Here is a 181,063-nt window from a genome sequence, read left to right as displayed (position 1 = left end):
AGGTCAGCCGCCAGCGCCTTGCCCTTGTTGCCCGGGTAGGCGGTGGAAGAGGTCTCGCCCAGCGCAAGGCTCTTACTGATCTCCACATAGGCCGAGCCGCTCCAGCGCCAGGTGAGGTTTGTGTTCAGCGCCACATAGATCTTCCCTGCCTCACCCGTGGCCGGGAAGGCGGTTTTGCTGGCATATTCCAGTACGTCGTCCACAAAACTGGGCAGCTGGCTGGCTGGCACCTGACCATTGCTGTCCAGCGTTGCCACACCGCCGGCCTTACCCATTTCGCTGCGCTTGACCTGGGCATCGTTGGTCACGTTTGAAAGGCCCACCTGGGTTTTGGTCACGGCATGGGGGTTGGCTTTGTCCGCTTTATGGCTGTTCAGTGCATTTTGCACCGAAGCAATGGCTGCCGCCTGGGCAGTGCTCACCGGCTTGTCCACGTCGGCTGTATTATCACAGCTGCCAAGCCCCACCTGGGCCTTGGTGGTCTTGTGCGGGTTGGAGGTATTCCCGGTATGTGCGGCAAGGGCACTTTCCAGCGCACTTTTCACCGCCGCGTCCTTCGTGTCGGTCTCTTGCTGAGTGTATGCCCCCGCCTGATGGGCGGTCACGGTATGAGGATTTTCCGTGTCCGCCAGATGCTCCATCAGGCTGCGCACCGCCCGGGCCAGCTTGCCAAGAGCGGCGCTCAGCTTTTCACCGCTGGAAAGCTGCGTCAGCGCAGCCGATTCCGAATAGGTTGGGGTCTGGTCGTTGGTGGCCACGTTGGGCACATTGCCAAGGCCCACCTGACTTTTGGTCACCGCGTGGGGGTTGGCCTTGCTGGCCGCGTGGGCATCGAAATCCTCCCGCAGCGCATCCGCCGCCGCTTTGTGGGCGTCCAGCATCTGCTTTGCTGCCGCCAGCGTGATGGCCGGGCCGTCGTTCCAGGCGTCGGTTCCCTTGATGCCCGCGATCTGCTGGCCGATCAGGGTCAGCAGTGCCTGCAGCTTGTTTTTCACCCCGCCCACGGTGCGCAGGCCGATCTTTTCATCGGTGACGCTGCCATCCGGGTGGGCCAGCACCGAGGCCGAGGCGTGGGCGTTCAGCTCGGTGCGGCTGGCCTTCAGGTCGTCCAGCTCGGCGTCCTTGTTTGCCTGCTGTTTCAGTTCCCGGTCGACGACCTCCATGTCGTAGGTCAGATCGTCGATGTCTGCCGGGTCGTTGCGCTCGGCCAGCCGTTCCGGCAGCCGCAGCTCATAGTTCTGGCTTTTTCTCATCGTTCATTCCCCCGTTTCAGAATCATTTCTCCCTTCAATCCGCCGCCGGTGTAGGTGAGCTGATTTTTCAGCACCTGAGCCGGGGCGGCCGTTTCCCATTGGGTGTCCAGCAGAACCCGGTCGATGGGGTCCATCTCCGGGTTGCCGCGGGTGGTGCAGGTGTAGGTGCTGCGGCGCAGCAGATGCCCCCGCACCCAGTCCGCCACCGCCAGCGCCCGGTTCAGGTCGGTAATGAGCGGATTGTCCAGCGTTTCCACTGAACCGTTCTCATCCGCGTCCGTCACCGGGGCCACCGCGTTCTGACTGCTGGTCTCCAGCTTTTTGCCGCTCACGATCAGGGTGGCCGGGCCGCTGCCCTCCAGCACCAGATCCGCCGCCGCGGCATACAGCGCCTGGTTCGTCACCTGCGCGCCCTCGCATTCCACGCGGATGTCCGCTGCCTGATTCCAGGTCAGGTGCAGCTCCAGCCGCCCGTTCACCTGATAGGTGCCCTTGTGCAGCTGGCTCTCCTTTTCCGCCGGTGCGTACACCGTGGCCGGGCATTCCACCCGAAGAAGGCTGGCGGTCTTTTCCACTTTGGGCGCGCTTTCCAGTATGGCCGAAAGCCCGATGCACACCCCGGTCTGGCTGCTCACATCCGGCTGGATGCGGATCACGCCCTCCCGGTCGGCATATAACAGGCAGCAGGCCGCGTGGGCGATCAGCTGCAAGCATTCCCGGTGCTGCTTTACCGGCAGCGGGGCGGTGGTGGTGATCTCTTTCAAGCCCTCCCACAGCGCCCAGGGCTGCTCGTCCTGCCTGCGGCGAGGAAACTTCGCGTCCTCCAACACCAGCGTCGCCAGTTCCCACAGGCTGTGGGGCGCGCCGTCCCACCGGCCCTTGTAATAGGTGCCGGTCAAAAGGCTCAGCGCGTCGGCGGCGGAGAATTTCGCATACAGCCCCTCCACCGCGGGCTGGCCGGTCAGGTAAAAGCGCCCGCCGGGCATCCATTCCACAAAGCCGCCCTGATACAGCTCTCGCCAGCCGCTGGGAGCAAGGTCGCCCCATTCCAGCACTGCCGCGTCTCCCCACTTGATGCCGCCGGTCAGCTGCTGGCCATAGCGCACCGTGATGGGGTTTCGCTGCTCAAAATACTTCCAGATTCCCCGAGGATTATCCGGGTCATACAGACCGTTCTGGCTGCCGGTGAGCAGGTTCACGTTCACCGCCGAGAAGCTGAACTCCCCGGTGGGCAGCCTGCGGCCGATGGGGTCTACCTCCATGGTCTGGGCAGCCTCGGTCAGCTCCGCCTGACCAAAGACCAGCTCCATGCCGAACATCAGGCGGGTCAGCCGCGCCCGGCGGAAGGGCCGGCTGGTGGCCTCGAAGCGGATTTCCAGCCGGTCGAACCGGTCGATCTGCACCGGCTCCTCGTGCTCCACCGCCGTGGGCCGCACCTGCCGCTGCACCAGCTGCACTTCCCCCTTCCAGGCGGTCACGGTCAGCGCGGTGCACCATTCCTCCGCCACCTGATCGAACCGGAAGCTCAGCGCCGGAACGCTCACCGGGCTTTCAAATTCCAGCGCCAGCACCGGCGGGGCTGCAAACCGGCCGTCCGCGCCGCTCATGGACTCGCTCACATAGCCCTCGGTCAGCAGTGCGCCGCCGGGCTCGTCCGCAATGCGCAGCGTGCCGTCCGCCTTCCAGCGCCCCGGCTCAAAGGTGGCGTAGCTGCGCTTTTGCGCGCCGTCCTGCGCAAGGGCGCTTTCCACGCTGGACCAGTAGGCCTGATGCTCGCTCTTATCCGCCGCACCGGGGGCCGCGTCCTCGTCCACCACACTCAGGGTCACGGCCAGCTTTGCCGCGCCCAACACCGGGCGCTCCATTTCCTGCCGGTAGGCATCGCTCACCTGTTGCATCAGATCACCCCGCAATCCACCACGCTGAAGCTGGCGTCCTCGTAGTATTCCGGCATTCCGGTGGCCGCGTCCACGTTCACCGGGCTGCACTTCACGTCGCTGAGGTAAAACATCCGCGTTTCCCACCGGCCCAGGTTATGGCTGAAATAGTGGCAGTAGAAGGTGAAGTGGCCGTCCTCAAACCAGCGGTTCATCTCCCACCACAGCTGCGGGCTGATGGTCTGCCAGCCCAGCTCCTGCTTGTCCACGCTGCGGCCCACCATCCGGCCCACCATGGTGCCCTGGGCGTTGCGGGCCGAATCCACCATGCGGCTGGTAGTAAAAGGCGCCTTGCCCTGGGTGGGGTAAGGCGCCGCAATGGCATAATTGCTCCGGTCGGTCTGGGCCGTGGCCCCCAGATAGATAAAGCCCTTGTTTTCCTTCAAATCAATAGGCATTTGCGAACGCACCTCCAATCTTTACGCATGCTCATTTTGATAATCTGCCTATCTTTTCCTGCTCATTATTGATAAATATTTTTTCTTCATGATATACTTATAAAAATTAGATTTCATACAGTTTCATCGCTGTTTCAAGGAGGATTTATGGCCGGATTTTCCATAATATTTGTGGCAAAAACAATTGTTTTGTGGATACTTTTTTCAATTGTTTTTGTTCCTTTCGGTGCCAGAATCAGCAAATTGCTTTTACTTGAAACCAATCCATTAAGCAACCTTGCATTGGGCTTTCTGGCAAATCTGGCACTGGTACAGAGCATTGGCTGGGCATTTGTTGCCTTTCGCTGGAGCAACATAATATTTCGAGCATTCGTTCTTGCGCTGCTGATCGCGGAATTTTTGTGGAGCTATCGAGATTTTTCATTTTCCTTCAAGCCGCTTCTGAAATGGATTTTACTTGTGACAGTACCACTTGTGACCATAGCAGCCATTACGCTCATATTGTACCGCTCGGATGCCGATGATTCTTTTTATGTTAGCAATGTCACTCTATTCCAAAGCAGTAACATATTAAACGCTTATGACAGCAGCTTCGGCGACCCTGAACTTGGAACAGTTCCCATGTATGATTTTGAAACATGGGAAGCATGGATTGCAGTGTTTGCCTGGCTTTTCCGCATTGATGGAGCCAGCATGATGCATACTGTTCTCCTTCCTTTTCTTCTTGCGGTCTCCTGCGGAGCATACCTGTTTTTGGGAGAAATACTGTTTTCCGGCAATAAAATCCGTGCGGCGCTGTTCTATTGTCTGTTGATGATCTGCTTTTTGATGGACGGATATGCAGTCTATTCCCCCGGCAGCTTTTTATTGTCCCGTCTGTGGCAAGGCAAGGCGGTCTATCTCCATGTAATACTGCCCCTTATGACTGGATTTCTTCTCCTTTCTTTGCGCAAGCGAATTCGTTTTCACAGCCTTTTTCTGCTTTCCTGCATTTTGGCAGGCATCGCGCTGAATCCCACCAGTTTGTATATCCTTGGATTTCAGGCACTGGCCATGACCATTGGCATCTGCTTTCTGGAAAAATCCCCCAGAAAGCTGGTGGGATTGCTTCCTTCCATTGGCGTGATCGGCTTTTTCACACTGGCGATTTATTTTCGGACACGTTCTTTTTCCGGCCAGATCGAAGCAGCATCCCAGACTGGTTCTTCCTTTGTCTTTGAATGGTTTATGCGGTACTGGGGTTCTGGTTTTGTAATCTTTCTGCTTTATCTGGCTGCGGCAGTATTCCTGTGGTTTCGTTCCAACGAAATGTTGCGGCTGTACTTTATCATTACCCCGCTTATTTTATTTTTGTTGGTCTGGAATCCCCTGTGTGGTAACTTCATTGCGCAAACCGTCACCAAAACGCCCTCCTACTGGCGGGTGTTCTGGCTGATTCCGGCCTCCCCTGCTCTCGTCTGCACTGTGATTCTAATTGTGGCTCGATTTCACAGTCGTCGATGGCTGTCGCTTTTTTTGGGAATTCTGGTTCTGGTGCTGCCCGGAAAATTCATGTTCACACAGGAAAACGGGTTTATCCTTTCTGAAAATGTACAAAAGGTTCCCTCCGAGGTACTGACTTTTCAACAGACGCTATTTGCCAATTCCTCCACTCCTCTGGTTCTTGGAAACTACGATTTTTCTACCACATTGCGTCAGGTCTATCCACAGATTCAGCTCGTTGTTTCGCGCGATCAGTATATTCTGGACTTGTTTGCATACAGAGGCAGACAACAGGAAGCAGACGAACGCATGCTGCTGATCCAATTTGCCAATGGAAGCGACGTAGATCCCGCCGAAGCGTTGCGCATTTTAAGCAGGTACGGGGTTGATTTTGTGGTTCTTGCGCAAAACAACCCATACCTCAATTATCTGCAAGCCAATGGATGGTTTCCCGCACAGCAAAGCGAATCCCATGTGCTGTTGACCTCTGCGCCTGCCTGATCGTTTTACAAAGGCTGTCTCGATGTTGTCCTTTCATCCGGGCAGCCTTTTTTATTATCATCAATAGGCATTTGCGAACGCACCTCCAATCTTTACGCCCCGGTTTGCCTCGATCTTCGCCATGGCGCGATACAGCACCTGCCCATCCAGCTTTATCTCGATGGGCTGATTTGCAACAAGCTCACGCGCGCCGCCGCTGCTCACCGCCTGGGCCAGCTGCAAAATCGCCGCCAGCACCGGGCCGTTCTGCTCGGCCATCAGCTCTCGCAGCCGGCTTTCCGGCGCGGCGATCTCCGGGTTCGTGGCCGCGCCCGCGTACTCGCCCATCATGGCCAGCACCGGCTGGCGGATTACGCCGCCCCTTGCCAGCATGGGGATCTGGGGCGCGCTCATGGTGGGGATGTCGAACCCGAAGGTCTTGCCGCCGATTTCCGGCACCCAGCCCGGGACCTCGAAGCTGATGCTGTTCAGCAGCCGGATCACGGTGTTCACGCCATCCACCGCCGCGCGGATCATGCCGTTCACAAAGCCGATGATGGAATTCACCGCTCCGCGCACGCCGCCCGCAATGCCGTCCCACAGGTTGAGCATAATATCCTTGAATCCGGTCCAGGCGCTGGTCAGCGGTTCGATCACAAGCCGCTGCATCCAGCCGCACAGCGTGCCCCAGATGGCTTGCAGCTTGCTCAACGCCAGCTGGGCCAGATTCTGCACGGTCTGCCAGAACGTACTGAACAGCGCGGCGAGCGGCTGCACCACGACCGTATTGAACCACTCGCAGGCCGCCGCCCATACTTCCTGAAGGAACTGCAGCGCGGCCCCACCCGCCTGCTTCACCTGATCCCAGTGGGTGATCAGCAGCGCGACCACGGCGATCAGCGCCGCGATTCCCGCAATGATCAGCGTGACCGGCGCGGTAAGGAATGCCACCGCCGTGCCCAGAGCCGTGGCTCCCGCTGTGGCAATCAGGCTGATTACGTTCCACACTGCAAGGGCGGTGTTCACCAGCACCCAGGCCGCCGCAAAGGAGCCCACCAGCGTCACGATCAGCTGCACCAGCTCCATATTCTCGCTGATCCAGGCGGAGAACAGGGTCAGCCCGTTCACGATGCCCTCGATCACGCTCACCACAACGCCGCCGGTCCATTCGGCCAGGGGCTGCAAAAAGCTTTCCCATAAGAACTGGGCGAAGGGCTGGAACACCTCGATAATGGGGTTCAGTGCCTGCATCGCCGCGCTCAGCAGATCGAAAAACGCCGGGGCAACGCTTTGGATGGCCCAGCCGCTCAGGGGCAGAAGCACGTTCTGCCAGGCCCAGGCAAGGCCGCCCATGGCCAGCTGCACCACCGGCCCGATGGCCGCCGCCAGACCGGCGAAGCTGCCCGCCAGACCGGAAAGGTCCAGCCCCTGCATCCATGTGCCGGTGGCCTGCCCCAGTTTGGAGAACAGGCCAAGGATGCCGTCCAGCCCGGCGGTGAGCGGCGTGAGCAGACCGCTCAGATCCACGCCGGAAAGCATTCCCGCAATGGTTCCGCTGATCCCGCCCAGAACGTCGCTCAGCAGCGGGGCCACCGTTTGGGCCAAGCTGCTGATGGTCTGGGCGAAGGTATCCACCAGCGGCAGCACCGCCTGGGTAATCGGAGCGAACGCACCCTGCAGGCTGGACTTCACGCTTTCCAGCGAAGCCTTCAGGGTCTCGTTTTCCTTGAGCATGGTGGCAAGCCCGCCGCCCAGCATACCAAGCGCACCGGTCACCAGCGGCCCGCCGATGGCGGAAATGCCCTTGCCCAGGCCGCTCATTCCGCTTTGCAGCTTTTTCATTGACTGCTCAGCCCTCACTGCCCACTGGTTCAATTTTTCCTTGCTTTCATCAATCGCATCTTTCTGCTTCTCCAGCGCCTTCGTTTGCAGCTCGGTAGCTTTCTGCGCGGCCTCTGCATACTTTTTCTCCATACCCATCGCTTCTCGCTGCGCATTGTAGCTATCTTGATATTTTTTATTTAGCGATTCCATCGAATCATCCAATTGCTTTTTTAGTTTCACTTGCAACTGCAATAATCGATTTTGCTCTTTCAATTCATTCACATCAATTTCAGCTGCCAAGTTTTCATCACCTCCTGTGTAATTTTCCTCTCAATATTTTTCTTGTTGTCGAATAGGCATTGTGATATACTAAATCCATCATACCCAGCTTTCTTTGAATGGGAGGAATTTATTGTGACACTTCTCGACGCAATTAATCAGTCGCTTTCTGTTCGAAAAAACTCTTTGCTTTTCAAACTCACAAAGGAACTCTATACTCCTTTTCGTTCTGAATACGATGCCTGTGTCTCCCAATTGGTCAACGCCGAGGAGCTTCTAGCGGCAAGCAAACTCCCTATCCATATTTTTTCTTCTCACTCACAAGATTTTACCTGCAACAACTCAAATAAAATTTACGGAATCCTCGTTATCACTAATTTGCGGATTTTCTTTTTTGCCTGGTCAAAAGAAAATTCCTCGCTTCAAGAAATCTCCGCAGACGACATCACAGATGTCTACTACGATACCGACCCCAAAGAAGCATATCTGCGTGTAAACGGCCGGAACATCGTTTTTGTAGTTCATGATGAACTGGCGGTTGTGGAACAGCTGAAAAAAGCAGTCGACGAGCTTCGCTATGCACAACCTGAGCCGGAAGCCGCTGCCCCCATCCAGACCAATCCCACCGATAACATGGACCAGATCACAGAAGCCATCAAGAATCTGAAAAGCCTGCTTGACCTTGGCGCCATCACCCAGGAAGAATTCGACGCGAAGAAAAAGCAGCTGCTGAATTTATAATTTTCGCCTGTTTTGCCGCCCCCCGCTTTTTTTGCGGGGAGCGGCTTTTTTCTGCCTGCCGTCAGCTGCCGAACGCCTTTGCCATCATCTGCTCCAGATCGTCCATCTGGCGGCGCAGCTGCTCGCCGGTAAAGGCTTTGGCCGCCTTTCTGGCCCGGAACGCAGACCACTCACTTCGAATTTTCCGCTGCTGGGGGGTGAATTTTTCCAGCATTTTTCGGTCCCGCTCGCTGCGCACCGCCACCACCCGGCCCAGAGGGGTGTCGTCCATCAGGCCGCTCACCAGCTTGCTCCACTCCGGCCAGCTCAGCTCCCCCTGCAAATGGGGCAGCACCCCATATTGCTTGGCGATGCTCTGCTCGATCAGCAGCGCGTCGAATTCCAGGTCATACCACTCAGGCCCGGGCGCTGTGCTTTGCCTGCTGAAATCGCTGCTCCATCTCCTGCTCTTCCTCGCCGGTCATGGCCGCCATCACCAGCTCGAACAGCTTCTGATAAGCAGGGAAGGGCAGGTCCATCTTGTCGATCTCCGCAAAGGCAGCCTCGCCCAGGGCCAGCTTCAGGGTCTGGTCCATCTGTTCGCTCACCTGGCTGCCGTCCATCTGGTCGGTGTTGATCTGCATCAGCTTGCGCACGGTTTTCTGCCGGTTGTCCACCGGATACAGCTTGTCCTTTACGCGGATCTCCGGGGCATCGGTGAGCAATTTTTCGTCCAGGGTATACAGTTTTGCCATTTGTTTTGCACTCCTTTTTCAATCAGTGCCCGGGGGCGGATGGCCCCCGGGCGTTTTGGGTTCGGTTCAGGCTGCCGCTCAGCCTTCCAGCGCGGGGGTGAAGGTGGGCTTGCCGTCACTCATCACTTCCACCTCCAGAATGGCCACATCGCGGCTCTCACCGCCGCCGGGGTTGGTCACGTTCAGCACGCAGTCGAAGGCCAGCTTTGCGCCGCTGGGGAACTCCCACTCAAACTTGCTGGCGCAGCCGTCGCCGGTGGTCCAGGCGCTCTGGGCAACGTAATCGTTGCCCGCATCACCCAGGCAGCGCTTGCCGGTGAGGGTGATGGTCAGGGCCTTGCCGGTGACCATTCTGCGCAGCCAGCCCTGCATTTCCATGGGGCTCCACTCCACGGTGTTGCCGTCGATGCTCACCTCAAAGGTTTCCAGCTCCGCAATGGCGGCCATATCGCCCTCTTCGCTTGCACGGCCCCTGGTGCCTACCTTGAACTTGTTTTCATATACGGGATAAACGCCAGTATTCATAGCCATAATTCATTTCTCCTTTTTTGTGTAATTGTTGTTTTGTTCGATTGGTTTTTGTTCGGTCCTGCTCTGCCCCCGCCGGGGCCTGCCCCTCCATACGCACCACCTCCTTTCCTGCGCTCTGCTCAATAGGCCTCGGCAAAGGCGCCGCCGATGCGCGCGCCCCGGTTGGCCTCGATCTTCGCCATGGCCCGGTACAGCACCTGGCCGTCCAGCTTCACCTCGATGGGCTGGCTCACATACAGCTGGGCCGCGCCCGCACCGCCCAGCACGTCCGCCACCGCCTGGCGGATGGTCTCCATCGGAGCCTCCACGTTGGTGCCCCGCCGCTGGTCGCCCACCACCGCCAGAAACGGCCGGTTGGCAGGCAGCACCGCGCCCTTTGCCAGCCGGGGAATCTGGTATTCCGGCACCCGGGGCAGGTTCACGCCGAACCGCTGGCCGCCGTAGTCCGGCACCCAGTGCGGAATCTCCACACTGATGTGGTTCAGCCGGTCGATCACCGCGTTCATGCCGCCGGTCAGCGCCCGCAGCATGAAGTTCACCAGATCAATAATGCCGTTCACGCCCTGCTTTGCCACACCGACCATGGTGTCCCACACGCTTTCAAAGATGTCGCTCAGGCCGCGCCAGGCCCGGTCCCAGTCGGCGGTGAACACGCCGCTCACGAACTCGCACAGCCCGCGCAGCACCCCGGCAATGCCGTCCGCCACCTGGGCGATGGTTCCCAGACCGTTAAAAAAGCAGTCCACAACATACTGCACCGCCCCGGCCACCAGCGGCGCAAAGGTATCGGTGATATTCTGCAACAGGGGCAAAAGCGCCTCGGTCCACAGAATGGTGATCATTTCCACCACCGCGCCGAACAGAAGGGTCAGGTTTTCCCAAAGCGGGGCCAGATGCTCCTGCCACAGCTGCTCCAGCCGGGCCATCAGCTCATCCAGCACCGGGCGGATCAGCTCGTAATAGAGCGTCTGCACCCAGCCGCGCAGCTGCTCGCACCCCTGGGCCAGCCGGTCCAGAACGGGCTGGCCGTACACCGCCCAGGCCTCGCTCACCGCGGCCAGCATATCCTGCACCACCTGCTGCAAAAAGCCCAGCAGCGGCATCAGGTAGTTCTGGATGGCGTCGCCCACCAGCTGGCAGCCCAGCGAGAAGTTCCGGGCAAACTGCTCCAGAAACACCTCACCCACCGCGCCCACGATGGGGGCAAAGGTCTCGGAAAAGGCGTTCACGATGCTGGGGATGAAGTCCCACAGCAGATATTCCCCCAGCGGGCGCAGGGCGGTGTCCCACAGTTCCAGGGCGCTGTCCCGGATGATGGCCCAGGCGCTTTTCGCCGCCCGGGCCATCTGGTCGAAGGCCTTGCCCCAGGCCGCGATGCCGGGTGCGAACAGCCGCTGCATCTCTTCCAGAAAGGGGCGGATCAGGTTCACAAGGCCGACCCACTTTTTCTGCGCCTCGTCCGGATCTCCGCCCGCCGAACCGCCGCTGCCGCCGGAAGAGGAACCGCCCCCGCTGCCCGCCGCCTGCTGCTGCACCAGATTCAGCTCGTCGATGCCCAGAACCGTGCGGGCCACCGCCTTAGCGGCGGCCCTGGTGCTTTTGGTCAGGGTCTGCTGGCTTTTGGCGGCGTTCTGGCTGCTTTTGGCCAGCGCATCCGCCGAGGCCGCCCCGTCGCCGAACAGCAGCCAGTTCACCCCCTCGCCGATTTTGCGCAGCCCTTCGGCAAAGCCCGCCAGCACCTGCCCCAGCCCACCCAGCTGCCCCTGCATCACCTGCAGCAGCTGCCCGGCGCTGGATGCGGCCTCGTCCTGCGCGGCCTTCACCTGCTGCCAGGCCAGCCGCAGCGCGGCGGACTGGTCCAGCCCCAGCTTGCGGTAATCCGCCGCCAGCTTCATCACGGTGCTGCGGGTGTCCCGCTCGGCCTGCTTGGCGTCGCCCACCAGCAGGTCCAGCCAGGTCGTTTTCGTTTCCATTTGTCTCCCTCCTTTCTCAATCACTCAGCAGCCGGTTCAGCCGCTCCCGCTCGGCCAGCTCCTCGGGGGTGTAGCGGGGCTTCAGCTCCACCCGGGCCCGGTTGCGCCGGTAGAACTCCCGTTCCCACTCCTCCAGCTTTTTGCCCCGGCGCAGCTTGTCCCGAACGGCCACCACCGCGGACAGCTGCCCTTCCCCGATGGCTCCGAACCAGGCAAGGAACGTCCACCAGTGCACGAAGGGCAGCGCCCGGATCTCGCACCCGGCCACTTTATTTACATCCGCCACGATCAGGGGCAGATCCTGCTGCCAGTCGATCATCCGGGGGCCCGCCGGGCCGCTGTCCTCCTGGCCGCCCGCCAGAAAGCGGAGCATGGCCTCCATGGCCGGCTGGCGCGCCGCCAGGGGAATGGCGGCAAACTTCCGGTAAAACAGCCCCATGGCCAGATAGGCCCTTGCCTCGGGTGGCTCGGTGGAATCGTCCAGCAGACGGATGACCTCCAGCACCTCCCGGAAGTCCGCCCGGATGGGCTCGCTGCGCCCGGCCACCTCCAGCGCTTCGGGCAATTCCCAGCCGGTCACCGGGCCGCCTCCCGCCTTGCGGCTTCCCGGGCATCGGCAGCGGCGGCAAGGTGTGCGGCCTGGGCGCTCAGAAAGGCCTCGGCCCCGGCCTGCACCTGGGGCTGCAGCGCCGCGAACAGGTTGGTCACCACCCGCTCGCCGTTGGCGGCCACCGCCATCAGATTCACGCCGCCCAGCAGCCGGTCGAAGTCGTTTTCCTCCCCGAACACCCAGGTCAGCACCTCTTTGGTTTTCCGGTCGGCCTTCGCCAGCAGCTCCAGCGCCTTCTGGCCGGTGGCGGCGGCGGCGCGGCCCTCTTCGGCCATCTCCTGTTCGATGGCGGCGATCCGGTCCGCCGCCTGCAAAAACCGGCTGTACACGTTGGGGTCGCTGGGGTTAAAGCGCAGCAGCCCGCCGCCGTTGATCCGGTACTCCCGCACGCCGGTGTCGATGTTCAATTCCTGCATTTTTGTTCCTCCCTGCTCTGTGCCACGTTGCTGTAAAAAAGCCGCCCGGCCCGTTTTTTTTCGGCCCGGGCGGCCCGGTTTTTGTTTACTCCTCGTCCGGGGTAAAGGCTTTGGTGTCCGGCTTGAAGTGACCCTTCACCGGCACGCCCTTGTAATGGATGTTGAAGGGGATCTGGTAGCCGTTGGCGTCGCCGCCGTAGCTGCTCACCTCGATGGTGGCCTGATCCTTCACGGCGGGGAAGCCGGTTTCCGGATCCTCCTCTTCCCACATGTGCACCTCCACCACGGTGGTGTCGCAGCCGTCCAGAATCTTGCACTCATCCACAATGCCCTGCAGCCGCTCAAACAGCGGGTCGCCCGCCACCGCGTAATAAGTTTCCACGCTGCCGCTCTTTTCGTAGCTGGTCACCATCACGCTGGTCTCGCCCAGAATGTTCCGGGTCTTTTCCACGTTGGCGCTCAGCTCCGGGCTGTATTCCTCCAGATCCTTGCCCAGCCGCACATAGCTGGGGCTGCCCTCCAGCGCGCCGGGCTCGGCGGCGTCGATGTAGTGGGCCATCCACTTGCGGTCAATCTTTTTGTTCTTCTCCATCTGTTTCTCCTTTCATCTCGGTGATGTGCTCCACCACCAGCTCCATCCGGTAGCGGGCAAGGCCATCCGGCCCGGCCTGCTGCAGCCCGGCTGCCAGCGCCCGCAGGCTCTGGCGACCGGATTCAAACAACGCGGGCACCCGGCGGCGGGCGTTTTCGGCGTTCACCCAGTCCTGCAGGGCCAGCAGCAGAACCGCGTTCTGCATGCCCGTGGCCACGTCGCCGGGGGGCTTTTCCAGCCGCAGCTCCAGCCAGAACCGGTAGCTGGTGAAAAGCTCGCCGCCCCCCAGAATGTCCTCCCGGAACCGGCTCTCCGCCGCGCCGCCCGGCCGCAGCGATACCGCGCTGCCCGCCAGCTCCAGCCCGTCGATGGCAATGTCCGGAGCCCGGCCCCAGCCGGGCCAGCCCTCCAGCCACTGCCGCAGCTGTTCCAGCATGCTGTTTTCCTCCTTTACCATTTTTTGTACCATTCGGTCTGGGCTTCCACATGGCGCACCTGCCCGCCCAGCCGTTTGGCCGCCACCTCGCGGATCACCGCAAGGCCCGGCACCGCCGCGGGCACAAACACCCGCCACTGCTCCGCCGTTTCAATCACCGGGCCCTCGCCGGGCATCACCCGGTCGCCCGGCTCCAGCGAAAACCAGTGTTCCTCCGGCTGTGCACCCGCGCCACCGGGCCGCCAGACCGGCCGCCAGCCGCCGCAGGGCGCCAGCAGAAAGCAGTACCGCTGACCGGTGGTTCCGATGGCATCCGCCCCGGCTGCGTCCCGCTCGTCCAGATAGACCCCGTTCAGCACGGTGCGGCGGCAGGAAAACTCCGGCTGGAACGCCGCGTGATACACCGTGACGGTATCGGTGCAGAAGCGGTAATCCGGCAGGCCGTTGGTCAGCCGCATGCCGCCACCCCCTGTTCATTTCGCCGGATGTCCAGATACAGACCGGCGCAGCGGTAGAGCTCCCGGCTTTTGGCCGCGGCGCTCAGATCCGGCGCGGGGGCGGCGCTGGTCTGGCTCAGGCTGCCCAGCTGCATGCCGCCCACCAGCTGGCCGTTTTCCGCCGCTTCGTAAAAGTGCTGGGCCTCCGCCATGGCGCAAAGGGCCATGGCCTCGCTGTCCTCTTCCGGGGCGGTGACGCAGTAGATGCGCTTATAGCGTTCCAGCTGAGCCGCGGCGGCCCGACTGGCCGCCGCGAACTCCTGCTCGCTCATCTCACCCTTCCACACGTCCCGGTAAAATGCATACTCCACCATGGGCTCAGGCGGTCTTATGGCTGGCGTACACGCCGGCCAGCTTGTTTTTGTACACGTCCGCCACGCCCACGTTGCGGTAGCCGTACTTGTAGGCGTCCGCCTCCTGATTCTGGTCAGGGGTCACGATCTTGGGCGCCACATGCTTTTCAAACTGGATCAGGGCGGGCTTGTGGATAACCACGAAGTTCAGCTCCTTGCCGTCGCTGCCCTTGGCGTAGCCGCCCGCCTCCTGACCGCCGGTGTGGCCGTCCTTCTGCTCGATGGCGGTGTAAAAGCGGGTCTGGGGCACCAGCGTCTTGCTGGCAAAGCGGGACAGAATCTCCCGGCTCCTGGTGATGTCCAGATCCGCGATCATGCCGTCCAGAGTGGGGGTAATGAAGAGGTGGCGATCCTCCATGGGCACCTCGGCCTCGTCCATGGCGTTGGTGGCCACACGCAGGGCCGCCAGCACGGCAGCGCCGTCCGCCAGATCCTCCGCCTTCTGGGTAACGCCCTCCTTGGAGGCGTAGCTGGCAAAGCGGAAGGCATCCAGCTCGGGGGCCACCTTGGTGCGGATGAACTCGCCCGCCAGACGGCCGAAGGCGATGCCGGCGCTGTCCGCGTCGTCCATGTTGTCCACGGTGAACATGCGGCCCCGGTCGAAGTTGCACTTCACGGTCTCGTTGGTCATGGTCACGTCACCGGCCACATAGCCGCTGTTGCGGTCGTAGTCGCCCAGACCCTGCATCTCGATCATGGGGATGATCAGCTCGTTGGCGTTGGCGCCCTGACGCACCAGCTCCTCGGGGCCGTCCAGCTTGGCGGTGAGGGACACGGTGCGGTACACCTCGTCCAGCAGAGGGATGAATTTGCCTGCGGTGGTAATCTTGTTAGCCATATTGTATTTTCCTCCTGTTGTATACAAATTGTTGAATCAGAATCGAATAAAACGGCGGGGCAACGCCGCGGGAGGCCCCCGGGGCCCCAGTGTCAACCGGTCAGACACGGCCCAGCCCGAAGGCCCGGCGCAGGGCTTCATCCGGCTCGCCGCTCTGCACGGCCGCGCCGGTGCCCGCCGCGTAGGGGGGCGGGGTGGCGCCGCCGAAGAGATAGCCGTTCTCCTGCTCCAGCTGCTCCAGCGCGGCGGCAATGGCGGTTTCCCGGTCGCTGCTGGCACGCAGGCCGTCCAGATCCAGCAGGGCCCGGATGGCCTTTTCGCTGCGGCCGCCCGCCTTGCCGATGGCCGTGTTCAGCTGGGCGTCAAAGCGCACCGCCGCCACCTGCTCCTCCGCGGTTTTCTGAGCCTGCTCGGCTTTCTTTTTCCAGTCCGCCGCCTGGGTACGGGCAGCGTCCAGCTCCTCCCGGTTCACAAAGCGCCGGGCCAGCTCTGCGGCCAGCGCCTCCTCCAGCTGGGGGGTATAGGCCTCCCCCAGCAGCTCCTTCAGCCATTCCTGCATATCCTTGTTCTCCTTTCTTTTTTCAGGTTTTGGGCAAAACAAAAGGCCCGCGGTTCTTTTGCGAAACCTGCAAGCCTTTTTTCATGAATTGTTCGCGGCCGTCTCGCCGGGCATCAGCTGCCGACGCACCCGGGCAAGGTCGGCGTCGGTGTCCCAGGGCAGGCCGTATTTCCAGGCAAGGGCAAGCTCCGGCTTCAGCAGCCCCGCTTCCACCAGCTGCATGAGCTCGGCCCATTCCCTGTCCCGGTCAAACAGCACGCCGTTGCCCCAGTCAATGCGCACCGCCCGCGCCGGATCCGGCACGAAGGCGCCCGGCACCCGGTAGAGCCTGCCCAGCCTGCCGCAGAGCACCAGCGCCCGGCGCACCGCACTTTCCCACATCTGCTGCAGCTCCTGAATGGTCAGGCTGTAATCGCCCTGGCTGCTGGTCACCTCGGTGGCGGTGCGCTGAGCGGCTTCCACCTCGCCCAGAATGCCCCGCTTCAGGCCGATCAGGCTTTCCACGTTGCGCAGGTATTCCCGTTTGCGGGCCAGAAAGCTCTCCTGCCGCAGGGCGGGGGCGAACACGGTGACGCCGGTGTTGGAAATGTCGTCGTCGATGCCCACAAACAGGCCGGGCGGCAGCAGCGGGCGGCCGTTTTTCCGCTTGTCCAGCAGATCCGCCGAGGCGAACACCCGGCTTTCGCCGTGGTCGAACTCCCGGTCCAGCTGGCGCTCGTTGCGGTTGATGTTGTGGATCAGCCCGGCCGCCGCCGCATACACGCTCACCGGGTCGGCGCTGCCGTCCACACAGTTTTCCAGCGGCAGGCGCAGGCTCACAAGGCCGAGGCCCCCCACGTCGCCCACCACCGCCTTCGGCTCCAGCGCCGCATACCGGGGCAGGGCGGAAAGCCCCACCGGATTGCCCAGGCTCTGGCCGTCCCAGCTGCAGAACAGCCGGTTTTCGATCACCAGCCGGCCCGCTTCATCCAGACTGCGCCGCTCCAGCAGGGTGTAGAATTTGCCGTTTTCCATGGTCAGCTCGGCGCTGCCCAGTGCGGTGACCTCCCCATCCGGGGCCCGGCCCAGCACCGTGACCATATCCCGCCGCATCACCGTGAAGGCAAAGCCCCCGGGGCCCGGCACCGGCTTGAGCCAAGCCTCGCCCCCGATCAGCGCCAGCTGCATGGCCTTTTTGCGCACCGTTTCCAGCCCGGCCAGCACCCCGCCCACAAAGGCGTCGCCCCCTTCGGCCGCGGCCCGGTACTCGGCAAAGCAGCTGCGGCTCAGCTTGCTCACCACCGTGTAGGGCAGCCGCTGGCAGGGATCCTCGGTGTCGGTCACCTCCCGGTCAAAGTAAAGGCGGAACCAGTCCTCAATGGCGGCGTTCATGGCGGCGGTGGTGCAGTCCCGCGCGCCGGGGTAGGCCTGGGCAAAGCTGTGGATCTGCCGCCCGAAGGCGGCCCCGAACAGGCTCATTCCTCCACCTCCCAGCCCCGGGCCCCGGCCAGCCGGTTGCGGGCCCGCACTCCGGCCTGCATGCCCTGAATGTAGGCTTCCAGCCGCTCGATCTCCCTTGTCAGCTGCTCCTCCCTGGCCCGCAGGGCCGCGTTCTCCCGCATCAGCTGATCCCGGGCCCATTCCGGCAGAAACCGCCGCCGGAACCATTCCTTGAATTTGTGCATCGTGCTTCTCCTTTCTTTCTGTGTGTTTCAGCTGCCCGCCCGCCGCCAGATGCGGCTGGTGGCGTAGCGCACCGCGTCGATGTGGTGGTTGTCCCGGTCCGGGTAGCCCTCCAGAACCTGACCGCTGGCGTGATCCCGGTCGTATTCGTATTCGCTGAACTCCTTTGCGGTGTCCGGGCAGCGGGCGGGGTCGATGCGGATTTCCGCAAGGCTTTGCAGCCACTTCATGCCCGCCTTCACGCTGCCGGGGCCTTTTTCCGCTCCCCGGCAGGGCAGGCCCAGCGCCCGGTAATCCCGGCAGCTTTTTTCCTCGGCGCTGTCCGCGATGAGGGTTTCGCCATCGCCCGCGCAGACGCCCTTTTCCAGCAGGATGCGGGCGGTGTCCGCGTTGGAGGTGCGGCGGCGGGTGGCCTCATCCCAGATGTACAGCACCCGCCGGGCGGCATCGTAGCCGCAGCTGTTGAAGGCCCAGGGGTCCGGGAACCAGCCCCAGTCCACCCCGTGGTAGCGCCGCTCCAGCCGGGCGATCTGGGCGTCCGGAATGGGTTCCAGCTTCAGGTTGTCGAATACGAGGGTGCCGCTGCCCACCACCTGACCCAGATATTCGTGGCGGTAGGCCCGCTCGTTGGTGCGCCGCAGGTGCTCGGCCTCCTGCAAAAATCGCTCGCCCAGCCAGTGGGGCGGCAGCTGCCGGTAGTCGGAATGCACCACCAGCATGCCGGGCTTTGGCTGGCGTGCGTACCGGTTGGCCCAGTTGTCGGGCAGGGCGGGCGGGTTGAAGCTTTTGATCACAAGGCTCGGCCCCTCACCCCGCAACAGGCTCTGTTCGGCGCTGCGCACCTGCTCCGGGCCGGAAAACTGATCCAGCTCCTCAAACCACACCGCTCCGATGTAACCAAAGGGCGGCTTGATGCTTTTCAGCTTGGCCGCGTCGTCCAGCCCGAAGCACCAGATGCACTGGCCGGTGGTTTTGTGCACCAGCTCAAGCCGGGTCACGCTGGCTTCAAATTCCTGCTCCAGCCCCAGCTGCTCCATGGCCCAGAGCAGCTGGCTCCACACGCTGGCGCGCAGGGTACGGCCCACCCGGCGCAGGGCCACGGCGTGGCAGTCCGGATGGCGCATCAGCTGCACCAGCAGTTCAATGGCCGCGCAGCTGCTTTTTGCGCTGCCCCGCCCGCCGGTGAGCACCAGCTCCCCCACCTTCCCACGACGGATCGCCCTGTGGGCTTCGTGGAAGGCCGGGGCGATCAGCCCGCCCAGCGCCCGCCGTTCGTCAAATGTCATCCACCAGCACCACCCGATGCACCGGCTCCGCCGCCGAGAGATCCGGCAGCTTTACCAGCATCTCCATGGCCTTCATCCGCATGGCAAGGCCGGGCAGCTGCATCATCTCCTCGCCGTTTTTGCCGTATTCCGGATACTCCTTTTCCCCCATGGCGATGGCCATCAGCTCCTGCCGCAAACGCTGGATGGGATCCTGCTCCTGTTGCGCGGCCATTGGCATTCACACTCCTTTCCGTTTGAAAATGGGTGGGAAAAAGGCGGGGAGCCCGGTTTCCGTTCCGGGCCCCTCCGCCTGTTTTCCTCATGATACAGGATAGCACGGGTCGAACCGGGCTTTCTAAGGGTCAATTTTCAATTTTTTCCGGGCTTTTCAAGGGTCAATTTTGTTTTTTTCCGGGCTTTTCGCGGTTTCATGCCGCCGAGGCGGTGTTCTGAAGGCTGATGCACTTCAGCGCCTGCTCGTGCTGGCGGCGCAGCCAGCGTTCGTCCATATCCAGCATCCGGCTGATGTCCGGCCAGGTCTTGTTCAGCAGATAGCGGGCCCGCATCAGCTGGCGGAGTTTCTCATCCTCCAGCAGCTCAATGGCCACCAGCACCTGCGCCTGCGCCGCATTGGCCGCCTGCAGTTTTTCCGCCAACCGGCCCCGCAGCGTTTCCAGCTGCTCCACGCTTTGCTCCAGCTTATGCAGATTCGGCCCGCTCACCACCTGCACCCCCTGCCCAAGATAAGGGGTAACCCGGGTGATCACCTCCTCCAGCTCCCGAAGCTGCTCGCTCACCAGCCGCGCCTCGTGCAGCTGAATCTGGTAACTGCGCAAAAATTCCATTGTTTCCGCTCTGCTTCTCATTCCGCTTTTTCCTCCCACTGTAAATAGACTTCATGCAAACCGGCAACAGGCAGTTGCCCTCGCCGTCCCGTTTCCACTGGCAGCGCTCACAGCCCCGCCAGGTCCATCTGCTCTTCATCCGTATCCTCCTTCCAGATCCAGTTGCCGGAAAAATACCATTCCTCCAGCATCGCTTTGAACTCCGCCGCCTCTGCCGCCCGCGGGTCCCATTGCAGGATGCCGCACCCGCGGCAGGCCACGGCGAAGCCCTCGGCCCTGCTCACGAACCGGCCCCGGTTTGGCCCGAGGCCCTGCCAGCCTTCCACCGCATCGCCCTCCTTTGCGGCCCGAGTTATCGGGCACTTTTTGTGGTATACTTATTCTTTATCCAATAAAGACACGTTCTGTGTCCCTATCAAATAAAAAAATATACCAAGCTGAAATAACCGGAAAATTTTTCCGGCTTGTTTGGCGGTTTCATTGTACATCGGTTCACGAACTGTGTCAACACCTTTTGTGGATATTTCCTTTACAGAATTCACATTTCGTGTTATCATGAGTTCAGAAACCAGAAAGGAGCTGATCCCATGGGTCAATTTGCATCCATTTTAAAGCAGCTTCGGCTGCAAAAGGGGCTCACCCAGCCCCAGCTGGCCGAGCGGCTGGGCATCAGCCGCAGCGCCATCAGCATGTATGAGCGGGGCGAGCGCGAGCCGGACACTGCCACCATGGAGGCCATCGCGGCCCTGTTCGGGGTGGACATGAACTACCTGTACGGCATGCCCACCGTCACCTTCGACGACTTCACCTATGCTTTGCACAACGAGAGCAAGGATCTGACCGAGGAAAACAAACAGAAATTACTGGAAATGGCGCGTCTGTTCAAGCTGGGCCAGCAGCATGGCAGCGGGAACTGACCGCCGGGAGGGCCGCATGGCATCATTGGCAACCATTTATCAGGACGTGCGCCGGCTGGGCGTGACCCTGATCCCCTATTCCATCGGCTTTGCAGACGCCGCCACGCTGGAAATGGACGGCCGCTACGGCATTTTTCTGGACTTCGACCAGTTCGAGACCGTGGCGGACTTCACCGCCGCGCTGGCCCATGAGGTGGGCCACTGCGCCACCGGGGCCACCCACGCGGTGCACAGCCCCTTTGAGCTGGTAGCTCAGCACGAGGACCGGGCCAACCGCTGGCACTACGAGCACTACCTGCCCTTTTCGGAATTGCAGGAGCTGGTGGCAGACGGCTACACCGAGCCCTGGCAGCTGGCGGAAGCCACCGGCTGGCCGGAAAAAACCGTGCGGGACGCGCTGGAATACTACACCCAGCGCCGTGGCCTGCGGCTGCAATGCCCATGAAATCTCTTACATAACAAAAACTCCCCCGCCTGCGGCAGATGCCGCAAGCGGGGGAGTTTTTCTGTTTTTCATAAAAATCAGGACGTTTGCCGCCCGGCGCGCACGGCGCGGATCTCGTCCAGCAGGATCTGCCGAGCTTTTGCCGCGGCCGCCTTTTCCAGCGCGGGCACCCCTTCCAGGGGGTAGTCAAGGCCCAGGGCCTTGTACTTGTTCACGCCCATGGTGTGGTAGGGCAGCACCTCCATCCCCTTCAGGTTCCGGTAGCCGCCCAGCATCCGGCCCAGCCGGTGCAGGTGCTCTTCGCCGTCGGTGCGGCCGGGCACCACCACATGGCGCGCCACCATGGGCACGCCCGCTTTTTCCAGCGCGGCGGCAAAGGCCAGAACCGGGGCCTGCGGCTGGCCGGTCAGGGCCTTGTGGCCTGCCTCGTCGCTGTGCTTGAAGTCCAGCAGCACCAGATCGGTAACCGCGAAAAGGGCCGCGAACTGGTCTTTCTTTTTGTCATTGTAAAAGATGCCGCTTGTGTCCAGGCAGGTGTGGATGCCCCGCTGCTTTGCCTTTTGGAACAGCTCGGTGAGAAAGGGCAGCTGGGCCAGCGGTTCGCCGCCGGTGGCGGTGATGCCGCCGCCCCTATAAAAGCTCTTGTTCTTCTCGTACTGGTCCAGCAATTCGTCGGCGGTCATCTGCTGGCCACCGGTGAAGGCCCAGGTATCCGGGTTGTGGCAGAAGGCGCACCGCATGGGGCAGCCCTGAAAGAACACCACGAACCGGATGCCCGGCCCGTCCACGGTGCCGAAGCTCTCCACCGAATGGATGCGCCCGGTGAGCGGCGCGGTTTGTTCCGTTTCCATCTTACATGCCTTCGTGGAAGGTACGGCTGATGACCTCGTCCTGCTGCTCCTTGGTAAGCTTGTTGAAGTTCACCGCGTAGCCGGACACGCGCACGGTCAGCTGGGGGTACTTTTCGGGATGAGCCTGCGCATCCAGCAGGGTCTCCTTGGTGAACACGTTCACATTCAGGTGATGGCCGCCCTTCTCGGCGTAGCCGTCCAGCAGGCCAACCAGGTTGTCGATCTGAGAATCACTGATCTTCATAGTGAATACACTCCTTTTTGCTTGGGGCAACAGTATTGCCCTGGGGGTTTTGGAAAAACCGGGGCGGGGCGCAGGCTGCACCCCGCCGCCGGGGATTGTGCTTGTCTTTTACAGGCGGCACCGCCTGAGCCGCCAGGCGTGAATTGTGCGGTGGTGCCTTTGATTACAGCTCCACGTTGGGCTCGCAGCAGGCGCAGTCGTGGGGCATGTCCAGCTCGATCTCGCCGAAGAACACCTGATCCTCCTTGCCCAGCGCGCCGGGGATGATGGAGAAGGTGTTGGAGATGCCGTCCTGGGCATCCTTGAAGGGCAGCTTGGCCACCGAGCTCAGGGACGCCACGGCGCCGTGGCTGTCGCGATGGTGCATGGGGTTGGCGCCGGGGGCGAAGGGCTCGCCGCCCTTACGGCCGTCCGGGGTGGAACCGGTGTTCTTGCCGTACACCACGTTGGAGGTGATGGTCAGGATGGAGGTGGTGGGCTTGCCGCCGCGGTAGGTGTGGTTGGACTTGATGTGCTGCATGAAGCGGTGCACGATGTCGTGGGCGATCTGGTCCACGCGGTCGTCGTCGTTGCCGTACTTGGGGAAGTCGCCCTCCACCGCGTAGTCCACCACGATGCCGTTCTCATCCCGGATGGTCTTGACCTTTGCGTACTTGATGGCGCTCAGGGAGTCGGCCACCACGGACAGGCCGGCGATGCCGGTGGCGAACCAGCGGGTGACCTCCTTGTCGTGCAGGGCCATCTGGATGCGCTCGTAGCAGTACTTGTCGTGCATGTAGTGGATGATGTTCAGGGCGTTCACATACACCCGGGCCAGCCACTGCATCATGTCGTCAAACCGCTGCATCACGTCCTCGTAGTTCAGGTACTCGTCCTCGATGGGGCGGAAGCGGGGGCCAACCTGCTTTTTGCTGATCTCGTCCACGCCGCCGTTGATGGCATACAGCAGGCACTTGGCCAGGTTGGCGCGGGCGCCGAAGAACTGCATCTCCTTGCCCACACGCATGCTGGACACGCAGCAGGCAATGGCGTAGTCGTCGCCGTGGGTGACGCGCATCAGGTCGTCGTTCTCATACTGGATGGAGCTGGTGGCGATGCTCATCCTGGCGCAGTAACGCTTGAAGTTGATGGGCAGCCGGGTGGACCAGAGCACGGTCATGTTGGGTTCGGGGGCGGTGCCCAGGTTCTCCAGCGTGTGCAGGTAGCGGAAGCTCATTTTGGTGACCAGAGGCCGGCCGTCGATGCCCACGCCGCCGATGGACTCGGTAACCCAGGTGGGGTCGCCGCTGAACAGGGCGTTGTACTCGGGGGTACGGGCAAACTTGACCAGACGCAGCTTCATGATGAAGTGGTCCACCATCTCCTGAATCTGGCTCTCGGTGAAGGTTCCGTTTGCCAGGTCGCGCTGGGCGTAGATGTCCAGGAAGGTGCTGGTGCGGCCCAGGCTCATGGCGGCGCCGTTCTGCTCCTTCACCGCGGCCAGATAGCCGAAGTACAGCCACTGGATGGCCTCCTGGGTGTTCTTGGCGGGCTGGGAGATGTCGAAGCCGTAGATCTTGCCCAGCTCCTTCAGCTCCTTCAGCGCCTTGATCTGCTCGCTCAGCTCCTCGCGCTCGCGGATTACGTCGGAATACATGATCACGCGGGTGGAGTCCTTCTGACTCTGCTTGTCCTCGATCAGCCGGTCCACGCCGTACAGGGCCACACGGCGGTAGTCGCCGATGATGCGGCCGCGGCCGTAGGCATCGGGCAGGCCGGTGATGATGTGGCTGGAGCGGCAGGCGCGCATCTCCGGGGTGTAGGCGTCGAACACGCCCTCGTTGTGGGTCTTGCGGTATTTGGTGTAGATTTCCACCACTTCCGGATCCACATGGTAGCCGTTGTCCTCGCAGGCCTTCATGGCCATGCGGATGCCGCCGTTGGGCTGCAGGGAGCGCTTGAAGGGCTTATCGGTCTGGAAGCCCACAATCTTCTCCTTGCTCTTGTCCAGATAACCGGGGCCGTGGGAGGTGATGGTGGAGATGACGCGGGTGTCCATGTCCAGCACGCCGCCTGCCTCCCGCTCCTTGGCGGTCAGCTCCATGACCTGATCCCACAGCTCAGTGGTCTCCTTCGTGGGGCCCTGCAAGAAGCTCTCGTCGCCCTCGTAGGGGGTGTAGTTCTTCTGGATGAAGTCCCGCACGTTGATCTCATTCTGCCAGACTCCGGGGGTAAAATCCTTCCATTCCTGTCTCATTGGCCTGTGCCCTCCTGTATTTGGATGGTAAATAAATATCGGTTCGCCCATGGCTGGGCGTTATCGCGGCGGGGTGGGGGCTCTCTCCTTCCTCCGCCGGGCCGCGGTAAAACAATTTTTGGGTTCCTCACTCCTTGCGGGGGAATACCACGGTGAGCAGCATCTTGAAGCTGCGGGGCGCATACACCGCGTGGGGCTTGCCCGCGGGCATCACCAGCACCTGACCGGCCGCGACGGTATGCTCAACACCGTCCACCGTGAACAGGCCCTCGCCCTCCAGCACCTGCACCATGGCGTCGCCCTCGGAGGAATGGGTGCTGATCTCCTCGCCCTCATGAAAGGCGAACAGGGTCAGGCTCACCGCCGGGTTCTGGGCCAGGGTGCGGCTGACGATCTGCCCCGGCTGCACGCTCACCAGCGCCGCCAGATCCTGCGGCTGCTCGTGGGGGATGTTCTTGATATAGGGATACATTGGCCGTCCTCCTTTTTTCGCGCCCTGCTCCGGGGCCGCCTTGGGCGGCTGGGCGGGGGCGTCGGTTTTCTCGGGTACGGCCTGAGTATACCGGATTTGCTCCGGCTGCGTATGTTTGATTTCCAACAGATCAATGTTTTCCACACACGCATCCGGGCGGGTCTCGGTTTTTGGCATGGTAATTTCCGGGGTCGGTTCCGGCTGCGGGGCAGCGGGAGCAGGCTGCTGCGGGGCCTCGGGCTGCGGCAAAACGGGCGGTTCCTCCGGGGCATGGGCGGCATGCTCCGGGGCCGGCTGGCCTTCCTCCGGGGCAAAATACTGGCGCAGCGCGCCCCGATCCTCGTACTGCACAAAGGTGTAAAGGCCGAAGGCAAAGGCCTTTTCCACCTGATTCAGCCCCTGGGGCAGCTTCAGCTCCTCCCACAGGCAGCGGGCGATCCGGTCCTTCTGGGCGGTGGTGAGCAGCTGTTCGGCCTGCTCAAAGGTCATGTTGTCCATGGTTGTTCCTCCTTGCTCGGCGTTCCCTGTTTATTGTACCCCATAAGGCGGGCCCGCCGCTTGCTGGTTGTTATCCGTTTTGAAAAAAATATTGCCGCATTCGCAAAAAAACAGCAATGGCTTTTTCTCCGCCGCCGCAGCATGCGGAGAAAAAGCCATGGATGAATGGGATCATTGATCCGCGCCGGGGCGCTGCCCTGCCAGATGGATGCCGCCCCGCTTCAGCTCGGCCACAAAGACGGGCACGAGTTTTGGATCAAACTGGCGGCCGGCCTCCTCCTGCAAAATGCAGATGCCGCGCTCCAGGCTCACCGCCTCCTTGTAACAGCGGCGGCTGGTCATGGCGTCGAAGGAATCGGCGATGCACAGAATCCGGGCCAGCAGGGGGATATCCTCCCCGCCGATGCGCCGGGGATAGCCCCGACCATCGTACCGCTCGTGGTGGCCGATCACCGCCGGGATGATGTAATCCAGCGCGGGCAGATAGCGGATGATGCCCACCGCCGCCTCCACATGGCCCTGCATCTGCTCATACTCCTCTTCGGTAAGCCTGCCGTTCTTGTTCAGCACCGTTTCCGGAATGCCGATCTTGCCGATGTCGTGCAGAAGGGCCGCCTGCCGCACGATCTCGATCATGTCCGCGTTCAGGCCCGCGGCCTTTGCCAGCGAGGTGGCGTAGTAGGCCACATTGTGGGAGTGGTTGAAGGTGTAGTGATCCTTGGCGTCGATGGCGGCCATCAAAGCCAGCACCGTCTGCTCGTAGCCCTGATAGATGTGGGCATGATCCACCTTTTCGGCCCCGCCGTCCGTCTTGCGCAGCACCGACTGGAAGATCTCGATGCCGTTTTTGCCGCTGTGCTTCACATGGTACACCGCCATGTCGGCGTTGTCCATCAGCTCCCGGCTGGTGGCCGCGTCGAAGGGGGCGGCGCTGATGCCGATGCTTAAAGTCAGCACCTTCAGCTTGTGATCCACGGTGCAGCGGTTCATGTTGAACACCTGATCCCGGATGGATTCCGCCAGCGTGCGGGTGGCCAGCACATCGTACCGGGGCAGCAGCACCGCGAATTCCTTGCCGCTGTAACGGGCCACAAAGCCGTTATCGCCCACGCTGCTGCGGATGATGTCCGCAATGCGGCGCAGGGCAAGGTCGCCTTCCTTCTGGCCGTAAAGCTGGTTGTACAGCTTGAAGTCGTCCACATTCACGATCATCAGCGCCAGAGTGCTTTCCTGTGTGGTGACAAACTGCTCCTCCAGCACCTGCAAAAAGTGTTTGCGGTTCAAAAGGCCGGTCAGATCGTCCACCCGGGCTTCGTGGTAGGCCTGCTCGTAAAGGGCTGCGTTCTTCAGCGCCATGGAGGCCACCGATGCCACCGACAGAATCCACTGCATGTCCTGCCCGCTGACCCGGTGCTTGCCCTGGCCCTCGGCCACAAGAATCAGGCCGGGCATGTCGCCCTCCTCGCCGGTGAGCGCCACACCGCCCGCCACCCGCAGGTAGCGCAGCTGGTTTTTCTCGCTGTCCCACATGGCCTTATAGTCCACCGTACTTTCAAACTGCTTCCAGCCGATGCACTGGCTGCGCTGCAGCACCCGCACCAGCGGGCTGTCGGCCCGGATGGAGAAGGAAAGATCGTTCAGAGGCTGATCGCTGTAGCGGGCATCGTAATCGCCGGTGGCGCTGTTGCGGGTGCACACATACACACCGCCCACGCTGGCCCCTTCCCGGATTACCTCCACGGTCTTTTCCAGAATGTCCTGCACGTTCAACAGGCGGGCCACCGCGGTGCTGTATTCCTTCAGCGCCTCGCTCTGGCGGTTCTCCTCCCGCACGAACACATTGTTCACCAGCCTGCGCCACAGCCAGGAGAACACGCCCGCGGTGATCACGAAGAACACCGCGAACAGGATCACCTCGTAATCCTCGGCGGCGGGCACCAGCCCTTCCAGATGCTTCATCAGGTAGGGGCGCAGGTTGTAGAACAGGATAAAGGTGAGCGTGAGGCCCACCATGTAGCACACGCTTTCCGACGCCAGCAGCCGCAGCTTGAACAGCCGCTTTTTCACCAGCGCGTAAAACAGAAGCAGCGCGTTGCCCACACCGGCCAGAATGTCGATGGGGAAGCCCGCGAACACCGGCAGCATCAGGGCTGCGTGGCCGGCAAACATGAGCACGATGCCCTGGGTCACCGGCTTGAACTGGCCCCGGTAGGCAGGCCGTTCCCGGTAGGCGCTCCACAGATGATACAGGCTGTGGGCCATGACCCAGCCCACCGCCACAAACAGAAACGACACCCGCCAGGTGATGGTGTACTCAAACACCACCTCGTCGCCCCGCTGCAAAAGCGTGGGCGCGGCCAGGAAAAAGCCGGTTTTCACGTTCACGGCGATGATGGCAGCCATCACCAGCAGATAGATCTTCTCCCACACACCGGCGGGCGTTTCCACAAAGTCGCTCAAGAAGCGGTAGTAGGCGCAGGCCATGAGCAGAAGCCCGGCAATGGACACATGGTACCACAGCTGATAGGAGGGCAGCACCTGCCAGCGCATGAGCATGGAACCGCCGGCCCAGCACACCATGGTCACCACCAGCCACAGAAAGGACCACAGCTCCCGTGTTTTGCGGCTGGCCAGCACCACCAGAAAGATGCCCGCGTAGATAAACAGCGCGATGGCAGAGATATAACCGTACATGTCCATTGGAATCACCTCCTGCCCGGCCGCCAGGTGCCCTCACGCTGGTTTTGCAGCAGGGCCTCCATGGCGTAATTATCCGGATTCATGTGGCGGGGCGGCCGCCCGTGAACCGCGCAGTACCCGGCAAAGGTGCCGCTGCGAAGAATGGTCACCTTCAGCGGATCCATCCCCAGAATCTTCTTCAGATCCCGGTAGTCCTGATCGGTGTACTTGAAGTAGGTGGTCAGCAGATCCCGCAGCACCTGAGTGTTCACCGCCCGGTTCAGGAACTCGGCCTTTTCCACCTCCACATACAGATGGAAGTAGGGCCGGTTCTCGGCGGTGTATTCCTTCAGGGCCACCCAGCCCACCACCGGCAGGCCGGAGAGATCCAGCACGCTCTGGATGCCCTGCTCGGAAATGCGGGTGAAGCCCGCGATGTCGATGATGGCGGGCACCCGGTCCACATATTCAAACCGGGGAATGCTGGTGCCGTCCTCCCGGCTGGAAAGGCCCACGCAGCGGTAGGTGTCGCCCACCCGGTAGCGGGCAAAGGCGCCGCCCTTGAGCACGGTGAGCACGATCTCGTACACTTCGCCGGGCACCACCTCGTCCATCAGGTAGGTGCGGGGCTTGTAATCCGGCTCATCCATCAGGCGGATGGTATCCGCAATGGGCAAAAATTCATAGAAGCAGGTATCCGGGAAGAAATACATGCCGTTGCGGGTCCAGGTCTCGGTGCCGATGATGGAGGGCTCGGTGCCGGCGAACAGCTCCATGGGCCGCACGCCCCACAGCTCCTCCAGATCGTCCTTATAGCAGCGGTTGTCGGTGCCCGCCACCATGAAGCCCTTCAGGCGGAACAGATCCTTCGGCTTCAGGGGCCGGTTTTCCTTTTTGCAGCGGCTCTTTGCCCGGGCGATGCGCAAAAGCATATCCGGCCGGAACTTGAGCAGGTCGGCGGGCTTCATTTTCGCCTTCCCGCCCATCTGGGAAAGGCTCTGGCTCACCGCGTAGGCCACGCTGCCCAGGCCGAAGAAGTATTCCACATCCTGCTGCATGGCCATCTTGAAGCCCAGCTTGTTGCGCTCGCTGAAGCTCATGTTCACCGCGTCCTTCACGGCGGGCAGGAATTTGATGTCGATGGCCTCGTTCAGCGCCAGCGGGAAAAGACCGGTGGCGTAGGGCAGCGGGGCCAGACCGTAGAGCACCTTGTCGGTCTTGTCCACGTTGAAGCTGCCCTTTTTGCGGCTGGTGCTCAGAATCAGGCAGGCCACCACATTGTCCCGGAAGGTGTCCAGCATGCTGCGGGTGTAGGGGGCCAGCTTGATGGGATGCCGCCCGCCCTCCCAGGTGGTCTGGATCCAGATGACCGGATTGTCCGGCAGCATACTGGCGTTCTTGCGCAGCAGAATGTCGGCATAGTCCTCGTAGCTGGTCAGCGGCACCATGCGCCGGAACTCCTCGATGGTGGCGGGCTTTTTGCCCTTCAGAATGGACTGGCCCAGCATGCAGCCGCTCCACAGCTGAATCTGTTCGGTCATCAGCCGCCGCTGAATGGCCATGTATTCCTCCATGCTCAGGTCCAGAAAGCCGCAGTACTGGCTCCAGATTTCGGCATATTCCTGCCGGTCCAGCTTCTCCTGCAGATTCATCAGCCCTCGCCCCCCTTCCAGGTGTGCACGCAGCGCGCGGCGCTGCCCGGCGTGGGCAGCAGAAAGGGCGTGGTGCGGCGATATTCCTCATAGTTCACAAAGGTTTTGGGAAAGGTCCAGGCATCCTGAAACAGAATGTAGGCGATGTTCAGCCCGATCACCAGCAGGCAGAACGCCACCGCCCGGTGCGTTCCCAGCAGGATTCCCAGGCACAGATATGCCCCGGCGAACCAGAGTACGCCGGGGTGACGGCACAGCGCGTACATTCCGCCGGTATAGGCCATGCGGGGCGCGTTCTCTTCCAGATAGGTTGCGCTGAAGGGCAGCGCAAAAAACAGGGTGTACACCATCAGAGCCGCAAAGGCCAGCGCACCCCCTGCCAGTAAAAGACTTGCGGCATTCAGCGTCATCAGCGCCCGATGGCTCCATACCAGCCAGACGGTGGCCGCTGCCAGCAGCGCACAGCCCGCCGCAAACAGCCGGTGGAACCAGGGCCGGACCGGACGTACGCTGTCGATGTCGTAGGCAAAAAAGGCGGCAAAGGCCGCCGTTCCCAGCACGAACTCCATCCTCTCTCCCATTCCTTCCTCATGCTGCGGCGAGGGACCCCCAGTTTTTCTTTTTCCCATATTTCGCCGCAAATTCGCGTTATTTTAATGATAACAAAATCTTTGGCCGTTTACAATTTTCTTTTGCTGTTTTTACGCAATAATTTAAAACTTTTTGTGTATTTTTGTCAATGCAGCACCGCACCATTCACGCCCCGAAGCTCCGGGGGTGCAGCATGCCGGAATTTTCCGTGCTCTTTTTCCAAAATTTCCCGGCGTGCGCCGCCACCGGGAATTCCGCGGTATTGCATCAAAAAAGCCGCCGGCTGCAAACCGGCGGCAATGATTGGAATTTTCGGCAGTCAGCAGGTCAGCTGCCCGCTGCGGTTACATCTGGGCCAGAGTTTCCAGCATGGCGGGGATCATCTGCTTCTTACGGCTGACCACGCCGGGCAGCACCACGCTGCCGTCCGCTTCGCGCTCGCAGCGGAAGGCGGTGCCGATCAGCTGATCGGCGCCCTCGCCGCAGAACAGCACCTTGCTGGACTGATCCTTCACGCTGGTGAGCATGAAGAAGATCATCTGCACACCCTCGCGCTTGAGGGCCTCGGGCAGGTAGGGGCGCAGCAGCTCGGCCGCACGCTGGCGGTTCTTTTCGCTCATGTAGCTGCCCTGACCCACGCCGAAGCGGATGTCGCCATGGGTGAAGATCTTGAAGTCCTGGAAGAACACATCCTCGGCGGCGCGGCCCTCCAGATTCTCGCCGGCCTCGAAGATCTCGTTGGCCAGCTCTTCGGGCTCGACCCCGGCGATCTTGGCCAGCGCACGGGCGGCAGCCTCATCCACGGGGGTGCAGGTGGGAGAACGGAAGCACAGCGTGTCGGACAGGATGGCGCTGAGCATCAGGCCGGCAATGTGGGGCTCGATCTCCACGCCCTGCTCCTGATACATCTGGTAGACAATGGTGCAGGTGCAGCCCACCGGCTGGTTGCGGAAGAATACGGGCTGGCTGGTTTCCAGGCTGCCCAGGCGGTGGTGGTCCACCACCTCCAGAATGTCGGCCTCTTCCCAGCCGTCCACGCACTGGGTCTTTTCGTTGTGATCCACCAGAATCAGCTGCTTGCGCTGCAGATTCAACAGGTTCCGGCGGCTGATCAGGCCCAGGTACTTGCCCGCGGGGGTATGCACCGGGAAGTAGGTGTCGCGCACCTTACTCATCACCTTCTTGACCTCGTCCACGGGGGTGCTGGGCAGGAAGGTGCGCAGCTTGTCGCGGGGGGTCATGTGGGTGCTCACGGGCACGCTCTGCTTGATCAGGCAGGAAACGGCGTAGGTGTCGTAGGGGCTGCTGATGAGCAGGCAGCCGCGCTCGTTGGCCAGCTTGATGATGGTCTTGGCCACGGCGGACTCCATGCACACCACCACACAGGCGGCGCCCATCTCGATGGCGCACAGCTGGGTCTCGTAGCGGTTGGCCACCAGCACGATGTCGCCGGCTTCCATGGTGTTCTCCAGCACGTCCGGGCTGGAGGCGCCGATTACGATCTTGCCGCTCTCGAAGTAGCCGGAGTCATCGCCGGCCAGCACGGTGCCGCCCAGAACCTCCACCACGTTCTTGATGGGGGTGCGGGCGTTGCTCAGAGCGTGGGTATCCAGGCTGTCCATGTTGGCAACAGCAAGATCGCCCAGGGTGATCAGGCCCTGCAGCATGCCCTTTTCGTCCACCACGGGCTGGCTGTTGGCCTGGGTGTCGCGCATGGTTTCCCATGCGCGGCGCATGGTGGTGTTGCCCAGAATGCCGGGCACGGGGCGGATGTCGATGTCCTGCACCTGCGCGCTCACGTTCAGGCAGCGGCGGGGGGTCTTTGCGCCAAAGCGCTTGAGCACGAAGGCGGTCTCCTGGTTGATTTCGCCTGCGCGGCAGGCTTCGTGCCAGGGGCCCACGGTCTTGTTCTTCAGGTTGGAATAGGCAATGGCCGAGCAGATGGAATCCGTATCCGGGTTGCGGTGGCCGATCACCATAATTTTACGCTTGGTGTTGGTCTGATCCATTGTTAATAATACCTCTCGCTTTCCCCTGCAGAGCGCCCGCGCCCACCACACGGCCGCACCGGCGTGCGGCGCCCTGCGATTGTTTATCTATAATAATAAGGTTGAAAGAATCCTGGTGTTCATTATACACTACTCTTTGCAGTAAAGTACACTAAATTGCGCAAAATGGCCTTATTTTTCACGAACTGCTGTTATTTTGGCACAAATGGCGCAAATCTACTGGTTATTTTGCAGGCGCAGGGCCGCGTTTTGCCGCAAAGCAGCTGATTCGGCGGCGGAATAATCCCCGGAATATGCCCGAAAAAACAGAAAGAAACGGCCTCGCGGGCGGCGGATTTTCCACAGAAAAACGGCCGGTGTGTGGAAAAGAGGTCGACTTCCGCACCCCGTTTTTTCAAAATCCGTGCCGCTTTGCGGCACACCTTCCCTCTTCACTGTTCACTCTTCACTCTTCACTTTCAAAACCCCCGCCGGTTCCCGGCGCTTCGGGTTCAAATCCCCCGCTTGATCGATTCTTTTGCAAAAAACAACAGCCGCTCGAAAAATCCGAGCGGCTGTTCTGGCGGAGAAGGAGGGATTTGAACCTGCTTCGCAGGCCCCCTTGCGGTGCCCGGAACCCGACCTGCGGCGGCTTTGCCGCCTTGCCGCGTTCCGACCGCTGCGGTGCGGGCTTCTCCCTGTTTCCGCCACTGGCGGCGGTCGAACCCCGCACCCCCGCCGGTTCCCGGCGCTTCGGGTTCAAATCCCAACGCTTGATTGATTCTTTTGCAAAAAACAACAGCCGCTCGAAAAAATCCGAGCGGCTGTTCTGGCGGAGAAGGAGGGATTTGAACCCTCGCGCCGGTTTCCCGACCTACGCCCTTAGCAGGGGCGCCTCTTCGACCTCTTGAGTACTTCTCCAGAGCAAAGTCCATAACAAAATATGAAATTATAAAATGGCGGAGAGGGTGGGATTCGAACCCACGGCCCTTGCGGGTCACCGGTTTTCAAGACCGGCTCCTTAAACCACTCGGACACCTCTCCAAGAGTGGCCATCACACACGCCATCGCTAGTGCGTTATCTATGTTATCACAGCAACCGGGGTTTGTCAACCATCTTTTTTAAAAAAATCGAACGTTTTTTAAAAAAGCACCCGGCATGCCCCGCAAGGGGGGCGCGGAGCATACCGGGCGCTTTTTCTCAGGCAGCCCGCAGCGCCTCTGCTTTTTGCGGGCGGCGGGCGGCAGGGCGGCGGTAACGGCCCCGGCCCCGGCGCACCCGGCAGACTGCATGGGGCTGCTCCAGCCGGGCAATAAGCCGCATCGCCCCGGCCAGCGCCGCCAGCAGGCCCAGCGCGGCCGCAAGGGGCATGGTGCCCTCCACCGCCGCGCCCAGGGTCACTACGAAGGCCAGAGCGCCCAGCACCAGCATGGAATCACAGATCATTCGTTTCATCTCAAACCGCTCCTTTGCACCACCGGCCCGCGTTTTGCGGCCTGTTCGGTTGTTGTGCCTTCATTCTACAACAACCGCCAGTTGTTGTCAATGGCATTTTCACAACTTTTTTGCGTATTTTATTTACAAGAACAATTTTTGGTTGTATAATGGAACCAGCAAGAAAGGAGTGTTCACACATGTTCCCACAACGCTTGAAGCAGCTGCGCAAGGAGATGGGCCTGAGCCAGAAAAGCCTTTCCGAACATCTGGGCGTGACCCAGCAGGCGGTGGGCAAATGGGAGACCGGCCGTTCCTCGCCGGACCCCGCCACCCTGGCCCGGCTGGCCGAGCTGCTGGAGACCTCTGCGGATTATCTGCTGGGCATCAGCGAGCAGCCCGCCGAACCCGCGGCCCCTTCCCTGCCTTATGGCGAAAGCCCCATCCCGGTGATCGGCACCGTGCGGGCGGGCTATGGCTCGCTGGCCTTCGAGGAGGACTATGGGGTGGAATACGCCTGCGTAAAGGACCCGGAGAGCTATTTTTATCTGGTGGTCAAGGGCGACAGCATGGAGCCCCGCATTCAGGACGGTGACCTGGCGCTGGTGCACCGCCAGCCCACGCTGGAAAACGGCGATCTGGGCGTGATGGTGTTCGGCGAGGGAGAAGGCACACTGAAAAAATACATTCAGCGGGGCAACGCGGTGATTCTGCAGCCCTTCAACCCGGCCTATGAGGAAAAGGTGATCCGCGGCGAGGAGCTGAACCAGTTGTTCATCGCGGGCAAGGTGGTGGAGACCCGGGCCAAGTGGTAAATTTGCCCTTTGCCGCCCCTTTTCCCCCATCCCCCTTATACTATATAGAGAAGGAAGTGGAAGTTTTCATGCAGCCTACCCGGCTTTTTCTTGTGCGCCACGGCCAGACCGACTGGAATCTGGCGGGCCGTCTGCAGGGCCAGACGGACATCCCGTTGAACGACACCGGCCGCCAGCAGGCCGAGGAAGCCCGCCAGCGGCTTTCCGGCGTGCAGTTTGACGCGGTGTATTCCAGCCCCTTAAGCCGCGCGGTGGAGACCGCCATTCTGGTGAGCGGCTGGCCCGCCGACAGGGTGCGCACCGACGAGCGTATTAAAGAAATCGCCTTCGGTGACTGGGAGGGCAAGGCCCCCCGCACCCTGGGCGACGATTTTGCCCCCTTCTTCGCGGACCCGGCCCGCTTTGTGCCCGCCCCGGGCGGCGAGAGCCTGCCCGCGTTGATGGCGCGGGTGAGCGATTTTACCGCTTATGTGAAGCAGGCCCACCGGGGCCAGACCGTGCTGGCGGTGAGCCACGGCGCGGCGCTGCACGCCCTGTTCACCGCCGAGCTGGGCCTTGATATGAAGGACTACTGGAGCGTAGGCCTTGGCAACTGCGCCGCCGCCGAGCTGGTGCTGGAAGGCGAACGCTTTGTGCTGAAATCCACCAGCGGCCCCACCAGCGCGAACTATCTGGAAAAGTACTTAAAATAAACCGTACCGCGAGGAGGCAAACACACCATGAAGCTGCTCTTCCCTCTTCTGGCCGGTCTGGGCGCTGTTTTGCTGTATTTTGTATGGGCGGCCCTGTTCCACGATTTTTTGAATGGTCTCTCCCCAGAGGGGGCCCTCACCGTGGCCACCGGTTCCTTCCTTGCCTTTGAGCTGGTGATTCTGGCGGGCTGGATTCGCTCCAAAATCGACCGAAAATAACTCTGCCCTTATTTTTGAAAAAGCCCCATCAAACCGTTGGTTTTGCCGTGCGCAGCATGGGGCTTTCTTTTTTGCGCCTTTTTTGCCCTTTTTTGCTTCTTTCTTCGCTTTTGTGAACACTCCGAATCCCTCAAAAATCCCCCACAGAAAGGAGGGTCCGGGCATGGACCTGATGGAAAAGCTCACCATTCTGGCAGACAGCGCCAAATACGACGTGGCCTGCACCTCCAGTGGCGTGGACCGGGGCGGCGCGGCCGGCAGCATCGGCAGCGCGGTGGCTCCCGGCTGCTGCCACACCTTCTCGGCGGACGGCCGCTGCGTGAGCCTTTTGAAAGTGCTGCTCACCAACGTGTGCGCCTACGACTGCGCCTACTGCGTGAACCGCCGCTCCAACGACCTGCCCCGGGCCGCCTTCACCCCCCGGGAGCTGGCGGAGCTGACCATTCAGTTTTACCGGCGCAACTACATCGAGGGGCTGTTTCTCTCCAGCGCGGTGCTCATCAGCCCCGACCACACCACCGAGCTGATGATCAAGGCGCTGGAGCTGCTGCGCAGTGAATACCACTTCCGGGGCTACATCCACGCCAAGGCCATCCCCGGGGCTGACCCGGCGCTGATCCACCGGCTGGGCCTTCTGGCGGACCGGCTGAGCGTGAACATCGAGCTGCCCAGCGCTGCCAGCCTGGGCCGCCTTGCGCCGGACAAGAAAAAGGCCGCCATCCTGGCCCCCATGCGCCAGATCGCCCGGGTGCGGGACGAAAACCGGCAGGAGCTGACGGTCTACCGCTCCGCGCCCAAATTCGCCCCCGCCGGCCAGAGCACCCAGATGATCGTGGGCGCCACCCCGGAAACCGACCGGCAGATCCTGAAGCTCACCGAGGGCCTTTATCACAAATACCAGCTCAAGCGGGTGTTCTACTCGGCCTATATCCCGGTGGCGCAGGACAGCCGCCTGCCCGCCCTGAACACGCCCCCGCCCCTGTTGCGGGAGCACCGGCTCTATCAGGCGGACTGGCTGCTGCGGTTTTACCATTTTTCGGCGGACGAAATTCTGGACGATGCCAGCCCCAACTTCGACCCCTTTCTGGACCCCAAATGCAACTGGGCCATCCAGCATCTGGATCAGTTCCCGGTGGATGTGAACCGGGCCGAGCAGGCCATGCTGCTGCGGGTGCCGGGCATCGGCCCCAAAAGCGCCGGGCACATCGTGCGGGCCCGCCGTCAGGGGGCGCTGGGGCTGGAGGAGCTGCGACGCATCGGCGTGGTACTCAAGCGGGCCCAGTATTTCATCTGCTGCAGGGGCTTTTCCGGCGCGGCGGGCTTTGGCCGCCGGAGCATTGCGGCGGCGCTGGTGGATTCCGGCGTGTTCGCCGCCGGGGCCCAGCAATTAAGCCTGTTCGCCCCGGAGTTTGCCCCCATGCTCAGCGCGGGCAGGCCGGGAATCGAGGCGGCAAAGGAGGAGGCGGTTTCATGGATCGAGAAGCGGATGTAGTCTACCGGTACGACGGCAGCTTTGAGGGCTTTCTCTGCTGCGTGTTCGAGAGCGTGTATGCCCACGAGATTCCCTTTGCCATCCTGCCCCATTCCAGCCCCATGGCCACCCTCTTCCCGGAAAAGCTCATCGAGACCGACCCGGCCAAGGCCCGCCGGGTAAACGCCAGCCTGCCCAAAAAGCTGGGCAAGGGGGCACGCAGCTGCGTGGCGCACGCCTTTCTTTCCGGCAGCGAGGAGAAGGAACTGCTGATTCTGCGGTTTCTGCGGCTGGGCTACCGGGTGGGCCCGGGCGTGATGTTCATGGCCGGCCACAAGGACGTGGCCCCGGTGCTGGCGCTGGAAAAAGCGGTGTGCGGCGAAGCCCACCTACTCACCGGCTTTGTGCGCTTTCAGGACTACGGCGATTTTCTGGGCAGTACCATCACCCCCAAGCACTATGTGCTGCCCCTGCTGCGGCTGCACTTCTGCCAGCGGCTGCCAAGCGAGGATTTCATCCTTTACGACGCCACCCACGGCGCGGCCCTGCTCTGGCAGAAGGGCAGGGCAAGCTACGCCCAGCTGGACGAGGCACCTCCCTTTCCGGAAATTTCCCGGGAGGAGGCAGCTTATCAGGAGCTGTGGAAGCGGTTTTACAAGACCATCGCCATCGCCGCCCGGGAGAACCCGGCTTTGCGCCGGAGCCTTTGCCCCAAGCGGTACTGGGTGAACATGACCGAGCTGAAAGAGGAGCTGTGAAGCTTATCGCCGGGTTCATTCACAATTTATTGCTTTTTCCCACCCCCGCCGGTGGTATAATAAAGGCAACCCCGCACAATTCACGCCTCACGGCTCAGGCGGCGTATCGCGCCAAAATTTTCCGTGGGATTTTCCAAAAATGCTCGCCAATCCACCAAGGATTGGCTGCGCTTTTTGGTTCATTCCGCAAAAAATTTTCCGGCGCGCTCCACCACCTGGAATTGTGCGGTGCTGCCCAAGGGCAACGACTACGGAATTTTAATGCAAAGGAGCGATGCCCCATGTATGCCATCGTGAACGGCTTAAAGCTTTTTTATCATAAGGAGGGCAGCGGCCGCCCGGTGATTCTGCTGCACGGCAACGGCGAGGATCACACCATCTTTGATGTGGCCATCAAGGATCTGGCCCGGTCCTACACCGTCTACGCACTGGACAGCCGCGCCCACGGCAAAAGCGACCCGGTGCCCACCCTCACCTACCGGGAGATGGCCGGGGACGTGGCCGCCTTCATCCGGCAGCAGGGGCTGGAAAAGCCCGCGCTGGTGGGCTTTTCGGACGGCGGCGTGGTGGCGCTGCTGGTGGCGCTGCGCTGGCCCGACCTGCCCGGCAGGCTGGTGGTGGCCGGGGCCAACATGACCCCCACAGGCATCAAACAGCCCTGGCGCACCCTGATGCGGGTGCAGAATCGCATTTCCCCGGACCCCAAACTGGAGCTGATGCTCACCCAGCCCCATCTGGCGGGCTGGCAGCTCACCGGCATCACCGCCCCCACGCTGGTGCTGGCGGGCGAAAAGGACCTGATCGACGAGGGCCAGACCCGGCGCATCGCCCGGTCCATTCCGGGGGCGAAGCTGCTGATTCTGCCCGGCGAGACCCACAGCAGCTATGTGGTGCACAGCGACAAGCTCTACCCCGCCATGGCAAACTTCCTGCGGGGCTGACCTGTAAAATACCCCCGGCGCGTTCCCCTTGCAAAAGAGGAACGCGCTTTTTTGCGGGAAATTTTCAAAAAACCGTGAACCGCCGCCCGCCTTGCGACGATCACCGAATGCAGGGGGAGGAACAAAGCCCCCGGCGCCATGGCATTTTTTCAAAGAGAGGAGAGGACGCGATGCACGCGGAGGAGGTAGCCCGCCTGGTGGACCGCTTCGGGCCGGAAATCTACCGCTACTGCCGCCGGCTCACCGGCGGGGCCCAGCAGGCGGAAGATCTGTATCAGCAGACCTTTTTGAAATGCCTGGAGCTGACCCTCACACTGGACGAACAGAACAACCCCCGGGCGCTGCTGTTCAGCCTGGCGGGCGGCATTTTCAAAAACGAACAGCGCAAGGCCGGGCGGCGGTTGGCCATTGCAAGGCCGGTGGAGCTGGACGCAGACAACGCCCCCGAGCCGCCCGCCCCGGACGACCCGGCCCGAACCGCACAGGAGCGTGCCCAAAGCGCGGCCCTGCTGGCGGCGGTGGACCGGCTGCCCCCGAAACTTCGGATTCCCATCACGCTGGCCTACGGCTTCGACTGGAATCTGGAGGAGATCGCCCGCATGGAAAAGGCCCCGGTGGGCACCATCAAAAGCCGGCTGCACAAGGCCCGGCAACTGCTGAAAAAGGAAATGGAGGCCCAAGGCTATGGAACATTTTGATCTGGACAAGGCCCTGCAGGCCCAGATGCACGTCCCCACCCCCGGCCCCGCGCCGGAGCTGGATGCCGCCCTGAAAGCCAAACTGTGGCAGCGGCAGGAGCAGCTGGACGCCGAGCCCGATGCCCGGGCGGTATCGCTGTGGTGGCTGCCCATGGTGGCCAACTTCATCGTGTGCGGGGTGCCCGCGGTGATCTTCGCGCTGCCCATCATGCCGCTGTGGGCGCATCTGGCCTCCTTCGCCCTTGCCTGGCTGGCGGTGGGCGGTGTGGCGCTCACCTTCATCAGCCTGCGCATGGCGGATCTGCGCGCCGCCACCACCATCTATCTGCCCAAACGAACCCGCAAAAAGGAGGGGTTTTAAATGACCGCAACCGCTCTTCCCATTGTATTTTTTCTGATGATTTTCCTCTGCATGGCATCCAGCCTTGCCTTTGTGGTGCTGATGGCCATCTGGCTGTACAAGGATTCCCGGCTCCACGGTCAGGATCCGGTGCTGTGGGTGCTGATCTGCATTTTTGCCAGCCCCATCATTGCGCTGATCCTTTATCTGGCCTTTGGCCGCAAGCAGACCCTGCTGCCCTGCCAGAGCTGCCAGCAGCCCATTCCCCACACCGCCCAATACTGCGAGCACTGCGGCGCGGCCAACGAACAGTACGGCCAGCCGCTGCCCCGCCGCAAAATGAACGGCCTGTTGAAGGGAGCCATCGCCACCGGGGCGGTGTCCATCCTGAGTGTGGTGTTCATGTTCGTGGCCCTCTTTGCCTTTGCCATGAACGCCGGCGGCGGCTCCCAGACGACGAACTCCACCTCTCTGCCCATCCGTGGCGCATCCTTCACCGTAAACAGTGGCTGGGCACTGATGAGCGCTGAAAACCACAACGAGGGCGTATGGAATTTCAACCTGAACAAATCCAGCAACGGCTACCATCTGGACTCCACCTTCACGCTGGATGACCCGGACGCCCGCACCCTGATGGCCGACGCGGACTGCACCGGCGGCCCCCTGCTGCTGAACATCAGCCAGGACGGCCAGCTGGTGGAGAGCATCGACCTTTCCCGGGCCGAAACCCGGCCGGTGGCCATCCCGCTGGAAAACTGCACCGCCGGAACGGTGGACCTGCAGCTGGTGAACGAGGGCGCCACCGATATTTCCGGCAGCATCTGGGTGGAATAACCCCGCTGCAACAGCAAACAAAAAAGCCTGAGCGGTTTGGAACGCCGCTCAGGCTTTTTACTGTTTGTATAAAATTGTCACAATATTTGATGTTTCTGGTCATACAGGGTGTGCATGCCCAGAAACAGCGAGCCAAAGCTGGCCACGGTGACCACGGTGCAGATGGCGATCATCACCGCAATCTGGTACAGAATGGCCGTGGTGGGCATGGTGCCGGAAAGAATCTGGCCGGTCATCATGCCGGGCAGCGACACGATGCCCATGCCCACCATGGAATTGAGGGTGGGCAGCAGGGCGGTTTCCAGCGCCTGCTTTGCCAGCGGCTGCAAAATCGCGTGGGGCGACGCGCCGAAGCCCAGCAGCGCCTCCACCCGGGCCTTCTGGCCCTGCAGGCTCTCCCGGAAGGTCTTGATGCCCAGCGAGATGCCGGTCATGGTGTTGCCGATGAGCATGCCCGCCAGCGGAATGGTGTACTGGGGGTTGAAGATGTTTTCGCCCACCACCGCGCAGACGAAATAGGCCAGCACGAACACGCCGCTCAAAGCGATGGAGGCCGCGATGATGATCTGGAACCGCCGGTTCAGCCCCGGGTTGCCGCTGAGCACCCGGTGCACCGCAAAGCCGATCATCACCGCCAGATACACCACCACGAACACCGGGTTCGGGTTCTGGAAGATGTAGGACAGCACCAGACCCGCAATCACCAGCTGCACCGTCATCTTCACGCTGGCCACCACCAGCAGGCGGGTCTTTTCCACCCCGCTCTTTTTCATGATGGCGATCACGATGATCAGCAACAGATAAATCAGAGAAAACTGCCAGAGTTGCAGCTGTACGATGCCGCCGCTGTTCATGCTCTCGCCTCCAATCGAATTTCCTCGTCGGCAAATTCATCCACCAGCGAACGGCTGTGGCACACGCACACCACCGTGGTGCCCCGCTGGCGGCAGGCCGCCTTCAGGTTGCCCAGAAATTCCCGGGCGGTCAGCTCATCCAGCGCGGCGGTGGGCTCGTCCAGCAGCAGCACCTTGGGCCGGGCGGAAAGATAAATGGACAAAAACACCCGCTGGCGCTCGCCGCCGGAAAGATTGGCGCAGCTGTCCTCGGGGGAAAGGGGCATGCGGCAGATTTCCAGCGCGTTCACCATCTCGGCCCGGCTCACGCACTCCTCGCCCCGGGCGCCGTAGAAAAAGGCGAACTGGTCGGCCACATTGCCCTCGCACAGATACACCTGCTGGGGCGCCAGCAGCACCTGTTTGCGGTAGTCCAGCACCGGCAGCCCGCCCAGAGGGCTGCCCTTGTATTCAATGCGCCCGGCCGTGGGCAGAACGGTGGCGTTCAGCATCCGCAGCAGCGTGCTTTTGCCGCAGCCGCTGGGGCCGGTGATGAAGGTCATGGAATTTTCCCGGATGTTGATCTCCGGGTAGCGCACCAGATCCTGATATTCAGTTCCGGCGCTCACATGCAGCAGACACATGGAAGCCCTGCCTCCTTTTTGCACAAAGCTTGCGCCGGGTGTTTTCACCCGGCGCTGTTGCCGATTATACTCCACCGTCCCGGTTTTCGCAAGAGGGCCGGGGGCCCTTGTCTGTTGGATTGAGCGCCGGTTATTCTGCGTGGGCGGCCAGCCAGTTGGCGGCGCAGCCCGCCAGCACCGCCGCGCCCAGCGGCAGCACCTCCTCGTTAAAGACCACCGCCGGGTGGTGACTGCCTGCCCGGTTGTAAATCTCCTCCGGGCCGCCTGCGCCGATGCCCATGAACACCGACGGCACCTGCTGGCTCACCTCGGCAAAGTCCTCGCTGCCCATCTGGCGGGGCAGCTCCTCCATCTTTTTGGCGATCCGGCCCGCATAGCCCGCCAGCTCGGCCGCCAGCTCGGGCTGGTTGTGCAGCGAGGCCACCCCGGCCAGGAACTCCACCTCACAGCTGCCCCGGAACAGCGCCGCGGTGCCTTCGCAGATCTCCACCAGCCGCTTGCGGGCGTGGGCCCGGTTGTGGTTGGAGAAGGCCCGGATGCTGCCCTTCATCTCCACCGTTTCCGGAATGGAATTGTGCAGCTCGCCCCCGTGGATGGTGCACACCGTGAGCACCAGCGGATCCTGCGGATCCACCTCCCGGGCGTTCACCTCCTGCAACGCCAGCAGGATGTGCGCCGCGATGGTCAGCGGATCCACCGCGTTCTGGGGAATGGCCCCGTGGCCCGCCTTGCCCCGCACCAGAATGGAAAAGCTGTCCGACGAGGCCAGCGCCGGGCCCTGCCGCCAGGCAAGGGTGCCCACATGCATGGGGCCGGGGAACACATGCAGCGCCATGGCCGCATCCACCGGCGGATTTTTCAGCACGCCCGCTTCCACCATGGCCGCCGCGCCCTTCAGGTTCTCCTCCGAGGGCTGGAACATCAGCTTCACCCGGCCGGGCAGGTCGGCCTCCCGTTCCTTTAAAAGAGCCGCCGCGCCCAGCAGCATGGCGGTGTGCAGGTCGTGGCCGCAGGTGTGGGCGCACTCGCCCGTTGCGGCAAAGTCCAGACCGCTGGCCTCCTGCATCTTCAGCGCGTCCATATCGCCCCGCAGCAGGAACACCGGCCCCTTCTGGGGGCCGATGCAGACGGTGAGCCCGCCGCCCAGCCGGGTGGGCTCCAGCCCCATCTGCCCCAGCCGCTGCTCCACATAGGCGGTGGTGCGGGGCAGCTCCATCCCCAGCTCCGGCATGCCGTGCAGCGCCCGGCGGTCGGCCCGCAGGGTGTCGGCCATGGCGGTTGCCTGCTCATAAAAACGGTTCATCTCAAACATTCGATCATACGCCCCTTTCCGGTGAATTGGTTCTGCTTTTTTTGCAGCAAATTCCGTGCCAGCGCCGCTCTGCCGGGCCGCGACCGGCGGCGGGGCCGGTTTTCTTGACACCGGCCCCCACCCCATGCCATAATGAGCTCAGAAAAACAGGTTGAACAGGTTGAAATGAGGTGCTTTTATGGTCAAACAACTCGCCATCATCACCTGGGACGCCGCCTCCGCCCAGCTGTATGCCAGCCAGGTGCGGGACTTCTTCGGCGGTCAGGTGAACACCCGATGTTACAGCACCCAGCTGCAGCCGGATCCGGTGATCGAACCGGCCGACGTGTATCTGGTATCCACCTGCGCCTTTGCCGACCGGGACATCGGCCAGCTGCTGCCCACCGGCGGACCGGTGGTGCTCAGCGAGGTGCGGGTGACCCGGGAGGGGCTGGAGCGGCTGCTGGCCATTCCCCGCAACACCCGGGCGTTGCTGGTGAACCTGAACCAGTCCATGGCCACCGAGACCATTGCCACCCTGAACCAGCTGGGCGTGACCAACATCCAGTTCATCCCCTGCTACCCCGGTGCGCCGGAGCCGCCCCATGTGCCGCTGGCCATCACCACCGGCGAGCGGCGCTTCGTGCCGGACTGGGCGTCCGAGGTGATCGACCTGGGGCCCCGGCTGCTCAGCGGCAGCACCTTTCTGGAGCTGGCCCATCAGCTGAAATGCGAAAACACGCTGGACGGCCCCTCCTTCAAGGAATATCTGGCCTCACTGGCCGAGCAGTCCTACGGCATTGAGCAGATGCTCCAGCGTTCGGTGCAGATGGAAAGCCTGTTCGAGCTGTTCGAGCAGGCGCTGGACGCCGGGCTCATCGGCGTGGACGGCGAGGGCATGATCTTCGCCTGCAGCCCCAAGGCCGAGGACATTCTGGGCCTGCCCGCCCAGCAGCTGCTGGAGCGGCGGGTGCAGCAGGCGCTGCCCTTTCTGCCCTTTGCCGAAAGCCTTTCGGCCCAGAAGGCCATCCACAGCCGGCTGGTGGAGATCCACGGAAACCCGGTGTCGGTGAGCATCCACTCCTTCTACCGAGGCCGCGGCAGCCCCACCACCTTCTGCGTGCTCCAGCGCTTCCGGGACGAGGAGCGCCGCCAGCAGAAGATTCGCCGCCAGCTGCTGGGCAAGGGCCATGTGACCAAATACACCTTCGACAGCATCATCGGTGACAGCCCCTGCATGGTGGCCGCCCGCCAGCTGGCCCGCCGGATGGCCGCCAGCAATGCCTCCATCCTGATCAGCGGCGAAAGCGGCACCGGCAAGGAGCTGTTCGCCCATGCCATCCACGCGGCCAGCCCCCGGGCCAAGGAGCCCTTTGTGGCCATCAACTGCGCCGCCATTCCGGACGCGCTGCTGGAAAGCCAGCTGTTCGGCTACGAGGAGGGCGCCTTCACCGGGGCAAAAAAGGGCGGCCACATCGGCTTCTTCGAGGCCGCCCGCAGCGGCACTCTGTTTCTGGACGAGATCGAGGCCATGAGCCCCATGCTGCAGGTGAAGCTGCTGCGGGTGCTGCAGGAAAAGGAGATCGTGCGGCTGGGCGGCGTGGACGTGATCCATGTGGACGTGCGCATCATCGCGGCCTCCAACGTGGATCTGAGCGCCGAGGTGCACAGCGGGCGCTTCCGGCGGGATCTGTTCTACCGGCTGAGCGTGCTGCCGCTGCAGCTGCCCCCGCTGCGCCAGCGGGGCGGCGACGTGCTGCTGCTTCTGCGGCGCATTCAGGAGGGCATCGGCGCCCGGTTCGAGCTTTCGCCCGCGGCGGCCCAGCGGCTGCTGCGCCATCGATGGGAGGGCAACGTGCGGGAGCTGCGCAACTGCGTGGAATATCTGGCCTATCTGGAAAAGCCCCTCATTGAACCGGAGGATCTGCCGGTGACCCTGCTGGCCGCCGAACCCCAGACCCCCGCGGCCGAGCCCGCCCAGGCCGCCCAGCTGCGCCGCCTGGCCGGCGACCGGCTGGAAAGCTACCTGTTTTTGCTGGAGCAGCTGGCCGCCAGCCGGTCGCTGGGGCGGCAGGCGCTGGAGGCCCGGGCCGCTACGGCGGGCCTTGCCCTCAGCCAGCAGAACATCCGCACCATGGCCGCCCAGCTGGAGCAGCTGGGGCTTGTGAGCATCCAGAAGGGCCGGGCGGGCACCTGCATCACCCCGCAGGGGCTGGAGCTGCTGGCGGCCATGAGCCAAACTGGTTTCCATCAGGCCGCAAACTGGTGAACAATTCAACCTATTTCATCCATTTTTCCACCTGTTTTGGAGAATCTTCTGAAAAAACAGGCCAGATCGGTTGATTTTTTTGGGGCAGAAGCCGGCGATTCCTCGTGGATTTTTTGACGATTTTCCACAAATCGAACAGGTTCTGTTTAGCCATTGCGCCGGTTTTTTTGTTTTTCTGCTGGAAATCGCCTTCCTTGGCCCGATTCTTGCTATATCATAAACCGAAAGGGGCGGCACGCCGCCCAGAGCCCACGCAAAAGGAGACGACGCTATGAAATACGATTTCGACCGCCCCATCGACCGGTGGAACAATTTCGCCGCCAAGTACGACGAGATGGAGGCCCGCTTCGGCCGCAGAGACCTGATCCCCATGTGGATCGCCGACATGGATCTGATGACCGCCCAGCCCATTCTGGACGCCATCGACGCGCGCAACCGGCAGGGCATTTTCGGCTACACCAGCCGCCCGGACTCCTATTTTGAAGCGGTTTGCCAGTGGCAGGAAAAGCGCAACGGCTGGAAGCCGGACCCGGCGCTGTGCCTGTATACGCTGGGCGTGGTGCCGGCGCTGTGCACCTTTGTGCGGGAATTCTCCAAGCCCGGCGACGAGATTCTGTTCACCACCCCCGTTTACGGCGAGTTCTTCGACTCGGTGGAAAACTGGGGCCGCAAGTGCCTGACCGTTCCCCTGAAGGAGGAAAACGGCTACTACTCCATGGACTTCGAGGCCTTTGAGGAGGCGCTCAAGCGCCGCCCGCCCCTGTTCATCCTGTGCAACCCCCACAACCCGGTGGGCCGCGCCTGGACTGCCGACGAGCTGCGCCGCATGGGCGAATTGTGCGTGCAGTACGGCACCCTGATCATCAGCGACGAGATTCACAGCGACCTGATGCTCTTCGGCCACAAGCACATCACCATGGCCACCGTGAGCGAGGAGATCGCCGCCAACACCATCACCTGCACCTCCGCCACCAAGACCTTCAATCTGGCGGGCCTGCAGGCGTCCACCCTGATGTTCCCCAACGAGAAGCTGCGGGATACCTATCAGGCCTTCTGGAAATCCATGGACGTGCACCGCAACAACTCCTTCAGCCTGGTGGCGGTGGAGGCCGCCTTCCGTTACGGCGAGGAGTGGCTGGAGCAGCTGCTGGCCCATCTGGAGCGCAACGTGAAATACGTGGAGGACTACCTGAAGGAGAACATCCCGGAAATCACCCTGCACCGGCCGGAATGCACCTATCTTCTGTGGCTGAACTGCAAGGGTCTGGGCCTTGCGGGCGACGCGCTGCCCCAGTTCATGATCAACGAGGCGCACCTGGCCCTGAACGACGGCCGGGGCTTCGGTAAGACCGAGGGCGAGGGCTACATGCGCATGAACATTGCCTGCCCGATGTGCACCCTGGAAAAGGCCATGGCTCAGCTGAAGGCTGCCGTGGACAAACACATGGGCCGCTGAAAACCGGCCCCCTGAATGCGGATCAAACTCTTCGCGGCGGAGGAGAGTGTGATAAAGGCGGCATTGCCGCCGGAGAGAGAAATCATTTATAAGGAGGAATCCCCATGGCAAAAAGCAATTCCCTGCAAAAGAAAAGCCTGGTGGTTCGTGCGCTGGACAGCATCGAACGTGCGGGCAACGCCCTGCCCAGCCCGGCTACCATCTTCCTGATCCTGACCATCGCGGTCATGATCATCTCGGCCATCTGCGCAAAGCTTGGCGTGTCGGTCACCTACGAGACCATCGACACCGCCAACGGCAACGCCATCGTTGAGACCACCGTTTCCGCGGTGAACCTGCTCTCGGTGGAATCCATCCGCGACCTGATCACCAAGATGGTCACTAACTTTACCTCGTTCTTCGCTCTGGGCACTGTGTTCACCATCATCCTGGGCGTGAGCGTGGCCGACGGTTCCGGCATGCTGTCCGCCCTGCTGCGCAAGGCGGCCACCTCTGCCCCCCGCAGCCTGGTCACCGCCATGGTGGTGTTCCTGGGCATCATGTCCAACATCGCCTCCTCCACCGGCTACGTTGTGCTGGTTCCCCTGGGCGCGATTCTGTTCATGGCCTTTGGCCGCCATCCCATCGCGGGCCTGGCCGCTGCCTTCGCCGGTGTATCCGGCGGCTGGAGCGCCAACCTGCTGATCGGCACCAACGACCCCATGTTCGCGGGCATGTCCACCCAGGCTGCCAACATGCTGGATCCCAACTATGTGGTGTCGCCCCTGTGCAACTGGTTCTTCATGTTTGCTTCCACCTTCGTGATCACCGCCATCGGCACCTTCGTGACCGACAAGATCGTTGAGCCCCGTCTGGGCAAATACGAGGGCGCCATCGAGGGCGAGAGCAACGACCTGACCGCTGCCGAGAAGCGCGGCCTGAAGTTCGCCGGCATCGCCGCTCTCATCTACATCGTTCTGATCCTGATCGCCGTGGTTCCCACCAACGGCCTGCTGCGCAGCGAGACCGGCGGTTTCCTGCAGAGCCCCTTCATGAGCGGCATCATCTTCATCATGATGCTTCTGTTCCTCATCCCCGGCATCGCCTTCGGCGTGGGCGCCGGCACCATCCATAACGACAAGGACGTTGTGGATCTGATGACCAAGGGCATCTCGGGCCTTTCCGGCTTCATGGTGCTGATCTTCTTCGCCGCTCAGTTCACCAACTTCTTCACCTACTCCAACCTGGGCACCATCCTGTCTGTTGCAGGCGCCAACTTCCTGGAGAACATCGGCTTCGTGGGCCTGCCTCTGATCGTTGCCCTGATCCTGCTCACCGCCATCATCAACCTGTTCATCGCGGTGGACAGCGCCAAGTGGGCCATCATGGCTCCCGTGTTTGTGCCCATGTTCATGCGTCTGGGCATGTCTCCCGAGCTGACTCAGGTGGCCTACCGCATCGGCGACTCCTGCACCAACATCATCGCCCCCACCATGCCCTTCTTCGTGCTGACCGTGGCCTTCTTCCAGAAGTACGACAAGAAGGCCGGTATCGGCACCGTGGTTTCCACCATGCTGCCCTATTCTCTGGGCTTTTTGCTGGGCTGGATCGCGCTGTTCATTGTATGGTACGTTCTGGGCCTGCCTCTGGGACCCGGCTCCCCCATGTTCTACCCCGCCTGATCCCATCTGCCGGTTTTGTAAGGAGCCGCGCGCGCCGCTGCGCGCGCGGCCCTTTTCCGTTACATCCATCACTCAAGGAGGATTGTTCCATGCTTCCCAAAGAAAACCGAATCAAGGAGCTTCTGCGTGAAAAAGGCCTGGACGGCGCCATCGTCTCCTCGCCGGAAAACTTCCATTATGTGACCGGCTTCGCCGGCCATCAGCACACCGTGTCCCGCCAGGCGGGCTTTTCCATCGCGGTGGTCAGCGCCCGGGAGGATGTGCCCACCCAGCTGACCACCATGGACTTTGAGGTGCCCACCTTCGAGATCAAGAGCGCCGGCCGCTTCATCGTGCGCAAATACGACACCTGGGTCGGCGTAAAGACCTGGGACGAGATTGCCAACGGCGCCGTTGTGCCCGCCCCCGCGGTGATGGAAAGCTCTTCCGACATCCTGGCCAAAATGGTGCGGGAGATGGATCTGGCGGACAAGAAGCTGGGCGTTGAGCTGGATTATCTGCCCGTGGGCTACTACAACAACCTGTGCGGCATGTTCCCGGAGGCAAAATTCGAGAACATTTCCGAGCTGTTCGTCTACGCCCGCAGCGTCAAGACCCCCGAGGAGATCGAGATGTTCCGCACCCTGTGCCGCGCAGCGGACGAGGGCTTCACTGCCGTGAGCCGCATTGCCCGCCCCGGCGTGAGCGAGCGGGAGCTGGTGAACGAGTTCCGCCGCACCGTGATCGCCACCGGCGTGGCCGCGCCCAGTTCCTGGTCCATGTTCTCCACCGGCGAGAGCGGCAGCCGCCTGACCATTCCCGGCGACGCGGTGATTCAGAAGGGCGACGTGGTGAAGTTCGACGCGGGCGTGAACGCCGAGTTCGACTTCTACACCACCGACACCTCCCGCGCCTGGGTGATGGAGGGCGCCGACCCGGCGCTGTACAAGCTGAAGGACCGGCTGTATGAGGCCCAGCGGCGGATGATCGCCGCCGCAAAGCCCGGCCTGCCCATCTGTGATCTGTACCACATCGCCTACGACTATGTGAAGGAGATGTTCCCCAGCTACCGCCGGGGCCATCAGGGCCACAGCATCAGCATGGGCCCCGCCACCGCCGAAGCCCCCTACATCAACCCCACCACCACCCGGCCGCTGGAGGCGGGCATGGTGCTGGCCATGGAAGTGCCCTGCTACATCGGCGGGGTGCAGGGCTTCAACATCGAGGACATGGTGCTGATCACCCCGGAGGGCTGCGAGGTGCTCACCCCAAACACCCCCCATTACCTGTAATTTTTTCCCTTTTCCCATTCCCGAACCCAATTCCCCCTGACCCAAACCGTTTTTGATTTTTCAAGGCGGCGCCGCTCCACCCCGGGCAGCGCCGCCCCCATCCCATTTTTTCCGAAAGGCAGGGAACGTTCCATGAAAATTCTGATTGTGGGCGGTGTGGCCGGCGGCGCCGGCACCGCTGCCCGGCTGCGCCGCAACGACGAAAACGCCCAGATCATCCTGTTTGAAAAGGGCGAGTACATCTCGTTTGCCAACTGCGGCCTGCCCTACTACATCGGCGGCGCCATCACCGAACGGGAGGCGCTGCAGCTGCAGACCCCCGAGGCCTTCCACGCCCGTTTCAACGTGGATGTGCGGGTGCAAAGCGAGGTGCTTTCGGTGAACAGCGCCGAAAAGACCGTGGCCGTGAAGAACCACGCCACCGGCGAAACCTACACCGAAAGCTACGACGCGCTGGTGCTCTCGCCGGGCGCTTCGCCCATCCGCCCGCCCTTTGAGGGCATCGAGAAAAACCATGTGTTCACCCTGCGCAACATTCCGGACACCTACGCCATCTACGACCACATCGCCGCCGCCTGCCCCCGCACCGCCGCCGTGATCGGCGCCGGCTTCATCGGGCTGGAAATGGCGGAAAATCTGGCCGACCGGGGCATCGCTGTGTCGGTGATCGAGGGCGCAGATCACGTGATGGCTCCGCTGGACGGCGACATGGCCCATCTGGTACACAACCGCATCCGCGCCGCGGGCATGGGGCTGTATCTGGGCAAAAAGTGCGCCGGCTTCACCGAAAACAGCGTGCTGCTGGAAAGCGGCGAGGCCGTGCCCGCCGACATGGTGATTCTGTCCATCGGCGTGCGGCCGGAAACCGCCTTTTTGGCGGGCAGCGGCGTGGAGCTGGGCGCGCGGGGCGAGATTCTGGTGGACGAGCAGCTGCGCACCAGCGTGCCGGACATCTACGCTCTGGGCGACGCGGCCACCGTGACCAATCTGGTGAGCGGGGCGCGGCAGGTGATTCCGCTGGCAGGCCCCGCCAACAAGCAGGCCCGCATTGTGGCGGATGTGATCTGCGGCAAAAACGCGGCCTACAAGGGCAGCATCGGCACCTCGGTGATGAAGTTCTTCGACATGACCGTGGCCGCCGCCGGTGAAAAGGAAGAGAGCCTGCGCGCCGCCGGCACCGCCTACCGCAAGAGCTACACCGTATCCGCCAGCCACGCGGGCTACTACCCGGGCGGCACCCAGATGTTCGTCAAACTGCTGTACAACCCAGAGGGCCGGGTGCTGGGCGCTCAGATCGTGGGCGGCGAAGGGGTGGACAAGCGCATCGACGCGCTGGCCATCGCCATCCGGTTCGGCATGACCGTGTATGATCTGGAGGAGATGGAGCTGGCCTACGCGCCCCCCTTCTCCAGCGCGAAGGACCCGGTGAACATGGCGGGCTTTGTGGCTCAGAACGTTCTGGAGGGCGGCGTGGAGCTGTTCTATGCCGAGGACGTGGACAGCCTGCCCGAGGACGCCGTGAAGCTGGACGTGCGCAACCCGGAGGAGCTGGCCGAGCTGGGCGAGATTCCGGGCTTTGTGAACATTCCGCTGAATCAGCTGCGCCAGCGGCTGGATGAGATCGACCTGACCCGGCCGGTGTATGTGACCTGTCAGGTGGGCCTGCGGGGCTATGTGGCCGCCCGCATCCTTGCGCAGAAGGGCGCAAAGGTGTATGATCTTTCCGGCGGGTACGCCTTCTACAATGCCCGCCGAACCGATCTGGCCGGCCGGGCGGACAAGGGCGGCAACACCTGCGCCGCCTGCGGCATGCAGATCACACGATAAAAAGGAGCGCAAAACAAAATGCTGGACCGTACTGTTTACGATACCTATGTTCGAATCCTCACCCGCGAGCTGGTACCCGCGCTGGGCTGCACCGAGCCCATTGCCATTGCGCTGGCGGCCGCCAAGGCCCGGGAGGCGCTGGGCGAGGAGCCCCGCCGCCTGCTGGTGAAGTGCAGCGGCAACATCATCAAGAATGCCAAGGGCGTGATCGTGCCCACCACCGGCAACATGCGCGGCATCGACACCAGCGCCGTGCTGGGCGCGCTGGCAGGCTGCCCCGCGCTGGGGCTGGAGGTGCTGAGCAAGGTTGGCCCCGCCGATCTGGAGGCCACCCGCCAGATGCTGGCCCAGGGCGTCTGCACCGTGGAGCTGCTGGACACCCCCTCCCGCCTGCACATCATTGTGGAGATCACCGGTGACAATCACACCGCTCTGGCCGAGATCCGGGATGAACACACCAACGTGGTGCGCATCGAGCGGGACGGCGAGCGCCTGTTCTACAAGGAAGTGGAAGAGGTTGCCGACGAGGACGACACCGATCTGGAAGCCCTGAATCTGGCGAATATTCTGGAATTTGCCAACACCGTTGATCTGGAGGACGTGCGCCCCGTCATCAAGCGGCAGATCGAATACAATACCCGCATTGCCCAGGAGGGCATGACCCACGCCTACGGCGGCCGGGTGGGCGCGACCCTGATGCGCCATTACGGCGGCGACGTGCGGGTGCGGGCCCGGGCGCTGGCCGCCGCGGGCAGCGACGCCCGCATGGGCGGCTGCGTGCTGCCGGTGGTCATCAACTCCGGCAGCGGCAATCAGGGCATCACCTGCTCGGTGCCCATCATCGTGTACGCCAAGTATCTGGCTGCCACCGAGGAAACCCTGTACCGGGCGCTGGTGCTGAGCAACCTGACCGCCCTGCTGCAGAAGCGGGGCATCGGCCGGCTGAGCGCCTTCTGCGGCGCGGTGTGCGCGGCCTGCGGCAGCGGCGCGGGCATCACCTACCTGCACGGCGGCGACTACGACGCCATCAGCCGCACCATCACCAACACGCTGGCCAACGCCTCCGGCATCGTGTGCGACGGCGCCAAGGGCAGCTGCGCCGCCAAGATCGCCACCTCGGTGGATGCGGCCATCCTTGCCCATGAGATGTCGCTGGACGGCAACACCTTCGGCGCAGGCGAAGGTCTGGTGAAGGAAAACGTGGAAAAGACCATCGCCAGCATCGGCCGCATGGCCGCCGACGGCATGCGCGAGACCGACAGCGAGATTCTGCGCATCATGATCGATCAGGGCTCCGGCTGCTGATGGATCCCCCTTTGTAAAAACCATCTTTTTCCTCTTCTCTCTTTAAGGAATACCGCGCAGCTCCGGCATCCGCCGGGAATTGCGCGGTATTTCCTTATAAAAAGGCGGGGGCCGCGTGGCAATTTCCACGCGGCCCCCGGCCTTTTATGATTGCACGATAAGGTGAGAAAAAAGCAGGAATTTGTGCGGCAGGGCTCAGCCCTCCCGGAACACCACTTCGCTCTTGCCGTTCTCGCCCACCTCAATGGCAAAGCGATCGGCGGCAAGATCCATGGTCAGGGCGGCGGTGTGGCCCTCCTTTTCCCAGCGCAGGGTCAGCTGGGCGGGAACGGGATTCTCCACGGTGAGCCTGGCGTCCCAGCCGAAGGCGGGGCAGCTGTTGCGCAGGCGCAGCAGCTCCAGCTGGCGGCGCACCACCGGCTGCTCCAGCTTTTCCACCGCCTGCTCCAGACTCAGGTTGGTGCGGTTGATCTCCTTGTGGCCCGCACCGCCGCCGCGGCGCACCGCCTCCAGATCGTTTTCGCCCGCGAACAGATCCAGATACCACACCTGGGGCTTGCCTGGCATGAACAGCTGCAGGGCCCGGGCCATCAGCATCTTCCGGTCGCTGGCGCCCAGGGCGCTGTAATAGGTGCAGTTCACCTGATAATACATGTTCTTCGCGCCGTGCAGATCCTTTACCAGACCGCCCCGGCCCTTCAGGGTCTCCACCATGGCCTGAATGCGCTCCTCGGGCAGCAGGCCCTTCAGATCCAGCAGGGGGATGCCGTCGTGGCAGCCCAGCATGTTCACCACGCGTATGCCCTTTTGCTGAATGTCGTCGATCCAGCGCACCAGATATTCAAAATTCTTGTGCTCGAAGGCATCCAGAATCAGGCCGGGCAGGAAGAAGTCGTAGGTCATGCAGCCCGCCTCGCACAGCTTCTCGTGGGTCTTTTCCCCGTAGCTGGCGTGGATTTCGGGCAGGATGCTCAGGCCGTATTTCCCGGCAATGCCGCCCACTTTCTGCAGCATCTGCCAGGTGTCCGGCTCGTTCAAAAAGTTCTTGGCGCCGGGGGTCTTGGGGGCGTAGGCAAAAGCATCCAGACGGATGATCTTGGCGCCGTAGTCCGCCAGCTTGTGCAGGGTCTCGTCGTAGAACTCCCACACCAGCGGGGAGGCCACGTTCAGGTCCATCTGGCCCAGATAGCTGCGGCGGCTTTCCAGATGATCCACCACAGCGGCCTTGTGGGCCTCGAACTCACCGAAGTTCATGGCGGCGGGCTTTTCGCCCCGCTCCAGCGCGGCGTTCACCAGCTCGGCAATGCGGCTGGCCGCCTGATACTGGATGCCCAGGCTTTCCACCAGCTCGCTGGCGTCCACCTTGCGGTAGCGCACCTCCTGATAGAAGGTGTTCCAGTAGGGCACCTCGCTGCCGTCCGGCATGCGCACCATCAGGATGGGCAGGCCGGGCTTGCGGAAGAACATATCCTTGATTTTTTCCTCGTCCGGCTGGATGTAGCCCTCTTCGGTCATCTTGCCGTGGCCGGCCCAGAACCTGTTCCAGTTGATGAAGAAGTCCTTGTAGCGGGAGTTCTCGCCGTTTTTCAGCAGATCCTGAAACTGGGGCGACAGCACCGAGGCGTGGTTCAGGATCAGGTCGAATTTCAGGTCAATGCCCAATTTGCGCAGCGCGTCCAGATCGGCCTGACCGGCGTAGCACTCGTTCAGGTTGTAGTCGATCACCGAGAAGCCCCGGTCCAGATCGGTGTTGAAGATGCTGGGCAGGATGTAGAAGGCGTCGAAGGCGCCCTTCATCTCGCCCCGGCCCAGCAGGGCCACGATGTCGGCCAGCGTGCCGCCCATGCTGTCCGGATAGGCGTTCAGCATTACGCCGGCGGAAAGTGCGGTTTTGTTTTCCATTGCTCGGTTCCCCTTTCTCTTTTCTCGCGCCGCTCAGGCGTTGGCCATCAGGGCCTGATACTCGGCGTAGCTGAGCAGCTCGCCGCTCTTGGACAGAATCACAGCCGCCTTGTGGGCCTGAGAGGCCAGCAGGCCCTGCTCGATCTCCAGCACCATGGTGGTGAAGGGGCTGTCCACCTTGCCGTCCCGGTTGCGCTCGCGGCGGTGGGCCATGGTCTCGGCGGGGGTGCTGTTCAGCAGCACCGGCAGATCCACACCGGCCAGATGGTCGTTGTTGCTGTGGGTCCACTCGATGATCAGCACGCTGGTTTCGGAGAAGTCCACGGTCTCGGCCCACAGCTCGCTGGGGCGGCGGCCCATCCGCTTCAGGGAAATCTGCTCCGCGCCCGCCTGGAACTGGGCGATGATGCTGTTCACCCGGTCGAAGTCGATCTCGTTGGGGGTGCCCAGATAACCCTTCAGGCCACGGCGGCCCGCCGCCTGATAGGCGCTCAGCCAGCCGTACTCGGCGCACAGGGCGGGGTCGGCGTCCTTGTCCTCCTCCATCAGCTGGTGCAGCTGCTCGCTCACCTGGGCGGTGTGCAGACCGGCGGCCACCAGACCCTTCAGGCCGGTGTCCCGGAACACCCGCAGACGCTCGGCGTCGTTGTACTCGGGAATGCGGTGGGGGTAGTTGTCGCCGGAGAGGATGTAGCTCTTGGCGCCCAGCTGGCCCAGATACCAGCCCAGCAGGGACGCGGTCTCGCTCTTGCCCACGCCGGAGCCGCCGCACACGCTGAGCACGCAGCGCTGCAGGGGTTTATTTTCCAGCGCGGCGATCATCTTGTCCACCAGAGCGGGCAGGATGGTCTTTGCCTTGGCCACATGGCTCTCGGTGATGAGCACCTTATCGCCGGGCATGTCGCCGTGGGGAATCTCGGCGGGCAGGGTCATGGAATCCAGACGCTCGGCCAGACCCTCGCGGGCGGCCTTCAGGGTATTCAGCAGAGTATTGTTCATGATGTGATTTCTCCTTTTTGGGTTTATGACAAAGTGACGGATAAACGTTTTTATGCAACGGATAAACGTTTTTATGCAAAGGCCGTTTGACTTGACCACTGCCGCTGTGGGATAATAAGGGGAATCAATTGCGGCGAGAGGAGCAACGGTCCTATGGCAACTTTAAAAGATGTGGCGCGCCTTTCCGGCGTGACGGTGACCACCATTTCCCGGATGCTGAACAACCGGGTCAACGTGAGCGAAAAGACCCGCGCCAAGATTCTGGCGGCCATGGAAGAGCTGGACTATCACCCCAACGAGCTGGCCCAGTCGCTGATCAGGCAGAAAAGCAGCTTTATCGGCCTGATCGTGCCCTCGGCGAAGAACTTTTTCTTCGGCGCGGTGATCGACTGCGTGGAGCGGTATGTGTGCGCCAGCGGCTACAAGCTGCTTTTGTGCGTGTCCGACCTGGACGTGAACAAGGAAGTGGAATATTTCCACATGCTGAAAAGCAACAAGGTGGCGGGGGTCATTCTGGCCAGCCATACCCAGAACCTGCCGGAGCATGTGAACCTGAGCAACCTGCCGCTGGTCACCATCGACCGCACGCTGGCGGATTCGGTGCCCAGTGCCTGCGCCGACAACTATGCCGGCGGACGGCTGGCGGCGGAGCATCTGCTGGACGGCGGCTGCCGTCATCTGGCCTACATCAGCGGCAGCGCGGGCATCGAAATGGACGCCAACAAGCGCTGGGTGGGCTTCTGCGACGTGTGCCGCGAGCGGGGGGCCGAACCCCCGGTGATGGTGGACGCCAGCGAGCGGGACTTCATTGCCATGCGCTACGAGCCGCTGATCCACCAGCTGTTTCAGGAGCACCCGGAAGTGGACGGGGTGTTCTCGTCCAACGATATCATTGCCGCTCAGGTGCTGCAATATTGCAGCCAGCAGGGCATCGAGGTGCCCTGCCGGATGAAGGTGGTGGGCTACGACGACACCGATCTTGCCTGCCTGACCACCCCGCCCCTGACCACCATCCACCAGCCGGTGGAGGACATCTGCCGCTGGGCGGTGGAGCGGATCGTGGCCGGCGAAAGCGCCGGGGAACCGGAAGCAAAGGTGTTCCCGGTGCGGCTGATCCATCGCCAGAGCAGCTGAGCCGTTCGCTTCTTCCTCCCCCATCATAAAAGATGCGGGGCAAAATGTCAATCGTTTGACATTTTGCCCCGCATACAAAATATGCCCCCGCTTTTGTGGATTTTTACCAAAAGCGGGGGCATTGTTTTTTCATCGCGTTTTCCCTTTGCCGTTCCGTCCGCCAGCCCGGGCCTGGTCTGCTCTGCCTTTTCCCTCCCGGTGACCCACGCCCTTGCCGCTTTGCCGCCGGTTGCAGTTTTGCGCACGCCGCGTCTGCCTTTCTCTGCGGGATCCGCCCTTTTCGTTTAGCGAATTTTCATTCTTTATTTTGGCATAGTTCTTGCATTTTTAGAATATTTATGCTAATATCATGCATATAATCACAAAACGGCATGTTACAAGGAGGCCGTGAGAAAAGGGGGAGCGCCCGGCGCTGGCCGGGCCAACGGGATATGGAAAAACTTTGGGCAGGGCGGGCGCAGGCCGCCACCAGTAAAATCGCGGACGATTTCAACTCGTCCATTCACATCGACTGCCGCATGTACCGGCAGGACATCACCGGCTCGCTGGCCCACGCGGCCATGCTGGCGGCACGGGGCATTTTGAGCAAAGCCGACCTGGACGCCATCACCACCGGGCTGGAGGGCATTCTGGCGGATCTGGACAGCGGCGCGCTTGTCATCGACCCCACCGCCGAGGACATTCACATGTTCGTGGAGGCGGAGCTGACCAAGCGCATCGGTGACGCGGGCAAGCGGCTGCACACCGCCCGCAGCCGGAACGATCAGGTGGCCACCGACCTGCGGCTCTATCTGCGGGACGCCTGCGCTTCGCTGCAGGGCCAGCTGAAGGAGCTGCTGGAGGCCATCTATGAGCAGGCCAGGGCCAATCAGGACGCCATCCTGCCCGGCTACACCCATCTGCAGCGGGCGCAGCCGGTGTGCTTTGCGCACCATCTGCTGGCATGGGCGGCCATGCTGCAGCGGGACGTGACCCGTTTGCAGGACGCGGTGGCCCGCATGAATTACAGCCCCCTTGGCTGCTGCGCGCTGGCGGGCACCACCTACCACACCGACCGGGCCATGACCGCCGCGGCGCTGGGCTTCGACGGCGTGTGCGCCAACAGCATGGACGGCGTATCCGACCGGGACTTCTGCGTGGAGATTCTGAGCGCGCTGGCCCTTGTGATGATGCATCTTTCCCGCTTTTCGGAGGAGATCATCCTCTGGTCCAGCTGGGAGTTCAAGTTCGTGGAGCTGGACGACGGCTTCACCACCGGATCCAGCATCATGCCCCAGAAGAAAAACCCGGACATGGCAGAGCTGGTGCGGGGCAAGACCGGCCGGGTGTACGGCGATCTGATGGGTACCCTGACCATGCTGAAGGGCCTGCCGCTGGCATATAACAAGGACATGCAGGAGGATAAGGAATCCATCTTCGACGCCATCGACACGGTGAGCCAGTGCCTTGGGGTGTTCGCGCCCATGGTGCGCACCATGAAGCCGCTGAAGGCGAACATGTACGCGGCAGCGCAGAAGGGGTTCATCAACGCCACCGATCTGGCGGATTACCTGACCTGCAAGGGCATGCCGTTCCGCAGCGCCTACAAGCTGACGGGCCAGCTGGTGGCGAAATGCATCGCCGAGGGCAAGGTGCTGGAGGATGTGACGCTGACGGAATACAAGGCGCTGAGCGAGCTGTTTGATGAGGACGTATACGAAGCCATCGATCTTGCGGCCTGCGTGGCCCGGCGCACCAGCGAAGGCGGCACCGGCCCGGCCTCGGTGACCGCCCAGCTGCAGCAGCTGGAAGCGTTTTTGGCGAAGATGTGAGTTTGATAGAGGTTTGATGGAGAAAAAGAGGAGCACCCTGAGTGGGTGCTCCTCTTTTGGTTATACATTAATTTCTGATTAGTCTCTGCGAAAAATGTCGCGAGTATAAACCTTATCCTTCACATCATCCAGGCAACTATCATAGCGATTGGCAATAATTGCTTGGGCTTGTGATTTGAATGTTTCCAGATCATTCACCACTCGGCTACCAAAGAAGGTTTCACCATCTTTCAAGGTAGGTTCGTAGATGACCACGGTAGCACCCTTTGCCTTAATACGTTTCATCACACCCTGAATAGAGCTCTGACGGAAATTATCGGAATTGGATTTCATAGTCAGGCGATACACGCCGATAATACATTCTTTTTCCTGGCTTTTGTTATACTCACCATTGTTATAGTAATCATAATAGCCCGCTAAATGCAACACCTGATCTGCAATAAAATCTTTTCGGGTACGGTTAGATTCTACAATGGCACTCATCATATTCTGAGGAACATCTTGATAATTGGCCAACAGCTGTTTGGTATCCTTCGGCAGGCAATAACCGCCATAGCCAAAACTGGGGTTATTGTAGTGACTGCCGATACGAGGATCAAGACACACCCCATTGATGATCTGCCTGGTATCCAACCCCTTCATTTCTGCATATGTATCCAGCTCATTAAAATAGCTGACACGCAGAGCCAAGTAAGTGTTAGCAAACAGCTTGACCGCTTCCGCTTCAGTAAAGCCCATGAACAAGGTCTCAATATCCTCTTTCAGCGCACCTTCCTGCAGCAAACCAGCAAAAGTGTGCGCTGCCTGCACCAAGCGATCGTCATTCAAATCCGTACCTACAATAATGCGGCTGGGATAAAGGTTATCGTAGAGAGCCTTGCTCTCGCGCAGAAATTCAGGGCTGAACAGGATATTTGTGCTGCCAGTCTTCTTTCGAATAGACTCGGTGTAACCCACAGGAATGGTGGATTTGATCACCATAATGGCGTTGGGGTTATACTCCATCACTAGCTGGATCACATTCTCCACCGCGGAAGTATCGAAATAGTTCTTCTTGCTGTCGTAATTAGTGGGTGCCGCAATCACCACAAAATCTGCGTCGCTATACGCCGATTTTGCATCCAATGTGGCTGTCAGATCCAGCTGCTTTTCTGCCAGGTATTTTTCAATGTACTCATCCTGAATGGGCGATTTCCGGCTGTTGATCAACTCTACTTTTTCCGGGATGATATCCACTGCGGTGACAGTATGATGCTGAGCCAACAATACCGCAATGGACAGGCCAACATAACCAGTTCCAGCTACTGCAATTTTAGCCATTTTTCTTCACAACTCCTAAAATTTCCAAAAGAATTCTGATTTCTCCAGTAATGATTATGGAAATCAGCCAAACCACTGCAATAATGGCCGACTTTAATAAAACTCCTACAAAAGCAGACTCTAACATAACCACTGAACTTAAGGTCTTACAAAGAAACACACCAAGCAAAGTTGTAAAAATTATTGACACAAAGTTTGGAATCAACCCACTTAAAAAAGCAAGAAATGATTTTCCAAACCCCTTGTTTATCAAGAAATAATATTCAATAAAGAACTTCAAAATGTATGCAAACGCGACTGCTATCGATACCCCTTCAATGGTTTTAAATTTGAACAAACAAGCAAAGATCAAAATCAGTGTTACACAGACATGAACTATTGAACTTTGAAACATTAGTTTAGTTTTATTAATCGACTGATATATTGCTCCAGCACTAGATGCAATAATTTGAGCCCAGATTGAACAACTCAAAATCATAAAGCTCGGAACAGCCAATTCCCATTGAGATCCATATAAAATTAAAATTATTTCTTGTGCACAAACAAAGCAAATTGGCTGTATCAAAGCTCCCAGTGCAGAAAACATTTTAATAACGTCAACATACTTCCTGTATATATAATTTAAATCATCCTGATGAACAGATAGGATAGGATGTAACACCGGATTAATCACAAAGGTCAGATTACTAAGCGGATACATCATAAGCTTATAGCTCTTATCGTAATACGCTAGGCATTCATTCCCTAAGAACTTACCAATAGAGATATTATCTATATTGCGGGAAAAATAATTAGTAATACTAAACAGGAACTGATATGTACTGTATCCTCGAATCTTCTTTACACTTTGGAAATCAACTCTAAGCTTCAAGTGCAGATTTGAACCCCATACATTCCATATAAACAGAAACAGAGATGACAGTGTTGACTGAATCACTAAAGTGTAATATTTTGCTCCCATAAAAGCTAAAACAATAGCAATTATTGAAGTAGCAACACATATGCTTACAGTTCGTACTGCAATCGCCATGAATCTCTGCTTCCGATATAATAATGCATTAGGCACCATATTAATAGTATTAAAGTAAACAGAAACAGACAAAATCATTACAATGGGATAGTAAACATTATTATCAAAAAAGATCGCTATGGGAATTGATAGCAGTGCAAATCCGCCTGCTAATACAATTCCTGCCATTGCTGTAAATGAAAATATATCATCGATTTCCGATTTTGTTAATGATTTGTTCTGTATAATTGCTGGTCCAATTCCCATTTCAGACAGAATAGAAAACAAATTGGTAAACACTGTAATAACAGCAACTATTCCATAGTCATTAGGTGTCAAAATTCTTGACAGAATTGCCGTAACTAAAATGTTAATTATTACTGTTGCATATTTTGACGATACATTTAAAATTGTTGCTTTTTTTAATGAAATTGAACTCATTCCTAAACCCCTAAAATACTTTGATAGAGTTTATATATTTGTTCCGCATTCTTTTCTGCTGTAAGATTTTCAACTGCCTTCTGTTGACCTTTAAGTGCAATTTTTCGAGCTATATCTCTATGTGTTGCGATATATTCCAGTTTTTGAGTCAAAGACAATATATTATCCCGTTCATACAAAAAGCCCGTTTCTTCATTTTCAATCAACTCTGCCGTAGCACCTGAATTTGAACCTAGCACTACATTTCCAGTCATCATACCTTCCACAGTTACACGACCAAATGCCTCACAATATGAACATACGCACACAACATCATGCTTTTGATATAGCTCAATTATATTATTGCTCGGCTCCATAATATTTACCGGAAGTTCATTTTCTTCTACATATCCTCTTAATAGATCAATATATTCTTTATCCCCAGACCCAATTATTGTGGCAAAAATATCACTTCTACCCTGACTCTTGAGAGTCTTGAGAGCTTTTAACAAAAGCATTTGACCTTTCTGCGGTGTAATGCGTCCTGGTAAAAATACACGTACAAATTCATTCCGCAATATATCTCGTTTTGAATAATATCGATTATGATCTATTCCATTGTAAATTACTTTAATTTCATTATTTAAAAGCAATCTATACTTTTCTGCCACACTTTCAGAAATCGCAATTCTTGCGTCAGCCTTATCAATCAATTGTAATGCTTCTTTTTTACAAACAAACTCTTCGCCCAAATCTTCTTCCATAAATTCACGAAAATGCCAAAGCACTTTCTTTCTATTTCTATAAGCTGCTTTCGCCCCCATATTTGTAGTTAACGCATTAATGTGAATCAAATCAAATCTTCTCAAAAGTATACTTAATTTTAAATCAGCAACAAAAACAACTATTTCCCGAAGTAATTTCGATATTAGTCCACACTTCGAATCTATACTCTTACGCCACAATTTATTGCTGTATAACAGCACTTTATATTTTATTTTCTCTTGATTTAGAAATTCCTCAATATCACCGTGCATTGGGATTAAAACTTCTAAAGAGAAGTCTTTCCTTTGTTTTTGAATAATAGAAACAAAGGTGACTAAAGACCGACTTGCTCCACTGTTCATGGAAGAATTTGATGCGACCACTAAAACTCTATATGTGCTCTGCATATGCTATAACTCCTCAATTAAATCTGCGCAAAACCTTCCACACCTCAAATTCCAATCTTGGAGAAATTGCACTCAACAAAACTGAAACTCTTGAAGTAATCGCACACGGATTAGGAATCACAAAAAGAACCCAATTTTCTTTTGCTTCCTTCCTCAATTCATTATAAAGGTCTACATTATCATGGTTCACCGCTATCATTGTTCGCAAACATGTTACAGCCGCTTTAACTTTTCTAACTTTCCATGCTGACAAAACACGTGGATCTTCTAACAGAAACTTCCTTGTTCGCTTTAAAGCTTCATACTCACTTAAATGTTTAGGTTTAAAATAGTTTTTTTCAAACCGTCCATTTAATGCACTTGTAGGATTCATCCTGTAATTATATCCACAATATTCTTTCCAAATAATCGGACCATTACAGATGCTTAAATACTCAACCAAAAATAATAGGTCTTCACAAATCGCAATATCCTTGCAAAAAAAGATTCCATGCTCTATTAAAAGTTTTCGGTCAAAGATCTTGCAAACAGGAAAGCCTTTCATGCCACTCTCGCTAAATGCGGAAATCTGTGCTTGTACTTTGGAAATTTTTGATTTACAAACTTTTCTTTTGTTATCGATTGGGCATGCAACAAGCCCTTCTGGTTTCATATCAGCGACAAGTTTTTCTAAGTACTCTTTATCGAGAGTATCATCCGCGTCAACAAAAGCAATATATCTTCCTGTTGCTTTTTTAATTCCCACATTACGTGCGAAAGACACTCCCTGATTTTCTTGATGAATCACTTTAATGCAACTATATAATCGACCATATTGATCACATATATCTCCGCTGTAATCAGTTGATCCATCATTAATTAGTAAAATTTCATAGTCATCTATACTTTGATTCAAAACTGAGTCCACACATTCTTTCAGATACTTCTCCGCATTATATACTGGAATAACAACGCTTATTTGACACTGTTGCTGCATCTTTCTTCCTTCTCTTCTTAATTACCACTAATTTGATGTTCCAAAACTCTGTCAAAAAAAACAACAAAACTATATTTGTATTAATAAAGAACGGATAGCCTTCCGTCAAAAAGTACACTTCGTAGGCAATTGCTATCAAACACACAGCCACATCATTTTTCTTAATTGCTAATTTATAAATACCAAAAAAAATCAGGAAATACAGCATCCAAATCAGAAAGCCATATTGATATAATATAACCAAATAGCTATTATCCATTGTTCCTAGCTCTTCATATGCTGATGGTGCCCCAAAAGGTTTAATTGACAAAAGCTCAGTATGCCAGTGCCATAGTGCAAATCGATAAGAAAAAACTACATTCAACTTGTTAACAAGTTCGTTTTTTGTATACAAGTGCGCAACTGTATAAGACAAAAAACTAAACAACGGAAAAATACTGTATACTATTGCCCTAAATGCTTTGCTTCCAAATAGTTTCGACACTTTATAAATATACTTATCGAACATCAACAGCGCACACGAAAGAATCATTACAATTAGCGCTGAACGACTATTAGTAATTTTATAAATAAAAATCGTAACAATCAGCAAATTGAATATTTTCAATCCTGAAATTCTCTTGAAATTAATACATATATATCCAATAAATATAGTGAACAACATCAGCGCTGCTGTATTTGGATTTTTAAAACCCAAAAAATAATAAACAGTCTCCCCATCATATCCTTTTTGGTTTTCAATCAAACCTAGCAACGCTGCGCCAATAATAAGAGCAGCTATCGAAGTATTAGCTTTTACAAAAACCTTCAGAGCCCAGCGATATTCAATCCCTTTAAGTGCTAACCCAAAAAGTATAAGTTTCGCAAATGTCATGCCCTGAGAATTTATTAAGCTCAAAAACATAATTCCGCTTGAAACAACAACTATTATCAAGCTAAAAAAATTTATACGAGCATCTGCAATCCACTTTACTGCAACACACATAAATGCAATATAAAAGCACACTGTACGAAGCATATCAAATAGTAAAATATCTGATATTTCACTAGATTCCAACCAAAAATGTATTTGCATACACCAAATAAATACCGATGTAAGCCACAGTAATTTATTTTGTTTATGAAAACTCATTTTTCAACACCAATTTTACTTAAGCTTCCAAACAAGATAATTCATTCAATCTTTTAGAAATCTTTTGAATATATCTTTTCCTTATACTCATCAAATCTTCCAATCACTCTAGCCGGAATCCCTGCCACTACTGATCCATCCGGTATATCTCTATTTACTAAACTTCCTGCCCCTACAATTACGTTATTACCAATTTTCACATCATATAGGATCATACTTCTTGCCCCAATAAACACATTGTTTCCAATATGTATTGCTCCTGTTCGTTTTTTGTATTTATTCACATTTTCCATTTTATTAAACAATGTACTTGTAATATCATGATTAATAAACATCACTTGACTATCCAAAACAACATTATTTCCAAAATATATTAATTCTGGTTCTGTGCCAAAATTATACGGTTGAAAATAGCATCCATCTCCTTGAGCTCCAAAATAGTTTATTCGCTTCAAAAATCTTGCTCTTTTATCTCCATTCATTAACATCAATATAACGAGGAATACTTTCCTAAAAAACATTTTTCTTCCTTTCGCTTAAAATGCAATCTTACATCCCATATGAGACACAAAATAGTTCACCGGTATTATTCTCGAAATAACAACTGCTTTAGTTATCCCAAAATTTTCCTTTAGAATAGGCATCAACTGTTCATTTTTGAGATAATGAGGAAATTTCTCATTAAGCATTTTTTTTGCTCCATAAAACATCTGTTTATTTCCTGCATTTGCGGATACAACCATTGTTTGTAACAAGTAGTAAATCTCCCTGTATTCAAAATAGCTTTTCCAGTACATATTTTCACTGCATAATTCTGAAAACTCATTTCTCAAACTTTCAGATGCCTTTACAAACTTCATATAGTGTTCTGGATTCTTATATGAGGAACTCATTGTTACATTCCCCACTCTATAAAAATATAATTCTTCTTCAATCGAGATAGGTTTTTTTGCTTCCAGTAACACTTTGATATACGCTTCATCAAAACATGTCGGGAACATACTCCCAATATCCAATTTTTCCAGTAATTCACGCTTCACAATTTTGTTCCACGGCTGAGAATTTCGCTCTACATACGTCACATTTTTTTCGCCTTTATACGCTCTAAACCATTTTTCTTTCGTTTTAATCTTTTTAGGATAAAATGAATAATCGCAATAGACCAGTTCGCTGTCACCATTTTTTGCCGCATTGTACAGTTTCTCAAACATATCTTTCCGTACAAAATCATCAGCATCTACCCAGCCAACATATTCTCCTGTTGCATGAATCAACCCAACTTGTCGAGTTTTATACAACCCTCTATTATCTTGAGTGAAAGCCTTAACTTTTTCAGAATTTTTTTCCTGATATTTTTGGATTAAGTTCCAAGACCCATCTGTTGAACCATCGTTAATCACAATAATCTCAATATCTTGTAGTGTTTGATTTACAAGAGAATCCAAACATTCTTCCAAATATTTTTCCGCATTATATACGGGCACTATAACTGTAACTTTTTTCATCGTGCAACCTCCGCCGTCGTCTGGCCCTGAGCCACGCCTTCGGTGCTTTCCGCTTCGAACAGGATGCGCACCGTGGCGAACATGATCTTCAGATCCTCCACAAAGCTGGGGTTGGAAATGTACATCAGATCCATCTGCAGCTTGTCGTAGGGGGTGGTGTTGTATTTGCCGTATACCTGGGCGTAACCCGTCAGGCCCGCTTTCGCCTGCAGGCGCAGCGCAAACTCCGGCAGCTCCTCTTCGTACTGGGCCGCAATCTCCGGCCGCTCCGGGCGGGGGCCTACCAGGCTCATTTCGCCCTTGAAAATATTGATCAGCTGCGGCAGTTCATCCAACCGGCATTTCCGAATGAATTTGCCAATCGGGGTAATGCGGTCGTCGTTCTCGCCGGTGGAAAGCCGGGCCACGCCGTCCTTCTCTGCATCTACTCGCATGCTTCGGAATTTTAATACATTAAACGTCTTTCCGTCCCGGGTCAGGCGGCACTGCTTATAGAAGGCCGGGCCGCCGTCGGTGGCCTTGATGGCGATGCCCACCGCCAGCATAATGGGCGACAGAACCACCAGCGCAAAGCCGGATACAAACAGATCGAACGCCCGCTTGATGAACAGATACTCCGGGTTGGGGTCGTACCGGCCCACCCGCAGCATGGGCAGGTGGAACATGTGCATCCGCTCGGCGCCGCTCATGATCACGTCACCGACGCGGGGGATCAGATACACCCGGATGTTCCGGGCCACACACTGCTTCAGAATAATGTTCCGCTCGTGGGAATGGATGCCGCACAGGAACACCACCTCCACGCCGTCCAGAATGCGCAGCTTATCGTTCAAAGCGCTGTCCACATCGGCGGTGGCGGTCACATGGAACCGCTTTTCCAGGCCGTACTCCTGAATCAGCTGCTCCATGCCCTCGCGCATGTCGTAAATTACTGCGGTTTTCTGGGCCTTATACCGGCCGAAATACCACTGATGAGCCAGCGTGCACCACAGCCCGGCCAGCGCCACCTGCACCGCGAACACGCCCAGCATGGGCAGCACCGGCGGGAAATGTTTGGTCAGCAGCCAGGTGACCAGATACATGATGCCGTCCGCAATCAGGGCGGACAGCGCCTGCGACATGAGCATCTCGGAAATGCGGCTCAGCGTGATGCGGAACCCCTCGTAGATGCGCCCGTATGTAACATACAGCCCAAAGAACAGGGCGATCACCAGCCAGTTCCCCTTCTGAAAATAGGGCTCGGCCAGATTATCCGCATACGCCAGATACCAGCACACCCCGAACGGAATGGTGAGCAAAACCGCATCCAGCAGCTTGACCACCCGCAACATTGTGTTATGCCGTAAACGATTCATCATTCCCTCTCCTTATATCCATAATTGCTCAGCATGAGCGGGGTGCTGTTATTCCCCGCAATCTGTTCCCGCTGATTATTTTAACCATACGCGATAACTCATCAACATTTTTAACGCAAAATACCCCGGGCGGCCGGGCTGCCCAGGGGGATTCTGCGTTGGCGGTTTTCCGTTTGCGTCTGCCGGGCGGCGCCGAGCCGGCGTTTGCCGTTTTGCCTGCAGTTCGCCCTGGCAAACACAGCCGCTGCCTCTCCCCCTGTTTTGCGGGTGCTGCGCTGAAAATTGCCGTGTCCTTTTCGCTTTACCGTAAAAGGAAAGCGAAGGTACTGATGGTTATATGTCAGTATTTTAATCATAACGCAATTTGCATCTTTTTTCAATGAAAACGGTGGAATTAAGTGCAGATTCGGCTAATTGGTAAAAAAGCTGAGTGAAAAGCGAATAATATTGATTTTTCTGCTGGAAATCCCCCTTCTTTTCCTCTTTTTCCCTGGATGGACATATCCCTGTACCCCCATGTTTTTTTGCAGGATATTCCACCGGATTTGCTCCATCGGCTTTTGGCCCGTTTCGCCCACTTCAAACTGGAAAATTTTCCTTGGTCATTCCATGGAAAAATCGCGCATTTTATTGACAAATGTGTCAAACTTGTGTACCATTTCAACTAGATAACCCGGCAACGCATCTTCCTATTAAAATAAGTAAACGGAATGCAAAAGGAGAACATCATGAGCCAATCCAAACAGACCGCCCTGGTTATTATGGCAGCGGGCATCGGCAGCCGTTTCGGCGGCGGAATCAAGCAGCTGGAGCCCGTGGGCCTGCACGGCGAAATCATCATGGACTATTCCATTCACGACGCCATTGAAGCGGGCTTCAACAAGGTGGTCTTTATCATCCGGCACGACATTGCCGAGGCCTTCCGCGAGGCCATTGGCGACCGGATCGCCGCCACCTGCGCCCGCCTGGGCGTGGAGATTGCCTACGCCTATCAGGAGAAGGAAAACCTGCCTGAGGGCGTATCCCTGCCCGAAGGCCGCACCAAGCCCTGGGGCACCGGCCAGGCGGTTCTGGCCTGCAAGGGCCTTCTGAACGAGCCCTTCGTGGTGATCAACGCCGACGACTACTACGGCAAGGAAGCCTTCGTGAAGATCCACGACTTCCTGATTCAGGACCACGGCGACAGCGAGCTGTGCATGGCGGGCTTCGTGCTGAAGAACACCCTTTCTGAGAATGGCGGCGTGACCCGCGGCATCTGCCACATGAACGAGACCGGCTACCTGACCGACGTGGAGGAGACCTCCAATATCGTAAAGACCGCCACCGGCGCCGAGGTTGAGGGCAAGCCCGTGGACGCGGACTCTCTGGTTTCCATGAACATGTGGGGCCTGACCCCCGCCTTTATGGATCTGCTGGACAAGGGCTTTGTGGAGTTCTTCGCCAACACTCCGGACGACAAAATCCTGAAGGCCGAGTACCTGCTGCCCATCTACATCGACCAGCTGCTCAAGCGCAGCGCGGTGTCGGTGAAGGTACTGAAAACCGACGACAAGTGGTTCGGCGTGACCTACAAGGAGGACAAGGACTTCGTTGTGGCCAGCTTCCGTGCGCTGATCGAGGCGGGCGTTTACAAGGAGGATCTGTTCAGCGACCTGTAAGCCGCTGACCTTCCGGCGTTTTTCGCCAAAACCGATTCAGCTTGACTGGCAAAACCAGAAGGCGGCTGCCTTCCCAATTCGGGAAAGGCAGCCGCCTTTTTCTGCGTTTTCCGCTCTGGCCGGATTTTGTGGGGCAAAGCCCCGGGGCTCCGCTTCAGTGCGGTCGGAACCCGGGGCTTTATTCTTTTCAGCTGGCGTATCCGGTCATTCGCCGGGCGAAGCTGCGGGCGGGGTTCTGCCTGCCCAGCACAGGGCCAGCGCCTTCAGCAGCCGGTCCATGTCGATGGGCTTGGACACATGGGCGTTCATGCCCGCGGCGGTGGTGCGGTCCACATCCTCGGCAAAGGCGTTGGCGGTCACCGCCACAATGGGCACGGTGGCCGCGTCCGGCCGATCCAGCCGGCGGATGGCCCGGGCGGCATCGCAGCCGTCCATCACCGGCATCTGCATATCCATCAGGATGGCATCCACCGAATAGGGGGCCGACCGCTGGAACTTTTCCACCGCCTGCTTGCCGTTGGCCGCGCTGATCACCTGGGCGCCGCTCATGGTGAGCAGCTCGGTGACAATCTCCATGTTCAGCTCGTTGTCCTCGGCCACCAGAATGGTCTGGCCCGCCAGCGAAGCGGCGGGGCTGGCCGCCGGGGCTGCGGCGGAGGCTGCCGCCCCGATCACCGGGCCGGCGTGCTGCTCCACCACCTCCAGCGGCAGGGTCACGGTGAACCGGCTGCCCTTGCCCACGGCGCTTTCCACCGTGATTTCACCGCTCATCTGCTGCACCAGACTTTTCACAATGGGCATGCCCAGACCGGTGCCCTCGGTGGCGCGGGGGGTGAAGTGGGTCTCGCGGGAATAGGGCTCGAAGATATGCTCCAGAAACTCGCTGCTCATGCCGATGCCGGTATCCGCCACCACAATCTGATACTTGCTGTGCTTCTGGTAGTCGAACTGGCGCACCTCCACCCTGATTTCGGCGCCCTCGCAGCTGTATTTCAGCGCATTGGAGAGCAGGTTGTTCATGATCTGGCCGATCTTGAAGGAGTCGCCCTTCACCACCGGATTCTTCAGCTGCATGGACAGCTCAAACCGCTTGTTCTGGCGCTCGGCCTGAGCGCGGAACATCTCGCACACCTCGGTCAGGTATTCGTTCAGGTCGAATTCCTTCACGTCCAGCGCGCTCTTGCCCGCCTCCAGCTTGGCCATCTCCAGAATGTCGTTGATGAGCATGAGCAGCTGTTTGGCCGCAAACTCCACCTTTTTGATGTAGCCGGTGACCTTTTCCGCGTCGCCCGGCTCCCGGCGGATCAGCTCGGAGTAACCGATCACCGCGTTCAGGGGGGTGCGCATGTCGTGGGACATGGTGTTGAAGAAGGTATTGCGGGCCCTGGCGCTGGTTTTGGCGGTGTCCAGCGCCTCCTGCAGAATCATCATGTGCTGCATCTGCTGGCGCTTTTCCACGTCCACATCCTTGAAGCAGAGGATCACCTCGCCGGGCAGGATGTGCTTCTGGTAGATGGTGCGCACGTTCACCCAGTGGTAGCTGCCGCCGAACATGCGCTGGTAGTCGCCGCCGTAGTCCACCACGTTTTCCTTCACCCGCTGGGCAATGCTCTTGAGCGAGAAGTCCTGCTCGAACTCGGCATAAGCCTCCGGGTGCACCCGCTTTTTCACCTGAGCCAGCAGCTGCTCGTAGTCGCCGCTCTCGTCAAAGGTACCCCGCAGATCCGGCGAGGTCTTGATGGCCCGGTAGGTGCCGGCCGCAAAATCCACCCGGTAGATGGCAAAGAAGGAATCGCTGAGCACCCGGATGGTCTTTTCGGTCTCGGCCAGCCGGCGCAGGTTCAGAATATCCCGCACCACCATGAACAGCAGGGTCACAAAGGCAATGAGAGCCACGCCGATCAGGGAATAGATCAGCGGATCTCTTTCGCCCATCAGCACCTCCTGGGTGGGGATGGTCATCACCACGGTCCAGCCGTTGTCCATCTCGGCATAGTACACGCCCCGGGCCACGCCCTGGGGGTCGGTGATCTGGGCGTCGTAGGCAAAGAGGCTGCCGTCCCGCACGCCGCTGATCAGCTGCTCGGCATACACCGGGTCGGTGGCCTGCCGGTCGATCAGCCGGTAGAGCAGCCCGCCGTCGGTATCGAACAGATAAAAATGATAGGTGGAGGGCAGGCCGATCTCCAGATCCAGCACGTCGCCCTGGTTGATGTACACATCCATGGCCAGCACGTCGCCCTCGGTCTCCATGGCCTTGGACAGGGTGAAGATCTGGTCGCCGGTGATGGCATCCTCGTATACGTCGCTGAACACGATCTCGCCGGGCGAGGCCATCGCGTTCTGATACCAGTCGGTGCTGGTATAATCGTAGTTGCTGTCGCCGGCCCAGGGGTTGGCGGCCACGATCTGCCCCCCGATCACCGCGTACAGGTCGGCCACATGGCCGCCGAACACCTCGTCCACATTCTGCTGGTACTGCTCCATGCCGTGCTGCAGGGTGTCCCAGTCCATCTGGCCGGTGATTCCCTGCCCGGTATACAGCCAGGCCATCTGAAAGACCCGGGCGAAGCTGTCCAGCCGGCTCTGGGGCTCGCGGGCGTAGCTCTCCGCCAGCGACATGCCCATCTGCTGGGTGTTGCGCATCATTTTATCCCGCACAAGGCCGATGCCCACCAGCAGAAGAGCCGCCACCACCACCAGTGTGGTGATGCTCAGCACAATGCTGTTCAGCGCCCGGCGCTGCTGCTTTTCCATGCGTTGTTCCCCTCTTTCCCGCCGGGTGCCCGGCGGCCTTTTTCCATGTTACAGTGTACCACAGTTGGCTTTTTTGCGCCAGTGCCCCGCATCACACACCCGCCGGGTGGGTAAAATGGGTCTGCCGGTAGGCCCGGGGCGAGATGCCGTACACCGATTTGAAGGCCCGGGAAAAATGCAGGGGGTTTGCGTAGCCCACCATGGTGCTGATGGCGCTCACCGGCTGGGTGGTCTCCTTCAAAAACTGGGCCGCCTGGGCCATGCGGTAGTGGAGCAGAAACGCCTGGGGGCTTTCGCCCATGGTGTCGCGGAAGAGCTTGCCGAAGTAGCTCCGGTTCAGCCCGCAGAAGGCGGCGATATCCTCCACGGACACGTCCCGCTGGTAGTTCTGCTCAATGAAGGAAAGCGCCTCCTTCATATAAAAGTCCCGCAGGCGGCGCTGGCTCTGGTGCTGCCTTGCCGCCGAGGATTCCACCAGCTGGTCCAGAAACAGAAAGCCCCGGCCGATCTGCCGGATGGGGCTGGCCTCGCCGTCCTGCACGATCTGCAGCATGCACTCCCGCAGCTTTTCGCCCCCGGCCCGGGTGGCGGGGGTGTAGATGGGCTTTGCCGCGCCCAGGCCCGCCAGGCTCAGGCTTTCCCGCACGCGCAGGCCGTCGAACTCGATCCAGGTATACTCCCAGGGGTCGGCCTCGTCCGAGGCGTAGGTGGTGGTCTGGCCCGGCAGAATCAGAAACCCCTCCCCCGGCCCCACCGGATACACATGCTCGCCCACATACAGCCTGCCCTGCCCGGCGATGATATAATGGAACAGATAGTGGTTGCGCCGGTGCGGTCCGTAGGAGTGCAGCGGCTCGGTGCGCTCCCACCCGTACTGATACAGGTTCAGATCCACAAAGCGTTCGTCCTGAAACACGTGGAAAATCAGCTTGTTGCCGGCATCCGGCCCGAATGCGGTGGGCATATTGCCATTCCTCCCTCATTTTGTCCGTTTTTCTGATTATATACCATAATGCTGGATGACTTCAAGTAAAATGGCCCGAATCAGCTAAATTGAGAGATAAAAACCGGCAAAATGATATTTATCTTTCATCTGTCAAATCGTATAATAAACACAGCCAAAAGGGAAACAAATTGTATATAGTGCACATTGTACAAAACGGCTCCCAATTTTTCAGCACAACAGCGAAAGCCGCGCTTTCCAGCTGCCCGCACCCGGCCGGGCGGGCGGCGGAAACGGGCGGCAGCCGCACAGGAACAGGAGGAAACAAGCAATGAGTTTGATGCGCAGACTGGCATGCGCCGCACTGAGCGTCTGCCTGGCCGCGGGGCTGGCCACCGGGCTGACCGGTTGCGGCGAAAGCTCGGACGGCACCGTGAACCTGACCTTCCAGATCTGGGACGTGGCCCAGCGCGACGGCATGCAGGCCATGTGCGATGCCTACACCGCCCAGCATCCCAATGTAAAGATCGAGGTGCAGGTGACCAGCTGGAACGAATACTGGACCAAGCTGGAAGCCGCCGCCATGAGCAACAAGATGCCGGATATCTTCTGGATGCACACCAACGAGATTCTGAAGTACGCCGACAACGGCAAGCTGGCAGACTGCTCCGACATTGTGGACACCGAGCACTTCTCCGACATTTCTCTGGCCAACGCCAGCGGCTCGGACGGCAAGCTCTACGGCGTGCCCAAGGATAAGGACACGGTGGGCCTTGTTTATAATAAGGAAATGTTCGATGCCGCAGGCGCTGCCTACCCGGACGAGACCTGGACCTGGGATGACCTGGTCAGCGCCTCTCAGGCCATCTACGACGCCACCGGCAAATACGGCTACATGGCCTACGGCGACGACCAGCTGGGCTACTGGAACTTCGTGTACCAGGCAGGCGGCAGCATCCTCACCGGGGACAACACCCGCGCCAACTTCACCGACCCGGCCACCCAGAAGGGCATGGAGTTCTACATCGGCCTGCAGAGCTACGACTGGTGCCCCGATCAGAACTACTTCGCGGAAACCGCGCCCGGCGCGGCCTTCTTCTCCGAGAAGGGCGCCATGTTCTTTGAGGGCAACTGGAACATCCTCACCGAGCTGCAGAACTACCCCGACATGGTGGGCAAATGGGACGTGGCCGTGCTGCCCGCCTGCCCCGACCCGGTGAGCGGTGACGGCCGGGCCACCATCTCCAACGGCCTGAGCTACGCCACCGGCGCAAACAACAAGCATCTGGACATCGTCAAGGACGTGCTGAAGTTCTTCGGCAGCGAGGAAGGCCAGCGCATCCAGGGCGAGAGCGGCGCCGCCATTCCCGCCTACGAGGGTCTGGAAGAGACCTGGGTGGGCGTGTTCGACGAGTACCCCATCAACGTGCAGTGCTTCATCGACATGTTCGATTACAGCGTGCAGAGCGTGAACAACGCCGCCCGCCCCGAGTGGAAGAGCAAGGTCAGCGACACTCTGCTCAAGATCTATTCCGGCGAGCTGGATCTCTCCACCGGTCTTGCAACCATGCAGCAGATCGTGGATGAGGCCAGCGCCGAATACTACGAATAAAGGAGGGCATTCCGCGTGAAGAAAACTTCCAAGCTGTCCCGCGACGGCGCTGTCTGGGGTCTGGTGATGGTGGCCCCCACCATCATCGGTCTGCTGGTGCTGAACATCTGGCCGTTCATCGAGACCATCTACATGAGCTTCTCCAAGTCCAAGGCCTTCGGCACCTTCGAGTTCAACGGCCTGGATAACTACATCGAAATGTTCCAGAGCACCGAGTTCTGGAAGGCCACCTGGAACTCCATCTACTTCTGCATCCTCACCGTGCCCGTGGGCGTGTTCCTGGCGCTGCTGGTGGCGGTTCTGCTGAACGCAAAGCTCAAGGGCCGCACCGCCTTCCGCGCCATCTTCTTCCTGCCCATGGTGGTGGCTCCCGCCGCCGTTGCCATGGTGTGGAAGTGGATCTTCAACACCGAATACGGCATCATCAACAGCATTCTGGGCCACAACGTGCGCTGGCTGACTAACCCCGCCATCGTGCTGATCACCTGCGCCATCGTGGCCATCTGGAGCGCCATCGGCTACGACGCGGTTCTGCTGCTGTCCGGCATTCAGAACATCTCCGCCAGCCTGTACGAGGCCGCTTCTCTGGACGGCGCCACCAAGGTGCAGCAGTTCTTCCACATCACCCTGCCCATGGTTTCGCCCACCCTGTTCGTGGTGCTCATCATGCGCCTGATGTCCTCTTTGAAGGTGTATGACCTGATCTACATGATGGTCGATCAGTCCAACCCCGCCCTCACCAGCGCCCAGAGCCTGATGTACCTGTTCTACCGGGAGAGCTTTGTGGCCGGCAACAAGGGCTATGCGTCCGCCATCGTCATCTGGACCGTGCTGCTCATCGGCATCGTTACCCTTCTGCAGTTCGCGGGCCAGAAAAAATGGGTGAATTACGAGGTGTAAATCATGCGCACACAAACAAGCAATACCCTGAACAAGACCCTCACCTATGTGGCACTGATCCTGGGCAGCGTGGTTATGATCTTCCCCTTCATTTGGATGCTGCTCACCAGCTTCAAGACCCAGGCCGAGTCCATGGCGGTGCCGCCCCAGCTGCTGCCCAGCCAGTGGAATCTGGACAACTACGTCACCGCGCTGGCCAGCCTGCCCTTCGTGAACCTGTATGTGAACACCGCCCTGCTCATCGTGTTCCGCGTGCTGTGCGCGGTGATCTTCAGCTCCATGGCCGGCTACGCCTTCGCCAAGCTGGATTTCCCCTTTAAGAAGGCCCTGTTCACCATCGTGCTGGTGCAGATGATGCTGCCCAGCCAGATCTTCATCATTCCCCAGTACTTAATGCTGGCCCGCATGGGCCTGACCAACACCATCTTCGCGCTGGTGTTCCCGGGCCTGGTCAGCGCCTTCGGCACCTTCTTTTTGCGCCAGACCTATCTGGGCATTCCGGGCGAGATTGCCGAGGCCGCCTATCTGGACGGCTGCAACAAGTGGCAGACCTTCACCCGCGTCATGTTCCCCCTCACCGGTTCCAGCATGGCCGCGCTGGCCATCTTCACCGCGGTGTTCGCTTACTCCGACCTGATGTGGCCGCTGATCTGCAACATCGACCTGAACATGATGACCCTGTCTGCCGGTCTGTCCACCCTGAACGGCCAGTACACCACCAACTTCCCGGTTCTGATGGCCGGCAGCCTGCTGGCCATGATCCCCATGGTGATCCTGTATCTGATCTTCCAGAAGCAGTTCATCCAGGGCATCGCCATGACCGGCGGTAAGTAAACTTCCCCTTATCACGGCAGGCGGCCGGTTGAACCACACGGCCGGCCGCCCGCCTCGTGTTGTTTTATCCCGTTTTTTCAGGAGCAGTGCCGCGCCATCCACGGCGAACGCCGCAGGCGGCACTGCCCAGCCGGGCCCCAGCCGGGCCCGGCCCGATTCCAAACTTCAGGAGGACCCCTGTATGGGCATTCAATTCGACGCCGCCGCGCGCACCTTTACCCTTTCCACCCGCAGCACCACCTACCAGATGGGGCTGGATCATCTGGATCGCCTGCTTCACCTCTACTACGGCCCGGCCATCGGTCAGGGCGATCTGGCCGCCATGTATCCCCCGGCCGACCGGGGCTTCTCACCCAACCACAACGCCGACCGGGAGCGCCGGGGCATCTCGCCGGACGTGCTGCCTCAGGAGTATACCGGCTGCAACACCGGCGACTTCCGCCTTTCCTGCCTGGTGGTGCGGGAGGAAAACGGCGCGGCCGGGGCCGAATGGCACTACGCGAGCCACAGCATTCAGAAGGGCAAATACGCCCTGACCGGCCTGCCCGCCGCCCACGACGAGGAAAACGAGGCCGAGAGCCTGTGCATCCGCATGGAGGACAGCGTGACCGGCCTTGCGCTGGAGCTGCTGTACGGCGTATTTGAAGCCCAGGACATCATCACCCGGGCCGCCCGGCTGGTGAACGACGGCAGCCAGACCCTGCGGCTGGAAAAGGCCGCGTCCATGTGCCTGGACCTGCCCTTCGGCCGGTGGGATATGATTCATTTCCACGGCCGCCACGCCATGGAGCGCCGGATGGAGCGCACCCCCCTGATGAACGCCATCCAGACCGTGTCCTCCACCCGCGGGGCCTCCAGCCACCACCACAACCCCTTCGTGATCCTGTGCGACCGCAAGGCCACCGAGGAGCACGGCCTGTGCTACGGCGTGATGCCGGTGTATTCCGGCAGCCACCGCACCGACGTGGAGGTGGACCAGAACGGCCTGACCCGCATCGTGAGCGGCATTCACGACGAGCGGTTCAGCTGGCAGCTGGCCCCCGGCGAGGCCTTCATCGCCCCCGAGGTGATTCTGGCCTGCACCGAAAACGGCCTGACCGCCCTGTCTCAGCAGTATCACCGGTTCATCCGGCACAACGTGTGCCGGGGCGAGTTCCGGTTTGCCCGCCGCCCGGTGCTGATCAACAACTGGGAAGCCACCTATTTTGACTTCGATTCCGACGCCATCGTGCGCATTGCGGAAAAGGCCGCGGCGCTGGGCGTGGAGATGCTGGTGCTGGACGACGGCTGGTTCGGCAAGCGCAACGACGACAACAGCGGCCTGGGCGACTGGTTCGTGAACGAGAATAAGCTGCCCGGCGGTCTTTCTCCCCTGATCGACCGGGTGAACGCGCTGGGCATGAAGTTCGGCATCTGGGTGGAGCCGGAGATGGTGAGCGAGGATTCCGATCTGTACCGGGCTCATCCGGACTGGGCCCTCACCCTGCCGGGCCGCGCCCCGGTGATGAGCCGCAACCAGCTGGTGCTGGACATGGGCCGGGACGACGTGGTGGACTACCTGACCGAGCGGCTGACCGACCTGCTGGCCAACAACAACATCGCATACGTGAAGTGGGACATGAACCGGAACATGACCGACGTGTACAGCCGGGTGCTGCCCGCCGACCGGCAGGGCGAAGCGGCCCACCGGTACATGCTGGGCGTTTACAAGCTGCTGGAAACCCTGACCACCCGGTTCCCCCATGTGCTGTTCGAGGGCTGCGCCGGCGGCGGCGGACGCTTTGACGCGGGCATGCTGGCCTACTTCACCCAGATCTGGTGCAGCGACGACACCGACGCCATCGAGCGGCTGGTGATCCAGCACGGCACCTCCTTCGGCTACCCGGTGAGCAGCATGGGCGCGCATGTGTCCGCCTGCCCCAACCACCAGACCGGCCGCACCACGCCTCTGTGGACCCGTGCGGTGGCCGCCATGGCCGGCACCTTCGGCTACGAGCTGGACCTGAACAAGCTGAGCGACGAGGAAGCCGCCCAGGTGAAGGAGCAGATCGCCTTCTTCGACAAGCACTACCAGCTGATTCAGAACGGCCTGTACTACCGGCTGACCGACCCCACCGAGGAGGAGCGGTACGCCGCCTGGCAGTTCGTGGACGAGGAACAGGGCGAGACGCTGGTAAATCTGGTGCTCACCCATCCGGAAGCCAACGCCCGCCCGCTGCACCTGTGGCTGCGTGGTCTTGCGCCGGACGCTCTGTACCGTGTGGAGAGCCTGGACATCCACGGCTGCCACGCAGCACCCCAGGCCGGGCTGGATCTGGCCATGGAAGGCGTGGGCAAGGTATACAGCGGCAGCACCCTGATGCGTGCAGGCTACACCCTGCCCCAGCTGGCCGGCGACTACCCCAGCGTGCAGATGTATGTAAAGCGCGTATAAGCGAAACGGGAAGAGAGAAAAGGAAAAAGAAAAAGCCCGGGGCAGGGAAAGCCCGGGCAGGGCGCACAGCGCCAACATAGAGGGATGGATAACCCCCGGCGGCAGATGGCCGCCGGGGGTTTTGTTCGTTCATTCGCCGCCTTCCAGCCGGAAGGTCACCTTCCAGTTGCCCTCGGTGAGCAGACCGGCGGTATAAAAATCACCGGCCAGGCGGCAGTCCGCCAGCGTCTGGGGCGTGCCGGAGAACACATATTCCATGTAATCCACCCGGTTTTCGCCCTCCCCTGCCCGGAAATAGCCCAGAAAGTCGCAGAAGGTTTTTTCGCTCTCCGGCCCCAGCAGATAGACCTCGGCGTTGTTGTCGTTTTGCTGCCGGTTTTTCACCGCCAGCTGGATGTGCAGCCCGTCCGCCGCCCAGGCCGCGCCGGTGAGGGAAAAGCCCTCCACCGGGAAGTCCTTCTGCCCCTCCCCCGGCACCAGCGCGTCAAACGCATCCGGCGCGTTTCCCGACGGCGAGCCATGGCCGGTGAGGGTCACCGGCCGGGTTTCGGCGTTCTGGGGCAGCCGGGCCAGATCCAGCGGAATCTCCACCTGTTCATACGCGGCCCTGCGGCTGAGAAACCCTTTCAGCGAGAAGGTTACCTTCTCCCCCTGCCAGCTCTTCCCGTCCGCCCGGGTGATGCGCAGCCGGAACAGGGCGGTGCCGGTAGCTTCGTCGTACCCCGCCAGCTCACAATGGGCGCTCTGGTCCGCCGGGCTGCGGATGGAATAGCTGTCGAACAGATCGGTGGTTTCGTCCACCCGGCTGCCCGTCCGATCCTGCAGGGCCACCCACACCTCCGCCGTGTCGCCCTGCACCGCCGCCGACACCACCTCCATTCGGATGTCGCTGTCCTCGTCGCTTTCCCGCACCGGCTGCAGGTACTGGGCCGCCGCCGGGGATGCCCGATACAGCAGCGTGTACGCCGGTTCCACATTGGCGGCAAGGGCGGGCAGGCCCAGCGCCAGCGCAAGGCAGGCCGCCACCGCCGCCAGCGCCGGGCGCTTTGGAAGGCGCACCGCCCGCCGGGGCCGCTCCTCCTTCAGCCGGTGCAGCAGCCGCTGCCGGGCGTCCTCCGGCATGCGAATGCCCCGCACCGCCCGGTTCAGCCGTTCCTCGTCCATCTAGCCTTCCTCCCTTCCGTATGCCTGTTCCAGCAGCTTTCTGCCCTTTTGCAGCCGCATCTTCACCGCCGAGGGCGTGCGGCCGATCATGGGGGCGATCTGGCCGGTGGAGTAGCCCTCCACATAATGCAAAAGCAGCACCACCCGGAATTTCTCCGGCAGACTCATCAAAGCCTCCAGCACCGCCCGATCCCCGGGCTCGGCGCACCGGCCCGCCACCTCCTCCAGCCCGGTGTGGGGATGGCGCAGCCGAAACCGCCGCAGATCCCGGCAGCGGTTGGCCGCCACCCGGATCAGCCACGCCTTTTCGTGCTCCCGGCTGGCAAACGCCGGGGCCTTTTGCAGGTAACGCAGCAGGGTGTCCTGCACCGCGTCCTCCGCGTCCGCCCGGCTGCCCAGCGCCACCAGACACAGCCGGTAGAGCATGTCGCCGTACTGCTCCACCACCCGCTCCGCTTCGCCGGGCGGCGGGGTGAATTGCTCCATGATTCCCACTCCCTTCTGTAAGAAATACGCACAGGATGCCCCTTGCGGTCAATTTCCAGGCAAATATTTTTCGCCGGGGCAAAAAAACGCCGCCTCCCGATGTTCGGGAAGCGGCGCGTTTGCCGTTATTCAGTTGGCAGGTCAGCCCTCGGCGCTCACGGTGGCGATGCTCAGCTCGCGCAGCTGCTTTTCGTCCACGGTCTCGGGGGCGCCGCTCATCAGCTCGCTGGCGTTCTGCACCTTCGGGAAGGCGATCACGTCGCGGATGGAATCCCGCTTCAGCATCAGCATTACCATGCGGTCCAGGCCGTAGGCCATGCCGCCGTGCGGGGGTGCGCCGTACTTGTAGGCGTCCATCAGGAAGCCGAAGCTCTCGCGGGCCTTCTCCTCGGTGAAGCCCAGAGCCTTGAACATCCGGTCCTGCAGGGCAGGGTCGTTGATGCGGATGGAACCGCCGCCCAGCTCGCAGCCGTTCAGCACGATGTCGTAGGCGTTGGCGTAGCACTTGCCGGGCTCGGTCTCCAGCTTGTCCATGCTGTCCTCGGTGGGCATGGTGAAGGGATGGTGCATGGCCATGTAGCGGCCCTCTTCCTCGCTGTACTCGAACAGGGGGAACTTCACCACCCACAGGAAGTTGAACTTGTCCGGGTCGATCAGCTCGCAGCGGCGGCCAACCTCCAGACGAACCTGCCCCAGAGCGGTGCAGGCGCGCACGTTGTCCGCGTCGCTGACCACCAGCAGCACGTCGCCGGTCTCGGCGCCGGCGGCGGTGCGCAGGGCGGCCTTCTCGTCCTCGGTGAGGAACTTCTCGAAGCTGGAGGTCTCGCCGTCCGCGGTCAGGCGGGTGTAGGCCAGACCCTTGGCACCGTAGGTCCTGGCCACGTCGCCCAGCTTGTCGATGGTCTTGCGGGTCAGCTTGTCGGCCAGGCCCTTGCAGTTGATCAGGCGAACGCTGCCGCCGGCCTCGATGGCGCCCTTGAAGGGAGCGAACTCGCTGGAACGCACCGCGCTTGTCACGTCGATGATCTCCAGACCGAAGCGGGTATCGGGCTTGTCGGAGCCGTAGCGGGCCATGGCCTCGTCCCAGGGCATGCGCTGGAAGGGGGTGGCCACGTCGATGTTCAAAATCTCCTTCCACAGCTTCTTGATCAGGCTCTCGTTCAGGGTCATGATGTCCTCTTCGGTGACGAAGCTCATCTCCAGGTCCACCTGGGTGAACTCGGGCTGGCGGTCGGCGCGCAGGTCCTCGTCGCGGAAGCAGCGGGCGATCTGGAAGTAGCGGTCAAAGCCGGACAGCATCAGAATCTGCTTGTACAGCTGGGGAGACTGGGGCAGGGCGTAGAAGTGGCCCGGCTGCACCCGGCTGGGCACCAGATAGTCGCGGGCGCCTTCCGGGGTGCTCTTGATGAGCATGGGGGTCTCGATCTCGCAGAAGTGGTTGTCGCAGTAGTAGTTGCGGATGATCTGGCAGATCTTGCTGCGCAGCACGATGGGGTCGTGCATGCTGGGGCGGCGCAGGTCCAGATAGCGGTACTTCAGGCGCAGCTCGTCCTTCACCTTCACCTCGTCGCGGATCTCGAAGGGGGTGGTCTCGGCGGCGCTCAGAACGCGCAGCTCGGTCACATACAGCTCCACGTCGCCGGTGGCGATCTTGTCGGTCTTGGCGTCGCGCTCGCGCAGCTTGCCCTTGGCAATGACCACATACTCGCTCTTCAGGCTGCTGGCCTTCTCGAACACGGCGGGGTCGGTGGAGTCGTCGAACACCATCTGCAGAATGCCGGTGGTGTCGCGCAGGTCGGCAAAGATGATGCCGCCCTTATCCCGGCATTTGGCGATGGAACCGGCCACCACCATCTCCTGGCCCGCATCGGCCAGACGCACTTCGCCGCAATAACGGGTGCGGCGCAGATTTCCCATGGTTTCCATAATCAATAATACCCCTTTTATTTCAATCGCTGGAGCCCGGGAAACCCCGGGCTCCGCAAACTCTTAGACCGTTTTATTATACCATAAAGCGAAGCGAAATGGTATAATTCGCCTTCTTTTTCGGTTGCCCCGCAAGGGGCGAGAAAAAGGGCATAAAAATAACGGTATAATAGCCGTTCCCGGCTATTATACCGCTTTCCACAAGATATTACAAGGCAAAGCGGCCTTTGCCGCTTGTTTTTTGCCCGCCGGGCGCTTACAATGGGGGCAGAAGAGCTTTTCCGGCCCCCGCGCCGTTCGTCGGTGGGGCTGCGCCGCGCTCTTTGAGAGCCGCCCACGAAGGAGGGATTCCCCCATGAAGAAGATCGTTCTGCCTTTTGTCTGCTGCCTTGCGGCGGCACTGCTGGCCGGGTGCGCCCCCGCTTCCGGCGCACCGGCCTCCACTTCCCTGCCCGGTTCCAGCAGCCCGGCGTCCCTCTCCCAGCCTGCCGGCGAAAGCGCAGCGGTGAGCGAAAGCGCCGCCAGCGAGGCCCCGGAATGGACCGACGAAGCGGTGATGGAACTGTTTCTGGCCCAGGAGCAGAACGCCCGGCGCACGGTGCTGGACTGCGTGGCGGTGCCGGATGGCGGCGAGGAGCTGGTGGGCGTGGTGCTGTACGCGGAACCGGAGCACACGGACGTGCGGCTGGCGTTTCTCTCGGCGGACGGCACCTTCCAGCCGATGGGCCTGGAAGCTATTCCCGCCGACCCCAGCGGCCTGGCCTATCTGGGCGAGGGCAGATTCCGGCTGGACATTCTGGACGAAAACGGCCAGCCTTCCGGGCAGATCATCACCTTCCGCCGGGAGGGCGTGGAGACCTACTTCGCGGTGGAGCCGGAGAAAGAATAAGCAGGATTTCCGGCCAATCGCCCCCATAGCCTGCCAAATCAAAACCACCGGCTTAGCCGGTGGTTTGAGTAAGCCCTATAAGGGCATTATACTAGCAAAGCCCCTTAAGGGGCCACGAAAAATTCTGCCATCTGCATTTCTTGCCCTACGGCTCGTAAACGAGCAAAATCCCAAAACCATATTTTCTCTCTATATGGTAGGCAATTAGTTTGTCATCTCGCTTCGCTCGCAAACTAAATGCTAAAGCAAGTAATTCGCACCAGCGTAGCTGGTGGTTGCTTTGCACTCAACAGCAAACCCCGCGCGTTCTCGACAAAACGCGCGGGGTTTGTTACAATGGAAACGGTGGTGCTGCCGGACACGGCAGGCGGTCCAGTCCCCATTGCACGCTGCGCAAAGGCAGCGGCAGCGGGGCAAAGCTTCTGTTTTCCCCGCTGCTTTTCCGCAGAGGGGGTGATCCCTTCCATGACGTTACAGGAAGTCCTTTCGCTTCTGACCCTGATCGGCGGAGCAGTCTACGGGACGTTTCAAATCGTTTGGACGATCACGCACGATAACAAAAAACGGAAGTAAACCGCCGCACCTCCCCAGGAACGCGGTTTACTTCCGTAAATCTCCAAGGGACTGACCCGTCTCCGGGCAGCACCACCTTCTGTTTGTATTATACTCCACCGCCATAGAAAACGCAAGCAGCCCCGGCTCAGCCGATGCGGCCGCTTTTTTGCAATCCGCCCTGCAAAGGAGGCCCCTTATGCTGTACACCACCACCCTGACCGGCCCGCTGGGGCCGATGATGCTGGCGGGCACCGAAACCCACCTGACCGGCCTGTGGCTGGCCGGTCAGATGCACTATGCGGCCCATCTGCCGCCGGATGCTCCCCGGCGGGCTGAACTGCCCCTGTTCGCCCGGGCGGAGCACTGGCTGAACCGGTATTTTGCGGGGGATACTCCCAGCCCGGCGGAGCTGCCGCTGGCGCCGGAGGGCAGCGAGTTCCAGAAACGGGTGTGGGCGCTGCTGCTGACCATCCCCTACGGCCAGACCACCACCTACGGGGCGCTGGCCCGGGCCATTTCCGCCCAGACCGGCCGCCCCATGGCGGGGCAGGCGGTGGGCGGCGCGGTGGGCCGCAACCCCATTTCCATCATCATCCCCTGCCACCGGGTGGTGGGGGCAAACGGCAGCCTGACCGGCTACGCGGGCGGGCTGGACAAAAAGCGCTGGCTGCTGGCCCACGAGGGCGTAACGCTGCCCGGCTTTTCCACATCCGGCCCCGCTCCTCGTTGAAAACCCGGCGGCGTTTCGTTTCCGTCGGCTCAAAATGCGCAAAAACCCCGGCATCCGGAGCATTTCCGGGTGCCGGGGTTCTTTTTGTTTTCTGAATCCTGCACGCGCTTCACCGGCGCAGGAAAAAGCCCGCAAGGCAGGCGATGGCCACGGCCACCAGCGCGGCGGCCTGCCACAGCTGGCCCCGGCGCACCGCGCCGCCAAAGCGCAGCGCCCAGAGCGCGGCCAGACATACAAGGCAGAGCGCCACAAGGCCCAGGCCCACCGGCGCACCGATGGCAAACACCGGATCCGGCCAGGCTTTGCCGCTGAGTATTACGCCGCCCAGCACCGCAAGCCCCGCCACGGCGCAGCCCATGGTCAGCCGGTACAGGATACGCTGTGCCCGTTCCACAGGGTTAGCCCTGCATGCCGGCAGCGTGGTTGATGTCGTTCTGCATGATGGCCCAGTTCACGATGGAGAAGCCGAACAGGCTCAGCAGGATGAACAGCAGGCTGTTGTCGTTGCCGCCGTTCACGGTCATGTACGCCTTGCCCATCTTGTAGTTCCAGTACAGGCCATAGATGCCGCAGGTGATGATGCTCAGCAGAATCACGGTGAGGCCGCTGGTGCGCCACTCGTTCGGGGCCACCGCACGGGCATACTCGTTCAGGGTGTACATCCAGTACAGACCGTAGATGCCGCAGGTGATGATGCTCAGTATAATGCATACCACAATGTTTCTTGTCATGGGAAAACTCTCCTTCTCTGGTTCGCTGTCAGCGAAAAAAATTCAAGGCTTCAACAAAAGCCCAGCAGGGGCGCAAGGTTGCGCCATACGCCCCAGACTGCAAAATAGATAATCAGCCCCACGCCCACCGCGTTCACCGCACGGCCCCGGGCAGGGGTTTCCCGCAGCCAGCCCAAAAACACCCGGCCCAGCCAGGGTGCCAGCACCGGCAGGCTGATGGCAAGGCCCGGGTTTGCCGCAAAGGCCGCCCCGGCGTCCCCGTGCAGCAGGGCCAGAATGGCGGTGGTGATGCCGCAGGCCGGGCATTTGAGCCCGGTCAGCCGGTGGAAGGGACAGGGCACGAACAGGCCCAGGGTCTGGGTCTCGAGGGCATACAGCACCCCGATCCCCACCACAAGCAGGGCCTGCTTTCCCCGCCGGGGCGAAATCCCCAGCCGGTCGATCCCCGCCCGTAAACGCAAAAGGGCCTTTCGGCAGATGCCGAAAAGCCCCGTTTTTGCTTGGTCTCGGCGCTCCGGCATATCAGTGCTGGGGCGGATTGACAATGTTGCGCCACTCCAGGTCGCCCCGCTCCAGGCCGTGGATCAGCACTTCGGCGGTGGCGATGTTGGTGGCGATGGGAATGTTGCGCACGTCGCACAGGCGCAGCAGGTTCATCTCGTTGGGTTCGTGCGGTTTCGCACTGATGGGATCGCGGAAGAACAGAAGCAGGTCGATCTCGTTGCAGGCGATGCGGGCCGCGATCTGCTGGTCGCCGCCGTGCACGCCGGACAAAAAGCACTGGATGGGCAGGCCGGTGGCCTCGCTCACCAGCTTGCCGGTGGTACCGGTGGCCAGCAGGTTGTGCTGGCTGAGCACCCGGCAGTAAGCGATGCAGAACTGCACCATCAATTCCTTCTTCGCGTCATGCGCGATCAATGCGATGTTCATGGACGTAACGCCCTCCTTCTTAAAACAAGCTAACGTTCTGGCGTGCCCGGGCGGCACGCACCTTCTCCAAACCTTTATGGGGGATTGCCTCTATGGGGGCGAACCGCCGGGGCTCGCCCGAAGTGGATCAAACAAATGGGAAACCATGCCGCAGCATGGGCAAAACAATTTGGATGCGCCTTTCAGCGCACGGCCAGCGGAACCTGCTGGCCCAGAATACGGCGGGCCAGATTGTCAAACGCCCGCCATGCCAGGGTATTCTCCGGCAAAGCCTCGCCGGCGGCGGTGCTTTTCAGCAGGGCCGCGCTCTCCGGGATGACCCCGATCAGCTGCACGGCCACCGTGTCGATGCACTCGTCCAGGTCGGCCACCGCGCCCTTGTCGAAGGTGGAGGGACCTACCCGGTTCACCACCAGGCGAACGTTGGTAAATCCGCCCTCATACAGTACGTCGGCGGCAATGTGGCCGTCCCGCAAAGCCACCGGGTCCGGCGTGAGCACCAGCAGCGCCATCTGGCTCACCACCATGGCGGCCGCAAAGGGCGCGCCCAGACCGGCGGCGGTGTCCACCAGAATGAAGTCGTAGTGTCTGGCCATCTTCCGCGTGAGCTTTGCCAGCTGCTGGGGCTGTACGTTTCCCCGCTCGTAGGGGGCGCTGATCAGCGAAAGCCCTTTGTAGACCGGGCTTTCCACAATGGCCTTGCGCCAGTCGCACCGGCCGCACAGCACATCCGAAATGTCGTACACGGTGCGGCCCGCGGCCCCGGCGATGATGTCCACGCTGCGCAGGCCGCTGTCCAGCTCGATGAGCAGGACCTTTTTGCCCGCGGCAGCCAGGCGGCTGCCCAGCAGCACCGACACGGTGCTTTTTCCTGTGCCGCCCTTGCCGGAGGCCACCATAATGATCTGTGCGGCCACGGGTCGGACCTCCTTTTTTCGGCCGGGATGGGGCCGGGATCAACGAAAAATGGTATACAGGTGCCTATGATGCACCTATATTAACATGATAGCACAAAGCGGGGGCGATAGCAAGTTGTGCTTTGTGTATTTAAGCCAAAAAAATGTGTTTTTCGCTCTTCTTTTCGCCGTTTTTACCCGAGAGAACCGCCCCCTTGCAGACACAAAGGGGCACGGCGTACCAAGCGGCCCGCCGTGCCCCGGGGGAATGCTGTGTGCGGCGTTGCCTGCCGCCCGTTATCAGGGCAGCAGCACGCCCTCGGACTCGGGCTCCAGGCCCTCGCTCTGGGTATAATAGTAGCTGTCGAAGATGCTGCGCACCAGCGGCAGGCCGTTGGAACCGCCGCCGCCCCATTCCAGCACGATGCCGATGGCCAGCTGGGGATCCTCCACCGGGCCGTAGGCGATGACCGCGGTGTTGGTGTAGGCGTAGTTGCCCTTTTCGTCCCGCTCCCAGCGCTGGGGGCTGCCGGTCTTGACGGCGATGTTCAGCGGGTAATCCCGCAGGGCGCTGCTGTCCCGCGCGGCGCCCTGCATGCCCTGTTCCACCGCGTCGAAGGCGCCGATGTTATCCTCGATCTGCTCGGCCACCACCGGCTCCACCTCTTCGATCAGCTCGCCGGTGTTGCTGTCCCGGTAGCCGGAGATGATGTGGGTGGAGTAACGGGTGCCCTTGTTGGCCAGGGTGGCCGCGTAGGTGGCCAGCTGGATGGGTGTCACCTGGGTGTTGCCCTGGCCGATGGCCGCCTGCAGCTCCAGGCCCTTGCCGTAGTTTTCGTCGGTGGTGTGGGTCAGGTTGCCGGTGGACTCGCCCAGCTCAAAGCCGGTCTTGGTGGCAAGGCCCAGGCTGGTTGCCATCTCGTCGAAGTTTTCCAGCCCCACCCGGCGGCCCACGTCATAGAAATAGATGTTGCAGCTGTGGGTCAGGGCCTCGGTCAGGTTGGTGGGGCCGCTGTGGGGGCCCAGCTGCTGGCACACGGGCTTGTAGTCGGTGTAGAAGTCGTACACGCGGGTGCAGTTCACCGTGTCCTCGGGGGTCACGATGCCGCCCAGCAGGCCCGCCAGCGCCACCGCCGGCTTGAAGGTGGAGCCGGGGGCGTACAGGCCGGTGGTTGCCCGGCTCAGCAGCGGGGTGTTGGGATCCGAGCTGTAGGCGCTGTAATTGGTCTTATACAGGTTCAGATCGTAGCTGGGGTAGTTGGCAATGGCCAGAATCCCGCCGGTTTTCACGTCGATGACCACCGCCGAGCCGGAGGTGACCTCCTTGCCCTTGGTGGGCTCCTTGGTCTGCTGCATCTCCAGAATCAGGGCCTCCAGCTGCTCGTTCAGGCTCTTCTGCAGGTCCTTGTCGATGGTCAGCACCACCGTCTCGCCGGGCTGGGGGTCCACCAGCATCTGGGTGCCCACCACCACGCCGCTCTTGTCGCGGCTCACCTGCTGGGTGCCTTCCTTGCCCCGCAGCCGGTCCTCGGCGTATTTTTCCACGCCGGACTGGCCGATCAGGTCGTTCATGTTGTAGCCCGCGTCCTTTAAGGGGGTGGTCACGTTGCCGTTTTCGTCCTCCACCCACCACTGCTCGCTGGTGATGCTGCCCACGCTGCCCAGATAATGGGGCAGCAGGGTGCCGTCCTCATACACCCGGTGGGTGGTCTCGATGATCTCGGCGCCCGCAAGGCTCAGGCTGCGCTCCTTGACCATGGCCACCGTCTGGTTGGAGATGTCGCTGGCAAGGGTGAAGCTGTTGCTGGCGCTGAAATCCTCCAGCTGCATCTGGTAGCGCACGCCGGCCAGGATCCGCTGCCACCGGGGGTCGTAGTCCTCCAGCTTGTAGCGCTCCACCAGCTTTGCCATCACCTGATCGGCGGTGGCGTACTGCTGCAGCTCGATGTTCTCCTTCAGCTTGGCCAGCCGGCTCTGGGCGGAGGTGTCGTCCCCGTCGGTGAAGGTGTAGTGGCCGCTTTCGTCCGGGCTGCTCACGGGCATGGTGTCGTTCCATTCCTCGCCGCAGCTCTGCAGAATCTCCACCAGATCCATCACCAGCTGGTTCACGTCGCCGGTGAGCATCAGCTGATTGATCACAAGGTCGTAGCCCACCGCGTTGGAGGCAAGGGCGCGGCCGTAACGGTCCACGATCTCGCCCCGGGCGGCGGGGATGTTGAATTTATAGTTGGTCACGCTCTGGGCCTGGCTTTTGTATTCCTCGCCGTTCACCAGCTGGAATTCCACCAGCCGCAGCAGGATAATGCCCAGCACCACAAGGCTGATCCCGATCAGTCCGCCCACGCGGCGGAACACGCTTTTCTGGTCCATCGGCCGGCCTCCCTTCCGGTTACTGTTCGGGCACGAAATGCCCGGCCACCCGGCGCACCGCCATCATGGCCAGGGGCGAAAGCACCGCCGTGTAGATCACCATGGGCAGCACCGTGGTCAGGTACCGCTCCATCGCCCCGCTGTAACCGGGCATCAGGTAGTAGAACAGAAAGTCCATGCCGGTGACCAGCAGGCAGCAGGCGGCGTTCACCAGAATGAAGTTCACGGTGTTCACCCGCAGATACAGCTCCACCACCACGGCGGCGGCAAAGCAGATGGCCATCAGGCCCAGGGCCATCAGGCCGCCGACCCGGCTGGCGGTCCAGTCCCACAGAAAGCCGCCGGCCACCGCCAGCAGCGCGCCGGGATACTCGCCCTCGTAGATGGCCACCGCCAGGCACACCGGCAGAATGAACAGCGGCCGCACCCCGAAGATGGACAGAAAGCCCGGCAGGCTTTGCAGGGTGGCCGCAATGAGCAAAATCAAAAAGTAGCAGGCCCATTTGGCCAGCAGAATCAAATTCCGTTTGCGGCGGCTCGTCATGCAGCGCGCCCCCTTTCGTTGGCAGCCCGCGGCGCTCAGCTTTCCGGCTGGGCGTCGGAGGCGGTCTGGTTTTCCTCGGCCTGCTGGCCGTAGGCGGTTTCAAAATCGGTGATCACGAACACATGCTTCACGTTGTTCACGTCGGCGCCGGGCTCGATCACCGCGATGGAGGAGCGGCCGCTCTCCTCGGGCAGGATCTCCTCGATGGTGCCCACCCGGATATCCGCCGGGAACTCGCCGCCAAGGCCGGTGGTGATGATCTGGTCGCCCACCTGGGCCAGCGTATCGCGGGAGAGGTTCTCCAGCACGCAGCGGCCGTCCGACGCATAGGCGGAATTGCCGTTCAGGTTGCCGGTGTCGCGGGTGCGGCTGACCACGCAGGCCACATAGGAGCCGGGCTGCAGAATGGTCATCACCTTGCTGGACGCGGGGCCCGTCTCCAGCACGCGGCCCACCAGATACCCCTGATCGCTCACCACCACGTCGCCCTGCTGCACGCCGTCCAGCGTGCCAAGGTCGATGGTGAAGCCGCCGAACTGTTCCAGCGGGTCGCGGCCGATCACAAAGGCGGAAACATAGGTGTATTCGGGGCTGTCGTCCTCCAGCCGGTCACGCTCCCTGTAGGCGTCGTTCTCGGCCTTGAGCCGGTCGTATTCCACCAGCTTATCCTGCAGCTCCCAGTTTTCCTCCTTCAGCGCCTCGTTTTCAGCGATGATGGAGTCGATGCGGGCGTATTTGTCCAAAAGGCCGTCCACGCCGCCGCTCACGGCGCTGGCCCCCTTCTGGAAGGGCGAAAGCACCGCGCTCAGGATCTGCTCCGGCGCGCTGGCCAGCCGCCCGTTGGCCCCGGCCCAGGCCATGATGCCGCCCAGCAGCACCGCCAGCGCCACAAGGGCCTTGAATTTTCCGGTATTGAAAAAGTCCTTCAGCGGGCTCACCTCCCTGGTTTTGCCGGGGCCGCTGCGTCAAAACGGCGCACTGCCCCGGCGTGTTCCAATGTTCAGAGATAGAAGGCAGCACCGCACAATTCCAGGTGGTGGAGTGCGCCGCCTGAGCCCATCGGGCGTGAATTGCGGGGTGTTGCCTGAAGTAAAGAAAGGCGCGGGCCGCCCGGCCTGGGCCGCCCGCGCCGGTGTTGTGCGTCTGCCAAGGCAGGGCGCGGCCCTGCGGCTTGAATCAGAAGTGAGAGGAGTTGTCGTCCAGCACGTCGCCCAGCAGGTCGATGTGATCCAGCACGGCGCCGGTGCCGGCGGCCACGCAGTCCAGCGGGGTCTCGGCCACATGCACGTCGATGCCGGTCTCACGGTGAACCAGCTCGTCCAGGCCGCGCAGCAGTGCGCCGCCGCCGGTGAGCATGATGCCGTGGTCGATGATGTCGGCGCTCAGCTCGGGCGGGGTGCGCTCCAGAGTCTCCTTGATGGCGTCCACAACCTTCTGCAGGCTCTCGGCCAGCGCGTCGCGGATCTCCTCGGAGTGAACGGTGATGTTCTTGGGCAGGCCGTCCACCAGGTTGCGGCCCTTGATCTCCATCTCCTTCTCCTCCTCCAGTTCGTAGGCGGAGCCGATTTCGATCTTGATCTGCTCGGCGGTGCGCTCACCGATCAGCAGGTTGTACTTGCGCTTGATGTAGGCAATGATGGCCTGATCGAACTCATCGCCGCCCACACGAACGCTGCGGGCCGCCACGATGCCGCCCAGGCTGATCACGGCCACCTCGCTGGTGCCGCCGCCGATGTCCACCACCATGCTGCCGGAGGGCTCGCTGATGGGCAGACCGGCGCCGATGGCGGCAGCCATGGGCTCCTCGATCACGCTCACCTGACGGGCGCCCGCCTTCAGGGCGGCCTCCTTCACGGCGCGGCGCTCCACCTCGGTCACGCCGGAGGGGATGCAGATGACCACGCGGGGGCGGAAGAACATGCTGTTGCCGCACACCTTCTTGATGAAGCGGGCCAGCATGTTGGCGGTGATGTCGAAGTCGGCGATCACGCCGTCCTTCAGGGGGCGAACCGCCATGATGCTGCCGGGGGTACGGCCGATGACCGCCTTGGCCTCATGGCCAACGCTGCGCACCTCGTCGGTCTTGGTGTCCACGGCAACCACGCTGGGCTCCCGCATGATGATGCCCTTGCCCCGCAGGTAAACCAGGGTATTGGCGGTTCCGAGGTCGATTCCGATATCCTTGCTGAACATAAACTCGTTTCTCCTTTTCTCACAGGCCTCACACCGAGGCGCACACTCTATTTTAAATGGCCGGAATAAAAATCAAAAAAACGCACCGCCGCCGGTTTCCGGTCTCGGCCGGGTCGTCGTACGGGCATTCTACCTTATTATACCCGCCCGCGAAAGCATTCTCAACGGGCGCGGGGCTCTTTTTTCAATTTCTTCAAACTTTTTGCCCGCTTTTGCCCCGTTTTTCCCACTTTTGCCCGCTGTCAGATGCCGAACTCCCGCAGCAGCCGGGCCAGGCGGGAAACCGGCAGGCCCATGATGTTGTAGTAGCAGCCGTCGATGCCCTCGCAGAACAGGGCCGCGGTGCCCTGAATGGCGTAGCCGCCGGCCTTGTCGTAGGGTTCGGGGGTGTCCACATAGGCCTGAATGGCCGCCTCCTCAATGGGGTAAAAGCGCACGGTGCTGGTGGCCACAAGGCTCCTGCACACATCGCCCTTGCACACGCACACGCCGGTGTGCACCTGATGCCCCTTGCCGGACAGTTCGCGCAGCATGGCCACGGCGGCGTTCCGGTCGGCGGGCTTGCCGAAGATGCGGCCGCCGCAGTCCACCACGGTGTCGCAGCCGATGACCACATCCTCCGGGTGATCCTTGGCCACGGCTTTGCACTTGGCGGTGGCCAGCGCCAGAGCGGTCTCGGCGGGGGTGGGGGCGGTGATGGCGGACTCGTCCACCTCACTGGTAATCACGGAAAACTCCGGGCAGATCATGGCCAGCAGCTCTTTGCGGCGGGGGCTTCCGGATGCGAGGATCAATGACATAACGATTTTCTCCTTTGGTTTATTTCAAGTGACGGTAAATTTTTTTAGAAAGGGCTGCCCATGGGGCATTCCCGCAAAAAAGCCCGGGCCATGAGCCCAGGGCGAAGCGGGCGGAGCTCAGATCTCCACCCGGTGATACACAAAGATGGCCAGCGCCAGCGCCAGAACCTGCGCCACGCTGAGCTCCATCACGAAATCCAGATTCAGGCGCAGCACGCTCAGATCCAGCTGGGGCGCAAACCGCAGCGCCTTGGAGTAGGCCAGCCAGGAAAGGGTCGGCACCCCGGCGCACACCTGAGCCAGCAGCCCGCCGGCGATCACGCCCGCCAGCAGGCAGAAACACAGAAACAAAGCGTTTTTCATGGGTCGTTTTCTCCTTTGCCCCGCTCACAGGCGGCCGGTGGAGCCAAAGCCCCCCGCGCCCCGGTGGGTATCGTCCAGCGTTTCGGCCTGCACAAAGGTGCCCTGGGCCACCGGCAGGATCATCAGCTGGGCCACCCGCTCGCCGGGCTCCACGGTCACCGGCTCCTCGCCCAGATTCACCACACCGGCGCCGATCTCGCCCCGGTAGTCGGAATCGATGACGCCCACCCCGTTGGAAAGGGTCAGCCCCCGCTTCACCGCAAGGCCGCTGCGGGCGCAGAGCAGGGCCACCCACTGGGGGCCGGGCAGCTGCACCGCCACGCCGGTGGGAATGATGGCCCGCTGGCCGGGGGCCAGCGTGAGGGGTGCGTCCAGCGCGGCGCACAGGTCGGCGGCCGCCGCGCCGGGGGTGGCGTAGGCCGGGGCCTTGGCCCCCGGCCGGGTGAGGATGTATGGGATCTCCATGGGAAGGATATTTCCTTTCTGTTGAAACTCTAATCTATATTACTGTTTGCAATTTCACATCCCTTCCGGCAGGAAGGGTGCGGAGCCGCCCCGGAATTATTGAGCCGGTTTATAATACAGGCCCCGGGTGAACTCGCCGGGCCAGGTCTCGCCCTTGCGGTACCGGTCGATGACCTTCGCCGCCTGCTCTTTGCTCTCGATGGTGAACAGCAGCACGCCCGCGTCTGCAGGCACCTCTCCGGCCCGGTCGCCCAGATACAGGGGCACCGGGTTGTAGACCTGACGCACACCGCCGCCGCAGCGCACCGGGAAGTGCTTGTTCTTGCGGTCGGTGAGTTCTCCCTTTTTGTCGCAGCGGGCGCAGTCGGTCACGTTCTGCAGGGGACAGGCCCGGGTGAGCATCAGGGGCATGTGGCCGTAGACCAGCGCCCAGGTGGGCACGCCGGGGGCGATGGCCGCCATCTCGTTGAAGGGCACCTCGGGCAGCACGGTCATGGCCCGCAGGCCCAGCTGTTTGTAAGTATCGGCGGCAAGGGGGTTGGTGATGTTCAGCCCGAACCCGCCGTAGAGGGGCAGGCCCTTTGCCAGCCGGAAATGGGCGATGTTCTGGGCCAGATACCCGGCAAAGCCCCCGTTTTCCGTGGCCGCGATGGCCTTGGCCACCGCTTCCTCCATGGCCCCGAACATGGCCCGGGGCAGCTCCAGCACGGTCTTGGCCCGCAGGTTCTGGGGAACCTTCTCCGCCTCAAACACCGGAACGATCAGCCCGGCAAGGCTCTCGGCGTTTTCCGGCCGCTGCCCCCAGTGCTCGAACCGGCCCCAGAGGGGCAGTTTGGCGGGCAGGGAATGCCGCTGGGCGGCGGGCAGGGGCAGTCGGGTAAACGCCCAGGGCTTAATTGCGCTGCGCTTTTTGAGCAGGCTTTCCAGCGCCGCCCGGCGCACCTCGTTCCACTCGCTGCCCGGCAGATAGCCCGGCTCGCCCTCAATGGTCAGGCTCTCCAGATAGAAGGGCGTGCCGCCGGTCTTGCCCAGCGCCCGCTCGATGGCGCTGCGCTGGTCCTTTTCCGCCTTCTGAGGGGCGTTCTGGGTGTAGGCGATGGCGGTGTTGCCCTCGCCGTCGGCGGCGGTGAGCTTGCAGCCCTCCTCTTCGCAATACAGGGTAAAGCGCACCGGCACCCGGGGCATCTCCCGGCGGTACAGCTCCCGCAGCGCGGGCATCACCGCCTTGCTGGCGGCGCTGTCCTCAGCGGTGCGCACTCCGAACATGGTGCCGTTGATCTTCCCTTCGATGTAACCATTCGTAAAACCAGAACGGGAAAATACATTCTGTAAAACCTGCTCATCGTAAGCCTGCCCGGCCAGCGACTGGCGGCAGGCGTTCACTGCCGCGGCCACATACTCGGGGCCACGCAGCCGCCCCTCGATCTTGGCGCTCACCACACCGGCGGCGGCCAGCGCGGGCAGACTGCCCACGGCGGAAAGATCCTTCAGGCTCAGATGGCAGGCCCCGGAGCCGTCCGCCGCAAAGGGCAGGCGGCAGGGCCCGGCGCAGCCGCCCCGGTTGCCGCTGCGTCCGCCCAGAAAGGCGCTCATGTAGCACTGGCCGGAAACGCTCATGCACAGCGCGCCGTGCACGAACACCTCCACCTCGATGGGGCAGTTTTTGGCGATGTGCTCAATTTCGGCAAGGCTCAGCTCCCGGGCCAGAATCACCCGGGAGAAGCCCAGCTCAGCCAGCTCCAGCGCACCCTCCAGCGTGTGCACGCTCATCTGGGTGGAGCCGTGGATGGGCAGGTCGGGGGCCATGCGGCGGGCAAGGGCCGCCACCGCCAGATCCTGCAGAATCACCGCGTCCGCCCCGGCGGCGCACACGTCGGCCAGCGCGTCACACAGGCCCTCCACCTCCGCCGGGTGGGCGGTGGTGTTGATGGCCACATACACCTTCACGCCGCGGCCGTGGCAGAAGCTCACCGCCTGCCGCAGCTCGTCTGCATCAAAGTTGCCGGCGGTGCGCCGGGCGCTGAACCGCTTCAGGCCCAGATACACCGCGTTCGCCCCGCTGTAAACCGCGGCGGTGAGCGCGTCCATATTGCCGGCGGGGGCCAGAATTTCCATGGGTGCGTTACTGTTCATTGCTCTCCTCGTTGGCAGGGGTTTCCTCGCCGGCGGGCTCGGCTTCGGCGGCGGCTTCCGCCTGGGCAGCGGCGGCCTGCTTTGCCTTCAGAGCCTCCAGCTCGGCGGTCAGCTTCTCCACCTGACGGCGGGCGTTCTCCGCGTCCAGCTTGGCCTTGGCGGCGTCCTCCAGATAATCCTTGATCTGGGCGCGCATGTTGTCGGTGCTGGAGGCGTTCTTGTTCAGCTCGTCCAGATAGCTCAGCGCGCTGATCACGGCGCTGGCGGCCACGCTGGCGCTGGGGTTCTGGGTCATGATCTCGGTCATATCATTGTCCAGCCGTTCGGCCAGCTGGTTCACATATTCTTCGGAATCGGTAGTGGATACAATATAGCTGGACCCGCAGATGGTCAGCTTCACTTTGGTAACCGGCATAATACAATCCCTCTTCTTTCACAAAGCTCCACGCCAAACGGTGCGGAGTATATTTCGGCGGCGACCCGGCAGGCGTTCGCCGGCCGCAGCCTTGACCTTTATTATAGTATAAAGCACCCCCACAGAAAACCCCTTTTTTTGTCGCATCGTGCCTTTTTGCCCTTTGGAGCACAGGATATGTTTACCGGAAACGTATTTTTTCTTGAAACAGGCCCGACAAATTGGTAAAATAAAAGAGCGGCCCTGCATGATTCGCATTCCGGAAATCCTGCGGTGCCGCTTACTGTGTACAGCCCTGCTGCCAGGCCGCCCGGCCCCGGCCCTCCCGGAAAGGGGGAGCGCCCCGCGTGCCGGATCATCCCTTTGACCCTCAGTTTTTTGGCAGCGACCTACTTTTACCGACAGGAGTGGAGAAACGTTGACGAAATACACCAAGAAAGAGTTTGACAAGCTGCTCAAGGAGCGGCTGAACAGTGAATACGGCACCACGCTGGACGTGGCCAGCAATCAGCAGATCTACCGTGCGCTGGCCATCATCGCCCGCCGGCTGATGAGCGCCCAGCACAAAAAGTTCCAGAGCCGCGCCTACGGCACCGGCGCAAAGCAGGTGTACTACCTGTGCATGGAGTTTCTGATGGGCCGCAGCCTGAAGACCAGCCTGTTCAACCTGGGCCTGAACGAAGTGGCCGAGGCTGTTCTGGCCGACGCCGGCATCAAGGTGGAGAGCATCTATGAGGAAGAGCCGGATGCAGGCCTGGGCAACGGCGGTCTGGGCCGCCTGGCCGCCTGCTATCTGGACGGCATGGCCACCACCGGCATCGCCGGCACCGGCTATTCCATCCTGTACGAGTACGGCATCTTCAAGCAGAAGATCGTGGACGGCTGGCAGCAGGAAAAGGCCGACAACTGGCTGCCCGGCGGTCAGGTCTGGCTGAAGAGCCACCCCGACCAGAGCATCGAGGTCAAGTTTGACGGCGACATCGAGGAGAGCTGGGAGGGCAGCTACCATCATGTGACCCACCGCCACTACAACAGCGTGATCGCCGTTCCCAGCGACATGTATGTGCAGGGCTACGACGGACAGGGCGTTGCCAAGCTGCGTCTGTGGCAGGCCAAGGCCCCCGATTTCGATATGAACAGCTTCAACGCCGGCGAGTATGGCAGCGCCATCACCAAGAACGCCTCCGCCGAGCTGATCAGCAAGATCCTGTATCCCAACGACAACCACCGGGAGGGCAAGATCCTGCGCCTGCGCCAGCAGTACTTCCTGTCCGCCGCTTCCATCGGCGACATCTGCCAGAATCATCTGTCCCAGTGGGGCAGCCTGGACACTCTGCCCGAGAAGGCAGCCATCCAGCTGAACGACACCCATCCCACCCTGGCCATCCCCGAGCTGATGCGCATCCTGCTGGACGAGTGCGGCTACGACTGGGATAAGGCCTTCGACATCTGCCGCCGCACCTTCGCCTACACCAACCACACCGTGATGAGCGAGGCGCTGGAGAAGTGGAATCTGGACATCTTCCGTTCCACCCTGCCCCGCATCTACTCCATCGTGGAGGAGATGGACCGCCGCTGCCGCGCCGACTTCGAAAAGGCCTTCCCCGGCGACTGGGGCAAGATCAACTACATGGCCATCCTGGGCGACAATCAGGTTCGCATGGCCAACATCTGCTGCTACGTTTGCCACTCCATCAACGGCGTGTCCAAGCTGCACAGCCAGATCATCAAGGACAGCGTGTTCCACGACTACTACCTGTATAAGCCCCAGGCCTTCAAGAACGTGACCAACGGCATCGCCTACCGGCGCTGGCTGCTGGCCTCCAACCCGGGCCTGACCAAACTGCTGAGCGAGACCATCGGCGAGGGCTTCAAGCACGACGCTTCCCAGCTGGCAAAGCTGAACGCCTACAAGAACGACAAAACCGTTCTCAAGGCTCTGGAGGACGTGAAGAAGGCCAACAAGGCCGAGTTCGCCGCCTATCTGGAAAAGACCACCGGCCAGGTGATCGACCCCAATTCCATCTTCGACTGCCAGGTCAAGCGCATGCACGAGTACAAGCGCCAGCACCTGAACGCGCTGAACATCGCCGCCCAGTACCTGTACCTGAAGGATCATCCCAATGCGGAGTTCGCCCCCAAGACCTACATCTTCGGCGCGAAGGCCGCCCCCGGCTACTACATGGCCAAGCAGATGATCCGCCTGATCTGCAAGCTGGGCGCCCTGATCGACAACGACCCCGCCGTGCGTGAAAAGCTGCGTGTGGTCTATCTGGAGGACTACAACGTGTCCCTGTCCGAACGGCTGATGCCTGCCAGCGAGGTGAGCGAGCAGATCAGTCTGGCCGGCACCGAGGCCTCCGGCACCGGCAACATGAAGTTCATGCTGAACGGCGCCATCACGCTGGGCACCCTGGACGGCGCGAATGTTGAAATCGCCGCCGCTGCCGGCAAGGAGAACGAGATCATCTTCGGTATGCTCACCGAGGAAGTGAACCAGATGAAGGCCACCGGCTACCATCCCACCATGTTCATCAACAGCGACGAGGTGGCCATGGAGGTGCTGAACTTCCTGGAGAAGGGCTGGAACGGCGAGAGCTTCCACGAGGTGGTGAACAACCTGCGCACCAGCGACCCCTATATGGTCATGGCCGACTTCAAGGATTACCGCCGCGCCCAGGCCGACGTGCAGAAGCTGTATGCCGACCGCACCCGCTGGAACCAGATGAGCCTGGCCAACATCGCGAACAGCGGCATCTTCAGCGCCGACCGTTCCGTGCTGGACTACGCCCGCGACATCTGGGGCGCAAACCCTGTGAAATAACCCCTTTCTTTCTGCAATTTAAGGCGGCCTGCGGGCCGTCCTTCGCCCCGGGCGTCGGAGATCCGGCCCCGGGGCCTTTTTCCTGTTCGACATCCGCTTTTTCCCGGCCTCTGCCGGCAACTTTGTTCTGGGAGTGTTTGTGTGGATCAGTTATACAACAGCTTCGACCCGGCCTATAAAACCCCCTTCGGCGCGGTGAAAACCGGCCAGGAGGTCACCTTCCGGCTCACCATCCCCTACGATTACGGATTCGTGCGCCCCCATCTGGTGCTCATCCGGGACGGCGGCGAGCCGGTGCACCACGCCATGACCTTCGACGGCTGCGAGGAGGGCGTGAACCGGTTTTCGCTGGCGCTTTCGCTGAGCGGGGCCGGGCTGTATTTTTACTATTTCGATCTGTATTCCGACTTTCGCAAGCTCTTCCGGGGCCCCATGGGCCAGGCGGTGATGGGCTGGACCACCGGCCCTTGGTGGCAGCTCACCGTGTACGAAGCGGATTTTGCCACCCCCGCGCCCATCAAGGGCGGGGTGCTGTATCAGATCTTCCCGGACCGGTTCTATGAGGGCAGAAAGCACAAGCCCATGCCCTTTTCCGACCGCATCTACCGGGAGAACAAGCACGGCGAGCCCTACTTCTGGCCCAACGAAGAGGGCGGCTACCTGAACATGGACTACTTCGGCGGCGACTTTGCGGGCATCATGGAAAAGCTGCCCTACTTAAAGGAGCTGGGGGTCAGCTGGATCTACCTGAACCCCATCTTTGAGGCCCATTCCAACCACCGTTACAACACCGCCGACTACCTGAACCCGGATCCGCTGCTGGGCACAAAGGAGGAATTCCGCCAGCTGTGCGCCGCGGCCCGCCGGCAGGGCATCCGCATCATTCTGGACGGCGTGTTCAGCCACACCGGCTCGGATTCCATCTACTTCAACCGGGAGGGCCGCTACGGCCCGGGCGGCGCCTACCACGACCCCCAAAGCCCCTACCGGAGCTGGTTCGACTTCAGCCCCAACTACGCCTGCGGCTACCGCAGCTGGTGGGGCTTCGAGAGCCTGCCCGAGGTGCAGGAAAGCGACCCGGGCTACCGGGAGTTCATCTGCGGCTCCGGCGGCGTGATCGACACCTGGCTGAGTCTCGGCGCGTCCGGCTTCCGGCTGGACGTGGCCGACGAGCTGCCGGACGATTTCATTGAAGAGATCCGCAAGGCGGTGAAGGCCCACGGGCCGGACTGCTACCTGCTGGGCGAGGTGTGGGAGGACGCCACCACCAAGGAGGCCTACGGCGTGCGCCGCACCTACCTTCTGGGCAAGGGGCTGGACGCGGTGATGAACTACCCCTTCCGCAACGCGGTGCTGGGCTTTCTGAAGGGCCGCAGCGCGGCGGACACCGCCGAGGACATCATGGCCATCTGCGAGCATTACCCGGCCCCGGCGCTGCACTGCCTGATGAACTTCATGAGCACCCACGACACCGAGCGGGCGCTCACCGCCATTGCCGACGAACCCTCGGACGGCAAGGACCGCTACTGGCAGAGCGGCCGCACCCTGCCCCGGGACCGGTACGACCACGGCGTGCGGCTGCTGCGGCTGGCCTACGCCATGATCTTCACCCTGCCCGGCGTGCCCAGCATCTATTACGGCGACGAAATTGCCATGCAGGGCTACCGGGACCCCTTCAACCGGTCCTACTTCAACTGGGAATCCACCGAAAGCCGGGTGCGCCCGGTGCTGCGCCAGCTGGCCCACCTGCGCCGGGAGTGCGACGCCTTCGCGGAGGGCGGGATGCAGATCATCAGGGCGGAGGGCGACGTGCTGCACTACCGCCGCACCGGCTGTGCCCAGATGGCGGACATCATCGTGAACCGGTCGCCCCGGCTGATCGCGGCCGAGGCCTTCGGCAAGCACACCGAGGTGAACCCCTACGGCTTCACCATTCTGGTGGAGGACGTTCCCCCGCCCCCGGCCCCCACGCTGGAGGAAAAAACGCTGGAGCAGCCGGGCCACACCCCGCCCGCCCGGCCGGAGGAACCGACCGTGCAAAAGGCAGAGGAACCGGCCAAAGCTCCGGCCCAGGCAAAGGCGGAAACCGAGCCCGCGCCCAAAGCGGAAAAAGCCCCCAGGGCGGAACCGGCACGGGAACCTGAAATCCGGGAACCCACGCCACACCCGTAATAATCAGATAAAACGACAGCCGTATACGCGTAACAGCACGTCTCTTTATTGTGAGAGGCGTGCTTTTTTGCATGCCTCTGCTTCGCCTCCCGGTTATGTGCTTCTTTGATTGCAGAAAGGAAAGCCATGTGCTATACTGGGAAAATACAGGTACATAAATTTACCCGCGAGGTGTATCATGTCCAAACAAATTCACATCAGACTTGAAGATTCGGTATTCGACGCCCTGACAAAATATACTGGTGCATCGGGTCAGTCTGTTCAGTACTGTGTAACAGGAGCGTTGATTCAAATGTTGAACAAACAGAAAAGTCCAGAAAAAAGCGACAGCCTTTTTTCTTTTATTGATCTTTTTGCCGGAATTGGTGGAATGCGAATCGCTTTTGAAAATGCAGGCGGCCACTGCGTGTACTCCAGCGAATGGAACAAGTACAGCCAGCAGACCTATTTTGCCAATTTTGGCGAACAGCCAGAAGGTGATATTACTCAGGTAGATGCAAACTCTATTCCCGACCATGATATTCTGGTTGCCGGTTTTCCCTGTCAGCCATTTTCAATCGCAGGTGTTTCCAAGAAAAACAGCCTTGGACGTGCAACCGGTTTTGAAGATAAAACACAGGGAACACTGTTCTTCGACGTATGCAGAATTTTGAAGGCCAAGCGTCCCAAAGCCTTTATGCTTGAAAACGTGAAAAACCTGTGCAGTCATGACCGTGGACGTACCTTTAAGATTATTCTTGAATCCCTCAATGAGCTGGACTATCAGGTTTTTTACAGGGTACTTGACGGGCAGAATTTTGTTCCACAGCACAGAGAACGTATTCTCATTGTCGGTTTTGACCGTAAGCGCTATGGTTCTGATATTGATTTTGATTTCAAAATCACTCCTCCGGACCATAAACCGGTAATAGCTGATATTCTGGAACAGGATGTGGCAGAAAAATATACACTTTCCGACAAGCTCTGGACATATCTTCAGAACTACGCTGCCAAACACAAGGCTGCCGGAAACGGTTTTGGCTATGGAATTGCGCCTCCTGATGGTGTATCCAGAACACTGAGCGCCCGCTATTACAAGGACGGTTCAGAGGTTTTGATTGATCAGTCGGGAAAGAATCCCCGTAAACTGACCCCCCGTGAATGTGCAAGATTGCAGGGTTTTCCCGATACATTCAAAATTCCCGTATCTGATACTCAGGCCTACAAACAGTTCGGCAATTCCGTTGTTGTCCCTCTCATGGAAAATGTTGCAAAACTGATCGTTGAAACTTTAAATAACTCTGCTATTCAGGATTCTGCACAGAAAGAGGTGCTGTAAATGGATTCATACTCCATGCAGGCGATACAGGCTTCTCTTGCCGGGGAGACAGTTTTCTGCAAGTTCCTGTCCGCAAACGATACAGGGCTGACCGGTGGGCATCAGGCTGGTATTTATATTTCCAAACCATCAATTCCAATCCTTTTTCCCGAGCCTGGTGTCCGGGGAGAGAAAAAAGAAAAATGGGTAAAGGTATTGTGGCAGGATGATTTTGAAACCGACACGCGTTTTATCTATTACGGACAGAAAACCAGAAATGAATACCGGATCACTAATTTTGGACGTGGCTTTCCCTTTTTAAAGTCCGAATATACCGGCGCTCTCTTTGTTTTCGTAAAGTTCTCCGAAGATTATTACAAGGGATTTGTTTTGAATACCGAAGATGAAATCAATCAGTATCTTGATGCTTTTGGCCTGAGCCCCGCTGAAACCAACCGTCTTGTGGACATTCGACACACTTCTCCGGAACAGAATGAAAAGCTGGAGATTGACCGTTTTATTACCGGTCTGGATGTTGACTTTCCTTCCTCCGAAGAGATGTCCGCAGCTGCCCGACGTATTCAGGATGCTGTTTATAACCACACAGACTTTATCCGTTCCAATCCTGATCGAAAACTGCTGGACTGGACCGATGCTGAATATCGTCTGTTCCGTGCGCTGGAATATGCCCGATACGGAGACCTTATTACCCGGGGATTCTCAAATGTGGAAGATTTTATCGCCACCGCAAACCAGGTATTAAATCGCCGAAAAAGCCGTGCCGGAAAAAGTCTCGAACATCACCTGGCCGCCATTTTCGACGGAAACAGTATACTCTATACAGCTCAGGCTGTAACGGAAGGGAACAAAAAGCCTGACTTCATTTTTCCTTCTCAAACTGCTTATCACAACATGAGTTTCCCGGCAGATCAGCTGATTTCTCTTGCAGCAAAAACGACCTGCAAGGACCGCTGGCGTCAGATTCTCAATGAGGCAGACCGTCTGCGTGGACAGACGAAGTATCTCTGCACCCTTCAACAGGGCATCTCTGCGGCACAGATGGACGAAATGCAGGAGGAACAGGTTATTCTTGTGGTGCCAAAGCCATACATTGCCACATATCCCCGTGATCGACAGGATCGAATCTGGACCATTGAAAAATTCATCAAATATGTTCGAGAGGTTGAACAGATGTAATGGCTGATATTTTAACACCGGATAAAAGAAGTCAGAATATGTCTGCCATAAAGAGCAGGGATACAAAACCGGAGATTTACTTTCGCAAGCTCCTGTTTGCCGAAGGCCTTCGGTATCGAAAAAACAGCCCCTCCATCATCGGCCATCCGGACATTTATCTCGCAAAGTATCATACTGCGATATTTGTAAACGGTTGTTTCTGGCACAGGCATGCAGGTTGTAAATATGCCTACACGCCTAAAAGCAGGGTTGATTTCTGGCAGAAAAAATTCGAGCAGAACATACAACGTGATGCTGCTGTAAGAGAATCTCTTGCAACTCAGGGCATAAAATGTCTTACAATCTGGGAATGCACTATTAAACGAATGAAGCATGACCCGGATTTTGAAACGCTTATCCTTCACAGGGCAATTGATTTTATTCTGTCGGACTCCATTCTGTTTCTGGAACTTTGAAGTCATCTTTCCTGAACTGCTGCACAGATTTCCCCTGTATGACTGACAGCCATACGGGGAAACAGTCAGACAGAAAACTCCCCCGATTCGAGGAATCGGGGGAGTTTTCTGTTTTCAGTGGGTGATGCACATCGTCACTGCTTTTGGGCGGCCACCAGCAGCATCATGGGGTGGCGCAGCTCATCCCGCATGCCGGGCAAATCCATCATTTCCTGCGGCGGCCGGGGCTCCACCAGCGGCGCAAAGTCCCGCACACAGTGGAAGGCAAGCGAGCTGAGCACCACATCAAAGCTGCCCGGCGCAAAGGCCAGGTCCTCCATGGCGGCGCGGCGGTACCGGATGACCGCCCCGCTGTTCTTCTCGCGGGCGGTGGCCAGCATCTTTTCGGAAAGGTCCACCCCCAGCACCGAGGCCGCCCCCTTTTGGGCGGCGTAGACGCAGTGCCAGCCGTAGCCGCAGCCCAGGTCCAGCACTCGCCTGCCCGCAAATTCCGGCAGCAGCTTTTCCAGTTCGTGCCATTCGCCCGCGCCCTCCAGGCCCTTTTGCGAGCGGGTCATCCGGCTGTACTTTTCAAAAAACTTCGGGTCGTCGTATTTGTTCTGTTTCATTGCTTGTTCCTCCCATGTAAGGCTTCCGTGTGTTCGGTCTGCTCACATGGGTTTATGCAATTTTCTGCGCAAGGATACCGCCGCGCATCCCATCACTTCCTTTTTCTGCTTTGCTGCCATTATACCATCTCCTCCCCACCGCGAAAAGCCCGGATTTTTTTGCGTTTTGACCCTTGGCAAGCCCGGTTCATCCCGTGCTATTCTGTATACTGAGAAGATCAGGCGAGGTCATTCATTGACCCCGCCTTTTTTGCAAACCGTCATCCGGTGCGTGCTGTTTTGAAACAGGCGCGCCGGGGGCGATTTTTGTTTTCCCGGCTGATTTCCAAGCCAAAAAAGGAGGGTCAGAATGTATTATTCCTTCGATGTGAACGCTGCCGCCCGGTACGGCGTGGAAGAGGCGGTGCTGCTGGAGCACATCCGCTTCTGGTGCGAGAAAAACGCGGCAAACCCGGACTGCCAAAAAGAAGGCCGCTGCTGGATGTACGCCAGCGCCGCCCGGCTGGCCGAGCATTTTCCGTTCTGGAGCGTGCCCCAAATCCGCCGTCTGCTGAAAAGTCTTGTCCGCCAGGGTGCTTTGCTGGAGGGGCGGTTCGGCCGTTTCGCCTTTGATCGCACCTTGTGGTATGCAATCAGCGAATCCGCTGCTTCCATGTTTCAGAATCGTCACTTGCAAAAAACGAATCCGGAACATTCAAATGCCGAATCCGAAAGAGCAATAAAAGATACCCAAAAAGATACCCAAAAAGATTCCCAAGAAGATTCCCAACACACATACACCGCCTGCGGCGGTGGGCGTGCGCCCTCTCCCCTTTTTGAAAAATCCGGGAACGCTGCGCCAAAGACTGAGCGCAGACCGAACCCCTTTTTTACCGATCCGGCAGCAACTGCAACACCGGCAAGCCCGGCGCAAACCGCCAGCCAACCGGCCCATCTTGCCCCAGCCGCGCAAAATACCCAAGCCCCAAACGGCTTTGAACGGTTCTGGCAGGCCTATCCCCGCAAGTCGGACAAGCGGGCGGCTCTGCTGACATGGAAGGCGCTGCGGCCGGATGAAACGCTGGTGAACGCCATGCTGGCGGCGCTGGCGGCCCAGCGGGAAAGCGCCCCCTGGAAGGAGTCGGGCGGGCGATACATTCCCCACCCGGCCAAATGGCTGAGCCACCGCCGCTGGGAGGACGCGGCCCCCATGGCACAGGCCCCCGCCAAAAGCTATTCCATGCCCGCATGGGCCCAGCAGACCAGCCGCCCCTTTGACCCGGCCGCCGCCGTGGACATTCTGGCCCGGCACCGCCCCCGCCGGCTCAAGCGGCTGGAAGCCTGACCCGGCAAAAGCACAGCAAAAAAGCGAAGCGCAAACACGCTTCGCTTTTGTTTTGCTCAAAAATTCCCGTCCGCCGTGCACTGGCGCAGCCGGCGGCGGATGCCCGGGCCGTCCTGCACCACCTCCAGCAGGCCCTCGCGGCAGAAGGCCTCGATGCGCAGCGCGATCCAGCTGTCGCCAATGCCCAGCTGGCACCGGCCCAGCACATTGCCCACCAGCGACGCCTCCAGAAATTCCTCCGGCAGCCGGTCCAGCTCCCGCAGAATGAAGCCGTCGTAAAAGTTCTCCGGCACGCTTTGCAGCCCGCCGTTCAGGCAGACCCGCAGGGGCGCGTTCTCCCGCTGCAGCTGCTGCCACCGGGCGGCGCAGGCCCGCAGCAGCACCGGCCGGGCGGGCTGGGCCAGCGGCAGATACCGCCCCCACTCCCCGGGGCTGATCTCGCCCCAGCCGGTGTAGGCCATCACGGTTTCGTCCTCGCCGTATTCCCACACCGGCAGCTTGATCAGGGTCACCGGGCCGGGCGTTTCCAGCCCGTGCAGCTTTGCCAGCAGCCAGCACAGGCCGCAGGCGTCGTCCGGGTTATCGCTGTACCAGATGCGCATCTCCTCGCCCCGGGCGCTGCGCTCCAGCACCGTTTGCAGGTTCGCCTGCAGCTCGTCCAGCGATTCCCGGATGATCTGCTCCTGCTCCTCCGGGCTGCCGCTGAAGCTGGCCGCAAACAGCCGTTCCAGCAAGCGGCGGCGGCCCTGCGGGAACTGGCTTTCGGCAATGTCGCCCATGCTCCAGCCCCCTTCCAGACTGAACACGTTGGCCGGGTCGCCCCCAAGGGGGCGGGCGTTTTCCCATTCCCGCCGCGCCCGCTGCTCCGCGGCCTGCCGGGCGGCCTGCTGCACCTGGGGCGCGGGGGCAGCGCCCTGCCCGCCCTGTGGCGCGGCGTAGATCACGCCCACCGTGCCGGTGTATTCCCCCTGCCCGTAATGCTGGGCCATCTTCAGGCTGCCGCAGGCGCTGCGGCTGAACACCACGTCCATCATCTTGCTGTTTCCTCCTGTTTGAAAGGCAACCCCGTACAATTCTCAGGCGGCGCATCGCGCCGAAATTGTGCGGTATTGTCTTAAATCTCCTGTGTCAGCGCCTTCACCGCGCTGATCAGATCCCCGGCACTCACGGCGAAGGGCATGTTGCCCATGTTGCCCGCCGGGTCCAGCGCCACCCGGGCCAGCTCGGAAAGCTCGTCGCCGGTGATGTCGGAAAGCGCCAGATCCGCAAGGCTGGTGGGCAGCCCCACCGACTTGCAGAAGGCCCGCACCTGGGAAAGATCCTGCCTTGCCCGCAAAGGCTGCGCGCCCAGCCGCTGCTCCAGCACCAGCTGCACCTGCACGCCGAAGGCCACCGCCTGGCCGTGACCGGCCCGGTTTGCCCGGCCCAGACTGGCGATGCCGTTGGCCACCGCGTGGGCCGCGGCAAGGCCGCCGCTTTCAAAGCCCACGCCGCTTAAGTAGATGTTGGTCTCCACAATGGTTTCCAATTCCTCGCCGGGGCATTTGCGCTGCACCTGCTCCATGGCCCTGGCGCCGCAGCGAAGCAGGTTGTTCCAGCAGCCCTGCGCAAGGCAGAGCGCCGCCGCGCCGGGGGCTGTGCCGAAGCTGTTTTTGCCCCCCGCCTCGGCGCAGGCCCGGGCCTCGAACCAGGTGGACAGCGCATCCCCCATGCCCGCCGCCAGCAGCCGGGGCGGGGCGGCGGCGATGTGGGTGGTGTCCGCCAGAACCAGATCCGGGTTTTTGTCCAGATACAGATACCGGTCAAACAGGCCGTCCGGGGTGTAGAGCACCGCCAGCGCGCTGCAGGGCGCGTCGGTGGAGGCCACGGTGGGCAGCATCACCATGGGCGCGCGGGCGAAGGCCGCCACGGCCTTGGCCACGTCCAGATGCTTGCCGCCGCCAGCGCCCGCCACCACCCGGCAGCCGCTGGCTTCAAAGCGGCGCACCAGCTCGGTGATCTCCTTTTCGCAGCAGGCCCCCTCAAAGGGAACAAACTCCACCCCGCCCGCGCCGGGCAGGCCCGCCTCCACATCCTGCCGGATGCGCTCGATGCCCGCTTCGTCGCTGATGAGGAAGATGCCCTGCCCCAGCCGCCGGGTATACCGCCCCAGCCGGCGCAGCGCCCCCGGCCCCTGCACATACCGGCTGGGTGCGCCGGTGCGTTTGTCCTGTTCATGGTCTGTCATTACAAAACTCCCCTCCCGTTTTCGGGCCGCATGGCCCTTGCTCTCTACTAACAGAAGTATCACAAACCGAAGCACTTTGCAAGAGTAAAGTTCTCGTTCCAGAGGGAATCCCCCTTTTGAACACGCAAAAAGCGGCTCCAGGCAAACGCCCGAAGCCGCTTTTTGCAGATGATTTGCGGCAGCCGGCCAAGGAGTGAGGGGAGTCGGCTGCCCGAGAGAAAAGGATGAAAGAGGGATATCGCGGCAACCCCGCACAATTCACAGCGGAAGCCTCCGGCGGCATATCGCGCCGCAATTTGTGCGGTTTTGCCTTACAAATAGGCTGTAGTTGGTTTGGTTATATTACAATCAGGATATTTTAAATAAAATATTCCCAATTGAAATCAAAGTAAATGGGTCAGGCTCAGCGCCGGGCGCCCTCGTACAGCTCCGGGTCGCTGAAGAATTCCCTGGTGGCCTTGCGCACCTTGGGGAACAGCACGATCATGGCGATCAGGTTGGGGATGGTCAGCAGCGCCAGGGCGATGTCCTGGATGGTCCAGACCATTTCCACCTTCAAAAGCGCACCGATGATGCAGAAGGCCGGGAAAACGTACTTGAACTTGTCGGCAACCTTTGCGCCGAACACATAGTTCAGGCCCACGAAGCCGAAGTACCACTGGCTCATCAGGGTAGTGCTGCTGAACAGCAAAAGGCATACGGAAACCACATAGCTCAGCGGCTCCCACACGGTGGCAAAGGCGTTGATGGCCAGCACATTGTCCGGCACGCCGCTGCCGATGACGCCGGTCACGCCCAGCACCAGACCGGTGATGGTGCAGATGACGAAGGTGTCCAGAAAGACCTCGGTGACGCCGGTCATGCCCTGCTGCACCGGGTGCTTCACGTTGGCGGAGGAGTGGATGACGGGGGCAGAGCCCTCGCCGGCCTCATTGGAATAGAGACCGCGGGCCACGCCCTTCTGCATGGCGATGATCATGCTGCCCATCGCGCCGCCCGCCATGGCCCGCAGGCCGAAGGCGCTCTGGAAGATTTCGACGAAGACGCCGGGCACCTTGGGGGCGTTGATCAGAATGATGACCAGGCCGCCCACCACATACAGCAGCGCCATGGTGGGAACCAGCTTCTGGGCCACATGGGCCAGGCGATGCAAGCCGCCCAGGGTCACAATGAAGATCAGGGCCACCAGCACGATGCCGGTAACGAGGGGTGCAACGCCGAAGCTCTGGTTCATCACGCCGCTGATGGTGTTGGACTGGATGAAGTTGCCGCCGATGATCTGGGTGACCATGAACAGCGCGCACAGCACCGCCAGCCAGGGGGCGTGCAGGCCCTTTTTGATGTAATACATGGGGCCGCCCACCCACTGGCCCTGCTCGTTGCGTTCGCGATAAAGCAGGCCCAGCACGATCTCGCTGTATTTGGTGGCCATGCCCACGAAGGCCGCCACCCACATCCAGAAGATGGCGCCAAGGCCGCCGGCCACCACCGCGGTGGATACGCCCACGATGTTGCCGCTGCCCACGCAGGAGGCCACGGCGGTGCAAAGCGCCTGGAAGGAGGTGATGCCGCCGGCATCCTCCTCGCCGTTCTTTTTGCCCCGGATGGGCTCCCACAGGGTTTTCTTGATGATATAGCCGAAGTGGCGCACCTGCACCGCCCCGGTCACGATGGTATAAAGCACGCCCACGCCCAGCAAAACGAACATGAGCCAGTCACCCCAGAGTTTGCCGTCGATGAATTCCAGGGTGGATTGCAGTTGATCCAACATGGGTCTTTCCTCCTATGATTCATACGCCACAGGGCCCCGGCAGGTACCGCAAAAGATCGGGGTCACGCGGGGGTGCTCAGTCCCACTCCAGATAGATGGGATTCGTCCAGGCGGCCCGGCCGAACCGGTCCACCACCTCCACGCGCACGTAGCTTTCGTGCCCCTTCAGGGTGTGCTCGGCGTGGGTCAGGGTGTCCTTGCGCAGCTCGCCGATGACGGTGCCGCCGTCGTTCACGATGTTGCCCGCCACAAAGTTCACCCGCTCCACCCTGGAGCAGTCGATCCAGACCCTGCCGTCCTTTACGCCCCAGTCGTAGATTTCGGGGCCGGCGGAGGAATAATAGTTGCCCTTCATGAAGTTCTCCACAATGGCGTCGTGGGTCAGGCTCTCGGCCTGCACGCAGATCCAGCCGCCGCAGGCGTCGTCAAACAGGCCCTCGTTGTGGTTGTCGTCGCTGGCAAAGCCGTTGATCCGCTTGCCCGCGCGCAGCATCCGGTCCCAGTGAACCAGACCGCTGCCCACCGCCGCCTCGTTGGTGGAGTTGTAGTTGAAGATTTCCAGCGCGGTTACGCCGGTGGTATCCATGAATTCCTCGTCCAGCACGCGGCTCCACACCGGGTGATTGTAGGTGACCACACAGCCGTGGGCGCGCAGCATGTCGCTCAGCTGCTGGGCGGCCTTCGCGCCCTCCCACTGGCCGAAGAACTTGATGGGCGGCAGATACTGCAGATGGCCGAAGGTGCCCTCGGGGGCATTCTGCTGCATCTCGGTGGTGCCCAGAATGCCGTGCATGTGGTGCAGCTTGTAACGCTCATTGGTGCCAATGGCCCGGTAGAGCACCGCGGTGGCCTCCACGCCGGGCAGCACGATGAAGTTTTCGGTGTTGAACTGGGCCCGGTGGTCGGTGAAGATGTCGTGCTCGGACATGCACAGGAAATGGTATCCGTGCTCCTTATACTGGGCCACGTTCTGCTCGGGGGTCAGCATGCCGTCGGAAATGGTGGTGTGGCTGTGCAGGTTGCCCTTGTAGAAGGACCCGCAGCCGGTAAAGCCGTGGTACTCACGCATGGTTTTGGTCACTCCTTGTCGTTTGTTTGGGCCGCCCGGGTGCGCGGGTCTTGCCTCTTGGTTCCAGAATAGCATACAAATCCGTGGATTTCCACCACGGATTTGTATGCTGTGCGAATTTTTTTATGGATTTGCACGAAGAACAAGGGGTTCCGCGTGCATTTTGCTTACTTGCCGGCCTGCTGATGCTTCTTGATGCGGCCGATCAGGAAGGTGGAAACGAACACGCCGATCACGGCCCAGCCGATCATCACGCCGAACACGATGCGGTAGCCGGTCATGCCGGGGAAGCGATCCAGGAAGTTGCCGTACATCAGGTAGGCGAAGGAGTTGGGCAGGTAGATGACCAGAGAAGCCAGGCTCATGGCAGCGCCGGTGATCTCGGCGGGAACCTTTACCTCGTCCATGGGGGCGAAGAACACGGCACGCATGGTGAACACGATGGCGCCGAAGCCCAGGGTGCAGGCAGCACCGATGATCCAGTTGCCGGAAGCGCCCAGCGCCTCGTGGGGGATCATCAGGAACAGAGCCATGGCCACGATGCAGACGATGAAGCCCATGCGGATGTGCTTGGCGCTGGACTTGTGCACCTTATCGGACATGAAGCCGCCGATGGGGCCGCCCACCATTTTCAGGCCGTACTGGTTGATGATGCCGTAAGCGCCAACCGCGGTGGCGGGCAGCAGGTAGATGTTGTTCAGGAAGGGGATGAAGTAGGTCAGGCCGCAGTAGATGCAGTAGACCACGAAGCCGTTCAGAGCAACGGCCCAGATGTCCACGCTCTTGAGCGCCTGCACCATGCCGCCGAAGGCAGCGGTGGCCTTGTTCAGCTCCTTGCCGTCGGCGCCCACGCGCTTTTCATCGTTGGGCACGAAGATCAGGCACAGAACGCCCGCCGCGATGGTGGCGCAGGACAAAAAGATCAGGCCGGCGCGCAGGGCGGCAGCGCCCTCGCCCATGGCTCCGAAGATGGCCAGCGCGGTGCCGGCGATGATCACGTCCACAACGCCGCGGCCCATTTCCAGAAAGCCGAACATACGGCCCTGGGTCTTTTCGTCGCCCAAAAGGCGGATGGCCTTGAGCAGAACCGGCCAGTAGGTGACCTCAGCCAGAATGGCGATCACGCCGAAGGCTGCCAGAAAACCCCAGTAGGGCGGGAAGGTGGCCAGATAGAAGCCCACCAGACCGATGCCGATCAGGCTGCCGCCGATCATGTACTTCTTGCTGAACATGTCGCAGATGTAGATGCCCGCGATCAGGCCGATGGTCTGCACGATGCCGTAGGCGCTCATGGCGCCGCCGATCTGGGTGTTGGTCAGACCCATGAACTCCTGCATGGGAACGTAGAACATATCCTTCATGCTGCCCAGCTTGAAGGCGATGCCGCCGGACAACGTGAGGATGCAGAAGGTGAACCAGCGGTTGGGAACCGCCTTGACCATTGCGGCCTTTGTCTTGTTGCTCACTTGAATTCCTCCTCAAAAAGCACTCTCTTTTTCTCACTCGCGCAGCGTCTGCTCCGCGCCGCGTTTTTCCGTTTCTTGGTGCGGGGCGCTCTTTCCGCCTGCCCCGCCTTGGGAACAATCACAGTATACTTGCGGTTTTCTTGGATTTCAAGCCCTTTTCCCTATTTTTTCGCAATTAAACAAAGAACTTTTCCATTTTTTGTTGAATCTGCCTGTTTAATTTTTGGGGTTTGGCCGGTATACTAATTGTAAAGCCAAGCATTTCACAACCCCTTCCCAACTCCGTTCCCCGGCCGAACCGGCATGCAGGGGCGGCGAAATTGGGATTTTTCTGTGAAACGGTGTTCAAACCCCTTGCGGTTTGTTATAATTTGAAAAGGAGAACGGGCGGTTTGCCCCGGAAATGCAAACGAAAGGCGGAAACACATGCTTGCGAAAAAACGGTATTCCATTATATTAGAGCTGTTGGACAGGGAGGGTACGGTGCACACCGCCGAGCTGGTGCAGGCGCTGGGCGTTTCCTCCGAGACGGTGCGCAAGGATCTGGAAGAGCTGGACCGGCAGGGAAAGCTGCGGCGCATCCACGGGGGCGCGGTGCCCCGGCAGGCGGAATCGGCCGCCGCGCCCATGGTGGGGTATGTGGCCCTTTCCACCCGCAACAGCCTGCACATGGAGGAAAAACAGCGCATCGCCCGGCGGGCCGCCTCCATGGTGGAGGAAGGGCAGGTGGTGGCGCTGGACTACGGCAGCACCAGTCAGGTGCTGGCCCAGGCGCTGGCCGCGCGGTTCCAGCGGCTGACCGTGGTGACCAACTCCATCCAGAACGCGCTGCTTCTGGCAGACAAGCCCGGCTTCACGGTGATCCTCACGGGGGGCGTGCTCTCCCGGGACGAGCACACCCTGGTGAACGACTTCCCCACCGGCATTCTGGATTATGTGCATGTGGACATTCTGTTTCTCACCGTGACCGGCATCGACCCGGTGGCGGGCTTCACCGACCAGCGGCTGGGCGAGATTTCCATGCAGAACCAGATGCGCAACGCCGCCAGCCGGGTGATCGTGGTGGCGGATTCCAGCAAGTTCGGCCGGGCAAGCCTGGTGCGCATCTGCCCCATCCACGCGGTGGAGGCCATCATCACCGACGGCGGGGTGGACCCGGAGCAGGCCGCCGCGGTGGAAAACTGCGGTGTACGGCTCATTCTGGTGTGAGCGGCCCGGCGCTGCATAACGCTCTTTTTTGAGCGCAAACCATTCTTATCCCCCAAACAACCCCCATCCATCATCGAGGATCGAAAGGAAAACGCAGTATGATGAACGTATTCGACATTGTGGGCCCTGTGATGATCGGCCCCTCCAGCAGCCACACCGCGGGCGCGGTGCGCATCGGCCGGGTGGCCCGCGCCCTGCTGGGCTGTGAGCCGGTGAGCGCCCAGATTCTTCTGCACGGCAGCTTCGCCAAAACCTACAAGGGCCACGGCACCGACAAGGCCCTGATCGCGGGCATCATGGGCATGGCCACCGACGACGAGCGCATCCGCTTTTCGCCCCGCCTGGCCGAGGAGGCGGGCCTTTCGGTGAGCATTCTGCCCACCGAGATCGACGGCGCCCACCCCAACACCGCCCTGATCACGCTGGCCGACGCCACCGGCCGCACCGTGAGCGTGCAGGGGGCCAGCGTGGGCGGCGGCAACATTCTGGTCACCCGGGTGAACGGCATGGAGGTGCAGATCACCGGCCAGTACACCTCGCTGATCGTGCTCCATCAGGACACGCCGGGCACCATCGCGGCGGTGACCGAGCTGCTGGCCGAGGGCCAGGTGAACATCTGCAACTTCCGCCTTTCCCGCCAGAAAAAGGGCGGCGTGGCGGTGATGACCATCGAGATGGACGGCGGCTTCGACCCGGCGCTGAACAGGCGCATCGAGGCGCTGCCCCACATTCTCAGCTCCACCATGCTGCTGCCCAACTGAGACCGGAAAAGAGAGGTACGTCATGAACATTGATTTCAAATACGATTCCATTGCGGCGCTGATCGCCGCGGCCGAGGCCGCGGGCGAGCCGCTTTCGGCGCTGGTGCTGCGCCAGCAGGCCATTCAGCTGGAAAAAACCGAGCAGGAGGTCTTTGACCAGATGGCCGACACCTACAAGGTGATGGCCGCCTGCATCGAGCCGGGCTGCGCCGAGGATCTGCGCAGCACCAGCGGCCTCACCGGCGGCAGCGCCTTTAAGATGCGCCGGGCGGTGGAAAGCGGCAAAACCCTCACCGGCGGCGTGCTGGGCGGGGCGCTGTATCGGGCGCTGGCGGTGAGCGAGCTGAACGCGGCCATGGGCCGTGTGGTGGCCGCGCCCACCGCGGGCAGCTGCGGCATTCTGCCGGCGGCGCTGCTCACCATGCAGAACGATCTGGGCTGCTCCGAGCGCGACTGCGTGATGGCCCTGTTCACCGCCAGCGCGGTGGGCATGGTGATCGCCACCAACGCCTGCGTGGCGGGGGCCCAGGGCGGCTGCCAGGCCGAGTGCGGCAGCGCGGCGGCCATGGCGGCGGCGGCCATTGTGGAACTGGCGGGCGGCACCCCGGCCCAGGTGAGCGACGCGGTGGCCATTGCGTTGAAAAACATTCTGGGCCTTGTGTGCGACCCGGTGGCCGGCCTTGTGGAGATTCCCTGCATCAAGCGCAACGCCTCCGGCGTGGCCGGGGCCTTTGTGGCGGCGGAGCTGGCGCTGGCGGGCATCGGCAGCGCCATCCCGGCGGACGAGACCATCTTCGCCATGAAGAAGGTGGGCGACGCCATGAGCACCAGCCTGAAGGAGACCGCCGAGGGCGGCCTTGCGGCCACCCCCACCGGCCAGAAGCTGTATGAGCAGGTGTTCGGCACCGCCCCGGCGGCGGGCGGCGGCTGCGCTTCCTGCGGGGCCTGCGGCGGCCGCTAACTTTCGGAACATTCAAAACACAGACGCAAAACCAGAGCAGGGGCCTTCCCCGCTCTGGTTTTCTGTTCCCTCTTTTTTTGCGAAAAGGGAAAACGGCAAGAAAAAACGTGAGGTGATCGCTGTGGAGCAGTCCAATGTTCTGGCCGTGCAAAAGCGGCGGGTGCTGGCGGTGTGTGTGGCCGCCTACACGGTGTCTTACCTGTTGCGCACCAATCTTTCGCTGGCGCTGGACGACCTGATGGAGGTGCTGGCCATCGGCAGGGGGCCGGCGGGCCTTGTGAGCACGCTGTATTTCTGGACCTACGCCTCCGGCCAGCTGCTGGGCGGCTGGCTGAGCGTGAAGTGGGACCCCAAACGGGTGGTGGCGCTGGGGCTTGCGGCCAGCGGGATGTGCAATCTGGCCATCGGCTTTTGTTCCAGCTACTGGGCGCTGGCCGCTCTCTGGACGCTGAACGGCCTTGCGCTGGCGCTGTTCTGGCCGCCCATTCTGCAGATCACCACCAACTGGTTTGAGCCGGGCGAGTACCTAAAGGTTTCGATTTTGTTGAGCCTGCCCACCACGCTGGGCTATCTGCTGGCCTGGGGCGGGCTTGGCGCGGTGCTGCGGGCGGCGGGCTGGCGCTGGGTGTTCTTCTGCCCGGCCCTTGTGGCCTTCTGCTTTTTCTGGGTCTGGCTGCGGGGGCTGAAGGCAAGCCCCGCGGCGGCGGACCTTTGCTACCGGCCGGCGGTGCTGGCCGCGCCCGAAAAAAAGGAGCCGGCCGCCGAAGCGCCCCGGCGGGGCAGCCTTGCGCGGGCCATGCTCACCCTGCCCATGCTCAGCTTCGCCTTTGTGATCGTGACCCAGGGCTCCACCAAGGAGAGCATCAACCTGTGGGCCCCCACCCTGCTGCGGCAGCTGGCCGGCCCCGGGCAGGAGGGGCTGGTGAGCCTGTTCACTGCGGTGATTCCCCTGTTCAGCACCGCCGGGCTGCTGGCCACCGGCTGGCTGGTACGGCGGCTGCACGGCGGGCAGGAGGGCGCGCTGCTGGCCCTGACCGGAGCCGGGGCGGTGTGCGGCTGGCTGCTGGTGGCGCTGCAGGGCAGCCTGACCGGGCTGGTGATCTGCCTGGGGCTGCTTTTGGGCCTTGTGTACGGCGTGACCACCATTCTCACCACCCTTTTGCCCCTGCGCTTTGCCCGCACCGGCCAGAGCGCGGCCTTCACCGGCATCTTCAACTTCCTCGCCTATGTGGGCGCGGCGCTGGGCGGCGTGCTCTCCGGCTGGGTGAGCGACGGCTGGGGCTGGCAGCGGGTGTATCTGCTCTGGGCGGCGCTGGCCACCGTGTCCGCTCTGGCGCTGTTTGTCAGCGAGGCCTGGCAGTATTTCAGCTGGCGGTATCTGGGGCACTGACGCCCCCCTGAACCGGCACGTCATCGTCCAAAACCGACCAACCGTACCCGGAGGGAACACCCCTCCGGGCTTTGTTTTTTCCCCGGCTTCGCCCGGGCTCGCCCGGGCCCGCTCGGCTTCGATTGGGGGTCGCCCCGGCAAAAATTTCGCAAAAAAGGCAGAAAACCGCCCTTTTTTGTCCCAGGCGGGCTTTGTTTTTCCACCCGGCATCTGGTAAAATACAGACAACGGCACCACTTCCCGGCCCGGGCCGGAGGGCGGCTGCCGCTGCCGAATGAATATTCGTTCAACGCTTTTCCGCATAAGGTTTTACAGGCGGCATGCCCGCCTGAACAAAAGGCGTTCCCGCATCCTTTCAGGTGCGAGGGCGCCGCAATAAAAAAAGGCGGTGATCTGATCCCGCCGGAGAGGAGTACACCCATGGAGATCCTGATTTCGACCACCGCGGCCATCTGGCTGTGGGCGGCGCTGCTGGCAGTGTTTGTTGTGGTGGAACTGGCCACCGCGAATCTGGTCACCATCTGGTTTGCCGTGGGCGCGCTGGCGGCGCTGCTGGCCAGCCTTGCCACCAACAATGTGTTGTGGCAGGCGCTGGTGTTCCTGCTGGTAAGCCTTGTGGCGCTCATCGCCACCAAGCCTCTGGTCAGCCGGGCGCGGGCCCGCAAACCCGCCGCTGCCGTGGAGCTGGACCGGAACATCGGCCGCACCGCAAAGGCGCTGGAGGATCTGCGCCCCGGCACCGTTGGCCGCGTTCGGCTGGACGGTGTGGACTGGAACGCCGTGACCGACGCGCCCATCCGCGCCGGCGAAGCCTGCGTGGTGCAGGCCATCGGCGGCACCACCCTGACCGTGGCCCCGGAAAAGGCCCCGGCCACCGCAAAATGATCCCCCGCATGCCATTTTTCAGCAATTTCTGAAACAGCGATTTTAATTTCATAACGAAACGGAGGAAATGACTATGCCCACAGTATTGATCGTTCTGATTCCCATTCTCGTGATTCTGCTGCTGTTGCTGGTCAGCTGCATCAGCATCGTGCCGCAGGCCAACGCCTATGTGGTGGAATGGCTGGGCGTGTATCAGGCCACCTGGGGCGCCGGCTTCCACTTCAAGGTCCCCTTCCTGATGCGTGTCGTCAAGAAGGTGAGCCTGAAGGAGCAGGTTGTGGACTTCAAGCCCCAGCCCGTGATCACCCGCGACAACGTGACCATGCAGATCGACTCGGTGGTCTTTTTCCAGGTGACCGACGCCAAGATGTTCACCTACGGCGTGGAGCGGCCCATGAGCGCCATCGAAAACCTGACCGCCACCACCCTGCGCAACATCATCGGTGATATGGAGCTGGATCACACCCTCACCAGCCGCGACGTGATCAATACCAAAATCACCGCCATTCTGGACCAGGCCACCGACAAGTGGGGCATCAAGGTGAACCGGGTAGAGGTGAAGAACATCATCCCGCCCGCCGAAATTCAGGACGCCATGGAGAAGCAGATGAAGGCCGAACGCCTGAAGCGCGAAGCCATTCTGATTGCGGAAGGCGAAAAGACCGCCGCCATCACCAAGGCGGAAGGTGAAAAGGAAAGCGCCATTCTGCGGGCGGACGCGGTGCGCGAGCAGCGCATCCGTGAGGCCCAGGGTGAAGCGCAGGCCATTCTGGAGGTGCAGAAGGCTCTGGCCGACTCGCTGCGCCTGCTGAACGAAGCCGCCCCCAACGACAAGGTGCTGGCTCTGAAGGGTCTGGAAGCGCTGGCCAAGGTTGCCGACGGCCGTGCCACCAAGCTCATCATCCCCAGCGACATGCAGAATCTGGCGGGTCTGGTCACCTCCATCAAGGAGATGGCCACCGCCGACAACGCCGCGAAGTAAACCCCTGACGCAGACAGCGCGGCCCCGAACCGGTTTTTCCCGTTCGGGGCCGCGCTTTGTGTTTTTTTGATGGGTTCGGGCACATCAGGCCAGCACGCCATTGGGGGTGCAGGTGAGGGTCACCGTGGGGTAAACTCTTTTGCCGGTGCTCTTTTTCTGCATCACGCCCTTGGCAATGGCGGCGCTTCCGCTGGGATAGGCTTCACCTTTTACGCGATACCATTCACTTTTGTTGATATTGTAGGTATAGGAAGCCGCCGTACAGGTGGCAGAACTGCCGTTGTAGCTGAAGCTGCCGTGTACCGTAAATGTCCAGGCAAGGCTTCCGCTCTCGTAGTAATCAAAATCCTTGCGGCCGTTTTTGGTGCCGCCCCGGGCGGTGGTGTTGTCGTAAACCGTGATCACCGCGTAGGCTCCGTTGTCGTATTGCTCCACTGTGCGGCTCACCACTCGGCCATTGTCATCGGCGGCAAAAGCCGTTACCGAAAAGCACACAACCAGCAACACAGCCAGCAAAACCGAAATCGCTTTTTTACAATTCATAAAGAACCTCCTCGTATAATAAAACTTTTCAGTCCGGCGGAGAGGTCGGGATCGGCCCCTCGTCTTCCTGGGCGCTTTGGACCACCACATAGCCCGGATAATAAATGTAGTCGATCGCAAGCCGCACGCAGTAAAACACGCCGTAGGCCAGCGCCAGCGTTACCAGCACTGCCGCCAGCACTCTGCGCCAGCGGTAGCGGGTCAGCTGCTTTCGCAGCTGCTCGCCCTCCATGTTTCCCAGCACGTTGGCGGCAAAGGCCTTCGGCTCGCCGAAATGGGCATACAGCTCGTCCATTCCGTTCTGGGGATGCTCTTCCAGATAAAAAAGCACCGCCTCCTCCAGCTGGCTCAGAACCGGCCTGCGCAGTGCAGCCGGGCAGAAAAGGCTTCGCCTTACCTGCCCGCAATACTTCCGGCACACTGCCTGTGCCTGCCGGGTATTCCCCTGTTTTACACTGCTGTTCATACTGGTTCCACCTCGTTCATTCCACAGGATGTTAAAATCGCCCGGATTCCCTCCTGCATGGCAAGATATTCCGCCACGCTGCTTTGCAGATAGTCCTGGCCGGACGGTTCCAGATGGTAATACATCCGGGTGCGGCGTTTGCCCACCTGCTGTTTGGTCACAGTGATATAGCCCTTATCCTCCAAGCGGTAGAGGGTAGGGTACATGGAACTTTCCTGCAATATGAACTTTCCGCCGCTGCGGGCCTGCAATTCCTGCGACATTTCGTACCCGTACATGTCCCGCTGGGCCAGCAGGCTCAGCAGCACAAGCTCGGTAACGCCGCGCTTCAAGTTTTCCGATACTCCCATGGGGCAACCTCGTTTTGTTTTGTTGAATCAACAGTTTCATCATAGCGCAAAAACTATTTGCCGTAAATACTATTCGCCGCAAAGTATTGTTGACATTTCAACTTATCTGTGATATTTTGGTGTCAGAAGAGAAAAACTGGGAACATTTCACGAATCCGGGCATCGTTTCGGCGCAAGTGTTCCCTCTGGCAGCAAAATCTCACCGGTGATTTTGGGGACGTTTCGCCGCACCGCCCCCGGCCAGAGCGGCACGGCGGAAAACAGCGGTTGTTTCATAAAAACCAAAAGGAGTATGTATTCCATGAAAAAACGAATTGGAATATTTTCTATTATTTTTGTTGTGTTAACACTAACTTCGTGTGGTAACAATGAGCCGATTGAGCCATTAGATGCAAGTTCTTCTGTGAACTCAGCGCAAGCGCAGAAACCGGCACAGATTGCTGACGGTGAATTACAATCTTTGAAATGGGGCAGCGCAATTACAAAAGACGGCTATTATTTGATGGACCCTGTTTCGAATTCTGATAATTCCACGAATATCATGTACATTGATTTCCAGAGCAAGTCGGAGATTCATCTGTGTGCTTCCGCAAACTGTACCCACACCGGGCCAGAATGTGAAGGGAGGCTTCCAGCATCCGGTGGTGGTTCGCGGCCTCTTATTATCAGCAATCAGCTGGTGTTGGCTTTCCCAGGTGCCCCCTATTTTAACGATGAACTTGGAGAGGCATCTTTTCCTAAAATTATGACAATGGGGATGGATGGAAAAGACAAAAAAGTTATTACCACATTTAAAGCCGCTCAGGAAATTTTTGAGCCCTATGTTACGGACGGAGAAAACCTGTATTGTACTCTGGAAACAACAGAGGCAAATGAGCTGAAAAGCGAAATCATAAAGATCAATTTAGAGACCGGTGATTGGATTCCTGTCTATGAGCTGAACGTGGAGCAGGGCGAGCAGGTGATAGATGCCTATGGTTCTAACTTTATCATAAGCGGTGTTGGACAAAGTCTTGATGAAACACTGGCACAGGGAACTGTTACAAGCGTTTTTTTTAAACTGAATGTTTCTACAGGGGAAAAGGAAACTATTTTCTCCCCTGAATCCGGTGACACATTGAGGATATTCCAAGGAAAGGAACTATATTATTTTTCACTGTCAGAAAATGCGTTGCATTGCTTGGACTGTGAAACATTGACAGACAAAATTGTATGCGAATCAGTTTTCGAAGATGGAACGGCTCTGAATCTTGTGGAATTTCTGGACTGCCGCGATGGGTATGCTCTTTTCGGTCAAACTTCAGAGGACTTTGAAGACTTCTCCATGATCCAGGTAAATCTGAGTACCGGTGAAAAATCAGAATTCAATTTGACTAGCACAAATCTTATGGGCACAGTCCGTCCGGTGCAGGTTTTATCGAAAATTCCGGGAACAGAGCAGTATCTGGTGAAGATTGGCGAAAAGAGCGTTGAGGAGGAAAGTCAGCAGCCAGACGGCACTTCGATGTATGTGACTACAGCGCGAGATATTTACGCCATCATCAACGCTTCTGATTATTGGGCTTCCAACCCGGCGTACAGCGTCATTGAGTTTGCATTTTAAGGGAGAGCTATAGGAGCCGCTGCAATTTGTACTGATTGTTGTGTATACCACAATTGCTTCCTTGATCTCAGATTTGACTGACCACTCCACGCGGATTGCCTTCGAGGTGAATTTATACATGACCCATGAAACGAATCTGGCCACCTGCCTTGCGGTGGAAGGACTGAAAAAAAGTTATTTAATCAGGGGCGGCCGGTTTGGCCGCCCCGCCACCAGAAAACAGGCCCTGGCCGGGGTGAGCTTCACCCTCGGCCCGGGCCTTTACGGCCTTCTTGGCCCAAACGGGGCGGGCAAGTCCACCCTGATCAACATCATCACCGGAAGCCTGAAGGCGGACGGCGGCACCGTTCAATGGTGCGGCAAAAACGCCCGTGCGCTGGACATCCGCTTTCGCCGGGCGCTGGGCTATATGCCACAGCAGCAGGGCCTTTACGACAGCTACACCGGCCGCCGCTTTCTGGCCTATATGTGCGCCTTAAAGGAGATTCCGAGCAAGGACGTTCCGACGCAGGTGGAGCAGGTGGCCGAATGGGTCAATCTTTCCCACGAGCTGGATAAACGCCTTGCCGCCTATTCCGGCGGCATGAAGCAGCGATTGTTGCTGGCCAGCGCCCTTCTGGGGGACCCCAAGCTGCTGATTCTGGACGAGCCCACCGCCGGACTGGACCCGAAAGAACGGGTGCGGCTGCGGGAACTGCTGGCGGAGATGGCCAAAGATCGAATCATTCTGGTGGCCACCCATGTGGTGAGCGATGTGGAAACGGTAGCCACCGAGATTCTGCTTTTGAAAAACGGCAAACTGGTGGACAAGGCCCCGGTGGAGCGCCTGATTGAAACCTACGCGCCGGGCCAGAATCTGGAATCGGTGTACTTGGCGGTGTTCGGTGAGGAGGATGGCAAATGAGGCTGCTCTCTGCCGAGCTGCGTAAGGTCTGGGGGCAGCGTATCTTTGCGCTGTGTCTGGCGGTGCTGGCTGCCGCCAACCTGTTTTTGCTCTACACCGGCACCCGCCCCGGAGAAAACAGCCCGCAGCCTGCGGCCTGGCGGGCCGTGGCCCGGGACCTTGCCGGGCTGGACACCGCCGCCCAGCAGGATTTCATCAACGAAAAGCTGGACCTTGTGTACGGCGTTTTACAGATTGACCAGATTCTTTCCTATCAGGCAAGTGGGGCCTTTTTGGGGATGGATGTGCGGCAGGAATATGCTGACCTTTTCGCAAATTATGAGCAGGCTTACAAGGAAAAATCCTACGATCTTTACACCGGCGATCTGCGGATGGAATACGCCTTTCTCACCCAGATCAAGGCCGAGCTGGACACGGTGGCGGGCTACCCCCGGTTTCTGGAGGATGTGCAGACCAGGGCAAAACAGCTCTCCGGTATTTCCATATTCAACAACGGCAAAAGCGGCTACGACCAGGCCAACATCCGCAAAACCTCCGCGGTGTATGCGGGCATGGGGGATGTGGCCATCCGCTACGCGCCCCAGAAGGGGCTGTTCACCGCGCTGGACTACCCGTTCACCGACCTGATTCTGCTGGCGGCCATGCTGCTTCTGGCAAGCCTGCTGCTGCGCCACGAGCGGGACAGCGGCATGCTGCATCTGGTGCGCAGCATGCCCGGCGGGCGGCTGCACACCGCGCTGGCAAAGCTGGGCGCGCTGGCAGTGAGCCTGCTGGCGGTGCTGCTGCTGTTGTACGGGGTAAACCTTGCCTACTGCGGCCTTACCTTCGGCCTTGGGCCGCTGAGCCGCAGCATCCAGAGCGTGCCCGCGCTGATGCGCTGCACCATGCAGATCACGGTGGGGCAGTATCTGGTGCTGTTTCTGCTGGCCAAGTGGGCCGGGGCCTTTGTGATGGGCCTGTGGGTGATGCTTGCGGCGCTGTGGGCCCGCCGGGCCTTTGCGGGCTGGTGCGCCGCGCTGGCGCTGCCCGCCGCCCAGTGGCTCATCCGGCAGGCCATTCCCGCCACCAGCCGGCTGAACGTGATCAAATACGCAAATCTCGCAAGCATCCTGCGCACCAACGAGCTTCTGGGCAACTACCGGAACCTTTACTGGTTCGATGCCCCGGTCAGCCTGCCGCTGGTGGAGTGGCTGGCGGCGATTTTGTACGGCATCCTTCTGGCGGGCGGCTTCTGCCTGCTGTTCTGCCGGGGTCGGCTGGCGGCGGCTCCGGCCTTTGCCGGGCTGCGGCGCAAGGCGGCGAAAACCAGAGCCACCACCGTGCTGCGGCAGGAGAGCCGCAAGCTGTTTGTGCTCTGCGGCGCGGCGGCGGTGCTGGTGGCCTTCGCGAGCTGGCAGACCTTCCGCACCGTGACCGCCGAAAGCTACCTGGACGCAGAGGAGATCTATTACGCATACTACATGAAGCAGCTGGCCGGGCCGTATACGGAAGAGACGTACCGGAAGCTGCTGGAGATGAACGGGGAATTCGAGCCCATCCGCCAGCTGGACGCGGCGCTGGCCGCGGGCAAAATCAGCAGCGAAGCCTATCAGGCCCAGATGGGCGCCTACTACGGCCTGCAGCAGAAAATGAGTGTATTCCAGCGCATCCTGAACGGCAATCTGGCCTATATGAAAGAGCACCCGAAGGCCCAGCTGGTCTACGAGAGCGGCTGGGAAAATCTGTTCGGCTTTTCCGGCGAGGGCGATCTGCAGGACACTCTGATCGCCGGCCTTGTGAGCTGCGTGTGCTTTGCGGGCCTGTTCGCCTTTGAGCACAGGGGCGGCATGAAGCGGGTGGTGATGGCCACCCCGCTGGGCCGCCGGTACACCCTGCGCCGCAAGCTGGCGGTGGGGGCGCTGGGCGCGGCGCTGGTCTGCCTGTTCACCTGCCTGCCCCGGTTTGTGGTGGTGCTGCGGGACTACGGCCTCTGCCGGCCCTTCGCCCCGGCCATGAGCCTTGCGGATTACGCAGCCATTCCCGCCGGGGTCAGCCTTTCCGACCTGCTGGTGTTCGGGGTGCTGGCCCGGCTGGCCGCCTGCCTTTGCATGATGCTGCTTCTGATGGCCCTTTCCGAATACATGGGCAACACGCTGGGGGCCATGTTCGTGGGCAGCACCGCCTTCTGCCTGCCGCCGCTGCTGGCGCTGAGCGGGCTTTCCGGCCTGCGGTGGGTGGGGTTTTATCCCCTGTTCCACATCACCGGGCTTGCCCGCCGGGCGGATGTCTGGGCCGGCCTTGGCGCTCTGGTCATCGCGCTGGGGCTGGGCTGGCTGGCCGCCGAAAAGCTGCTCCAGCGCTGGAGCTGACCGGCCCTTTTTACAAACAAAACAGAAGAGCGCGGCCCCGTACCCGGAGCGATTCCGGGCGCGGGGCCGCGCTTTCTTTTTTGGGTTCGCCGGTCAGTGCACGCCGTCGGCCAGATCGGCAATCTCGCCCAGATCCGGCAGCCAGACCGACGAGGCGTCCACATAGGGGCCGCCCCATTCCGTCCGCTCCTTCCATGTGGAGGGGATTTTGCCCTCCAGCTGGCCCCGGGCGCTCTCGGCCCGCAGCAGACAGAATTGTGTGAAAGTTTCCACCCCGGTGCGGAAGTCCTCATAGGAGCAGAAGGCGGTGGGATCCCGCTGCACATAGGGGGCGATCATCCGGGCGGTGGCGGTGGTCTCGTCCGCAAAGCGTCCGCTCTCAAAATATCCGCTCAGAAATTCGTCGAAATACCGGTGGTAGGCGGCAAAGCATTCGTCCTGCTTCATCACCTGATGGTAGAGCGGCCGGTTCTGCATCACCTCGCCGGTGCCGGGGGTGTCGATGGGATAATTCACATAAAGCTCCGCGTCGTTCACCGGCTCCGGCATGCCCAGCGAATAGGTGGCGAAGGCCAGATTATAGTCCCAGGGCAGCATGCTCAGCCGCCCGTTTTCCTCGTAGAGAAAATAGTTGTGGCCAGTGCGGCCCAGATAGCTGTCCAGATTGACGGTGAACACCTGCACCACAAAATACCGCAGCACCCGGTCCAGCTCCACCGCCTTTTCCAGCTGCTGCCCGGTGGAAAGCTGCTCCAGCGCCGTAATCAGCCGCTGTCTGTCCGCCGGGGTGGGGTCGAATCTGGCGGTGCGGAAGATGTTGTCGTAATTTTCCTCCTCCGGGCCGGTGTAGCGCAGGGCCACGTCCGGGTTTTCGGCGGAAAGGCTTTTGTAGTCCGGCTTGTACAGCTGGCCGTGATCCGGCCCGAAGTTGCGGCGGGCAAAGGCCTCCTCCGGCTCCTCCACCGCCAGAAACAGTCCCCAGTCCTGCCCGTTCACCGTCACCCACACATAGCTGCTCAGGGGCGCGGGCACCCCCATGTAGTCCATCATCCGGCAGGCGGTGTGGTTTTTCAGATAGCTGTTGTCCTGAAAGGAGCAGTCCAGCGAGAGCTTGTCCAGCCCGTGGTAGCTGGCCCCGGTCTGGTAGTGGTCGAATTCCAGCTTCAGGCTGTAGCGGCTGAGGCCGTACTCCTCGATCAGCCGCCGGGAGTTGTTGCCCTTGGCCCGCAGACCCACCTGCTCGAACCGCTCGCCGTCCACCACCACCGTGCAGGGGGAATATTCCTCCTGCGGGGCAGCGGCCAGAAAGGCCTGCCAGTTTTCGATCTGGATGTCGATGGTGTGCACCCGGCCCGCGTCGAACAGCCGGGAGGCGTAGGCCGGGTCACTGTGGGCCGGGCGGATGCCCAGCTCCTCCCCCCGCCAGAGCACCCCGGCCAGCACAAGGGCCAGCGCCATGGCGGCAAGGCAGATGCGGTCGATGTGTTTGTGGCGCAGCATGGCTTCACCCCATATAGTCCCCGTTGTAGGATACCAGCACCGCTTCCTCCACTCCCTCCATGGCGGCCAGCTGCTCCACGAAGGAGGCGTCCTCCTGCCGCAGCCGCACCTCGTAGTTCAGCTCGGTGCCCCGGGCGCTCACGGTCTTGCTTTTCAGCGCGTGGGCGGTCACCGCCTCCTCCAGAAAAGCGGCAGCGGCGCGGGCGCAAGCGTCCCCGGCGCAGTGCAGCACCAGAATGTAGGGCCGGTCGGCGCTTTTGCGCCCGGCGAACACCACCAGCACCAGCCCGATGAGCAAACTGCCCAGCACCGCCAGCGGCACAAAGCCCGCCGCCAGCACGATGCCCGCCGCGATGCTCCAGAACAGAAAGGCGATGTCCATGGGCTCCTTGATGGCGGTGCGAAACCGCACGATGGACAAGGCGCCCACCATGCCCAGCGACAGCACCACGTTGCTGGTGACCGCCAGAATCAGCAGGGTGGTGATCAGGCACAGGGCCACCAGCGTGACCCCGAAGCTGGCGGCGTACATCACGCCGCAGTAGCTTTTTTTGTAGATGTAGAAGATGAACAGCCCCAGCGCCAGAGCCAGCGCCATGGCCAGCAGCATATCCAGCGGGCTGACCGCGGCGGAATTGTCCAGAAAACTGGAACGGAAGATATCCTGAAACGTCATAAAACCCCTCCCGGCGCGCCGCTCATTCCCATTTGCGGCAGGCCGCGTATTTTGACCAGGCCCCTGCCCGGCGGCCGGGCACCTGCACGGCCATGCGCACCAGATCGGGCAGAAAGGCGTCGTATTTTACCTCCAGAATGGTGCCCCCGGGCGCCACGGTGCAGGCGGGGGCCTGCGGGTTCAGAAAATCGGCGGGCCCGCTGCCCCGGCGCAGGTTCCGGTCCAGCGTGATGCGCACATTGCCCGGCCGGTACACAAAGGCCTGCCGGTCGTAGCAGACCACCGTGCGCGGGCGCAGCCCGGCGCGCATTCTGCTGTACAGCTCCACCAGCAGGGGCTGGCCGCTGTGCAAAAGAAAATCGATCTGCCCGGCCAGCAAAAGCCGCACCTCTTCCTCGCTCAGCCGGGCGCTGCGCTTCTGGCCCAGACCGTTCTGCCTGCTCTTTTTTTCCAGCCGCAGAAAGCCGGTGTCCTGCCCGTAGTACCGCAGCCGGAACTTCTCCCGCCGATCCACCCCATCCAGTTTCTGGCGCAGGGCGGTGTCGGCGGGGGTGTCAAAGTAAAGACTGTTCACCCGGTACACACCCCCCGGCCCGGCGTGCCGGTCGGCCTCAAACAGCTTTTCCAGCCGCCGGGTGAGCACCCAGTCCTCCTGGGGGGTGATCCAGTGCTTGTATTCGTGCCGCCAGACCGGCGGGCGGTCAGTCGTCATAGCCGGAATCTCCGCCGTCATCGTAGCCGGAGTCGCCGCCGTCGTCGTAACCGGAATCGCCGCCGTCGTCATAGCCGGAGTCGCCGGCAGGCGCGGGAGCGGGAGCCACCGGAGCGGGAGCAGGGGCAACCGGAGCAGGGGCCGGAGCCGCCGGGGCGGGGGCGGTGTAGGCGGAATCGCCGTAGCCGGAATCATTGGTTTCCGGGGCGGGGGCGGGAGCCGCGGTGGGCGCGGGGGCCGGAGCGGTATAGCCGGAATCCCCGTCGTCGTTGTAATCGGTCACGCCGTCATTGTTGGGGCCGTAGTCGGTGTCGTTGTAGTCGGTCACGCCGTCATTGTTCGGGCCGTAATCGGTGTCGTTGTAGTCGGTCACACCGTCGTTGTTGGGGCCGTAGTCGGTGTCGTTGTAGTCGGTCACGCCGTCGTTGTTCGGGCCGTAATCGGTGTCGTTGTAGTCGGTCACACCGTCGTTGTTCGGGCCGTAGTCGGTGTCGTTGTAGTCGGTCACACCATCGTTGTTCGGGCCGTAGTCGGTGTCGCCATAATCGGTGGTACCGGGGGCCGGAGTGGCCGGGGCGGGAGTGGCCGCGCCGCCGGAACGGCTGGCGGTGTAGTCGGTGGCGCCGTAATCGGTCACGCCGTCATTGTCCGGGCCGTAATCGGTGGCGCTGTAGTCGGTCACACCGTCGTTGCCCGGGCCGTAGTCGGTGTCGGCGTAGTCGGTCCAGCCGTAGTTGCTCTCGCCGTCCACCTCCACCGGGCTGCTCAGCTGCTGGGCGGCGGTGTAGGTCTGCACCTGCTCCACAATGCCGCTGAGGAAATCGTCGGCGGGCAGGCTGGAACCCCGGGCCACCTCCAGCGTGATCTGGCGGTTGTCGCCCTCCACCTCTTCCACGAAGTAACCGGCCTCGTTGATGCGGGCCACCAGCTCGCCGATCACGGCCTTGCATTCCCTGCCCTCGTAGCCGGTGTAGCCGGTCAGGATCTCCTTGCCGTCCGGGTTGCGGCCTTCCAGACTGGTCACCATGCCCTGTTCATCGTAGCGCACGGCAATTTCCGGATTCACCTTCAGATAGATCACGCCTCCCTGGCTCAGAGCCGCGGGCGCGGCGGCGGTGGCGGTGCTCTGGGCGGGGCTGGAGCATCCGGCCAGCAGGCACACGGCCATGGAAAGCGCCAACCCGGCGCCGAGCAGTGCGGTCAGTTTCTTTCTGGTCATACCATCGTCTCCTTTTTCCTGTGATTTGTTGTTTTTTCATGCAGCCATCCGTTCTTCTGGCTTCTGACACAGATTACGCAGCCTGTGAAGGCAAAACCGGGGTCGGCGGAAAACTTTTTTAAAAATTTTTTCAGTCGTCCCCGTCGTAACCTGAATCCTGCTCCGGCTCTTCCGGCTCCTCCGGCTGGTCATAGCCGGAATCGTTTTCCTCCGGCGCGGGGGCCGGGGCGGAATCCCCATAGCCGGAATCCTCCTCCGCCGGGGCCGGAGCCGGGGCGGCGGTGGGGGCTGCGCCGTAACCGGAATCCCCCTCGCCGTAGCCGGAATCCCCGGTGTCCGGGGCGGCGGGGGCAGGTACTCCGGCGGCGGCCCCGTAGGCGGAATCCCCGTAGCCGGAATCGTTCGCGGCCGGGGTGGGCGCTGCCGTGGGCGCCGGGGTGGGCGGCGCCGTGGGCGCGGCGGTGGGCGCGGCGGTGGCGGCGGGGGCCACCGGGATGCTCACGCTCTGGCCCACCTGCACCGTGACCCGCAGGTTCTGGTATTGCAGATATTCCTCCAGATGCTCCCGCAGCTGCCGGTTGGTCTGCTCGGCCCAGCTCTCGTCCTCCGCTTCCAGATCAATGGTGATTGCTCCGCCGGGGGCCAGATAGCCCATGGCCACCGCCCGGTCGATCAGCTCGTCGGTCACCTGATCCAGCTGCTTGCCCTTCCAGTCGTAGCCCTCCACCAGCGCTTGACCGTCCGGGTTTACGCCCTCCAGCCCCCGGGCCACGCTGCGGCGATCCACATCGATGCGCACCTGGGGATTGATGGTCAGATACACCGAGGCATAGGGGGCGATGGGCGCCCGCAGCAGCACCGCCGCCATCAGCACAAGGCAGGCGGCGGCCAGCGCGCCGGGCAGCCAGATCAGCATCCCCCTGCCCCGGGCGGCACGGGTGCGCATGGGCACGATGTGCTCCACCCTCTGGCCCGGTTCATAGTGCAGGTTGGCGGCCCGCACAAAGCGGCCCTCCTCGTCCAGCAGAATGGCGTAGCTGGGTCTTACCTCCATCACAAGGTATTTCATGCGGGGCGTTCACCTCCCTGTGGCGCCAGCATCTGGCAGATGTGCCCCCGGATGATCTCGTAGCCGTTGGTGTAGATCAGCAAAAGGGCGGTGACGTATTTTCGGTGCCGTTCCAGCGTTTTGCGGGCCACGCCGGAGCCCTCACACAGCCGGGCCAGCGGCAGCTTTCCGGTGTGCAGCAGCTCCTCCAGCAGCTCGGGATGCTCCCGGGCGTAGCGCACCGCCTGCCGGCAGGCCTCCAGCGTGCGCCGCTGGCGGGGGCAGTTTTCCGCCACGTCGGAAAGGGCGATGCCGAACCCGGCCATGGTGGCGGTCAGCTCCCGGATCTCGGCCTGGGTGGCCAGCCTGCCCTCGGCGGCGTCCACCGGGTTTTCCGGGTCGGCCAGCTGCTCGCCCAGGGTGTGGCCCTCCTCCGGCCCGGGCTGATCCAGCCGGGCGTGGGGGGTATGGCGGCGCTCCCGGCGCTGCTCGTCCCGGATGCGGCTGCGGATCACCAGCGCCGCATACTGCAAAAAGCTGCCCCGGGCGCGGCTGTAGCCCCGGATGGCCTCGTGAAAGGCGATCATCCCGATGCTGAAGGCGTCGTCCTGCTCGGTGCACAGGCGGCCCAGCGCCCGGCTGGCCTGCGCCTTGATGAAGGGCTGATATTGCCGGATCAGTTCGTCGGCGCGCTCAAGGCTGGTTTTGGCCTGAGCCACCTGCTCCAGAATGGCGTGGTCGGTCTGCATAGAGCGGTCGTTCCTTTCCCCGGGCGTGATAACAAAGAGTACGAAGCGACCGCCTCCCAAACCGGGGTCGGCCGCTGCATGTTCCGGTTTTTTCCCATCATAGCAAGAGGCAGGGGCGGTTGTGGGCGGGGGTGTGGTTTTTTTACCCAGTTTTTCATCTCCCTTTACCCGGTTTTAACGTTGGGTCAAGCTCCGGCTTCCGGCATTTGCCCGTTTTGGCCCCTTTTAACCGGCGGCAGCAAAAAAGGCCCCGCGCCGGAACAAGCATCCGGGCGCGGGGCCTCTGTGTCTTTTTGGTTTTTTTAACGGAACCAGTAGCCGACGAAGTCGTCCTTCATCACCCGGTAGCCGTTCATCATGCTGTGGTACTGGAAGCTGCGGATCAGATTGCCCTCGGAGTCATATTCTCCGTAGACCTGGGGCACGCCGCTGTTCACCACATAGTTGCCGCCCTCCAGCAGCTGCGCGTTGGACACCACGCTGGAGTAGGGCACATCGAAGGACCAGGCCAGCCGGAAGGTACCGGCGTTCTCGTCCACCAGATAATAGTACACATGGCTCACGATGCTCTCGTCCTCGGTGAGGGCCTGCCCCACCGAATCCGGCAGAGTGGGGGTGTAGCCGGTGCGGGTGCTGTTGGCCCAGTAGTTGTTGTCGAACATGCGCAGGTAATACTGGCCCTCGGGCAGGCTTTCATCGTAGATCACGGTCACGTCGTGCTGGCCGTACTGGGGGGTGAAGTCGCCTTCTCTGGTCAGGCTGTACTGGGCAAACCCGGTGCCCTGCCAGAAGGCCTCGTCACCGATCATCCAGTCGATGGCCGGCTCCTCGTGCACGTTCTTCACCTTGAGGATGGTGGAGGTCTCGCGGGAGCTGACCACCACCGCGTCCTCCTCTTCCAGATACTGCACCGAGTTCAGGTGCAGCCAGTCCCACAGGCCCGCCTGCCAGAAGAAGGAGCTGTTGGCCGCCACCTTTTCGGTGGTCACGAAATAGTCGTTCATCAGGGCGCTGAAATCCACCAGCAGGGTCACCTCGCCGGATTCCATATCAATGGCGATCAGCTGATCCTCCACCGTTTCGCCCTCGGTGTTGGTGGCCAGGGCCACCAGCTCGCCGTCCGGGCCCCAGTGGAAGTCGTGATGCAGCTCGAAGCGGCCCAGATCATACACCTGCAGCACCTGGCCGATGCGGCTGATGCGGGCGATCTTGTTGCTGCCCACGCAGGCCAGAATCTGGTCGCCCAGGCTGAGGATGCGGTCGGAATGGTAGCCGTCCAGCAGCATTTCGTAGCGCAGGATGCCGTCGTTGTCAAAGAAGAAGGTGTAGCCGTAGTAGTCGCTCAGGCCCATGGCGTAGAAAAGGCCCTCGCTCATTTCGGCGGTGCTTTCGCCCTCGGTGGCCTCCAGCCGGTTCGGGTGGCCGGAGGTGGTTTCGGGCATCTGGATGGTAAAGGTGAAGCTCTGCTTCACCTCGCCCTGCCGGTTCACCGCCTCCAGCGTCACCTGATTTTCCTGCCCGGGCACAAGGCCGATGAGCAGAAATTCCTGCACCTTGCCGAACTCCTGGGCGGAATTGGCGGTGGCGGTGTAGGCGGGGATGCTCTCGTCGTCGGTGGTGACGGTGTAGCGGATCTGGCAGTTGTAGTCGGTGGTGAAGTAAAGATACAGCCCGTTCGACCCGGTGCCGAAGGGGTTCAGCACCGCCAGCGGGGCGTCCATGGTGTAGCCGCCCCGGGCCATCATGGTCATCAGGCTCTGGGCCAGCCGCTGCTGCACCTCCTCATCGTAATATGTAAACCCCTCCTGCTCGTATTCGCCGGGCAGGATCTGGGCCACCTCGATGCTGGCTTCCACCGGCTGGCGATACATCTGCACGTTGATCTCGTCGTCGGTGAAGGTGTAGGTGCCGGTCTCGATCTCCCATTTGTCCCGGGCGCGCTTTTCGCCGCCCACCAGATACTTGGAGACCACCAGCACGCCGGTGAGAATCACCGCGGCCAGCACGACCAGAATCGCCGCCCCCACAAGGATCTTCTTTTTCATGGTGCAATCCTCTTTCTCATTCTGTTTTATTCCTGTCTGGCGCGCCCCTCCCTCAGGGGCAGTCGCCGCGCAGATATTATACAGCGTTTTTTTCGCTCTGTGGGGCCTTTTTTGCGGTTTTCATCTGTTTTTCAAATTTTTTTGCCTTTTCTTAATAATCCTGCGGTCAAAAGGGCAAAAAAATTCCCCCGCCGCCGGAGTGCGGAGGGGGCATTGCAGCTGAAAATGGGGGTCAGCGGGCGTGCTGCGCCGCCGGGGCCGGGGCGGGCGCTCCGGCCTGACCGGCCGCCACCGCACGCTCCAGCCGCTGGAAATTGGCAGCCAGCACCCGGTCGTCGTGGTAGTTGGTGTCGCCGGTCATCATCAGAAAGCGCACCGGGTCGTCCATCTGGGGCACAAGCCACACCGCCAGCCGCAGCCCCTTGCAGAACAGCTCGTCGAAGCTGTCGGTGAACAGGCGCTGGGGCTTCCAGGGGTCCCGCCAGGCAGCGTGGGCCAGGTTCATGGGGTCCGGCATGCTGCTGGGCGCGTCGGTGATGAACTTGGCCGAAAGCAGCGGGAACTTCATCACCCGGTTCTCGAATTTTTCCACCATCTGCCGCCGCTGGGCGCCCGGGTCGTGCAGCAGGCTGGATTCAAACGAAGCCATCACCATGGCCCGGCGCACAAAGGCCGGGCGGAAGGGCGAGCGCACCGGGAACAGATCCCCCAGCGTGCCCTGCAAAACCCGCGCCAGATATTTGCTGATCAGCTGGCTTTCCGCCTCGCTGAGCCGGAACACCTGCTCCTGCCGCAGCCGGGTGTAGCTGTAACCGCACCGGGCCATGTACCAGGCGTCGATGTCGCTTTCCAGCGCGGCGTGGCGGCCGTAATAGCGGGCGCTCTTGTGGGCCGGGTCGTAGCCGGTGCGGGCGTACACAAAGGTGTGGCACACACTGTCGCACACATAGTGGCAGTAGGCCCCCGCCAGATAGGCAAGGCAGACCCCCCGCTCGGGTTCTTGCTCCGGCAGGCAGGCGAACATCTGCAGAAACAGCGCCTTCACCCGGTGGTTGTGCAGGTAGGCCCCCAGATTCCGGTGGTTGGAAAAGGCCAGCCGCAAAAAGTTATAGGTGAACAGATCCGGCCCCTGGCAGCCCAGGAAAAACGCCCGGGAATGCTGCCTCGCCGCCCGCTTTGCCCCGCAGTCCGGCAGGCGGGCCAGCGTTCGGGCGCCGAACACACAGTGAGTCACAAGCCCCGGCATACACATTGCCTCCTTTGTATTCCCAAAAACCCCGCCTTCTGCCGCGTGGGCGCGGCGGGCGGTGAACCAGCAGCGTTCGGGCGCGGCAAAGCCGGCGGCCCCGCACACCCTTATATTTTTATTGTATCACATTTGCCGGGCCGCGGCGCGGGTTTGCCAATTCTTTTCACGATTTTTGCCTTTTCTGTTTCTTTCCCGTTTTTTTACAAAAAAGCGCATACCGCCCAGATTTTTGTGCAGGAAAAGGGCGTATTTCGTTAAAAGAGTAACAAGAAAAAACTTGCGAAATCGGCCCAAGTTGTTTATAATAAGGGCAGGTATGACAAGGCGGTTATCCGCACCGGTTGGCGCGGGCAGCCGTTCCCTTTGGGATACTTTCAAAAATGAGAGGAGAAAGAACAATGGGCTTAGGTAAAAAAACCGTTGAGGAACTGGACGTTAAGGGCAAGCGCGTTCTGGTGCGCTGCGATTTCAACGTTCCCATGAAGGAGGGCGTTATCACCAACGATAACCGCATCGTTGCCGCCCTGCCCACCATCAAGAAGCTGATCGAGAATGGCGGCAAGGTGATCCTGTGCAGCCATCTGGGCAAGCCCAAGAACGGCCCCGAAGAGAAGTTCAGCCTGGCTCCCGTGGCTGTGCGCCTGAGCGAGCTGCTGGGCCAGCCCGTGGTGTTCGCCAATGACGACACCGTTGTGGGCGAGAACGCCAAGGCCGCTGTTGCCGCCATGAAGGACGGCGACGTGGTTCTGCTGCAGAACACCCGCTTCCGCAAGGAGGAGACCAAGAACCTGCCCGAGTTCAGCGAAGAGCTGGCCAGCCTGGCTGACTGCTATGTGAACGACGCCTTCGGCTCTGCTCACCGCGCTCACTGCTCCACCGCCGGCGTGACCGACTACATCAAGGACACCGCTGTTGGCTACCTGATGGAGAAGGAGATCCGCTACCTGGGCAACGCCGTGAACGATCCTGTTCGCCCCTTCACCGCCATCCTGGGCGGCGCCAAGGTTGCCGACAAGCTGAACGTGATCAGCAACCTGCTGGAGAAGGTGGACACCCTGATCATCGGCGGCGGCATGGCCTACACCTTCCTGGCTGCCAAGGGCTACGAGGTTGGCACCAGCCTGGTGGACAACGAGAAGCTGGACTACTGCAAGGAAATGATGAAGAAGGCCGAGGAGAAGGGCGTAAAGCTGCTGCTGCCTGTGGACACCGCTGTTGCCGCTTCCTTCCCCGATCCCATCGACGCTCCCATCGAGGTTCAGATGGTTGCTGCCGACGCCATGCCTGCCGGCATGATGGGCCTGGACATCGGACCCGAGACCGAGAAGCTGTTTGCTGACGCCGTGAAGGCCAGCAAGACCGTTGTATGGAACGGCCCCATGGGCGTGTTCGAGAACCCCACCCTGGCTGCCGGCACCCTGGCCGTTGCCAAGGCCATGGCCGAGTCCGACGCCACCACCGTGATCGGCGGCGGTGACAGCGCTGCTGCCGTGATGCAGCTGGGCTTCGCCGACAAGATGACCCACATCTCCACCGGCGGCGGTGCTTCTCTGGAGTACCTGGAAGGCAAGGAGCTGCCCGGCATCGCCTGCATCCAGAACGCCTGAGTTCTAAAACCCAAAGCCTCAGTCGCCCCCCTTTGGCCGGGCGGCTGGGGCCTTTTCCGATGTATTGAGCAGGCGCCCGCCCGAATTGTGCGGCGCTGCCCACATAATCTGAAACAAAGTGAGGAATTTCACCATGGATAAAGCAAACCGCAAGGCGATCATCGCCGGCAACTGGAAGATGAACAAGACCGCCACCGAGGCTGTGGAGCTGATCGACGCTCTGATCCCCGCTGTGAAGGACGCTGACTGCGAAGTTGTGATCTGCACCCCCTTCACCACCCTGGCCACCGCTGTGGAAAAGACCAAGGGCACCAACATCCATGTGGGCGCCGAGAACGTGCACTTCGAGAAGAGCGGCGCGTTCACCGGCGAGATCAGCGCCGACATGCTGGTTGACCTGGGCGTTGAGTATGTGATCACCGGCCACTCCGAGCGCCGTCAGTACTTCGCTGAGACCGACGAGACCGTGAACAAGCGCACTCTGGCTGCTCTGAACGCCGGCCTGAAGGTGCTGGTATGCGTGGGCGAGAACCTGACCCAGCGCGAGCAGGGCGTGACCGAGGAGCTGGTCCGCATGCAGACCAAGATCGCCCTGAACGGCGTAACCGCCGAGCAGATGGCCAATGTCATCATCGCCTACGAGCCTGTTTGGGCCATCGGCACCGGCAAGACTGCCACCAGCGATCAGGCTCAGGAAGTCTGCGCTGCCATCCGTAAGGTTCTGGGCGAAGTGTACGGCGAGGCCGTTGCCAAGGCTACCACCATTCAGTACGGCGGCAGCATGAACGCCGGCAACGCCGAAGAGCTGCTGGGCAAGCCCGACGTGGACGGCGGGCTGATCGGCGGCGCTTCCCTGAAGGCCGACGCCTTCGCCACCATCGTGGCTGCTGCCAGCAAGTAAGCTCCCCGAAAGAGTCTTTGCGTCACGGGGGCATCGAACCCCCGCGCCGCAACGGCGGGGCTTTGCTGGCCCTTTGCGCCTTCGCGCAGTAGCTGGCGCAAAGCCGTGCACCCCGCAGCCTTGCTGCTGTAGGGCGCTGCCAGCAAGTAAGTTTTTCTGAAAACACCTTTGCGGCGGGCATTTTTCCTTTGCCGCAGGCTGCAAAAAAAACTTCCGGCAAAATCATTCTTTCGCCATAGCGTGCCGCCTCGCCCGGTGGGCCGGGCGGCGCGGTTTTTATTCACTTTCAATCATTAAGGAGTAATCCATTATGTCTAAGAAACCCCTGATGCTCTGCATTCTGGACGGCTTCGGCTGGGTGCCCAACAAGACCGAGGGCAACGCCATCGTGGCCGCCAAAACCCCCAATCTGGACAAGCTGTTCGCCACCTGCCCCTACACCACCATCGGTGCTTCCGGCATGGACGTGGGCCTGCCCGACGGCCAGATGGGCAACAGCGAGGTTGGTCACACCAACATCGGCGCCGGCCGCATCGTGTACCAGGAGCTGACCCGCATCACCAAGGCCATTCAGGACGGTTCCATCCGCTCCAACGAGGCCATTGTGAACGCCATGAAGGCTGCCATCGAGAACGGCAAGGCCATCCACCTGATGGGCCTGCTGTCTGCCGGCGGCGTGCACAGCCACATCCAGCACCTGTTCGGCCTGCTGGACATGGCCAAGGATATGGGCGCCAAGGAAGTTTACGTTCATGCCATCATGGACGGCCGTGACGTTCCCCCCGATTCCGGCAAGGGCTACATCGACGAGCTGCAGGCAAAGCTGGACGAGCTGGGCGTGGGCAAGATCGCTTCCATCTCCGGCCGTTACTACGCCATGGACCGCGACAACCGCTGGGATCGCGTGGAGAAGGCCTACGCTGCCTTCGTATACGGCGAAGGCGTGAAGGGCACCCCCGCTGAGGTGATGGCAAACAGCTACGCCGAGGGCGTGACCGACGAGTTCGTGGTACCCGCCGTGACCTGCGAGGGCGGCCGCGTATCCGAGGGCGACACCGTGATCTTCTTCAACTTCCGCCCCGACCGTGCCCGTGAGATCACCCGCACCTTCGTGGACGACGCCTTCAACGGCTTCGAGCGCAAGAACGGCCGCTTTGCCGTGAACTACGTCTGCTTCACCCAGTACGACGCCACCATGCCCAACGTGGAGGTTGCCTTCAAGCCCCAGAGCCTGACCAACGTGATGGGCGAGTACCTGGCCAAGTGCGGCAAGACCCAGCTGCGCATCGCCGAGACCGAGAAGTACGCCCATGTGACCTTCTTCTTCAACGGCGGCGTGGAGGCTCCCTTCGAGGGCGAGGATCGCGCCCTGATCGCCAGCCCCAAGGTTGCCACCTACGACCTGCAGCCCGAGATGAGCGCCTTCGAGGTTGCCGACGAGTGCGTCAAGCGCATCGAGAGCGGCAAGTACGACGTGATCATCCTGAACTTCGCCAACTGCGACATGGTCGGTCACACCGGCATCTTCGAGGCCGCTGTGAAGGCCGTTGAGGCTGTGGACACCTGCGCCGGCAAGGTCATCGACGCGGTTCTGGCTGCCGGTGGTCAGGTTCTGCTGACTGCCGACCACGGCAACGCCGACCAGATGCGCGAGCCCGATGGCGCTCCCTTCACCGCTCACACCACCAACCCGGTTCCCTTCCTGGTGGCCGGCGCCGGCGACGTGAAGCTGCGCGAGGGCGGCGTTCTGGCGGACATCGCTCCCACCATGCTCAAGCTGATGGGCCTGCCCCAGCCGGAAGAGATGACCGGTAAGAGCATCATCGAGTAATTTTTCCGGGGCCATTCTCCCGGCCCCGCTGCCCCCGGCATGCCCTCTGGTATGCCGGGGGCTTTTTCACACTTTTTTCAATCTTTTTTACGGGACAAACTCCCCCTTGACGGTGTATGATTAAAATGATAGAATAATTTGATTTTTGTATTCTGAAGGCAGCACCGCATCATTCCAGGTGGTGGAGCACGCCGAAAATTTTTTGCGGAATGAACCAAAAAGCGCAGGCAATCCTTTGTGGCTTGACGAGCATTTTTGGAAAATTCCACGGAAAATTTTGGCGCGATACGCCGCCTGAGCCCTTGGGCGTGAATGGTGCGGTGGTGCCTTATTAACCCACTTGCAAGGAGGGATTTGATATGAGGAAGCATTGGCTGCTGCGTGCAGGCGCGGCCTTCACCGCCGCCGTGCTGCTGGCAGGCTCGGTGGCCTTTGCTCAGGACGAGGTGACCGAGGAGGACATCCAGGATCTGCAGAACAAGGTGGATCAGGCCCAGAATCAGGCCCAGCAGGCCGCCGAGGACGTGCAGGACGACATGGACGCCAAGGCCCAGGCCGAGCTGCAGGCCCAGATGCTTCTGAACCAGATCAACAGCCTGAGCGACGCCCAGGCCGGCATTCAGGATCAGATCGCCCAGTGCGCCGAGCAGATCGCCGCCACCCAGCAGAGCTACGACGAGACCATGAAGGAATACAAGGCCCAGCTGCAGGCCATGCAGAAGCTGGGCGATTCCGGCGGCATCTCGCTGCTGCTGCAGGCAAACAGCCTGTATGAGCTGCTCACCTTCCCCTCCAACCTGCAGCAGTTGAGCAGCTACACCGACAGCCTGCTCACCGAGCTGCAAACCCAGAAGCAGGCCATTCAGGACCTGAGCGACGAGCTGGAGGGCAAGCGGGCCACCGCCGCCGAAAACCAGCAGCAGCTGGAGGAAACCCGCAAGGAGTATCAGGCCCAGGTGCAGAAGCTGGACAGCCAGATCAGCGCCGGCACCGCCGAGCAGATTGCCTACGAGGCGGAATACGAGATGCGCAAGGAGGAGCTGCAGGCCGCCGAGGCCCAGCTGGAGCAGCAGATCGCAGACGCGCTGGCCAAGGCGGAAGCGCAGGCCACCCCCACCCCGGCGCCCACGCCGGAGCCGACCCCCGAACCGACCCCGGAACCCACGCCCGAGCCCACACCGGAAGCCACCCAGGCCCCGGACGGCGAGAACGGAGAAACCGGCGACGGCAGCGAGGGCGGCGAAAGCCAGCCCACCCCGGAACCCACACCCGCACCCACGCCGGCTCCCACCCCGTCGCCCGCGCCCACGCAGGCGCCCAGCACCGGCCTTTCCATGACCTGGCCGCTGCCCGGCTACTCCAAGCTGTCCACCCATTTTGGTGAGGTGATCTACGGCAGCGCCCATTATGCCATCGACATTCCCGCCCCCCAGGGCACGCCCATTGTGGCGGCGGCGGACGGCACCGTGCTGCTGGCAGGCTGGAACTCCAGCTACGGCTACTGGGCCCTGATCAACCACTCGGACGGCATCTCCACCGTATACGCCCACATGGCCGAGGGCACGCTGGCGGTGAGCGCCGGCCAGACGGTGACAAAGGGCCAGACCATCGGCGGCGTGGGCAGCACCGGCTTTTCCTCCGGCAACCACCTGCACTTTGAGGTGCGCAAAAACGGCCAGAAGGTGGATCCGCTGAACTACGTCTCCCCCTGACCGGCCCCTTTTTCTCAAACGCAAAAGCCCCGCCCCGGAAGAGTTTCCGGGGCGGGGCTTTTCTTATGGCCTTGGGGGAAAAGGCCGTTGCAGCCTCAAATCAATGCTTTTTGTAGCCGCACTTGGGGCATACGCCGTTCTCGTTCAGGGCGATGCCGCACAGGGGGCAGCGGTCGATGTTGTTGTGGGTCTCGAACTCGGCGCTGGCCGCGTTCACGCCGCTGGTGAAGGTGATCTTGGCAATGTTCAGCTTGTCCTTCAGCAGGTCGTACACGATCTTGATCATGCCTTCCACGGTCAGGGTCTCTTTGGTCACCACCAGGCGGCACTCCGGGTAGGCGGTGGCCAGCTCGGTCTGAAAGGCGGGGCCCTTCATCTGGTTCTGGGGTGCGCCATCGCGGATGCCCTGCTCCTCATACACCTTCAGCACCGCGGGCAGCAGGGGGTCATCCTGCCGCAGGATCAGCGCGTGGTCAAAGTTCTTCAGCACCTCCCAGGCGGTTTTCTGGATCTCGTTGCAGGGGAACACCATGTTCACGCCGGGTTCCACCGTGTCCTCCACTTCAATGGTCAACACGCCGGTGTGCCCGTGCAGGTACTGGGCTTCGCCCTTGAAGCCATAAAAACGGTGGGCGTACTGCAGGTCTAATGTGGTGATACTTCTCATGGGATAACCTCCTTAACTGTTTTAATTGCTTGCTTTGGGGAGCCTTTCCCCGGCCGCCGGGGGATGCGGCCATATCATTACCCGCCATACAATGGCCCGGGCACTTGGGGAAAAGGCATTAACAGGAATATTTCCTGTTAAGAGAATATATGATTTTCACTCCGTTGTCAAGAATAATTCCTATTATTTTTTCAAAAGCCTGCAAATAAGCCATTTTGTATAAAAAATCCGCCGCTGTTTTTGTTGCAAACAACGGCGGTCGGGAAGGCATACAGAAGCGCCCGCGGGGATTTTGTCCGCCGCGGGCGCTTTGTGCTGCGTATTTGTATGTAACAATCAGAACTTGGCCAGTACCTTGCCTTCGTCCTGCCGGTCGAAGAGCACCGCGCTGATGTGGTCCAGATAGATCAGGGCCAGATGCTTGCCGCTGTCGGCCTTGTAGGCCTCTTTCAGGTCGGGCATGGCCTCGTACACCGCCGCGTAGGTCTCGGGGCTGCGGTCGAAGTTCACGGTGCCCTGAATGCGCAGAAAGGTCTCCTCGCCCGTGGCCACACACAGCTCCAGATTGGTGTTGTCCAGCAGCTGCTTGTAGGCTTCCTTGTCCTTGCACAGGGCCAGATAGAAGTAGCCCTTGTAGATCATGTAATGGTTCACAGGGCGCACACGGGGGCAGTAGCCCTCCACCGTGGCCAGATACATCGTGGGTCTTGCCTTTAAAAGCTCCATCAATTCATCCATCATGAATCCCTCTCTCCCAGCGTGCCCGGTCCGCTGCCCCCTGCCGGGGCCTTTGCCGCGCGGTGCAGGCCGCTTTTCTTCTATTATAGCATCCATCCCCCGGGGTGCAAGCATAAATTTACTCGGGCACCACCTGGAATGATGCGGTGCCGCCTTGCAGGTTCTCGCCTGTTCCTTTTAGAAAGGCACTCACACCTCCACCACGCCGGTGTAAACGGTTTTGGCCGGGCCGGTCATCCGGATCTGCCAGTCCTCGTCCACCCGGATGGTCAGCCGCCCGCCGGGCAGATCCAGCGCAATGTCGGCCCCGGCGTCGCACAGGCGCAGCATCACCGACGCGGCCGCCGCCGCGCAGGCACCGGTGCCGCAGGCCAGCGTCTCGCCGCTGCCCCGCTCCCACACCCGCATGGCCAGATGGTTTTTGCCCATCACCTGAATGAACTCGGTGTTCACATGCTCCGGGAAGGCGGGGTGATTTTCAAACCCGGGGCCAATGCGCTCCAGATCCAGCGCCTGCACATCGTCCACCACGGTCACGCAATGGGGGTTGCCCATGGAGATGGCGGTCACCTGCCAGGGCTGGCCCTCCACCGCGATGGCCCGGTTGATCACCGGATTCGGCCCAAGGCCCTTCACCGGCACCAGCGCCGGCTCGAACTCCGCCCGGCCCATTTCCACCTGCCATACGCCCTCGCCCTTGCGGGAAAGGTGCTTCACCCCCGCCAGCGTCTCGATGGTCATCTCGTCCCCGGCCACCCCGTGCTCATACAGCCACTGGGCCACGCAGCGGATGCCGTTGCCGCACATGGCGCTCTCGCTGCCGTCCGCATTGAACATGCGCATGGTGGCGTCGGCCACGTCGGAGGGGGCGATGCAGATCAGCCCGTCCGACCCGACGGAGAACCGCCGGGGGCTCAGAAGCCGGCTCAGCTCCGGCGCGTTGTCGATCATGCCCGTAAGGCAGTCCAGATAAATATAATCGTTGCCGCAGCCATGCATTTTCGTGAATTCCAGCCGCATGCCCATCGCCTCCTGTTGCGTTCGGGCACGCCGTGCGGCCCGTTGATTCTGCTTTTATTATAGCCGCATTTGGCCCGGCGCACAAGAAGCGGCTTCGTGGGCTTTTTTTGCCCGTTTTTCCGGATTTAACCCTTGACAAGGCCCCCCAGATACGCTATAAAATGTATAGTGATCTACGGTGGAACGCAACTTTTGCGCTTCGCCCCGAACAAGCCCGGCACCGGGCATAAATAAGGAGAGTTTTGGAATATGGATACTTTCGAGCGCATCCGTGAGCTTCTGGCGGAGCAGCTGGACATCGACGAGGAAAAGATCACCATGGACAGCAACATCCTGGAGGACTTCGAGGCCGACAGCCTGGACGTGGTCGATATGGTCATGAGCCTGGAGGATGAGTTCGGCGTGGAGATCCCCGACGAGGAGATCGAGAATCTACACACCGTGGGCGATGTGGTTCGCTACGTGGAAGACAACACCTGATCCCCCCAATCACATCATGCTGCCTCCCCGGCAGGCCGGCCGGCCCGCCTGGGGGGCTTATTTTTGCCCGGGGACTCCGGGGCGACGAATAAGGAAGGAAAAAGCAAATGAGCGAGCAGAAGAAGAAACTGGTGGAGGCCATTACCCCCATCAACGAGGACTTTACCCAGTGGTACACCGACGTATGCCTGAAGGCCGAGCTGGTGGACTACTCCACCGTGAAGGGCTGCATGATCCTGCGCCCCTACGGCTACGCCATCTGGGAGAACATCACCCACATTCTGGACGGCATGTTCAAGGCCACCGGTCACGAGAACGTGGCCATGCCCATCTTCATCCCCGAAAGCCTTCTGCAGAAGGAAAAGGATCACGTGGAGGGCTTTGCCCCCGAGGTGGCCTGGGTCACCTACGGCGGCGCCGAGAAGCTGGAAGAGCGCATGTGCGTGCGCCCCACCAGCGAGACTCTGTTCTGCGACCACTTCGCCCATGTGCTGCATTCCTGGCGTGATCTGCCCATGAAGTATAACCAGTGGTGCAGCGTGGTGCGCTGGGAAAAGACCACCCGTCCCTTCCTGCGCAGCCGCGAGTTCTGGTGGCAGGAGGGCCACACCATCCACGAGACCGCCGAGGAGGCCAGGCAGGAGACCGAGCAGCAGCTGAACACCTACGCCGACTTCTGCGAGAACTACCTGATGATCCCCGTGGTGAAGGGCAAAAAGACCGATAAGGAAAAGTTTGCCGGTGCGGAAGCCACCTATACCATCGAGGCCATGATGCACGACGGCAAGGCCCTGCAGAGCGGCACCAGCCACTACTTTGGCGACGGCTTCTCCCGCGCCTTCAACGTGCAGTTCACCGGCCGCGACAACACCCTGCAGTACCCCCACCAGACCAGCTGGGGCGTGTCCACCCGCCTGATCGGCGCCATCATCATGACCCACGGCGACGACGAGGGCCTGATCCTGCCTCCCGCCATCGCCCCCTTCCAGGTGGTCATCGTGCCCGTTGCCGCCCACAAGCCCGGCGTGACCGAGAAGGCCGAGGAGCTGGCTGCCCGCGTTTCCAGGTTTGCCCGCGTCAAGCTGGACAACAGCGATAACTCCCCCGGCTGGAAGTTCAGCCAGTGGGAGATGAAAGGCGTGCCCCTGCGCCTGGAGATCGGCCCCAAGGACATCGAGAAGAACCAGTGCGTGCTGGTGCGCCGCGATACCCGCGAGAAGTACTTCGTGAGCCTGGACGATCTGGAGACCGAGATCCCCCGCCTGCTGAATGAGCTGGCTCGGAACATCTACAACCGTGCTCTGGAAAACCGCGAGAACCGCACCTGGAGCGCCACCACCATGGACGAGGTCAAGGAGCTGGCCGAGAAGAACAACGGCTACATCAAGACCATGTGGTGCGGCGATCTGGCCTGCGAGGAGAAGATGAAGGAAGAGGTTGGCCTGTCCAGCCGCTGCATGCCCTTCGAGCAGGAGCACATCAGCGACGTTTGCCCCTGCTGCGGCAAGCCCGCCAACCTGATGGTCTACTGGGGCAAGGCTTACTAAGCCGCACCCTTCGCAGCCCATATTCTGCAACAACAAGCCCGCCCCCTCGGATACTTCCGAATGGGCGGGTTTTCTGTTCTGCACAAAAAACGCAGGCATTTTTCTCCTTCTCCCCGGCCCGGGTTTTGCCCCGTTTGTGCAATGAGCGGGGCCTTCGGTTCGTTTTCAGGGTAACAGGAATATTTTTTAAAATTCTTTTCCATTCTCCACACAAAGGAGGGAATCCGTATGACCCGCAGCTTGTTCCGTTTTGCCGCGCTGGCGCTCTGCGCCGGGCTGCTTTTCACCGGCTGCACCCCCGCCGCGCCCCCGGCTCCGTCGGCCCCGGCCAGCTCTGCTGCCGCCGAAAGCGATGCGCCCGCGCCCACCACCATCCCCCTGCCGGATCCGCTGCCGGAGCCCCTGCAGCCCACCGAGGAGGAGCTGGCCGCCCTGACCGACGCCATCGAGGAGCAGTTCCGGGGCGACTGGGAGCGGCCGGGCTACTATCTCTCCGCCCGGCTGGACAGCGTGCGGGTGATTCCGCCAAAGGAATGGGAGGATCTGCAGCTGCCCCTCACCAGCGGCAACACCCAGCTGGAGGGCAAAAGCTGGATGGACTGCATTGCCGACCCGGGCGGCTGCCTGCTGATGGCCCAGACCACCACCGAATACGCCCCGGAGACCATCATCGCCGGGCCCCAGTATTCCGACGGAGTGATGACCCATGTGTATCTGGCGGTGAACAGTGAAGAGGGCTGGACCATCGCAGACGATTGGCGCTATTATCAGGGCAGCGAGCCCCCCGAGCCCAGCCCCGACCCGGCCCAGGAGGAGCTGGGCCTGACCCGGAACCAGTGGGTGATGCTGCAGCATCAAACCCGGGCGCTGGCCCTTTCCGGCATCTTCCGGGATCTTGACGATCCCTTAACCGAACTGACCGCCGAGGAATGGGCCAATTACCTGTATGCCCGATCCGAGAGCTGGTTCGGCCTGGCGGAGGACGGCTCCACCGAAGCCCCCGCAGGCACCATTTTCCGGGCGGACTTCACCGACCGGATCAGCGGCGAAGACCCGCTGCCCGCCGCACTGGAAAACACAGAGGAGCCGCTGCCCGCCCCCTGTGCGGCCTGTGAGGAGATCAACGCGCTGCTGGCGGCGAATCCGGATGCCATTGCCTATTCCCGCACCGGCGACGTGGTCACCGCCACCCTGACCCTGCCGCTGGAAAGCGGAACCGTCACCATGGAATACACCTTCGGCCTTGTGCCGGACGACCCCGCCCCCTTCAGCCGCACCTGGCTGCAAAGCGCCCGCCGGGCGTAAGTTGTTCCCGCAAGCCCGCCGCGTGTTGCTCCGGCAAGCCGAACCGTCTGCATGATTCCCCAAAAGGAGGGAGTTTCCATGACCCGCAGCGCCTTCCGCCCTGCCGCTCTGGCCCTTTGTGCCGGGCTGCTGTTCCCCCTTTTCACCGGCTGTGCCCCCGCCGCGCCCGCGTCTTCCCGGACTCCGGCCAGCTCTGCCGCCGAAAGCGCCCTCACCGTCACGCTGCCGGACCCGCTGCCCGAGCCCATCCAGCCCACCGGGGAGGACCTGGCCGCCATCACCGATGTGCTGGAGACCCGGTTCCGTGCCGACTGGGACCGGCCGGGCCGGTACCTGACCGCCCGGCTGGACAGCGTGCGGGTGATTCCGCCGGAGGAGTGGGCGAGCCTCCAGATTCCGCTGACCGACAACACCCCCTGGCTGGACGGCAGAAGCTGCCTGGGCTGCATCGCTGACCCGGGCGGCTGCCTGCTGATGGTGCGCACCAGCACCGAATACACCCCCGAGGCCATTCTCTGCGCTCCCCAGTACTCCGACGGGGTGGCAAACCGTGTGTATCTTGCCCTGAAGGAGGAGACCGGCTGGACCATCGCGGACGGCTGGAGCTATTATATGGGCGGCGAGCCGCCCACCCCCGGCACCGACCCCATGCAGCAGGAGCTGGAGCTGACCATGCAGCAGTGGCTCATGCTGCAAAACCAGACACGGGCGCTGGCCCTTGCCGGCATCTTCCGGGATCTTGACGACCCCTTAAAGGAGCTGAGCGCCGCCGAGTGCGCCTGGTATCTGTACGCCCGGTCCGAGAGCTGGTTCGGCCTGACCGACGAGGGTCGCACCGACACGCCCTCCGGCATCATCTTTCAGGCGGATTTCGCTGAGGAAAACGCCTCCTGGGCCAGCGACTGGCGGGGCGGCGGACCCTGCATGCCGGTGGCCCTGCAGGGTCCGGAGGAGGTGTTCCCCGCCCAAAACCCGGACGGGGAAGCCATCCGCGCCGCGCTGGACGCGAACCCGGACGCCATTGTGTATGAGCGCACCGGCGACCTGGTCACCGCCACCCTGACCCTGCCGCTGGAAAGCGGAACCGTCGCCATGGAATACACCTTCGGCCTTGTGCCGGACACCACCGGCCCGGTGAGCCGCACATATCTGCAAAGCGCCCGGCGCATCTGACCGCCCGACAGCAAAACAGCCCCCGGCCCTGCACAAGGCAGGCCGGGGGCTTGGCTTTTTCAGCTTTCTATCACAAAGATTTTTCCGGTGCGCTCCACCACCCGGAATCATGCGGTGTTGCCCGAAGGATTACGGAATTCCCAGTATATCATGAAAATAGGGCAGCGTAGAAAATCCATATTTTCGGGTGTATTCCCGCTGGTGCAGAGTTTTTTTGCCCGTAACATGATTCATATATGTACATACATAACGGTTCACCTGCTCCACAATCTTGGGCAGATTCGCACGCATCTCGTTGTATTCATCCTGATCCACAACTGCAGGCCGATTGCTATCCAGATATCTGGATTCCTTCACGATCACGATTTTGGAATAGTCCAGCCCGGACCGGAATGCCTTTGACCGGGCCGTTCCGGTGAACAGAAACGCATTTTTATGCCCGATGGAGGAGCGGAACGGTACACAGATAAAATACCCTTCATGGGTCTCAATCAGCAGGCAGGAATACGGCCTTCCCTGCTTGTGCATCAGCTCCGGGTAAACGGAAGCAGGATAATCCTGCATAAAATCCTGCGACAGCAAATAAAGCGATTCCAGATACTCCATAATGTCTCCTCAAAAAATCAGGGCTGACTTAAAAAGCCAGCCCTGATTTTGAAATTCTTCGCTCGGTCAATTTTATTTTACCGATGTGTCAGAACCGTCACACATCTTCTTCACCCGGTCAATTTTATTTTACCGACGAGTCAGAACCGTCACTCGTCATCTTCCAGCGAAGGGAAGAGGGCAACGCCCTTCCTCCATCTTTATTATATAGCATATACCAAAAAACCGCAAGCAATTCTTTCTGCCATTTCCTGTCTTTGTCCGTCGCTGTTATGCCTGATCCAGAATCTCATCCAGAAAACGTTCCATCTCCTCCAGGGTGCAGCCCATCCGGCCCATGGCCCGCTCTTCCTCTGCCGCCAAAAGCTGCTTCAGCAGTCTTTCCCGGCTTTCAAAACGCTCCTGTTCCATCGTCACTCTATCCCCTTTGCCTTGTGATGTCGTTTGCTTTTATTGTATGCCGCCGTCCTTTCCCCGTCAATTCAACAGCTCCAGCTCCACCCTTTTTCCTGCCAAAGTTTTTGCCTGTTTTTCGGCCAATTTGCCTATTGACAGGGTAGGTTTTTCTTTGATATGTTGGGTTCAATCTTATTTTTTTGGCAAAACGCGCCCGCATCCGGCTGTTTTCCCCCGGCAACGCGGGCCTTTTTTGCAGCTTTCGCGTAGACAAGTGTTTTCTTTTGTGCTACACTGGAACAACTTACTTTTTGAAACAGCGATTTTTTGATCTGACCATAAGGAGGGAGCAGCATGCAGCACTTATCCAAACGGGACAGCTTCTTTGTGGGCCTGACCCTGTTTTCCATGTTTTTCGGCGCCGGCAACCTGATCTTCCCGCCCTTTCTGGGCGCGCAGGCGGGCACCGACACCTGGCCGGCCATGGTGGGCTTTGCCATCAGCGCCATCGGCCTGCCCGTTCTGGGTGTGGTTGCGGTGGCCCAGTCCGGCGGGCTGCCGGTGCTGGCAGGCCGGGTGGGCAAAAAGTTTGCCTGGCTGTTCACTCTGCTGATCTATGTGTCCATCGGGCCGGGGCTTGCCATCCCCCGCACCGCCAGCACCTCCTTCGAGATGGCGGTTTCGCCCTTCTGGCCAAACGCTCCCCTCTGGGTGCTGTGCCTTTATTCCTTCGTATTCTTCGCGGTGGCCATGCTGGTGGCCTTCAAGCCGGAAAAGCTCACCGACCGGCTGGGCAAGGCGCTGGGGCCCATCCTGCTGGCGCTGATCTTCGTGATGGTGGTGGGCTGCTTTGTGAACGCCCCCGGCGGCTACGGTGTGCCCGGCGGCAACTACACCGGCAACGTGGTGGCCCAGGGCTTTGTGGACGGCTACCAGACCATGGACACCATCGCCGCTTTGAACTTCGGCATCATCATCGCCCTGAACATCCAGAACCGGGGCGTCACCGACGAAAAATCCGTGGTGCGGTATACCATCCGGGCGGGGTGGATCGCCGGCGCGGTGTTGCTGGTGGTGTATTCGGCGCTGGCCCACATCGGCGCGGTGAGCGGCGGCAGCTTTGAGAACTATTCCAACGGCGCGGGCGTGCTCACCAACCTGATGAGCTGGATGTACGGTCCGGCGGGCACCGCCCTGCTCGGCCTGATCTTCGTGATCGCCTGCCTGAACACCTGCATCGGCCTGTTCAGCTGCTGCAGCGAATACTTCAGCCTGCAGTGGCCCAAAATCCCCTACCGGGCCTGGGTGGTCATCTTCGCGGTGATCAGCTTCTTTGTTTCCATCGCCGGGCTGGACACCATTCTGGCCATCTCGGTGCCCATCCTGAGCGCCATCTACCCGGTGGCCATCGTGCTCATCGCGCTGGGTCTTGCCCACCGCATCACCGGCAAGGCACCTTTGTGCTATCCGGTGGCGGTGGCCTTCACCATTCTGGTAAGCGTGCCCTGCGCGCTGGTGCAGGCAAAGCTGCTGGGCGGCCCGGTGGCAGCCTTCTTCGCGGGCCTGCCCCTGTATGCCGAGGGCCTTTCCTGGCTGCTGCCCGCCGCATTGGGCGGCATTCTGGGCGCGCTGGCCAGCTGCCTGGGTCTGGGCCGCCGCCGCAAACTCTGATTTTCTCCTCTTTATGCATTTTCTCCCCAGCATGCACAAGGCCCCCGCAGGGCAGCGGCTGTACTGCCGCCCCGCGGGGGCCTTGTGTTGTTGAGAAGAGAATAGGAGAATATTACCGTTTTGCTTACCGCAGCAGTGCGGCCAGCGCCTTTGTGTCGGGCACGTCGCCCGCGCTCTTGCCGTAGTGCACATGGGTCAGGGTCAGATCCTGCTCCATCACGAACACCGCCGGCCTTTGCTTTGGCGATTTTCAGCATCGTGCCCGCATCCGCCAGCCCGGCCTGACTGGCCGCGGGCCGGATGTCCAGCTGCCGGTACATCCGGGCCTCGGGGTCACACACAATGTCGAAGGGCAGATCGCCCGGCTTCAGCTGGCCCGCCAGCTTTTTCGGGTCGGACTGCAGCACCACCAGCATCTGACCGCCGGTGGCCGCAATCTGCCCGTATTCCTTCGCATAGCGGTGAATGTCGTACTGGCACAGGGTGCAGCCGTAGTAGCGCAGGAACACCAGCGCGGTACGGCCGGTCACCCGCCGGGCGGTGTCGCTGAGGGCGACGCCCGCCGCGAACGGGGTGTCATAGGTAAAATCCGGCATTTTTTCGCCGGTCTGCAGTTTTGCCATGGGTCGCCTCGCTTTTGCTCAGGCGTTGAACACGTACTTGTCCAGCCGGTCGAAGGCCTCCTGCACCCGGCTCAGGGGAAGCGCCAGGTTCATGCGCAGGTGGCAGGGGCCGTGGAACATCTTGCCGTCCTGCACGGCCACGCCCACATCCCAGCAGGCCTGCTCCAGCTCCTCGATGGTCTTGCCGTGCTCGGCGCACCACTGGGTGCAGTCCACAAACAGCATGTAGGTGCCCTGCGGCTTGGAGACCTCCACGCCCTTGAAGTGCTCCCTGATGTAGTTGCAGGCGTAGTCCACGTTGCCGGTCAGGGTCTGGCACAGCTCGTCGGTCCACTCGTAGCCCTCGGGCTTGTAAGCGCCGATCAGGGCGTGCATGCTCAGCACGTTCATGTCGTTGTAGTGGGGCAGGCTGGATTCCTTCAGCACACGGTCCCGCAGCCACTTGTTGTAGATGATGTGGTAGCTGCCCACCAGACCGGCCAGATTGAAGGTCTTGCTGGGGGCGTACACCGCAACGGTGTTCTGGCGGGCCCACTCGTTCACCATCTGGGTGGGAATGTGCTTGTTGCCGGCCAGGATGATGTCGCTCCAGATCTCGTCAGAGATGACCTTCACGTCGTATTTCTCAAACAGGGCCATGGCCTTTTCCAGCTCCCAGCGCTCCCATACGCGGCCGCAGGGGTTGTGGGGAGAACAGAACACGGTGGCGTGAATGTTCTGGGTGCGGAGCTTCTCCTCCATGTCCTCATAATCCATGCGCCACACGCCGTTTTCGTCCTTCTTCATGGGGCTGAGCACCATGTCGTAGCCGTTGTTGGTCAGGCTCATGGTGAAGCCGATGTAGGTGGGCGACTGCAGCAGCACCTTGTCGCCCTTGGAGCACACCACGTTCAGCGCGCTGATCACGCCGCCCAGAACGCCGTTTTCGTAGCCGATGCACTCGCGGGTCAGGCCGGTCACGCCGTTGCGCTTTTCATGCCAGGCGATGATCTCGTTGAAATAATCGTCGGTGGCATCAAAGTAGCCATAGGCCGGGTGCTTGGCGCGCTCGATGATGGCTTCGGGAATGGTGGGTACGGTGGGGAAGTTCATATCCGCCACCCACATGGGAATGGCATCGAAGCCTTCCTTCGGTGCACCGGGAGCAAAGCCCGGTCGGCTGCCCAGGCCGTCCACTGCGATAGCGTCCTTGCCATGCCGGTCCATGATGGAAGTGAAATCGTATTTCATGATTGATTCGACCTTTCTTTATGATAAAATTCAATAAAACATGATATGTTTTGCCTGATTTTATTTTACTCCTCGGCCGCAGTGGCTTCAACGGCCTTGCGGGCGATCTCCTGCTGCTTGTTCAGCAGAGTTTCGCGGCTGACCGCGCCGGTCTTCAAGCGAACGGCGGCAACCACCACGCACAGAGCAATGATGCCCAGGCAGACGATCATATCCCGTACAGACAGATCCACAAAGAGGTTGTAGGCAACCACCAGCGCGCACACGCTGCCCAGCACACAGATCACATTGAACACCGGTGTGGGCATGTGGTATACACTGCTCTTCCACTGCTCGGGGTATTTTTTCACCAGACCGATCAGCGAGCAGTTCAGGTAGGCGTTCATCAGCATGGCAGGGATCATCACCAGCGATACAATAGCATCCAGCGAGAAGCCCAGAATGATGGGCAGGATGGAGATCAGGTAGAAGAAGCCCTGCACCACATAAGGATAGCAGCCCTTGGTGGTCTTTTTGAAGAAGGCGGGCATCCAGCCATCCTCAGCAACCTGGATGCAGGGGTAGCGCAGCATGGCGATGCCACTGGCAAGCGAAGTGGCGATGGCGAACACCGCGCCGCCCAGAATAAAGATCACATACAGCCAGTTGGGGAAGATTTCCTGCGCAACCAGCGCCAGGCTCTGGCCGGCCACATCTTCCACCAGCAGCACGCCGGCGGCAACCACGCCCATCAGGGCATACACGATACCAACGGTCAGGGTGATGAAGATGATGGCAACGGGAATGGTGCGGCGGGGTTTCTTGGTAACTTCCATCATGGAAACCGGTGCCATGGTGGTGCCCTGGCAGGCAAAGCTCATGATGGAGATGGCCTGGATAAAGCCGACGCCGCCGTTCAAAAAGAAGGTGTCGCCGTCGAAGAAGCCGGGCTTTACCTGTGGCAGACCGAACACCACGAACAGCCCGATGGCGACCAGCAGCACGATGGTCATGATGCTGGTAATCGTGGCAAGGAACTTGGAGCCCCGGATGGTGGCCGCAAAGAACAGGGTGATGATGGCCACGGCAATGAGCGTTTTATAAGGCAGGATGGCCGGAAATACCATGGAAGCATAATCCACAATGGCCATGCCGTACATTGCCATACCAATTCCGTTCACATAGGTAAAAATACCGCTCACACCGGTGAGCATGGGGCCGAACAGCATGGCCTTCATGTCGTAGTCGCCGCCGGGCAGCACAAACATGGAGCTCATCAGCGGCTGATACAGGTAGGCCAGCAGCATGTAAAAACAGCCGATCAGCACTGCCAGAAAGATGGAGTGGCCGGTGAATCCGATGCCCAGGCCCATCATCACGAAAATGCCGGAACCGATGGCACCGCCCACGTCCAGGCTGTAAATGTCAAACATTCCCAGTTTTTTGGTTTCCTTTTGCATACATGTTCTCCCTTCCTGAATTCTTTTCCCCTTCTGATCCGCGTCCACCAGCGATCGATCACTCCGGGCGGCGCTTCGCTTGTTTTTAAATCTGGCAAATTTGCGCAACTTTCATTAAGCCGCTTCATTCTTAAGCAACTTAATCATTCAGTTGCTTCAGGATAGTTCATTTCACACAGTTCGTCAAGAGGTTTTGTGGATTTTTCGCGCAATTATGCCCAATTCTGCGAATAAAACAAAAAGGGGCAGGCACTTTTGTAGCAACTGTACAACAGAATTCCTCCTTCTGTTCGCGTATAAAAACACCTCTGCACCTGTCTGCATCCCTGAAATCACTTTTTCTGTGCCGGTTTCGCTTTGCTCTGCGGTTACATTTCCTGCTTCATAATGCGTTTCCCTTCCGATGAAAAAATCCGGAAATTTTCAGTGATTCAGCGGCACAGGGCTGTTTTCCCTGTGCGGTCGTCCACACAAAAAAACGGGGTACTGCACAGCCCCGACCGACCGGAACCCATGCAGCACCCCATTGTGCCGTTTGCCGGATATGAAAACAACCTCCTCTGCCTGCGGAATAAAAAACAAAGGCACTTTGCGGAAACTTTCTCCGTCAAAGTGCCTTTGCTGCCCCTATTCTATTCCTGACCGGAAAGGAAGTCAACAATTAATTTACTAAATTATTAAGATAATTCAATAAAACGTTGAATGAAACAAAAATTCCGCACACAGCCTCCCCTTCCTCAGAAAAAATGACCACGCAAATTCTCTGGTGCCGAAGGCTTTGCCTCCTCTTCAAGGCGAACGATTTGCCCGGTCTGCGCCAAAAACAGGCGGACACGTCTGCCGCATCCGCCTGTGAATCGAAACAGCGCTTCTGTTCAGGTAAAATGTTCCCGGCTGCGGCGCACATCGTCGGCGTAGGCCTCGTTGATGCGCTTTTGCACCCGCAGATAGAGCGCCAGCTCCTCCTCGGTGAATTCCGCCATCCGGTCGAAGGTGCGCTGCTGGCAGTCGGCGCTGAAGGCGGAGTGGTCCCGATACAGCGCCTGCCCGCTCTCGGTCAGGCGCAGCATGTACTGGCGGTTGTTGGCGGTGTTGCGCAGCTGCTCCACCAGCCCCTTCTCCCGCAGCTTGCGCAGCGTCTGGGAGCAGGCGCTGGGCGTCTTGCGCAGCACCTTGGCCAGATCCGCGGCGGTGATGCCCGGATACAGGGCAATCAGGTCAATCATGTGGGCCTCCGCCTGATACAGCATGCACTCGCCGTAGCGGTGGGGCATGGCGTCGTATTCGCACATCAGGTCATAGGCTTCGTTCTGCAGGTTCCACACCTGGTTCAGCAATTCGCCGCGCTTTTGTTCCACAACCGTTTCCTCCGCCTTTCGTTTTTTTGCCGCCGGGCGGCTTCATGGCTGCCCGGTCAGGTCCCGCACCACCTTGCCGGCGATGATCAGGCCCGCGGCCCCCGGCACAAAGCTCACGCTGCCGGGGGTCTGCTTTTTGGGGTTGCCTGCCCGAACCGCCGCGCCCGGCACCTCCGCCGGGCCGTCCAGCTGCTTCGGGGTGAGGGCGGGTTCGGTGGAATACACCACCGGAATGTTTTTGTACCCTCTTGCCCGGCACTCCCGGCGCATCACCCGGGCCAGCGGGCAGGCTGTGGTCTTTTCGAGGGTGGTCAGCTCCAGCAGCTCCGGATGCAGCTTGTTGCCGGTGCCCATGCTGGAAATCACCGGCACCCCGGCGGCCAGCGCCCGGCCGATGATCTCCAGCTTGGCGGTCACGGTGTCCACCGCGTCCACCACATAGCTGGCCCCTTCAAAGGAAATCTGATCGGCGGTGTCCGGCATATAGAACAGCGCCACCGGCTCCACCCGGCAGTCCGGGTTGATGGCCCGGATGCGCTGGGCGGCCACCTCCACCTTGCTGCGGCCCACCGTGTCGGTGAGGGCGATCAGCTGGCGGTTGCGGTTGGATTCGGCAATGGTGTCGTCGTCCACCAGCGTAAGCCGGCCGACGCCGGCGCGGGCAAGGGCCTCGGCCACATAGCCGCCCACGCCCCCCACGCCGAACAGGATCACATGGGCGGCGTGCAGGGCGTTCACGCCCTCCTCGCCCAGCAGAAGGGCAGTGCGCCGTTCAAAGGGTGCGATGCTCATGGGTGTTGGTTCTCCTTTTGGGTTCATGCGTTTCGGCCACGGGGGCCGGGCCGCGCTCAGCGGTCAAAGGTCATTTCCAGGGTGGTGTTCCAGCTCTCGCCGGCGGCCAGCGCCGCGGCGCAGGGCTTTTCGTTCCAGTCGCCGCCGAAGGTCTCGGTGTCCGGCAGGCTGTGCCAGGGCTCGATGCACACAAAGTGCAGGTTCGGGTTGCCGGGCGCGCTCCAGATCAGGGTGTAGGCAAAGCCCTCCAGACCAACGGTGATGCGGCGGCCGGTGTCCTTCTCCACCACGCTCAGGGTCTTGGCGGTCAGCTGGCTCATGCAGGTGGAGTCATGGTCGAACATCCGGTCGTCCAGTGCGATCACATCGCTGTTCTCCATCATCACCCGGGTCTCGCCGGTGACCAGGCCGCTGGTGGCGCCGGTCTCGATGACCACCGGGGTCTGGGGCGCGTCAAAGCGCAGCTCGTAGTCGGTGGTGGTGTGTTTGTCGTCGAAGGGCAGCGCGAAGCCGGGATGGAAGCCGAAGCCGAAGCGCAGCTCTCTGTCGCCGGTGTTGGTCACGGTGATGGTCTGGCGCAGGGTGCGGCCGTCCAGCACGAAGGCGCTTTCCAGCGCAAAGTCCCGGGGCAGCTTTTTGCGGGTCTCCTCATTGGCGCGCAGCACAAAGCGCATGGCGCCGTTTTCCGCGCCCACAAACTCGTGCTCGAAGTCCCGGCCAAAGCCGTGCTGGCCGCCCTCCCAGGTCTGGCCGTCCAGGGTGTAGTGGCCGCCGTTCAGCTTGCCGCAGTAGGGGAACAGGATGGGCGCGCGGCGGGGCCACACATCCTTCTGGCCGTCCCACATCATCTCGGCGCCGGTGGCCTTGTCCACCACGCTCACCAGCTCGGCACCCTTGGTCTCCACGGTCACGGTCAAAAATTCATTTTCGATGGTATGTCGCATAAAAACGCTACCCCTTTCCTTTTATAAAAGACGTTACCTAAAGTATAGTACACCCGGGCCAAAATTCCAAGAGTATCACGGCACACCGGTGCGGAATAGGGTAGGTGCAAGGCGGGCGCTTCCCGGCCCGCACCCGATCCGCTGAACGAACGAAAGGAGTTTTGCCTCATGATGAACGGCTGCCTTCTGGTCCAGAGCTACGCCGCCCGCCAGAGCGCCCCGGTCCCCGGCGTGACCGTGACGATACGCGGCGAGGGCCATGCGCCTGTGACCCTGACCACCGATGAAACCGGCACCGCGCCGGTGATTCAGCTGCCCGCGCCGGACAAGGCGCTCAGTCTGGACGAAGCCAACACCCAGCAGCCCTACAGCCTGTGGGACGTGACCGCAGAAAAGGTGGGCTACCAGACCGTGACCATGCAGGGGGTGCAGGTGTTCGCCTGCCAGACCGCCCTGATTCTGCTGGAGATGCTGCCCGCCCAGCGGCTGGGCGCGCCCCAGCCAAAGCCGGAGAGCTTCGACATTCCGCCCCATTCCCTCTACCGGCCCCAGGGGCCCTCCAGCGTGGCCCCGGCCCAAAACTGCCCGGCCCCGCTGGTGCTGGCCACCCCCATCGTGCCCACCACCATCACGGTGCATCTGGGCAAGCCCAAGGAAAGCGCCCGCAATGTAACGGTGAGCTTCCGGCATTACATCGCCAACGTGGCCTCCAGCGAGGTCTACCCCACCTGGCCGGGCGTGACCAAACCCACAAATTTATTTTTCACTCCAGCAAAAACTCATCCCTGTTTTTTGGCGAATATTGCATCTTTATAGAGATCAAAGTTCATTGACACTGGAATTTGTTTTTTGTATCATAAAAGCAGACGGAGGTGATTCCCTTGATGCTAAAATCTCTCACCGTGGGTGGTTTCAAAAATCTGCGCACGACCAGGCTGCGTTTTGATCATCCCTCCATCGCGGTGATCTCCCCAAACAACTACGGAAAGAGTAACCTTCTGGAGGCGCTTGATTTCGCCACCGATTTTATTTCCGCCAGCCCCAAGCAGCGCGCCAACATGATGAGCTGGGTCGATGCCATTCCATTAACCCCGGAGCTGGCCAACGAGCCCTTCTCCTTCGAAATGGAACTGGATGCACCGGAACTGGGCGAATACCGCTTTATTCATTACGGTTTTTCCTTCTTATGGTATCGGGATGATAAGGCCGGCCAGCAAATCGTTGACGAAACGCTGGAAATGCGCCCCACCGAAAGTGTGCGTTATACCAGCTATTTAAAACGCTCCCTGGGCAAATACCGGAAAGGCAAGTCCACCAATGCGTTCCGCAGCATTGTTCTGGAGCCTTCGGTTCTGGCTTTGGACCTTCTCTTTTCTGTGGACGATCTGGAATACGGCCCAGCCGTTCAATGCATCCGCCAGTTTGAATACCGGGTATGCAGCACGCTGGATGTACGCAACCAGTTTCAGCCCATTCCGTTTCGCATTGCAGACGAAGACGACTCTCATATTCGTTTTGACGATGAAGACATTTCCCGCGCGCTGTACCAGCTGCGGGAGCTGTATCCGGACCGGTATCTTGCCTTTGAGGATGCGGTGTATTCCCTGTTTCCGGAGTTCACCTCCATTCACATCCACGCCCATGAACTTTCCCTTTCCGCAAACGACCGCAGTCTGTTTTCCATGGTCGAAAATGCGCAGGCAAACCCGGTCCCCTTCCATTTAAAAGACAAGGTCTATCGCGTCACACTCACCAGTGAATATCTGAACCAGCCGGTCAATCTTTCTGCGATGTCCACCGGAACCAAACGGATCTTCTGGCTGCTGACCAATATTTTTATCGCAAGCTGTAATCAGGTTTCCTGCATTGGTGTGGAGGAACTGGAAACCAGTATCCATCCCCGCATGCTGAAAGAGCTGCTGGAAATCATATCTGACACTTTGGAACAGACCTGTCTGATCATTTCCAGCCATTCTCCCTACCTTGTTCAGTATCTGAAACCGGACCAACTGTATGCAGGCGGGTGCCCGCAGCCCGGAATTGCACAGTTTTTCCAGATTTCTCCCGGCAAGGTCAAAAAACTCATTGCCGCCGCCCGTGTTTACGGCTTGTCCGTAGGGGAATATCTGTTCGAACTGATGTGCGGCCCTGAATCCTCCATGAACCTGCTGCGCAACTATCTGGAGGATGTGTGATGGATCAGGGATTTGAACAGGGCTTTGCCCTGATTATGGAAGCGGATACGGAGTACCAGTTTTATCAGGCGCTGTTTCTCCATTACGGCAGAAAGCACCCGGAATGCAGCATTGAGTGCTTAAACGACCCCGTCACCTTTGAGCCCTATTATATTGTTCACGGTTCCTTTGGAAAGCGCATTGTGCGTTTGAACGCCGTGGGAACCATCACACAGATTCACAACTCTGCAAGCTGGTTTTCCAATCGCTGCCTTTCCGGTCACCCGCAGGCAAAAAACTGGACGGTTTTTCTTTGCTATGATATGGACGATTATTCCAGCGATGTGAGCAAATTTTACGAGGGTGACTGGGCGCAATTCCGCCGCCAGCGCGGATATAGAGGATATTTTTCTGTTGGATCTGGATGGGATCAGTCGATACATGGAGCTGTCTCAGCCCCTGACCTCTGCCGACATCCCTTCCGGCCGAAAGGGGGCCGCCCGGCTCAAGCGCCTGTTCGCAGCCCAGCGCAGCAAACATGCGACCCGCAAAGCCTACCACAAGGGGGAACGCTCCCGCGCTCTGATTGACTGTCTGGATCTGGATCGAATCATCACACAAAATCTGCTCCCTCTTTTTCAGCTGGAACAGATTTTTCTGTGATACAAGTTGCAGTTAATGCCTTTCAAAAGTGAAACTCATTTTTATTTTGGCGTTTTTTTCACCCGTTTTAAAAATGAGTTTCACTTTTTTTGCATCTTAAAAAAGCGCCTTTTGTTAGCCGGCGTGACATAAGAAAACAACGCCGGAAAAGGGCTGTTTTTGCGGAATTGCAGCGTCAAAGCCCCTTGACAACCACCAAGGGTGCCTGCGGGTCTTTTCCTTGCACTCCCATCAAAATCAGCTCTTTTCCGGTGCTGTGCAGTTCTGCCCCAGGATTTTGGATGCAGAAAGTGCGAAAAGGGGCGGCGCAAGCCTTGATGGCTTGCCCGCCCCTTTGAACATTTTGTGCGCCAAAATCCTACGGCAGAACCGTCGTTTTCTTGTGCCACACCGGCTTTAGTCGGCGTTTTTCAAACAACGGATTTTTTCCTGAAATGTGATATACTAACCTTAACGTAACATCCCCCCAAGACCGCGGCCAACGCCGCAAGGAGACTATTCTTATGTGCACAAGCATCGCTTTTTCCGCACCCTATCCGCTGTTCGGCCGCAATCTGGATCTGGAAACGCCCTTCGGCCAGCAGGTGGTGGCAACGCCCCGCTCCTTCGCCTTCCACTTCCACCGCCGCCCGGCGATGGCCCACCATCTGGCCATGATCGGCATGGCCACCGTGGCCGGGGGCGTGCCCCTGTACGCCGAGGCCATGAACGAGGCCGGGCTGTACATGGCCGGGCTGAACTTCCCCGGCAACGCCTACTACACTCCCGCCGAACAGGCCGCGCCGGACGCGGTGGCCCCCTATGAGCTGATCCCGCTGGTGCTGGGCAGCTGCCGCACCCTGAAGGAAGCCCGCGCCATGCTGGAGGGCATCGACCTGCTGGGCATCCCCTTCGCGCCGGGCTACCCCCTGGCCCCGCTGCACTGGCACATTGCCGACGGCACCGGCGCGCTGGTGCTGGAGGTCACCGCCGAGGGCTCCCGCCTTTACGAGGACCCGGTGGGCGTGCTCACCAACAACCCGCCCTTCCCGGTGCAGCTGGCCAACCTGACCGGCTACCAGACCCTTTCCGCCGCGCCGCCGGAAAACCGCTTTGCCCCCGGCGTTCCCCTCACCCCCTACGGGCAGGGCATGGGCGCCATCGGCCTGCCGGGCGACTGCTCCCCCATGGGGCGGTTCGTGCGGGCGGCCTTCCTGAAATGCAACTCGGTGCACGCCGCCGGTGACGACGCGGTGAACCAGTTCTTCCACATTCTGGACGCGGTGGCCATGGTGCGGGGCAGCGTGATCACCCCGGAGGGCAAGCCGGACCTGACCCTTTACTCCTGCTGTGCCGACCCGGCCCGGGGCGTCTACTACTTCAAGACCTACGACAACAGCCGCATCCACGCGGTAAGCCTGCTGCGGGCCCCGCTGGAGGCCAACACCCTGTGCTGCTGGCCGCTGCCCGGCGGCCACGGCTTCGAAGCCCTGAACTGAACGCATCCCCTTTCCCCCTGACCTTCGGGTCAGGGGGATTTTTTCTGCCTGTTCCGGCTTTTTTTGCGCAGAATCCAAAACCGTTGTTTGGCAAACCGTTTTGCGCCCCCATTCAGCGTATGATGAATACAGGTCGAAGGCGATGCGCCTTGCCGGTTTTCCCTTTCCTGCAAACGCTGTGCGCTGCTGCAAACGGGCAAGCAGGCCCGGGTTCTCCCGCTTTTTGTACCATCCATTTTCTTTTTACCGCCGGGACGGGCCCTGCCCCCCGGCACAGGAGGTATTTTTTATGTATTACAGCAACGGCAACTACGAAGCGTTTGCCCGCCCCCGCACCCCGAAAAAGGCCGAGGGCAAATCCGCCTGGCTGGTGGGCGGCGGCCTTGCCAGCCTTTCGGCGGCGGCCTTCCTCATCCGGGACGGCGGCATCCCCGGCGAGCGCATCCACATTTTAGAGGAATCGCCCCTGCCCGGCGGCGCCTGCGACGGCATTCTGGACCCCCAGCTGGGGTTCGTGATCCGGGGCGGCCGGGAGATGGAGGACCACTACGAGTGCCTGTGGGATCTGTACCGGTCCATCCCCTCGCTGGAGGTGGAAAACGCCAGCGTGCTGGATGAATTCTACTGGCTCAACAAGGATGACCCCAACTTCTCGCTGAACCGGGCCACCCTGAACCAGGGCGAAAGCGCCGAGACCGGCAACCGCTTCGGGCTGAGCGACGCGGCGGCACTGGAGCTGATGGCCCTCTTCTTCGCAAAGGACGAGGACCTTTACAACAAGACCATCGACGAGGTGTTCAGCGACGAGTTCTACGCCTCCAACTTCTGGCTTTACTGGCAGACCATGTTCGCCTTTGAAAAATGGCACTCGGCGCTGGAGATGAAGCTGTATCTGCACCGGTTTCTGCACCACATCGGCGGCCTGCCCGATCTTTCCGCCCTCAAATTCACCCGCTTCAACCAGTACGAATCGCTGATTCTGCCGCTGGTGGAATACCTGAAAAAGGAGGGCATGCAGTTTGAATACGGCATCAAGGTGACCAACGTGCTGTTCCACTTTTTGCCCGGCAAAAAGGTGGCCCACCGGCTGGAATTTGTCCAGAACGGCCAGCCCCGCAGCCGGGAGCTGGACGAAAACGATCTGGTGTTCGTGACCAACGGCTCCTGCACCGAGGGCGCGGCCCTTGGCTCCAACGACGAAGCACCCCGCCTGACCGTAGAGAACGGCCAGGGCAGCAGCTGGGAGCTGTGGAAGAATCTGGCGGTGCAGAACCCCGCCTTCGGCAACCCCGGCGCCTTCTGCTCCGACATTCAGGCCACCAAATGGGAATCCGCCACCGTCACCCTGCTGGACGACCGCATCGCCTCCTATGTGCAGAAGATCTGCCACCGGGATCCCTATTCCGGGCGGGTGGTGACCGGCGGCATCGTGACCGCAAAGGACTCCGCCTGGCTGATGAGCTGGACCTTCAACCGGCAGCCCCACTTCAAGGCCCAGCCGGCCGGCCAGCTGGTGGGCTGGATCTACGGCCTTTCCCCCGATGAACCCGGCGACTATGTGGGCAAGCCCATGGCGGAATGCACCGGCGCCGAGATCTGCATGGAGTGGCTGTACCATCTGGGCGTGCCCGAGAACGAGATCGAGCTGCTGGCCCGTGAGGCCGCCTCCACCGTTCCCTGCATGATGCCCTATGTGACCGCCTTCTTCATGCCCCGCGCCGCAGGCGACCGGCCCCAGGTGGTGCCGGAGGGCTGCGTGAACTTCGCCTTCCTTGGCCAGTTTGCCGAGACCCGGCGCGACACCATCTTCACCACCGAATACTCGGTGCGCACCGCCATGGAGGCGGTCTACACCCTGCTGGACGTGGAGCGGGGCGTGCCCGAGGTGTTCGGCTCCGCCTACGACCTGCGGTGCCTGCTGAACGCCACCCACTACCTGCTGGATGGCCGCAAGCTCACCGACATGAAGCTGCCCCTGCCCTATAAGCTGGCCCTGCACGCCGGGCTGGACAAGTTCCGGGGCACCGTGCTGGAGGAGCTGCTGGCCCGCTACCAGCTGATCTGACCCCAAAGCGGGCCCGGCACCCCGCCGGGCCCGCCGCCCCCCCACACATCCACCCAATTCAGGAGGAATCATCCATGAAAGAAACCAATTACACCGATTTTCGACCCCACACCGGCGCGGACTACATGAACGACGGCCCGCCCCGGGCGGAATTCGCCCCCGAAAGCGAGCCGGCCTTTGTGCCGGTGAACGGCAAAAGCGGCCTGCTGGCCGGCGCCGCGCTGGTGGGGGTGGGGCTGTTCTCCATTCTGGCCCCGGGGGCGGCGGGCGGTGGACTGACCCCTCGCCGGGCCATCCCCACACTTATAGAACACACAAACAGAGAACGCCTTTCCGAACTTCGGGAAGGCGTTCTTTTTTGTCTGCACTTTTTCGTTGCCGCAGGCGCCTTTCTCCACCATGCCCTCACAGCCCCCTGCCGTGCCCGCCAGCGGGTGCAGGCCCGCAGGCAGGGGCCCTGCTCTACTCGAAGCCTGAATCGCGGCCCAGGGGGCCCTGCAGCCCGCGGCAGAGAATGCCGGTATCCCCACAAAAAAAGCCCCCGGCTGTATGGGCGCGGGGGCGTCTGCTCTGTATGCTATTCCTCGTTGGGGTCCGGCTCGTGGTCGGTGATGGGCATCTGCACCAGCAGCTCGAAGCGGCTCTTCTCGAACTTCAAAAGCCCCTCGTCCCGCATCTTGCACAGCTCGTTGGACATGGCGCTCCGATCCACAAACAGAAAATCCGCCAGATCCTGCCGGTTCAGCGGGATCACAAAGGTGCGGCTGCCCGCCTTGTGGTACTGGGCGCTCAGGTAGTCCTGCAGGCGCTCGCGGGTGGTGCGGCGGATGCTGTCCTCCAGCTTTTTGGTCAGCCGCTGGGCCTTCTGGGCCACCGCCAGCGTCAGGTTCTGCACAAAGCGGATCTGCCCCGGGTCAGTGAGCCGGTTGGCCCGCAGCAGCCTGTCCACCCGGAAAAACAGCAGCTCGGCGGCGCTGGCCGCGGTGATGGTGCTGTGCAGCCGGTAGCCGCCCACCGCGTTCAATTCGCCCAGCGTGTCGCCGGGGCCCAGCACGTCCATCAGGTTGCTGTTGCCCGCCGCGTCCGCGTGGGTCAGGTGCAGGTTGCCGGAAAGGATCAGCGCCACCTCCTCCAGCGGGTCGCCGTCCTGCCCGATCACCGCCCGCCGGGCATAGCCTGCCCGCCGGGCCGAAACCGCCTCCAGTGCGCTTCGAATCTCCTCATCGGTCATGTTGCGGAACAGAATGCAGCGCCGCAGCTCCTCCAGCTCCACTCCCAGCCGTTGTTCCATGGTTTGTTCGGTCTCCATACCGGTCGCTCCTTTTTGTACATCCCCTGCCGGTTTTCCATACCAGCCAATCGAACCCTGTTTCAAATTGTTCTGTTTCATCCTTATTATACTCCCTGTACGGCGGGCTGCAAGAGCACCCGCGCTGTGTTTCAGGCTCAACGAAGCGGCGGGCCGTTTTCGGCCCGCCGTTTGTGTGTATGATGGCCTGTTATGCCTCGCTGCCGGTCAGGCTGCGCAGCTCCTCCATGGCCTCGGTGTGCCGGCTGGTGGTGGAGCCGGGGTTGCGCCGCAGCACCCGGGCCGCCCGAAGATACATATCGTCGGTGCGCCGGTGCATGGCCGACAGCTCCTGCTGGATGACCTTCTGCTCCGGCCCGGTAAGGCCCGGATGCAGCCTGCCCTCCCGGCGCAGCTGCTCCAGCTGGCGGCTCATCTGCCACAGCATTTTGCGGCGGCGTTCCCGGGCGGCTTCCAGCCGCAGGCTGATCGCCCCGGCGGCCTGCTCGCCCTCCCTGCGCAGGCCGTTCAGCGCCTGCCGGACGTCCTGCTCCCAGAACACGCCCGCAATTTCCAGCCGGCGTTCCAGCCGGGCAATCTGGCGGCGGCTGGCGCTCAGCTGCTCCAGCAGCCGGCGCAGATCCAGCGCCTCCCGGGTGGACACTGCCACATCGGCCGCAAAGGCCAGTGCCAGCGCACCGGCCAGCATGGCTGCCGCCGGGCCGCTCAGGGCGGTGATGATGCCTGCCAGCGGCGGCTGAATGCCCCGCAGCAGCAGCACCGAGAACAGCCCCCAGCACAGGGAAGCCATCAGGCAGATATACCCGTTCAGGTTCCATTTTTCATTGGTGTAATCCCAGTAGCGCACATGGAACATCTGCTCCATGGCCCAGCCGGTGGCGTATTCCAGCGCGGTTGCCCAGAACATGCCGCTGAAAAACAGCAGCGGCAGGCTGCCCGCCACCGGGGCGCACAGGGCCAGAATGGCCACCGCGCCGAACCCGTAGATGGGGATCACCGGCCCGTGCAGAAAGCCCCGGTTCACCCAGTGCTTCTGACGCACCGAAACATACCCGCTCTCCCAGACCCAGCCCAGAAACCCGTAACTGAAAAACAGCAGCACCCATTGGGGAAGTGTGTAAAGTCCCAACATCATATTGCTTCATCCTTCCATGCGGCCCGGCCGTCTCGCCGGGTCCATGGTCTTATTGTACTGCCCGGGGGCTTTTATTGCGGTTGGCTGCACAACGGACCGGCTCTTTCGCACATTTTTTGCGCATTTTTCCGCCCGGGGGCTTCATAGGATGATACGGCGGCAGCTGCCGCGAAAACCATCGAACGGGAGGAATGCACATGGCGTCCATTCACTACATTCTGGAGGAGCATTTCCGCGCCAAAGGCGACCTGGAGCGGGCCCAGACGGTGCGCCGGCTGGCCGAGGCCCTGCAGGAGGGCAGCCCCCGCCCGCCAAAGCAGGAGCCGGAGCAATGACGCGGGCGGCGCTCTACTGCCGGCTGAGCCGGGAGGACGAGGGGCTGGAAGGCACAGCGGAGAGCGAAAGCATCCAGAACCAGCGCTCCATGCTGCTGGCCTGGGCCGACCGGCTGGGCTGTGCGGTGCAGGGGATCTACTGCGACGAGGACTACTCCGGCGCGGATCGGGATCGCCCGGCCTTTAACCGGATGATCGCCGCCGCCCGCGCGGGGCAGATCGACGTGATTCTGGCCAAAAGCCAGTCCCGCTTTACCCGGGACATGGAGCTGGTGGAAAAATACCTGCACGGTCTGTTCCCCCTGTGGGGTGTGCGGTTTCTGGCGCTGGTGGATCATGTGGACACCGCCGACCCCGCCGGCAAGAAAAGCCGCCAGATCTATGGCTTGATGAACGAGTGGTATCTGGAGGATCTTTCCGCCAACGTGCGGGCGGTGCTCACCCACAAGCGGCGGCAGGGGTGCAGCATCGCCAGCGGCGCGCTCTACGGCTACCGGAAGGACCCGGCCTGCAGGGGGCATCTTTTGCCGGACGAAGCCGCCGCGCCGGTGGTGGTGCGCATCTTTGCCCTTGCCCTTTCCGGCCTGGGGTGCGCGGCCATCGCCCGGCGTTTGAACGCCGAGGGCATCCCCTCCCCCGCCGCCGCGAAGGCGCTGGCGCAGGGCAAAGCCCCCGGGCCCGGGCTCTGGAGCAAGGCCACGGTTCACCGGATGCTCACCAACCGCACCTACGCGGGGGATCTGGTGCAGGGCCGGGTGGAGCGGATCAGCTGGCGGAGCAGCAAAACCCGCCGCCTGCCCGAAGAGCGGTGGATCGTGGCCCCCGCCAGCCAGCCGCCGCTGGTGAGCCGGGCGGTATTCGACCGGGTGCAGGCGCTGCTTGCCGCCCGGGCCCGCTCGGGCAAACCGGGCGCGCCCCACCCGCTGGCGGGGCTGGTGGTGTGCGGCCTGTGCGGCCATTTAATGGAACAGACCCGCTCCGGCTACCGGCCCAAAAACGGCCTGCCCACCCGGTATTTTCGCTGCCGCACCGCCCGCCGGAGCCCCGCGGCCTGCTGCGGCCAGCCCTATCTGCCCCTTGCGGAGCTGGAAAAGCTGATTGCCGGGCGGATAAACGCCCTGTTCGAGGCCGCGGCCAGCCTGCCTCCGCCCCCGGCCAAGGCCCCGCCGCCCGGTGCGGGGGCCGGGCAGCGGCTGCGGCAGGCGCTGGCAAGGCTCTATCAGGACAAAGCCGCCGGGCTGCTGGAGGAAGAAGAATTTTCCGCTTTGCGCACCGAGCTGCTGGCCCGGCTGCGGCTGACGGAAGCCCCGCAGCCTTCCCCGGAGAATTCCCGGTTCCCGCCCGATGCACCGCCCGACCCTCTCCCGCCCGGCCGGGAGCTGGCGGCGGCGCTGATCGAAAAAATCGTGGTCTGGCCGCCGGATGAAACCGGCAACCGGCGGCTGGAAGTGTTCTGGCGGGTATAGCCGCGGGGCTGGGCACGCCCCCCTGGCCGGAGCAGGCCCTGCGGGCCAACATCCACGCCCAGATCAGCCTGGCCATGAACCGCATTTTCACCGAGTGGTACCCCAGCCGGGGCTACACCTTCAACATCACCAACTCCACCAGCTACGACCAGTACTATGTGCACAGGCGCAACATCTTTGAGGTGATGGAAAAGCTCACCGACGACATCTTCAACACCTATGTGCGCCGTCAGGGTACCATCGAGCCCTACTACACCGAATACTGCGACGGCAAGTCCGTCACCTGCAAGGGCATGAAGCAGTGGGGCACGGTGGATCGGGCCAACGAGGGCAAGAACGCGCTGCAGATTCTGAAATACTACTACGGCAACGACATCGAGATCGTGCGCACCAACAACCTGCAGGACATTCCGGAAAGCTACCCCGGCACCCCGCTGCGTAAGGGCGACACCGGCCAGAACGTGCGCATCATCCAGCGGCAGCTCACCCGCATCGCCAAGGACTACCCCTTCTTCGGCAACCCGGGCACCGACGGGGTGTTCGGCGCGGCCACCGAGTCCACGGTGAAGGCCTTCCAGAAGCAGTTCAGCCTGACGGTGGACGGCGTGGTGGGCCGGGCCACCTGGTACAAAATCAGCTACATTTATGTATCGGTGAAGGATCTGGCGGAATTGACCAGCGAGGGCGAAAAGCCCACCGGCGAGAGCAATGTGAACGGCAGCACCTACCCGGGCACCGCTTTGCAGATCGGCAGCACCGGCACCGGGGTGGAGCGCATCCAGTTCTGGCTGAACGCTCTGGCCGAGTTTGACCCCGCTCTGCCCTCCCTCTCGGTGGACGGCATCTACGGCAATGCCACCGCCAATGCGGTGCGGGCCTTCCAGCGGGAGAACGGCCTCACCGTGGACGGCGTGGTGGGCCCCGCCACCTGGGAGGCCATTGCCGCCGCCTACAACAGCCTGGAAAGCGACATTCAGGAGCAGCCCAGCGGCTACCCGGGCACGCCGCTGCGGCAGGGCGATAAGGGCGACAGCGTGCGCCTTTTGCAGTTCTACCTGCGCATGGTCGCCTCCAACTTCTCGTCCGTTCCCACCATCACGGTGGACGGCATCTTCGGCGCGGCCACCACCAGCGCGGTAAAGGCCTTCCAGAAGGAATTCGGCCTGACGCAGGACGGCGTGGTGGGCCCGGCCACCTGGCAGAAGCTGTATGAGGTGTACGGCGATGTGGCCGACGGCCTGCTCGCCCCCAATCAGCGCCCCGGCACCTACCCGGGCACCCCCCTCAAGCAGGGCAGCACCGGCAAGGCGGTGCGGGAGGCCCAGTTCTACCTGAAGCTGCTGGCGGTCTACTTCCCCACCCTGCCCACCGTGACCATCGACGGCATCTTCGGCCCGGCCACCACCGCGGCGGTGAAGGCCTTCCAGACCATGTTCGGCCTGACGGCGGACGGCATCATCGGCCCCGCCACCTGGCAGGCGCTGTATGAACAGGCCCAGCGGCTGCGCTCGGCCGACGGGCTGCTGGCCGCCTTCAACCTGCTGCCCTGGCCCGGCTTCGAGCTGATGATGGGCGCCGAGGGGCCTTCGGTGGCCTTCGTGCAGTTCCTGCTGCGCTACATCAGCTATTTTTACGACACCGTGCAGGATCCGGGCAGGATCGACGGCATCTTCGGCCAGAGCACGTTGGATTCCCTGCACAGCTGGCAGATGGAATTTGGCCAGCCGGAAACCGACGCCGTGGACGAATTCATCTGGAACGCGCTGGAGGCCACCTTCCTGAGCCTTGCCGCCGGGGTGCCGGATTCCACAGTACCCACCGGAGTGCCGGAGTATCCGGGCTATGTGATGGCCCGGGGCAGCGCGGGCGGGGCGGTAAGCTCGCTGCAGCAGGCCATGAACGGCATCGCCCAGCTGTACTGCGTGGCGGATTTTGTGCCGAACGACGGCGTTTACGGCGAAGAGACCCAGAATGCGGTGGTCGCCTTCCAGCAGGGGCTGGGCCTGCCGCCCACCGGCGCGGTGGACCGCAACACCTGGGATGCGATCTTCGCGCTTTTGTACCCGCCCATTCCCGAAACCTGAACCCATTTCATCAACGAAAGGAGCGTTCCCCATGCCCAAGATCCATGTGTACGACGCCTATTCCAACAAGATGATCACCTACAATCTGGGCGAAAACGACACCATGCCCTATTCCTACGGCACCACCATGAAGGTGAAGGAGTTCCGGGGCAGCAGCCAGAGCCCCACCCTCTGGACCACCACCGCCGCCATGGAGGCCTGGAACCTGACCCGCCGCAGCTACGGCAAGGGCATCCACATCGGCTACGCCTTCAAGCGCATCTGGGAGGGCGGCCACGGCACCCGCAGCCAGCACTATGCAGGCGTTGCCTTTGACGTGGGCCAGGGGCAGGGCTCCAGCGCCCGCAACGCCATCTGGAAGGCGGCCAAAAACACCGGGGCCTGGGGCTATGTGGAGCCCCAGGACATGACCCCCACCTGGGTGCACTTTGACCGGCGCTACGGCAAGCCCGCCTGCAGCGGCACCACCGCCGGCTACCCCACCGTGCGCCGGGGCTGCGTGAACACCTATGTGCTCATTCTGCAGGACGCGCTGAACGCCCTGGGCTATTCCACCCGCACGCTGGACGGCAAGTTCGGCCCCAACACCGAAAACGCCCTGAAGGCCTACCAGCGCCAGAGCGGCCTGACGGCGGACGGCATCTGCGGCTGCAACACATGGAAAAAGATCACCGCCGCCTCGGTGGGCATCGGCCGCACCAAGACCGTGATCGACTGACCGCCAGCTTTTCAAAAACCGGGTTCCCCTTTTTCGGGGAGCCCGGCTTTTTTTGTAAACTTTTCGTTCCCGTTTCATGACAAAATCAATCAAAATATGGACTTTTGCGCCCATTTGCTTATAATAAAGAGTAAGACTGTTTTCCCGGGCCGCTTTGGGGCCCGCAGAGGGGGCTTACCGGTATGATCCGCAAAAACCAGCGTTTGCTTAATATTGTGAACTGCCTGCTGGACATCTTCCTCATCGCTCTGGCGTATCTGCTGGCGGTGTGGCTCTGGCTGGGCGTTTACCGCGATAATCTGCTCAACCCGGCGGTGGTGCTGCTGCAAAACGGCGCAATTTTTCCCGCCCTGCTCTACGGCGTGTTCATGGCCGCCATCTACTACGCCTTCAAGCTCTACGGCTCCTTCCGGTTTTCCACCCTGCTGGACGAGACCATCGCCCTGTTAAAGGCGAATCTGCTGGGCCTTTTGCTCATTGGCATGACGCTGTATCTCACCCGGGCGGTGGATTTCTCCCGCGGGGTGCTGGTGCTGTTTTACGTGTTCTCCACCGGGCTTGTGGTGCTCAAGCGGGTCACGGTGCGGCATTTCCTGCGCCATTTCCGGATGCTGGGCTACAACCTGAAGCATGTTCTGATTGTGGGCAACGGCCGGCTGGCCTTTGAATATGTGGATTCGCTGCGCCGCAACCCCCAGTATGGCTACAATGTGCTGGGCTATGTGGCCGCCAGCGAAAAGCAGGGCCTGGGCCAGCATCTGGGCCGCTACGAGGATCTGCCGGATCTTCTGGCCGGCCCCGCGGTGGACGAGGTGATCGTGGCGCTGGAGCCCCACGAGACCCAGTTCATGAACACCATCATCGCCTCCTGCGAAAAGCAGGGCGCCAAGATCCGCATCATCCCCTTCTACAACGACTACATTCCCAGCCGCCCCACCGTGGATGTGATCGGCTCGGTAAAGCTGATCAGCATCCGCACCATCCCGCTGGACAACATGCTCAACGCGGCCTTGAAGCGCGGCATGGACATTGTGGGCAGCCTTGTGCTGATCGTGCTCACCAGCCCCATCATGCTGATTGCGGCCATCGGGGTGAAGCTGTCCAGCCCGGGGCCGATCCTGTTCCGCCAGCAGCGGGTTGGCCTGAACAAGAAGCTGTTCACCATGTACAAGTTCCGCAGCATGCGGGTGAACGCCAGCCAGGACACCGGCTGGAGCCAGAATTCCGACCCCCGCAAAACCTGGTTCGGCAGCCTGATCCGCAAGTGCAGCATCGACGAGCTGCCCCAGTTCTTCAACGTGCTCAAGGGCGACATGAGCCTGATCGGCCCCCGGCCGGAAATCCCCCACTTTGTGGAGCAGTTCAAGGAGACGGTGCCCCTTTACATGGTGAAGCATCAGGTGCGGCCGGGCATCACCGGCTGGGCTCAGGTGAAGGGCTTCCGGGGCGATACCTCCATCGAGGGGCGCATCCAGTGCGACATCTGGTATATTGAAAACTGGTCCATCTTTCTGGACATCAAGATTCTGTTCATGACCATCTTCGGCGGGCTGTTCAACAAGGAAAAGCTGGAGCCCGCCCACGCTGCCCAGCCCCCCGAAAACGAACAGGCCGGGGCGGAGCCGCCACAGGAGAAAACCGAATAAAAAGCGCCGGGCCGGTGCGAGGGGATTTTCCCCCGCACCGGCCCGGCGCTTTTATCCGTTTGCGCTCAAGCCGCCGTTTCCGGCTGCTCGTTTCTGGTGAACTTCAGCGCCAGCGCCGCCGCCAGCGCGCCGCCCAGAATCTTGCACACAAAGAAGGCCGCCACGCTGCGCGCATCGCTCACGCTGGACACAAAGGCCATCTGGCCGCCCAGCACGAAGGCCCCGCTCACCGAAACCGCCGCATTCATCACCTTGCCCCGCACGTCCATGCGGGCGTACAGCGGCAGCATGGACACGGTGGACACCAGCGACGCCAGCAGCCCCAGCACCGCGTATTCGTTCACCCCCAGCGCACCGGCAATGCGGCTCACCGCGCCGCCGCAGCGGGCCATGAGCAGGGCGGTGGCCACCATGGCCCCGCACACCACCACCGTGATCTTGAACACGATGATCAGCGCCTCGGCCACAAGGCCTTCGGGCGCAAGGGCAAGCCCGGGCCAAAACAGCCCCAGCGCCACCACGCCGAAGGCCAGCACTCCAAGAATCCGCACCGCCTCACCGAAGGCGGCCAGCGCACCCAGGCAGACCCGGGGCGCTTTGGCAAGCCCGGCCACCAGCAAAGCGCAGAGCACCAGCACCGGCCACAGGTTTTCCGCCAGCGTCAGCGGCGCAAGGCCCAGCGCCAGACCGCCCGCCACAAGGCCGGCGGGCAGGGCGATCAGCCCCCACACCACCCCCTGCATGAAGCCGTGGATCTGGTAATGCTCCAGACTGCCCAGCGCAATGGGCAGCGTGAAGCTCACAAGGCAGCCCAGCGTGGAGGCCACCAGCAGGCCGCTGTAGGCCGCCAGCGCCCCGCTTGCCGCCAGCTGGCTGGCGGTGGCCCAGCCGCCCATATCCGGGGCCAGCAGCATGCCCGCGGCCAGCGAAGCGTCAAAGGGCAGCGCCCGGCTCACCGCCGAGAGCCCGCCCTCCAGCGCGCTCATGGCGGTGATGATCAGGCAGTAGATACCGGTCATGGAAAGGCTCAAAGAGCCCATGGCCGCAAGCCCCCGGTCCAGCTCGGCGGCAACGCCCAGCCGCCCGCCCAGAATCTTGTCCGCAAGGCCCAGCACCGCAAAGCACAAAAGCACCCCGATGCAGATGTTCATCTTCCGTTTCCCCCATTCCTCTTTGCCCCGGGCACAAAAAAGCGGCCCGGCCCCCTTTTTGCAAGGGGAGCCGCGCCGCGTTGTTTTTGTCTTGGGCAACACCGCATAATTCACGCCTGCCGGCTCAGGCGGCGTATCGCGTCAAAATTTTCCGGCGCGCTCCGCCACCTGGAATTGTGCGGCATTGCCCTTGTGCTCCGGGCGCTTTTTCATGCCCAGCAGGTCTTTCACAGGTTGAGAACCTTGGAAAGGAAGTCCTTCAGGCGGTCGTCGTGGGGGTCTGCAAACAGCTCCCGGGCGGGCCGATCCTCCCGGATCTGGCCGTCGGCCATAAAGACCACCCGGCTGGACACCTCGCGGGCAAAGCTCATCTCGTGGGTCACCACCACCATGGTCATGCCCTCGGCGGCCAGATCCTTCATAACCTGCAGCACCTCGCCCACCATCTCCGGGTCAAGGGCGCTGGTGGGCTCGTCGAAGAGCATCACGTCCGGCTCCATGGCCAGCGCACGCACAATGGCCACGCGCTGCTTCTGGCCGCCGGAAAGCTGGGCGGGGTAGCTGTCCGCCTTGTCCGCGAGGCCCACCCGGTCCAGCAGCTGCAGGGCCTTTTCCTCGGCGGCCTTGGGGTCCATTTTGCGGATCTTCACCGGCGCGGCGGTGATGTTTTTCAGAACGGTCATGTTGTTGAACAGGTTGAACTGCTGGAACACCATGCCGATCTTCTGGCGGTGCAGGTCGATATTGGTCTTTTTGTCGCAGATGTCCACGCCTTCAAAGAACACATGGCCGCTGGTGGGTACCTCCAGCAGGTTCAAACAGCGCAGAAAGGTGCTCTTGCCGCTGCCGGAGGGGCCGATCACCGCCACCACTTCACCCTTGCGGATGCTGGTGTTCACATCCTTGAGCACATGGAGCTTACCGAAGGACTTGTTCAAATCTTTTACAACGATCAGTTCATCTTGTGCCATTGGCCATTTTCCTTTCTGCAAACGCGATCAGGCGGGAGGTTACGAAGGTCATGATAAAGTAGATGATGGCTGCCACCGCCAGCGCCGCCAGCGAGCGGTAGGTGGTGGAGATCACGCTGTTGGTCTGGTACATCAGGTCGGCAATGCCGATGACCGATACAATGGAGGATTCCTTGATCACGGTCACGAACTCGTTGCCCAAAGCGGGCAGGATGTTCTTGATGGCCTGAGGCAGCACCACCATGCGCATGGTCTGGCCGGATTTGAAGCCCAGGCTGCGGGCGGCCTCGGTCTGGCCCTTGTCCACCGCCTGGATGCCGCTGCGGATGATCTCGGCCACATAGGCGCCGCTGTTGATGCTCATGGCGCAGATACCGGCCATGAACCGGTCGGAGTTGGAGATGAAGGGCAGGCTGGGGAAGGTGATGCCCACCATGGGCAGGCCGTAGAACAGAAACATGACCTGAATCATCAGCGGCGTGCCGCGGATGAACTCGATGTAAACGTTGGCCAGCCAGCGGGTGGGGGCAAACTTGCCCAGCTTCATGATGGCCAGCAGCGTGCCCAGCACGGTGCCCAGCAGCACAGTGAACAGCGCAAGAATGATGGTGTTGGCCACACCTGCGCTGAAGAAGCTGTTGTACTTGGTGAACAGGGTCACCATCTTTTCCAGAAACTCCATAAGACTCCCCTTTCGTAGAGACACAACAGCATCCTCACGCCCCGAACCGGGGTGTGAGGATGCCCTTTTTTCCTTTTATTATACGCCCAGAGTGCCGGCCAGTTCAACCGCTTCGTCGTAGGCAGCCTGGAAGGAACCGTCGGCGGTCACGTTGGCGATCACGGCGTTCACCAGCTCCTTCAGGTCATCCTTGCCCTTGGCAACCACGGCGGCCTTACCGAAGTTGGCCTCCTCGGCGCTGAAGGTGAAGTTGGCCTGAGCAATGCCGTCGTTGGTGGCGATCAGGCTCTCGCCCACGGCGCCGTCCACCACGATGGCGGCAATGTTGCCGTTGGCCACTTCCATGGCCAGGGTGGGCCACTTGTCCAGCTCGAACAGGGTGGAATCGGGCAGAGCGCTCTGGATCAGCTTGCTCTGGATGGTGCCGCGCTGGGCGCCAACCTGCTGGCCGGCCAGGGACTCCTTGGTGGTGTAAACTTCCTCGTTGCCCTTCTTGACGATCAGCATCTGCTCGTCCTTCTGGTACATGTCGGTGAAGTCGATCTCCTTGGCGCGCTCCTCGTCCACGGTGAAGGCGGCGATGCCGATGTCCACCTGGTTGGACTTCACGGCGGGGATGATGCCGTCAAAAGCCATGTCCATCACTTCCAGCTCAACGCCCAGAGCGTCGGCAATCTGCTGGGCCAGCCACATGTCGCAGCCCACGAAGTTGGCGTCCAGATCCTTGAACTCGAAGGGAGCGTACTGAGCCTCGGTGCCAACCACCAGCTTGCCGGCAGCCTTGATGGCGTCGATGGTCTCGCCGGTGTAGGAAGAGTAGTCGTAAGCGGTGGTGGATGCGCTGGCGGCTTCGGAAGAAGCGGCGGTGGAAGCGGCCTCAGAGGAGGCAGCGGCGGAAGAGGCGGTGCTGGAAGAAGCGCCGCCGCAGGCGGCCAGGCTCAGGCTGAGAACAGCGGCCATGGCAATGGCAAGAAACTTTTTCATGGTTGATTCCCTCCGTATGTGGGGCGGCATTGGGGTTGCTGTTTTTCCCCCGGTCGGGCTCCCTTTGCCCGGCCCGCGCCGCCGTGGTTCGTTTTGCTTTGCGGGGTGTGTGCCCCGTCCATGTGTATAATTATACACACTGTTCCGATTTTTGCAAGGTATTTTTGAAAAAATATTCAGCCTGAATCGTTTTTTCCATGGAATTCACAAAACCGGGACGGCTCTGCGCCCCGGTCTTGTGGCAGTTTGCACGGCGGGCCGTGCATAAATATTCGTTATGCAGTGAATATGCAGCATATCGCCGCCGGGCGCATCATTTCACCGCGGGGATCACGGTGGAGCCGTTGGGAATCACATACACCAGCTTGCCGTCCAGCTTCAGCTGGCGGCACAGCTCGGCCGGGTCGGTGAAGGCTTTGATGCCCATGCGCGCCAGCGGCTCGGCGGGGGCGGTGGTGAGCATGAGGATGTTGTAGCGGGCGGCCTGCTCGCAGTTCAGATAGAAGATGTAGCCGGGGATGGTGAAGTTTTTGCGCAGATCCGCGTCCAGCGTACCGGCGCAGAGGGAGTCCACCCAGTCGAAGTACTCGGCGGGGCCGCCGCCGTCCCGGCATTCGGCCAGCAGCACCAGCGTGCCGCCCTTTTTCAGGCCGAACTCCACATTGTCGATGGTCTTGGTGCCCTGATACAGAGACATGTCCTTCGGGTAGCCGCCGCAGCTGGTGATGATCACATCCGCCTTTTCCGGGATGGGGGTCTGGTACATGGCGTCGGCGGCCTTGCAGGCCTCCAGCCAGGAATCCAGCCAGTGACCGGCGGTGATGCGGGCCAGCTTCATGCCCGCGTTCATCACCAGATTCACCACATACAGCTGCTCCACCATGGCCGCGGCCTCGCACATGTCCTCGTGCAGGGGGTTGCCCTCCAGCACCGCGTTGCCGATGGCCGGGTTGGAATGGGGTTCGTTCGGGTCCAGCGAGTGGGCGTGGTTCTGCTGGATGGTTTTCATGGAGGCGATGCCGGGCAGGATGCTCTTGCGCCCGCCGCCAAAGCCGGCCATCACATGCTGGGTGGCCGCGCCCAGCGCCACCACCTTGCGGCCCACCGCCAGCGGGTTCACCACCACCTGGGTGCCCCGGCTGGTGGTGCCCAGATACACAAGGTCATCGGCCAGGCAGTCGTGGTTTACCACCTTCACCCGGTCATAGACCGCGTCGGTGACCAGCGTGCGCAGCTCGGCCTCGTCGCCGCCCAGATGGGTGCCGTTGGCCACCAGAATCACCAGATCCTCCATCCGGATGCCGCACTCTTTTTCCATATACTCCACCAGCGCGGGAATCACCAGATCCTGCCGCATCCAGAAGCGGCTCATGTCGCTGATGATCAGGGTCACCGCGTCGCCGGGCTGCAGCCAGCTGCGCAGGGGCTTTTCATGGATGGGCGCTTCCAGCGCGGCGCGCAAAGCGGCGGGGATGTCCTCGATGGGGGGTTCGTTGTGGCCGTGCAGCTCCTGATACCGGGCGTTCTCCGGCAGGTCCAGCTGCACCCGGCCGCTGCCATAGGCAAAATCAAAGCGGGGCATGGTTCACATTCCTTTCTCTCTTCTGGGTCGCAGCGGCGCGCCCGGCTGGCGCACCAGACAGTATTGGGTCAGTTCAAAATGGCTTTTCAGGGTTTTGTACACGTCGAAGCCGTAGTGGTCGTAGCGGGGCAGGTTGGCCGGGTTGTGGGTCTCCAGCGAGATGAGCAGCCCGTGCTCGTCGGCGTAGTCCATCACCGGCTGGATCATCCGGTGGCCCACCCCCGCGCCCTGCAAGGCCGGGCGCACCGCGAAATAGATCAGCTGCATCCGGTTGTCCGGCAGCTCCTCGGTCCAGCGGGAGTTCAGGTACTGCCGGCCCAGAAAGAAGTTCCACAGGGTCTTCAGCGACCAGTCCTCCCGCACCAGGCACACGTCGGTTTTCAGGGCGTAAAAGGCCTCGGTGGAAAAATAGCGCAGCGGGTCGTAGGGCTCGGTCTCATCGTCCAGAATCACCAGTCCGCCCACCTCGTGGCTGTCCGCATACACGTTGCAGCAGGAGAGCATCTCGTTGGCGTCGCAGTTAAAGATTTCCGGCAGGGTGCGCTGGCGCACGTCCGCGTCCGGGATCAGCTGCCGGTACAAGGGGTCCGCCTGAAAGCATTCGGTCAGGGTGCGGATCACGTTGGGAATGTCGTATTCCGTCACCCGGTAGAGTCGGTCGGTCTGCACGGCGGCTCACTCCCCTTTCCCGGCAAAAAATTCGCCGGTGGTCTGCTTGAGGGTTCTGCTCAGCCGGGCAAGGTCGGCGGTCTCGGCCTTGACGATCTCCTTCAGCAGCTCCTGCTGGTCCTTTTTCAGCTGCTTGACCTGGGCCAGAGCGGCGGCGTGATCCGGCTTTTCCGCCTTTTCCTCCGCCTTGATGCGGCGCAACAGGCTCCCCAGCGCCAGCCGCTCCTGCAAACGGCCCGCGCCCCACATCAGCCGCTCGGGGGGCTGGTTGCGGGCCTTGTCCGCAAAGTAATCCACCACCGCCGGGTCAAAGGCGTTGGCGTAGTGGTTGTCGTCGATGGCGCACAGGCTTTCCACCGCCTGTTTGCCCATGCCCGCCGCCAGCTGCCAGGCAGCGGTATGCAGCGCGTTCAGGTTCGCCTGGGTGTTCTCGTGGGGGAAGATGGCGTTCTCGCTCCAGTCCAGCCGCACAAAGCAGTCCTGCGCAAGGCGGAAGATTTCCAGCAGGCGGCGGCGCAGCGCCACCCGCTCCTCCTCGCTCAGCTCCACCTCGCCCTGATTCATCTTCCAGACCCAGCGGGTGAGCTTATCCGCCCGGCGGGCGGCCTCGGCCAGCTTTTTGCGGAAGGAGCCCTCGGTCTGGGCGCTCAGCTTCTGGTTGGTGAGGCTGGCGTCCAGCGCCCACAGCCGCTCGGCAAAGTCCAGCGGGGGCAGCACGCAGCCGTCCAGCCGCAGCAGCACCCAGGTGTAGAACAGATGGTGGAACAGATACACCTTTTCGTCATAAGCGCCGTCGTTGTCGAACTGGGAGTGGTAATGGGTGGCCATGAACCGGCCGCCGCCGAACTCGTCCACCATGCTGGGCACGCCGCCGATGGCCATGGAGAAATCGTCCGACCAAGTCTGCACCGGGCAGACCACCCCCACCCCCTTGGGGTAGAGGTTTGCCACCTCGGCGGGCAGCGCGCGGATGCACTCGCTCAGAAAGCGCTTCAGCTCGTACACGCTGCGCACCCGGTGCTTTTTGCCGTGGGCGTGGGCGGGCAGCTCCAGATTGATGTTGGCGATCACCCGGCCCGCCCAGTCCGGCCGAACCCGGAAGATCTGGTTGTATGCGCCGGTGGACCAGTCGTAGCGGCTGTCGATCACGCCCCACTCCTCGGCGGCGAAAGCGCAGAACACCAGCGTCTTTTTGGGCTTGTAGCCCGCCAGCTTCAGGGCGCGGGCCATGCCCAGCATCAGGGAAACGGCGGTGTTGTCGTCCTGAAAGCCCTCGAAATAGGAGTCGTAGTGGGCGCTGACCACGATCATCTCGTCGGCGTCCTCGCCGGGCAGGGTGCCCACGATGTTGTAGCTTTCCGTTTCCGGCATCACGGTGCTCTTTGCGTCCAGCGTCACCTCGGCGCAGCGGCCGAAGCCAAGGCCCGCCGCCCGGGCCAGCCCGGCCGCGTCCTTTCGGGACATGGAGAAGGCCGGCGCCTGCCGGGGGCCGCAGATGTTCTGGGCGTTCAGCGCCTGCTCGTCCACTTCGCCGTAGCCGCCTGCCTGCACCGCCAGAATGGCCGCCGCACCCCGCAGATGGGCCTGATAGGCCGGGTAGTTGATCCACCAGTCGTTTCGCTGGTTGATGTGCACCAGCACCAGCTTGCCCCGCACGTCCAGCCGGTCCAGTTCGGCGGCGGTGCCGGTGCCCGCGTCGATCAGGGTGTAGTGCCTGGGGCCTTTGGTGTCGAAGTCGGTCTGGTAGCCGCCCAGCTCGGCGGTGTGCTCGCGGCCCTCTTCGTCTTTATAAGTAAGGCGGGCGTGGTGGAAGTCCCACCCGTCCAGCGTAAAGCGGTGCTTTTCCACCGAAAGGCCGATGGCGCGCATCTCGGCGGCCAGCAGCTCGCCGGTCTCGAACTCGGCCCGGCTGCCGGCGGTGCGGTAGCCCAGCACCGGGTTGGTGCGGGGCTTTTCCATCCGCTTTGCCAGCACATAGGAATAGGAAATATCCAGATACCGGCGGATGCGGTTCCACTGGGCCAGCTGCTGTTCGATTGTTTCCATGCTTGGTTCCCCCTCCTGCGGCGGGCTTTTCGCTCTGCCGCGCAAACTCATCCATTTTCATTTTGATGTATTTCAATCTTGGTATATCACAGCCACCGGGCTTTGTCAAAACAAAAAGCCGGGGAGCAAAGCTCCCCGGCCAGCTCCCCGGCCTATTGTTCTGTTTTCACTTCAGGCGGTCTGCTCGGTGAGCAGCTGCTCCACCGTGACCGACCGCATGGAATTTTCCATCACCTGCTGCAGCTCCAGAAAATAGTGCTGCATCCCTGCAATGGCGCCGCTCTGCTCCGTCGTTTTGGCACTGTCGCCCAGGCAGCGGCCCAGCATGGTGTGATCCTCCATGCAGGAGATAATGTCCAGCATGGTGATCTCGTCGGCGGGGCGGCCCAGCTTGTGGCCGCCGGTCACCCCGCTGCGGGCCTGCACCAGCCCGGCCTTTTTCAGCCGGCTGAGCACCCGGGGGATCACATTTTCCGGCACATCCATCGCCGCGGCGATCTTGCCGGCCTGCACATAATCGGTCTGCTGTGCCAGATACAGCATGCATCGGATTCCATAATCTGTTTCCAAACGCAAACGCATGGGAATTCGTTTCCTCCTTTCAACTGTTTCTCAAACTCTCTCTAAAAAATAACAAAACGCCCGCGGGCAGGATGTATAAAGCCCGCGAGCCGAGCAGTCATCTGGGAAAGCCCCGGCGCAGGGGGCCCTGTTTATAATATAAAGAAAGCCTATTCGTTAATGATAGTATGGATATCTGTTTTTGTCAATAAAAGTATTATCATTGGCAAGCAACATTTCACAATTTGTTCAGATTCTTTGCCCTGTCGGTGAAACAACATTGCATTTTGTGTGACATTGTCTCCATACGGCGGTCAGAAACGGTTGTAAAACGGGGCAAAATCGAGTAAACTGGTAGACAAGGGAACAACCCTTTTGACTGTTGAGCGCACGGAAAGGAGCGTTTGGTATGGAATTCTATCGTTGTGAGCACTGCGGCAACATTGTTGCCTTTCTGAACAAAAGCGGCGTGCCGGTGGTATGCTGCGGCGAAAAAATGAAGCTGCTGGAGCCCGGCGTGGTGGACGCCGCGGTGGAAAAGCACCTGCCCGTGGTGGCGGTGAATGGCCGTTCGGTGACCGTGAGCGTGGGCAGCGTGGCCCATCCCATGACCGAGGAGCACCTGATCCAGTGGATCGTTCTGGAAACCAGCCAGGGCTGGCAGCAGAAGGCGCTGGCCGCCGGCGATGCCCCCGAGGTCAAGTTCGCGCTGGCCGAGGGCGAAGCCCCCGTGGCCGCCTGGGCCTACTGCAACCTGCACGGGCTGTGGAAAACCGCGATCTGATTCTTC

168 protein-coding genes, 2 tRNA genes and 1 pseudogene are annotated in these 181,063 nt (G+C 60.8%); 66 read left to right on the top strand and 105 right to left on the bottom strand.

All coding sequences use genetic code 11. The annotated features are described in order from the left end of the window. The 3 genes and pseudogenes from EDD77_RS18245 to EDD77_RS01110 all read right to left on the bottom strand — a co-directional run. Nucleotides 1-1,253, bottom strand: a pseudogene (locus tag EDD77_RS18245) (hypothetical protein); the annotation flags it as partial. Continuing rightward, on the bottom strand, nt 1,250-3,151 hold the full coding sequence (locus EDD77_RS01115) for a hypothetical protein (RefSeq protein WP_058964230.1): 1,902 nt from the start codon (nt 3,149-3,151) through the stop codon (nt 1,250-1,252). The gene EDD77_RS01115 and the pseudogene EDD77_RS18245, both read right to left, overlap by 4 nt. Further along, nucleotides 3,151-3,588: a hypothetical protein gene (locus EDD77_RS01110; protein ID WP_058964229.1), complete on the bottom strand. Its 438-nt coding sequence runs from the start codon at nt 3,586-3,588 to the stop codon at nt 3,151-3,153. The genes EDD77_RS01115 and EDD77_RS01110 overlap by 1 nt, the downstream gene beginning before the upstream one ends. 147 nt (nt 3,589-3,735) lie before the next feature. Between EDD77_RS01110 and EDD77_RS01105 the strand changes: the two genes are divergently transcribed. Next, nucleotides 3,736-5,571 carry a DUF6077 domain-containing protein gene (locus EDD77_RS01105; RefSeq protein ID WP_058964228.1) on the top strand — a complete coding sequence of 612 codons (1,836 nt, stop codon included), beginning with the start codon at nt 3,736-3,738 and terminating at the stop codon, nt 5,569-5,571. A gap of 60 nt (nt 5,572-5,631) precedes the next feature. On the opposite strand, the gene EDD77_RS01100 is transcribed toward EDD77_RS01105, so the two are convergent. Beyond that, complete coding sequence (locus EDD77_RS01100; protein ID WP_132587280.1) at nt 5,632-7,524, bottom strand: phage tail protein; 1,893 nt, start codon at nt 7,522-7,524, stop codon at nt 5,632-5,634. Between the two features lie 264 nt (nt 7,525-7,788). Between EDD77_RS01100 and EDD77_RS18395 the strand changes: the two genes are divergently transcribed. After that, nucleotides 7,789-8,394, top strand: coding sequence for an SHOCT domain-containing protein (locus EDD77_RS18395; RefSeq protein ID WP_242868362.1), 606 nt, complete (start codon nt 7,789-7,791; stop codon nt 8,392-8,394). A gap of 61 nt (nt 8,395-8,455) precedes the next feature. Here the strand turns inward: EDD77_RS18395 and EDD77_RS01090 are convergent, their stop codons facing one another. From EDD77_RS01090 to EDD77_RS01010, 18 genes are all read right to left on the bottom strand, one after another. Continuing rightward, complete coding sequence (locus EDD77_RS01090; RefSeq protein WP_242868374.1) at nt 8,456-8,746, bottom strand: bacteriophage Gp15 family protein; 291 nt, start codon at nt 8,744-8,746, stop codon at nt 8,456-8,458. Between the two features lie 43 nt (nt 8,747-8,789). Then, nucleotides 8,790-9,128: a hypothetical protein gene (locus tag EDD77_RS01085; protein WP_058964224.1), complete on the bottom strand. Its 339-nt coding sequence runs from the start codon at nt 9,126-9,128 to the stop codon at nt 8,790-8,792. A 78-nt stretch (nt 9,129-9,206) separates the two neighbouring features. Then, entirely contained in the window at nt 9,207-9,659 is a 453-nt protein-coding gene (locus EDD77_RS01080; protein ID WP_058964223.1) for a phage tail tube protein, read from the bottom strand. Between the two features lie 119 nt (nt 9,660-9,778). After that, complete coding sequence (locus EDD77_RS01075; protein ID WP_058964222.1) at nt 9,779-11,632, bottom strand: phage tail protein; 1,854 nt, start codon at nt 11,630-11,632, stop codon at nt 9,779-9,781. Between the two features lie 16 nt (nt 11,633-11,648). Next, complete coding sequence (locus EDD77_RS01070) at nt 11,649-12,212, bottom strand: Gp15 family bacteriophage protein (protein ID WP_058964221.1); 564 nt, start codon at nt 12,210-12,212, stop codon at nt 11,649-11,651. Continuing rightward, nucleotides 12,209-12,658 (bottom strand): hypothetical protein, encoded by a 450-nt coding sequence (locus EDD77_RS17950; RefSeq protein ID WP_058964220.1) that lies wholly within the window; start codon nt 12,656-12,658, stop codon nt 12,209-12,211. Before EDD77_RS17950 ends, EDD77_RS01070 begins: the two co-directional genes overlap by 4 nt. A gap of 85 nt (nt 12,659-12,743) precedes the next feature. Further along, nucleotides 12,744-13,250 carry a hypothetical protein gene (locus EDD77_RS01065; protein ID WP_058964219.1) on the bottom strand — a complete coding sequence of 169 codons (507 nt, stop codon included), beginning with the start codon at nt 13,248-13,250 and terminating at the stop codon, nt 12,744-12,746. Continuing rightward, entirely contained in the window at nt 13,228-13,686 is a 459-nt protein-coding gene (locus EDD77_RS01060; protein WP_058964218.1) for a hypothetical protein, read from the bottom strand. The genes EDD77_RS01065 and EDD77_RS01060 overlap by 23 nt, the downstream gene beginning before the upstream one ends. 14 nt (nt 13,687-13,700) lie before the next feature. Beyond that, nucleotides 13,701-14,144, bottom strand: coding sequence for a hypothetical protein (locus EDD77_RS01055; protein WP_058964217.1), 444 nt, complete (start codon nt 14,142-14,144; stop codon nt 13,701-13,703). After that, nucleotides 14,135-14,497 (bottom strand): hypothetical protein, encoded by a 363-nt coding sequence (locus tag EDD77_RS01050; protein WP_058964216.1) that lies wholly within the window; start codon nt 14,495-14,497, stop codon nt 14,135-14,137. Before EDD77_RS01050 ends, EDD77_RS01055 begins: the two co-directional genes overlap by 10 nt. A gap of 4 nt (nt 14,498-14,501) precedes the next feature. Further along, nucleotides 14,502-15,374 carry a hypothetical protein gene (locus tag EDD77_RS01045; RefSeq protein ID WP_058964215.1) on the bottom strand — a complete coding sequence of 291 codons (873 nt, stop codon included), beginning with the start codon at nt 15,372-15,374 and terminating at the stop codon, nt 14,502-14,504. Between the two features lie 100 nt (nt 15,375-15,474). Next, nucleotides 15,475-15,933, bottom strand: a complete 459-nt coding sequence (locus EDD77_RS01040) for a phage scaffolding protein (RefSeq protein WP_058964214.1) — start codon at nt 15,931-15,933, stop codon at nt 15,475-15,477. Nucleotides 15,934-16,014: 81 nt separating this feature from the next. Next, nucleotides 16,015-17,391, bottom strand: coding sequence for a hypothetical protein (locus EDD77_RS01035; RefSeq protein WP_058964213.1), 1,377 nt, complete (start codon nt 17,389-17,391; stop codon nt 16,015-16,017). Further along, a complete protein-coding gene (locus tag EDD77_RS01030; protein WP_058964212.1) occupies nt 17,388-17,597 on the bottom strand; it encodes a hypothetical protein in 210 nt (69 codons plus the stop codon). The genes EDD77_RS01035 and EDD77_RS01030 overlap by 4 nt, the downstream gene beginning before the upstream one ends. Nucleotides 17,598-17,624: 27 nt before the next feature. After that, a complete protein-coding gene (locus EDD77_RS01025) occupies nt 17,625-18,881 on the bottom strand; it encodes a PBSX family phage terminase large subunit (RefSeq protein WP_058964211.1) in 1,257 nt (418 codons plus the stop codon). Beyond that, nucleotides 18,871-19,095: a hypothetical protein gene (locus EDD77_RS01020; RefSeq protein WP_058964210.1), complete on the bottom strand. Its 225-nt coding sequence runs from the start codon at nt 19,093-19,095 to the stop codon at nt 18,871-18,873. The genes EDD77_RS01025 and EDD77_RS01020 overlap by 11 nt, the downstream gene beginning before the upstream one ends. Before the next feature lie 196 nt (nt 19,096-19,291). Beyond that, the gene (locus EDD77_RS01015) at nt 19,292-19,729 is read right to left on the bottom strand and encodes a hypothetical protein (RefSeq protein WP_132587279.1); all 438 of its coding nucleotides are present in this window, start codon (nt 19,727-19,729) and stop codon (nt 19,292-19,294) included. An 86-nt stretch (nt 19,730-19,815) separates the two neighbouring features. Next, nucleotides 19,816-20,034, bottom strand: a complete 219-nt coding sequence (locus tag EDD77_RS01010) for a hypothetical protein (RefSeq protein WP_058964208.1) — start codon at nt 20,032-20,034, stop codon at nt 19,816-19,818. A 261-nt stretch (nt 20,035-20,295) separates the two neighbouring features. Here EDD77_RS01010 and EDD77_RS01005 point away from each other — a divergent pair, with 261 nt between their 5' ends. After that, a complete protein-coding gene (locus EDD77_RS01005) occupies nt 20,296-20,625 on the top strand; it encodes a helix-turn-helix domain-containing protein (protein ID WP_058964207.1) in 330 nt (109 codons plus the stop codon). A 16-nt stretch (nt 20,626-20,641) separates the two neighbouring features. Next, a complete protein-coding gene (locus tag EDD77_RS01000) occupies nt 20,642-21,070 on the top strand; it encodes a hypothetical protein (protein ID WP_077138551.1) in 429 nt (142 codons plus the stop codon). Between the two features lie 77 nt (nt 21,071-21,147). Here the strand turns inward: EDD77_RS01000 and pflA are convergent, their stop codons facing one another. The 11 genes from pflA to EDD77_RS00945 form a co-directional block, all read right to left on the bottom strand. Then, nucleotides 21,148-21,921 (bottom strand): pyruvate formate-lyase-activating protein, encoded by a 774-nt coding sequence (pflA, locus tag EDD77_RS00995; protein WP_058964205.1) that lies wholly within the window; start codon nt 21,919-21,921, stop codon nt 21,148-21,150. A 1-nt stretch (nt 21,922) separates the two neighbouring features. Continuing rightward, entirely contained in the window at nt 21,923-22,198 is a 276-nt protein-coding gene (gene grcA3, locus EDD77_RS00990; RefSeq protein WP_394326280.1) for an autonomous glycyl radical cofactor GrcA3, read from the bottom strand. 130 nt (nt 22,199-22,328) lie between these two features. Then, nucleotides 22,329-24,401: a formate C-acetyltransferase gene (pflB, locus tag EDD77_RS00985; protein WP_058964203.1), complete on the bottom strand. Its 2,073-nt coding sequence runs from the start codon at nt 24,399-24,401 to the stop codon at nt 22,329-22,331. A gap of 127 nt (nt 24,402-24,528) precedes the next feature. Next, on the bottom strand, nt 24,529-25,371 hold the full coding sequence (locus EDD77_RS18780; RefSeq protein ID WP_394326278.1) for a cupin domain-containing protein: 843 nt from the start codon (nt 25,369-25,371) through the stop codon (nt 24,529-24,531). Nucleotides 25,372-25,542: 171 nt separating this feature from the next. Next, nucleotides 25,543-28,071: an HD domain-containing phosphohydrolase gene (locus EDD77_RS00975; protein WP_058964202.1), complete on the bottom strand. Its 2,529-nt coding sequence runs from the start codon at nt 28,069-28,071 to the stop codon at nt 25,543-25,545. A 5-nt stretch (nt 28,072-28,076) separates the two neighbouring features. Continuing rightward, nucleotides 28,077-29,702: a GH3 family domain-containing protein gene (locus tag EDD77_RS00970; RefSeq protein ID WP_058964201.1), complete on the bottom strand. Its 1,626-nt coding sequence runs from the start codon at nt 29,700-29,702 to the stop codon at nt 28,077-28,079. Then, nucleotides 29,702-30,283 (bottom strand): hypothetical protein, encoded by a 582-nt coding sequence (locus EDD77_RS00965; RefSeq protein WP_132587278.1) that lies wholly within the window; start codon nt 30,281-30,283, stop codon nt 29,702-29,704. Before EDD77_RS00965 ends, EDD77_RS00970 begins: the two co-directional genes overlap by 1 nt. 354 nt (nt 30,284-30,637) lie before the next feature. Then, nucleotides 30,638-32,302, bottom strand: coding sequence for a putative manganese-dependent inorganic diphosphatase (locus EDD77_RS00960; RefSeq protein WP_058964199.1), 1,665 nt, complete (start codon nt 32,300-32,302; stop codon nt 30,638-30,640). Nucleotides 32,303-33,111: 809 nt separating this feature from the next. Further along, a tRNA-Ser gene (locus EDD77_RS00955) sits at nt 33,112-33,202 on the bottom strand. Between the two features lie 36 nt (nt 33,203-33,238). Further along, a tRNA-Ser gene (locus EDD77_RS00950) sits at nt 33,239-33,325 on the bottom strand. Between the two features lie 157 nt (nt 33,326-33,482). Then, nucleotides 33,483-33,737, bottom strand: a complete 255-nt coding sequence (locus tag EDD77_RS00945; protein ID WP_058964197.1) for a hypothetical protein — start codon at nt 33,735-33,737, stop codon at nt 33,483-33,485. A 179-nt stretch (nt 33,738-33,916) separates the two neighbouring features. Between EDD77_RS00945 and EDD77_RS00940 the strand changes: the two genes are divergently transcribed. The 9 genes from EDD77_RS00940 to EDD77_RS00900 all read left to right on the top strand — a co-directional run bounded on the left by EDD77_RS00940 (nt 33,917) and on the right by EDD77_RS00900 (nt 40,484). Beyond that, nucleotides 33,917-34,531 carry a LexA family protein gene (locus tag EDD77_RS00940; protein WP_058964196.1) on the top strand — a complete coding sequence of 205 codons (615 nt, stop codon included), beginning with the start codon at nt 33,917-33,919 and terminating at the stop codon, nt 34,529-34,531. A gap of 68 nt (nt 34,532-34,599) precedes the next feature. After that, nucleotides 34,600-35,223 carry a histidine phosphatase family protein gene (locus tag EDD77_RS00935; protein WP_058964195.1) on the top strand — a complete coding sequence of 208 codons (624 nt, stop codon included), beginning with the start codon at nt 34,600-34,602 and terminating at the stop codon, nt 35,221-35,223. Between the two features lie 27 nt (nt 35,224-35,250). After that, a complete protein-coding gene (locus EDD77_RS00930) occupies nt 35,251-35,442 on the top strand; it encodes a hypothetical protein (protein WP_058964194.1) in 192 nt (63 codons plus the stop codon). A gap of 163 nt (nt 35,443-35,605) precedes the next feature. Beyond that, nucleotides 35,606-36,934 (top strand): putative DNA modification/repair radical SAM protein, encoded by a 1,329-nt coding sequence (locus EDD77_RS00925; protein ID WP_058964193.1) that lies wholly within the window; start codon nt 35,606-35,608, stop codon nt 36,932-36,934. Further along, entirely contained in the window at nt 36,913-37,671 is a 759-nt protein-coding gene (locus EDD77_RS00920) for a TIGR03915 family putative DNA repair protein (RefSeq protein ID WP_058964192.1), read from the top strand. Before EDD77_RS00925 ends, EDD77_RS00920 begins: the two co-directional genes overlap by 22 nt. A gap of 281 nt (nt 37,672-37,952) precedes the next feature. After that, nucleotides 37,953-38,612, top strand: a complete 660-nt coding sequence (locus EDD77_RS00915; protein ID WP_058964191.1) for an alpha/beta fold hydrolase — start codon at nt 37,953-37,955, stop codon at nt 38,610-38,612. A gap of 170 nt (nt 38,613-38,782) precedes the next feature. After that, nucleotides 38,783-39,310 carry an RNA polymerase sigma factor gene (locus tag EDD77_RS00910; protein WP_058964190.1) on the top strand — a complete coding sequence of 176 codons (528 nt, stop codon included), beginning with the start codon at nt 38,783-38,785 and terminating at the stop codon, nt 39,308-39,310. Next, the gene (locus EDD77_RS00905; protein ID WP_058964189.1) at nt 39,297-39,671 is read left to right on the top strand and encodes a hypothetical protein; all 375 of its coding nucleotides are present in this window, start codon (nt 39,297-39,299) and stop codon (nt 39,669-39,671) included. The genes EDD77_RS00910 and EDD77_RS00905 overlap by 14 nt, the downstream gene beginning before the upstream one ends. After that, on the top strand, nt 39,672-40,484 hold the full coding sequence (locus EDD77_RS00900; protein ID WP_058964188.1) for a zinc ribbon domain-containing protein: 813 nt from the start codon (nt 39,672-39,674) through the stop codon (nt 40,482-40,484). Nucleotides 40,485-40,561: 77 nt separating this feature from the next. On the opposite strand, the gene EDD77_RS00895 is transcribed toward EDD77_RS00900, so the two are convergent. From EDD77_RS00895 to EDD77_RS00885, 3 genes are all read right to left on the bottom strand, one after another. Then, the gene (locus EDD77_RS00895) at nt 40,562-41,338 is read right to left on the bottom strand and encodes an ABC transporter permease (RefSeq protein WP_058964187.1); all 777 of its coding nucleotides are present in this window, start codon (nt 41,336-41,338) and stop codon (nt 40,562-40,564) included. Beyond that, nucleotides 41,335-41,961 carry an ABC transporter ATP-binding protein gene (locus EDD77_RS00890; protein WP_058964186.1) on the bottom strand — a complete coding sequence of 209 codons (627 nt, stop codon included), beginning with the start codon at nt 41,959-41,961 and terminating at the stop codon, nt 41,335-41,337. Before EDD77_RS00890 ends, EDD77_RS00895 begins: the two co-directional genes overlap by 4 nt. 130 nt (nt 41,962-42,091) lie before the next feature. Beyond that, a complete protein-coding gene (locus tag EDD77_RS00885) occupies nt 42,092-43,273 on the bottom strand; it encodes a M20 metallopeptidase family protein (RefSeq protein WP_058964121.1) in 1,182 nt (393 codons plus the stop codon). 178 nt (nt 43,274-43,451) lie between these two features. On the opposite strand from EDD77_RS00885, the gene EDD77_RS00880 reads away from it, so the two are divergent. From EDD77_RS00880 to EDD77_RS00855, 6 genes are all read left to right on the top strand, one after another. After that, nucleotides 43,452-45,521 carry a sigma-54 interaction domain-containing protein gene (locus tag EDD77_RS00880; RefSeq protein WP_132587277.1) on the top strand — a complete coding sequence of 690 codons (2,070 nt, stop codon included), beginning with the start codon at nt 43,452-43,454 and terminating at the stop codon, nt 45,519-45,521. A 271-nt stretch (nt 45,522-45,792) separates the two neighbouring features. Further along, nucleotides 45,793-46,977: a MalY/PatB family protein gene (locus EDD77_RS00875; protein WP_058964183.1), complete on the top strand. Its 1,185-nt coding sequence runs from the start codon at nt 45,793-45,795 to the stop codon at nt 46,975-46,977. A gap of 104 nt (nt 46,978-47,081) precedes the next feature. Continuing rightward, nucleotides 47,082-48,638 (top strand): AbgT family transporter, encoded by a 1,557-nt coding sequence (locus EDD77_RS00870; RefSeq protein WP_058964182.1) that lies wholly within the window; start codon nt 47,082-47,084, stop codon nt 48,636-48,638. Between the two features lie 89 nt (nt 48,639-48,727). Further along, nucleotides 48,728-49,909, top strand: coding sequence for a M24 family metallopeptidase (locus tag EDD77_RS00865; protein WP_058964181.1), 1,182 nt, complete (start codon nt 48,728-48,730; stop codon nt 49,907-49,909). Between the two features lie 132 nt (nt 49,910-50,041). Further along, entirely contained in the window at nt 50,042-51,736 is a 1,695-nt protein-coding gene (locus EDD77_RS00860; protein ID WP_058964180.1) for an FAD-dependent oxidoreductase, read from the top strand. Nucleotides 51,737-51,754: 18 nt separating this feature from the next. Then, on the top strand, nt 51,755-53,041 hold the full coding sequence (locus tag EDD77_RS00855) for an L-cysteine desulfidase family protein (RefSeq protein ID WP_207667960.1): 1,287 nt from the start codon (nt 51,755-51,757) through the stop codon (nt 53,039-53,041). Nucleotides 53,042-53,236: 195 nt separating this feature from the next. On the opposite strand, the gene EDD77_RS00850 is transcribed toward EDD77_RS00855, so the two are convergent. Both EDD77_RS00850 and EDD77_RS00845 read right to left on the bottom strand, forming a co-directional pair. Beyond that, on the bottom strand, nt 53,237-54,943 hold the full coding sequence (locus EDD77_RS00850) for an alpha-amylase family glycosyl hydrolase (RefSeq protein ID WP_058964179.1): 1,707 nt from the start codon (nt 54,941-54,943) through the stop codon (nt 53,237-53,239). Nucleotides 54,944-54,976: 33 nt separating this feature from the next. Continuing rightward, nucleotides 54,977-55,942 (bottom strand): nucleoside/nucleotide kinase family protein, encoded by a 966-nt coding sequence (locus tag EDD77_RS00845; RefSeq protein WP_341439604.1) that lies wholly within the window; start codon nt 55,940-55,942, stop codon nt 54,977-54,979. 153 nt (nt 55,943-56,095) lie between these two features. Between EDD77_RS00845 and EDD77_RS00840 the strand changes: the two genes are divergently transcribed. Beyond that, nucleotides 56,096-57,076, top strand: a complete 981-nt coding sequence (locus EDD77_RS00840) for a LacI family DNA-binding transcriptional regulator (protein WP_058964178.1) — start codon at nt 56,096-56,098, stop codon at nt 57,074-57,076. A 431-nt stretch (nt 57,077-57,507) separates the two neighbouring features. Next, nucleotides 57,508-58,887, top strand: a complete 1,380-nt coding sequence (gene argH / locus EDD77_RS00835) for an argininosuccinate lyase (RefSeq protein WP_058964176.1) — start codon at nt 57,508-57,510, stop codon at nt 58,885-58,887. Between the two features lie 78 nt (nt 58,888-58,965). Here argH and EDD77_RS00830 read toward each other — a convergent pair whose 3' ends face one another. The 8 genes from EDD77_RS00830 to EDD77_RS00795 form a co-directional block, all read right to left on the bottom strand. After that, nucleotides 58,966-60,207, bottom strand: coding sequence for a nucleotide sugar dehydrogenase (locus EDD77_RS00830; RefSeq protein WP_058964175.1), 1,242 nt, complete (start codon nt 60,205-60,207; stop codon nt 58,966-58,968). After that, nucleotides 60,200-61,657, bottom strand: a complete 1,458-nt coding sequence (locus EDD77_RS00825) for a lipopolysaccharide biosynthesis protein (RefSeq protein ID WP_058964174.1) — start codon at nt 61,655-61,657, stop codon at nt 60,200-60,202. The genes EDD77_RS00830 and EDD77_RS00825 overlap by 8 nt, the downstream gene beginning before the upstream one ends. A 2-nt stretch (nt 61,658-61,659) precedes the next feature. Further along, the gene (locus tag EDD77_RS00820; RefSeq protein ID WP_058964173.1) at nt 61,660-62,808 is read right to left on the bottom strand and encodes a glycosyltransferase family 4 protein; all 1,149 of its coding nucleotides are present in this window, start codon (nt 62,806-62,808) and stop codon (nt 61,660-61,662) included. A 13-nt stretch (nt 62,809-62,821) separates the two neighbouring features. Continuing rightward, nucleotides 62,822-63,784, bottom strand: coding sequence for a glycosyltransferase family 2 protein (locus EDD77_RS00815; RefSeq protein ID WP_077138541.1), 963 nt, complete (start codon nt 63,782-63,784; stop codon nt 62,822-62,824). Continuing rightward, nucleotides 63,741-64,916, bottom strand: a complete 1,176-nt coding sequence (locus EDD77_RS00810) for a hypothetical protein (RefSeq protein WP_132587276.1) — start codon at nt 64,914-64,916, stop codon at nt 63,741-63,743. The genes EDD77_RS00815 and EDD77_RS00810 overlap by 44 nt, the downstream gene beginning before the upstream one ends. 53 nt (nt 64,917-64,969) lie before the next feature. After that, nucleotides 64,970-65,371, bottom strand: coding sequence for an acyltransferase (locus EDD77_RS18645; RefSeq protein WP_278318107.1), 402 nt, complete (start codon nt 65,369-65,371; stop codon nt 64,970-64,972). 81 nt (nt 65,372-65,452) lie between these two features. Further along, complete coding sequence (locus tag EDD77_RS00800) at nt 65,453-66,421, bottom strand: glycosyltransferase family 2 protein (RefSeq protein WP_058964170.1); 969 nt, start codon at nt 66,419-66,421, stop codon at nt 65,453-65,455. Then, complete coding sequence (locus EDD77_RS00795; RefSeq protein ID WP_082669586.1) at nt 66,418-67,779, bottom strand: sugar transferase; 1,362 nt, start codon at nt 67,777-67,779, stop codon at nt 66,418-66,420. The genes EDD77_RS00800 and EDD77_RS00795 overlap by 4 nt, the downstream gene beginning before the upstream one ends. 155 nt (nt 67,780-67,934) lie before the next feature. Here EDD77_RS00795 and EDD77_RS00790 point away from each other — a divergent pair, with 155 nt between their 5' ends. Both EDD77_RS00790 and EDD77_RS00785 read left to right on the top strand, forming a co-directional pair. Next, nucleotides 67,935-68,159 (top strand): hypothetical protein, encoded by a 225-nt coding sequence (locus tag EDD77_RS00790; RefSeq protein WP_132587275.1) that lies wholly within the window; start codon nt 67,935-67,937, stop codon nt 68,157-68,159. Between the two features lie 345 nt (nt 68,160-68,504). Beyond that, nucleotides 68,505-69,434, top strand: a complete 930-nt coding sequence (locus EDD77_RS00785) for a nucleotidyltransferase family protein (protein ID WP_058964168.1) — start codon at nt 68,505-68,507, stop codon at nt 69,432-69,434. A gap of 204 nt (nt 69,435-69,638) precedes the next feature. Here the strand turns inward: EDD77_RS00785 and EDD77_RS00780 are convergent, their stop codons facing one another. Both EDD77_RS00780 and EDD77_RS00775 read right to left on the bottom strand, forming a co-directional pair. Further along, nucleotides 69,639-72,191, bottom strand: coding sequence for a hybrid sensor histidine kinase/response regulator (locus tag EDD77_RS00780; RefSeq protein WP_058964167.1), 2,553 nt, complete (start codon nt 72,189-72,191; stop codon nt 69,639-69,641). Nucleotides 72,192-72,282: 91 nt separating this feature from the next. Beyond that, nucleotides 72,283-73,155, bottom strand: a complete 873-nt coding sequence (locus tag EDD77_RS00775; RefSeq protein ID WP_058964166.1) for an AraC family transcriptional regulator — start codon at nt 73,153-73,155, stop codon at nt 72,283-72,285. A gap of 310 nt (nt 73,156-73,465) precedes the next feature. Here EDD77_RS00775 and EDD77_RS00770 point away from each other — a divergent pair, with 310 nt between their 5' ends. The 4 genes from EDD77_RS00770 to EDD77_RS00755 all read left to right on the top strand — a co-directional run bounded on the left by EDD77_RS00770 (nt 73,466) and on the right by EDD77_RS00755 (nt 78,914). Next, nucleotides 73,466-74,746, top strand: a complete 1,281-nt coding sequence (locus tag EDD77_RS00770) for an ABC transporter substrate-binding protein (protein ID WP_082669585.1) — start codon at nt 73,466-73,468, stop codon at nt 74,744-74,746. Between the two features lie 15 nt (nt 74,747-74,761). Beyond that, nucleotides 74,762-75,646, top strand: coding sequence for a carbohydrate ABC transporter permease (locus EDD77_RS00765; RefSeq protein ID WP_394326277.1), 885 nt, complete (start codon nt 74,762-74,764; stop codon nt 75,644-75,646). A 3-nt stretch (nt 75,647-75,649) separates the two neighbouring features. Next, complete coding sequence (locus EDD77_RS00760; RefSeq protein ID WP_058964165.1) at nt 75,650-76,480, top strand: carbohydrate ABC transporter permease; 831 nt, start codon at nt 75,650-75,652, stop codon at nt 76,478-76,480. Nucleotides 76,481-76,661: 181 nt separating this feature from the next. Beyond that, on the top strand, nt 76,662-78,914 hold the full coding sequence (locus tag EDD77_RS00755; RefSeq protein WP_058964164.1) for an alpha-galactosidase: 2,253 nt from the start codon (nt 76,662-76,664) through the stop codon (nt 78,912-78,914). A 129-nt stretch (nt 78,915-79,043) separates the two neighbouring features. Here the strand turns inward: EDD77_RS00755 and EDD77_RS00750 are convergent, their stop codons facing one another. From EDD77_RS00750 to aspS, 3 genes are all read right to left on the bottom strand, one after another. Beyond that, complete coding sequence (locus tag EDD77_RS00750) at nt 79,044-80,078, bottom strand: hypothetical protein (protein WP_132587274.1); 1,035 nt, start codon at nt 80,076-80,078, stop codon at nt 79,044-79,046. After that, a complete protein-coding gene (locus EDD77_RS00745; RefSeq protein WP_058964162.1) occupies nt 80,079-80,564 on the bottom strand; it encodes an RNA polymerase sigma factor in 486 nt (161 codons plus the stop codon). Between the two features lie 141 nt (nt 80,565-80,705). After that, entirely contained in the window at nt 80,706-82,490 is a 1,785-nt protein-coding gene (aspS, locus tag EDD77_RS00740; RefSeq protein WP_187120498.1) for an aspartate--tRNA ligase, read from the bottom strand. A 355-nt stretch (nt 82,491-82,845) separates the two neighbouring features. On the opposite strand from aspS, the gene EDD77_RS00735 reads away from it, so the two are divergent. The 3 genes from EDD77_RS00735 (at nt 82,846) to EDD77_RS00725 (ending at nt 84,664) form a co-directional block, all read left to right on the top strand. Then, nucleotides 82,846-83,379, top strand: a complete 534-nt coding sequence (locus EDD77_RS00735) for a hypothetical protein (RefSeq protein WP_058964161.1) — start codon at nt 82,846-82,848, stop codon at nt 83,377-83,379. A gap of 336 nt (nt 83,380-83,715) precedes the next feature. Beyond that, nucleotides 83,716-83,952 (top strand): hypothetical protein, encoded by a 237-nt coding sequence (locus EDD77_RS00730; protein WP_058964160.1) that lies wholly within the window; start codon nt 83,716-83,718, stop codon nt 83,950-83,952. Between the two features lie 178 nt (nt 83,953-84,130). After that, nucleotides 84,131-84,664: a methylated-DNA--[protein]-cysteine S-methyltransferase gene (locus tag EDD77_RS00725; RefSeq protein WP_058964159.1), complete on the top strand. Its 534-nt coding sequence runs from the start codon at nt 84,131-84,133 to the stop codon at nt 84,662-84,664. A 109-nt stretch (nt 84,665-84,773) separates the two neighbouring features. Here EDD77_RS00725 and EDD77_RS00720 read toward each other — a convergent pair whose 3' ends face one another. The 15 genes from EDD77_RS00720 to EDD77_RS00650 form a co-directional block, all read right to left on the bottom strand. Continuing rightward, entirely contained in the window at nt 84,774-85,058 is a 285-nt protein-coding gene (locus EDD77_RS00720) for a hypothetical protein (RefSeq protein ID WP_058964158.1), read from the bottom strand. Nucleotides 85,059-85,062: 4 nt separating this feature from the next. Beyond that, a complete protein-coding gene (locus tag EDD77_RS00715) occupies nt 85,063-85,395 on the bottom strand; it encodes a DUF4234 domain-containing protein (RefSeq protein WP_058964157.1) in 333 nt (110 codons plus the stop codon). 50 nt (nt 85,396-85,445) lie between these two features. Continuing rightward, nucleotides 85,446-85,856 carry a DUF2752 domain-containing protein gene (locus EDD77_RS00710; protein ID WP_197410503.1) on the bottom strand — a complete coding sequence of 137 codons (411 nt, stop codon included), beginning with the start codon at nt 85,854-85,856 and terminating at the stop codon, nt 85,446-85,448. Between the two features lie 61 nt (nt 85,857-85,917). After that, entirely contained in the window at nt 85,918-86,325 is a 408-nt protein-coding gene (locus EDD77_RS00705; protein ID WP_058964155.1) for a methylglyoxal synthase, read from the bottom strand. A 182-nt stretch (nt 86,326-86,507) separates the two neighbouring features. Further along, the gene (locus tag EDD77_RS00700; RefSeq protein WP_242868359.1) at nt 86,508-87,242 is read right to left on the bottom strand and encodes an AAA family ATPase; all 735 of its coding nucleotides are present in this window, start codon (nt 87,240-87,242) and stop codon (nt 86,508-86,510) included. A 279-nt stretch (nt 87,243-87,521) separates the two neighbouring features. After that, nucleotides 87,522-89,591, bottom strand: coding sequence for a penicillin-binding transpeptidase domain-containing protein (locus tag EDD77_RS00695; protein ID WP_058964154.1), 2,070 nt, complete (start codon nt 89,589-89,591; stop codon nt 87,522-87,524). A 19-nt stretch (nt 89,592-89,610) separates the two neighbouring features. Then, nucleotides 89,611-90,135 (bottom strand): rod shape-determining protein MreD, encoded by a 525-nt coding sequence (mreD, locus tag EDD77_RS00690; protein WP_058964153.1) that lies wholly within the window; start codon nt 90,133-90,135, stop codon nt 89,611-89,613. 35 nt (nt 90,136-90,170) lie between these two features. After that, entirely contained in the window at nt 90,171-91,073 is a 903-nt protein-coding gene (gene mreC / locus EDD77_RS00685) for a rod shape-determining protein MreC (RefSeq protein ID WP_077138540.1), read from the bottom strand. A 238-nt stretch (nt 91,074-91,311) separates the two neighbouring features. Beyond that, on the bottom strand, nt 91,312-92,328 hold the full coding sequence (mreB, locus tag EDD77_RS00680) for a rod shape-determining protein (RefSeq protein ID WP_058964152.1): 1,017 nt from the start codon (nt 92,326-92,328) through the stop codon (nt 91,312-91,314). Between the two features lie 242 nt (nt 92,329-92,570). Further along, nucleotides 92,571-93,128, bottom strand: coding sequence for a Maf family protein (locus tag EDD77_RS00675; protein ID WP_058964151.1), 558 nt, complete (start codon nt 93,126-93,128; stop codon nt 92,571-92,573). A 117-nt stretch (nt 93,129-93,245) separates the two neighbouring features. Beyond that, nucleotides 93,246-93,491 (bottom strand): DUF4321 domain-containing protein, encoded by a 246-nt coding sequence (locus tag EDD77_RS00670; RefSeq protein ID WP_058964150.1) that lies wholly within the window; start codon nt 93,489-93,491, stop codon nt 93,246-93,248. A gap of 24 nt (nt 93,492-93,515) precedes the next feature. After that, nucleotides 93,516-93,956, bottom strand: coding sequence for a dUTP diphosphatase (gene dut / locus EDD77_RS00665; protein ID WP_058964149.1), 441 nt, complete (start codon nt 93,954-93,956; stop codon nt 93,516-93,518). 96 nt (nt 93,957-94,052) lie between these two features. Continuing rightward, a complete protein-coding gene (locus EDD77_RS00660; protein WP_058964148.1) occupies nt 94,053-96,089 on the bottom strand; it encodes a U32 family peptidase in 2,037 nt (678 codons plus the stop codon). After that, complete coding sequence (locus EDD77_RS00655) at nt 96,079-96,504, bottom strand: cell division protein ZapA (protein ID WP_077138539.1); 426 nt, start codon at nt 96,502-96,504, stop codon at nt 96,079-96,081. Before EDD77_RS00655 ends, EDD77_RS00660 begins: the two co-directional genes overlap by 11 nt. Before the next feature lie 18 nt (nt 96,505-96,522). After that, nucleotides 96,523-96,762, bottom strand: coding sequence for a hypothetical protein (locus EDD77_RS00650; RefSeq protein WP_132587273.1), 240 nt, complete (start codon nt 96,760-96,762; stop codon nt 96,523-96,525). A gap of 160 nt (nt 96,763-96,922) precedes the next feature. Between EDD77_RS00650 and EDD77_RS00645 the strand changes: the two genes are divergently transcribed. The 5 genes from EDD77_RS00645 to EDD77_RS00625 all read left to right on the top strand — a co-directional run bounded on the left by EDD77_RS00645 (nt 96,923) and on the right by EDD77_RS00625 (nt 104,449). Then, nucleotides 96,923-99,328: a glycogen/starch/alpha-glucan phosphorylase gene (locus EDD77_RS00645; protein ID WP_058964147.1), complete on the top strand. Its 2,406-nt coding sequence runs from the start codon at nt 96,923-96,925 to the stop codon at nt 99,326-99,328. 141 nt (nt 99,329-99,469) lie between these two features. Further along, nucleotides 99,470-101,500: a glycoside hydrolase family 13 protein gene (locus EDD77_RS00640; RefSeq protein WP_077138538.1), complete on the top strand. Its 2,031-nt coding sequence runs from the start codon at nt 99,470-99,472 to the stop codon at nt 101,498-101,500. A gap of 178 nt (nt 101,501-101,678) precedes the next feature. Next, nucleotides 101,679-102,818 carry a DNA (cytosine-5-)-methyltransferase gene (dcm, locus tag EDD77_RS00635; protein WP_058964146.1) on the top strand — a complete coding sequence of 380 codons (1,140 nt, stop codon included), beginning with the start codon at nt 101,679-101,681 and terminating at the stop codon, nt 102,816-102,818. Next, the gene (locus EDD77_RS00630; RefSeq protein WP_058964145.1) at nt 102,819-103,994 is read left to right on the top strand and encodes a type II restriction endonuclease; all 1,176 of its coding nucleotides are present in this window, start codon (nt 102,819-102,821) and stop codon (nt 103,992-103,994) included. It abuts the gene before it with no gap. Further along, nucleotides 103,994-104,449, top strand: a complete 456-nt coding sequence (locus tag EDD77_RS00625; RefSeq protein ID WP_058964144.1) for a very short patch repair endonuclease — start codon at nt 103,994-103,996, stop codon at nt 104,447-104,449. Before EDD77_RS00630 ends, EDD77_RS00625 begins: the two co-directional genes overlap by 1 nt. Before the next feature lie 134 nt (nt 104,450-104,583). Here EDD77_RS00625 and EDD77_RS00620 read toward each other — a convergent pair whose 3' ends face one another. Beyond that, entirely contained in the window at nt 104,584-105,057 is a 474-nt protein-coding gene (locus EDD77_RS00620; RefSeq protein WP_058964143.1) for a class I SAM-dependent methyltransferase, read from the bottom strand. A 349-nt stretch (nt 105,058-105,406) separates the two neighbouring features. On the opposite strand from EDD77_RS00620, the gene EDD77_RS00615 reads away from it, so the two are divergent. Continuing rightward, nucleotides 105,407-106,381 carry a hypothetical protein gene (locus tag EDD77_RS00615; RefSeq protein ID WP_058964142.1) on the top strand — a complete coding sequence of 325 codons (975 nt, stop codon included), beginning with the start codon at nt 105,407-105,409 and terminating at the stop codon, nt 106,379-106,381. A 56-nt stretch (nt 106,382-106,437) separates the two neighbouring features. On the opposite strand, the gene EDD77_RS00610 is transcribed toward EDD77_RS00615, so the two are convergent. The 5 genes from EDD77_RS00610 to EDD77_RS00590 form a co-directional block, all read right to left on the bottom strand. Continuing rightward, the gene (locus EDD77_RS00610; protein WP_058964141.1) at nt 106,438-107,415 is read right to left on the bottom strand and encodes a DUF3658 domain-containing protein; all 978 of its coding nucleotides are present in this window, start codon (nt 107,413-107,415) and stop codon (nt 106,438-106,440) included. Between the two features lie 80 nt (nt 107,416-107,495). After that, a complete protein-coding gene (locus EDD77_RS00605) occupies nt 107,496-108,608 on the bottom strand; it encodes a glycerol dehydrogenase (RefSeq protein ID WP_058964140.1) in 1,113 nt (370 codons plus the stop codon). Between the two features lie 403 nt (nt 108,609-109,011). Continuing rightward, nucleotides 109,012-110,379 (bottom strand): alanine/glycine:cation symporter family protein, encoded by a 1,368-nt coding sequence (locus EDD77_RS00600; protein WP_132587272.1) that lies wholly within the window; start codon nt 110,377-110,379, stop codon nt 109,012-109,014. A gap of 76 nt (nt 110,380-110,455) precedes the next feature. Then, the gene (locus tag EDD77_RS00595) at nt 110,456-111,448 is read right to left on the bottom strand and encodes a CehA/McbA family metallohydrolase (RefSeq protein ID WP_058964139.1); all 993 of its coding nucleotides are present in this window, start codon (nt 111,446-111,448) and stop codon (nt 110,456-110,458) included. Nucleotides 111,449-111,615: 167 nt separating this feature from the next. After that, entirely contained in the window at nt 111,616-112,914 is a 1,299-nt protein-coding gene (locus tag EDD77_RS00590; protein WP_058964138.1) for an MFS transporter, read from the bottom strand. Nucleotides 112,915-113,340: 426 nt separating this feature from the next. Between EDD77_RS00590 and EDD77_RS00585 the strand changes: the two genes are divergently transcribed. The 6 genes from EDD77_RS00585 (at nt 113,341) to EDD77_RS00560 (ending at nt 119,102) form a co-directional block, all read left to right on the top strand. Then, nucleotides 113,341-114,123 (top strand): DeoR/GlpR family DNA-binding transcription regulator, encoded by a 783-nt coding sequence (locus tag EDD77_RS00585; protein ID WP_058964137.1) that lies wholly within the window; start codon nt 113,341-113,343, stop codon nt 114,121-114,123. Nucleotides 114,124-114,221: 98 nt separating this feature from the next. Next, nucleotides 114,222-114,884 carry an L-serine ammonia-lyase, iron-sulfur-dependent subunit beta gene (gene sdaAB / locus EDD77_RS00580; RefSeq protein WP_373209249.1) on the top strand — a complete coding sequence of 221 codons (663 nt, stop codon included), beginning with the start codon at nt 114,222-114,224 and terminating at the stop codon, nt 114,882-114,884. Nucleotides 114,885-114,906: 22 nt separating this feature from the next. Then, nucleotides 114,907-115,845: an L-serine ammonia-lyase, iron-sulfur-dependent, subunit alpha gene (sdaAA, locus tag EDD77_RS00575; protein ID WP_058964136.1), complete on the top strand. Its 939-nt coding sequence runs from the start codon at nt 114,907-114,909 to the stop codon at nt 115,843-115,845. A 121-nt stretch (nt 115,846-115,966) separates the two neighbouring features. After that, a complete protein-coding gene (locus EDD77_RS00570; protein ID WP_172733298.1) occupies nt 115,967-117,235 on the top strand; it encodes an MFS transporter in 1,269 nt (422 codons plus the stop codon). 420 nt (nt 117,236-117,655) lie between these two features. Then, nucleotides 117,656-118,120 (top strand): NfeD family protein, encoded by a 465-nt coding sequence (locus tag EDD77_RS00565; RefSeq protein ID WP_058964134.1) that lies wholly within the window; start codon nt 117,656-117,658, stop codon nt 118,118-118,120. 73 nt (nt 118,121-118,193) lie between these two features. After that, nucleotides 118,194-119,102, top strand: coding sequence for an SPFH domain-containing protein (locus tag EDD77_RS00560; RefSeq protein WP_058964133.1), 909 nt, complete (start codon nt 118,194-118,196; stop codon nt 119,100-119,102). A gap of 84 nt (nt 119,103-119,186) precedes the next feature. Here EDD77_RS00560 and EDD77_RS00555 read toward each other — a convergent pair whose 3' ends face one another. From EDD77_RS00555 to EDD77_RS00545, 3 genes are read right to left on the bottom strand one after another with little or no spacing between them, the layout of a single operon-like run. Further along, nucleotides 119,187-119,645, bottom strand: coding sequence for a hypothetical protein (locus tag EDD77_RS00555; RefSeq protein WP_058964132.1), 459 nt, complete (start codon nt 119,643-119,645; stop codon nt 119,187-119,189). Between the two features lie 28 nt (nt 119,646-119,673). Next, nucleotides 119,674-120,111: a hypothetical protein gene (locus tag EDD77_RS00550; RefSeq protein ID WP_058964131.1), complete on the bottom strand. Its 438-nt coding sequence runs from the start codon at nt 120,109-120,111 to the stop codon at nt 119,674-119,676. After that, entirely contained in the window at nt 120,108-120,461 is a 354-nt protein-coding gene (locus EDD77_RS00545) for a PadR family transcriptional regulator (RefSeq protein WP_058964130.1), read from the bottom strand. The genes EDD77_RS00550 and EDD77_RS00545 overlap by 4 nt, the downstream gene beginning before the upstream one ends. Before the next feature lie 301 nt (nt 120,462-120,762). Between EDD77_RS00545 and EDD77_RS00540 the strand changes: the two genes are divergently transcribed. The 3 genes from EDD77_RS00540 (at nt 120,763) to EDD77_RS00530 (ending at nt 125,316) form a co-directional block, all read left to right on the top strand. Next, nucleotides 120,763-122,064, top strand: a complete 1,302-nt coding sequence (locus EDD77_RS00540) for a hypothetical protein (protein WP_058964129.1) — start codon at nt 120,763-120,765, stop codon at nt 122,062-122,064. Between the two features lie 118 nt (nt 122,065-122,182). Beyond that, on the top strand, nt 122,183-122,968 hold the full coding sequence (locus EDD77_RS00535) for an ATP-binding cassette domain-containing protein (RefSeq protein ID WP_082669582.1): 786 nt from the start codon (nt 122,183-122,185) through the stop codon (nt 122,966-122,968). Then, the gene (locus EDD77_RS00530; protein WP_058964128.1) at nt 122,965-125,316 is read left to right on the top strand and encodes a hypothetical protein; all 2,352 of its coding nucleotides are present in this window, start codon (nt 122,965-122,967) and stop codon (nt 125,314-125,316) included. The genes EDD77_RS00535 and EDD77_RS00530 overlap by 4 nt, the downstream gene beginning before the upstream one ends. A 93-nt stretch (nt 125,317-125,409) precedes the next feature. Here EDD77_RS00530 and EDD77_RS00525 read toward each other — a convergent pair whose 3' ends face one another. The 8 genes from EDD77_RS00525 to EDD77_RS00490 all read right to left on the bottom strand — a co-directional run bounded on the left by EDD77_RS00525 (nt 125,410) and on the right by EDD77_RS00490 (nt 134,511). After that, nucleotides 125,410-126,816 carry a CotH kinase family protein gene (locus EDD77_RS00525; RefSeq protein WP_058964127.1) on the bottom strand — a complete coding sequence of 469 codons (1,407 nt, stop codon included), beginning with the start codon at nt 126,814-126,816 and terminating at the stop codon, nt 125,410-125,412. 4 nt (nt 126,817-126,820) lie between these two features. After that, the gene (locus EDD77_RS00520; RefSeq protein ID WP_058964126.1) at nt 126,821-127,492 is read right to left on the bottom strand and encodes a DUF4956 domain-containing protein; all 672 of its coding nucleotides are present in this window, start codon (nt 127,490-127,492) and stop codon (nt 126,821-126,823) included. A 22-nt stretch (nt 127,493-127,514) separates the two neighbouring features. After that, nucleotides 127,515-128,204: a polyphosphate polymerase domain-containing protein gene (locus tag EDD77_RS00515; RefSeq protein WP_058964125.1), complete on the bottom strand. Its 690-nt coding sequence runs from the start codon at nt 128,202-128,204 to the stop codon at nt 127,515-127,517. Continuing rightward, the gene (locus EDD77_RS18640; protein ID WP_058964124.1) at nt 128,194-129,423 is read right to left on the bottom strand and encodes an anti-sigma-I factor RsgI family protein; all 1,230 of its coding nucleotides are present in this window, start codon (nt 129,421-129,423) and stop codon (nt 128,194-128,196) included. Before EDD77_RS18640 ends, EDD77_RS00515 begins: the two co-directional genes overlap by 11 nt. A 130-nt stretch (nt 129,424-129,553) precedes the next feature. After that, nucleotides 129,554-130,492, bottom strand: a complete 939-nt coding sequence (locus EDD77_RS17940) for an anti-sigma-I factor RsgI family protein (protein WP_172733297.1) — start codon at nt 130,490-130,492, stop codon at nt 129,554-129,556. Continuing rightward, nucleotides 130,489-131,220, bottom strand: coding sequence for a sigma-70 family RNA polymerase sigma factor (locus tag EDD77_RS00500; protein ID WP_058964117.1), 732 nt, complete (start codon nt 131,218-131,220; stop codon nt 130,489-130,491). The genes EDD77_RS17940 and EDD77_RS00500 overlap by 4 nt, the downstream gene beginning before the upstream one ends. A gap of 302 nt (nt 131,221-131,522) precedes the next feature. Continuing rightward, nucleotides 131,523-133,265 carry an aryl-sulfate sulfotransferase gene (locus EDD77_RS00495; protein ID WP_058964116.1) on the bottom strand — a complete coding sequence of 581 codons (1,743 nt, stop codon included), beginning with the start codon at nt 133,263-133,265 and terminating at the stop codon, nt 131,523-131,525. A gap of 232 nt (nt 133,266-133,497) precedes the next feature. Continuing rightward, on the bottom strand, nt 133,498-134,511 hold the full coding sequence (locus tag EDD77_RS00490; protein ID WP_058964115.1) for a zinc dependent phospholipase C family protein: 1,014 nt from the start codon (nt 134,509-134,511) through the stop codon (nt 133,498-133,500). Here EDD77_RS00490 and EDD77_RS00485 point away from each other — a divergent pair. The 5 genes from EDD77_RS00485 (at nt 134,491) to EDD77_RS18635 (ending at nt 140,565) form a co-directional block, all read left to right on the top strand. Further along, complete coding sequence (locus tag EDD77_RS00485; protein ID WP_132587271.1) at nt 134,491-134,772, top strand: hypothetical protein; 282 nt, start codon at nt 134,491-134,493, stop codon at nt 134,770-134,772. The genes EDD77_RS00490 and EDD77_RS00485 overlap by 21 nt on opposite strands. A gap of 140 nt (nt 134,773-134,912) precedes the next feature. Continuing rightward, on the top strand, nt 134,913-136,121 hold the full coding sequence (locus EDD77_RS00480) for a phosphoglycerate kinase (RefSeq protein ID WP_058964114.1): 1,209 nt from the start codon (nt 134,913-134,915) through the stop codon (nt 136,119-136,121). A 133-nt stretch (nt 136,122-136,254) separates the two neighbouring features. Beyond that, nucleotides 136,255-137,022: a triose-phosphate isomerase gene (gene tpiA / locus EDD77_RS00475; RefSeq protein ID WP_058964113.1), complete on the top strand. Its 768-nt coding sequence runs from the start codon at nt 136,255-136,257 to the stop codon at nt 137,020-137,022. Between the two features lie 310 nt (nt 137,023-137,332). Beyond that, nucleotides 137,333-138,853, top strand: coding sequence for a 2,3-bisphosphoglycerate-independent phosphoglycerate mutase (gene gpmI, locus EDD77_RS00470; RefSeq protein ID WP_058964112.1), 1,521 nt, complete (start codon nt 137,333-137,335; stop codon nt 138,851-138,853). 359 nt (nt 138,854-139,212) lie between these two features. Beyond that, nucleotides 139,213-140,565, top strand: coding sequence for a murein hydrolase activator EnvC family protein (locus EDD77_RS18635; protein ID WP_058964111.1), 1,353 nt, complete (start codon nt 139,213-139,215; stop codon nt 140,563-140,565). Between the two features lie 100 nt (nt 140,566-140,665). Here EDD77_RS18635 and EDD77_RS00460 read toward each other — a convergent pair whose 3' ends face one another. The 3 genes from EDD77_RS00460 to dapF form a co-directional block, all read right to left on the bottom strand. Continuing rightward, nucleotides 140,666-141,232, bottom strand: coding sequence for a 6-pyruvoyl trahydropterin synthase family protein (locus EDD77_RS00460; protein WP_058964110.1), 567 nt, complete (start codon nt 141,230-141,232; stop codon nt 140,666-140,668). A 336-nt stretch (nt 141,233-141,568) separates the two neighbouring features. Beyond that, a complete protein-coding gene (locus EDD77_RS00455) occupies nt 141,569-141,973 on the bottom strand; it encodes a pyridoxamine 5'-phosphate oxidase family protein (protein WP_087183033.1) in 405 nt (134 codons plus the stop codon). 186 nt (nt 141,974-142,159) lie between these two features. Next, nucleotides 142,160-142,990 (bottom strand): diaminopimelate epimerase, encoded by an 831-nt coding sequence (dapF, locus tag EDD77_RS00450; RefSeq protein ID WP_058964108.1) that lies wholly within the window; start codon nt 142,988-142,990, stop codon nt 142,160-142,162. A 249-nt stretch (nt 142,991-143,239) separates the two neighbouring features. Between dapF and acpP the strand changes: the two genes are divergently transcribed. The 4 genes from acpP to EDD77_RS00430 all read left to right on the top strand — a co-directional run bounded on the left by acpP (nt 143,240) and on the right by EDD77_RS00430 (nt 147,495). After that, on the top strand, nt 143,240-143,470 hold the full coding sequence (gene acpP / locus EDD77_RS00445; protein ID WP_058964107.1) for an acyl carrier protein: 231 nt from the start codon (nt 143,240-143,242) through the stop codon (nt 143,468-143,470). A 107-nt stretch (nt 143,471-143,577) separates the two neighbouring features. Next, a complete protein-coding gene (proS, locus tag EDD77_RS00440) occupies nt 143,578-145,017 on the top strand; it encodes a proline--tRNA ligase (protein ID WP_058964106.1) in 1,440 nt (479 codons plus the stop codon). 228 nt (nt 145,018-145,245) lie between these two features. Then, nucleotides 145,246-146,322, top strand: coding sequence for a hypothetical protein (locus EDD77_RS00435; protein WP_058964105.1), 1,077 nt, complete (start codon nt 145,246-145,248; stop codon nt 146,320-146,322). Between the two features lie 78 nt (nt 146,323-146,400). Then, on the top strand, nt 146,401-147,495 hold the full coding sequence (locus EDD77_RS00430) for a hypothetical protein (protein WP_058964104.1): 1,095 nt from the start codon (nt 146,401-146,403) through the stop codon (nt 147,493-147,495). A 129-nt stretch (nt 147,496-147,624) separates the two neighbouring features. Here the strand turns inward: EDD77_RS00430 and tenpIN are convergent, their stop codons facing one another. Further along, nucleotides 147,625-148,101 (bottom strand): type III toxin-antitoxin system TenpIN family toxin, encoded by a 477-nt coding sequence (tenpIN, locus tag EDD77_RS00425; RefSeq protein ID WP_058964103.1) that lies wholly within the window; start codon nt 148,099-148,101, stop codon nt 147,625-147,627. A gap of 270 nt (nt 148,102-148,371) precedes the next feature. Then, nucleotides 148,372-148,512, bottom strand: coding sequence for a hypothetical protein (locus EDD77_RS17935; RefSeq protein ID WP_156417374.1), 141 nt, complete (start codon nt 148,510-148,512; stop codon nt 148,372-148,374). Nucleotides 148,513-148,851: 339 nt separating this feature from the next. On the opposite strand from EDD77_RS17935, the gene brnQ reads away from it, so the two are divergent. Next, nucleotides 148,852-150,168, top strand: a complete 1,317-nt coding sequence (gene brnQ, locus EDD77_RS00420; protein ID WP_058964102.1) for a branched-chain amino acid transport system II carrier protein — start codon at nt 148,852-148,854, stop codon at nt 150,166-150,168. Between the two features lie 11 nt (nt 150,169-150,179). Here brnQ and EDD77_RS00415 read toward each other — a convergent pair whose 3' ends face one another. From EDD77_RS00415 to EDD77_RS00390, 6 genes are all read right to left on the bottom strand, one after another. Then, complete coding sequence (locus tag EDD77_RS00415) at nt 150,180-150,791, bottom strand: redoxin domain-containing protein (RefSeq protein WP_058964101.1); 612 nt, start codon at nt 150,789-150,791, stop codon at nt 150,180-150,182. Nucleotides 150,792-150,809: 18 nt separating this feature from the next. Beyond that, on the bottom strand, nt 150,810-152,021 hold the full coding sequence (locus EDD77_RS00410) for a MalY/PatB family protein (RefSeq protein WP_058964100.1): 1,212 nt from the start codon (nt 152,019-152,021) through the stop codon (nt 150,810-150,812). 65 nt (nt 152,022-152,086) lie between these two features. Continuing rightward, nucleotides 152,087-153,460, bottom strand: a complete 1,374-nt coding sequence (locus tag EDD77_RS00405; RefSeq protein ID WP_058964099.1) for an APC family permease — start codon at nt 153,458-153,460, stop codon at nt 152,087-152,089. An 875-nt stretch (nt 153,461-154,335) separates the two neighbouring features. After that, a complete protein-coding gene (locus tag EDD77_RS00400; protein WP_058964098.1) occupies nt 154,336-154,818 on the bottom strand; it encodes a MarR family winged helix-turn-helix transcriptional regulator in 483 nt (160 codons plus the stop codon). Between the two features lie 42 nt (nt 154,819-154,860). Beyond that, nucleotides 154,861-155,610 (bottom strand): tRNA threonylcarbamoyladenosine dehydratase, encoded by a 750-nt coding sequence (locus EDD77_RS00395; protein WP_058964097.1) that lies wholly within the window; start codon nt 155,608-155,610, stop codon nt 154,861-154,863. A gap of 56 nt (nt 155,611-155,666) precedes the next feature. Beyond that, nucleotides 155,667-156,554 carry an aldose 1-epimerase family protein gene (locus tag EDD77_RS00390; protein WP_058964096.1) on the bottom strand — a complete coding sequence of 296 codons (888 nt, stop codon included), beginning with the start codon at nt 156,552-156,554 and terminating at the stop codon, nt 155,667-155,669. 168 nt (nt 156,555-156,722) lie between these two features. Here EDD77_RS00390 and EDD77_RS00385 point away from each other — a divergent pair, with 168 nt between their 5' ends. The 5 genes from EDD77_RS00385 (at nt 156,723) to EDD77_RS00365 (ending at nt 162,934) form a co-directional block, all read left to right on the top strand. Further along, nucleotides 156,723-157,370 carry a carboxypeptidase-like regulatory domain-containing protein gene (locus tag EDD77_RS00385; protein WP_058964095.1) on the top strand — a complete coding sequence of 216 codons (648 nt, stop codon included), beginning with the start codon at nt 156,723-156,725 and terminating at the stop codon, nt 157,368-157,370. Between the two features lie 68 nt (nt 157,371-157,438). Continuing rightward, the gene (locus EDD77_RS00380) at nt 157,439-158,749 is read left to right on the top strand and encodes an AAA family ATPase (RefSeq protein WP_058964094.1); all 1,311 of its coding nucleotides are present in this window, start codon (nt 157,439-157,441) and stop codon (nt 158,747-158,749) included. Nucleotides 158,750-159,091: 342 nt separating this feature from the next. After that, a complete protein-coding gene (locus EDD77_RS00375) occupies nt 159,092-159,391 on the top strand; it encodes a hypothetical protein (protein ID WP_058964093.1) in 300 nt (99 codons plus the stop codon). 503 nt (nt 159,392-159,894) lie between these two features. Beyond that, nucleotides 159,895-160,869, top strand: coding sequence for a choloylglycine hydrolase (gene bsh, locus EDD77_RS00370; RefSeq protein ID WP_058964092.1), 975 nt, complete (start codon nt 159,895-159,897; stop codon nt 160,867-160,869). Between the two features lie 289 nt (nt 160,870-161,158). Then, the gene (locus tag EDD77_RS00365; RefSeq protein ID WP_058964091.1) at nt 161,159-162,934 is read left to right on the top strand and encodes an oleate hydratase; all 1,776 of its coding nucleotides are present in this window, start codon (nt 161,159-161,161) and stop codon (nt 162,932-162,934) included. A gap of 68 nt (nt 162,935-163,002) precedes the next feature. Here EDD77_RS00365 and EDD77_RS00360 read toward each other — a convergent pair whose 3' ends face one another. The 3 genes from EDD77_RS00360 to EDD77_RS00350 form a co-directional block, all read right to left on the bottom strand. Beyond that, complete coding sequence (locus EDD77_RS00360) at nt 163,003-163,335, bottom strand: hypothetical protein (RefSeq protein WP_058964090.1); 333 nt, start codon at nt 163,333-163,335, stop codon at nt 163,003-163,005. Nucleotides 163,336-163,511: 176 nt separating this feature from the next. Then, nucleotides 163,512-164,243, bottom strand: coding sequence for a Crp/Fnr family transcriptional regulator (locus EDD77_RS00355; RefSeq protein ID WP_058964089.1), 732 nt, complete (start codon nt 164,241-164,243; stop codon nt 163,512-163,514). Between the two features lie 190 nt (nt 164,244-164,433). Then, nucleotides 164,434-165,378, bottom strand: a complete 945-nt coding sequence (locus EDD77_RS00350; protein WP_058964088.1) for a putative ABC transporter permease — start codon at nt 165,376-165,378, stop codon at nt 164,434-164,436. A gap of 197 nt (nt 165,379-165,575) precedes the next feature. Here EDD77_RS00350 and EDD77_RS17930 point away from each other — a divergent pair, with 197 nt between their 5' ends. From EDD77_RS17930 to EDD77_RS00330, 5 genes are all read left to right on the top strand, one after another. Next, entirely contained in the window at nt 165,576-165,713 is a 138-nt protein-coding gene (locus EDD77_RS17930; protein WP_172733296.1) for a hypothetical protein, read from the top strand. Further along, nucleotides 165,710-167,179, top strand: coding sequence for a recombinase family protein (locus EDD77_RS00345; protein WP_132587270.1), 1,470 nt, complete (start codon nt 165,710-165,712; stop codon nt 167,177-167,179). Before EDD77_RS17930 ends, EDD77_RS00345 begins: the two co-directional genes overlap by 4 nt. A 74-nt stretch (nt 167,180-167,253) precedes the next feature. Further along, nucleotides 167,254-169,263 carry a peptidoglycan-binding protein gene (locus EDD77_RS18630; protein ID WP_082669576.1) on the top strand — a complete coding sequence of 670 codons (2,010 nt, stop codon included), beginning with the start codon at nt 167,254-167,256 and terminating at the stop codon, nt 169,261-169,263. 31 nt (nt 169,264-169,294) lie between these two features. Beyond that, on the top strand, nt 169,295-169,981 hold the full coding sequence (locus EDD77_RS18625; RefSeq protein WP_058964084.1) for a peptidoglycan-binding domain-containing protein: 687 nt from the start codon (nt 169,295-169,297) through the stop codon (nt 169,979-169,981). 182 nt (nt 169,982-170,163) lie between these two features. Beyond that, nucleotides 170,164-171,627, top strand: a complete 1,464-nt coding sequence (locus EDD77_RS00330) for an undecaprenyl-phosphate glucose phosphotransferase (RefSeq protein ID WP_058964083.1) — start codon at nt 170,164-170,166, stop codon at nt 171,625-171,627. A gap of 65 nt (nt 171,628-171,692) precedes the next feature. Here the strand turns inward: EDD77_RS00330 and eutH are convergent, their stop codons facing one another. From eutH to EDD77_RS00290, 8 genes are all read right to left on the bottom strand, one after another. Continuing rightward, nucleotides 171,693-172,778 carry an ethanolamine utilization protein EutH gene (gene eutH / locus EDD77_RS00325; protein ID WP_058964082.1) on the bottom strand — a complete coding sequence of 362 codons (1,086 nt, stop codon included), beginning with the start codon at nt 172,776-172,778 and terminating at the stop codon, nt 171,693-171,695. 227 nt (nt 172,779-173,005) lie between these two features. Next, a complete protein-coding gene (locus EDD77_RS00320) occupies nt 173,006-173,734 on the bottom strand; it encodes an amino acid ABC transporter ATP-binding protein (protein WP_187120500.1) in 729 nt (242 codons plus the stop codon). Nucleotide 173,735: 1 nt separating this feature from the next. Further along, nucleotides 173,736-174,431 carry an amino acid ABC transporter permease gene (locus EDD77_RS00315; RefSeq protein WP_058964080.1) on the bottom strand — a complete coding sequence of 232 codons (696 nt, stop codon included), beginning with the start codon at nt 174,429-174,431 and terminating at the stop codon, nt 173,736-173,738. Between the two features lie 78 nt (nt 174,432-174,509). Beyond that, nucleotides 174,510-175,415, bottom strand: a complete 906-nt coding sequence (locus EDD77_RS00310; RefSeq protein ID WP_058964079.1) for a transporter substrate-binding domain-containing protein — start codon at nt 175,413-175,415, stop codon at nt 174,510-174,512. A gap of 313 nt (nt 175,416-175,728) precedes the next feature. Next, nucleotides 175,729-176,997 (bottom strand): nickel-dependent lactate racemase family protein, encoded by a 1,269-nt coding sequence (locus EDD77_RS00305; protein WP_058964078.1) that lies wholly within the window; start codon nt 176,995-176,997, stop codon nt 175,729-175,731. A 3-nt stretch (nt 176,998-177,000) separates the two neighbouring features. Beyond that, nucleotides 177,001-177,666: a GNAT family N-acetyltransferase gene (locus EDD77_RS00300; protein WP_058964077.1), complete on the bottom strand. Its 666-nt coding sequence runs from the start codon at nt 177,664-177,666 to the stop codon at nt 177,001-177,003. Between the two features lie 6 nt (nt 177,667-177,672). Further along, nucleotides 177,673-179,712: a M28 family peptidase gene (locus EDD77_RS00295; RefSeq protein ID WP_058964076.1), complete on the bottom strand. Its 2,040-nt coding sequence runs from the start codon at nt 179,710-179,712 to the stop codon at nt 177,673-177,675. Nucleotides 179,713-179,883: 171 nt separating this feature from the next. Continuing rightward, the gene (locus EDD77_RS00290) at nt 179,884-180,294 is read right to left on the bottom strand and encodes an RrF2 family transcriptional regulator (RefSeq protein WP_077138535.1); all 411 of its coding nucleotides are present in this window, start codon (nt 180,292-180,294) and stop codon (nt 179,884-179,886) included. Nucleotides 180,295-180,682: 388 nt separating this feature from the next. Between EDD77_RS00290 and EDD77_RS00285 the strand changes: the two genes are divergently transcribed. Next, on the top strand, nt 180,683-181,057 hold the full coding sequence (locus EDD77_RS00285) for a desulfoferrodoxin family protein (RefSeq protein ID WP_058964074.1): 375 nt from the start codon (nt 180,683-180,685) through the stop codon (nt 181,055-181,057). Nucleotides 181,058-181,063 lie beyond the last annotated feature (6 nt).

The organism is Allofournierella massiliensis (assembly GCF_004345265.1).
Classification (GTDB): domain Bacteria; phylum Bacillota; class Clostridia; order Oscillospirales; family Ruminococcaceae; genus Allofournierella; species Allofournierella massiliensis.
This window is presented reverse-complemented; position numbering and strand designations above follow the sequence as displayed.

Excerpts from the sequence above, each read along its gene's own strand:
- bsh (WP_058964092.1), top strand. The coding sequence starts at position 159,895 with ATGTGCACAAGCATCGCTTTTTCCGCACCCTATCCGCTGTTCGGCCGC.
- EDD77_RS00780 (WP_058964167.1), bottom strand. The coding sequence starts at position 72,191 with ATGGAAAAGCAGCAGCGCCGGGCGCTGAACAGCATTGTGCTGAGCATC.
- EDD77_RS00945 (WP_058964197.1), bottom strand. The coding sequence starts at position 33,737 with ATGAAACGAATGATCTGTGATTCCATGCTGGTGCTGGGCGCTCTGGCC.
- EDD77_RS00585 (WP_058964137.1), top strand. The coding sequence starts at position 113,341 with ATGCTTGCGAAAAAACGGTATTCCATTATATTAGAGCTGTTGGACAGG.
- EDD77_RS00755 (WP_058964164.1), top strand. The coding sequence starts at position 76,662 with ATGGGCATTCAATTCGACGCCGCCGCGCGCACCTTTACCCTTTCCACC.
- proS (WP_058964106.1), top strand. The coding sequence starts at position 143,578 with ATGAGCGAGCAGAAGAAGAAACTGGTGGAGGCCATTACCCCCATCAAC.
- EDD77_RS00595 (WP_058964139.1), bottom strand. The coding sequence starts at position 111,448 with ATGCGTGAGTACCACGGCTTTACCGGCTGCGGGTCCTTCTACAAGGGC.
- sdaAB (WP_373209249.1), top strand. The coding sequence starts at position 114,222 with ATGATGAACGTATTCGACATTGTGGGCCCTGTGATGATCGGCCCCTCC.
- EDD77_RS01035 (WP_058964213.1), bottom strand. The coding sequence starts at position 17,391 with ATGAGCCTGTTCGGGGCCGCCTTCGGGCGGCAGATCCACAGCTTTGCC.
- EDD77_RS00460 (WP_058964110.1), bottom strand. The coding sequence starts at position 141,232 with ATGAGAAGTATCACCACATTAGACCTGCAGTACGCCCACCGTTTTTAT.
- EDD77_RS00850 (WP_058964179.1), bottom strand. The coding sequence starts at position 54,943 with ATGGAAAACAAAACCGCACTTTCCGCCGGCGTAATGCTGAACGCCTAT.
- EDD77_RS00885 (WP_058964121.1), bottom strand. The coding sequence starts at position 43,273 with ATGTTTGAGATGAACCGTTTTTATGAGCAGGCAACCGCCATGGCCGAC.
- EDD77_RS00970 (WP_058964201.1), bottom strand. The coding sequence starts at position 29,702 with ATGAATCTGCAGGAGAAGCTGGACCGGCAGGAATATGCCGAAATCTGG.
- EDD77_RS00715 (WP_058964157.1), bottom strand. The coding sequence starts at position 85,395 with ATGACAAGAAACATTGTGGTATGCATTATACTGAGCATCATCACCTGC.
- EDD77_RS17940 (WP_172733297.1), bottom strand. The coding sequence starts at position 130,492 with ATGAAATACCTTGTGATGGAGGTAAGACCCAGCTACGCCATTCTGCTG.
- EDD77_RS00550 (WP_058964131.1), bottom strand. The coding sequence starts at position 120,111 with ATGAACAGCAGTGTAAAACAGGGGAATACCCGGCAGGCACAGGCAGTG.
- EDD77_RS00455 (WP_087183033.1), bottom strand. The coding sequence starts at position 141,973 with ATGATGGATGAATTGATGGAGCTTTTAAAGGCAAGACCCACGATGTAT.
- EDD77_RS00880 (WP_132587277.1), top strand. The coding sequence starts at position 43,452 with ATGGTCAAACAACTCGCCATCATCACCTGGGACGCCGCCTCCGCCCAG.
- EDD77_RS00890 (WP_058964186.1), bottom strand. The coding sequence starts at position 41,961 with ATGTGTCTGCTGCATGTGAGCGCCGGAACTGAATATCAGGATCTGGTG.
- EDD77_RS00435 (WP_058964105.1), top strand. The coding sequence starts at position 145,246 with ATGACCCGCAGCTTGTTCCGTTTTGCCGCGCTGGCGCTCTGCGCCGGG.
- EDD77_RS01100 (WP_132587280.1), bottom strand. The coding sequence starts at position 7,524 with ATGGAGAAAAAGTATGCAGAGGCCGCGCAGAAAGCTACCGAGCTGCAA.
- eutH (WP_058964082.1), bottom strand. The coding sequence starts at position 172,778 with ATGAACATCTGCATCGGGGTGCTTTTGTGCTTTGCGGTGCTGGGCCTT.
- EDD77_RS18625 (WP_058964084.1), top strand. The coding sequence starts at position 169,295 with ATGCCCAAGATCCATGTGTACGACGCCTATTCCAACAAGATGATCACC.
- EDD77_RS00295 (WP_058964076.1), bottom strand. The coding sequence starts at position 179,712 with ATGGAAACAATCGAACAGCAGCTGGCCCAGTGGAACCGCATCCGCCGG.
- EDD77_RS00965 (WP_132587278.1), bottom strand. The coding sequence starts at position 30,283 with ATGGGAGAGAGGATGGAGTTCGTGCTGGGAACGGCGGCCTTTGCCGCC.
- EDD77_RS01050 (WP_058964216.1), bottom strand. The coding sequence starts at position 14,497 with ATGGTGGAGTATGCATTTTACCGGGACGTGTGGAAGGGTGAGATGAGC.
- EDD77_RS00730 (WP_058964160.1), top strand. The coding sequence starts at position 83,716 with ATGGAAACGGTGGTGCTGCCGGACACGGCAGGCGGTCCAGTCCCCATT.
- sdaAA (WP_058964136.1), top strand. The coding sequence starts at position 114,907 with ATGAACATTGATTTCAAATACGATTCCATTGCGGCGCTGATCGCCGCG.
- EDD77_RS01040 (WP_058964214.1), bottom strand. The coding sequence starts at position 15,933 with ATGCAGGAATGGCTGAAGGAGCTGCTGGGGGAGGCCTATACCCCCCAG.
- pflA (WP_058964205.1), bottom strand. The coding sequence starts at position 21,921 with ATGGAAACGGAACAAACCGCGCCGCTCACCGGGCGCATCCATTCGGTG.
- EDD77_RS17950 (WP_058964220.1), bottom strand. The coding sequence starts at position 12,658 with ATGCAGGAATTGAACATCGACACCGGCGTGCGGGAGTACCGGATCAAC.
- EDD77_RS01085 (WP_058964224.1), bottom strand. The coding sequence starts at position 9,128 with ATGGCAAAACTGTATACCCTGGACGAAAAATTGCTCACCGATGCCCCG.
- EDD77_RS00870 (WP_058964182.1), top strand. The coding sequence starts at position 47,082 with ATGGCAAAAAGCAATTCCCTGCAAAAGAAAAGCCTGGTGGTTCGTGCG.
- EDD77_RS00615 (WP_058964142.1), top strand. The coding sequence starts at position 105,407 with ATGTATTATTCCTTCGATGTGAACGCTGCCGCCCGGTACGGCGTGGAA.
- EDD77_RS01060 (WP_058964218.1), bottom strand. The coding sequence starts at position 13,686 with ATGCTGGAACAGCTGCGGCAGTGGCTGGAGGGCTGGCCCGGCTGGGGC.
- EDD77_RS00530 (WP_058964128.1), top strand. The coding sequence starts at position 122,965 with ATGAGGCTGCTCTCTGCCGAGCTGCGTAAGGTCTGGGGGCAGCGTATC.
- EDD77_RS00360 (WP_058964090.1), bottom strand. The coding sequence starts at position 163,335 with ATGGTGGAGAAAGGCGCCTGCGGCAACGAAAAAGTGCAGACAAAAAAG.
- brnQ (WP_058964102.1), top strand. The coding sequence starts at position 148,852 with ATGCAGCACTTATCCAAACGGGACAGCTTCTTTGTGGGCCTGACCCTG.
- EDD77_RS01030 (WP_058964212.1), bottom strand. The coding sequence starts at position 17,597 with ATGCACAAATTCAAGGAATGGTTCCGGCGGCGGTTTCTGCCGGAATGG.
- EDD77_RS18640 (WP_058964124.1), bottom strand. The coding sequence starts at position 129,423 with ATGACCAGAAAGAAACTGACCGCACTGCTCGGCGCCGGGTTGGCGCTT.
- EDD77_RS00605 (WP_058964140.1), bottom strand. The coding sequence starts at position 108,608 with ATGACAGACCATGAACAGGACAAACGCACCGGCGCACCCAGCCGGTAT.
- EDD77_RS00735 (WP_058964161.1), top strand. The coding sequence starts at position 82,846 with ATGAAGAAGATCGTTCTGCCTTTTGTCTGCTGCCTTGCGGCGGCACTG.
- EDD77_RS00895 (WP_058964187.1), bottom strand. The coding sequence starts at position 41,338 with ATGAACAGCGGCGGCATCGTACAGCTGCAACTCTGGCAGTTTTCTCTG.
- EDD77_RS01000 (WP_077138551.1), top strand. The coding sequence starts at position 20,642 with ATGGCATCATTGGCAACCATTTATCAGGACGTGCGCCGGCTGGGCGTG.
- EDD77_RS00390 (WP_058964096.1), bottom strand. The coding sequence starts at position 156,554 with ATGCGACATACCATCGAAAATGAATTTTTGACCGTGACCGTGGAGACC.
- EDD77_RS01025 (WP_058964211.1), bottom strand. The coding sequence starts at position 18,881 with ATGACATTTGACGAACGGCGGGCGCTGGGCGGGCTGATCGCCCCGGCC.
- EDD77_RS00480 (WP_058964114.1), top strand. The coding sequence starts at position 134,913 with ATGGGCTTAGGTAAAAAAACCGTTGAGGAACTGGACGTTAAGGGCAAG.
- EDD77_RS00655 (WP_077138539.1), bottom strand. The coding sequence starts at position 96,504 with ATGCCGGTTACCAAAGTGAAGCTGACCATCTGCGGGTCCAGCTATATT.
- EDD77_RS00355 (WP_058964089.1), bottom strand. The coding sequence starts at position 164,243 with ATGGAGACCGAACAAACCATGGAACAACGGCTGGGAGTGGAGCTGGAG.
- dut (WP_058964149.1), bottom strand. The coding sequence starts at position 93,956 with ATGGAGATCCCATACATCCTCACCCGGCCGGGGGCCAAGGCCCCGGCC.
- EDD77_RS00660 (WP_058964148.1), bottom strand. The coding sequence starts at position 96,089 with ATGAACAGTAACGCACCCATGGAAATTCTGGCCCCCGCCGGCAATATG.
- EDD77_RS00810 (WP_132587276.1), bottom strand. The coding sequence starts at position 64,916 with ATGAGTTTTCATAAACAAAATAAATTACTGTGGCTTACATCGGTATTT.
- gpmI (WP_058964112.1), top strand. The coding sequence starts at position 137,333 with ATGTCTAAGAAACCCCTGATGCTCTGCATTCTGGACGGCTTCGGCTGG.
- EDD77_RS00960 (WP_058964199.1), bottom strand. The coding sequence starts at position 32,302 with ATGGATCAGACCAACACCAAGCGTAAAATTATGGTGATCGGCCACCGC.
- EDD77_RS01055 (WP_058964217.1), bottom strand. The coding sequence starts at position 14,144 with ATGCGGCTGACCAACGGCCTGCCGGATTACCGCTTCTGCACCGATACC.
- EDD77_RS01105 (WP_058964228.1), top strand. The coding sequence starts at position 3,736 with ATGGCCGGATTTTCCATAATATTTGTGGCAAAAACAATTGTTTTGTGG.
- EDD77_RS00925 (WP_058964193.1), top strand. The coding sequence starts at position 35,606 with ATGGACCTGATGGAAAAGCTCACCATTCTGGCAGACAGCGCCAAATAC.
- EDD77_RS00415 (WP_058964101.1), bottom strand. The coding sequence starts at position 150,791 with ATGGCAAAACTGCAGACCGGCGAAAAAATGCCGGATTTTACCTATGAC.
- EDD77_RS00535 (WP_082669582.1), top strand. The coding sequence starts at position 122,183 with ATGACCCATGAAACGAATCTGGCCACCTGCCTTGCGGTGGAAGGACTG.
- EDD77_RS00865 (WP_058964181.1), top strand. The coding sequence starts at position 48,728 with ATGCTTCCCAAAGAAAACCGAATCAAGGAGCTTCTGCGTGAAAAAGGC.
- EDD77_RS00915 (WP_058964191.1), top strand. The coding sequence starts at position 37,953 with ATGTATGCCATCGTGAACGGCTTAAAGCTTTTTTATCATAAGGAGGGC.
- EDD77_RS00490 (WP_058964115.1), bottom strand. The coding sequence starts at position 134,511 with ATGCCGGGGCTTGTGACTCACTGTGTGTTCGGCGCCCGAACGCTGGCC.
- EDD77_RS00745 (WP_058964162.1), bottom strand. The coding sequence starts at position 80,564 with ATGGAGCAATTCACCCCGCCGCCCGGCGAAGCGGAGCGGGTGGTGGAG.
- EDD77_RS01115 (WP_058964230.1), bottom strand. The coding sequence starts at position 3,151 with ATGCAACAGGTGAGCGATGCCTACCGGCAGGAAATGGAGCGCCCGGTG.
- EDD77_RS00910 (WP_058964190.1), top strand. The coding sequence starts at position 38,783 with ATGCACGCGGAGGAGGTAGCCCGCCTGGTGGACCGCTTCGGGCCGGAA.
- EDD77_RS00345 (WP_132587270.1), top strand. The coding sequence starts at position 165,710 with ATGACGCGGGCGGCGCTCTACTGCCGGCTGAGCCGGGAGGACGAGGGG.
- EDD77_RS00305 (WP_058964078.1), bottom strand. The coding sequence starts at position 176,997 with ATGCCCCGCTTTGATTTTGCCTATGGCAGCGGCCGGGTGCAGCTGGAC.
- EDD77_RS00495 (WP_058964116.1), bottom strand. The coding sequence starts at position 133,265 with ATGAAAAAGAAGATCCTTGTGGGGGCGGCGATTCTGGTCGTGCTGGCC.
- EDD77_RS00935 (WP_058964195.1), top strand. The coding sequence starts at position 34,600 with ATGCAGCCTACCCGGCTTTTTCTTGTGCGCCACGGCCAGACCGACTGG.
- EDD77_RS00675 (WP_058964151.1), bottom strand. The coding sequence starts at position 93,128 with ATGTCATTGATCCTCGCATCCGGAAGCCCCCGCCGCAAAGAGCTGCTG.
- EDD77_RS18635 (WP_058964111.1), top strand. The coding sequence starts at position 139,213 with ATGAGGAAGCATTGGCTGCTGCGTGCAGGCGCGGCCTTCACCGCCGCC.
- EDD77_RS01110 (WP_058964229.1), bottom strand. The coding sequence starts at position 3,588 with ATGCCTATTGATTTGAAGGAAAACAAGGGCTTTATCTATCTGGGGGCC.
- EDD77_RS00285 (WP_058964074.1), top strand. The coding sequence starts at position 180,683 with ATGGAATTCTATCGTTGTGAGCACTGCGGCAACATTGTTGCCTTTCTG.
- EDD77_RS18780 (WP_394326278.1), bottom strand. The coding sequence starts at position 25,371 with ATGGACAACATGACCTTTGAGCAGGCCGAACAGCTGCTCACCACCGCC.
- EDD77_RS01065 (WP_058964219.1), bottom strand. The coding sequence starts at position 13,250 with ATGGAGAAGAACAAAAAGATTGACCGCAAGTGGATGGCCCACTACATC.
- EDD77_RS00705 (WP_058964155.1), bottom strand. The coding sequence starts at position 86,325 with ATGAACATCGCATTGATCGCGCATGACGCGAAGAAGGAATTGATGGTG.
- EDD77_RS00900 (WP_058964188.1), top strand. The coding sequence starts at position 39,672 with ATGACCGCAACCGCTCTTCCCATTGTATTTTTTCTGATGATTTTCCTC.
- EDD77_RS00385 (WP_058964095.1), top strand. The coding sequence starts at position 156,723 with ATGATGAACGGCTGCCTTCTGGTCCAGAGCTACGCCGCCCGCCAGAGC.
- EDD77_RS17930 (WP_172733296.1), top strand. The coding sequence starts at position 165,576 with ATGGCGTCCATTCACTACATTCTGGAGGAGCATTTCCGCGCCAAAGGC.
- EDD77_RS00905 (WP_058964189.1), top strand. The coding sequence starts at position 39,297 with ATGGAACATTTTGATCTGGACAAGGCCCTGCAGGCCCAGATGCACGTC.
- EDD77_RS00610 (WP_058964141.1), bottom strand. The coding sequence starts at position 107,415 with ATGATGGACGTGGTGTTCAGCCGCAGCGCCTGCGGCAGCCTGAAGATG.
- EDD77_RS00800 (WP_058964170.1), bottom strand. The coding sequence starts at position 66,421 with ATGAAAAAAGTTACAGTTATAGTGCCCGTATATAATGCGGAAAAATAT.
- EDD77_RS00430 (WP_058964104.1), top strand. The coding sequence starts at position 146,401 with ATGACCCGCAGCGCCTTCCGCCCTGCCGCTCTGGCCCTTTGTGCCGGG.
- mreB (WP_058964152.1), bottom strand. The coding sequence starts at position 92,328 with ATGTTCAGCAAGGATATCGGAATCGACCTCGGAACCGCCAATACCCTG.
- EDD77_RS00350 (WP_058964088.1), bottom strand. The coding sequence starts at position 165,378 with ATGATGTTGGGACTTTACACACTTCCCCAATGGGTGCTGCTGTTTTTC.
- EDD77_RS00600 (WP_132587272.1), bottom strand. The coding sequence starts at position 110,379 with ATGTTGGATCAACTGCAATCCACCCTGGAATTCATCGACGGCAAACTC.
- EDD77_RS00975 (WP_058964202.1), bottom strand. The coding sequence starts at position 28,071 with ATGGACATGTACGGTTATATCTCTGCCATCGCGCTGTTTATCTACGCG.
- EDD77_RS00560 (WP_058964133.1), top strand. The coding sequence starts at position 118,194 with ATGCCCACAGTATTGATCGTTCTGATTCCCATTCTCGTGATTCTGCTG.
- EDD77_RS00525 (WP_058964127.1), bottom strand. The coding sequence starts at position 126,816 with ATGCTGCGCCACAAACACATCGACCGCATCTGCCTTGCCGCCATGGCG.
- dapF (WP_058964108.1), bottom strand. The coding sequence starts at position 142,990 with ATGCGGCTGGAATTCACGAAAATGCATGGCTGCGGCAACGATTATATT.
- EDD77_RS00795 (WP_082669586.1), bottom strand. The coding sequence starts at position 67,779 with ATGATGAATCGTTTACGGCATAACACAATGTTGCGGGTGGTCAAGCTG.
- EDD77_RS00920 (WP_058964192.1), top strand. The coding sequence starts at position 36,913 with ATGGATCGAGAAGCGGATGTAGTCTACCGGTACGACGGCAGCTTTGAG.
- EDD77_RS00750 (WP_132587274.1), bottom strand. The coding sequence starts at position 80,078 with ATGGACGAGGAACGGCTGAACCGGGCGGTGCGGGGCATTCGCATGCCG.
- EDD77_RS01075 (WP_058964222.1), bottom strand. The coding sequence starts at position 11,632 with ATGGAAACGAAAACGACCTGGCTGGACCTGCTGGTGGGCGACGCCAAG.
- EDD77_RS00840 (WP_058964178.1), top strand. The coding sequence starts at position 56,096 with ATGGCAACTTTAAAAGATGTGGCGCGCCTTTCCGGCGTGACGGTGACC.
- tenpIN (WP_058964103.1), bottom strand. The coding sequence starts at position 148,101 with ATGGAGTATCTGGAATCGCTTTATTTGCTGTCGCAGGATTTTATGCAG.
- EDD77_RS00775 (WP_058964166.1), bottom strand. The coding sequence starts at position 73,155 with ATGCCCACCGCATTCGGGCCGGATGCCGGCAACAAGCTGATTTTCCAC.
- EDD77_RS00860 (WP_058964180.1), top strand. The coding sequence starts at position 50,042 with ATGAAAATTCTGATTGTGGGCGGTGTGGCCGGCGGCGCCGGCACCGCT.
- EDD77_RS18630 (WP_082669576.1), top strand. The coding sequence starts at position 167,254 with ATGAACCGCATTTTCACCGAGTGGTACCCCAGCCGGGGCTACACCTTC.
- EDD77_RS00760 (WP_058964165.1), top strand. The coding sequence starts at position 75,650 with ATGCGCACACAAACAAGCAATACCCTGAACAAGACCCTCACCTATGTG.
- EDD77_RS00405 (WP_058964099.1), bottom strand. The coding sequence starts at position 153,460 with ATGCAAAAGGAAACCAAAAAACTGGGAATGTTTGACATTTACAGCCTG.
- EDD77_RS00670 (WP_058964150.1), bottom strand. The coding sequence starts at position 93,491 with ATGAAAAACGCTTTGTTTCTGTGTTTCTGCCTGCTGGCGGGCGTGATC.
- tpiA (WP_058964113.1), top strand. The coding sequence starts at position 136,255 with ATGGATAAAGCAAACCGCAAGGCGATCATCGCCGGCAACTGGAAGATG.
- acpP (WP_058964107.1), top strand. The coding sequence starts at position 143,240 with ATGGATACTTTCGAGCGCATCCGTGAGCTTCTGGCGGAGCAGCTGGAC.
- EDD77_RS17935 (WP_156417374.1), bottom strand. The coding sequence starts at position 148,512 with ATGGAACAGGAGCGTTTTGAAAGCCGGGAAAGACTGCTGAAGCAGCTT.
- EDD77_RS00815 (WP_077138541.1), bottom strand. The coding sequence starts at position 63,784 with ATGCAGCAACAGTGTCAAATAAGCGTTGTTATTCCAGTATATAATGCG.
- dcm (WP_058964146.1), top strand. The coding sequence starts at position 101,679 with ATGTCCAAACAAATTCACATCAGACTTGAAGATTCGGTATTCGACGCC.
- EDD77_RS00290 (WP_077138535.1), bottom strand. The coding sequence starts at position 180,294 with ATGCGTTTGCGTTTGGAAACAGATTATGGAATCCGATGCATGCTGTAT.
- EDD77_RS00630 (WP_058964145.1), top strand. The coding sequence starts at position 102,819 with ATGGATTCATACTCCATGCAGGCGATACAGGCTTCTCTTGCCGGGGAG.
- EDD77_RS00310 (WP_058964079.1), bottom strand. The coding sequence starts at position 175,415 with ATGAAAAAGTTTCTTGCCATTGCCATGGCCGCTGTTCTCAGCCTGAGC.
- EDD77_RS00410 (WP_058964100.1), bottom strand. The coding sequence starts at position 152,021 with ATGAAATACGATTTCACTTCCATCATGGACCGGCATGGCAAGGACGCT.
- aspS (WP_187120498.1), bottom strand. The coding sequence starts at position 82,490 with ATGGAAACCATGGGAAATCTGCGCCGCACCCGTTATTGCGGCGAAGTG.
- EDD77_RS00365 (WP_058964091.1), top strand. The coding sequence starts at position 161,159 with ATGTATTACAGCAACGGCAACTACGAAGCGTTTGCCCGCCCCCGCACC.
- EDD77_RS00785 (WP_058964168.1), top strand. The coding sequence starts at position 68,505 with ATGAGCCAATCCAAACAGACCGCCCTGGTTATTATGGCAGCGGGCATC.
- EDD77_RS00330 (WP_058964083.1), top strand. The coding sequence starts at position 170,164 with ATGATCCGCAAAAACCAGCGTTTGCTTAATATTGTGAACTGCCTGCTG.
- argH (WP_058964176.1), top strand. The coding sequence starts at position 57,508 with ATGGAAAAACTTTGGGCAGGGCGGGCGCAGGCCGCCACCAGTAAAATC.
- EDD77_RS00395 (WP_058964097.1), bottom strand. The coding sequence starts at position 155,610 with ATGAGCATCGCACCCTTTGAACGGCGCACTGCCCTTCTGCTGGGCGAG.
- EDD77_RS00380 (WP_058964094.1), top strand. The coding sequence starts at position 157,439 with ATGCTAAAATCTCTCACCGTGGGTGGTTTCAAAAATCTGCGCACGACC.
- EDD77_RS00500 (WP_058964117.1), bottom strand. The coding sequence starts at position 131,220 with ATGCAGACCGACCACGCCATTCTGGAGCAGGTGGCTCAGGCCAAAACC.
- EDD77_RS00825 (WP_058964174.1), bottom strand. The coding sequence starts at position 61,657 with ATGAGTTCAATTTCATTAAAAAAAGCAACAATTTTAAATGTATCGTCA.
- EDD77_RS00875 (WP_058964183.1), top strand. The coding sequence starts at position 45,793 with ATGAAATACGATTTCGACCGCCCCATCGACCGGTGGAACAATTTCGCC.
- EDD77_RS01015 (WP_132587279.1), bottom strand. The coding sequence starts at position 19,729 with ATGAGAAGCAGAGCGGAAACAATGGAATTTTTGCGCAGTTACCAGATT.
- EDD77_RS00770 (WP_082669585.1), top strand. The coding sequence starts at position 73,466 with ATGAGTTTGATGCGCAGACTGGCATGCGCCGCACTGAGCGTCTGCCTG.
- EDD77_RS00820 (WP_058964173.1), bottom strand. The coding sequence starts at position 62,808 with ATGCAGAGCACATATAGAGTTTTAGTGGTCGCATCAAATTCTTCCATG.
- EDD77_RS00540 (WP_058964129.1), top strand. The coding sequence starts at position 120,763 with ATGAAAAAACGAATTGGAATATTTTCTATTATTTTTGTTGTGTTAACA.
- EDD77_RS00620 (WP_058964143.1), bottom strand. The coding sequence starts at position 105,057 with ATGAAACAGAACAAATACGACGACCCGAAGTTTTTTGAAAAGTACAGC.
- pflB (WP_058964203.1), bottom strand. The coding sequence starts at position 24,401 with ATGAGACAGGAATGGAAGGATTTTACCCCCGGAGTCTGGCAGAATGAG.
- EDD77_RS00515 (WP_058964125.1), bottom strand. The coding sequence starts at position 128,204 with ATGACGACTGACCGCCCGCCGGTCTGGCGGCACGAATACAAGCACTGG.
- EDD77_RS00830 (WP_058964175.1), bottom strand. The coding sequence starts at position 60,207 with ATGGCTAAAATTGCAGTAGCTGGAACTGGTTATGTTGGCCTGTCCATT.
- EDD77_RS00545 (WP_058964130.1), bottom strand. The coding sequence starts at position 120,461 with ATGGGAGTATCGGAAAACTTGAAGCGCGGCGTTACCGAGCTTGTGCTG.
- EDD77_RS01045 (WP_058964215.1), bottom strand. The coding sequence starts at position 15,374 with ATGGCTAACAAGATTACCACCGCAGGCAAATTCATCCCTCTGCTGGAC.
- EDD77_RS00565 (WP_058964134.1), top strand. The coding sequence starts at position 117,656 with ATGGAGATCCTGATTTCGACCACCGCGGCCATCTGGCTGTGGGCGGCG.
- EDD77_RS00520 (WP_058964126.1), bottom strand. The coding sequence starts at position 127,492 with ATGACGTTTCAGGATATCTTCCGTTCCAGTTTTCTGGACAATTCCGCC.
- EDD77_RS00725 (WP_058964159.1), top strand. The coding sequence starts at position 84,131 with ATGCTGTACACCACCACCCTGACCGGCCCGCTGGGGCCGATGATGCTG.
- EDD77_RS00940 (WP_058964196.1), top strand. The coding sequence starts at position 33,917 with ATGTTCCCACAACGCTTGAAGCAGCTGCGCAAGGAGATGGGCCTGAGC.
- EDD77_RS01020 (WP_058964210.1), bottom strand. The coding sequence starts at position 19,095 with ATGGCCGCGCAACAGGAGCAGGATCCCATCCAGCGTTTGCGGCAGGAG.
- EDD77_RS00650 (WP_132587273.1), bottom strand. The coding sequence starts at position 96,762 with ATGCGAATCATGCAGGGCCGCTCTTTTATTTTACCAATTTGTCGGGCC.
- EDD77_RS00845 (WP_341439604.1), bottom strand. The coding sequence starts at position 55,942 with ATGAACAATACTCTGCTGAATACCCTGAAGGCCGCCCGCGAGGGTCTG.
- EDD77_RS01005 (WP_058964207.1), top strand. The coding sequence starts at position 20,296 with ATGGGTCAATTTGCATCCATTTTAAAGCAGCTTCGGCTGCAAAAGGGG.
- EDD77_RS00555 (WP_058964132.1), bottom strand. The coding sequence starts at position 119,645 with ATGAATTGTAAAAAAGCGATTTCGGTTTTGCTGGCTGTGTTGCTGGTT.
- EDD77_RS00930 (WP_058964194.1), top strand. The coding sequence starts at position 35,251 with ATGAAGCTGCTCTTCCCTCTTCTGGCCGGTCTGGGCGCTGTTTTGCTG.
- EDD77_RS00695 (WP_058964154.1), bottom strand. The coding sequence starts at position 89,591 with ATGGACCAGAAAAGCGTGTTCCGCCGCGTGGGCGGACTGATCGGGATC.
- EDD77_RS00625 (WP_058964144.1), top strand. The coding sequence starts at position 103,994 with ATGGCTGATATTTTAACACCGGATAAAAGAAGTCAGAATATGTCTGCC.
- EDD77_RS01080 (WP_058964223.1), bottom strand. The coding sequence starts at position 9,659 with ATGGCTATGAATACTGGCGTTTATCCCGTATATGAAAACAAGTTCAAG.
- EDD77_RS00855 (WP_207667960.1), top strand. The coding sequence starts at position 51,755 with ATGCTGGACCGTACTGTTTACGATACCTATGTTCGAATCCTCACCCGC.
- EDD77_RS00315 (WP_058964080.1), bottom strand. The coding sequence starts at position 174,431 with ATGGAGTTTCTGGAAAAGATGGTGACCCTGTTCACCAAGTACAACAGC.
- mreD (WP_058964153.1), bottom strand. The coding sequence starts at position 90,135 with ATGACGAGCCGCCGCAAACGGAATTTGATTCTGCTGGCCAAATGGGCC.